Genomic DNA, 228,029 nt, shown 5'->3' on the forward strand with positions numbered 1-228,029 from the left:
CTTGGAATGAGCCCGCATCAATCGTTTGATGCGGGTAATTTTGAGGTGAGCCAAAAGTTAAGTTTGGTCACACTCTTTCAGCTCTTTAGGAACAAACATGAATAATCAAAAAATTCGTATTCGCTTGAAAGCTTTCGACTACAAGCTGATTGATCAGTCTGCACTCGAAATCGTGGAAACAGCCAAGCGCACAGGCGCCGTGGTGAAAGGTCCGGTTCCGTTGCCTACCCGAATCAAGCGCTTCGACATTCTGCGTTCCCCTCACGTGAACAAGTCTTCACGTGACCAGTTCGAGATCCGCACCCATCAGCGTCTGATGGACATCGTTGACCCTACAGACAAAACTGTAGATGCTTTGATGAAGCTGGATCTGCCTGCTGGCGTAGATGTTGAAATCAAGTTGCAATAAATTTAATTAACGCATATAATCTTCGGCTAACCTTTTCAAAAGGTTAGCTTTAGATAGAATTTAATCATTCGGCCAATCGTAGCCGAAATTGGAGAAATCATGAGTCTAGGCCTTATTGGTCGCAAGATCGGCATGATGCGCATCTTTACAGACGCGGGTGTTTCAATTCCCGTGACTGTTGTTGATGTGTCTTCTAACCGTGTTGCGCAGCTCAAAACACTCGAACAAGATGGCTACACAGCCGTTCAGTTGGCCTACGGGTCCAAGCGAGCCTCCCGCGTTGTCAAGGCGCAGGCTGGTCATTTTGCAGCAGCTTCTATCGAAGCCGCTTCCTCCCTTGTTGAATTTCGCGTTGACACGGCCAAGCTTGCTGAATTGCAGGTTGGTGCTGCCGTTTCAGCAGAAATTTTTGCGCCTGGTCAAAAAGTTGACGTCAGTGGTGTAACGCAGGGTAAAGGTTTCAGCGGTGCCATCAAGCGTCACCACTTTAGTTCGCAGCGCGCGTCCCACGGTAACTCGATCTCCCACAATGCGCCTGGTTCAATCGGTATGGCCCAGGATCCAGGTCGAGTCTTCCCTGGTAAGCGTATGGCAGGTCAATTGGGTAACGTAAATCGAACCACCCAGAATCTGGAAGTGGTTCGTGTTGACGCCGAGCGTGGTTTGCTTTTGATCAAGGGCGCTGTGCCCGGATCAAAGGGTGGCCAATTGTTGGTTAAGCCAGCTGTCAAGGCAAAGGCGTAAGGGGAACCAGATGGAATTGAAAGTCATTAGTGATTCTGGGCAGGCCTCTCAAACTGTTCAGGTTTCCGATGTTGTGTTTGGCCGTGAATACAACGAGCCGCTGATTCATCAGTTGGTTGTTGCGTACCAGGCCAACGCACGTCAGGGTACACGTCAACAAAAAGATCGTTCTGAAGTTCGTGCCTCAACGCGCAAGCCTTGGAAGCAGAAAGGTACTGGCCGTGCGCGTGCTGGTGCAGTCTCTAGCCCCTTGTGGCGCGGAGGCGGTAAAACCTTCCCGAACTCTCCCGATGAGAATTTTACGCAGAAGCTGAACAAGAAAATGTTCCGCGCGGGCGTTTGCTCCATCCTGTCTCAATTGAGTCGCGAAGGTCGTCTGGTTGTGGTTGAGTCCTTGGACTTGGAAGCACCAAAGACAAAGCTGCTTGATCAAAAATTGAAAGGCATGGGTCTCGATTCAGTCCTGATGATTGTTGATTCAGTGGACGAAAACTTGTACCTGGCATCCAGAAACCTGCCCAATGTGGCAGTGGTCGAGCCACGCTACGCCGACCCTCTTTCCTTGATTTATTTCAAGAAAGTGGTTGCGACTCGTGCTGCAATCGACAAACTGCAGGAGATGTACGCATGAACACCCAGCGTTTAATGAAAATTTTGTTGGCACCCATCGTCTCTGAAAAGAGCACCATGCTGGCCGACAAGCATGAGCAAATTGCTTTTAAGGTCTGCACCACTGCGACCAAACACGAGATCAAGGCTGCTGTAGAGCTGCTGTTCAAGGTTGAGGTTGAGGCTGTGCGTGTAGTCAACATTGCTGGCAAGCAGAAGCGTTTTGGCCGCACCATGGGGCGCCGTTCCGATGTGCGCAAAGCCTATGTTGCACTGAAAGCTGGTCAGGAAATTAATTTCTCGGAGGCTGCGTAACATGCCATTAGTTAAATTAAAGCCAACATCACCCGGCCGTCGTGCCATGGTGAAAGTGGTTCATCCGCATTTGCACAAGGGTGAGCCTTACGCACCGCTTCTGGAAAAGAAATCCAAGACTGCAGGTCGTAACAACAATGGTCGCATTACTACCCGTCACATGGGCGGTGGTCACAAGCAGCACTACCGCATGGTTGACTTCAAACGCAACAAAGACGGCGTGCCAGCGAAAGTGGAAACGATTGAGTACGATCCAAACCGTACGGCCCACATTGCCTTGATCTGCTATGCAGATGGTGAGCGCGCATACATTATTGCACCCCGTGGTTTGCAGTTGGGTCAAACCGTTGTGAATGGCTCCGAGGCGCCAATCAAGATCGGTAATACTTTGCCAATTCGCAACATTCCCGTGGGTACAACAGTGCACTGTGTAGAAATGCTGCCAGGCAAGGGTGCTCAAATTGCACGTTCAGCCGGTGGCTCAGCCATGTTGCTGGCCCGTGACGGCACCTACGCCCAAATGCGTTTGCGCTCTGGTGAAATCCGTCGTGTTCACATCGAATGCCGCGCCACTATTGGTGAAGTGAGCAACGAAGAGAACAGTTTGAAGAAGGTGGGTAAGGCTGGTGCAACACGCTGGAAGGGTATTCGCCCAACTGTGCGTGGTACCGCGATGAACCCGGTAGATCACCCGCACGGTGGTGGTGAAGGTAAGACCGGCGAAGGTCGTGTGCCTGTGAGCCCGTGGGGTCAGCCAGCCAAAGGCTACCGCACTCGCAACAACAAGCGTACCAATTCGATGATTGTTCAGCGTCGTCACAAGCGTTAAGTGGGGTAAACAGATATGTCTCGTTCATTAAAAAAAGGTCCTTTCTGCGACGCCCACTTGATCAAAAAAGTAGAGGCTGCTGCAGCATCCAAGGACAAGCGTCCAATTAAAACCTGGTCACGTCGCTCGACTGTACTCCCTGAGTTCATCGGTCTGACAATCGCTGTTCACAATGGCAAGCAACATGTGCCTGTGTACATCAACGAAAACATGGTTGGTCACAAACTCGGTGAATTTGCGTTGACACGCACTTTCAAGGGGCACGCGGCTGACAAGAAGGCCAAGCGATAAGGGGTAAGAAATGGAAACTCGTGCAATTTTGAAGGGTGTTCGCTTGTCTCCTCAGCGTGGCCGCATGGTCGCTGATTTGATTCGCGGTAAAAAGGTTGATCAAGCCTTGAGCATTCTTGCTTTCTCTCCGCAGAAGGCGGCATTGATTGTGAAAAAAGTGTTGGAAAGTGCAATCGCCAACGCCGAGCACAATGATGGTGCTGATGTTGATGAATTGAAAGTAAAAACCATTTACGTGGAAGAGGGTCCTGTGTTGAAGCGCTTTACAGCGCGAGCCAAGGGCCGTGGCAATCGTATCACTAAGAAGACCAGTCACATTTATGTGACGGTTGGAAACTAAGGGGGTTACATGGGTCAGAAGATTAACCCTACGGGCTTTCGCCTCGCGGTATCACGCAACTGGGCTTCTCGCTGGTACGCATCGAATCGTGATTTCTCCAAGATGCTTCTTGAAGACATTCAGGTTCGTGATTTCCTGAAGAAGAAGTTGAAAAATGCGTCAGTTGGTCGGGTGCTGATTGAACGTCCAGCCAAGAATGCTCGCGTGACAATTTACTCAGCTCGTCCAGGCGTGGTGATTGGCAAGAAAGGTGAAGACATTGAGTTGTTGAAAGCCAGCTTGCAAAAATTGGTTGGTGTGCCAGTTCATGTGAACATCGAAGAAGTTCGCAAGCCTGAAATTGACGCGCAATTGATCGCCGACGGAATTTCCCAGCAGCTCGAGCGTCGCATTATGTTCCGCCGTGCCATGAAGCGCGCGATGCAAAACGCAATGCGCATGGGTGCCCAAGGTATCAAGATCATGTCCTCGGGTCGTTTGAATGGCATCGAAATTGCCCGTACCGAGTGGTACCGTGAAGGTCGTGTGCCTTTGCACACACTGCGTGCAGACATTGATTACGCCACAAGTGAAGCCGCTACCACCTACGGCATCATCGGCATCAAGGTTTGGGTGTACAAGGGTGACACATTGGGTCGTGGCGATGTGGCCGCAGCACCAGTTGAGGCAGAAAAGGAAGAGCGTCGTCCGCGTCGTCCCTCCACTCGTCCAGCCGGAGCCGGTGCACGCAAAGCGCGTAAACCCGAAGGTGCTAGCGCAGCAGCTAGTGGTTCAAACAAAGAGGAAGGCGCTGCCAGCACTTCCTCAGAACAGTAATCTAGGAGCGCATGATGTTACAGCCATCACGTCGCAAATATAGAAAAGAACACAAAGGCCGTAATACCGGTCTGGCCACGCGTGGCGCAAGTGTTTCTTTTGGTGTTTACGGTCTGAAGTCCACTGGCCGCGGTCGCTTGACTGCACGCCAGATCGAGTCAGCTCGTCGAGCCATGGTTCGCCACATCAAACGTGGCGGTAAGATTTGGATTCGCGTGTTTCCGGACAAGCCAATTACCAACAAGCCTGCGGAAGTTCGTATGGGTAACGGTAAGGGTAGCGTTGAGTTTTATGTGGCTGAGATTCAGCCTGGTAAGGTGCTCTACGAGATGGACGGTGTGAGTGAAGAGTTGGCGCGTGAGGCGTTCCGCCTGGCAGCTGCCAAGTTGCCTCTTCCTTGTGTGTTCGTAACACGTCAGATTGGGAGTTAAGCAATGAAAGCTTCTGAATTGCGCGGCAAAAGCGCTGCAGAATTGACGAAAGAGTTGGAAGAGTTGTTGCGCGCGCAGTTTTCTCTGCGTATGCAGGCTGCTACGCAGCAGCTGACCAACAACTCCCAGTTGGCAAAAGTACGTAAAGACATCGCACGTGTAAAAACGGTGATGACTCAATCGAAGAGGTCCGCATGAGCACCGAAGCGAAAGTAAGTTTGAAGCGTACCCTGGTGGGTCGCGTTGTAAGTGACAAGATGACCAAATCGGTGGTTGTGATGGTTGAAAACCGAATCAAGCATCCGATTTATGGCAAGTACATCGTTAAGTCTCACAAGTACACTGCCCACGACGAAAGTAATGAAGTGGGTGAGGGTGACCTGGTTGAGATCTGCGAAGGTCGTCCAATTTCCAAGACAAAATCTTGGAGTGTGACCAAAGTGTTGGAGAAAGCGAAAATCATCTGATTTTTGTCTTGCTCAAGTAATTCAAGCCTGCTAATATAGCAGGCTATCTTTTCAACCCTTGCGGGACCAAAACTGGTTGCGAAAGCAATTAAGTTGGTTTGACAATCCATGATACAAATGCAATCACGGCTAGATGTGGCCGACAACACGGGTGCGCGTTCTGTAATGTGCATCAAGGTTCTTGGTGGTTCCAAGCGCCGTTACGCGGGCATTGGTGACATCATCAAGGTGTCCATTAAAGATGCGGCCCCACGCGGTCGTGTCAAGAAAGGCGAAATTTACAACGCGGTGGTCGTTCGTACGGCCAAGGGCGTTCGTCGCCCAGATGGTGCGTTGATTAAATTCGACAGCAACGCAGCGGTTTTGTTGAATGCAAAACTTGAACCCATCGGTACCCGTATTTTTGGCCCAGTGACACGTGAGCTTCGTAATGAAAAGTTCATGAAAATCGTGTCGTTGGCACCAGAAGTTCTGTGAGGTAAATATGAACAAAATTCGCAAAGGCGATGAAGTGCTGGTTCTTAACGGCAAGTTCAAGGGAAAGAAAGGCGTTGTGCTTTCCCGTGTGAACGATGAGTACCTCTTGGTAGAGGGTGTCAACATCGTTAAGAAGCATCAAAAGCCAAATCCTATGAAGGGAGATGTTGGTGGTGTTGTCGACAAAACAATGCCTATCCACCAGTCCAATGTCAGCTTGTTTGACAAAGAGACAGGTAAGCCATCTCGTGTAGCCATCAAGGAAGTTGATGGAAAGTCCGTGCGAGTCCTGGTGAAAACCGGCGCTCAGTTGGCAAACTAAGGGGGCCGTCGTGTCACGTTTTCAAGAGTTTTATAGAAACGAAGTGGTTGGTCAATTGACCAAGCAGTTTGGTTACAAGTCGGTGATGGAAGTGCCTCGCATTACCAAAATTACCCTGAATATGGGTGTGGGTGAGGCTGTCAATGACAAAAAGATCATTGAGCACGCTGTTGGTGATTTGACTAAAATCGCTGGCCAGAAGCCGGTGGTGACGAAAGCCAAAAAGGCGATTGCCGGTTTCAAGATTCGCGAAGGTTATCCAGTAGGTTGTATGGTAACTCTGCGCGGAGACCGCATGTATGAATTCCTGGATCGTTTGGTAACGATCGCGTTTCCTCGTGTGCGCGACTTCCGTGGGGTGTCTGGCAAATCTTTTGATGGCCGTGGCAACTACAACATTGGTATCAAAGAACAGATTATTTTCCCTGAGATTGAGTACGACAAAATCGACGCACTTCGGGGTCTCAACATCAGCGTAACTACGACAGCGCGTACCAACGATGAAGCCAAGGCTTTGTTAACCGCTTTCAAGTTCCCGTTCCGTAACTGAGGTGTGACGTGGCAAAACTAGCTTTGATTAATCGTGAGAAAAAGCGCGCAGCACTGGTCAAGAAGTACTCGGCCAAGCGTGAGGCTTTGAACAAGATTGTAAAAGATCAGTCGGTCAGTGAAGCAGACCGTTATGAGGCACGTCTTAAGTTGCAGGCGCTGCCAAGAAATGCGAACCCAACTCGTCAGCGCAATCGCTGCGAATTGACTGGTCGTCCCCGCGGCACATTCCGTTTGTTCGGTCTGGCCCGTAACAAGATCCGTGAAATTGCCATGCGTGGTGAGATTCCTGGAATCACTAAGGCAAGTTGGTAAGGGGTTCTAATTATGAGTATGAGTGATCCAATCGCCGACATGTTGACCCGCATTCGCAATGCTCAGGGTGTTGACAAGGTTTCGGTTGAGATGCCTTCCTCAAAAGTGAAGGTAGCTATTGCGCAAGTTTTGAAAGACGAAGGCTACATTGAGAGCTTCTCAATTGTGGGTGAGTCCGCAAAACCTGTATTGAAAATTGAGTTGAAGTACTACGCTGGTCGCCCAGTGATCGAAAAGATCGAGCGCGTTTCCAAGCCCGGTTTGCGTATTTACAAAGGCAAAGACGCTATTCCTGAGGTGATGAACGGCTTGGGTGTGGCAATTGTTTCAACTTCCAAAGGCGTGATGACTGATCGCAAGGCCCGTACCACTGGTATTGGCGGCGAAGTTATCTGCTACGTGGCTTAAAGGGGTAATGAAATGTCAAGAGTAGCGAAAGCTCCCATTTCCGTGCCTTCAAGCGTGCAGGTTACCGTGAATGGCCAGGTTGTTTCAGTGAAGGGCGGTAGCGCCGAATTGAAGCTGAATGTGAATTCATTGGTTATGCCAGTGTTCGAGAACGGCATTCTGTCCGTGAAGCCAGTTGTAGATACGACTGATGCAAACGCGCAGGCTGGCACGGCCCGCGCATTGTTGGCCAACATGGTTAATGGTGTGAGCAAGGGTTTCGAGCGCAAGCTGCAATTGGTGGGTGTGGGTTATAAAGCCGCGGTTCAGGGTGATTCGATCAACCTGGCACTGGGTTTTTCTCACCCTGTCATTCACAAATTGCCAGCAGGCGTGAAGGCTGAGACGCCAACACCCACAGAGATCGTCTTAAAGGGTGCCGACAAACAAGTGATTGGTCAAACTGCCGCTGAGATTCGCGCGTATCGTCCACCAGAGCCCTACAAAGGCAAGGGTGTGCGTTATTCGGATGAGCGTGTGGTTATCAAAGAGACCAAGAAGAAATAAGGCGCCAAGAGGTAAATCATGGAAACTAAACAAGAAGCACGTGCCCGTCGTGCAAAACAAACCAGACGTCGTATCGCGCTTGCTCGTGCAACCCGTCTGTGTGTGTTCCGTACCAACTCCCACATTTACGCTGCAGTTCATTCTGCAGATGGTGGTCAGGTGTTGGCCGCTGCGTCTACCAATGACAAAGAGTTGCGTGCTCAGCTGGAAGGTAAGTCCGGTTCGAACAAGGCTGCTGCAGCATTGGTTGGAGCTGCGATTGCTAAGCGCGCCTTGGCGGCCGGTATCAGCGAAGTTGCTTTTGACCGTTCAGGCTTTGCCTATCATGGTCGCGTTAAAGAACTGGCTGACGCTGCGCGTGAAGCTGGCTTGAAATTCTAAGGAGTGATCATGGCAAGAATGCAAGGTAAAAATGCCGCGCCTGAAGCGCGTGATGACGGCCTGAAGGAAAAAATGATCGCGGTTAACCGCGTGACCAAGGTTGTTAAGGGTGGCCGTATCCTGGGCTTCGCAGCATTGACCGTAGTAGGTGATGGTGACGGTAGCGTGGGTATGGGCAAAGGCAAATCCCGTGAAGTGCCCGTGGCGGTTCAAAAGGCCATGGAACAGGCTCGTCGCCAGATGGAAAAGGTATCGCTGCGCGATGGCTCCATTCATCACATTGTGTACGGTCAGCACGGTGCCTCTAAGGTGTTCCTGGCTCCAGCGCAAGAAGGTACCGGCATTATCGCGGGCGGCCCTATGCGCGCCGTTCTGGAAGTTGTGGGTGTTCGCAATATCGTGGCCAAGAGCCATGGTTCCTCGAATCCTTACAATCTGGTTCGCGCAACTTTGGATGCTTTGGGCAAGTTGCAAACCCCAGCTGAGATCGCCGCAAAGCGTGGCTTGTCAGTTGAAAAGTTATTTGAGGCTTAATCATGAGCGGATCTGTAAAAGTTACGTTGGTTAAGAGCATTATCGGAACCAAAGAAACTCATCGTGCAACTGTGCGCGGTTTGGGTCTGCGTCGTATGAACCATAGCCGAGTGCTGGTTGATACACCCGAAGTGCGTGGAATGATTAACAAGGTGTCCTACCTGTTGAAAGTTGAGGCTGCATAATGGAACTGAATACACTTGCACCTGCACCAGGCAGTAAGTTCAACCGCAAGCGCGTGGGTCGTGGTATTGGCTCCGGCTGGGGTAAAACTGCTGGCCGTGGTCACAAGGGTCAAAAGTCGCGCAGCGGCGGTTTTCATAAAGTCGGTTTTGAAGGCGGTCAAATGCCTATGCACCGTCGTTTGCCCAAGCGTGGTTTTTCATCCCGCACTGCCGCTTTCAATGCCCAGATCCGTTTGACCGATCTGGACACATTGGCTGTGGATACCATTGATATTCTGACTTTGAAGCAGGCTGGCCTGGTCCCGGCTCAAACTTTGTCAGTGAAGGTAATTCTGGCTGGTGAGATCAAGCGTGCTGTGGCATTGAACGGCATTAAGGCAACGAAAGGCGCAGCAGAGGCCATCTCGGCAGCTGGCGGCACCATTAACGCTTAAGAGAGCATCGCGTGGCCTTTAATCCATCTACATTGGCGTCATCCAACAAATTCGCTGACCTGCGCAAGCGCTTGGTGTTTTTGTTGCTGGCTCTGATTGTGTATCGTATTGGCGCACACATTCCGGTACCTGGAATCGATCCTACCCAGCTGAAGCAGTTGTTTGATAGCCAGCAAGGCGGCATCTTGGGCATGTTCAACATGTTCTCGGGCGGGGCACTTTCCCGCTTTACCGTTTTTGCCTTGGGTATCATGCCTTACATTTCTGCGTCGATTGTGATGCAGTTGGCCAGCGTGGTAGTTCCTCAGTTAGAGGCTTTGAAGAAGGAAGGTGAGGCCGGTCGTCGCAAGATTACCCAATATACCCGCTACGGCACCTTCTTTCTGGCCACTTTTCAGGCGATTGGCATTTCGATCGCTCTTGAGTCTCAGGCTGGTTTGGTAATTGATCCGGGCATGGCGTTTCGTTTTACCACTGCTGTTTCTTTGGTCACCGGAACCATGTTCTTGATGTGGTTGGGTGAGCAGATTACAGAACGTGGTTTGGGCAACGGTATCTCTATTTTGATCTTTGCCGGTATTGCGGCTGGGTTGCCGGGGGCGATTGGTGGTTTGTTTGAACTGGTCAGAACCGGCGCGATGAATTCTTTGATTGCGCTGATGATCGTTGTTCTCGCGGTGGCGGTGACTTACTTGGTTGTGTTTGTTGAACGCGGCCAACGCAAGATTACTGTGAATTATGCCAAGAGACAGGTCGGTAACAAAATTTATCAGGGTCAAACCTCGCATTTGCCATTGAAACTAAATATGGCGGGTGTGATTCCACCAATTTTTGCGTCTAGCATTATTTTGCTTCCCGCAACTTTGACGAGCTGGTTTGGTACTGGGGATGGTGCAGTGGTTGGGTTTTTGAAAGAAGTCTCTCAGACGCTTTCTCCTGGTCACCCTCTGTACATGTTGTTATACGCTGCTGCAATTGTCTTTTTCTGTTTCTTTTACACCGCCTTGGTGTTTAACAGCAGAGAGACTGCTGACAACTTGAAGAAAAGCGGTGCATTTTTGCCTGGAATTCGCCCTGGTGAGCAAACGTCACGATACATCGACAAGGTGTTGACACGTCTGACACTGATTGGTGCGGCTTACATCACCCTGGTGTGTTTGCTGCCTGAGTTTCTGGTTTTGGGATTGAGTGTTCCGTTCTATTTTGGCGGTACATCTCTGTTGATTATTGTAGTGGTTGCGATGGATTTCATGGCGCAGGTTCAGGCCTACGTGATGTCCCAGCAATACGACAGCCTGTTGAAGAAATCAAGCTTCAAGGGTTCTGGATTAACGAGGTAGTGATTGTCTAAAGACGACGTTATCCAAATGCAGGGAGAGGTAGTAGAAAACCTCCCTAACGCCACTTTTCGAGTGAAATTGGAAAATGGTCACGTGGTGCTTGGTCACATATCAGGCAAGATGCGGATGAACTATATCCGGATTCTTCCTGGTGACAAGGTGACGGTTGAGTTGACGCCGTACGACTTGTCCAGAGCACGAATTGTTTTTCGAGCCAAATGAATTGGTTCTTTTTGGAGTTTCGCCATGAAAGTTCAGGCATCTGTAAAAAAGATTTGTAGAAAATGCAAAGTGATCAAGCGCAAAGGCGTTGTTCGCGTGATTTGTTCTGAGCCGCGCCACAAGCAGCGTCAAGGTTAATAAAAGGGGATTTAAATGGCTCGTATTGCCGGCATTAACATTCCAAGCCACCAGCATACCGTTATCGGTCTGACTGCTATTTTCGGCATTGGTCGTTCCACCGCCAAGAAAATTTGTGCAGTGACCTCAATTCCTGAGTCCAAGAAGGTTAAAGACCTCGACGACGCGGATTTGGAAAAGCTGCGTGACGAAGTGGGCAAGTACCTGACTGAAGGTGATCTGCGCCGTGAAGTAACCATGAACATCAAGCGTTTGATGGATTTGGGTTGCTATCGTGGTTTCCGTCACCGCAAGGGTCTGCCTGTACGTGGTCAGCGTACTCGCACAAACTCTCGCACTCGCAAGGGTCCGAAGCGTGCTGGTATCGCACTGAAGAAATAATCAGGTAATCATAGGAAGGTTAGCCAAATGGCCAAAGGAACAGCGAATAACCGCGCACGCAAAAAAGTCAAAAAGAATATTTCTGACGGTATTGCGCACGTACACGCCTCATTCAACAACACCATCATCACGATCACAGATCGTCAGGGCAATGCCTTGGCTTGGTCTACATCGGGTGCGCAGGGCTTCAAGGGTTCACGCAAGTCGACTCCTTTTGCTGCTCAGGTGGCTGCTGAAGTTGCAGGCAAGGCCGCGCAAGAATGCGGTATCAAGACAGTTGAAGTACTTATCAAAGGACCTGGCCCAGGCCGTGAGTCTAGCGTACGTGCTTTGAATGCATTGGGTATCAAAGTGACCAGTATTTCTGACATCACTCCGATCCCGCACAACGGATGTCGTCCTCCCAAGCGTCGTCGCATCTAATTTTTTAAGACCATTGTTCGTCAGATCGTTTGGCGGACTGAAGCGAGTCAAATCGCGTAATGAAAGAGGTTTCAAGTGGCTAGATATACAGGTCCAAAGTGTAAGTTGTCACGTCGTGAAGGCACAGACTTAAGTCTGAAAAGCGCACGCCGTAGTCTCGATTCCAAGTGCAAACTGGATTCAAAGCCAGGTCAGCATGGTCGCACCTCAGGTGCTCGTACCTCTGACTACGGCCAACAATTGCGTGAAAAGCAAAAAGTGAAGCGCATGTATGGCGTGCTGGAAAAGCAGTTCCGTCGCTACTTTGCTGAAGCATCACGCCGCAAAGGCAACACCGGTGAAACCTTGTTGCAACTGTTGGAATCCCGTCTGGACAATGTGGTTTATCGCATGGGTTTTGGCTCGACACGCGCCGAAGCACGTCAGCTGGTCAGCCACAAGGCAATTTTGGTGAATGGTAAAGCCGTTAACATTCCTTCCTATTCTGTGAAGTTGAATGACGTGATTTCCATTCGCGAAAAGTCGAAGACACAGGCACGTATCGTTGAGTCTGTAACTTTGGCTGAACAGATGGGTTTCCCGCTGTGGGTCAATGTGGATGCGAAGAAAATGGAAGGTTCTTTCAAGAGCATTCCTGAGCGCGCTGACCTCTCTCAAGAGATCAACGAAAGCTTGATCGTTGAATTGTACTCACGTTAATTTGATTAACTGATCCCAGGGATCCCCAGCCTTATCGGTGTAACGAGCCGAGGGTATTGAAAAGGATTTTGAATGTTTAATGCTAGCTTGCTGAAGCCACGTATTGTTGAGGTCGAGACAGTCGCTCCCAACAGTGCAAAAGTAGTCATGGAGCCGTTTGAGCGTGGTTATGGCCACACTCTGGGTAATGCTCTGCGTCGCGTGTTGTTGTCATCCATGATTGGTTATGCTCCCACTGAGGTGTCAATCGCTGGTGTGGTTCATGAATACTCGACACTGGATGGAGTGCAGGAAGACGTAGTAGACCTGTTGTTGAACCTGAAAGGAATCGTCTTCAAGTTGGAATCACGCGATGTGGTGACCGTGACTTTGAAGCGCGAGGTTGAGGGTGTAGTGACTGCGGGTGACATTGAGCTTCCCCATGATGTTGAAATCATCAACCCAGATCACGTGATTGCCCATTTGTCGCAAGGCGGCAAGCTGGACATGCAGATCAAAGTTGAAAAAGGTCGTGGTTATGTGCCAGGTTCGGTTCGTCGTTTTCCTGACGAGCCAAGCAAGGCGATTGGCCGGATCGTGTTGGATGCATCATTCAGCCCGGTTAAACGTGTCTCTTACGCTGTGGAAAGCGCGCGTGTAGAACAGCGTACTGATTTGGACCGTTTGGTGATGTCGATTGAAACCAATGGTGTGTTGTCGCCAGAGGAGTCAATTCGTTTGGCTGCGCGTATTCTGGTTGAGCAGTTGTCGGTGTTTGCTGCACTGGAAAATACGGCTGAACCTGAAGTTTCTCAGCGTGCTCCACAGGTTGATCCAATCCTGTTGCGTCCAGTCGATGATCTGGAACTGACAGTACGTTCGGCAAACTGTTTGAAAGCAGAGAACATTTATTACATCGGCGATCTGATTCAGCGCACAGAAAACGAGTTGTTGAAGACTCCAAACCTGGGTCGCAAGTCATTGAACGAAATCAAGGAGGTGTTGGCCGCACGCGGTTTGACACTCGGTATGAAATTGGAAAACTGGCCACCCGCCGGTCTCGATAAGCCTTGAGCTTAGCGTTTGTTAGATTGAAGGATATTTAAAATGCGTCACCGTCATGGATTGCGTAAACTAAATCGCACCAGCAGCCACCGCCTTGCAATGTTTAGAAACATGACCAACGCTTTGTTGCGTCACGAAGTGATCAAAACAACGCTGCCAAAGGCCAAGGAACTGCGCAAGATTGCAGAACCCATTATTACCATGGGCAAGTCACCCACACTGGCCAACAAGCGCCTGGCATTTAGCCGCTTGCGTGACCGTGAAATGGTTGTGAAGTTGTTTGACGAGATCGGTCCTCGTTACGCGGCTCGCCCAGGTGGTTACATGCGCGTTTTGAAGTTTGGTTTCCGCAAAGGCGACAATGCACCAATGGCTTTGGTTGAGTTGGTGGATCGTCCCGAAACTGCTGAGATTGTAGAAATCGCTGAAGAGCAGGCCTAAACATTTGACATTGCTTTTTGTGGTGACTGTGTTGCCACTTTAAGTGATGCTGAATGTGAGTGTTCCGGAATCAGTTTTAAGAAAGCCGTGTTAGCTTATGCTAGCGCGGCTTTTTTATTTTCTTTGACGGGTCTGTTTTGTGTCGAAAGTTGTAGGGGATTTTGGTAAGTGGCTGGCTCTACTGTATTGAACTTGAGTGGCGTACGCAAAACGTATGGTGGACGCGCGGTACTGACTGGTTTGAATTTTTCGCTGAATGCGGGCGAGTGTGTTGCTTTGCTGGGGCCGAACGGCGCTGGAAAGTCAACCACGATTGCCTTGGCGCTGGGCTTGGCGCAGGCGGATGATGGCGTGGTGGAGTTGCTGGGGAAAACTCTTCCCGAAGCAGGGCACATTGCCAGGCAGGATGTGGGTGTGGTGCCTCAATACGATGCGCTGGACCCCGATTTCACGGTATTCGAGAACTTGATGGTGTTTGGCCGTTATTTCGGCCTGCACGGCAAGCAATTGCGTGAGCGTGCCGAGTTGTTGCTGGGTTTCGCGCAGTTGGTAAACCGCAGAAATGATTCGGTAGCCACATTGTCTGGCGGCATGCGCAGGCGTTTGATGTTGGCTCGCGCCCTGATCAATCAGCCAAAGGTTTTGTTTCTTGATGAGCCAACTACGGGCCTAGACCCGCAAGCGAAACATGTGATTTGGGATCGGTTGGTTGACCTGAAGCGCCAGGGCATGGCGATGTTTTTAACGACGCACTACATGGATGAGGCACAGCGCCTGGCGGACCGGGTGGCTGTGCTTGATCATGGCGATATTGTGGCTTGTGACAAACCCCTGACGCTGATCCGCAATGTGGTTGGCCACGCAGTACTGGAGTTGTGGGGCGCGGGTGCGGCGCGTTGCGTGTCGCAGCATGTGAGTTCAAAGGGTGAGCCGATCGAGCAGCGAGGCGAGACTTTTTATTTCAGGAATGAAAAAGCCGACGAGATGTTGGAGGCATTGAAACGTTCGCCCCAATCCGATGTGGACTATATTTATCGCCCGGGAAATCTGGAAGATGTGTTTTTCAGTTTGACTGGCAGGGCTTTGCGCGATGATTAATTTTCATGCGGTATTTCAGGTGTGGCGCCGAAACTTTTTGGTGTGGCGAAAGCTGGCGCTTCCATCGTTACTCGGCAATGTGGTTGACCCCGTAATGGCCTTGATGGCCTTTGGCTTGGGGCTCGGGTCGATGTTGCCCAATGTGGGGGGCATGCCGTACCTGAACTACTTGGCCGTGGGGGCTGTATGCATTAGCGCCATGAATGCGCCCACTTTTGAAGCCTTGTACTCTGCGTTTTCACGCATGCACACCCAGAAAACATGGCAGGTGATCATGAACACGCCGGTTCGCCTGCGCGAGGTGGTGTTGGGTGAATGCAGTTGGGCTGCCAGCAAAGGTTTAATTAGTACGGGGGCGATGTTGTTGATCATCGCAATGTTGGGTATTGGTGACGTTCAATTCTGGGTTTTGTCCTGGTTTGTGCTGATTCTTGCTTGTTTGATGTTTGCCGGGTTTGGGCTGTGTATCAATGCCAGGGCGCCTAGCTACGATTTCTTTATGTTTTATTTTACCTTGGTGGTAACACCAATGACATTCTTGTCGGGTGCATTTTTCCCGAGGGAGCAGTTGCCGCAATGGTTGAGGATGGTGGCTGACTACATGCCACTTTCGGTGGTGGTCGATGCACTCAGGGGTATTTATGCGCGTGATTTCAGCATGTTGCCGGCACTTTTGGTTCAAATGGCTGTCTATGCGACAGTGGGAATAGGGTTGGCGATATTCTTGACCGAACGCAGGTTTAAACGGAAAGGCGCATGAAGAACAATGCGGAACGCTGTTGGGTGGCTTATTCCACAGTTGACTCACATGGTCGTGCTACGGCGTTGGCACATCGTTTGGTGGATGAGCAGTTGGTGGCCTGTGTGAATATTGTGGGCCCGGTGGAGTCGGTGTATCGCTGGCAGGGAAAGGTTGAGCAGACCAAGGAATGGATGTTGATGATGAAGTGTTCCGAATCGCAATGCGAGGAATTGAAGAGGGCGTTGCCGCGTTTGCATGGCTATGAGGTGCCAGAGCTGATCCTGCTGCCAATTGCCGATGGACACGTGCCTTACCTTGACTGGATTGCTGCAAGCGGCAAGGGAGCTGGGGCATGAGTGAGCGAACCGTGCGCTGGATGTGGCCAACGTTGTTGCTGCTGGTCAGTTTGTGGATGAGTGTAAGCCAGGCCCGTGCCGATGATTTTTTGCCGCCCGAAGAGGCGTTTCAGTTCACTTTGAGTGTGCAAGACCCGGCTTGTGTTGAGAACTGCCTGATCGATGTGCGTGCCAAAGTGGCGCCGGAGTATTACTTGTACCGTGAGCGGTTTGCGCTTGAGAACCCGATGAGTTTGCCGGTGTTTGAGTTTGTTGACTTGCCGCGGGGCGATCGCAAGTTTGATGAATTTCTGAATCAGGAAATTGAAGCGCTTCGGGGAGAAATGGCGTTTCAAATTCGTTATGGTTTGGGTGATAACCCAGTGGATGTGGCCAATGCTGTATTGATTTCCCAAGGGTGCGCGGACGCAGGCTTGTGTTACCCGCCCATGACCACGCCGGTGGCATTCAAGGACAGTGGTTTGTTGGGTGGAGTGTTGGGTGGTGGAGTAGGCTCATTCTTCGGGAATAAGGTGGACTCGCCCTTAATGAATAGCAGGCAATCCAGCACTGGTTTGCCCGCAGATGAGGCGGGCGACTTGGCAAGCAGGCTGGCAGCCCAATCGTGGCTGGTGGTTCTGCCGGTGTTTTTTGGTTTGGGTTTGCTGTTGGCTTTTACGCCTTGTACTTTGCCGATGTTGCCAATTGTCAGCAGTTTGGTGGTTGGTCAGCAAACTGGTGGTCAAGGGGCGGCGGGCAAGACAAGGCCCATGGCTTTGGCATTGGTGTATGTGTTGGGCATGGCCCTGACATACGCTTTGTTGGGCGTGCTGGCCGGACTGACAGGTCAAAGCCTGGTCATGGCCATGCAACAGCCACCCGTGCTGTGGGCTTTTGGCGGTGTGTTGGCCTTGCTGGGGGTTGCACTCTTGATGGGTTATTCGCTGCAATTGCCGGCGAGTTTTCAAGGGTGGTTGCAAGAAAAAACCGGTCGCCTGAAAGGTGGGCAATTCATTCCCGTGTTGGTCATGGGCGTGTTGTCGGCTCTGTTGTTGGGTCCGTGTGTGGCGCCGCCCTTGGCTGGTGCGTTGTTGTATATCGGACAAACTGGTGACGCAGTTTTGGGTGGAGCAGCTTTGTTTTTACTGGCCTTGGGCATGGGCTTGCCTCTGGTGCTGTTTGCCGCCGGCGCAGGTGCAGCATTGCCAAAGGCTGGGGCCTGGATGAGTTGGGTGTCGGCTGCGTTCGGTTTTGTGTTGTTGGCCGTGGCGGTGTGGACAATTACGCCAGTGACGCCAGTGTGGCTGATTATGGCGATGTGGGCTTTGTTGGCGTGTATGACTGCGGCGGCCTTGTTTCATGGTGCAAGCAGCATGGCGACCATGGGCTCGCGAGGCAAGGTGATCAGCAAAACATTCGGTTTGTTGTTTACGCTTTTGGCCTTGATTTACCTGATGGGCCTTTTTTCTGGCTCAGGTAGCCTGCTTCAGCCTTTGGCTGGTTTGAATGGTCAGCAAACAGGTGCGAACGGAGTATCTCAACAACTTGCGACAGGCAAACCTGCGTTTGAGAAGGTGCGCAGTGAGGAGGTTGTGAGTTTGATTGAATCGAGCCAGCAGCCAGTAATGCTCGATTTTTACGCGGACTGGTGTGTGAGTTGCAAAGAATTTGAGTTGTTTACCTTGACGGACACCTCGGTCAAGGAAAAGCTCAATGGTATTCGTTTGGTGCAGGTGGATGTGACTGACAATACCGCAGGTGATCAGGCTTTGTTAAAGCAATTCAGCCTGTTTGGACCACCGGCAATTTTGTTTTTTCCGGCCGGGCAAACAGAGCCTATTCATCAGGTGATTGGCTTTCAGAATGCGAAGCGGTTTGATCAGACCTTGAATCAGGTTCGTCCCAACCTTGGTTTGTAAGCCTGGAGCCGTTCAGGGTTTGCCGAGGTGATTTCGGCCTTTGATCCAGAAGATCAATCCGATTGAAACGATGCTGGACAGGCCCATGAGACCCAGGCTGATCCAGAACCCATTCGGATTTTTCAAGAAAGGTATTTCTTCGAAGTTCATGCCAAAAATGCCGCTGATGAGCGTGAGTGGCATGAACAACGCTGTCAGCATGGTCAGCACGGTGACGATTTCATTGGTTTTGTGCGCTGTAGCGGAGAAGTGAAGCTGCACCGCAGTTTCCGTATTTGCTCCCAGGCGGCGGGTGAGGCTGACGACTCGCTCCAGGTGTTCAAGCGTGTCGCGTGCATTCACTTGGAGGGCGGCAGCCATGCGGCCTTCACGCTCTTGATCGTCTTGCCAGTCGGTGAGCGCATCGCGCTGGTCTTGAGCAACTGATTCCAGTCGATTCATTTCATTGCGAGCGGCGAGCAAGGCATTCCAGTCTTGAAAGCGTTTGCGCGGATTGAGCAAATCACGTTGCCAGCGATCCAGTTGTTCGGAAATTTCGATCCGGGTTTCCATGAAGCGGTCCACCAAATTGCTGACCAACTGGATCATGAGTTCGTCTGTGCCCGCTGGGGCACGTTTGAATTTCAGGAAAGTTTCGATTTCATCCATTGGTTTTTCAGGCGCACTGTCCACAAACTTGCGGGCCATGGCAAATGTGCGGCTGTCTTTGGGCCGAAATGTGACCAACAGTTTGGGAGTGATAACAAAAAACACTGGGCGTGTTTTGATGCTGAGCCGATTGTTTTCGTCAAACAGGGGTTTGCTGGACAATGACCGGATGATCAGAATGTTGTAGCCATCACCAATGTCGAAGTGACTGGGATGAAAGGTGTTGCCGAGGTCTTCCAGATGCAGTTCGTCCAACTTGAAGCCGAGCAGGGATTCAACCGCCGGCAGCCAGGACAACTCTTCATCGAGTTGTGTGTCGAGCCACAGAAACCCGGACTCGGGCAACTGGCTGGGCGCATCACTTAACTTCTTGATCTTGTCTTGAGTCAGATGCGTCCAGATTCCCATGCGAATTAACCCTGTTTCAGAAGTTTTGCCGCGTCGAGTGCGAAGTAAGTGAGGATACCGTCTGCGCCCGCGCGTTTGAAGGCCAGCAAGGATTCAAGCATGACGGCGTTTTCGTCCAGCCAGCCGTTTTGCGCGGCTGCTTTGATCATGGCGTATTCACCACTGACCTGATAGGCAAAGGTGGGACGGGCGAATTTTTCTTTCACGCGCCACAAAATGTCCAGATAAGGCATGCCAGGTTTGACCATGACCATGTCTGCGCCTTCATCCAGGTCCATGCCGACTTCCAGCAGCGCTTCATTGCTGTTGGCCGGGTTCATTTGATACACCTTTTTGTTGCTTTTTCCCAGGTTGCCGCTCGATCCCACCGCGTCTCGGAAGGGACCGTAGAAAGCCGAGGCGTATTTGGCGGAGTAGGCCATGATGCTGGTGTGAATGCAGCGATTGGCTTCGAGGGTTTCGCGAATGGCGCCAATGCGACCGTCCATCATGTCGCTGGGGGCGACAATGTCGACACCGGCCTGCGCTTGTACCAAAGCCTGCATTTGCAACACTTCGACAGTTTCGTCGTTCAGCACATACCCATGTTCGTCAATCAGGCCGTCCTGGCCGTGACTGGTGAATGGGTCGAGTGCGACGTCGGTCAGCAGCATCAATTCGGGAAAGCGCTTTTTCAGTTCGCGCACCGCATGTGGCACCAAACCCTCGGGGTTGGTGGCTTCCAGGCCATCGGCGGTTTTTTTATCGGTTTCAATGACCGGGAACAGGGCCATAACAGGCACACCCAATTCCAGGCATTGCTCGGCTTTGGCAAACAACAGGTCGAGTGACAGGCGTTCTACGCCGGGCATGGAGGCTACGGATTCACGTTTGTTGCTGCCGGGTACGACAAACACCGGATAAATGAAGTCGGCTGCACTCAAAGTGTGCTCAGACACGAGGCGACGCAGTGCATCGGTTCGGCGCAAGCGACGTGGGCGATGATAAAGGTGTTGGGTCATGATGTCGGTGGCTCAATTGCGGGTGTTTCGGAGGTGGGTGCGGGGGGGCGAACCCAGTTCGACAGCTGGGTTTCCAGCTCGGTCATACCGATCTTTTTCAATGCGGACCAAAGTTGAACCGTGATTTCATGGCCATTCACCCGATACGGATCGAGGGCTTTTTGTGTGGAACGCAAGGCAAGTACCTGCTCTTGACGGTTGAATTTGTCGGCCTTGGAAAGCAGGATATGCACCGGCAACTGGCGATGCCCCACCCATTTGATCAAAGCATAATCAAGTTCAAGCAGACCGCGACGGCAATCTACAATGAGCACCGTACCCACCAGGCTGGGGCGTTCAGCCAAGTAGCTACCCAGCTCTTTGTCCCACACGCTTTGGCTGGTTTGCGCCAATTGGGCAAAGCCGTAGCCGGGAAGATCGACCAGGCGCGCAATTGGCTCAGCCTGCTCAATGACATGAAAAAAGTTGAGAAGCTGGGTGCGGCCGGGCATTTTACTGGCGTAGGCCAATTGCCGCTGTTTGCACAGGGTGTTAATGGCCGTGGACTTGCCGGCGTTGGAGCGCCCGGCAAATACGATCTCGGGGACGCTGGCGCCCGGGCATTCGACCATGCGAGACGCAGAGATCTCGAAATGCGTGTTGTGGAAATTGATTGTCATGCGCACATTTTAGATGCAAGACAGCCGCTTGAGTGGTTATAATCTAGGGTTTGTGAAAACTTTGCCGCGGTTGCGCCTTTGTTTGACGTGCTTGTGCTCTGATTGGGCCGGGGTTGACAGGGTTTTTTGGATCGCCGCACTATTTTTTGATGCACTTTTTGATGGGTTTGACCATGCTGAACAAGCTGACGACGCTTAAACTGAGTTCTCTGTTTGCCGCTTTGATGTTTTCAATGTCTGTGGCCCAGGCTGCCGGCCCCGTTGAAGTGTTCAAGCCCGACTTGGCCAAAGGCAAGGAAATCATGCAGCAGTGTGTGGCTTGCCACGGTGCCGATGGCAATGCTTCTGCCCCTATTTACCCCAAGATCGCGGGTCAGCATGCCGAGTACCTGTACAAGCAGCTTGTGAATTTCAAGCCTGGCAAAGATGGTGAAAAGCCGCTACGCGATAATGCGATCATGGCAGGCTTCGCGGCTGCTTTGTCTGATGAAGACATGAAGAACGTATCGGCGTACCTGGCTGCTCAGAAGCAAACTCTCGGTTCTGCCAAGAACAAGGACACTCTGGCCTTGGGTGAAAAGATTTACCGCGGTGGTATTGCCGACAAAAAAATTCCGGCCTGTGCAGGTTGCCACAGCCCGAATGGCGCGGGCATTCCAGCCCAGTATCCACGTTTGGGTGGCCAGCACGCCCAGTACACGGAAAGCCAGTTAATTGCCTTCCGTGATGGTGTGCGCAACAACAGCGAACAGATGACAGTAATTGCAAACAAGATGTCGGACAAGGAAATGAAAGCAGTGTCCGATTACATCGCAGGTTTGCGTTGAACATTTGACGCAATCGCCGGTCAAAAAGGGGCTAGAGGATAGCCCTTTTTTTCGGCATGGGCAAAAGTCGGGAAAGTGAGAGAAGTACAAAGAGTCAATAGTGGGGAAGCGTGTGAGTAGTTCAGGGGACGTTGCAGACAATTTGAACCCACAAAGAATGGGCAAGCAGTCGTTTTGGGTCAGTTTGATGGAGTTGCTGGGCTCGATGCGTTTTGCAATCAGCCTGCTGACGCTGATTTGTATCGCCTCTGCAATTGGTACGGTGGTTGGTCAGGCTGATCCCTGGGTGAACTACGTGAACCAGTTTGGGCCTTTCTGGGCTTCGTTTTTCGAGCCCATGGGTTTGTTCCGAATTTACAATGCGCCCTGGTTTATCGCCGTGATGGCGTTTTTGGTGGTGTCCACTTCCTTGTGCGTTTACCGCAATACGCCCAAGATGATCAAGGAAATGCGGGTGTATCGCGAGAATATTCGCGAGAACAGTTTGAGGGCCTTTGCTCACCGTTGGGAGGGGCGATTCAAGGAGAAGCCCTCTGAATTGCCAGGCATCGTCACCGAGTGGCTGGAGCACAAAGGCTTCAAGGTCAAACAATCGGTGCGCGACAACGGCACCATGGTGGCCGCCAAAGCAGGCAGTGCAAACCGTTTTGGATACATCGCCGCGCATTTGTCGATTATTGTGATTTGCATTGGTGGCTTGCTGGACAGTGGTGTGCCTTTGCAGCTTGCCGTTTGGGCAACTGGCAAAACGCCAGTGACCGGGGCTGAAATTACGGCCGGTATTCCGGAAAAGGCGCGCCTTGCGGAATCGAACCCAAGTTACCGTGCCAATTTGCTCTTGCCAGAGGGTGAAACCAGCCGTGTGGCGGTGTTGAACACCGATGATGGTTTGCTGGTGCAAGACCTGCCGTTTGAGCTGACCCTGAAAGAATTTCGAATTGATTTTTACAGCACGGGCATGCCCAAGCTGTTTGCCAGCGATGTGGAGGTTTTTGACCCGGACACACAGGAGCGATTTGAGGCCACGATTGAGGTGAACAAACCGCTGATTTACAAGGGTGTGACGGTGTATCAGTCGAGCTTTGACGATGGTGGCACCAAGGTTCAACTGAAAGGCATTCCGCTAACCGGCGAGCGTGACTATCGCTTCGACCTGGATGGTGTGGTGGGTGGTGGCCGAGACCTGAGCCAGTTGCAAGGCGATTTGAGCCGGGATTTGAAGGTGGAGTTCACTGCCTTCAAATCAATCAATGTAGAGGCCTTGCCCGTGGACAACGCTGACCAGGTGAGCGTGGACGATTTGGCCTTGGGCAATGCCGATGCCTTGTCACCTTTCGAGACCAACCTGGCCAGCGTGTTGGGCCCCGGTGTCAAAGAGGACGCAAAGACCAAATTCACGAACATTGGCCCCAGCATTACCTACAAGTTGCGCGACCAGGCGGGGCAAGCCCGTGAGTTTCACAATTACATGTTGCCCATTAACCTGGATGGCGGACGGTATTATTTGGCGGGTGTGCGTGAAACCCCCGCGGATGGTTTTAAGTATCTGAGAATTCCAGTCGATGACAATGGCCAGCTGGAGGGCTTTATGCGCTTCCGCGCAGCCCTGCAAAATGATGAAATTCGAAGAACCGCGGCACAGCGTTTCGCGCAGCAGGCATTTGGCGACAGGCCCGATTCGGCCCAGTTGGTGGCCAGTGTGGCTGACAGTGCGCAGCGTGCCCTGGAGCGTTTTGCGGGCTTGAATAATTCGCTGTCAGGCTTGCCCGCCATTGCGCAGTTTATTGAAAGCACCGTGCCCGAGGGCGAACGAGAGAAAGCCAGTGACGTGATTATTCGTTTGTTGCAAGGCGCCATGTGGGAGGTTTATCAACTTTCACGCACCACGGCCAACTTGCCTCCTGCAGTACCTGATGAAGTACATGGACGATTTGTGCAGGACGCACAAATTGCCCTGTCGGATTTGTCGCTGTATGGCGCGCCAGTGATGTTTCAGCTGGACCAGTTTGATGAGGTGAAGGCCAGTGTGTTTCAGTTGGCCAAAGCCCCGGGGCAATGGATTGTCTATCTGGGTTGTTTGTTTTTGTGCATCGGGGTATTTTCGATGTTCTACATCCGCGAGCGCAGGGCATTTTTCTGGGTAACCCAGGATGAAGAGGGTTCCAAAGTGATGATGGGTATGTCCACCACTCGAAAGACCATGGATTTTGAGAAAGAGTACGAGCAGTTTGTGAATGAATTGAACAGCAGGGCTGCGCCTAAAGCAGCCTCGGCAGGAGATGCGGTATGAGTTCGACCTGGATCAATCAAAGCCCCACGGGCGATAAGCCAGGCTTGCCCACGAAAAAGGCGGGTTGGTTTTCAAAATCATTTCACTGGAGTGACTTTGCGTTTGCCGCATTGTTGGTGGCTGCGGCGGGTTATGCCTCGCAGCAATACCACAGTTTCATGGACATTTACGAGATCACTATTTTGTGGAGTTGTGTGCCTGTTACGGCTTACATGGCTTACCGCTGGGGATCACTGAAATGGTTGATTTTGACTGTCGCGGGTTTGAGCTTGCTGGCGATTTCAAGTTATGGCGGTGATTTGGCGGCCGCAGAGCAGAAGTTTTTCCTGAAGTACCTGCTTTCAAGTCAATCCGCCATCTTATGGATGGGCGTGATGTTTGTGGTAGCCACTGTGTCCTACTGGATCGGCTTGGTTGGCCGTTCTCCCACAGCGGGTTTTGTGGGCACGGCGTTGACCTGGGGTGCTGTTGTGATGGGCTTTGCCGGCATGTTCATTCGCTGGTACGAAAGCTACCTGATAGGGCCGGATGTAGGCCACATTCCGGTTTCCAATTTGTACGAAGTTTTTGTGCTGTTTGCCCTGATTACGGCGATCTACTACCTGTTTTACGAGCAGGTGTATAAAACCCGCCAGCTGGGTGCCTTTGTGATGTTGGTGGTGGTGGCCGCAGTGGGCTTTCTTGCTTGGTACGGTGTGGAGCGCCAGGCTTATGCCATTCAGCCATTGGTGCCCGCCCTGCAAAGCTGGTGGATGAAAATTCACGTACCCGCCAACTTCATTGGTTACGGTACTTTCTCGATTGCAGCGATGGTGGCGTTTGCTTACCTGTTGAAGGTGTATGCCCATGCGCCCAGTATCAAGGCATTGATTCCCACCGGTATTTTGGGTGTGTTGATGTTCCTGGAGCCCATGGTGTTCCGTACTGAAGGAATTTCAATTTACTGGGCCTTGTACCTGGGCATTGGTTGTGCCGTGGTGGGTGCAATTTTGCTGGCGCGCAAGCGCATTGCAGATGCTTTGCCCCCGCTGGAAGTACTTGACGACGTGATGTACAAGTCGATCGCCGTGGGTTTTGCATTTTTCACAGTGGCCACCATTTTGGGCGCTTTGTGGGCCGCAGAGGCCTGGGGCGCATACTGGCAATGGGACCCGAAGGAAACCTGGGCGCTGGTGGTGTGGTTGAACTATGCTGCCTGGCTACACATGCGTTTGGTGAAAGGCCTGCGTGGCGTGGTCGCATCCTATTGGGCTTTGGTGGGCTTGCTGGTCACCGGTTTTGCTTTCCTGGGCGTGAACATGTTCTTGTCTGGTTTGCATTCTTACGGCGAGTTGTAATCAGGTAAGCGATTAGCGCGCTGAGTAATAAAAAAGCCCCGGTTCGCTTGAATCGGGGCTTTTTTCTTTCATACCTGGATGTGATTAAACGTCGAGTTCCGGGCGAAGCTGGTCTTCGATGGTTTCGCGCCGACGAATCAAAGTGACTTTGCCGTTTTCCAAAAGCACTTCCGCTGCACGGCCGCGGCTGTTGTAGTTCGATGCCATGGTTTGGCCGTAGGCACCCGCTGACAAAATGGCGAGGTAGTCCCCCTGTTCAATGGTCAGTGTGCGGTTTTTTGCCAGCCAGTCGCCCGATTCACACACCGGGCCCACCACATCGTATTCTTGTGCCGTGGCATGGGGGTTGTTTTGTACCGCCACCACACCATGGAACGCTTTGTACATTGCCGGGCGCATCAGGTCGTTCATGGCGGCGTCCACGATCGCGAAGTGTTTGCCTTCATTTTCTTTCAGGAATTCAACCTGGGTTAGCAAAACCCCCGCGTTGCCTACAATGGAGCGTCCGGGCTCGAATGACAAGGTGGGCATGCCGCGACCCTTGGCTTGGGCCCAGCTTTGAACTTTGCCGATTAACTTGGGTAGTACTTCAGCCGGTGTGGGTGGTGTTTCGTCCAGATAACGAATGCCGATGCCTCCGCCCAGGTCGAGGTGGTTGATTTCAATGCCGTCTGCTGCCAATTGATCAAGCAATGCCAATACCCGGTCAAGCGCATCGAAATAGGGGCTTGCATCCGTGAGTTGAGAGCCAATGTGGCAATCGATGCCATGCACATTCAGCCACGGGTGTGAATTGGCAAATTGATAAACCCGTTTGGCCGCGCTCATCGACACGCCAAATTTGTTTTCTTTCAGGCCCGTGGAAATATAGGGGTGGGTTTTTGCATCGACATCGGGATTCACACGCAGCGACACATTGGCTTTCCGTTGCAATTTCTCGGCAACCAAGGCCACGCGCTCCATTTCGGCTTCAGATTCCACATTGAAGCAGCCCACGCCTTGACCCAGTGCGTATTCAATTTCCTGCATGGATTTCCCCACGCCTGCGAACACGGCCTTTTCAGGAGCACCACCTGCTGCGATGACACGTGCCAGTTCACCGGCAGACACAATGTCGAACCCTGCACCCTCTTGGGCCAGCAATTTCAGAATATGAATGTTGGAGTTGGCTTTGACCGCGTAGCAAATGGTGACGTGGGCCAGACCCTGACAGGCGCTGGCGTATGCACGATAAGCCGCTTTGATGGAAGAGGCGGAATACACATACAAGGGTGTTCCGAATTCCTGCGCCAAACCGGAAAGCTCGGTGCTCTCGAATTGAAGTTCTCCACTGGCTGTGTCGAACTGCAAGTGGGGGTTGAGATCGCTGGGATTCACTGAGTTGTTTTGCACGGTAAAATTGCTCGAAAATTGTAGGTTTAGCGGTTTTGCTGTTGTTCAGGTTTGTCGTAGCCAGCGGGCTTGGGCAGAGGGGCAGGCGGCTCGGGCAAATAAAGTGGTCCGCGTTGGCCGCAAGCATTCAGGCCCAGTGCAAACAGGGTGACAATGGCCAATGTTCTTAGAGGTGATTTTTTCATGACAGACACAGAATTCCAGGCGGTGGTGGATGCCACCTTGGTTCAAGTAGAAGAGTATATTGAATCCTTGGTCGATACGCTGGACCTTGATGCAGATTCAATGCGCTCGGGCAATGTATTAACCCTTGATTTTGAAGACAAGGGCAAGATGATTTTAAACAGCCAGGTGGCCAATCACGAGTTGTGGCTGGCTGCAAAATCGGGTGGTTTTCATTATCAGTATGCCAATGGCGAATGGCTGGACACCCGCAGCAAAACGCCCTTTAAAACTCACTTTGTTGAACTGCTGAGTGGCCAATTGGGGCAAAACTGCCCCAATTTCTAAGTGTTTTAGTTGTTGCCGAACAGCCGTTCAATATCATCCCGCGGCTGCTCTCGCGGGCGGGCTGGTGCCGCGTGGCTGGTACCATCGCCTGCGGTGGGGTTGCCACTGATGGGTGCTTCGCCGCTGCCCTCGAGCATGCCGCCCAAGCCTTTCAGGAAATTGAAAAGGCTTGGAATGTCGTCGCCACCGCCGTTCACATCGATGCGGCCCACGCCGTTGCCGGGTGTGTATTCGGAGTAGTAATAATTCCCGTCGATGTATTCAATGCCTGGGGGGACCACTTGTGGTTTTTCTGGTGAATCAGCCAGCGCCACTTTCATGTAATCAATCCAGATTGGCAAGGCCAGGCCTCCACCTGTTTCGCGGGCACCCAGGTTGCGGGGTTGGTCGTAGCCAACCCAGGCCACCGCTGAAATGTCGCTGTTGTAGCCTGCGAACCAGGCGTCGTGGCTGTCGTTGGTGGTGCCTGTTTTGCCAACAATGTCTCCCCGGTTGAGCACTTTGGCCCGGGTGGCAGTGCCGCGCTCAACCACTTCGCGCAGAAGGCGGGTGGTCAGAAATGCATTGCGGGCATCGATTACACGGTTGGCTTCCTCGCCAGCAACAGCAGGGCGGGCACGGGCCACAATTCGACCGGTGCCATCGGTGATTTTTTCAATCAAATAGGGTTTGACGCGGTAACCCGAATTGGCAAATACGGCAAACGCGCTGGCCATTTGAAGGGGGTTTGTTGTAACAGCGCCCAAGGCCATGGTGAGGTAGGGCGGCACATTGGCAGCAGGAAAGCCAAACTGTGTGGCCCAACGCTGGCCGTATTGTGGGGTAATTTCTTGTAGCACCCGGATGGACACCATGTTTTTCGACTTGGCCAGGCCTTCTTTGAGCAACATGGGGCCATCGTACTTGCCATCGTAGTTTTTCGGGCTCCAGTCCTTGCCACCCGGGGTGTCGGCTGGCACAAAAATGGGCTCATCGGCCACCAGTGTGGTTGGTGTGATTCCCTTTTCAAGTGCAGCAGAATACACAAATGGCTTGAATGCCGAGCCCGGTTGGCGGGTGGCCTGGGTGACATGGTTGAATTTGTTGCGAGAAAACTCGAACCCACCGGACAGGGCGCGGATTGCGCCGTCTTTGGGGCTGATGGCAATAAACGCAGCTTCCACTTCAGGCAATTGCGTCAGCATGGGGGGCTGGTCTTTGCGTTTTAAAATACGCACAACAGCACCACGTTTCAGTCGTTTGTTGGCAGGGGCGCGTTCATTTAACCAGCTTTCTGCGGGCTTCAGGCTTGTGCCTGTCAGTTTTAGGGGCTCCCCTGCGCCTTGCGACACCACCACTTCAGTGGGGCTGGCGGATAGCACCACTGCGCTTTGTAAAAAGCCGTAGTCGGTGTAGTCGCTGATGTTGTCACCGATGACTTCTTCGGCTTCTTTTGGGTCGTTGGGCAGCTCAATGTAGCCTTCAGGGCCACGGAAGAATTGACGCAGTTCATAGTCCATCACGCTGTTGCGCAAGGCGCGCTGGGCAGCACGCTGTTCTTTTGCAATCAAGGTTGTGGTCACGGTGATGCCCGAGGTATAGGCCTCTTCGCCATACATTTCAACCACGGCCTGGCGTGCCATTTCAGCTGCATAGTCGGCATTGATCGTCAGGCCTGTTGTGGCCTCGATGTCATCGCCGTTGGCTTTGCGGTTGCGGTACACCAACTCGGTGTTCAAGGCTTCTTCAAACTGTGTATCGTCGAGATACTCGAGGTCGTTCATGCGGCGTAGTACATACTCCTGGCGCACACGGGCACGGCTTGGATTCACGATTGGATTGTAGGCAGAGGGCGCTTTGGGCAAACCAGCCAACATGGCTGCCTCTGCGGCATTGATGTCGCGCAGCGGTTTGCCGAAATACACTTGTGAGGCAGATTGAAACCCGTAGGCGCGTTGGCCCAGGTAAATCTGGTTGATATAAAGCTCCAGAATTTCGTCTTTGCTCAGGCTGTCTTCAATTTTGTAGGCCAGCAGCACTTCATACAGTTTGCGGGTCCAGGTTTTGTCTCGGGTCAGGAAGAAATTGCGGGCGACCTGCATGGTAATGGTGCTGGCGCCCTGTGTGCGCCCGCCCGAGTGACGTTGGTCACCAAGGCCCGTGCAACGCCCATGAAGTCGATGCCGCCGTGCTCGTAGAACCGATCGTCCTCGGCCGCCAAAATGGCTTGTTGCATCACCAAGGGCACCTCGGTAATGTCGACTGGGCGGCGGCGTTCTTCGCCAAATTCACCGATCAGTACGCCATCGGTAGTCAACACGCGCAGCGGCACTTTGGGTCGGTAATCAGTCAGGGTATCGAGGTCGGGTAACTTGGGGAAAATAAGTGCCAAGGCCACGCCCACGAGCAGCGCGCCAGACACGCCCAAGCCGATCAGTACGGTGAGCGCGGTCGCAATGAAGCCATCGGAGTGGTGCTTGAGGCGGATTTTGTTTGAATTCACAGGTCGGAGCAGGATTGGTGTCAGTGGTTACATTGTATCTGCCAACGCACGGGAATTTCCGATCGTTGACTCTAGTGGTGAATTCGTGCTCTCCCCCTAGTGGTTGTACCCCTCCAATGAGGGTTAGCTGGCTACGCTGAATTCTCTACCCTGAAGCTCTACCTTGCTCAGGGTTCATTCATGAAATCAGTTCGAAAGTGGTTTTTCAGCTTGCACGCAGGCGCGGCCCATGCCTTGTCCATCTCGTTCAGTGGTGGCAGGTGGCGGTGGGTTTACGGAGAAATTGAGCGCCAGGGCCGCCTGTCATTCAAGTCGATTCGTGCATCGGGTGGCGGTACCCTGGAGCTTGTCCCTCAGGATGATGCTTTGTTGAGTGCGGCATCCCTGGAGCAAGCGATCGTGGCTGCAATTCGGGAGCTACCACCCACTCTAGCCAAGCCACAGTTCGTGGTGGTTTCTGTGCCTTCCAAACATGCTTATTTGGGGGAGATTGGCGTGGCCAAGGATGAGCGCGAGAACTTGATTCGTTTTCAGATTCAGGAATTGATGGAAGCAGCTGCGGGGGAATCGGAGCGTGAGGCTGCTTTTGATTGGCAGGTGAAGGCAGAACTGTCAGATGGCAGCATTAGCCTGGCTGTTGCAGGAATTGACCAAAAACAGGTTGATGAAATCATGCGTGCCTGCCAGTCCTGTGGATTGACCTGTCTGGGCATTACGCTGGACACCGTGGCTGCCATGAATGGCTATTTGCAGATGGCTCCTGCTGCATTGAAGTCGGCAGATATCCGTTTCCTGTTGCACGGTGAACTGTCTCGCCACCATGTTCGATTGGCCGTTTTCTCTCAAGGTGTGCTGTTCAATGAAAGCTGGGAGCACAGCGAGGAGGGCTTCTCGGTGGTGCAGGCAGTGTCTGCGCTGGAGCGCCTTGTATCGACCTGGACACGGGACGGTGCCCCTGAGGAGGTTGCTTCGGTTCGCCTGATTCTTGGAGGCGAGCTGATGTATGCAAAAGGGTGCGAGTCAACTGCCAAACGCAGCCAAACCTTGTCACCACGCTTGATTGATATTTCTCCCCGAAAAGAATTGCAAGGACGATGGCATGACGACGTGGTGCCGTTTGGTGCTTTGGAGGCGATGCCATGCGAGTAATTCTATTCAATCTTTACCCTTACCGGGTGTTGCGTGAGACACGCAGAAAGCGCCGTTTCATGGCCGAGTTGACGGTGGGTGTAGTGCTCGGTTTGGGTGCCTGCTACGCCATTGGCAGCGAATTTAGCGCGCGCGTGGCAAGACAAGAGGAATTTCTTGGCAATTTGAGCGCGATGGAATCAGAAATGGCGACACGCGTGGCCGAGGTTCAAGCCATGAAAGACAAGGTGACGGTGTTGAATCGCCAGGTGAGTGCTTTGGAGGCGGTGGAAAAAGAATCGATTCTTGCAAGCAGATGGGTTTCTTTCCTTGACGGGACGGTGCCTTCCAATGTGTCGATGACGCGTTTGTTTGTGAGCAAAGACGTGTTGATCATCAACGGCTTTACTGATGCGGTGTCAAGCCTGGCGCAGTGGGTGGACCAAATGGAGGCTGGCAACAGCCTGTTCGAATCAGTCGACCTGGTATCGGTGACTGAGCCGAAGCAGACGGTCAAGGGTGTGGTGGACAACCGCCATCTGTTTGAGATCAGGGCTATTTTGCGAGGTGCTGAGCATGCGCCTGGATGAGATGAGTTTTCGGGACTTGGCCGATGAACTGCCCTTGCTTCCTTGGTCAAAAAGGCTGTTGTTGATGGGGGGGCTTTGGTTGGTGTTTTTGGTGCTGGGTTTTTTTCTGTTCTGGAAAGACACCTTAACCGTGAGCACACAACTTGAAACCAATATTCAGGAATCTTTGGCCCGTCTGGATACGCAGTCGCGTTTGTTGCTGGACCGACCTGCGATTGAGGCTGAATTGGCTCAACTGGAGGTGCAGTTGCCTTTGCTGAAAATGGCCTTGCCCTCTGAGCGTGAACTGGCCTCGCTGCTGGAGCGTATCAATGAAGTGATTCTGGATCACGAATTAAAGCTTGCCGAGTTTACGCCCAAAGAGCCATTGAACCGCGAAGTGATGCGTGTGGTGCCGGTGACAGTCAGTGTGCGCGGTGATGGCGATGCAATTTCACGTTTGCCGAATTACATTGCCGCACTTAGCCGCCAGGTGAGTTTGAAGGAGTTTGACATGGCGTATTTGCCGGATGAGGGTGGTTGGAAAATGACCGGTGAGCTGAATGCCTTTGCACAACTGCCCTTGAATGCACCGCAAACCGTGGAGGTCGAAAACCCATGATGGACTTTCTCTTTTCGATACTGCTGGTGCCCTTTTTTCCTGAATTGGGAGATCCCCAGGACAATCACGCCGTGGCCATGGCGGAGTTGGGGCAACGCCTGAACGCGGGTCAGAGGCAAGCTGGGGATGTATCAGAGCCTGAAGATTCAAGCGCGTTACAACACGCGGGCAACTTGAGTGTTCGTGCGGCAGATTTACCGCCGATCACCGGTCGTTTGTTTCAATGGTCGAGTACCCAATGGGGCGATGAGGCCGATCGGCGCGCAGCCGTTAATTTGTCGGCGGAATCGTTGCGCCTGACGGGTTTGATTGAGTCGGCTGGTCAACGTGTTGCCATTCTGAATGACGGGCACGTCGACCATGTTGTTGGGGTGGGCAGTTACGTGTTGGGCACCTACAAAGTGACCTCTTTTGGACCGGGGCAGGTTGTGCTGTCGCGAATAGACTCCAGGGCGGGAGAAAAGCGCCTTGAACTGAACTTGATGCCAGTGAACATACCCGAGGATGCTCAATGAACAATCAACTATTTAATGCTGGGTTTGTGCGAACTTGTTTTAAGGCAGTTGCGCTGGCAGCGGGTTTGCTGATGCATTTGCAAGTTCATGCCCTGGCGGTGGTGGACGCCAAACTGGAAGAGTTGGCCGACCAGGCCCGCGTGACCCTGTTTTTTGATCAGGATTTCGATGGCAAATTGGGCTTGTTCCGGATTGCAAACCCTGCCCGACAGGTGCTTGATTTTCCCGTTGAATTGGGCAACAGCACGCTACCCATGGCTTTTCCCTCGGGCAGCAGAATCAAAAAGGCCCAGCTGATCGCAGCGGGCGGAAAAACCCGACTTGTGTTTGAGTTGGCGCAAAATTACGAAGTGCAGCTTAATCAAAAAGATCGCGCAATTGAGCTGACATTCTCCGGACCAAAACCCTTTCAGCCCAACGGCGGGCAGGCAGCGGTGTTGTCTGAGCAAAGTGAGCTCAAAGACACTGTTGCGCAGATCATGGGCAGGCCTGCAATGATTGCAGAAGGCCCGGTCATGAAAGCCTGGAAGATGGACAAATTGGCTGGAAAATGGGTGCTTCGGCTGGAGTTCGATCGGCCCGATATTGTAGCGGACGCGGTGCTGCTGAACGACCAGTTGAAAGTCAGGTTCGCCAATGCGCAACTTGCTTCGGGTGTTGCGCGGCAATTGCAAACCACTGGAGATTCACCGATTGCCATGGCGGAGTTGAAGCCTGGAGATTTGGCATTGACTGTTCAGATGAAACTGAATGGTGCCACGCACCTGGTGCGTCAACGTGGACCAGTGGTGGAGGTTGAGCTAAGCCCGACGCAAAACATGGCTGCACAAACAAAGGCAATTGAACTGAAGCCCGCAACTTCAGAGCAAAGTGTGGTGGCCCGATACATAGGCCGCCCAATTACGCTCGACTTCAAGGATGCCGATATACGCACCGTGATGCAGGTGTTTGCCGACTTTACAAAAATGAACCTGGTGTTGAGCGACTCGGTTCAGGGCAAGGTGACGGTGTTTCTTAAAGATGTACCGTGGGACCAGGCGCTGGACATTGTGATGCGCTCCAAAGGTTTGGTGTCGAGCCAGTCGGGCAATGTGTTGTTGGTTTCCACGCCCACGGATGTCACCAACGATCAGTTTCAAACCGCCAACCGCCGTGCTCAGGACGAAATGGAGCCCTTGGTGTCCAAGGTGTTTCAGGTGAGCTATCAAAAAACAGCCGACTTGGTGGCGTTGATCAAATCAGAGGATTCCAAACTGTTGTCGGCTCGAGGCACCTTGATTTCAGATGAGCGCACCAGCCAGATTTTCGTTCAAGACACGCCTACCCGGCTTGAGCGTATCAGCATGATCGTCAATGGTCTGGACAAACCTGTGAAGCAGGTGATGATTGAGGCGCGTGTTGTGCTTGCAGATACCTCGGTGTCTCGAGATTTGGGCATCAGGTTGCGGGCCCTGTCATCTCGGGCAGACCCGGGTTTTGGGGATGTTGGCGATCAGTTTGGCAGCGGCAATTTCGTGAATACCGGTGTTGAAAACGCGACCAATTTGGGCTACACCCTGTTCAATGCCAATTCAACGCGATTGATCAATTTGCAGCTTCGGGCGCTTGAAATTGAAAACAAGGTGCGCACGGTGTCCAATCCCCGCGTCATTACCTCGAACAAAGAACCTGCCTTGATTGAGCAGGGTACTGAAATTCCTTACCAAATTGCCACCAGCAGTGGTGCAACAGCCACCGAGTTCAAGGAGGCCAATTTGAAGTTGGCAGTAACACCTCAAATTGCACCCGACGGCACGGTGCTGCTGGATGTGGATGTTGCGAAAGACTCCATCGGAATAGAAACTTCCAACGGACCTGCGATCGACACACGCCGGGTGAAAACCAAAGTTTTGGTGAGCGACGGAGGCACAGTGGTTCTGGGTGGTATTTTCGAAGAAGATGACAATGTGCTGAATGACAAAACCCCGTTTTTGGGTGATATCCCGGGGTTGGGTGTCTTGTTTCGTGGCAAAAATGAATCCAAGCGCCGTGCTGAATTGTTAATCTTTTTGACGCCGGTTGTGCTTACAAGCCAATAGCACATGCTTTACCGTACAATGATTTGATTGTTCACAAAGACTTAACGAAGTGTCTAATCAATGCATTGTGCTGGTGGGCATGATGGGTGCCGGCAAAAGCACAGTCGGCAAGGCCTTGGCCAAGCATCTGTCCTGGGAATTCACTGACACCGATCACCTGATCGAGCATCAAACAGGTGTCAGTATTCCCGTTATTTTCGAGATTGAGGGCGAGGCTGGTTTTCGTCGACGAGAATCGACTGCGCTGGCCAGCTTTGTTGGCCGGGAAAGGCAGGTGATCGCCACCGGCGGCGGCATCGTGCTGGCGCCAGAAAATCGTGAACTTCTGAAGCAAATTGGTGCTGTGGTGTATTTAAGCGCCTCGGCGGCTGAACTGTACCAACGCACGCGGATGGACAAGAACCGCCCCTTGCTGCAAGGCCCCAACCCCCGCAAGAAAATTGAAGAATTGCTGGCAGCGCGATTGCCTTTGTACAAACAGTGCGCCGATGTGGTCGTGGAGACTGGCCGGCAACCTGTTTACCAAATTGTGAACAAAATCAGCCATGCTTTAAAATTGGGCCAAAAGGCGCCCGACACTGAACAGAAGGCCACCGGAACAGAATGAGTCAATACACCCTTGAAGTTGATTTGGGCGAACGCAGTTACCCGATTCACATCGGCGCGGGCCTGCTAGACAAGGCTGCCCTTTTTCAGCCCCATGTGGCGGGTAAAACCGTGATGATTTGTACCAACACCACGGTAGGGCCCTTGTATGCAGAACGTTTGAAAACCACGTTGCAGCAAGCAGGTGCGAAGCTGGTACATGTGGTCAGCCTGCCGGACGGCGAGGAATACAAAGACTGGCCCACCCTGCAGCGGGTGTTTGATGCCTTGTTGCAAAACCACTGCGACCGCAAAACCGTGTTGGTGGCGCTGGGCGGCGGTGTGATTGGGGACATGGGCGGCTTTGCGGCGTCCGCCTTCATGCGCGGAATTCCCTTTATTCAGGTGCCCACCACTTTGCTGAGTCAGGTGGACAGTTCGGTGGGTGGAAAAACCGGTATCAACCATCCCTTGGGCAAAAACATGATTGGTGCGTTTTACCAGCCGCAAATGGTGTTGACCGATATCTCTACCCTGAACACCTTGCCGGATCGCGAACTGAGTTGCGGCCTGGCTGAAATCATCAAGCATGGCGCAATCGCAGACACAGAATACCTGGACATGGTCGAGGCCAACATGCCCGCTCTGCTGAACCGTGATCCCGAGTTGTTGGCGCTCGTGGTGAAGCGTTCCTGCGAGATCAAGGCCAATGTGGTGTCTAAAGATGAGCGTGAAGGTGGCATACGCGCCATTTTGAATTTTGGTCATACCTTTGGGCACGCGATTGAAGCAGGCATGGGCTATGGCCAGTGGTACCACGGCGAGGCCGTGGGTTGTGGCATGGTGATTGCTGCCGATTTGTGCCGCCGCATGGGTCGCCTGAGCATGGAAGAATCTGCGCGCCTGAAGAAGATTGTGATTGATGCCCGGCTGCCAGCCATTCCGCCACGCTTGGGCGTGGACAAGTTCATGGCGTTGATGGCCCATGACAAAAAAGCGGATTCGGGCTCGATTAAATATGTGCTGTTGAATGGCCTGGGTGGGGCATCCACCTCGCCGGCCGATGAGGCCCTTGTACGGCAAACATTGCAGGAAATGGGGGCAGGGGACTAACAGTGCGCAACTTCGAACTCAGTTTGGCCCCGTATGCAGTCAGTTCCACGAACACACGTGGCCGGCTGCACCCTGAGAAAAGCCCGGAAGGCCGAACCGAATTTGAGCGTGACCGTGACCGCATTATTCACAGTGCAGCGTTTCGTCGCCTTGAATACAAAACCCAGGTATTTGTAAACACCGAAGGTGATTTGTACCGCACACGCCTCACCCACAGCCTTGAAGTGGCACAAATTGCGCGCAGCATTTCCCGCAACTTGGGCTTGAACGAGGAGTTAACCGAGGCGGTGGCGCTGGCCCATGATTTGGGGCACACGCCCTTTGGCCACGCCGGGCAAGACGCACTCAATGAATGCATGGCCCCGCACGGGGGCTTTGAGCACAACCTGCAAAGCCTGCGGGTTGTGGATGAGCTGGAAGAGAAATATGCCAGTTTCAATGGCCTGAACTTGTGCTTTGAAACCCGTGAAAGTATTTTGAAACATTGCTCGAAGCCCAATGCAGAGAAGCTGGGTGAAGTAGCCGACCGTTTTTTAAGCAACCGCCGTCCGGTGCTTGAAGCACAAGTGACTAACCTGGCCGATGAAATTGCCTACAACAACCACGACATTGACGATGGTTTGCGTTCAGGCCTGATTACCCTGGAGCAAGCGGCCGAGGTTCCGCTGTTCAAAATACACCTGGACCGTGTGAAAACCCGCCACCCCAATATTGAAGGTCGCAGGCTGATTCATGAAACTGTGCGCGGCATTATCAATGCTTTGGTTCAAGACCTTTTGCATGAATCGGAGCGCCGAATTCAAGCCATGAAACCCACCTGTGTTGCTGATGTTCAATTGGCCGACAAGTTGATTGGTTTCAGCCCGGAAATGGCTGAGCTGAACCACGCCCTGAAGGTGTTTTTGCGCAAAGCCCTGTATCAACACTATCAAGTGTTGCGCGCCACGTTAAAGGCTCGTCGCGTGGTTCAGGAGTTGTTCCATATTTTCATGGATGATCCACGCCTGTTGCCACCCCAGTTTTTTCAGCGTTCCGAAGCTGATATACCACGTGCAATCGCGGACTACATTGCCGGCATGACCGACCGCTATGCCATGAAAGAGCATCAGCGCCTGACTGTGCCCGGCGTTCAGTAACACCAGCGCCCCATGGCTCGCCAAGCCCGACTGTTTATTCCTGAATGTCCCATGGTGCTGGAGTTACAGGGCATCGCCGGGCAGGACGTATTTAAAACCCGCGAGGCTTTTTCCCTGTTTCATGCCCAGTTGCCCCAAAGCGCTTCCGAAGAAGACGTGGCAATTCATGCATATTGCCTGGTGCCGTCAGGCGCATTGCTCATGATCAGCACTGCCCAGGCTGCCCAAGCCGGGCGTTTTGTACAAAACCTGAACCGGCATTTTTCGCCCGCTGTTCGGCAGGTGCAAGCAGTGCATTCCAGTGCGCTGTGGGAGCCCCGGTTTAAATCCACAGTGGTTCAGCCCGGTTTGCACAGCTTGAAAGCCTGCCTGTTTGTTGAGCAATTGGCCATGCGTGCGGCAGGTGCCTCTGATTTGGCCACTTATCCCTGGAGCAGTTTTGCTGCCCATGCCGGGGTGGTGAATGAAGCCTGGTTGGCAGATTTGCCGATTTACTGGCAATTGGGCAATACGCCCTTCGAGCGTCAAAGCCGCTACCGGCAGTTCAGTGAACAAGGTTTGGGCGAGCATGACACTTCGGGGCTTTTGCAGTGCTTGCAAAAAGGGTGGCTTTGGAGCGATGATTCTTTTGCGCGCAAATTCAAGAGCTTGCGAATCGACCGGTTCGCCCCCGACCGCGTGGGCGACCTGCCAAAGCAATCAAAAGCACAAATTAAGTGCATGTTATTTGGTGTGTCCCCAATTAAATAGCCCTGATTTCGATGGGGTGGATTAATTAGGGTCAGACCCCTTTTATTTTCCTTGAGAATCTTGCGGCAGTGCAGTAAAGTGACCCACGTACTGAAATCAGGGGCTTTTCCATGCAACACCAAGACATCAGAAAGATTGCCGAAGAAAAAGGCATGTACTCCGCCAGCAATGAACACGACGCCTGTGGCGTTGGCTTTGTGGCGCACATCAAAGGCAAGCGTACGCACGACATTATTGCGGGCGGCTTGAAAATTCTGGAAAACCTGGACCACCGTGGTGCCGTGGGTGCCGACCCATTGATGGGCGACGGTGCCGGTATCCTGATTCAGATTCCCGATGCCTTCTTCCGTGAAGAAATGGCCAAGCAGGGCGTAACACTGCCACCCGCCGGTGAATACGGCGTGGGTATGTTGTTCTTGCCCAAAGAAACAGCATCACGCATTGCCTGCGAGCAGGAAATTGAGCGCGCTGTGAAAGCCGAAGGCCAGGTACTGTTGGGCTGGCGCGATGTGCCGGTGAATGCAGACATGCCCATGAGCCCCACTGTGCGTTTGAAAGAACCCGTGATTCGCCAGGTGTTTGTAGGCCGTGGCCGCGACATCATGGTGACCGATGCGCTGGAACGCAAACTGTATGTGATTCGCAAGCGCGCAGTGCACGCCATCAAGAACCTGAACTTGGCGCACGGCACTGAATACTTCAGCCCTTCCATGAGCGCCCGTACTATTGTGTACAAAGGCCTGTTGTTGGCCAACCAGGTTGGCGAATACTACCTCGACCTGAAAGATGCGCGTTGCGTGTCTGCCTTGGCACTGGTTCACCAGCGCTTTTCAACCAACACCTTCCCCGAGTGGCCACTGGCTCACCCCTACCGCATGTTGGCGCACAACGGTGAAATCAACACCGTAAAAGGCAACTTCAACTGGATGCGCGCACGCGAAGGCGTGATGAAGAGCGCCGTGTTGGGCGACGATCTGCAAAAGCTGTACCCCCTGATTTTCGAAGGTCAATCCGACACAGCCTGTTTCGACAACTGTCTGGAGCTGCTGGTGATGGCGGGCTACCCGATTGCCCAAGCCATGATGATGATGGTGCCGGAAGCGTGGGAGCAGCACACCTTGATGGACGACAATCGCCGTGCCTTCTATGAGTACCATGCCGCCATGATGGAACCCTGGGACGGTCCTGCCGCCATGGCCTTCACCGATGGCAAGCAGATTGGTGCCACGCTTGACCGCAACGGCTTGCGCCCAGCGCGTTACATCGTGACCGAAGACGATTTGGTTGTGATGGCTTCTGAATCTGGCACATTGCCAATTCCAGAAAGCAAGATTGTGAAGAAGTGGCGCCTGCAGCCCGGCAAAATGTTCCTGATCGACATGGAAGCTGGCCGCATTATTAACGACGACGAGTTGAAGAACCAGCTTAGCGCCGCCAAGCCTTACAAGCAGTGGATTGATACCATTCGTGTGAAGCTGGATGAAGTGGAAGGGCAGCCTGAGCCCATCGAACCCAATGAAACTTTGCTGGATCGCCAGCAAGCATTTGGTTACACCCAGGAAGACCTCAAATTCCTGATGGCCCCCATGCTGCAAAGCGGGGAAGAGGCCACTGGTTCCATGGGCAACGACAGCCCATTGGCGGTGATGTCCAACAAGCTCAAGCCGCTGTACAACTACTTTAAGCAGTTGTTTGCGCAGGTGACCAACCCACCAATCGACCCGATCCGTGAAAACCTGGTGATGAGCTTGAACAGCTTCATCGGTCCCAAGCCAAACCTGCTGGATTTGAACAACATTAATCCGCCCATGCGTCTTGAAGTGTCACAGCCTGTGCTCACTTCCAAAGACATGGCGAAGATTCGCAACATTGAAGCCTTCACTGGCGGCAAATTCACCAGCCACGAACTGAACATTTGTTACCCAGTGGCCTGGGGCAAGGAAGGCATTGAAGCGCGCATCGCTTCCCTGTGTGCCGAAGCCCGCGATGCCGTGAAACAGGGTGTGAACATTCTGATCATCACCGACCGCATGATGAGCCGTGACAACGTGGCCATTCCGGCATTGTTGGCCGTGTCTGCCATTCACCAGCATTTGGTGAAAGTGGGCTTGCGCACCTCCACCGGCCTGGTGGTTGAAACTGGGTCTGCCCGTGAAACCCACCATTTTGCTTTGTTGGCCGGGTACGGTGCTGAAGCAGTGCACCCCTACCTGGCCATGGAAACCATTGCCGACATGAGCAAAGGTTTGCCTGGCGACCTGAGCCCGGAAAAAGCCGTGTACAACTACATCAAGGCAGTGGGCAAGGGCTTGATGAAAGTGATGTCCAAGATGGGCATTTCTACCTACATGAGCTACACCGGCGCGCAAATTTTCGAAGCCGTGGGTTTGAACCAGGCATTTATCGATGCCTACTTTGCAGGCACCCCCACCAAGGTGGAAGGCATTGGCGTATTCGAGGTGGCCGAGGAAGCCATTCGTGTACACCAGGCTGCATTCAGCCCAGACCCCGTGTTGGCAGGTGCTCTGGATGCGGGTGGTGAATACGCCTGGCGTACCCGTGGTGAAGAACACATGTGGACCCCCGATGCAATTGCGAAATTGCAGCACGCCACCCGTTCCGGCACTTACAACACTTACAAGGAATACGCGCAGATCATCAATGATCAAAGCAAGCGCCACATGACCTTGCGTGGATTGTTCGAGTTCAAGATCGATCCTTCCAAAGCCATTCCAATTGAAGAAGTGGAAGCCGCTGAAGAAATCGTGAAGCGATTTGCAACCGGTGCCATGTCACTGGGTTCCATCTCGACTGAGGCGCATTCAACACTGGCCGTTGCCATGAACCGTATTGGCGGCAAGAGCAACACCGGTGAAGGTGGCGAGGATGAAAAGCGTTACAGCGCTGAGCTGCGTGCCGGCCTGGACAAGTTTGGCCCAGGCACTGGCCCGATTGGCGAAGGCGCCACGCTCAAGAGTGAACTGGGCGATGTCGTGGTTGCCGACTTTCCCTTGAAGAAAGGCGATTCGCTGCGCTCACGCATCAAGCAGGTGGCTTCAGGCCGTTTCGGCGTAACTGCCGAGTACCTGACTTCCGCTGATCAAATCCAGATCAAAATGGCGCAAGGTGCCAAGCCAGGCGAGGGCGGTCAGTTGCCCGGTGGCAAGGTATCAGATTACATCGGCAAGCTGCGCTATTCCGTGCCTGGCGTGGGCCTGATTTCCCCGCCCCCGCACCACGACATTTACTCCATTGAAGATTTGGCCCAACTTATTCACGATTTGAAAAACGTGAATGCGCAGGCTTCCATTTCAGTGAAGCTGGTGTCTGAAGTAGGCGTGGGCACGATTGCAGCAGGTGTGTCCAAAGCCAAGGCCGATCACTTGGTGATCGCCGGGCAAGACGGCGGTACAGGTGCATCGCCTGTATCCTCCATCAAGCATGCTGGTACCAACTGGGAACTGGGTTTGGCCGAAACACAGCAAACTCTGGTGTTGAACGGCTTGCGTGGTCGCATTCGCGTGCAGGTCGATGGTCAAATGAAAACCGGCCGCGACGTGGTGATTGGTGCCATGTTGGGTGCCGACGAATTCGGCTTTGCCACCGCACCGTTGGTAGTCGAAGGTTGCATCATGATGCGCAAGTGTCACTTGAACACCTGCCCAGTGGGTGTTGCCACACAGAACCCCGAACTTCGCAAGAAGTTCACCGGCAAGCCAGAACATGTGGTGAACTACTTCTTCTTCGTGGCCAACGAAGTGCGCGAAATCATGGCGCAGTTGGGTATTCGCAAGTTTGATGACCTGATTGGTCGCGCAAATTTGCTGGACATGAAAAAAGGCATCACCCACTGGAAGGCCAAGGGTCTGGACTTCAGCCGTTTGCTGTGGGTACCTGAAGGCACCACAGAGCCTTTGTTGCACACAGGCAGCCAGGACCACGGTTTGGACAAGGCACTGGATCAGAAATTGATTCAACTGGCCAAGCCAGCCTTGGAAAAGGGCGAGCGCGTTTCTTTCATTACACCGATCAAGAACGTGAACCGCACTGCGGGTGCCATGTTGTCCGGCGAAGTGGCCAAGAAGTACGGTCACGCTGGTTTGCCAGACGACACCATTCACATTCAGTTCACAGGCACAGCCGGCCAATCATTCGGCGCATTCCTGGCGCACGGTGTAACAGCCGACCTGGTGGGTGAAGGCAACGACTATGTGGGAAAGGGCTTGAGTGGCGGTCGAATCATTGTTCGCCCCACCAACGACTTCCGCGGTTTGTCAGAAGAAAACATGATTGTGGGCAATACCGTGTTGTACGGCGCAATTGCTGGTGAAGCATTCCTGAGCGGTGTGGCGGGCGAGCGTTTTGCCGTGCGCAACTCGGGTGCAGCCGCTGTAATTGAAGGCACTGGCGACCACGGTTGCGAATACATGACCGGCGGTACTGTGGTTGTGCTGGGTGAAACCGGCCGCAACTTTGCCGCGGGCATGAGCGGTGGCATGGCTTATGTGTACGACATCGACGGCCTGTTTGCCAAGCGTTGCAACATGGCGCAGGTTGAGCTGGAAGAAGTGGTGCCCGCAACCGAACAGGAAGCATTGGGCAACCGTGAGATTTGGCACAGCCCCGCACGTGGTGCAGACCGTCAGCCTGATGAGGTGATTCTGAAAGGCCTGATCGAACGCCATGCCCGTTACACCGGCAGCGAACGCGCCAAGGAAATACTGGAAAACTGGGGCACTGAACGCAAGAAGTTCGTGAAAGTATTCCCGACAGAATACCGACGCGCCCTGAAAGAACTGTACGTGGCAGCGCAGGCCAAACCTGCCGTGGCCGCTTGAGAACCAACCTGTTAGTGAGGATTTAAAAAATGGGAAAGGTCACAGGATTTATGGAGTTTGAGCGTTTGAAGGAAGCCAGCGAGGCTCCAGAAAAGCGCGTCAAGCACTACAAAGAATTTGTTATTACATTGAACGACGACGAAGCCAAAATTCAGGGTGCACGTTGTATGGATTGCGGCATTCCGTTTTGTAACAACGGCTGCCCGGTGAACAACATCATCCCCGACTTCAATGATCTTGTTTACAAGCAAGACTGGAAGGCGGCTTTGCACACCTTGCACAGCACCAACAACTTTCCGGAGTTCACGGGCCGCATTTGCCCGGCGCCCTGTGAGGCTGCGTGCACACTGGGTATTCACGAAGAACCCGTGGGTATCAAGAGCATTGAGCACGCCATCATCGACAAGGGCTGGGAAAACAACTGGGTGGTACCGCAAGTGCCCGCCCAGAAAACCGGCAAGAAAGTGGCTGTGGTGGGTTCAGGCCCCGCAGGCATGGCCGCTGCGCAGCAGTTGGCGCGTGTGGGTCACGATGTCACTGTGTTTGAGAAGAACGACCGCATTGGTGGTTTGCTGCGTTACGGCATTCCTGACTTCAAGATGGAAAAATTCCACATTGATCGCCGTGTAGAGCAAATGCAAGCCGAAGGCGTCACCTTCAAGACCGGTGTGTTTGTGGGCGAAAAGCTGGCCGAGGGTGGCATTACCAATTTGGCCAAGGAAACCATTACACCGAAAGAATTGATGGCTCAGTTTGACGCCGTTATTTTAACGGGTGGTTCAGAAGTACCGCGCGACTTGCCAATTCCTGGTCGCCAGTTGAAGGGTGTTCACTTTGCAATGGAATTCTTGCCGTTGCAAAACCGTGTGAACGCTGGTGACAAGTTGAAAGACCAAATCATGGCCACGAAGAAGAATGTGCTGGTGATTGGCGGTGGTGACACGGGCTCGGACTGTGTTGGCACATCCAACCGCCATGGTGCCAAGCAGGTCACGCAAATTGAATTGATGCCTCAGCCACCCGAAGAGGAAAACAAGCCTTTGGTGTGGCCATACTGGCCCATGAAAATGCGCACCTCTTCTTCCCACGAAGAAGGCGTGGCACGCGACTGGGCAGTGACCACCAAAGAATTCATCGACGATGGCAAAGGCAATGTGAAAGCAGCCAAGTGCGCCAAGGTGGAATGGGTGAAGGATGAAGCCACCGGCCAGATGAAGATGCAGGAAATTGCAGGTTCCGAGTTCGTGGTCGATGCGGACCTGGTGCTGTTTGCCATGGGCTTTACCAACCCTGCGAAAAGCATTTTGGATGCTTTCGGTGTTGAGAAAGACAACCGCGGCAATGCCAAAGCCACCACCGATGGCGAAGGCTGCTACCGTACCAATGTTGACAAGGTATTTGCTGCGGGCGACATGCGCCGTGGTCAATCTTTGGTGGTGTGGGCGATTCGTGAAGGTCGCCAGGCGGCACGTGAAGTGGATGAGTTCCTGATGGGCGCTACTGTACTGCCGCGTTAATCGGAATTTACCAAGTCATAAAATAAGTCGTAAAAAAGCCGCTGGTTTCGACCAGCGGCTTTTTGTTGTGCATCGGTGGGTTGTGTCGACGCAGCACACAAACCTCACCTTGCTCTGAAACTCAGCTCGACGAGATCTGCGCTGGCAGCTCCACAGCACTTCCACCACTTGGACACATGGTCACATGCGGGAATGGAATTTCAATGCCAACATTGTCAAACGCCGCCTTAATGCGCTTGTTGTACTCACGGCGCACGCCCCATTGCTCGCCTGGTAGCGTTTTAAATCGCACGCGAACAATCACGGCTGAATCGGCAAGTTCTTGCACACCAAAGGTCGACATGGGTTCGGTAATCTTCGCTCCCCACTCTTTGTCTTCAGCCAATTCAGTGCCCACTTTTTGCATCACCTGAATGGCTGCGTCGACTTCCTCTTTGTAGGCGATGCCCACATCAACAACTGCATAGGCAAAGTCCATGGTGGAGTTGGTCACCGAATCAATCTGACCGTTTGGAACAAAATGCACATTGCCGTGTGCGTCACGCAAACGCACATATCGCAGGGTTACATTTTCGACCGTGCCGCTTTTGCCACCCACTTCAATGAAGTCGCCGGCGCGAATCTGGTTTTCGATCAGCAGCACAATACCGGTGAAGTAATCTTTCACCAAACTTTGTGCACCAAAACCAACGGCCAAACCCACCACACCGGCAGCGGCCAGCACAGGGGCAATGGATATACCAATGGTGCCCAAGGCAATCAAAGCGCCGAGCAGCAAAATGACCACATTGGCCACGTATTTCAGCACGCGCATCAGGGTTTCGATTCGTTTTTGATCATCCAGCGTTTTGCTGCGTGCCTGCATGCGTGTACCCACGCGATCGATTGCCGTTTTTACCAAGCGCAACACAATCAGGGCAACTACGATGACCAGAAAAAATTTTGCGGCTTGCAAACCAAGGTCCAGCAGCTTGGCTGGTTCGATGTATTTGAATAGGGTTTCGAGTTGTTCGTTCATGGTGCTCCCACTGCTAAAAAGAGCCACCTATTGTACATGACTGAAAAAATGACCCGGTTTCAGCCCGGAACTCTCGCCATGATGTAGCTACTCAGTAGTCCTTCAAACGTGCAGCCAACAGTCATGAGACCACCTTCACTTAATCTGAGCATCGATGTGCCTGTACCTAGCCTTGTGCGCACCAGCCATGGTTTGCCCGTCGACCCACAAGTCTTGAACAAACAGCCGCCAGCCATTAGCGCTGCCTTGGCTGAAATTTTGAACACGCCCGATGCAGGCAAATTACTGTTGGGTTTGAATGAACTGTTTGGCAGTGCCAGCGAGTATGCAATCGGAGGAAGTGTCGCCTTGGCGCTTCATCATCGATCGATTACAGACGCAACCGCACGCAGACCCAATGATCTGGATGTGGTGGTGAGCCCCTCGGGCATGGACCGTTTGTCCGATCTTGATCACCAGGGTTTAAGCCAACTTGGGTTTAAATCAGAGCCTGGCAACACCGAAAGCCTAAGCTGGGCAGGGCAGGGGCATGAATCACTGGTAGTGGATGTAGTGCCCGCCAAAAACAGCATGGCTGGTCGGGGTTTTGAACGCCGGCAGATGCACGGGGGAGTCAATGTTATTCCACTCGAGGCGCTGGTCGACAATTTGACCTACAGAGTACGAAGCGAACCCGCCAATCAGCAGGCTCGGAGCGATCTTGCCCGTGGCCTTGAATTGTTGGACGCAGCCAAAGGCGTTGCTTGATTACAAGCCATTGGCGCGTTGTGCTTTGTCAGACTCGTCGTTGTAAAAGCGGGCCAAAAATTTTCCGGTGTGGCTGTTTGCATTTTTTGCAATGTCCATGGGTGTGCCTTCAGCAATCAGCATGCCGCCGTTGTCGCCACCTTCTGGGCCCATGTCCAGCACCCAGTCTGCGCATTTAATCACGTCCAGATTGTGCTCAATCACCAGCACGGTATTGCCTTGTTCAACCAGCGGGTTCAATACTTTCAGCAACATGGCAATGTCATGAAAATGCAGGCCAGTGGTGGGCTCGTCCAGTATGTACAAGGTTTTTCCGGTGTCGCGTTTCGACAGCTCAAGAGACAACTTGACCCGTTGCGCTTCACCGCCCGACAGTGTCGTGGCCGACTGTCCGAGGCGAATGTAACCCAAACCCACATCAATCAGGGTTTGCAGTTTGCGTGCAATATTGGGTACGGCCGAGAAGACTTCCAGGGCCTGCTCTACGGTTAGCTCTAAGATTTCGGCTATGCTTTTTCCACGGTACAAAATTTCCAGTGTTTCCCGGTTGTAGCGTTTGCCATGGCATACATCGCAAGGCACATACAGGTCGGGTAAAAAGTGCATTTCTACCTTCACAACGCCATCGCCCTGGCAGGCTTCACAGCGCCCACCTTTTACGTTAAACGAGAAGCGGCCCACATCGTAGCCGCGCTCACGTGCTGCAGGTACACCCGCAAACAATTCACGAATGGGTGTGAACAACCCTGTGTAAGTGGCTGGGTTGCTTCGGGGTGTGCGGCCAATCGGGCTTTGGTCGACTGCAATGACTTTGTCGAAATGTTCAAGCCCGCTGATGTGGCTGTGTGGTGCGCCTTCCTTGTGCGCACGATTGAGTTGATGCGCAGCCTCGGCCAACAAAGTGTCGTTGATCAGGGTTGATTTGCCTGAACCTGAAACACCCGTCACACACACAAACAAACCCACCGGAATGCTTGCAGTGACATCTTTCAGGTTATTGCCGGTGGCATGGTGAATGGTCAGCATGCGCGTTGGGTCGGGTGTGCGCAGTGGGCTTAAGCGTTCAATTTTTCGCTTGCCATTCAGGTACTGGCCTGTCAGTGATTCCGGGCTGGCCAGAATTTCAGCAGGTGTGCCTTGTGCAACCACTTGGCCACCGTGCTCGCCAGCGCCCGGACCCATGTCCACCACATAATCGGCGCAGCGAATGGCATCCTCGTCATGTTCAACCACCAGCACCGTGTTGCCCAAGTTCTTCAGGCGCAACAGGGTTTGTATCAGGCGGTCGTTGTCGCGTTGGTGCAAACCAATCGAGGGTTCATCCAGTACATACATCACACCGGTCAGGCCCGAGCCAATTTGGCTGGCCAGTCGAATGCGCTGGCTCTCGCCGCCGCTAAGCGTATCTGCACTGCGGTTCAGCGTTAAATAGTTCAACCCCACATCGTTCAAAAACTGCAATCGTGCCTTGATTTCGACCACAATTTTTTCTGCAATCTGGCCTTTTGCGCCCTGCATTTGCAGGGTTTCAAAATAGCTCAAGGCTTTGTGAATAGGCAGTTCAGTAACCTGGTGCAAGGCCTTGCGATGTTCGTGTTCACCGATGAACACGTGGCGCGCACCGGTTTTCAGGCGAGAACCCTGACAGGCCTGGCAACTTCGCACCGCCATCAGTTTGCCGAGCTCATCGCGTACCGCAGAGGAATCGGTGTCGCGATGGCGGCGCGTGAGGTTCGGCAATATGCCTTCAAAGGCATGGGTTTTGGCCACTGGTTTGCTGCGTTCACTCAAATAGGTGAACGTAATTTGTTCGCTGCCAGAACCGTAGAGCACCACCTGCTGTACATCTTCCGGCAACTCATTCCATGGCGATTCCGGGTCGAAGCCATAATGCGCCGCCAGGCTTTGAATCATCTGGTAGTACAGAGCGTTACGACGATCCCATCCGCTGATTGCACCCGCCGCCAGCGATATATCGGGGTGGGCCACCACGCGCAACGGGTCGAAAAAGGTTTCATGGCCCAGGCCATCACACACCGGGCAGGCGCCTGCAGGGTTGTTGAACGAGAACAAACGTGGTTCCAGTTCGGTCAGGCTGTAGTCACACACCGGGCAGGCAAATTTGCTCGAGAACACAGTTTCAGTGTTGGTGTCCAGGTTCACCGCAACAGCCTTGCCGTCACTCAAGCGCAATGCGGTCTCGAAACTTTCCGCAAGGCGCTGGCGGGCATCCACGCGCACTTTCAGGCGATCAACCACCACGTCCAGATTGTGCTTGTGGTGTTTGTCCAGCGGCGGGAGTTTGTCCAGTTCCAGAATTTCCGGTGCGTCTTGCGGGCCCTTTTTCAGGCGAATGCGCACGAAGCCCTGCGCGCGCAGGTCGTTGAGCAAATCCACATGTTCGCCTTTGCGCTGGTTCAGCACCGGCGCCAAAATCATGATGCGCGCCTCCTCAGGCCAGGCCAGCACGGTGTCCACCATTTCTGAAACTGTTTGAACACTCAGTTCCATGTCATGTTCAGGGCAGCGGGGTGTGCCTGCACGGGCAAACAACAGCCGCAGATAATCGTGAATTTCAGTTACTGTGCCCACAGTGGAACGCGGGTTGTGGCTGGTGGCCTTCTGTTCGATTGAGATAGCCGGGGAGAGGCCCTCGATCAAGTCCACATCGGGCTTCTCCATGAGTTGAAGAAACTGGCGGGCGTAGGCGGACAAACTTTCCACATACCGGCGTTGGCCCTCGGCATACAAGGTGTCAAACGCCAGGCTGGATTTTCCAGAGCCCGACAGCCCAGTCAGCACCACAAGCGAGTCGCGGGGCAAGTCGAGCGAAATGTTTTTCAGGTTGTGGGTTCTAGCGCCACGAATGCGAATGGAGTTCATGCGGTACAGCAAATGGAATCAGCGGCCAACCTGATACTATAGACGGTTTCCCGGAATAAGACATCTGCGAGGGTGGTTCAAGCCCTTGAATTTCAATCAAACATGAGCCGCAAGACCGTGAGTCACACCGCAGCCCCCGATGCTTTCAAAATGCTGCCCGCCGAGCGCAAGGCTGCCGGGTGGCTGGCCAGCATTTATGCATTGCGCATGTTTGGCATGTTCATGATTCTGCCGGTGTTTTCATTGCATGCCACCGGCATGCCCGGCGGCGATAATTTGAGCTTGGTGGGGCTGGCCATGGGAATTTACGGCCTTGCTCAGGCCTGTATGCAAATTCCCCTGGGCTGGGCTTCTGACAAGCTGGGCAGAAAACCAATTATCGTGGGTGGCCTGTTGCTGTTTGCAGTTGGCTGTTGGTTGGGCTATGTGGCTGAAACGGTTGAGCAGTTGGTGTGGGCTCGCGCCTTGCAGGGCGCAGGCGCCATCTCGGCAGCCCTGTCGGCTTTGCTGGCCGATGTTACCCGCGACGAGGTGCGCTCCAAGGGCATGGCCATGATCGGTGCATCGATTGGTGTTACTTTTGCCTTGTCGCTCGTGTTTTCACCGGTTTTATACAAGTTTTTCGGTTTGAGTGGGCTGTTTGCCATGACAGGTGTACTGAGTATTCTGGGCATTGGTGTAGTGATTTTCTTGCTGCCCACACCGAATTTGGTGGATCAGGAAGCCAAACTCAAAGGCAGTTTTGCCGATGGCTGGGCCGTACTGACCCAGCCCGACTTGTTGCGCTTGAACCTGGGTATTTTTACCCTGCATCTAACGCAAATGTCTCTTTTTGTGGTGGTGCCCAGCCTGCTGCTCAGTGGCCTTGAATTGCCGTTGGCTGAACATTGGAAAGTGTACTTGCCAGTGGTGCTGGGCTCGTTTGTGCTTATGGTGCCATTGATGGTGTGGGCCGAGAAAAAAGCGAAAACCAAGCAGGTCAAGTTGGGTTCAATCGGCCTGATGGGAGCGGTATTACTGGGCTTCGTATTGTTCTCCAACCAGGGTTGGGTGCTGGTTTTGCTGTTGCTGGCCTACTTTGTCGGTTTTAATTTGCTGGAGGCTACCCTTCCCTCGTGGGTGTCACGAGTGGCACCGCTCAGTCACCGGGGTTTGGCCCTGGGTGTATATAATACTTCTCAGGCATTGGGGCTTTTTGCAGGTGGCGCTTTGGGCGGGCTTGCGTTTCGCCACCTGGGCGCGCAAGGTGTGTTTGAGGGTGCGTTGTTGCTCGTGGTTGTGTGGTTATTGTTGGCAATGGGAATTAAAGCGCTGCCCCCACGCGCATCCGCAGTGGTCCCTGTTCGGACTCCTGCTGATGGCTCGGCAAGTCCTCTTTAGTTGCACCCGGCACCCAACTCGGCGCGGCAGTCACGGGTCCCGCTCAAAGGCATTTCATTAGGTATTCAAGAATTTAAGGAGCAATTCATTCCATGGCCTCAGTAAACAAAGTAATTCTGGTTGGTAATTTGGGCAAAGACCCCGACGTGCGTTACCTGCCCGATGGCGGTGCAGTGGTGAACCTGGCCTTGGCCACATCCAGCAGCTGGAAAGACAAAAACACAGGCGAGAAGCGTGAAGAGACTGAATGGCACCGGGTGGTGATTTATGGTCGCCTGGCGGAAATTGCAGGCGAGTACTGCAAGAAAGGCCGCTCGGTGTATATCGAAGGTCGTTTGAAAACACGCAAGTGGCAAGACCAGTCGGGCGTGGACAAATACACCACGGAAATTATTGCGGATCAAATGCAATTGCTGGGTGGCCGTGAAAGTGGCGGCGGTGGTTCTTCCATGGGCGGCAGTGATGATTTTGACCAGTCACCTGCACCTAGCCGCAGCTCTGGCGGCATGCGCTCTTCAGCACCTTCGCCGCAGCGTTCTGCTCCACAAAGTGTGGCTGATCTGGATGACGACATCCCCTTCTGATTGGGATAAAAGAATTGTTGTAAAACATTTTTAACGAAATCGTGTTTTAAGTAGTTGTTTTAATTGTATTTTAGTGGGTAAATATGCCGTCAAATTCTGTAAAGAATTTGACGGTTTTTTTTTACTCCTTTGTATCTTCAATAAATGTCATTTTAAGAATCGATACATTTGTTATTTTGACAAGATAAAAATTGATATGTAGATTTGCGTAAAGAAAAGGATTCAGCATGAAAGTTGTAGTGGTAGATCATCCTTCTGGTGACCAGTTACCGATCCTATTGGACGATGAAGGGCTTCCCATTACTTTAGCTAATGAGTTCGTGTTGGCGCGGAGGGCTAATGGGCGGAACACGTTGGTAAGGAACCTTCGTGAGTTGTCATTTTTATATCAGTGGTCGAATAGGGAACGTATCGATCTTTGGGAAAGGATTTCCTCCGGTAAAGGCTCCACTGAAGCTGAGCTTCGTGGTGGGCTTTTAGAGTGTCTACGGCGAGATCAATCTAAGGGTCGTAAGGTAAAAAAGCTCTCAATTACACCCAACACCTTCAATCAACGATTGACGACTGTTTGTCAATTTTTCTCTTTTTTTTACGATGTCTATCTCGGCTCGATGCCCCTTGATGACATGCGGTCCGACCGCATTCCAGTTTGAACTACCTGACCCCGAATGAATTTGTGGCAGGATTGCAAAACGATTTACCAACCGAGACCAGAAAGTTAAGTTCTCAGTGGTAGGAAATTCCCGGGCAGGTCAATGCATCAAGGGCTGGGCCTGAAGATAGAACTTACCAGCAACCCGCAATGGGGCGAACATTGCCGCAAGGAAGCATTGGCGCATGCCAGCCTGGTAAATCAGCATCTGGCCGATGGTCGCGAATGGCTGCTGGGCGGCAAGCAGCCAACTTTTGCTGACATTACCTTGTGCACGGCCATTGCATTTTCCAAATTTCCGAGCAACCAAACGCCGCTCGATGAGCGTTTTGAGTATCTCGATTACTTTTGGCGCAGATTGCAAACCCGTGAAAGCTTCATAGCCGCTTACGCAGATGGCAATAGCGGCTAAACAGTCAGCACAATCTTGCCGATCTGCTGGTTGGATTCCATATAGCGGTGTGCTTCGACAATCTGCGCTAGCGGAAAGGTTTTGGCCACCAGCGGTTTCAGCTTGCCTTCAGTCAACCCTTGCACAATGAAGGCTTTGGCGCGTGCCATGCGTTCAGGATGGGTGCTGATTTCAAATAGGGTATACCCGCGTATGGTTAATTGCTTGGCGAGCACGGGGAACAGCGGCAATGGCGTCGGCTCTGTACTTAGGGCGCCATATTGAAAAATTATGCCACTTTGCGCGGTGGCTTCAGCCAGCTTGTTGATGGTCGGGCCAGCTACGGGATCAAACACCACGCGCACGCCTTTGTTGCTGGTGATGCGATTCACTTCAGCCACCAAATCCTGTTCTTCCGTTGCAATCACATGCTTCGCACCCTCGTCCAGCAATGTCTGGCGCTTGTTGCTGTGGCGCGTGAGCGCAATCGGTATGGCACCCAGCATATTGGCGATTTGTATGGCTGCCACACCCACGCTGCTTGATGCCGCCGGAATCAGCACAAACTCACCGACTTTGGTATCGGCAAACTCCACCAATGCGCCGTAGGCAGTCATATATTGCATCCAGATGGCGGAAGCCTCCGGCCAGGAAAGTGATGGTGGATGCTTGACCACGGCAAATGCGGGCACATTCGCCAACTCACCACACACGCCATACTGATTCTGCGAGAACGCCGGAACAGTGCTGACCGCATCACCAATTTGGAACTCGGTAACGTCCTCACCTACTCCGGCTATAGTACCCGCCGCCTCATAGCCCAGCCTCGCTGGCAGTTGCGGTGCTTCCAGATACTGACCATTGCGGAACATGACTTCGGCACGATTGAGTCCGATGGCATGCACTTTGATCTGCACTTCACCCTTGCCTGGTGCGGCGACTTGTTCATCTGCTATCTGTAATACTTCTGGTCCACCGGTTTGGTGGAATCTGACGACACGTGACATTTTTATCTCCTGATGATGTTAAAAAAGTGTGAAAATACTATCTATAATTTAATGCCAACCGCTCAGCACAATCTTGCCTATGGTGCCACCTGCTTCGAGCTGAGCGTGCGCCTTACGCAGATTGGCAGCATTGATGGGTGATAGGCTTTCATTGAGCGTGGTCTTCAGCACACCCTCATCCACCAGCTTGCCTATGCGATCCAGGATATGGTGCTGTTCTGTCATGTCGGCGGTCTGAAACATGGAGCGTGTAAACATCAGCTCCCATGCGAACGTCGCGCTTTTATTCTTGAGCAGATTGAGGTCCACCGGCTCTGCGGTTTCCACAATCGAGCAAATCTTGCCTTGCGGCTTGATGAGTTCGGCCATGACAGCAAAATAGTGATCGGTATCGTTGCAGCAGAAAATATAGTCTGGTTGGGGAATGCCGATTTCGCGCATTTGCGTCACCAGATCATGCTTATGATTGATAACGTGCTGTGCGCCTAATTCCTGCACCCACTGCACGGTCTCAGGCCGTGATGCCGTGGCTACCACGGTCAATCCGGCCAGTTTGTTCGCGAGTTGGATGGCAATCGAACCCACGCCGCCCGCACCACCTATGATGAGCAGGCTCTTATTGCGGTTCTGCGCTATATCAAGCGCAATCCCTAGCCGGTCGAATAGTGCCTCCCAGGCGGTCACCGCAGTCAGTGGCAAAGCTGCTGCTTGCTCGTAATTCAAACTCTGTGGCATGTGGCCGACGATGCGCTCATCCATGAGCTGGTATTCGGCATTGCAGCCCGAGCGCGTGATGTCACCCGCATAAAACACTTTGTCGCCAGGCTTGAACAGCGTGCAATCTGGCCCGGCTTCGACGACTTCACCAGCGGCATCCCAGCCCAGTATTTTGGGCGTAGCTTCTACTTTATCCTTGGGCTTGCGCACCTTGGTATCGACCGGGTTAACGGCGATGGCATGTACACGCACCAGCAGGTCGCGACCGGTAGCGACGGGGCTGGGCAATTCGACATCTATCAGCGATTCAGGATCGCTGATAGGTAAATACCTGGTTAATGCAACAGCTTTCATTGTGGCTCCTATTTTTTAGCGCAGGCGGAGTTGCCTGCGCTACAACTTCATATAAATTCCGGTAAAACAAACTCAGCCAACTCCTGCAACACCTCACCGGCCGGACGTTTGCCGTATTTGACATTGAATATCAGGTGATCCACGCCGATACGCTTGCTCGCTCGCAGATGCACCAGCAGCGCATTCCTGCCGAGTCGGTGACCCAGATGAATAGGCGTTGGTGCTTCGTTCGGGTTATCGGCAAGATCAATAAAATAAGACTGCGTGAATGGTTTGTACTGCCCCGGCAATTCGGCTTCTACCGTATCGCGCCAGCGCTGGACGATCTGCTCTTGGGCCTCTATGCTGCGCGGGTAGCTCATCCAGCCGTCGGCGTTGCGCGCGATCCAGCCCAAATCCTGCTGGCTATGGCCGGTGACGAGCAAGGGCACATGCGAAGCTACAGGCTTGGGAATGACATCGGCACCTTGCAGATGGCCGAAGCCGCTGCTGACTTGCGGGAAGAACTCTGACCAATAAATTTTGAGCAACTCGACCTCTTTGCGAAACATCACACCGCGCGACTCAAAATCCACGTTGAAGGCCGGGAACTCCACCATCCTATCGCCCGTAGCAATGCCCAGCAGCAAGCGGCCATTGGACAACTGGTCTATGCTGGCGGCGGCCTTGGCGATATGAATCGGGTGGCGCAACGGCAGGATGATGGAAGCCGTAAGCAGCGCGATTTCTGTGGTCTGCGCGGCCATATAACCGAGATAAGCCCACGGGTCGAATACCTGGCCGACATCGCCAAAATTCGGATCGCGCAGCGGCACATCGCGAAAGCCCAAGCTGGCAAAACCGGCTTTTTCGGCAAACTGTGCCAGCGCTACCTGGTTGTGCATGGTCGGTTGGTCGCGCTCGAAGGCCTCGATCGGGAACATGATGCCCAGCGTGAGTTTGCCACGTTGGAATGCACGCTGCCAGCCACGGTTGCCTGTCGGCGATTGATTTGGATTAGGGTTATACATTCTGCTCTATAAGAAAAAACTGGCACATCCACAAAAGGGAGGAAGGTGATGTGCCAGCATAGGCCCGAAATAGCTAGGGGGAGGAGCTATCTACTTAGCCAAAAACTGATTTAAGCCTGGCCTTTGACTGCCAGTAAATCCACGGTTTCGATCACCGGCATCTCAGCCAGCAAGTCTGTAGCATTTGCCATTAGTGCCTCAGCGATTTTCCCGGTCAAATGTGCTTGTCGACCATGTTCATCCATAAAGGTGTCAAAAATGCCAAAGGTTGCAGGCCCGAATTTGAGTGCGTACCAGGTAGCGGTTTCCGGCTCGTTTTCCACTAGTGGCAGTGCGGATTTAAGAAATGCTTCTAATGCTGCTTCCTTGCCTGGCTTGGCGTGCAGACGTACATACAGGGCTAACTTCTTGCTCATGATTGCTCCTAATATAAAAATAAAACACGAAGATGGTGGATACGCGCTATCACGCTTATCCACCCTACTAAAAATCTAAATACTCGCTTCCAGCACTTCCCTGCTCTTATCCAGCGTCACATCCTGATGCTCACCGAGTTTGACCATGCCATGACTTTCAAGCTGCGCCAGCAGGGCAGGAATGGCATCCGCGCTAATGTTGTAGGCGGATAAGCGCGTCGGCACGCTGAGGCTTTCGAAAAAAGCGCGGGTATTCTGTATGGCCGCTTCGATGCGAGCATCCTCTGTACCTTCACTGATATGCCAGACGCGCTCGGCATATTGCAGCAGCTTGGCGCGTTTGGCATCGCGACGCAGGCTGAGCATGGTCGGCAGGATGATGGCCAGGGTCTGCGCATGATCGAGACCATGCAGCGCAGTGATTTCGTGGCCTATCATGTGCGTCGCCCAATCGCTCGGCACACCAGAGCCGATTAAGCCATTCAAGGCCAGCGTGGCGACCCACATGAAATTGGCTTGCATATCGTAATCCTGCGGGTTTTGCAGAATTTTAGGGCCGATTTCAATCAGCGTTTGCAGTAGGCCTTCGGCAAAGCGGTCCTGCACGCGCGCTTCCACCGGGTAGGTCAGGTATTGCTCCATGATGTGCGTGTAGGCATCCACCACGCCGTTCGCCAACTGACGCGGCGGCAAGGTATAGGTCTTGGTCGGATCGAGTACGGAGAACTGTGGAAACACATGCTCACTGGTGAAATAGAGCTTGTCGTGTAAGCCGGATGCAGTTTCGGTGCGTGAAATCACCGAGCCGTCGTTCATCTCCGAGCCTGTTGCAGGCAAGGTCAGCACCGTGCCATAAGGCATGGCTTGTTTCACATTGGCACCGCGTTTGAGCAAAATCTCCCACGGGTCGCCCTCGGCATACACCGCCGCCGCGACAAATTTAGTGCCATCAATCACCGAGCCGCCGCCGACTGCCAACAGATAATCCAGCCTGTTAGCCTTGATTTGGTCGACGGCTTTCATGAGCGTTTCATAAGTCGGATTAGGCTCGACGCCGCTGAATTCCTCGGCATAACGCCCACCCAGTGCGGCTTTGACTTCATCCAGCGTACCATTCTTCTTGGCGCTACTTCCACCGTAAACAATCAACACGCGAGCCTCAGCAGGCACCAGCTTGTCGATTTCGGCGACCTTGCCCTTGCCGAAAGCGATACGCGTGGGATTATAAAAATCAAAATTCAACATCAAAAACTCCTTAAAAATTACAGTTATTAGACCAGTCGGCTAGTTTTCGGCCAAATAAAAAGATCGTACTCAATCAAGCCCCAGTCTAGTTTTCGTGGCGTTCATGGCGCATTCCAGAGCAGCACGCGTTCGGCTTATTTTGGTCAAAAGCGTTGCGCCTATCCACATGTAGTAAATCTCGATTGTGACGGTTTTTGCATCGAGGTTGGCGGGAAACTCGCCGGTGCGTATGCCCTGTTCCACACAGTTGGTGAGGCATGCTACCACCCGATCCGTGCCATTCTTCAGCGTCGAGCGCATGGCTTCGGAAAGATCTGTCACTTCCGCACTCAATTTAACGACCAGGCATTTATCTGTTGTGACATCGCTGGATTGGCTATCCAACCAAAATTGAAAGAACTTGAGTAGGCGGCTGGAGTTAGTACTGCCATCATCTTCAAGCATACGCTCTAACATCTGCAGGTAGTCGTCAAAATAGTCTGCTAGCAAGGCGTCGCCAAACTGCTCCTTTGACTTGAAGTAGTGATAGAACGAGCCCTTGGGCACGCCGGCAGTAGAAAGTATCTCGTTGAGACCTGCCGCAGCAAAGCCCTTGCCGAGGATGATGTCCTTGGCTGTATCGAGGATTTGCTGACGCGTATCGCCAGACTTTGTGATTGGAAACTCATTTCTCATAAGTGCATTATGGCATCAATTGGACCGGTCGTCTAGTTAAAATACAATAAAATTCAATTTACTATGTGAAGAATGTTGATTTGCACCCCCTCTTTACCCTAAGTGGGTCAATTTTGGATGCAACTCAACAACCTGCTTTACATTTGAGTGAGGACTGGTGTTCGTGGCCACTTAAAGACACCAAAAAATTCATTCTATCCTGACACTTTTATTTAGAAATTAAAAAAGAATTTACATATCAAGATCTTGGATTAACTATTTGTATTATTATAAGAACGACCCTTTTGAACGCCGCATTGCAGTAACTCCGAAAGCCTGTGTGCCTGTTACGGCCACAGGCTTTTTTCATCGACCTGCTTGTTCTTCCCGAAAAGCCTCAGTATGCTAATCGCAATAAGCAATAGTGCAGGGGGTTGTATGAAGTATCGGTTTGGTTTGCTGGGTATTTTTTTGGCAGCTTTCGCGACCATGTCGCACGCGGAAACCCAATTGCCTCCGGAGCACCCGTTGGTGGGCTTGTGGCGAATCAACCTGCCTGAACAAGCCTGTTCCGAAATTTATGACATTCGTCCCGATGGAACCACGCAAATTCTCAGTGGCGGTCAGGTGGTTCAAACACGGTATGACATCAGTTTGCGGCCTGATTCACAGGGGTTCTACAAGTGGGTCGACACCGTAGTGCAGGTGAATGACCAGCCGGATTGCATGGGGCACAAAGTACCCAATGGCAACGTGGCCACCAATTACATCGTGATGCATGCCACCGGCTCCAAATTCATGATGTGCCAGAAGGCAGAGCTTGACACCTGTTTTGGGCCCTTTCTGAAAGAGTCGGGCATCTAGCCTGGGTGTACCTGCTCTTCACGAGTTACCGAGCAGGTGCGACAGCAAGGTTCGCAATTTGGCTGCACTGAGCGGCTTGTGAACCAAAGGGAAGCCGGATGCCATCGCCTTGCGAATTGCTGATTTCGGGGGGGATGTGATGTTCACCGTTGATGACTTTCCGCAGACCGTTCAACATGTCTTCAGCGCTGCCGGATTTCGAGACAAAGCCTTGGGCTCCACAGCGTATCCCCTCTGCAATCGCGCGTTGGTCCGCAACGCCGGAAATCAGGGTAATTGGGCTGGTTGGGAATGCGCCCTTCAGTGCCAGCAGGCCTTCCAGACCTTGAAGACCTGGCAGCTGCATGTCCAGCAACACCAGGTCAAATTCGCTGATGTGGTTCGCAACTGCGACAGCCTCCTGCACAGTGCCACACTCGTGTATGTCAACGGTCTGGTCAAGTCTCAGCAAGATGTGGCGTAGCCCCTCGCGAAACAGTAAGTGATCATCAACAACCAGTAATTTCATGCTGTGGGTGCAGTTTTTTTTGATGTTGACAAATTCAGGTACTGTACGCAACTGAAATCGCATCGTCTTTATGGACGAGACGCTGTCTTGATGCACAATTGCACGATACATGATCTCTCAGGATGTCCCATGCCCCATGTCGCCTTGCTGGCTCAGCAAACCAGAGCAGTCCAGGTTCGCAATATTTTTTGCATCGGTCGAAATTACGCCGCACACATTGCCGAGTTGGGCAATCGACCCGAGGAAGATCCGGTGGTGTTTATGAAACCCACATCGGCCCTGCACCCGCCGGGAACACCGATTGTGTTGCCGGCACACTCAAGTGATGTGCATTACGAGGCCGAACTGGTTTTACTGGTGGGGCAGGGTGGAAAAAACATTGCCGAAGACAAGGCATTGAAGCACATCGCCGGCTATGGCCTAGGCCTTGATCTGACCGCACGCGATCTGCAGACCAAAGCCAAGCAGGGTGGCTTGCCTTGGGCTGTGGCCAAGGGTTTTGACTGTTCCGCTACAGTGACACAGTTTGTGCCCGCAGAGCACATTGAGCACCCGCACAGCATTGAGTTTCAAATGCATTTGAACGGACAAATTCGGCAGCACGGTGATGTCCGGAAAATGCTGTTTCCAATTCCGTTTATCGTGCGTTACTTGAGTCAGGTGTTTACCCTGCAAGAGGGTGATCTTGTTTTCACAGGAACTCCCGAGGGCGTAGGACCTCTAAAAGGCGGCGATCAAGTCCGTTTGATTCTTCCCGGCTTGATCGATACTGAATTCAAAGTGAGTTGATTCAATGAAAAAATTTTGTATGAAACATGGCCTTGCAGTGTTGCTGTTGGCCTCTTCCAGTCTGATGGCGGCTTGCAGCGAAAAACCGGCGGAAGTCGTTCAGCAGGGCGATAACTTTGTCGAGGTTTGGAAAACACCCACCTGTGGATGTTGCTCGGAGTGGGTTGAGCACCTGGAGCAGAACGGCTTCACCGTGAAGGTGAACGATGTTCAGAATACCGACTCATTCCGCGCCGCTTTGGGTATGCCTCAGCAATACGGTAGTTGTCACAGCGCCAAAGTAGCAGGCTATGCGGTCGAAGGACACGTGCCTGCTGAAGACATCAAGAAATTAATTGCGGAAAAACCCGATGCGGTGGGTCTGTCAGTGCCAGCCATGCCCATGGGTTCTCCAGGCATGGAGCATCCCGATTTTCCGCACAAGCGCGCTCAATACGATGTGTTGCTGGTCAACAAAAATGGCTCGTACACTTCCTACACGCATTACAGTGCCATCCAGTAAGGCGGCTGAGCCCGAGAGGGCGCTAGGCCCCGCGAATCTCGCTGGGGCTTTTCCCAAACCAGCGCTTGCAGGCTCTGCTGAAGGCTGAGGCATCCGAGAATCCCAGGTCAAGTGCAATCGCTGTCAGCGAATCCTGGCTTTGTTTAAGTCGGCGAGTTGCTTCGCTTTGCCTTATTTCGTCAACAATGCTAGCAAGGTTAGTGCCCTCTTCGGCCAGCTTGCGCTGCAAGTTGCGGCTGCTCATGTGCATGAATGCAGCAGCCTGTTCAATACTGGGTGCGCCTTTGTCCAGTTGACTCAGCGCCCATTGGCGAACGGCTTTGCTGGCGCTGTGGGCGGGTTTCAAGCGTTCAATCGCCGCCTGGCTGGCCTGGTCGAGGTGTTCTGCAATCAAGGGGTTTGCGCCCTTCAGGCGGGTGTGTACGGTGGCCAACGCATACACGATACGCATGGTTTCGCAGCCAAATATCAAGGGAGCTGCAAAGCTTTTTTCAAAGAACTCCAGGTTGCCTGTTTGCGGTGCAGGGCGACTTAATTCAACCCGCAAAGGCACCAAACCCGGCTCTCCCAGGCCTTTGCCGGCGTTGGCCAACAAGCAAAGAAAACCGTCGGTGGATTGATGTGCGGGTTGAGCGCCTTCCCTCAGTTTGAGTTCAACAATGAATTCAGACTCGGTGGTTTGAAGCTCGATTGCACTGGCGTCTGTGACGAGATCGGCAAACCTTCGCATGCGACCAAACGCCTGCTCCAGGGTCTCGCTGGCCATGACGCTAAGCCCCACTGCATGAAAGGTTGCTGGCGTGATGTGCCGAATGGCTTTGATGCCCAACGTTTCATCACCCGTGGCCTGAACGGCTTTTTGCCACAGCAGGGTGGTTTGTGGCACGGGATAGCGTGCTTCCGGAGACTCCAGCAGGGCAATGTCAAGCCCGGCTTGCTCAAACAAGGGGGCCGGTTGACAGCCCTGCAGCTCCAGTTCGCGCGCCAATCCGCGCATCCAGCTGGCCAGCGCGGTCGGTGTGTTTGTGTTCGAATTGGACGCTTTGTTGTTCATTGCTTCTTGATTTTGGCGCCGAAGGTCATGGGCTTGTCGTTCTGGAACAAGCTTTACTTGTCAAACCCAAGCATACTTCAATCACCAAAAGCCAAAACGAAAAGAGGCAAGAGTATGTCAAGTTTGAGTGAAAAACTGATGGGTCAGGCGGCAAAGGCCGATGGTGGCTCACGCATCAAGCAAAACAGCATCAATGCGCAGGATCAAAAACGCATTGCTGCCATTAAAACTGCGGTGCTGGCCGAAGGTGATCGCATTCGCGCCAAATATCCAATTTTGAAGCATCAAGACCTGATCGGCATGGCCATTTTGCTGTTCTCGATTGCAGGTGCGGTGTTGACTGGTTGGGCTTATCTGGAAGGCGTGCTGGCCTGGTACGTGACCATTCCAGTGATTGCGATTTTCCTGAGCTTTACGCACGAGCTGGAACATGACCTGATTCACTACATGTATTTCCGCAAGAACAAGTTCATGCACAACCTCATGATGGCTCTGGTGTGGATTTGCCGCCCCAGCACCATCAATCCTTGGGCACGTCGCCACCTCCACTTGCATCATCACAAGCATTCCGGCACTGAAACCGATTTGGAAGAGCGCGCAATCACCAACGGTGAGCGCTTCACGCCCCTGCGTCTGTTGATGATGTTTGATCTGGAACTGAGTGTTGTGCTGCGGATGTTCAAGATTCCAAAGAACCGTCGCCTGAAAATGTTGATGATGGGTGCTGCCGGCAACTTCCCTGTGGCTTCCGTGTTCTACATTGGCTGGCATGCCTACGTGGCGTACTGGGCCATCGAGGCGGCTGCATGGGCTGTTGGGTACAGCGTGCCTTGGCCAGCGTTTGTGACTCCTGAGCTTGTGGCCACTGCCAATACAGTTGCAGTGCTGATTTTTGCCCCTAACTTGTTGCGCTCTTTCAGCATCAACTTCATCAGTTCGAACATGCACTATTTCGGCGATATTGAAGACGGTAATTTCGTGCAGCAGTGCCAGGTACTTAACAGCAAGTGGTTCATCATTCCCCACCTGTTCTGTTTCAACTTCGGCTCCACACATGGCATTCACCACTTTGTAGTACGTGACCCGTTCTATATTCGCCAAATGACCGCCAAGCGTGCCCATGAGGTGATGCGAGAAAACGGTGTTCGATTCAATGATCTGGGCACTTTCAAGCGAGCCAACCGTTGGTCCATGAACGAGCAAGGTCAAAAAGAGGCAGGATACCAGGCCGCCTAAGAGCCTGTTGATCCAAAACCGCTCTTTGCTAGAGAGAGGGCGGCGTAGTTCTAGTGTCATTGGCTGAATTCTTCAATGGGGCAGCCTACTCCGTCGACACGAAGGGCGCTTTTCGAGAGGAAAGCGCTCTTTTTTTGTCTTTGAAATTCAGGATGTTGGAGTTCTACAGCCTTCCATCTTATAATGGGGAGTTTTTCGTTTGTATTTGCAGGTGTAGCGGAAATGCCAATTTATGCGTATCGCTGTGAAGCGTGTGGCTTCGAAAAAGACGTGTTGCAAAAACTGAGCGATGCCCCTTTGACCCAGTGTCCAAGTTGTGGGCAGGCCAGTTTTGCAAAGCAGGTGACTGCGGCAGGCTTTCAATTAAAAGGCTCGGGTTGGTATGTCACTGATTTCCGGGGCGGCAGTGGAGCGTCGTCGGTGACGGGCTCAACGGCGGCGTCCGGTGCCTCAGCGGCGTCGACCAGCGCACCCTCACCCTCAACCACTGCGCCGAGTGCCGATGCCAGCTAAATCCACAGCCAAGTCATCGGCCAAGTTGCCTGAACGGGTATTGAACTCGGACATCATCAAGAAATACCTGCTGACGGGTTTGTTGATCTGGGTGCCTTTGGGAATCACCTTGTGGGTGTTGGCCTTGGTGGTGGGTTTGATGGACCAAACCCTGATGTTGCTGCCCGATGCTTTGCACCCCCGGGTGTGGCTGGGTGTGCATATTCCCGGGCTGGGTGTTATTTTGACGCTTGCCGTGCTGTTGGGCACAGGGGTGTTGGCAGCCAATTACTTTGGTGCATGGTTGTTCAAGGCAGGGGACTGGGTGCTGTCGCGCATTCCCCTGTTCAAAATTGTGTACAACAGCGTCAAGCAGGTGTCCGATACGCTGTTAAGCTCGTCTGGCAAAGCATTCACACGTTCGGTGTTGGTGCCCTATCCACACCCCGGGGTGTGGGCCTTGGGTTTTGTGACCGGCACACCGCCGCCCAGCCTGCTGGAGAACCTGAATGATCAAGGGCCGCTGGTGTCTGTTTATGTGCCCACCTCACCCAGCCCAGCCTCGGGATACGTGATCATGGTTCCAGAGAAATTATTGCGTCCGTCCGGTTTGTCGGTGGACGAGGCCTTGAAGTACATTGTGTCTTTGGGGGTGGTAACACCTTCTGATGACGTGTTGGATCAACCCATTAAACAAGACTTACATTCATGAAAATGCGTACTGACTATTGTGGCAATGTGTCACAGGCCTACTTGGGCCAAACCATTGCCCTGTGCGGCTGGGTACAACGTCGCCGTGACCACGGTGGTGTTATTTTTATCGACCTTCGCGACCGAGAAGGTTTGGTGCAGGTGGTGTGCGACCCCGACCTGGCCGATGTATTCGCTACCGCCGAAACCTTGCGCAATGAATTTTGTGTGCGTGTGGAAGGCCTGGTGCGTGCCCGCCCATCGGGTACTGAAAACAGCAACCTGAAAAGCGGTGCTGTGGAAGTACTGTGCAAGGGGCTTGAAATTCTGAATGCCTCGGTCACGCCCCCTTTCCAGCTGGACGATGAAAACCTGTCTGAAACCACACGCCTGACTCACCGGGTTCTGGATTTGCGCCGTCCGCAAATGCAGAAGAACCTGATGCTGCGCTACAAAGTGGCCATGGCTATTCGCAACCACCTGGATGCACAGGGTTTCGTAGACATTGAAACGCCCATGCTGACCAAGAGCACGCCGGAAGGCGCACGCGATTACCTGGTGCCCTCCGTGTGCATGCGGGCGAGTTTTTCGCCCTGCCGCAGTCACCCCAGTTGTTCAAACAAATGCTGATGGTGGCTGGTTATGATCGTTATTACCAAATCACCAAATGTTTCCGCGACGAAGACCTGCGCGCCGATCGTCAGCCTGAATTTACCCAGGTGGATATTGAAACTTCCTTTTTGACTGAGCAGGAAATTCGTGACCTGTTCGAGGACATGATCCGCAAGGTGTTCAAGCAAACCATGGATGTGGAATTGCAAAACCCCTTCCCCGTGATGCCCTACAGCGAGGCCATGGCGCGTTTTGGTTCAGACAAGCCCGACCTGCGCGTGAAGATGGAGTTCACTGAACTCACCGACATCATGAAGGATGTGGATTTCAAGGTGTTCTCCGGCCCAGCAACATGGACAATGGCCGTGTTGTGGCGCTGCGTGTGCCTGGTGGTGCCGAGATTCCGCGTTCGGAAATTGACAACTACACCAAGTTTGTGGGCATTTACGGCGCCAAAGGTCTGGCCTGGATCAAGGTCAATGAGCTGGCCAAGGGGCGTGATGGTTTGCAGTCGCCCATCGTGAAAAACATTCACGACACAGCCCTGAATGAACTGCTCAAGCGCAGTGGCGCGGCTGATGGCGACATTCTGTTCTTTGGTGCTGACAAGGCCAAGGTGGTGAACGACGCCATGGGTGCACTTCGCCTGAAGATTGGCCATAGCGAATTTGGTCAGAAAGCCGGTTTGGTGCAGGGCAAGTGGGAGCCATTGTGGGTGATCGACTTCCCCATGTTTGAACTGGACGAAGAAGCTGGTCGCTGGGTGGCTTGCCACCACCCCTTCACGAGCCCCAAAGACGGCCATGAAGATTACCTGACCACCGATCCCGGCAAGTGTCTGGCAAAAGCCTATGACATGGTGCTGAACGGTTGGGAATTGGGCGGTGGTTCGGTCCGTATTCACAAGGAAAAGGTTCAGAGCAAGGTGTTCCGTGCGCTGAATATTTCTGAAGAAGAAGCTGCAGCCAAGTTTGGTTTCCTGCTGGATGCCCTGCAATACGGTGCGCCACCCCATGGTGGTTTGGCCTTTGGTCTGGATCGGATCGTGACCATGATGAGTGGTGCAGAGAGCATTCGAGATGTAATCGCTTTCCCGAAAACACAGCGTGCGCAGTGCCTGTTGACCCAGGCTCCAAGCCCAGTGGACGAAAAGCAGTTGCGTGAGTTGCATATTCGTTTGCGGCAGACCGAACCCAAAAACGTCGCTTGACCACCGTAGGCGGCGCAGTTTTGAGCGGTCATAAAATCCCTGTGTCGGTGCTGGTCGTGATGGTCAGCCCGGCCGGGGATTTTTTACTGATAGAACGGGCTGACAAAGCCGGTTACTGGCAATCAGTGACCGGTAGCCTTGATCTTCCGGATGAATTGCCCTTGCATGCGGCTGTGCGTGAGCTGGCCGAGGAAACCGGTTTTGCGGCCACGCCTGTGCAGTCACCCACTGTGCTGGATGCCAAACCTGATGAATTGTTGCAACCCGGCGTACTCAGGCCGTGGCCACACAGTTCGCAGTATGAAATATTCGAACATTGGCGTCATCGCTACCCGCAAGGCGTTACCCACAATACGGAGCACTGGTTCCTGGTTTGTGTGCCTGCAGAGTTTGTTCCCCAGCTGGCTGCCAATGAACATGTCGGATATGCCTGGTTAAGTGCACAGGAGGCAGCGGACCGCTGTTTTTCACCCAACAATGCACAAGCCATTCTTGATTTGAACTTAAAGCTTCAGGCTGGGCTGGCTTGAAAATACAAAGGGGCCGCGAAGGGCCCCTTTTTTCATATACGGTATATAGCTGCTGCTGGAAACGGTTTTAAACTGCTTTAGAAGGTTCAATTTTTACAATTCGAGTATAGGGGTAACCCTAATTGGGGGGCAATACCCAGTGTTTGTGACATGACTTGAATTGACTTGGTAATTTACCGATCTATTTTCTAGGTATTGCATGTAATGCGACTTCGAATTGCGACCTACAACATTCACAAAGGGGTGATGGGCCTGCGCAAGCCTTCCCTGACCATTCACGCCCTGCGCGAACAAATTCATGCCATGAATGCCGACCTGGTGTTTTTACAGGAAGTGCAGGGCAGGCACGACCGCCATGCTGGCAAGTTTGAGCATTGGCCCGAGGGTGGGCAGCACGAGTTTCTGGCCCAATCGCCCTCTGCGATTGACAAGCTGTTGGGCCATGCCAGCCAGCAATACTTCACAGCTTACGGCATGAATGCGGTGTATTCGCACGGGCACCATGGCAACGCCTTGTTGTCGCGATATGAAATTGAATGGATGCTGAATCAGGACGTGTCAGACCATCGGCTTGAGCAGCGGGGTTTGTTGCATTGCTGTATTAAAACGCCCGTAGGCCCCATTCACGCCATGGTGGCGCATTTTGGTTTGCTGTATCGCAGCCGTGTGCGGCAGGCCAGCAAACTGATTGAACATGTGGGTACGCATGTGCCTGCTGGTATGCCTTTGGTGGTTGCTGGCGATTTCAACGATTGGCAGCGCCGCTTGGGGCCAATTTTGCAGCAAGGCTTGAAGGCCGAGGAAGTCATGCCCCTGGACAAACACAATCGCCTGGCCCGCGTGGGTAGTTTTCCGAGCCGGTTTCCTGTTCTGGGACTCGACCGCGTATTTGTCCGTGGTTTTAAGGTTCATGAGGCCACGGTGCTTCATGGGCCTGCTTGGGCCAAGTTGTCTGACCATGCGCCATTCGTGGTCGACCTGGAGTGTGCATGGTGTTGAACCTGTTGCCGGCAGCCGCGCCCGAGCGGGAGGGCAATGCGGTTGAGTTGTTGGTGGGCGGCGAGCAACTGTTCCCAAGAGCGTTGGACGCCATCGAGCAGGCCAGGCATGCCGTGCGCATCGAAACCTATATTTTTGCAAACGACTCAATTGGCGAAGCATTTTGTGAGGCGATGTGCCGTGCTGCAGCACGCGGGGTGAATGTGCGCCTGGTGCTGGATGGTTTTGGTGGACAGGAAGGCGTACGCACATGGGTGCCCACTTTGCAGCAGCATGGCGTGCATGTGCGGGTGTTTCGGCCTGAGGGCGTGTTGTTCAAGCTGAACCCGAAACGGCTTCGCCGCATGCACCGGAAAATCATTGCCGTCGATCACGACATTGCTTTTGTGGGCGGCATTAACCTGATTGATGACTTGAATCATGAAGGGGAACGCGATGAGTTGCTGAAGGCAACAGAGCGCGCGCGACAGAAAAGGGAGCCGATTTGGGGCGCTTCAGGTGGAATGCGTGAGCAAGCCATGACGGTGAATACTGACTTGCTTGATCAACAATCGCTTGGACCCCGATACGACTTCGCGGTACAGCTGAAGGGCCCAGTGGTGCAAGATGTGTGGCACAACATGGAGTGGCTGTGGCTGCAGATTGGCCCGGGCGGCCGGGTGACAGATACTTTTAGTTCGGTTTGGTGGAAGGAAAGGGTTGAACAGTTGCAAGAGGCAATGGCCCGCCAGCGCGCAACGCCCAAACCCAAAGCAGCGGGCAAGGTAAAAGCCCAGCTGGCTGTGCGCGACAATTTTCGCTTGCGCAGGCGAATTGAGCGTGCCTACGTGCAGGCCATTGGCAATGCGCAGCGCTCAATCATTCTGAGCAATGCTTATTTTTTGCCCGGCCGCAAAATACGCAAAGCCTTGCTGGCTGCGCGTGCGCGAGGCGTACATATTCAGTTGTTGTTGCAAGGGCGAGTGGAGTATCGCTTTCAGCATTACGCCACGCAAAGTTTGTATTCGAGTTTGTTGAGTGCGGGGGTCGATATTTATGAGTATTTGCCCAGCTTTCTACACGCCAAAGTAGCAGTGGTGGATTCCAACTGGGCCACGGTGGGTTCATCCAACCTGGACCCATTGAGTTCTCTGTTTGCACGAGAGGCCAATGTGATTGTGTATAACCGCGAGTTTGCAAGTGCGCTGCGCGAAGAACTACAAAAATCCATTCAGACAGACAGCCGCGAAATTCAAGCCCATGTACACGCACAGCGACCTTTGAAAGAAAGGGTGTTCAGCTGGCTGTGTTATAAATTAATGCTCTTGGCTGTTTTTCTGGGTGGTTTTGGCAGCCGGTATTAGTGCCTGTTCTTGAAGGTAGTGCAGCATGGATTTGGTGGTGAGTCGCCCCGAAGGTTTGTATTGCCCACCGGGCGATTTTTACATCGACCCGTGGCGCAAGGTAGACCGCGCAATCATTACCCATGCGCATGCTGACCATGCCCGTGTTGGCCACAACCATTACCTGTGTGCTGCGCCCGGCGAAGGTGTATTGCGTACCCGCTTGGGCAATATTTCTCTGGACACCTTGCCTTATGGCACAAGCACTGTTCACAACGGCGTGAAAATTTCGCTGCATCCCGCAGGCCATGTGTTGGGGTCTTGTCAAATTCGGCTGGAGTACCAAGGCCATGTGTGGGTGGCCAGCGGCGATTACAAGGTGGCTCCCGATTTAACTTGCGATGCATTCGAACCGGTGAAATGCCACACCTTCATCACAGAGTCTACCTTTGGTTTGCCCATTTACCGCTGGCGTAGCGACGCTGAAATTTATGCCGAGATCAATGCCTGGTGGGCTGCCAATGCAGCACTGGGCAAAGCCAGCGTGTTGTACGGCTATTCATTTGGCAAGGCGCAACGAATACTGGCGGGTGTTGATTCAAGCATTGGCCCCATTGTGTGCCACAGTGCTTGCGAAGGCCTGAACAAGGCCTATCGCGATGCGGGTGTGAAGTTGCCAGAAACGTTGACCGTGAGCGAGGTGCTCGATAAATCCACTTACAAAACCTGCCTTGCCATTGCACCGCCTGCTGCCCAAGGCGCAGCCTGGATGAAGCGATTTGGCAATGCGTACTCCGATGCGTTTGCCTCGGGCTGGATGCAGTTGCGTGGCGGTCGCAGACGCAGCAATGTAGACCGGGGTTTTGTGATGTCTGACCATGCAGACTGGCCCGGGCTGATGCGTGCCATCGGGGCTACTGGTGCAGAACAGGTGATCGTGACTCACGGCTATGTTCAGGTGATGGTGCGCTGGCTGCAAGAGCAGGGATTGAATGCACGTGCCTTCGTGACTGAGTATGGCGGCGAAGGAGAAGGCGAACAGGAGCCCGCAGCATGAAGCAGTTTGCAGAATTGTTCGCTGAACTGGATGGCTCTACCTCAACTTTGCACAAGGTGCAGGCCTTAAAGCATTACTTTGAACATGCGCCCGCTGAGGACGCTGCTTGGGCAGTGTACTTCTTGTCCGGCGGCAAGCCCAAGCGCACTGTGCCCACGCGCACACTGCGCGAGGTAGCCCTGCAAGTGAGTGGCTTGCCCGATTGGTTGTTTGAGGAAAGTTATCAGGCGGTGGGCGATTTGGCAGAGACAATCGCGCATGTATTGCCGACCTCCTCTACAGTGCCCAGCCAGTCGGAAGGCTTGGCCTGGTGGATGCAACACCGAATTCTGCCCCTGCGCAATCTGCCCGACGAAGATCGCATTGCGGCTGTGCAAACTTGCTGGAATGAACTGACCGCCACGGAGCGATTTCTGTTTGTGAAACTGGTGGGCGGCGGATTTCGAGTGGGGGTGTCCAAGCTGTTGGTGATCCGTGCCTTGGCTGAACTGGTTGGGCTGGATGCCAAACTGGTGGCCACTCGCATGATGGGGTTTGCCGATGCAAGCAACCAACCCACAGCAGAGCAGTTCAGCGCATTGTTGGCTGTGCCCGAAAACAGCAGCACAGGGCAAGACCCCGGCCGTTTGGGTCAGCCCTTGCCGTTTTTTCTGGCCCATCCCTTGCAAGAGGAGCCTGAAGAGTTGGGCCCACTTGATGATTGGCTGGTTGAATGGAAGTACGACGGCATTCGCGCTCAGGTGGTGAAAGAGGGTGGGCAGGTGTGGGTGTGGTCGCGCGGTGAAGAGTTGGTCAGTGAACAATTTCCCGAGTTGCAGGCCGCGTTTTCAGATTGGCCCGAGGGCAGCATTCTGGACGGTGAAATTTTGGTGTGGCAAGGCGATGCGCCGGCGGGTTTCAATGCTTTGCAAGGGCGTTTGAATCGCAAAGTGGTTAGCAAAAAATTGATGGCCGATGCGCCGGTTGTTTTTTTGGCTTACGACCTGCTTCGGCTTCATGGTGACAACCTGGTAAACCTTCCTCAGCGTGAGCGCCGAACTGCACTGGAGAAATTTTATGCTTCACACCATGAACAAAGTGCCGCGAATGCCATGCCGCGTTTGTTGTTGTCGCAAAGTGTGAAAGCGCCCCACTGGGATGCATTGAAGCTGTTGCGCGAAGAAAGCCGTGGGCGAGGTGTGGAGGGTTTCATGCTGAAGCACCTGGAGTCCAAATACGGAGTTGGGCGTACCAAAGCCGATGGCTTGTGGTGGAAATGGAAAATTGATCCAATGACCGTGGATTGCGTGTTGGTGTATGCCCAGCGGGGCCATGGCCGCCGCGCAAGCCTGTACACCGATTACACCTTTGCCGTGTGGGAAACACCACCCGCTTCTGAGGCGCAAGCGCAAGAGGTGGCACAGGCAATTGCGAACGGTGAGAAAGTGGAAGACACCGTGGCCCGTGGTTTGCCCCGTTTGGTGCCATTTGCCAAGGCTTACTCTGGCCTGACCGATGAAGAATTCAAGGAAGTCGATCGAGTCATTCGCAAACACACTGTGGACAAGTTTGGGCCGGTTCGCACTGTGGTACCAGTGCTGGTTTTCGAACTTGGATTCGAAGCAATTTCCCGCTCCACTCGTCATAAAAGTGGGGTGGCCGTTCGTTTTCCACGTATGCTGCGCATTCGCCACGATAAACCTTTGCATGAAGCCGATCACCTTGCCGTGCTCGAAGCTTTGTTGCCCCCGGAGAATGCAGTTTGAATCCTGAGAACAGTCGCTTGCTCGGCATTGATTTTTCCAGCAGCCCCACCAAGAAAAAGCCGATTGCTGTGGCTGTGGGCCACTGGCAAGGCACAGTGCTGGCGGTTGATGAACTGATGTCGCTGACCACGCTGGGCGAGTTTGAAACCCTGTTGAAAGAAGGGCCGCAGGCGTTTGGAAAATTCGAGCGCGCAGCAGGGCCTTTGGAACAGTTGGGGTTTGTGGCGGCGATTGACATGCCGTTTGGTTTGTCGCGCAAACTGGTCGAAGGCTTGAAGTGGCCAGGTGCCGGGCGTACCGACTTCAAGGCCTGGGAAAATCTGATCAGTTACTACAGTGCGCTAAGCCGTGAGCAAATTCGCGCCACCTTCAAAGCCTGGTGTGATGCAAGGCCTGCCGGGCACAAGTTTGCGCACCGTGAGTGCGATGGCCCTGCGGGCTCCTCGCCTTCGATGAAGTGGGTGAACCCGCCGGTGGCCTATATGCTGCATGCGGGTGCACCGTTGTTGATGAAATCAGGCGTTCATATCCCAGGCATGCAACGTGGTGACCCTACCCGCGTGGCCCTGGAGGCCTACCCCGGCTACCTGGCTCGCAAGGTGTTGAACCGGGCCAGTTACAAAAGCGACGACCCGAAAAAAGACACTGCGGATCGCCGAATGGCCCGTTCCGAGTTGTTGTGTGCCCTGGAGGAGGGCATGTTGTTTGGCATCAAGGTGCAAGTGCGGCCTTATTTGCGTGCGAAGTTGCTTGACGACGTCAAAGCCGATCACCTGGATGCAGTGTTGTGTTGCTTGGTCGCTGGGTGGGCTGCAAAACGTGCTGATTCCAATTTCGGTTTGCCCAAGCTGATTGACCCTGTGGAAGGCTGGATCGCGGGTGTGACGCCCTAAGTGCCCTTGCCCGGCAATTCAATGCACACCAGCAAACCGTTTGGCGCGCAGTTTCGTGCGTCAAGCACCCCATTCACACGCTGAATCGACTTCTTGGCGATTGCCAAACCCAGACCATGGCCTGAGTGTTCTCCATGCTTGAAAAATGGAGTGAACAGTTTGGGCAGCAGCGCGGCGGGCACGCCCGGCCCTTGATCCTTGATTTCAATGCGCAACTGTTTCTCCTGAAGCGAACAATCGATGCTCACGGCTGTGTTGGCAGGTGTGTGCTTGATCGCATTGCGAATGATATTGTCGAATGCGCCTTGCAGGCTTTCGGCATCGCAATTCAATCTCCATCGTTTTACCCGGCTGTTGAACACCACTTGTTTGTTCTGTTGTTCTGCCTCAAATTGTGCGTCATCCACCACGGCCAACAGCAATTCAATCACATTGTGTTCGCGGTTGCTTTCCGGGTTTTGCCTGGAGTCGAGTCGGGACAGATTCAGCAGTTGTCCGATCAGGTTGTCCAGTCTTTCTGCCTCGGTTTCAATGCGGCTCAAGCTGGTATCCAGCTGGGACGGGTTTTGGCGGGCGAGGCCTACGGCCAGATTCAGGCGTGCCAATGGAGAGCGAAGTTCATGCGACACATCATGCAGCAGGGCTTTCTGTTGTTCAATGCGGGTTTCAATTTCCTCAGCCATGTGGTCAAAACCACTGAGTAATTCCCCAATTTCATCGCTGCGTTTTTTGCCGGTTTTGTGGCCGTTTGAAATACGCACACCCAATCGACCCTTGCCCGCTTCCCTGAACGCATTTTTCAAAGTGTTCAACGGCCTGCTGAATGTATAAGCCAGTACCCCTGCAAATAACAGACTGGCCAAAAACGCGGCAAACAAACCTGCGCCGGGGATGGGTGGAAGTGGCGGCTCGAGCGCTTCGCGTTGCTTGCGCTTTTCACTGTGAGTTTGTTCAGGTTCTCCAGTGTTGGGATTGACCGTATTTGATGGTTCTGGATGGCGACGATTGCGTGGAATGAAAAGAATCCATTGCGACTGATCTTGCGCGGTGACTCTCAAGATACCCTGCTCGGTTGGCTCATTGTTGTTGAACAAGGCAGTAATCCGTTGCTGAATATTCTCAGGCACCTCACGGCTTAATATCTCCTGGCCTTCGCTTGACACCGCAAACACCGGTATGGCGTTGCCAGTTCGCTGGCGGTTACGGTCCAACAGGTCACGCAAGGCATTTGGCCCTTTGCCTTCAAGTACTTCCTGAATGGTTTCAAGCATGAATTGGGCACGTGGACCTTCAGCAATGTCGCTGCTGGCGGGTTTTTCTCGCATCAGGTACAACGCGGTCCCGGTGGCCACAGCCGCAGCGATCAGGCACAACCAAAAACCAAAGAAGAATTTCCAGAACAACTTGCCCATGAATGTAGCCCTGGCTAATCGAGACTGAGCTGATAGCCCTGCCCGCGAATGGTGTGCAAGGTCAAGGGTAGGCGCTCATCGTTCAGATTCAGTTTGTTGCGCAGGCTGCTCAAGTGCACATCAATGCTGCGGTCAAACCGCTCCAGCGGGCGCCCCAGACCCTGTTCGCTCAGCACCGCCTTGCTGACCACCTGGCCTGCATGGCTGGCCAAAACCTCCAGCAAGTTGAACTCGGCGCTTGTCAGTTCTACCTCGTTGCCGTTTAACAGCACCTTGCGTTTGGCGGGCTGCACCTCCAGTGGGCCCAACTGAAGTGCTTGCTTCGGTGCGTTGTTGGAATCATTGGCGCGCCGCAAAATTGCACGGACACGGGCCACAATTTCACGGGGCAGGCAAGGTTTGGGCACGTAGTCGTCGGCACCCAACTCTAACCCCACAATGCGGTCAATGTTGTCGCCCCGTGCGGTCAGCATCAACACTGGGGTGTTGTACTTCAGCCGAATCTGTTTCAGGGTTTCAAGCCCACTTTGCTGCGGCATCATGACATCGAGCACCACAAGCTGGTATTGATCGTCCGCCAGTTTTTTCAAACCCTCGATTGGGTTGGCACAATGCTCGGCCTCAAAGCCCTCGCCGCGCAGATATTCGCACAGCATTTCGCCCAGTTCAATGTCGTCGTCGATATGAAGTATTTTCGTCATGGCTTCAATATTACTCGGCAGCCTGGGTAGATGCGCACTTGTTTGCAATCGCTTTACCCATCTTTACACAGCCTACATCCTCGTTTACAAGCCGGTTTTGCACAATGCAGTTGTCCATTACACAAGGAGTAGACAAATGAATGTATCCAGACTGACCATCCAGAAAATGATTGCTGTCACCGCGATGGCCATGGCGATTCCCATGAGTGCGTACGCAGGTCATCACGAGGAAGGTGGCAAAAAGCAGCATTCGGAAATGCGTCACCACCACAAGCATGGTGGCATGGGCATGTTGAAGCAGCTTGATTTGACCGAGGCTCAGCAGGCGCAGGTGAAACAGATTATGGACAAGCAAAGGACCGAAATGAAAGCAGCCATGAGTGATCGCCGCGCACACCGCGAAGAAATGAAGTCGATTGTTGAGCAAGACACATTCGATGCCGCCAAAGCGGAGCGACTGATTGCCCAGCAACAGGAACAGGAACGTGCCACCAAATTGAGCATGCTGCGTACCCAGCACGAGATCTACAAAGTACTGACACCCGAACAGCGCGAGAAGGCGAAAGTAATTCGTGCCGAATGGAAAGAGAAAATGAAGGGGCGCTACAACAAACGCAAGGCGGAGAGTGCAAGTAATGCCATGTAATACCTGAATTTTGTAGGTACTTTCCCAACCACCTTTTGAAGTATTCCAGCAGCTGTGCTTTTGCCCCTATACTGTTTCAAAAAAAGGAGACAGTTAATGGGGCAATCTTTTATTCGACTCGCATTGGCCTGCACTTTGACAGCAGCCGGCACTACTGCAATTGCAGCCCCTCCGGGCTTGCTCATGACCTACAGCTTCGACAGTTTGTCGGGCAAGTTTGGTCAACCACAGGAAATCAAGGCCCGATCCTTCACCCTGGGTGCAACCCTGGTAGGCGAGGGGTATCGTGCTTCCCTGTTTGTGCCCTACATTTCACTGGAAGGTCCTGGTACCCTGGTTGCGGGTACAGTGGCGGGCACCAACGGCCCGGCTCGTCGCAGTGAGCAAGGCTTGGGTGATATGGTGGCCACATACACTACCGATATTATCGGCGGCATTCAAACCAAGGGCTTTGCCATGTCGGCAACAGGCTTGGTGAAAATTGCTACTGGCAATGAAGACCGGGGGCTTGGCACAGGCAAGACAGACTACGGCATTCAGACTGACCTGGCCTATCGCTTTAACAATGGATTCGGACTGACCGCAGTGCTGGGTCGCCAGTACTACGGTGATACCCCAGAGCTCCCCTTGCTCAATGGCAACTACGCCACCGTGGGAGTGAATTTCCCATTGGGCGATTCTTTGTTTGTCAATCTGACCACCTCTCAGCGGGATGAGCTGCTTGCGGGTACTGAGAAGCGCAAGGAACGGGCAATTTCAGCAGTGTATGCGCTGGACACCACTTCAGCCCTGCAGTTTGGTTACACCAAAGGCCGCAGCACGGCCAGTCCCGACGATGTTCTGTCGGTCAGCTACGTGTCGCAGGTCGAGTAAAACCCGGTCCGGAATTTCTGCCAATGGAGCGGGGTGGCGCAAAAGTGTCACTCCGGGCTCTCCCCAGTGGTACACCATGCTGCGCTGCAGTAAAATAAGGGTCTTGATTTCAACAGGCGAGCACCGTGTCCAAAGATCTTTCACACCTTCTAGATGCCAACCGAACCTGGGCTGCGGCTCAAGTGGACAAAGACCCCGAATTTTTTAAACGCCTCGAGAATCAGCAATCCCCGGAGTACTTCTGGATTGGTTGTTCTGACAGCCGAGTGCCCGCCAATACCATTGTCAATTTGTTACCCGGTGAAGTTTTTGTACACCGCAACGTGGCCAACCAGGTGTTTCATGGCGATTTGAATGGGCAATCGGCCACGCAGTTTGCTGTTGAGTTTTTAAAGGTCAAACACATTATTGTGTGTGGTCATTATGGCTGCTCGGGCGTGCGCATGGCGATGCGGGGTGACAGGGTGGGTTTGGCTGACGCGTGGGTGCGTCCAATTCATCAGTTGGCACGCAGGCATGGGCTGGTAACCTGCGATGCTGCCCTTGAACAGAAATGCCACGATCAACTGTGCGAGTTAAACGTAATTGAACAGGTGAAACACCTGTGCGAGAGCACTTTGATTGAGGATGCGTGGGAGCGTGGACAAGACCTCACGGTTCACGGCTGGTTGTATAGCCTGAAAGATGGCATTGTACGGAACCTCCAAATTTCCATTTCGGACCCCAAGGATCTCGACAAGATTTACACCGAGGCAGTGGCTGCACTGAAAAAGCGTTACAGCTGATCGATTCTTGGTCTAGAATGAGGAAATAATTCAAGCGTTTGTTTGAATTGTGGGTTCATTTAAAATTCTAGGAGACGATTTACATGGCTTTCTCAACCCAATCCAAACTGGGCGATTTGCTGGACAACCCCCAAACCGCAGCAATTTTGGAAAAACACATGCCCGGCATTTCTACACACCCGCAAATCGGCATGGGCAAAGGTTTCCCATTGGCTGTTGTGGCCAATTTTTCCGGTGGTTTGATTACCCAGGAAATGCTGGAAGCCGTGGACGCTGAATTTGCTGCATTGGGCTGATCGATTCGTTGATTCGGATTGACTGTTCCAGTTGGTTGATCAACGGCGAGTGGGCCAGTTCCATTCGCCGTTCTGTTTTTGTTCAAGAGCAGGGCATTGATGAATCCGAAGAATGGGATGAATACGACTCGGTTTCTACGCATGTTCTTGCCTGGTTAGGCGACAAGCCCGTGGGCACGGCAAGGTTGTTGCCTGAAGGCAAAATTGGCCGAATGGCTGTACTCCCTGAATTCAGAAGCCAGGGAATCGGTAGTGCCATGTTGCTGGCTTTGCTGGCGGTGGCGAAAGACAAAAATTTGCCGCAAGTGCGCCTGAGTGCGCAACAGCAGGCGATGGAATTTTACAGTCGACATGGATTTGCACCGTGTGGTGATTCCCACATGGAGGTGGGAATACCCCACCAGTGGATGGTGCGAGACCTGACAACATAAAAAAGGACTGGGTTGTGGCTAGAGTATTGAAAGAACAAAAACACGATGACGGGCGGCGTGGCGATATTATTCGCGCTGCTGCCAAGCTGTTTCGCGACAAGGGATATGACGGAGCCAGCATGCGGGCGATTGCCAATGCGGTTGGTATGCAGTGCGGCAGCCCCTTTTATCACTTTGCCAGCAAGCAAGACATTCTGGTGGCGGTGGTTGAGGAAGGCTTGCGCCAGGGGCTTGAAAAAACCCGTGCTGTCGTCAAACCGAACTTGCCAGCCGACGCGCAGTTTCGCGCCCTGGTGAAAGTACACCTCAGCATTATCCTCGAGGACGGCAACGACTTCATTCCGGTGATGCTATACAACTGGCGTTGCTTGGACGAGGTGCACCAGCGCAGGCTGATTGCCACTAAAGATGAATACGATGCCATTTGGCAAAATGCTGTGAACGGCTTGCACAATGCCGGTTTTCTGGGTGGTGACACCAAGTTTGCACGCTTGATGGTGTTGGGTGCCATGAACTTCATGGTGACTTGGTACAAACCCAAGAGGGGCGATAACCTGGACACGCTTTCTGACAAAGTAGTGACCTTCTTTTTGTCGCAGCACGCTTGATGTTCGCTGCGCAAAGCAAAAACCCTTGCTGGTTTGGATAACCGCCAGCAAGGGTTTTTTGTTGCTGAGTTTTTGCGATTAACGCAGCAAACCTGTCAGTGAAGCTGGGCGTGCAGCAATCACATTCTGGATCAAGCTGGAGGTCATCGCAGTAATCGCACCCAACTGGCCGGCATTCATCATGCTGGCAGTTGCGCTCAAATTACCAGCCATGTTGGCCGTGGCCAAGCCTGCAATATCCAGTGAACCTGTGCTGGCCATGTCGGCAGCCATATTTGCGCCGGAGGTCATGTTGGCCACATTTTGCACGGTGCCCAAGACACCACCGGTGACACCTTCAACCACGGTGCCTGCTGTCTGGTATACGCCATCGACTGTATTCAACACCTGGCCCAGTTGCTCACCGCTCAAGGTCACCGTGGCGCTCAGACTTGCGTTGGCGCTCGCCATGGCCTGGCCAGCGTTGTCTTGACCTGCTTCGGCAGATTCACCCACGCTGTCACCAGTTGCAGCGGTTTGATCACCTGCTTCAGGTTGTTCCATTTCGGGGGCTTCAGCAGTGGGTGCAGGTTCGTTGGTGGGGGTTGGTTCAGCCACTGGTGTTGGTTCTGGCGAGGCTTCTGGTGCAGGTTGCGCGGCAGGTGGTTGCTGGCGCTGGAACAGGCTGACCTTGATTTCACCTTGTGCCTGACCTTGGGCAGAAGCCTGCTGGCCTGAGTGCGCAGCGGCGAACAAAGCGCCCCAGCCGTTCAAGGTGGCAATGTCAGAAGCCTTGGCTGTCATGGGCATTGCGAAAGAGGAAGCGATGGCTGCAACGATTGCGATCTGTTTAACTTGCATGGTGTTCTCCTGTTTGTTGGGTGTAGTAGGCGCTCTCTGGATCTCGCCTCACACTTTCACTAACGGAGACACCGTGTAGGAAAAAGATAACTAGCTAGGGGGTCCGCCCAACGTGGTGTACCCCTTCAAACAGGTGAAGATTATTCGGTAATTTTCATGTTCAGCAGCACTTGGGCCATGCCCTTGCCCAGTGGATCATTTCTCATGGAGGTCATTCCCCCGCCGTCCAGTGCTTCTTTCATAACGAGATTAAAGGCTTGAACTTGAGGTAACTCGAAAGTGTGAACCTCACCTTTTACCAGGTGCGCCAGGTAGTTTTTTACGTTCTCGGGGCGCAGTAAATGCCGCAACAATGGCCAATATTCAGGCTTTCTGGCCACGATACCCACGTTGCTGGTATCCCCTTTGTCACCGCTTCGGCCATGCGCGATTTCAATCAAGGGTTTGCCCAACAACTCACCGGGTATCGAGATGTTGTCCAATGACTTTTCGGCGCTGTGAGGGATATCGGCGCTGGGTTTGGGATGTTCTGGCTCTTGGTATCCAATGCTTTCTCCGCCCAACTTCACCACTGCGGTTTGCATGTGTTTGGGCACAAAGCAGCTGAACATTTTTACCAAGGGGGTTACATTGGGGCGTCCCATGCCAAAGTTGCCGCTGGTCCCAGGCGCATAGCTGGTGCCTGCCGGGGCAATTTCACGAGAGAAAATTGCTGCAGCTTTTTTGTCGCTGTGCGTAATTGCGATGCGCATCATGGCTTCGTGACCCAACTGCACCTGTGCATGTGGGCCCAAATCGGTTTCACTGCCAATGATTTCGATGGATGTGCGGGTGTAGTCTGCCAAACCTTGTCGCTTGAACATGGCGCGTGTGCGTTCCAGAATTGCTTCGCCTGTGCGCCTTGCCTTGGCCTGCGCATCAAACCCCACAATCGACAGCATGCCGATACACCGAAAACCTTCCGGGTAAGTGGCACACACCTTGTATTGGTCACTGGGAGCTTTGCCAGTCGCCCCATCAATCCGTACCCGGCTCGGGCCAGTTTCTTCAATATTCACCGTGGTGAAATCGCACACCACATCGGGCAGGGCATAGTTGGCCGGGTCATGAATTTCATAAAGCAACTGCTCGGTGGCCACTGCTTTGTTCACCAATCCGCCTGTACCTTCCGGTTTGCTTAATTCAAAGCTGCCATCTGCAGCCACTTCAACAATCGGGTAACCAATGTTGGCCCAGTCGGGCACTCGTTGCCAGTCTGTGAACAGCCCGCCGGTGGCTTGCGCGCCACACTCCACAATGTGACCTGCCAGGCTGCCCTGCGCCAGTTGGTCCAGGTCTGTGGTTTGCCACCTGTATTCATGCACCAAAGCACCCAACACCATGGCACTGTCAACCACGCGACCGGTAATCACAATGTCAGCGCCTGCATCCAGTGCAGCAGCTATGGGAAAAGCGCCCAGGTAGGCATTGGCCGTCAGGAAAAATGGCGGCGCAGCCTGGCCTGAATGCTGGTCTCGCAATTCAACGCCATCCTTGCGCAGTTGGCCAAGTGTAATTGTCGCGTCATCGCCGCTGACTACACCAATTCGAATGGTGTGGCCTGCTTCAGTCATTGCCTGTTGCAAGGCGGCCGCACAACCCGCAGGGTTCAGACCACCTGCATTGGCAATAATCTTGATGCCTTTGGATTTGGCCGCGGGCAGGGCTCTCTTCATCAGGTCAATGAAGTCGAGTGCGTAACCATGTTCCGGGTTTTTCATCCGCATGCCCGCCATGATGGCCAGGGTCAGTTCCGCAAGGTAATCGTAGGTGATGTACTGAATTCCCGGCACCTTGAGCAGTTGTTCCGTACCCAAACTGCTGTCGCCCCAAAAGCCGCAGGCGCCGCCGATTTTAATCGATTGTGGAATTGGCATGTCTAGTTGGCCTGTCGATGATTTTCAAAGAAACATCATAACAAAGCCGCTTGTTCCAAATCAAACGTTTGTTTGAATACAAGCCTGTGTCTGCTCAGCTTTTGTAACTTGACAGATGGATACTCGTCTCGGTGTTGCTAATCCCTTTGATGAGTCGAATTCGTTCCAAGATTCCTGAGAGCCCCGTGAGGTTTTCTGCCTGCAACTCAACCAGCAAGTCCCACCGTCCATTGGTGCTGTGAATGGCGGTTACCCCAGGTTCCCCGAGCAGCTTCGCCAGTACGGTGCGGCTGTCATTGCCTTCAATCAAAATACTCATCCAGGCGACAATCAGATTGGGTGTTGTGTCGGGCCGCAATTTGACACTGTAGCCCACGATCACGCCGGAGCTCTCCAGCTTGTTGATTCGATTGGTCACTGTGCCGCGGGACACCTTCAGATGGTGGGCCAATGCCGCGATGCTTAACCTGGCATTGGTACGAAGTAGCCCCAAAAGTTGGTGATCTAAAGCATCCATGCTATCGAAGTGTAGGTTGATGCTGTCATTGTGCAAGAAAATTGCCATTTTGTAAGCAAATTGTGTGCTTTTGATTGCCTTCACTGGGCAGCACAATGGTATTTCTACTCGCAATTCAGCAGGTGAGGGGGTATGCGATGCGCACCTTATTCCTGAGCGCGCAAGGCGCGGCAACACTGATTTCACGGACTGGTCTGGCCCACTGTATTCGGGGAATGGTTAACGAGATTGATCACGATTTCAAGCGCTGGGAACAGTTTGACAAGTCTGCGCGTCTGGCGAGTCATTCTGCACAGGGCGTGATTGAAATCATGCCAATCAGTGATGGACAAACCTATGGTTTTAAGTACGTCAACGGGCATCCCAACAATCACCGGCATGAATTGCCCACGGTCATGGCCTTTGGTGTTCTCGCTCGTGTAGAAACCGGCCTGCCGGAGTTTGTCAGTGAATTGACGTTGGTGACCGCGTTGCGCACTGCCGCGACTTCTGCACTGGCAGCGCAGCACTTGGCCAACCCAGCGGTGCGCAGCATGGCGCTGATTGGCAATGGTGCCCAAAGCGAGTTTCAGGCCGTTGCGTTTCAAGAGCTGCTCGGCATTGACACGTTTTATTTGTACGACACCGATCTTTCGGCCACTGAAAAACTGGCCAATCATTTGAATGAACTCGGCTTGAAGACTATATTGTGCAAAAGTGTCCCGGAAGCTGTACGTGAGGTTGACGTGATCACCACTGCCACAGCCGCAAAAACCCATGCCAGCGTGTTGACCAAAAACATGCTCAGGCCAGGCGTTCACATCAATGCCATCGGCGGCGACTGCCCCGGCAAAACCGAGCTTGACCCCGATATTCTTCGCGATGCCCGCGTATTTGTTGAATATGAACCGCAAACACGGATTGAGGGTGAGATCCAGCAAATGCCCAAGGATTTTCCAGTGACGGAGTTGTGGGAAGTGCTGACTGGTTTTGCGCTCGGGCGCACAGCGCCCGATCAAATCACTGTGTTTGACTCGGTGGGTTTTGCACTCGAGGATTTTTCTGCGATGCGCTACATGCACCGGTTGGCGCTTGCACAGGGTGAGCTTGAATTACTGTCGTTGATCCCTGAACTGCCGGATCCCAAGAACTTGTACAGTTGGTTGAAACACGGGGAGGTCGTATGATTTCACTGATCGGTGCCCCGTGCGACGCCGGCGCAAATATGGCCGGTGCTGCGCTGGGGCCTTGTGCACTGAGGCATGCAGGTGTTCAGCAAGGTTTGCAAAAAATCGGTTGCAAAGTGATTGACCGCGGTGATCTGAAAATACTGACATCTGAACCGCATGTCGAGTTGCAGGGGTATCGGAATTTCCATGAGGTACTGGCATGGAATCGGGCAGTGTTTGCCGCAGTGGCCGACGCATTGAATGTTGGCGATATTCCCGTATTGCTGGGTGGCGATCATTCGCTGGCCATGGGGTCAATCAGTGCGGTGGCATCGAATTGCCAACGTCAGAACAAAGAACTGCGCGTGTTGTGGCTGGATGCGCATGCAGACTTCAATACGGCCAATACTTCCATCACCGGCAATATGCATGGCATGCCATTGACCGCGCTGTGCGGTCAGGGACCTTCTGAGTTGACCGAGCTTGCCGGGTTTGCCCCAGCCTTGCGCGCTTCTCAAATTCGATTGTTGGGCGTGCGTTCTGTTGATCCCGAGGAGCGCCGCGCGGTGCGCCGTGCGGCTTTGCCCATGCTTACCATGCGGCACATACAAGGGCGTGGAATTATTCGGGCCATGAATATTGCACTGAGCGACATTGAGCCGGGTACGCATTTGCACGTGAGCCTCGATGTGGATTGCCTTGACCCCTTGGTGTTACCCGGCGTGAGTACCCCGGAAGACGGTGGCTTGCAGCTCGATTCGCTTCGATATTGCATGGCGCGCATTGCTCAAACCGGTTGTGTCGGGTCGGTCGATCTGGTTGAGTTAAACCCTGCCGCAGATCCCACTGGCAGCAGTGCGCAGCGTGCAGTGGAGTTGCTGACAGTTCTTCTGAATCCGCATTGGGAGCGGCATGTGCAGCGTTCGTTTGATTGGGCTGAACATGCAGGCTGAGCTGGACCGTTTGCGCACTGAAATAGATGCACTGACTCGGGTGGATGAAACACAGCGAGTGCGCAACCTGCTTGAACAATGCGATTGGCCTGACACCGGGTTTGATGTCATCAAACAGGCCGCACTCGGGCATGTAAAGCGATTACACGAGGTGCAAAAGCACCGTGCAGGCGTCCACCAGTGGATGGCGGAGTATCGCTTGTCCACCCAGGAGGGCGTTGCGCTGATGTGTCTTGCCGAGGCTCTGTTGCGAATTCCGGATACCCAAACACGCGATGATTTGATTCGCGACAAATTAAGCCATGCGAATTGGGCGGCTCACTTGGGGAACAGCACCTCCCTGTTTGTGAATGCAGGCACCTGGGGTTTGTTCATGGCTGGTCATTGGATTCAAATTCCCGATGGCGGTACCCTGTACTCCACCCTGCGGCGCTTGATCGCACGCAGCAGCGAAGGCCTGGTGCGTGCTGCGGTGGAACAGGCAGTGAAACTCATGGGGCAGCAGTTTGTTGCCGCCCAAACCATTGAGGAGGCCTTGCGCAACAGCCGTGAGAAATCCTCGCAGGGCTTTACCCATTCCTTCGACATGCTGGGTGAAGCCGCTTTGTGTGAAGCGGACGCGCAGGCTTACTTCAGCAGCTACTTGCATGCAATCCATGTGATTGGGCAAAGTAACTCCAAAGGCGTAATCGATGGTCACGGTATTTCTGTGAAGTTGTCGGCATTGCATCCGCGATATACCGTGTGGCAAGAACAACGTGTGCAAGCCGAACTCTACCCGCGGCTGTACACACTGGCACTTTCAGCCAGGCAGCACAACATTGCCTTCAATGTGGATGCAGAGGAAAGCGAGCGTCTGGAATTATCACTCGACCTGTTCGCACGCTTGGCCTTCGAGCCTGAATTAAAGCGCTGGAATGGTCTTGGGTTGGCGGTTCAGGCCTATCAAACCCGAGCGACCGCGGTGGTTCGGTTTATTGCTGCACTGGCACGCGCCAGTGAACGGGTTATCCAGGTTCGATTGGTCAAAGGTGCATATTGGGACAGTGAAATCAAGCGTTGCCAAATACAAGGTTTGGCACATTTCCCGGTGTTTACCCAGAAGGTTCACACCGATCTTTCGTACCTGTGTTGCGCGCAGCTGATGTTGCGCAATGCCAATTTCATTTACCCACAATTTGCCACCCACAACGCCCACACCTACGCCGCTGTTCAGCACATGGCCGAGCAACTGAATATTCGGCAGTTCGAGATGCAGTGTTTGCATGGCATGGGTGAGGGGCTTTACAGCCGTGCCAGGATTTATGCGCCTGTGGGCACTCACCAAACATTGCTTCCCTACCTGGTGCGCCGTTTGCTGGAAAATGGTGCCAACACCTCCTTCGTCAACCAGATGGTGGATCCGAATGTACACGTGAATGAACTGCTGGAACACCCGGTTCTCACCTTGCGTAGGCATGGCGTTCAAAGCAACCCAGCCTGCGTACCTGCACCGAATTTGTTTGGTGCCAATCGCCTGAACTCAAGCGGGCTTGATTTGTATTGCAAACGCACTGTGCAGCAACTGCATCTAGCCGTGGGTAGCGGAACCTTTAAGGATTTGGAACCCTTGGCTTACGGCACACATGGGCAGGTGCAATCCGCATTGGGTGTTGCTTTTCGATCGCGCAGCACGGGTAGCGACTGGTTTGAGAAAGGGCCAGCACACTGGGCGGCTGTCTTGTTGCAAGCAGCGGAGCTGCTTGAGAGTCATCACCTTCAATTGATTAACCTGCTGGTTCACGAAGCCAGAAAAACCATCCCAAATGCCCACATGGAAGTGCGCGAGGCCGTTGATTTTTGCCGCTACTATGCAGCCCAGGTTTCCAACTTGCTTGCGTCGCAATCCAAATCAACATCGCGCCTTGCGGTGTGCATCAGCCCCTGGAATTTTCCTTTGGCCATTTTTGTGGGGCAGGTGGTGGGTGCACTGGCCAGTGGGCACGTGGTGGTTGCCAAGCCCGCCGAGCAAACGCCGCACATTGCATGTTATGCAGCAACGCTGTTGCATAAGGCAGGCGTGCCTGTTGAGGTGTTGCAGCTGGTCTATGGCGATTGGGAAGTGGGTGCATGGCTATGCAGTTATCCAGCAGTGGATACCGTCTTGTTCACGGGTTCCAATGCGGCGGCCAAGCACATTCAAGCCAGTTTGTTGAATCGTGACTGCTTGCAAAGCCCCGCCTTGCTGATTGCTGAAACAGGCGGACAAAATGCCATGGTGGTTGACTCATCGGCATTGCTTGAACAAGTGGTTGGAGATGCGCTTGAATCGGCTTTTGGAAGTGCGGGGCAGCGTTGTTCGGCACTGCGGGTGCTGTGTGTGCAAGAGGACATCGCCGACAGCCTCATCGAGCTGCTAAAAGCCGCAATGCAGGAACTTCAGGTGGGCGATCCTGCATTGTTTTCCACTGATCTTGGACCCCTGATTGATCGAGAAGCATGGCAAGCAGTGAATGCCCACATTGAGAACATGAACGCAAATGGATGTCCTGTGTTCCGGGCGGAGCGTGTGAATCTTCCACTCGCGGGTCACTTTGTGGTGCCGACCTTGATCGAACTACAGCACTTGAATGAACTGCAGCAAGAGGTGTTTGGCCCGGTATTGCATGTCTTGCGTTTCAAGGCCAACCAATTGCCTGCCTTGCTTCACGAATTGAATGCCACCGGATATGCCCTTACTTTTGGCATTCACAGCCGCATTCAATCCACCATCGATCTGGTTTGCAACACCACGCAAGCCGGCAACGTGTATGTGAACCGAAACATGGTAGGTGCTGTGGTGGGTAGCCAGCCATTTGGTGGGCATGGCAAGTCGGGAACCGGCCCCAAAGCCGGTGGCCCACATTATTTGCCTACCTTGATGCGCCTGCCTCAGCTTAAGAATATGCAGGACCACGAATTGCCCGGCCCCACAGGTGAACAAAACCTTTACCGATGTCGACCACGAGGCCGGGTTTGGTGTACGGCAAAGGACCTTGCTTTGCTTGAACAACAAATTGACGCAGTGCTGGCCACCGGGAATGTGCCGGTTTGTGAACTCGCAGACGATGACCGAAACCTGCATTTGATCGTGAATGCCGAGGTGTTGTCTGAAATCGATCTTGGCAATATCAACCTGGTAATTTGTCACCCGGAAAACACAGAAATCGTGAAAAGGGTGTGCAATCGCCTGGCCAAGCACCCCGGATCAATCATTCCTCTGGTGTTGGGCGATGAGCATGGTGTTTATCCAGATTACAGGCTGGTTTGTGAGCAGGTGCTGTCAATCAACACCGCAGCCATCGGTGGTAACTTGACGCTGCTGGCTGATCACCAACCGGGTTTGCATTAACCATGGCACAATCGGGAACCGGATCATCAATGCAGTAAACCATGTCTGAATTTCGAGGCATTCCGCCAGGCCCCAATGTGGGCACACAGCTCAAGGCCTTGCGCCGCAAAAAGAAAGCGGCCGACAGGGCAGTAAATTCGGCACCAGCCATGGTAGGTCAAGCCCCCGAAGCCGCTCTTCATGCGAATAGGCCGCCGTTGTCAGAACTCACCTTGGCCAATCTTCAGGAGTGGTTCGACGCACAAGGCTGGCAGCCTTTCGAGTATCAATTGCAGGTGTGGAAGGCATTTCAAAAAGGCCACAGCGGCTTGCTTCATGCCACCACTGGTGCCGGTAAAACCCTGGCGGTGTGGTTGGGTGCCTTGCTTAGGCTGGCACAACTTCCCACGCCAAGGGGCGCTGCAACCCGTGTCATGTGGATAACACCCATGCGCGCCTTGGCTGCTGACAGCACCAAGGCTTTGCAACAATCGCTGTCAGCCCTAGCGGGTGATTGCGATGTGGCCTTGCAAACCGGCGACACCGATTCAGCCGCGCGAGCAGCCATTTTGCGCAAACCCCCTTTCGCATTGGTCACCACGCCTGAAAGCCTGACCCTGATGTTCACGCGCACCAGCAGCCAGCCCAACTTGAGCAAACTGCAAGTGTTGGTGGTCGATGAATGGCATGAACTGATCGGCAACAAACGTGGTGTGCAACTGCAGTTGGCCATCGCACGCCTGGCGCGCATTAACCCGGGCTTGCAGGTGTGGGGTTTAAGCGCCACCTTGGGTAACTTGCCGGTGGCCATGGATGTGCTGCTACACCCTGTTAAAAACCACGCCAAGTGCACTTTGGTCCAGGGCAAGTTACCCAAACAATTGATGATCGACAGCTTGATTCCTGACACCTTTGAGCGTTTTCCATGGGGTGGGCATCTGGGCTTGAATCAGCTCGAGTTTGTGGCGCGAGAAATCGACCAGTCTGCATCCACCCTCGTGTTCACCAACACACGTTCCCAAGCCGAAATTTGGTATCAGGCTTTGCTCGAAGCCCGGCCCGACTACGCCGGTTTACTGGCCTTGCACCATGGCTCACTCGATAAAACCGTGCGCGATTGGGTTGAGCAAGGATTAAAAAACGGCAGCCTGAAGGCGGTGGTGTGTACTTCATCGCTTGATTTGGGCGTGGATTTTTTACCCGTAGAACGCGTGATTCAAATTGGCTCGCCCAAGGGCGTTGCCCGTCTGCTTCAACGTGCAGGTCGTTCCGGGCACGCACCCGGCAGGCCCTCTCGAATTACCGTGGTGCCCACCCATGCGCTTGAATTGGTCGAGGCTGCTGCTGCCCGACATGCTGCCCAGCAAAAACAGATTGAATCGCGTTTCAGCCCACAGGCCCCACTGGACGTGTTGGTGCAGCACCTGGTGACTGTGGCCATGGGCACTGGATTTAAACCCGATGAATTGTTTGCCGAAGTGTGCACCACAAGTGCGTATGAAAATTTGAGCCGCTCCCAGTTCGATTGGGCCCTGGCTTTTGTAGAAAAGGGAGGCGAAAGCCTGGCGGCGTATCCGGACTACCAAAGGGTGGCTGCCGATGAGGAAGGCATTTACCGCGTGCCGCGGCGTGACATTGCGCGCAGGCATGCCATGTCGGTGGGCACCATTGTCTCTGATGCCGCCATGCATGTGGCCTGGATGACTGGCGGGCGCCTTGGCACCATTGAGGAAGGGTTTATTGCCCGCCTGAAAACGGGTGATTGTTTCAGTTTTGCAGGCCGCGTGCTTGAACTGGTGAAGGTGCGTGACATGACCGCGTATGTGCGCAAAGCCAACCGCAAAAAAGCGACAGTGCCGCAGTGGCAGGGCGGTAAAATGCCCTTGAGCAGTGAACTTGCTCACGCCTCCCTGCAAATGCTGGAGTTGGCACATCAGGCTATTTCTTCTGGAAAAAAGACCGCCTTGCCTGAGCTGCAGGCACTTGAGAGTTTGTTGGCTTTGCAGATGCGCTGGAGTGCTTTGCCCAATACGGGCAACTTGCTGATTGAAGCGCTGCACAGCAAAGAAGGTCACCACCTGTTTGTGTATCCATTTGAAGGGCGAACGGTGCACATTGGTTTGGCCAGTCTTCTGGCCTGGCGTGCCTCGCGGCACAAACCGGGTACGTTCTCAATTGCCATGAACGATTACGGGTTTGAGCTGTTGAGCGCGGAACCCGTGAACTGGCAGGAATGGATTGCGGGCAGCCTTGCGCAAGCCCCTTTGTTTTCAACGGAGAATCTTTTTGAGGATGTGCTGGCTTGTCTCAACGCTTCTGAACTCGCCCAGCGACGTTTCCGGGAAATCGCCAGAATTGCGGGGTTGGTTTTTCAAGGCTTCCCCGGGGCGGGAAAAAGTGCAAAGCAGTTACAAGCCTCCAGCGGTTTGTTTTTTGAGGTGTTCAAAAAACACGATCAAAATAATTTGTTGCTGGACCAGGCCCAGCGTGAGGCGCTTGAACAAGAACTTGATTTGAAACGAATGGAGGCAGCGCTTTGTGCAATTCACCGCAAAACTTTGGTGTTCAAGTCGATTGATCGCCCAACACCTTTTGCGTTTCCCTTGCTGATTGAGCGATTGCGCGAAACCGTTAGCACGGAAAAGCTCAGCGATCGTGTGGCAAGAATGGTGGCCGAGCTGGAGAAAGCAGCTCAGGTTTAACAGATTTCAAAATTACAATTCAGGTCATCTTCACCGTGCATTTGTTGTCAGCAAACTCTTCAGTACATTCAATGAAAACACCTTTTGGCGCACTTCAACTGTCGCGCCACAAAACGGCGTTTTCACCCGCACACAAGGCGCTTTTTGTCGCCGACGTTCATTTGGGAAAAGCCGCTACTTTTCGCAGCCTGGGTGTTCCTGTGCCAGCCGGGACCACGCAAGAGAATCTGGATAAGCTCTCAGAATGTATCGCAGAATTCAATCCACTTTCGGTGTATTTTCTGGGCGATTTGTTGCATGCAAAAATGGCTCACAACCCCGACTTGCTTGGCAAACTGCTGGCTTGGCGTGCCCAGCACACAAACCTGGCCATGACGTTGATTCGCGGCAATCACGACAGCAAAGCGGGTGATCCGCCCGCAAATTTGAACATTTCGGTGGTGGAGGAGCCTTTCATGCTGGGTGGGTTTGCTTTGTGCCATCACCCGCAAACCGTGCAAAATGCTTTGGTGCTTGCCGGGCATGAGCACCCGGTCGTGGTGCTGAACGGAAAAGGCAGAAGCCGAGCCCGAGTGCCATGCTTCTACCTGAAAACCGATCAGCTCATACTGCCTTCATTTGGTGCTTTCACGGGCGGTTATGCAGTGAATCCCCAGGCCGGCGAAGCAGTATTTCCTGTGGTGTGAACAGCGGGCCGTTCAGCCCGCTGATTTCCCCACTGATTGCTTTTTACTTGCCTTTGCTCAAGCCAAGTGTGCCGCCACCCAAAGCCACAATCATTAGCAGGCCACCAGCCACACTGACGTTTTTCATGAACATCAGTTGCTGAACATAGGCTTGTTCAGCAGGCATGGCCCAGTAGTTGTGAAACAGCACTGAGGCAGCCAGGGTGAAGCCGGCCAGCAGCAGCGCTGCAATTCGTACCTGGAAGCCGACGATCAAAGCCAGCCCCGCGCCAATTTCAACCGCAATCGTCAGCACAGTAAGTACTTCTGGAAAAGGCAGACCCACAGAACCGATGTACCCGGCGGTGCCCTCGAACCCACCGATTTTGTCGAAGCCCGCCAGAACAAACATGGCAGCCAGTAGAACCCGGCCAATCAGGGCAATGGTTGAGGCGGATGAGTTAAAGGCATTGTCCAGCACATTCGTGCCTGCGTGTGTTGTGTTTGCTGTAGTCATTTCAATTCTCCGTATTGGGTTTGCGATTCACTGAATCGATGAGCGAATCATGCGCGTTCAATTGCCAAAAATCGAGTGACCTTTTTCGCAGTAATTGTTCAAATAATTTGAATAATTATTTGCAGATCATGATGCCCTAGAAGAATTTCTCTAACCTGGCCCATTCCCTTTTTCCTGAAGAAATAGCGTACACTCATAAAAAAACGAACGTTCGGTCTATTTTCTATATGCGCAAAGGTGAACAAACCCGAGCCGCCATTGTTGAGGCGGCGCTTGAAATCGCGTCCACACAGGGACTCGAGGGTTTGACCATTGGTTCTATCGCAGAAAAAATGGCCATGAGCAAAAGCGGCGTATTCGCCCACTTCGGTTCGCGAGAAGAACTTCAAATTGCCGTACTTCAAGAGTACGAGACCCAATTCATCAACGCCGTGTTGTTTCCCTGTTTGAAAGAGCCCCGCGGATTGCCCCGTTTGCGTGCAATTTTCATGCGTTGGCTTGACCGGATCGGCAAGGAAATCGACAGTGGTTGCATCTATATTTCAGGCGCGACAGAATACGATGACAGGCCAGGGGCGGTTCGCGATGTCCTGGTGAAAATGCATCGCGACTGGCAAAAAGAAATGCACCGTGCCACGGCACAGGCCATCGAGGAAAATCATTTACCGGCCAATCAGGCCCATGCGGACCAACTCGTATTCGAGATGGTCGGCCTGATTCTGGCAGCCCACCAGCAAGGTCGCCTCATGGGTGATTCTTCGTCTGTGAAGCGGGCCCGCCAAGGCTTTGAACGCATGATTCAGCATTACCAGCAAACCCCGTCAGAAATTCTGAGCCAGTAGTACCAGGAGACACTTCAATGAGCCAATACACGCCCCCAATCCGCGACATGCAATTCGTACTGCACGAAATGTTGAACGCAGAAGCTACTTTCAAAAGCATTCCCGCCTTTGAAGAAATTGACGCAGACACGGTGAATCAGATCATCGAAGAAGGCGGCAAATTCTGCGCGGAAGTGTTGCAGCCCCTGAACGCCGTGGGCGATTCAGAAGGTTGTACTTTGAACAAGGCCGACCATTCACTGAAAACACCGACAGGCTTCAAAGAAGCCTATCAGCAGTTTGTGGAAGCCGGTTGGGCCTCGCTAAGCTGCGACCCCAATTACGGTGGTCAGGGCTTGCCAGTGACTGTGAACCAGGCTTTCTATGAAATGATGAACAGTGCCAACCAGGCCTGGACCATGTACCCCGGCTTGACGCACGGCGCTTACGATTGCTTGCACGAGCATGGCAGTCAGGAACAGAAGGATTTGTACCTGCCCAAGCTGACCAGCGGCGAATGGACCGGCACCATGTGCCTGACCGAACCACACTGCGGTACCGACCTTGGCATGCTGCGCAGCAAAGCCGAACCTCAGGCTGATGGCAGCTACAAAATTACCGGTGCGAAAATTTTCATCAGCTCTGGTGAACATGACATGGCCGAGAACATCATTCACTTGGTGTTGGCTCGCTTGCCCGATGCACCCGTTGGCACCAAGGGCATTTCCCTGTTCCTGGTACCGAAATTCATTCCCAATGCCGATGGCTCGCTGGGTGCGCGCAACCCGATTTTCTGTGGCGCTATTGAACACAAAATGGGTATTCACGGCAATGCTACTTGCCAGATGAACCTGGACGGCGCAACCGGCTGGCTGATTGGTCAACCCCACCGCGGCTTGGCGGCCATGTTCGTGATGATGAACGCAGCCCGCCTGGGCGTGGGCATGCAGTCACTGGGCCTGACCGAAGTGGCTTACCAAAACGCAGTGGTATATGCCAAAGACCGCATTCAAAGCCGTTCGCTGACAGGCCCGAAGGCAAGCGACAAGCCAGCAGACCCCATCATCGTTCACCCCGATGTGCGCAAAATGCTGTTGACCACCCGCGCGTATGCTGAAGGTGGCCGCGCATTGTGCATGTGGACTGCGCTGGAACTGGACAAAGAACTGAACCACCCCGATGAAGCGGTTCGCAAGGAAGCATCCGACATGGTTGCCCTGGCCACGCCAATCGTGAAAGCCTTTATCACAGACAACGCCTGGGAAGCCACTTCACACTGTATGCAAGTGTATGGCGGCCACGGCTACATCGCCGAGTGGGGCATGGAACAATACGTTCGTGACAGCCGCATCAACATGATTTATGAAGGCACCAACACCATTCAGTCACTGGACCTGCTGGGTCGCAAGGTGCTGGGCGACGGTGGTGCCAAGCTGATGAAGTTCGGCAAAATGGTGCGTGCGCTGTGCGAATCAGAAGCCAACAACCCAGCCATGAAAGAGTTCATTGAACCCCTGGCTGATTTGGGCGACAAGGTCAGCAAGCTGACCATGGAAATTGGTGGCAAGGCCATGCAAAACCCCGATGAAGTGGGCGCTGCTGCCGTGGATTACCTGCGCGTTGTGGGTCATCTGTTCTACGCTTACTTCTTCGCCAAAGCTGCAAAAATCGCGCTGGAAAAACAAGCCAGTGGCGACAAGTTCTACACCGCCAAGTTGCACACAGCCCGTTTCTACTTCCAGAAAATGCTGCCTGAGACCGCCATGCTGATTCGCAAGGCGCGCGCAGGTTCCAGCAGCCTGATGGAAATGGAAGCTGACCTGTTCTAAGAAACCTGTCCCGTAGTACCCCGCAGCCTGCAATCGGCTGCGGGCGTTCAAACCAATTAACTCGAAGGAGACACGCGTGTCCAATTTCATCGTTCGCAAAGTCGCCGTGCTCGGCGCTGGCGTGATGGGCGCACAAATTGCTGCCCACTGTGCCAATGCCAAAGTGCCTGTGGTGCTGTTTGATTTGCCCGCCAAGGAAGGCCCCAAGAATGGCATCGTAGACAAAGCCATTCTGAACCTGACCAAACTGAAGCCTGCACCGTTTGGCGCGAAAGACGTTGCGCAATATGTGCAAGCCGCCAACTACGAAGAGCACCTGGAATTGCTGCAGGGCTGCGACCTGGTGATTGAAGCCATTGCCGAACGCATGGACTGGAAACACGACCTGTACAAAAAAGTCGCACCGCACATCAATGCCACTGCAATTTTTGCCACCAACACATCGGGCTTGAGCATTTCCAAACTCAGCGAAGGTTTTGATGCAGAACTCAAGAGCCGCTTCTGTGGCGTTCACTTCTTCAACCCGCCTCGCTACATGCACCTGTGTGAACTCATTCCTTTGAGCACCACACGTCAGGACATTCTGGACAATCTGGAAACCTTCCTGACCACCACTTTGGGCAAGGGCATTATTACTGCGAAAGACACGCCCAACTTCGTGGCCAACCGCGTGGGCGTGGCCGGCATGCTGGCCACCATGGCTGAAGCAGCGAAGTATGGTATTCCATTCGACATCGTGGACCAACTGACCGGTTCCAAACTGGGTCGCGCGAAATCCGCCACCTTCCGCACCGCCGACGTGGTGGGTCTGGACACCATGGGCCACGTGATTGCAACCATGCAAAACACACTGCCCAACGACCCGTTTGCACCCAGCTACGCAACACCTGCCGTGTTGAAAACACTAGTTGAAAAAGGCGCGCTCGGCCAGAAAACCAAGGGCGGTTTCTTCAAGAAAGAAGGCAAGCAGATCATGGTGTTCGATGCGAACTCCAGCAGCTATGTGCCATCTGAAGGCAAGGCCGATGAAGCTGTATTGAAAATTCTGAAGAACCGCAACGTGGCTGAACGCATGGCTGCGCTGCGTGCTTCCGAGCATCCACAGGCCAAATTCCTGTGGGCGATTTTCCGCGACGCATTTCACTACATCGCATTCCATTTGAACGATATTGCTGACACTGCACGTGAAGTGGATTTCAGTTTGCGCTGGGGTTACGGCTGGACAGAAGGCCCATTCGAAACCTGGCAAGCCGCAGGCTGGAAGCAGGTTGCCGAGTGGGTGAAAGCCGACATCGAAGCAGGCGAGGCCCTGTGCAATGCACCACTGCCCGCCTGGGTATTCGAAGGCCCAGTGGCCGACAGCGGCGGTGTGTACAGCACAGCGGGCGCATTCAGCCCAGCAAGCAATTCATTCGTACCCCGCAAAGATTTGCCGGTGTACCAGCGCCAAATTTTCCGCGCCAAAGTATTGGGCGAAACAACCGTGACGGGCCACAACGGCGGCACCACCATTAAAGAGAACGATGCTGTTCGCATTTGGACTGCACCGGGTCACGACGATGTGCTGATTTTGTCCATCAAAACCAAAATGCACGCCATTGGCCCAGACGTCATCACTGGCACCCATGAAGCCATTGCCCTGGCCGAGAAAAGCTACAAAGGCCTGGTGCTGTGGAGCCCGGATGAGCCCTTCTCCGCAGGTGCCGACCTGCAAGCCATGTTGCCTGCATTCATGCAGGGCGGCGGCAAGGCCATTGAACCCATGGTGGCTGAATTCCAGAAAGGCACTGCTGCGCTGAAATATGCACAAGTTCCAACTGTCGCAGCCGTGACTGGTTTGGCATTGGGCGGTGGTTGCGAATTTGCAATTCACTGTGCTGCACGTGTGGCCAACCTTGAAAGCTACATGGGCCTGGTGGAAGTGGGCGTTGGCCTGATTCCCGGTGGCGGTGGCTTGAAAGAAATCGCCATCAACGCTGGTTTGGCTGCTCAAAAAGCAGGTTCTGCCGATGTATTGGCCTTCCTGAAAGACGGCTTCATGACCGCAGCAACCGCCAAGGTGGGCACTTCGGCCATGGAATGTCGCGACCTCGGCTTCATCAAGGAATCCGACACCATCGTATTCAACAGCCATGAACTGCTGTATGTCGCCATTTCACGCGCACGCGCCATGTTCGACGGCGGCTATCGCCCACCCCATAAAATCAAGGGTGTACCCGCCGCAGGCAAATCAGGCTACGCCACCATCAAGGCGCAACTGGTCAACATGCGCGACGGCGGTTTCATCTCTGCTTACGACTTCCATTTGGGCTGCGTAATCGCCGAAGTGGTGTGCGGTGGCGAAATTGAAACTGGCTCCTTGGTGGATGAAGAGTGGTTCCTGAACCTGGAACGCAAGCACTTCGTGAAGTTGCTCGACAACCCCAAGACACAAGAACGAATCATGGGCATGCTGCAAACCGGCAAGCCAGTGCGTAACTAATTAAGGAGAGCAAACATGGCTCAAACTTGTAAAGATGTTTACATTGTCGCAGCAACGCGCACCCCAATCGGCAAGGCCCCCCGTGGCGTGTTTAAAGACACCCGCCCCGATGACCTGCTGGTGCATGCCATTGCCAGCGCCATGGCCCAGGTGCCAACTCTCGACCCAGCCTCAATCAACGATGCGATCGTGGGTTGTGCATTCCCCGAAGGCGAGCAGGGCATGAACATGGCCCGTATCGCTGTGTTGCTGGCAGGTCTGCCCAACACTGTGGGTGGCGTCACGATCAACCGCTTCTGTGCGTCTGGTATTACGGCTGTGTCAATGGCTGCCAACGCCATTGCCATGGGCGAAGCCGAAGTCATGATTGCAGCCGGCGCCGAAAGCATGAGCATGGTGCCAATGAGCGGCAATAAGCCAAGCTTCAACAATGCGATTTTCCAGAAAGACGAGAACCTGGGCATTGCCTATGGCATGGGCATGACTGCTGAGAAAGTTGCGCAGCAGTGGGGCATCAGCCGCGACGCGCAAGACGAATTCGCACTGAACAGCCACAAAAAAGCAATCGCTGCCCAACAGGCTGGCGAGTTCAATGATGAAATTACACCGTTCACCGTGGTCAAGGCCTCGCCCGATTTGTCCACTGGCGAAATCAAAACCAGCAGCAAGGTAGTAGGTCTGGACGAAGGCCCCCGTGCCGATTCATCGATTGAGGGCTTGACTAAACTCAAGCCTGTATTCGCTGCGAAGGGATCAGTGACCGCCGGTAACAGCTCGCAAATGAGTGATGGTGCTGGTGCCTTGATTCTGGCTTCTGAAGAAGCTGTGAAGCGCTACAACCTCACTCCCTTGGCCAAGTGGCGCGGTTTTGCCGTGCGTGGTGTGCCCCCCGAAATCATGGGTATTGGCCCCAAGGAAGCAATTCCTGCCGTGTTGAAAACTGCTGGCCTGAAAGCCAGCGACATCGACTGGTTTGAATTGAACGAGGCGTTTGCCGCGCAATCCTTGGCCGTCATGAAAGACCTGGAACTGGACCCTGCCAAGGTGAACCCCATGGGCGGCGCAATCGCCTTGGGCCACCCACTGGGTGCAACCGGTGCAATTCGCGCAGCTACTGTAGTGCATGCACTGCGCCGGCACAACCTGAAATACGGTATGGTGACCATGTGTATCGGTACCGGCATGGGTGCAGCAGGCATCTTCGAACGCGTGTAATTTCTGCGCGAATCAAAGCGGGTGTGGGTGCAAACCTTCACCCGTTTTTTGAGTTATTACAACAAAAAAAGACAGGGAATACGGCAGTGGACATTCAAACAGAAATCAGCAATGGCTTGATGACCATCACCATCAATCGGCCAGAACGCAAAAACTCATTTACCAACGCCATGTACACCGCGCTGGCTGACGCGTTTCGCGATGCCACGCACAGCAGTGGCGTGAAAGTGGTGTTGCTCAAAGGCCATGAAGGCTGTTTCTCTGCGGGCAACGATCTGGGCGATTTTCTGAACAACCCACCCACCGATCTCGATGCGCCTGTGTTTCGATTTCTGCGAATGATCTCCGTGTTCCCCAAGCCTGTGGTAGCACAGGTGCAAGGTTTGGCCATTGGTATCGGCACCACCGTATTGCTGCACTGTGATTTGGTGTATGCAGCAAGCACTGCAAAATTTTCCATGCCTTTTGTGAAATTGGGCTTGTGCCCGGAAGCGGCTTCCAGCTTGTTGTTGCCCATTTCTGCGGGCTACCAGAAAGCGGCTGAATTGCTCTTGTTGGGCGATATTTTCACCGCTTTGAAAGCCTACGACACCGGCATTGTTTCCGATGTGCTTGAACCAGAGGCATTGGCGGCACATGTGCAAGCGCAAGTGAAAAAACTGCTCGACCTGCCACTCACAAGCCTGTTGACCACCAAGCGTTTGATGAAGTCGGCCAACAAAACTGCTGTGGCCGAGAAAATGGCCGAAGAAGGGCACCTGTTCATGAGCATGATTCCACAAGCCCCCGCACAAGAGGCATTCAAGGCGTTTGGTGAAAAGCGTGCCCCAAATTTCAAGCAATTCGAAAACTAATTCAATACGCACCATAGGCTCAGCATGACCGTTGCACTTTCAGAAATTCTGTCCAGCCGCCGCCTGAGCGGTGATACCGTTACCTTCACCGCCACCGAGGACTGGATGCAAGGCCGAACCATGTTCGGTGGTTTTTTGTCAGCTCTTGCCGTGGTCGCCATGCGCGACACGCTTGGCATAGACATGCCTTTGCGTGCCCTGCAGACCAATTTCGTGGGCCCTGTGCCCGCTGGCGATGTGGTGTATCGCACGCGTTTGCTCCGGCAGGGCAAAAGTGTCAGCCAGGTGCAATGCGAAATATACAGCGACGAAACTTTGGCGGGTTTGGTGGTTGGCGTATTCGGGGCACCGCGTGAATCTGCGTTGCCTGTGCTAACACCTGAACACAAGCCTCTGCCCAAAAAAGTTGAAGAATTACCGGCATTGCCTTTCATACCCAAAATCACGCCCAACTTTTTGCAGCATGTCGAAATGCGCTGGGCCATCGGCAGCATTCCCTACATGGGCAACCCGTTTTGGGAAAGTGGTATCTACATCCGTGCCACAGACAAAAACCTGAGTCCCGAGGTGTTGATTGTGATGCTCAGTGATGGCCCGCCCACACCTTGCCTTAGCCACTTTAAAGGGCCTGTCATGGCCAGTTCGGTTAGTTGGTCACTTGAATTGCCACCCATTCCTGCCAACATCGACAGCGAGGGTTGGTTCCAAATCGACATGGAAACCAAAGCCGGATCTGATGGTTACGTGAATCAAAGCGCCAAGCTGTGGACCCCGGATGGTCAACTGGCATCGCTGGGCTATCAGGTGGTAGCGGTTTACGGCTAGGCCTTCTCGGTTGATTGTGCTGTTCACTGAACTTTCGTTTTTTCCAGGCTGTCGAATCCACGAAGGAGACAGTTGAACCATGAAACATGCACTGCTCACAATCGGAATGTTTGCCCTGTTTTGTCTGATTTCACCGGCAAAAGCAGAGGCCTTGCGGTGCACCCAGGGCAGTGCCTATGAGGGCGACAGCCGGGTCTCTGTGCTCTACAAATGCGGGCAACCCGCTTTGAAAGATACTTTTTGTGATCCAGTGTATTTTCCCGGTACCCTGCAACCGGTTCCCTCTCCGTTTGCGCAATCGCTGGTACCTTGCCTGCCCGTAGAAGTGTGGGTGTACGACAGGGGGCAGGGTAATTTGATTGCCACCGTACGCTTTCGGGGGGGCGTGGTTCAGTCCATTTCATATGGGCGACAACCTGAATAAATCAATCGAATTATTTTGTTAACACATCAGGTTCGGCACGTGCCGACCGTCTTGGGCATGCTTTCATGAATCACGCAAACAAACGGTTTTCGGTTTTTCTGGTTTGGCTTTTGGTCTGGTTGCTGGGTTCCTTGCTGGGCACCCTGGTGCAGTCGCAGGTCAATTTGCAGGCCTTGCAAAACCTGGGGGTTGTCATTCCATGGGGTACGCGGCTTCACACCACCCTGCACGATCTCGGGAACTTCTCGCCAGTTTATGCAGTCATCTTTGGGTGCAGTTTTGCGGTATCTCAGGCCGTCGCATTGCTGTTCACGCGTTTCACCGGCACTGCATGGCGCACCTTTTGGTGTGTTTTCGGTGCTGCACTGGGTTTGTGGGTAACTTTCAAAGTGGTCGACATGATTGCACCAATGCCAATACTGATTTCCTCCACCCGCACCGTCGGGGGCATGTTTTCCATGCTTGCAGCCGCCGCAGCCTCGGGCGCCTTGTTCGCCAAACTGTCGACCCGCAAACTGTCGGCCAGTCCCGCAATTCTTGCATTACTGATTGCCGGTATTGCGCTGCCACCCGACCAAGCCCAGGCCCAATCTACCAAACCCTACACAATCGAGACTTTTGCCGATGGTTTGGACAGTCCATGGTCCATGGCATTTTTACCTGATGGCCGCGCTTTGATCACCGAGAAACCTGGCCAGCTGCGCCTGGTGGCCGCCGATGGCAAATTGGTGAATGCCCCACTCGCTGGTGTCCCGAAGGTATTTTATGGCGGCCAGGCGGGTTTGTTTGATGTCTTGCCCTCCCACGATTTTGCGCAAAGTCAGCAAATTTTTCTCAGCTATGCCTGCGGCACGCGCAGTGCAAACCATCTGTGTGTGGCCAGCGCCAAGCTTGGCGAGAACAGCCTTGCGAATGTCAAAGAAATATTCCGCTCGCAAATGGCGAAGTCTGGCAGTGCGCACTACGGCGGGCGCATGGCGTGGCTGCCCGACAACACGCTGATCGTGACACTGGGTGATGGTTACAGTTATCGTGAAGAAGCGCAGAATTTGTCGAATCACCTTGGAAAAATTGTTCGGCTCAATGCCGATGGCTCTGTGCCCAAAGACAATCCCTTTGTGGGCAAACAGGGCGCCAAACCCGAAATTTATAGTTACGGTCATCGAAACGTTCAGGGCCTGGCCTACGATGCCGCCAACAAACGATTGATCGCTCATGAGCATGGTCCGCGTGGTGGTGACGAAGTGAACGTGATTACCCCCGGGACCAATTACGGTTGGCCCAAAGCCACCTACGGCATCGACTACACCGGTGCACAAATTTCACCCTTCAAAGAATATGAGGGTACTCAACAACCCGCAATTTACTGGGTGCCGTCCATCGCGCCCTCAGGCATCACCGTGTACAACGGCGATATGTTTCCGCAGTGGAAAGGCAATTTGCTGGTGGGTGCATTGAAAGCCCAGCAGGTCAGTCGAGTGGTGTTGAAAGGCAACAAAGCGTCTGAAGAAGAAGTGTTGTTTAAAGAAGTGGGTGCGCGTTTCAGGGATGTTCGCACAGGCCCCGATGGAGCAATCTACCTGTTGACCGACAGCTCGGATGGCAAGGTACTTCGCGTGAGTGCCCGTTAGCATTCAGTCACATGATGTGTTTACCTGCTCCCTTGTTTTCGGCTAGTCTTGCTGAACAAGGGGGCAACATGGAAATTGTTTATAGAGCGGGCAACATTATCGAGGCGCACATTGTTGCCGGTATGCTGAACGCCTGCGAAATATCCACTTACGTGGGCGGCCATTTTCTTCAGGGCGCTGTCGGCGACCTTTCCCCCACTGGTTTTGCCAACGTTTTTGTCGCTTCTGAGCACTTTGATCAGGCTGCCGCATTGGTTGCCGACTACGAGAAAAACGACCTTTCTTCTGGCGATTTGGTCACGTCTTCACGTTTCGTCCATTCGTTTTAGGAGAGAAAAATGAGTTTATTGGTCTTTTTGCTGGTTGGGATTGTTGCGGGCTGGCTGGCTGGAAAGTTGGTTCGGGGCGGTGGTTTCGGTTTGATTGGCGACTTGGTAGTTGGCGTAATTGGTGCTTTTGTGGGCGGTTTCCTGTTCAACTCACTGGGGGTTTCCAGTGGCGGCGGTTTGTTGGGAAGCATTGTGGTGGCAACCATCGGCGCAGTGGTTTTGTTGATGTTGATTCGTTTGATCAAACGGGCTTGACTGTGGCTTGATCGTTGGCTCACCTCGGGGCGTGGTTTGGCGCTATACTTCGTTCCCGATCTGCCCCTTTCCTCAGGAACCTCATGGCGCTTAAATCCACCGACATGGCCAAAAACATGGCCAAGAAACTTGACGGTTCACTGAAATCCGAAAGCCTTCCTGATCGTTTCGGTCAAGCTTCCAAAGCACAAAACAACAAACGTGAGCGCGCCGCTGAAATACCTGCCAGTAAACTGGTGCCGGTGAACTACCGTCTGCCTGCTGATTTGGTGAGTCGCCTGCGTGAATACGCAGTCGGTACAAATGAAGGCATTAATCAGGTGGTTGCAACCGCCTTGAACGACTGGTTGAGTACTCAAACAAAAAAATAATGGTCGCTCATTGACCGCATTAGTCTATTTTTTTATCCGTTTTTTGCTGGGTAGGTGATTGGGTTACCCTTTCAATTAATATCAATTTATTAACTATTATTTTAGAAATAAACATTTTTACTTATTTTTAATAGTAATTTAGTTTATTTTCATAATCTAATTGTTTTTTTAGGTTCGTTGAGCAGTGTTTTTTTGATTTGAACTTCTCTCCGAATGGCTCATGCTGTGGTTTCTGCGTATATGGAAAACCACAATTGCTGCGCATCACGGGCATGCTGATACTCCATCCACCTGCGCAAATATGTGTGGAAATTCAATAAGAAAAACAGCTTTCGCAGTTGACATTCTGATACAAATCACAAGGAGAGTTCCGTGAAGAAATCGATTAAATCCGTATTGGCAGTTGCCCTGTTGGGCTTGGTGGGTTCCGTGCAAGCCCAAGATGCTTACCCGTCCAAAGTCATCACCATGCTGATCCCATTTGCAGCGGGTGGCCCAACTGACACGGTGGGTCGTTTGATTGCACAGTCCATGTCCAAAGACCTGGGCCAACAAGTGATTGTTGAAAACCTCGGCGGTGCAGGCGGAACCCTGGCTGCTGGCAAGGCGGCCCGTTCTGCACCCGATGGCTACAACATTTTCCTTCACCACATTGGTCAGTCCACTGCGCCTTCCTTGTATCGCAAGCTGTCGTACAACGCATCAACCGACTTTGAAACCATTGGCCTGGTAACCGATGTACCCATGACCATCGTGGCCCGTGGCAATATGCCTGCCAAAAACATGCAGGAATTGCTGGCCTACATCAAAACCAACAAAGACAAAGTGACTTACGCCAATGCAGGTATTGGTTCAGCTTCGCACCTGTGCGGCATGTTGTTCCAGACAGCTGTGGGTGTAGACCTTACAACGGTTCCTTACAAAGGCACTGGCCCAGCCATGAACGATTTGTTGGGCGGTCAGGTCGACTTCATGTGTGACCAAACCACCAACACCACCAGCCAAATCAAAGGCGGAAAAATCAAGGCCTACGCCGTGACCACCAAAAAGCCAGTGGCCTCTTTGCCTGATCTGCCAACATTGGACAAGGCTGGTTTGCCTGGTTTTGAAGTGGGTGTTTGGCACGGTTTGTATGCCCCCAAAGGCACACCCAAGCCCATCATTGATCGCCTGAGCAAGTCTCTGCAAACAGCCTTGAAAGACCCAGCAGTGATTTCGCGTTTTGCTGAATTGGGCACCGAGCCAGTGCCTCAAGACCAAGCCACACCAGCCGCCTTGCGCAAGCACCTGGATGCTGAAATTGCACGTTGGAAGCCAATTATCGACAAAGCTGGTCAGTACGCTGACTGATCTATAACAGAGATCTAAAATGCCAAAAGATTTACGAGACTTTTGGGCCGGGCTGCTGTACCTGATTATCGGTGCAGCAGCTTTGTACATGGCTGCTGACTATGAAATGGGCACAGCCATTAGCATGGGCCCCGGCTATTTTCCCAAAGTATTAAGTGGTTTGCTTATTTTGATTGGCGCAGCCTCACTGGTTCGCTCATTCATTGTTGAAGGCGAACCCCTGAAAGGCTTTGCCTTTTCAAAAATTATTTACGTCACCATTTCCATCATTGTATTTGCCTTGTTGGTGGAAGGTGCAGGTCTTGCAATTGCAGTCATGGCGGTGTTCGGTATTTCTGCAATGGCCAGCAAATTTTTCAATTGGAAGTTCACCCTGGGTATTGCTTTTGGCGCGGCTATTTTTTGTAGCCTGGTATTCGTCAAAGGTTTGGGTATTCCGCTGCCCATTTTTGGGTCTTGGTTTGGAATGTAAACATGGAACTTCTCGCTAATCTTTCAATTGGTCTTGAAACAGCTTTCACGATCAATAACCTGTTGTTTTGCCTGATCGGTGTTTTTCTGGGTACGGCAATTGGTGTGCTGCCAGGCTTAGGCCCCACTGCCACGATTGCCATGTTGTTGCCAATCACCTTCGGCCTGCCGCCAGTGTCGTCTCTCATCATGTTGTCCGGTATTTATTACGGCGCTCAGTATGGTGGTTCCACCACGGCCATTCTGGTCAATTTGCCAGGCGAATCCTCTTCGGTGGTTACCGCACTCGACGGTTATCAAATGGCTCGCCAAGGCAAGGCGGGCAAGGCTTTGGCCACTGCGGCAATCGGCTCTTTCGTGGCTGGTACTTTCGCAACCGTATTGCTGGCATTGTTTGCGCCACCTTTGGCAGACATCGCCTTGCAGTTTGGTGCAGCCGAATATTTCTCGTTGATGGTGGTTGGTTTGGTCGCCTCTGTGGTGCTGGCAAGCGGTTCCTTGTTGCAAGCATTCGGCATGATCGTGCTGGGTTTGCTCATGGGCATGGCAGGTACCGATGTGAATTCAGGCATGGAGCGCTACACTTTCGACACACCCTACATGGCCGAGGGCATTAACTTCGTGATTCTGGCCATGGGCATGTTTGGCTTGGGCGAAATCATCAAGAACCTCGAAGAGGAACACTTGCGTTCTGCCATGGTGTCCAAGGTTCAGGGTTTGTTGCCAAACAAGGACGATCTCAAGCGCATGGCTTGGCCTATCGTTCGCGGTACTGGTTTGGGCTCCTTGCTGGGCATTTTGCCCGGTGGCGGTGCCATGCTGGCTTCGTTTGCTTCTTACTCCATCGAGAAAAAAATCTCGAAAACACCCGAGCAGTTTGGCAAGGGTGCAATCGAAGGTGTTGCTGGTCCCGAGTCAGCCAACAATGCAGGCGCTCAAACCTCGTTCATCCCCTTGCTAACCTTGGGTATACCGTCCAACCCTGTGATGGCCCTGATGATCGGTGCCATGATCATTCAAGGGATTACGCCAGGTCCAGCGGTCATGACCGAGCAGCCAGCTTTGTTCTGGGGCATCATCGTCTCCATGTGGATCGGTAACCTGTTTCTGGTGGTTCTGAATCTGCCCTTGATTGGTATCTGGGTCAAAATGATCTCGGTGCCTTATCATTTCCTGTACCCCATGATTCTGGTGTTCTGCTGTATTGGGGTGTTCAGTTTGGGCAACAAGTTGTTTGATGTGTACTTGTTGGCTGGCTTCGGTGTGTTGGGCTACATCTTCTCTAAATTGAAGTGCGAGCCGGCGCCATTGCTGTTGGGCTTTATTCTGGGCCCAATGATGGAAGAGTACCTGCGCAGGGCTTTGTTGCTTTCTCGCGGCGACTTCTCCGTGCTTGTTACACGCCCCATTAGTGCAACCATGCTGGCCATCGCGGCAATTGCCCTGATCGTGGTGTTCATGCCTTCAATTCGCAAGAAGCGGGAAGAGGCATTTCACGAAGAATAAGTTTCAATTGGATACATGATCATCAAGGGCCATTGAAGCGTTGTTTCAATAGCCCTTGTTTTTTTCAGGCACGTATTCAGTATGAATTGTGTTGCATTGTGTTGTATTATCCATTTCGTAGCCCAGTAGCATTTGGACAGTACGAATGGACAGTCAGTTTCCCGCCGCATCCCCAGAAGAATCGAATTTCGGTGACAGCAAATTAGACCCGAATCAAGTCGTTCCCCTTTACCACCAAATCTATCTGATATTGCGCGAGCGTATTATCGAAGGGCACTACGACACCAAGCCTTTGCCCGGTGAGTTGGTCTTGGCTGAGCAGTTCAATGTGTCACGCGTCACCATGCGTCGTGCGCTGCAAGACCTTGTCAAAGAAGGCTTGGTCGCAAGGGGGCGTGGCAAGGGTACATTCGTAAAACCGCGCACCGAGTCACGTAACTCCTCGGTGGGGCAAAGCCAGTTGTTGAGCGCTTCGGCCATGCGTTTGCAGGCCAGTGGTGATTCGTCCGATTTGCAACTCATCACGTCCAAACGTATTTTGCCACCGCCCGACATTGCAACGCTCTTGCATTTGCCCAGCGATGCCATCGTCGAAAAACTGATTCGCATTCGTCAGCTTGACGGGCAGCCAGTGGCGCACCTGACCAGCTTTATTCCACAGGATTTGTCGGGACGCATTTGTCGCCGACGCCTACGCGAGTTTCCAATTTTGGTGCTGCTTGAAGAAGCAGGGGTGAAGGTGGCCAAAGCCCGCCAAACCATTTCTGCAAGGCTTGCCGATGCTTCGGTAGCCTATGCCTTGGGCGTGCCGGTGGGTGCGCCTTTGCTGGCTATTTCACGGGTGGCTTACGATGAAAATGGCAGGCCAGTGCAAGTGCTCAAAGGCCTGTATCGCCCCGATCGATACGACTACCGAATCGAGTTGTCGCGCAAGCAGGCCAAGGGCCAAAGTTCCTGGCAGCATGTGAACGAAGTCGAGTTCGCATTCGAAATGCATCAACAAGACCTCTCACACTTCTGAAGCGAATATTTTATTTAAGCGGGTCCACGGGGCGGGAATTCCGGTTCTCGTCTACAGCCACATAGGTTACATAGGCCTCAGTTACCTTGGCCACATCGTCGGGTTTCAAGCGGCGTTGCGCAAACACCTCCACGTAAATTTGCATGGAGGTTCTGCCCACCTTTACCACTTCGGCATAAAAGCTGCACAAATCACCCACAAACACGGGTTCCTTGAAAATAAACTCGTTCACTGCCACGGTCACAATTCTGCCTTTGGCGTGGGCTGTCGCTGGTACCGAACCAGCCAGGTCCACCTGCGCCATAATCCAGCCGCCAAACACGTCGCCCGACGCGTTGGAGTCTCTGGGCATGGGAATGACCCGAATCACGGGTTCACGGTCGACAGGTAACAAAATGGGTTTGGGTGTGCTCATGTGCAGGTGCTTTGTTGTTGGTTTAACTTTCGATTGTAACGCTGAGCACCTAGAGTCTGCATTTCATTCTAGGTGCATGCTTCCAACCCCATTTCATGAAACAGACGATAATGGGGTTTTATTGAGTCCATGAGTTGAGGAAGCGATGGCTGCAGGTTGGGTAACGGTGTTGCAAATGGTGCCATGGGGCGAGGTGATTAAAAATGCGCCCAAAGTGGCCGATGGTGCGGTCAAGCTGTGGAACAGCGTGTCCAAAAAGCGGGTGGATGGTGAAACCGAGAGCGACGTGACCGATGTGATGTTGGCCACGGACATGGCCGCCGTCGAAAAGCTGGAACATCGCCTGCATGCGGCTGAGCAAACGATCACCGATTTGCAGGCTCAAGTGGTTCAATCTGCGGAGGTCATCAAAGAGTTGGCCAGTCAAAACACGCAACTGGTTGCACAAATCGAATCCAATCGCAAAGCCGTTACTGTGTTGGGCGTTGTTTTGGCCTTGAGCGTATTGGCGGTGGTGGTTCAGGCGGTCATGTTGTTTGGCGCCTGAACCGAGGTATAGGTTACGTTCAGGCTGACTTTCTGCCGCCGTGTTCATCGTCCAAGGCATCTTTGGCCATTTTGTCGATCACGGCTGGCACAAACGGTTTCAGCTTCAGGCCCAAGCGCCCTTTGGCTGTCATTACCCATTCTCGCTTGCGTTCGGCCATGGCATCCACGATTTCGTTCACACACTGCTCAACCGTCATGGCGCCTTTCTCGCGAAGGCCTGAAACACCAGCGCGCTCGCCATTCGGGTTCAAACCGTTGCGGCGAATTTCCGTATCCACCACACCCGGGAAAATTGCGCACACGTCCACACCTGTGCCCATCAATTCAATGCGCAGTGCTTCCATAAAACCACTCATTGCAAATTTGCTGGTGCAATAGGTGGTGCGGGCGGGCACACCCGTTTTGCCAGCCAGGCTGGAAACGCCCACGATCAAGCCTTTGGATTTCTTGATGTGGGGCAGTGCCTTGTGGGTAATCCAAACCATGCTCATCACATTGACGCGGAACAGTCTCTCAAAGGTACCCAAGTCGGTGATGTCTTCAAACCACGCATGCATCGAGACGCCCGCATTATTCACAATCATGTCAATACCGCCAAAGGCTTTCACTGATTCTTCCACCAGGTTCTCGCATTGGGCCTGTTCCATCACGTCACAGGCCACACAGTGGACCTGCCCGCCAGCCGCCACCACCTGTTTGCCGACCTCTTGAAGTTTTTTGAGTCGGCGTGCCGCCAGCACCAGTTTGTTGCCTTGGGCCAGTTTGATGGCCAATGCCGCACCAATACCTTCTGAAGCCCCGGTGATTACAATCACTTTGTTTTGAATACTTGCCATTTGCTTTTGTCTCCTGCTGAGTGTGTGGCTCGTGTGCCGAGGCGAGTGGTAGCATTGCCAATCACCTCTTTTTTGTACCGAGAAGTATCGCATGCGCAGAACCGCACCGGTGGAGTCCGCCCCACCAAGACCCCGAAAACGAAGCGACTGGGGCACCATCGCCCAGCTTTTGCCTTATCTGTGGGAATACAAGTGGCGGGTTATTTTCGCGATTGCCTGCCTGGTGCTTGCCAAGGTCGCCAACATGGGCGTGCCTCTGGTGCTCAAGGAAATCATCGATGAGCTGACGCCGCTTTTGCAGAGCAATGCCTTGCTGGCCGCAGCCTCCATGCCGGCAGTGTTGTTGGTGGCTTACGGTTTGTTGCGCCTGTCTACCACGGTCTTCACCGAGCTGCGAGAATTCCTGTTTGCCCGGGTCACCCAGAATGCAGTGCGGGCCATTGCCATTCAGGTGTTTGATTACCTGCATGCGCTGTCGCTGCGGTTTCATTTGAATCGTCAAACCGGAGGGGTGACCCGCGACATCGAGCGTGGATCCCGAGCCATTTCAAGCCTGGTGAGCTACACGCTGTACAGCATCCTGCCAACACTGATCGAGATCGTACTGGTAGTGGGCTATTTGTTCCTCAACTACGACATCTGGTTCTCGGTCATCACGGCGGTGGCACTGACCTTGTACATTTTCTTCACCGTAAAAATCACGGAATGGCGACTGCATTTTCGCCGCACCATGAACGACCTGGATTCCAAAGCCAATGTGCGTGCAGTCGACTCGCTGATCAACTATGAAACCGTGAAGTATTTCGGCAACGAGCGTTTTGAGTCCGATCGGTACAACAAAAGCATGGCCGCCTGGCAAGAGGCTGCCATTCGCTCGCAAAAATCCCTCACTCTTTTGAATACCGGGCAAAGTGCGATCATCGCCGTGGCGGTGACTTTGGTGTTGTGGCGTGCAACCGCTGGTGTGCTGGACGGGTCAATGACTTTGGGTGATTTGGTGCTGGTGAACGCCTTCATGATTCAGCTGTATATTCCTCTGAATTTTTTGGGTGTCATTTACCGGGAAATCAAGCAGGCTTTGGCTGACATCGAACGAATGTTTGGCCTGATGGATGAAAACCTGGAAGTCAAAGACAGGCCACATGCTCCTGATCTGCAGGTAAAAGGAGGTGCCATAGAATTTCGCAACGTGAACTTTGCGTATGACGAACGCCGCATGGTGCTGAAGAACATGTCGTTCTCGGTGCCCGCAGGCCATACCGTGGCGGTGGTAGGCCACAGCGGTGCGGGTAAATCTACGTTGTCGCGTTTGCTGTACCGCTTCTATGAGGTCACGGATGGCGCCATTCTCATTGATGGGCAAGACATTCGGGACGTCACACAGATTTCATTGAGGAGAAGCATTGGCATTGTTCCTCAAGACACTGTGCTATTTAACGACACCATTGCTTACAACATTGCCTACGGTCGGCCCGATGCCACACAGGCTGAAATTGAAGCTGCCGCCAAGGCTGCCCACATTCACGAATTTATCGTGAATCAGCCCGATGGTTACAAAACACAGGTGGGTGAGCGTGGGCTCAAGCTTTCAGGTGGAGAGAAGCAACGCGTGGCCATTGCCCGCACCATCTTGAAAAATCCGGCGATTCTTATTTTCGACGAGGCCACTTCAGCGCTGGATTCCAAATCAGAACGCGCCATTCAGCAAGAGCTGCAAATGCTGTCCCGCAACCGCACTACCTTGATCATTGCCCACCGTTTAAGCACGGTGGTGCATGCTCACCAAATTCTGGTGATTAGTCAGGGTGAGGTGATCGAAAGTGGCAGCCATGAATCACTACTTGACAAGAATGGTGAATACGCCCGAATGTGGCTGATTCAACAGCACAGTCAACCCAACGCGTCTGCCCATGGAAACCAAATGGCTTGAAGATTTCATCACGCTGGCCCAAACCAAGAATTTTTCGAAAGCGGCCAACCTGAGGTGCGTCACGCAGCCCGCTTTCTCACGCCGTATTCAGGCGCTTGAGGGTTGGCTGGGCTGCGAGTTGATTGACCGGGGATCTTACCCCACGCGACTGAGCCCGCAAGGTGAGGTGTTTTACGAACAGGCGCTCACCATGCTGGAGCAAATCCGGCAGGCCCGAACGATTGTTCGGGGCGGCAGCCTGCAAAGCCGCCAACCCATCCGATTGGTGGTGCCGCACACCTTGGCCTGCAGCAAGGCGCCGCATTGGGTCAGCAGTTTGAAAGCCAAGCTTGCCGACCGTTTGCCCGATCTGAGTTTTCAGCTAACGGCCAGCAACGTGCACGATGCCGTGTTGTACTTCACTGACGGTGCAAGTGATTTTCTGGTTTGCTACCACCACAGCCGGGAACCGATTGAACTCGACCCCAGCAAGTTTGAGGTGCGGGTGTTGGGCACGGAACGGTTTGAGCCATACAGCGCCATGACCGTCGAGGGCAACCCGGTCTATTCGCTGGACCCATTGGCGCCTTTGCCCGTGCCCTATCTGTCGTATTCCAAACATGCTTATCTGTCGAAGATGACCGACATCGCGATGGAAGCAGGCCCACTCTTTTTGAAAAAATCACTGTTCGAAACGGACATGTCTGAAAGTTTGAAATCGATGTGTGAAGCGGGCTTGGGTGTGGCCTGGTTACCCGAAAGCGCGGTGCTGCCCGGGTCCGGCCTTTGCAAAATTCAAGGGCCCTATTTCACTGACATGGAGGTTCGCTTGTATCGGCGCATACAGCGTCATACCGAGAATTCTGCCGCGCATGAGCAGGCGGATTTAATCTGGCATTACTGGCCTGACTAATCCCCCTCTGTGGATAACCCTTATTAGGGTTTCTTTGGATATGCGCGAAATGCATGGTTTAATGCTGATTAAGTATTGGAGTGCTGGCCACTAAAGATTTAGCATGGCCCACATTCAGAATTCGTCAGGGGATGACATGGTCAAGCAGCACTCAGAGCATCGCGTGGAAAAAGACCTTCTTGGTGAAAAGAAGATTCCCGCTGAGGCCTACTGGGGAGTGCACACCAGCCGCGCCCTCGACAATTACCAAATTACTGGTTTTCCGCTTTACAACGCCCCCGAACTTATCAATGCACTGGCTGCGGTCAAATGGGCTGCTACCAAGGCCAATGCAGACCTGGACACTGTTCCCCACGATTTGGCCAAAGCCATCACCCAGGCTTGCAAGGAAATTCGGACCGGCAAACTTCATGACCAGTTCGTGGTGGACGTCATTCAGGGCGGTGCGGGCACCTCGACCAATATGAATGCCAACGAAGTGATTGCCAACCGCGCCATTGAAATACTGGGCGGTAAAAAGGGTGATTACAAAATGGTGCACCCGATTGAGCATGTGAACGCTTCTCAAAGCACCAACGATGTGTACCCCACTGCTGTCAAAATCGGCCTGATCAACGCCATCTCCGGTCTGTTGGTCGCGATGGAAGAACTGAAAGAGGCCTTCGGCGAAAAAGCCTTTGAATTCCGGAAAATCCTGAAAATCGGCCGCACCCAGCTGCAGGACGCCGTGCCCATGACTTTGGGGCAAGAGTTCGCAACTTTCTCCGTCATGTTGGGTGAAGACATGGCACGCCTGCGCGAGGCGACCAGCTTGATCTCTGAAATCAATCTGGGGGCTACTGCCATCGGTACCGGCATTAATACCGACCCGGAATATGCAGCTCGTGCCCGTCATTATCTCGAAGAAATCACCCAGCTGGGCCTTGTGACTGCAGCCGATCTCGTCGAGGCCACTCAGGACACTGGATCTTTTGTCCAGCTCTCTGGCGTGCTCAAGCGCGTGGCCGTGAAGTTGTCCAAGATGTGCAACGATCTGCGCTTGCTGTCCTCAGGGCCCCAGGCTGGTCTGAACGAGATTAATCTGCCGCCGCGGGCTGCAGGCTCTTCCATCATGCCTGGCAAGGTGAATCCGGTGATCCCGGAAGTGGTGAACCAAGTGGCATTTGAGGTGATTGGTAACGATGTCACCGTCACCATGGCGGCCGAGGCTGGCCAACTGCAGCTGAATGCGTTCGAGCCCATCATTGCATGGAGCCTGTTCAAGAGTATTTACCACCTGACAGCCGCTTGCAAAACGTTGACGAAAAATTGCGTATTAGGGATTACCGCAAATGAGTCACTTTTGCGTCAAAGGGTCGAGGAATCAGCCAGTTTGGCCACCTCACTGAACCCTTACATAGGCTATGATCAAGCATCTGAGATTGCAAAAACTGCATTGAAAACTGGCCGGAAGGTTTCCGAGCTTGTTCTCGAAAAAGGCTTACTGTCAGAGCAGCAGTTGAATGAAATACTCAGGCCCGAGGTTCTCACCCGTCCTCGGAGAATAAAACTTTAATACCGTCTCGAACCTGGTTCGTATGGCGCAGGGTGTGTGCACAGTTTGTGCTTAATTTTTTCATTCAAGGAGCAAAAATGAAAAGGAATCTCCTCGCAGCAGCGTTGGCCGTGGCCAGTGTAGCCGCTGTTCAGCCCGCAGTTGCCCAAGATCTCACGGGTACTTTGAAAAAGATTTCCGAGACCAAAACCATCGTGGTGGGTTACCGTGAGTCCTCTGTTCCGTTTTCATACCTGGACAACAACCAAAAGCCGATCGGCTACCACATGGACATGTGCAACAAGGTTGTTGATGCGGTCAAAGCCAAGTTGAAAATGCCAAACCTGAATGTGCAATTGCAACCAGTTACTTCTGCAAACCGCATCCCGTTGCTGCAAAACGGCACCATCGACATGGAATGTGGTTCTACCACCAACTCCGTGGCTCGTCAGGAACAGGTTTCTTTCGCAAACAGCACCTTCATCACCAGCGTGAAAGTGGTCGTGAAGAAAAGCAGTGGCATTAAGTCACTGGCCGATCTGGATGGTCAACCCATCGCGACAACTTCAGGTACCACCTCAGTTCAGTTGATCAAGCAAAACGAGAAGGGTGCAAACATCAACTTCAAGGAAATTTACGGCAAAGACCATGCTGAAAGCTTCCTGTTGGTGGCCAATGACCGTGCCAAGGCTTTCGTAATGGACGACATCCTGATTGCCGGTTTGGTTGCTCAAAGCAAAAATCCGGATGAGTTCATGTTCTTGCCAGAAATTCTGCGCACAGAACCCTATGGCATCATGTTGCGCAAGGATGATCCTCAGTTCAAGGCATTGGTCGACGAGACTGTAAATAGCATGATCAAGTCTGGCGAAGCTGAAAAGCTTTACGCGAAGTGGTTCATGAGCCCGATTCCACCGAAGAACGTCAACCTGAATTTCCCGATGTCTCCGCTGTTGAAGGAAGCATTCGCGAATCCAAACGACAAAGGCGTTAAATAAACTGCCCTAGTCAGTCACGGGCCGGCTGTGCGTTTCAAACGTGAGCCGGCCTTTTACTTGTATTGGCCGAGAATATTGACTCGGGAGTATCCAAAATGAATAGCGACCTGAATTGGCTGTTGTTTTTTCAGCCGATTGTGGAAGGCGAAACCCTGGTGTGGTGGGAAATGTTGTTTTCCGGCCTGCTGTGGACCCTTGCCACATCCGCAGTTGCGGGCGTCATTGCCTTCACTGTGGGTTCCTTGATGGGTGTTTTGCGCACCACCTCCAACAAGCCCTTGGCTTTTCTGGGCAATGCGTACGTGGAAATTTTCCGCAACATCCCCCTGATTGTCCAATTTTTTCTCTGGTATTTTGTGGTGCCAGAGTTCATCCCGGCCTTGAAAGATTGGTCGATTGAACAAGACCCCACCTTCGTGCAGTTTCTGGCCTCAGTAGTCTGTTTGGGCTTGTTTACAGCGTCCAGGGTGGCCGAGCAGGTCAAGTCGGGTATTTTGTCTCTGTCACGCGGGCAACGTGCTGCGGGTTACGCTTTGGGCTTGACCGAAAGTCAGACCTATCGCTTCGTGTTGTTGCCCATGGCCTACCGAATCATTGTTCCTCCCATGACCTCCGAGGCCATGAACCTGATTAAAAACTCCTCGGTGGCATTAACGATTGGCCTGACTGAACTCACCTTCAGAACCCGTGAAATGGGCGAAGTCACCTTTGCGTTTTTTGAAGCTTACATTGCCGCCACTGTGTTGTACGTGATTGTGGCAATGACGGTGAACCGTGTCATGGCTTTGGTCGAACGCCGAACCGCTGTGCCCGGCTACATCACTGGAGGTAAATAATGAACAATTTTGACTTCAGTGCAATCACTACTTCATTGCCGTACCTCATGCAGGGTCTGGGTTATACGGTGCAGCTCACCGTGGTGGCCTGTTTGGGCGGTATTTTCTTTGGCACATTGTTGGCTTTGGCCCGTTTGTCTGGCATCAAGCCACTGGCCATGATCGCAGCGGGTTACGTCAACCTCATGCGTTCCATTCCCCTGATTCTGGTGATCTTCTGGTTCTATTTTCTGGTGCCGGTGGTCTTGCAGTCAGTCATGGGTTATGAACGCCCGCCACAAATTGGTCCTGACAGGTCTGCTTACATCACCTTCATCATGTTTGAAGCCGCATTTTTCTGCGAAATCATGCGGGCGGGTATTCAAAGTATTCCGAAAGGACAGGTGGCAGCCGCGCAGGCACTGGGTTTGAACTACCGTTTGACCATGGCGAAAATTGTATTGCCACAGGCCTTCCGCAACATGCTTCCGGTGTTGTTGACTCAAACCATTATTTTGTTCCAAGACACATCGCTGGTGTATGTGTTGTCTGTAACCGATTTCCTGGGTGCTGCATCAAAAATTGCGCAGCGCGACAGCGCGTTGGTTGAGATGTACACCTTTGTAGCCTTGGTTTATCTGGCGATCTGTTTCAGCTTGTCCATGCTGGTCAAAGCGCTCCAGAGAAAAACTCAAATCATTCGATAACAGGAGAGCACTGTGATTGAAATCAATAAAGTAAGTAAGTGGTATGGCAGTTTCAGGGTGCTCACCAATTGCACAACCTCTGTCAAGAAAGGGGAAGTAGTGGTGGTGTGTGGTCCTTCCGGTTCAGGTAAATCTACCCTGATTAAAACTGTGAACATGCTTGAGCCTTTCCAGGAAGGCACTATCACCGTAGATGGTGTTTCGGTGGGTGCCAAAGGTACAGATCTGCCCAAGTTGCGTTCACGTGTGGGCATGGTGTTTCAAAACTTTGAATTGTTCCCGCACTTGACCATCACCGAGAACCTGACCTTGGCACAAATCAAGGTACTGGGTCGATCCAAAGAAGAGGCTGTTGCAAAAGGTTTGGGCTTGTTGGATCGGGTGGGTTTGAAGGCCCAAGCCGAGAAGTTTCCCGGGCAGTTGTCAGGTGGTCAGCAACAGCGGGTGGCGATTGCACGCGCATTGTCGATGGACCCGATTTGCATGTTGTTTGATGAACCCACCTCGGCGCTTGACCCTGAAATGGTGAACGAGGTTCTTGATGTGATGGTGGAATTGGCTCAGGAAGGCATGACCATGATGTGCGTAACCCACGAAATGGGTTTTGCTCGCAAGGTTGCAGACCGGGTTATTTTCATGGATCAAGGCAATATTGTTGAAGACTGCACCAAGGAAGACTTTTTTGGTACACCACGCTCGGAGCGTGCGCAATTGTTCCTTTCGAAAATTCTGGGTCATTGATCCTGAGTTCTGTGCTGCCGGGGCTTGGGCTCTGGCGGCAGCACCTTGATTCAACGCTGCGCCTGGATGCGGGCGCGTGCTGAAGAATTCCCACCTAGCTAAGCTTGCCCAACCGCCTCGCCCAAGGTGATGTGCGCGGCTGTGGCCGTTTCTTCTCCCATCTGCAATGGATGCCGCAAGCGACATGCAAGCTTGTGCTGCATCGGCGATGTATCAGCGATAATCCCGCGTCGTTCCTTTGGGCCTTCACGCAAACGGGGCTTACGCAGGGTCAGGTGCTTGACTAGTATCACGCACGCCGCACGCCAATCAGCGCTCACGTTTTTGCTGCATCAACTCCCGCGTCTTGGCATACTTCATAAAACTGTTAAAGCACCCAATTGCAATGTGAACCAGCCCGGGCCAGCCATCCAGAAAGCCCTTTCGCACCAGGTAAAACTTGATGAATCGCACCACCGGCGACAGCATTAGTTTTCCCAGCCCTGGCCATCTTCCGTGTGCTGCCAGGTGTTGTGCCTGGATACTGGTGTATCTGTTCTGTTTGGTCAGGTAACTTTCCAGGCTTTCAGCCGATTCGTGCAGCAAGTCGCCTTCAAGCTTTTCAAAACGTGTATCTGGAATTGTGCATTCCACTTTTTCATGGACTGCGTCATTGCTCCAGTTGGCCATCTTTCGGTTAAACAATCGGCGTGAATAATCGGGATAACCCTCGCCATGGCGAAGGTAACGGCCTAAAAAGAAGTTACAGCGGGGCATGTCAAATCCGGCAACATCCACTGGTAAAAGCCCCTGTTCGGCTTGTTGTATGACCGCTCGAATACTGCGCTCCAGCTCAGGCGTTACTCGTTCGTCTGCGTCCAGGCACAGTACCCAATCATGGGTAGCCTGTGTCACTGCAAACTGTTTTTGTGGACCAAATCCCAGCCAGTCTTGCTGCACAACCCGTGCACCGCATTTTTGCGCAATTTCAATTGTGTCATCCGTGCTATTGGAGTCCACCACCACCAAATCGGCACAAAATTGCAGGCTTTCCAAGGCTTCAGCTATTTGTTTGTCGGCATTCAAGGTGATCAGCACCGCGGAGAGGGCGATGCGGTTGTTGGCTGCAGTGTTCAAATTTATCGTTCCTTGGCTGAGCGGATTCGGATTGGCTACTCGCTTGCCGCTTACAATGATGCGGTTGCGATCAACCTAAGCGCTAGATGAAGCGTATCTTAATTGTTAAGACCACTTCCATGGGAGATGTCATTCATGCCTTGCCGGTTTTGAATGATGTTCATACCCACGATCCCACCATTCAGATCGACTGGATGGTGGAGGAGCCATTTGCGGATCTGGTGCGGGGCAGCCGCCATGTTCACGAAATAGTCCCGGTGAATTTACGCAAGTGGCGCAAGCTGGGAATTCGCCACACGTGGCAGCAATGGAAGCTGCTCAGAAATCAGTTGTCGGACAGACGATACGATGCGATTGTTGATTTGCAGGGGTTGATCAAAAGTGCAGCACTGGCCCGCGCTGCAAAGGGCACGCTAATGGGGCCAGGTTTCTCTTATGCGAAGGAAAGTCTGGCCTGCCTTTTTTATTCAAAGCGAGCTGGGTGGGATCCGCAGGCCCATGCAGTCGAGCGTCTTCGGGAGTTGGCCGCCGGGTTGTTGGGCTACCGTTTGTTTGGCAAGCCTGTGTTCTACGACATCACTCCCCCAAAGGTACTTCCGACTATTCCCCGCGGAGCCGAGATCTGGTTTTTGCACGCCACTGCCCGAGACGAAAAAAAATGGCCGCTGGTGAAATGGCGTGAGTTGGCTCATCGATTTTCAGACCTGGGTTATTCAGTCAAACTGCCTTGGGGTAGTGAAGCGGAACACCAGCAGGCGGAAAAAATTGCGGCCGGCATCACACGGGTTGAAGTACTGCCTCGCATGGCTTTGGGCGAATTGCGCCTTCGCCTTGAACGAGCTGGCCTGGTCATTGGTGTGGATACTGGTATAACGCATCTGGCAGCTGCGCATTATTTACCCATGGTTGCTTTGTTCTTTGCTACACCTGCATGGCGATTTGCGCCGCGCTTTAATCCTCATGCCATCAGTTTGGGTGATGTAGGTCGAGAGCCTGCCGTGGGGGAGGTGTTCGAGGCGGCAACGCGTTTGCTACGGGGAAATAAACTTTGAGTGTGCGAGCTCGCGTCTTTTTGTGGCTTTACAGCCTGAGTCTTTTTCTGCTGCTGCCAGTGCTGGCTTTGTATCTGCTCAAACGCAGTGTGAGGCAGCCTGAGTATCGCCGAGGGTGGGGGCAGCGGTTCCTGGCGAGTCTGCCTGAGTTCAAGGCGGTTCCATCGGGTCAAAAGCGAATCTGGGTACATGCTGTTTCGGTGGGCGAAGCCCATGCCATTTCCCCTTTGGTACAGCACTGGGTCAAGGTTTATCCTCAGCATGAATGGGCCGTTTCCTGCACCACACCCACGGGTTTGGCCACTTGCCAACAGCTTTATTCGGCATTGAACAGCGTTCAGTTCTTTTATCTGCCATACGATTTGCCCCATCTGGTTGCGCGAACATTCAAGCAAGTGCGCGCGAATTCATTGTGGGTTGTTGAAACCGAGTTGTGGCCCAATCTGCTGTTGAGAGCAGCCAGGAGCAATGTTCATACGGCAGTGCTGAACGCGCGGGTATCACCCACCACTGGAAAGCGCTTGGTCCAGTTGGGGCTCGTGAGCAAACCTGTCTTGCGCAGTGTTGGCACCTTGATTGTCCAAACACAGGCCGATGCAGCTGTATTTGAGAAAATTGGGCGGCCAGCGGATGCCGTGTGCGGCAACCTGAAATTTGATGTGGCGCTCAAGCCGGAGTTGGCCACCATGGGGCGCACCTGGCGGGAGGCTGCGCAGGCAGAGCAGGTGGTGTTGTTCGCCAGCAGTCGGGAGGGTGAAGAGGTCTTGTTGCTTGATGCCCTGAACCGAAGTCAGTTTTTCAAGCGCATGCCCAAAGCCAGTGTGTGGATTGTACCGCGCCACCCTCAGCGGTTTGATGAGGTGTTTGAATTGATGGCAGAGGCAGCCACGCGGATGGGTGTGGCCCGTCCCGTACGTCGAAGTGCCTCGTTCAATGCAGGCAGCAATATTGCCTTGGCAGGTTTTGGGCAGGCCCGTTTGGTGCTGGGCGACTCCATGGGTGAAATGCCCGCGTATTACAGCGTGGCCGATCTGGCTTTGTTGGGGGGCTCGTGGTTGCCTTTTGGCGGGCAAAACCTGATTGAGGCTTGCGCTTATGGTTGCCCCGTGTGGATGGGGCCGAATACCTTTAATTTTGCCAAAGCAGCAGAGGATGCACTGTCAGCGAAAGCAGCCCGTCGGTTTGATAATTTACTGGCGGCTTGCGAATTTTATCTGAGTGATTTTCAGGGCAATCACGAGGCGAAGAAAGCGGCCTTTGCCTATGCGCGCAGTCACCGTGGGGCAACTCAGCGCAGCTTCGATGTGCTCAATCAATTGAATGACGTTTAGGGGTAGCGCGCTTATTGCAGCAGAAGTTGATTGATCTGTTTCAGCGATTCCGCGTTTAACTGCCCAGCCACAGCCTGCAGTTCGAGCATATTGATCAGGCTACTGTACTTGGCCTTTGAGAGGTCACGCTGTGTGGCATTGAATTGTTGCTGAGCGTTCAAGACATCAACATTGATTCGAATGCCTATTTCATAGGCGGTTTTGTTGGATCGGAGTGCCAGTTCACTTGAGGCCAGTGCGGTTTCGAGGGCATTCACCTGTGCCAGGCTGGTTTGAACCCCCAGGAATGCCGACTTTGCAGCCTGTGTGGCATTTCTGCTTGCGAGTTCTACATTATTCATCGCTTTTTCCAACAATGCCGCTTGCTGGCGGACCTGACTTTGGGTAGCGCCACCGCTGAAAATAGGAATATTCATCACCAGACCGATGGTGGTGCTGTCCACACCCAAGTCAAAAGGGCGTCCACTGTTGCCATCAAAAATCTGCTGCTCGGTTTCAACCATTTGGGCAGTCAAGTCCAGGGTTGGCAAATGGCCATACTTGGCCTTGTTACTTTCGCCTTGGGCGATGAGTCTGGCGAGCCTCGCTTGCTGGGTTCTCAGATTGTTGTTTCGGGCTTGCTCGGCCCACGCTTCGGCGGTATTTGGCGCAGGGGCGCTGAGTTGCGTCGAGGGTGCGAGAGCAGCCAGTTCATTGACAGGCATGCCCACAATGGTCTCGATTTGGAGTCTGCGCTGAGCCAGCTGGTTGCGCGCGGCCAGTTCCTGGGCCACGGTCAGGTCAAATCGTGCCTGAGCCTCTTGTTGGTCTGTCACAGTGGCATTGCCCACCTCAAAATTGGCTTTCGCCAAGGCCAGCTGCTCGGTAATAGCGGCTTTTTGATCATCAATGCTGGCCAAGTCGTCTTGCGCGGCCAATAAATCGAAATAAGCGCGAGTGAGTCGCAAAACCAGGTCTTGTTCGGCTTGCTGAAAGCTGAGCTTGGCAACTTCTCCGCTTAATTGGCTTTGTTTGTAGGTTTCCCAGGCTTGGGGGCGAAACAGTGCCTGGTTGAGTACCAGGCTGTATGTGCCTGGATTGCGACTGGCATCAATTGACATGCCAAAGGCATCGTAGGTGTTGTCTTGTTTCTCAATACGTGCCCCGAAGTTGACGTTGGGCAGCAGGGCTGAAAATGCCTGATTTTCAGTTTCAAGGTCAGCCTGCAATTGAGAAGCTGCTGCCCGAAAGGCCGGGTCATTCTGTTTGGCCAGGTTGAAGAGCGCAAGCAGATTTTGAGGGCTTGAGTGATCGGTGGTCAGGCCTTCTTGGGCCCCAGCCAGGCTGCCCGCGATCGCCAAACCCAGCATGCCCACTAATCCCCGCAGCCAATGTTTGAAGCCCGATGTACGTCGTTTGATTACGGGTTGATCGGGCTGGGTCATGAGTCCCGTGTCCTTAGAATACGAATTCGTTGGCTTTGGGTGCGTTGATCAACACCTTGGTCATGGTTTCAAACAAAGGTGTGGTGATCAGTTGACCGTCACGGGACTTGCGGGCCAGCACCAGTTGCATGGCAGGTGCCTGGCCAATCACGGCCATCAGGCGTCCAAGCGGGTTGACCGCTTCAAGCAAGCCAGTGGGCATGATGGGCGAGCCACCGGACAGCACGATCGCGTCGAATTGACCGAGTGTCGGGGCCAACTGAAATCCACAGCCTTCAATCACCTTCACTCGGGTAATGCCGTTTTTCTTCAAATTGTTGCGGGCCATTTCCGCGATGGCCGGATTCAGCTCTATGGTCGTGACGTGGGCACATTGTTGCGCCATGAGAGCAGCCATGTAACCCGTACCTGTACCGATTTCCAGAACCTTTTCATGCACACGGAGCTCTAGATCCTGAAGAATGCGAGCTTCCATTTTTGGGCTGAACATGGCCTCGCCCGTGTCGGTGCCATTGACGCGAATCGGCAGGTCACAATCAGTGAACGCCAGTTTTTCAAGCCCGGCACACACAAAATTCTCGCGTTTGATCATTTCAAGCAAATCTAGCACCTTCTGGTTCAACACGTTCCAGGGGCGGATTTGTTGTTCAATCATGTTGAAGCGGGCTTTCTCGAAGTCCATGGCGGGTTCTCGCGTGGGTAAATTGGGTAACTCGCTATTTTAGCAAATTTTATGCAACACGCGCTGTGTGCGGGCAGGTCAAACCGTTCAGCACCATTTGAATATGCGCTTCAATGTAGCGCATGGGGTTGGTTTCTACGCCGCAGCAACCATCCATGGTTCGCTTCCACAATCCAAGGGTGACCAAGGGTGCACAGAGCACTTGGGCGGCGTATTCGGTGTCGATGTCGGTAAACTCTCCGCGGGAGATACCACGTTTGAGCACTGATTCGAGGTAGTCCCACCAAGGCCGCACCACCTCGTCGTAGAAAAATCGAGCCAGCTCAGGAAAAGCATTGGCTTCGGAAAGTACGATTTTTGTAATGCTGCTGAGTTTGGTAGACCCGTATTTCAACCACCACAGGTGGATGGCCTCCCTGATCAGCGTGGCAGAGCTTTTCTCGGGCTCCAGAAGGCTTTTTGCCTCCTCTACGATGGGTGAAACATGTTCTTTCACCACGGCTTTCAGCAATTCCTCTTTGTTGGAGTAATACAGGTAAACCGTGCCTTTACTGACGCCAGCGCTTTTGGCCACGTCTTCGAGGCGGGCTCCTGCGAAACCCTTTTCGCTGAAAATGGTGAGTGCAGCATCGAGTAGTTCTTGTGGGCGCTCTTGTTTTCTACGCGTCCAACGGGGTTGAGCATTCGCCAGACATTGCTTCATAGGTGTACATCTTTTTTTAGAGTGGTTGATTGCACTATAGTGGTTCATTCTTCACCGAGTCAACGTGGTAAGCCCAAATCGGTGCTTGTTGGGTTGTAGAATATGTCGGTTTGGTAAATCTTGGAATTTCGGAGAATTCAGCATGTCAATGGCCGATCGCGAAGGCTTTATCTGGTTTGACGGCAAACTTGTGCCGTGGCGTGAAGCTCAAATTCACGTGCTCACTCACAGTTTGCATTATGGTTTGTCAGTCTTTGAAGGCGAGCGAGCCTACAAAACCGACAAAGGCCCTGCCATTTTCAGGTTGAAAGAGCACACCGATCGCCTTTTCAATTCAGCCCATATTTACCGCATGAACATGCCATACACCCGTGAGCAGATCATGGATGCCTGCTGTGAAGTGGTGCGCGCCAACAATCTTGACTCCTGCTACATCCGCCCCATTGCTTTTTATGGCTCCGAGAAAATGGGGGTGTCGCCCAAAGGCGCTGCAACCCACGTGGCCATTGCGGCCTGGCCTTGGGGCGCTTATTTGGGCGAAGAAGGTCTGCAGAAAGGCATTCGGGTTAAAACCTCGTCTTATGCCCGCCACCATGTGAATGTGACCATGGCGCGTGCCAAGTTTGCGGCCACCTATGCCAACTCGATCCTTGCAAATACCGAGGCTGTCCAGGATGGTTACGACGAAGCACTGTTGCTGGATGTGGATGGATTTGTGGCTGAAGGTGCGGGTGAAAACGTATTTGTAATCAAAGATGGTTGTATTTACGAGCCTGAAATCGCTTCGGCATTGGTTGGGATTACCCGCTCAACGATTATTTCCCTCGCCCGTGAAATGGGCATGGAAGTCAAGAGCAAGCGCCTGACTCGCGATGACATTTACATCGCTGATGAGTGTTTCTTCACTGGCACTGCGGCTGAAGTAACGCCAGTGCGCGAGCTGGACAACCGAACCATCGGTGCCGGCACACGCGGGCCAATTACTGAAGAGCTGCAAAAGCGTTATTTCGACGTGGTGTACGGTCGAAATGAAAAATATGAACATTGGCTGACCCGGGTGTGAAGCATCATGATCAGTGACAAAAAAGCAAAACATGAAACTGTGCAGCTGGATGGCGATCAACTGCCCGCCTTTTGCCCCAACCCGGCCATGCCGGTGTGGAATACGCATCCCAAGGTGTATCTGGACGTGACCAAAACAGGCAAGGCCACCTGCCCTTATTGTGGCACGGTGTACACCTTGAAGCCTGGTGCAAAAGTACACTCACATTGAAGGTTTTAATTGTTGCCCCCAATTGGATTGGCGATGCGGTCATGAGCCTGTCGCTGATTCAAGCCTTGCATCAAGACAATACTTTGCGGTCGGCTGACGGCAAACCCTGTGAAATTCATGTTCTCGCTCCACCGGTGACTGCACCGGTATATCAGTTCAGTGAAGCTGTCCGTGCTGTGCAGGTAGAGCCCTTCTCCCACGGCAAATTGCAATGGCGCTTGCGCAAGCAGGTGGGGGGCTCACTGGCCGGGCGCGGTTTCGACATGGCGGTGATTTTACCCAATTCCTTGAAATCAGCTTTGGTACCCTGGTTTGCACGAATACCGAAACGGGTAGGCTACAGCGGAGAGCTGCGCACAGCGGTGCTTACCCACCCGTTGCCCAAGCCTTCCAAGAAAGCCAAACCACCCATGATCGAGTGGTATGGGCAGCTTGGTCATTACTCCGCCGATGTGCTGGAGTTCCCGGTTTTACACGTAGAGCCAGGTATGCGCCATGCCGCATGTGCCGAGTTTGAACTTCGCCCGGGTTTCTTGGCCGTTGCGCCGGGCGCTGAGTTTGGTCCCGCCAAACGCTGGCCAGCGGAGCACTTTGCTGAAGTGATCGCCAAGTTTTTATTGGGAAACCCCCTGCAGAAGGCTGTGCTGTTCGGTGGGCCCAAAGACTCTGTTTTTTGTGGGGAAATTGTCAGCCTGCTGCCTTTGGATTTACAAGCACGTGCCTGTAGCCTGGCGGGCAAGACAAGCTTGGCCCAGGCTGTGGCCCTGATGTCTGCGGCAAGCCAGTTGCTGACCAATGATTCGGGCTTGATGCACGTGGCTGCTGCCTTGAATGTACAAGTGCACGCGGTGTTTGGTTCCAGCAGCCCACACCACACGCCGCCCTTAAGCAGCAAGGCCAAGGTGTATTACCTCAATCTGCAATGCAGCCCCTGTTTTCAGCGGGAGTGCCCACTGGGCCACACCCATTGCCTGAAAAAGCTCGACCCGAAAATGGTGTTGGAACAGTTGGTGCCTGCTTCTCAGGGAGTATGATCTTACAAGCCCATTTTCAACGCACTCTGGCCTTACCATGCGTGACTACATCCTGACAATTTCTTGCCCCGACACCACGGGCATTGTGTACAACGTCAGCAAATTTTTGTTTGACCAACAGTGCAACATTCTTGACTCTGCTCAATTTGGCGATGAGTCCACCAATCTTTTCTTCTTGCGGGTGCACTTTTCATTGCCGCCCGAAAGCAAGCTGACCGAGGTCGAACTGCAGTCCAATTTCGCGAAGGTGGCAGAGCCGTTCGCCATGAAATACCAGTTTTTTGATGCCCGTGTAAAGCCTCGCGTGTTGCTGATGGTGTCCAAGTTCGGGCACTGTTTGAACGATCTTCTGTTTCGCTGGAAAAGCGGTCAACTGCCTTGCGAGATACCGGCCATTGTGTCTAATCATCAGGATTTTGCTTTGCTTGCGGCCTCATATGGTGTCCCGTTTTATCACTTGCCGGTGAAACCCGAAGCCAAAGAGCTTCAGGAAACGCAAATACGTCAGATCATTGAGCGTGAGAAGATCGATCTCGTTGTGCTGGCCCGCTACATGCAAATTTTGTCGCCGGAATTGTGCCGCGACATGCTGGGTCGGGTGATCAACATTCATCACAGTTTCTTGCCCAGCTTCAAGGGGGCCAAACCTTACCAGCAAGCTTTTGACAGGGGAGTCAAGTTGATTGGTGCTACAGCACACTACGTGACCTCGGATCTGGACGAGGGCCCTATCATTGAACAAGATGTGGCTCGCGTTGACCATTCTTTAACCCCGGAAGAGTTGACCGCTCGAGGACGCGACACCGAGTGTATGGTGTTGGCCCGTGCGGTGAAATGGCACTGCGAGCACCGTGTGGTTTTGAACGGATCAAAAACAGTGGTGTTTCAGTGAGTCACCTCAACAACCTCATTCAAAACACATAAATACCCATTGGAGTGCGTTGAATGTCCAGAGCCAAAGTCATTCATTCTTCACCGCAAGACATTGAGCAAGCCTTTTATGAGGCACTTGAAGCGGCCGATCTGGAAGCCCTGATGGATCTTTGGGCCGACGATGAGCATGTGGTGTGTATTCACCCCGGAGGTCCTCGCGTAGAGGGCTATCACGATGTACGCGACTCTTGGAAAGAAATTCTTTCAGCAGGTGCCTTGCAAATTCGCGTGGTGCCTGTGCACCGCGTTGAAGGCGTGATGGTGTCGGTGCACAACATTGTTGAGCAAGTCATGATGAGCAGCTCTCGGGGTGAGCCTCATGTCGTGCAAGTGAATGCGACCAATGTGTATCACAAGGGGCCCAATGGCTGGAAAATTGTGATGCATCACGCAAGCCCCGCCATGGATGCAGAAGAAATGGTCGAGGACGACCTGTCCGACTTCGATCCGCAGCCCACGCTGCACTGATCAGGCCGAGGCAGTATATGGTGTACCGCCCGCCTTGGTGGCTTCCCGAGGGCCATTCCCAAACCATTATGGCCGCACGCTGCTGAAAAGCCAAGCGTGCACTACCACCGTGTGCGCTGGAACACGCCGGATGGTGATTTTATCGACCTTGATTTTACTGAGTCCCTGGAACAAGCGGCAAAGCACGACACGCTTTGGGTGCTGTTTCACGGCCTGGAGGGTTGCTCGCGCAGTCACTACAGCCTGGCGGTAATGAACCAGGCCCGCATGGTGGGTGCCTTGGGTGTGGTTGTCCACTTTCGGGGGTGTTCCGGCGAAAACAACCGGATGCCGCGCGCCTATCATTCGGGCGATTCCGAGGAAATGGACTGGATACTTCGTCGCCTGCGCAGCCAGTTTTCTTCAGTGGAATTCATGCATGTCACGGGTGTTTCACTGGGTGGCAATGTGTTGTTGAAGTGGCTGGGAGAGCGGGAAAAGCTGGCTCGGGAGGTGGTCAGCTCAGCCGTGTCAGTGAGTGCACCAGTTGATTTGCTCGCGGGTGCGGTATCGCTGGCCAAAGGGTTCAATCTGGTTTATACCCGCATGTTTTTAAGCACTTTGATTCCGAAATCAATTGAGAAGGTCAAGCGCTTTCCCGAGTTGGGAAACGTGGAGGACATTGCCAACTGCAAAGATTTCTTCGATTTCGACAACCGGGTTACAGCCCCTTGGCATGGGTTCCGGGATGCCGAGCATTATTATGCCGTGTCATCGGCCAAGCCACTGTTGAAACATATTGCGGTGCCCACCCTGATGATTCACGCGAAAAACGATCCTTTCATGAGTGGTCAACATTTGCCGACAACCCATGAAGTGTCCCCGCAAGTGAATTGTCTGTTTACAGAGCACGGTGGTCATGTTGGTTTTGCGAACGGACGCAGTTTGCGATTGGGGCTGGACTGGTTGCCCAAGCAATGCGATGCTTTCTTTGCGCAGCACTCTGCAAAGCAAACAGGAGCAAGCGGTGGATGACCTTGTAGAAAAAGCACTGGCGCGTTGGCCCAACGTGCCGGCCATTGCCGGATGGGTGAAGTTAAGCACGCAAGGCGACTGGTTGCTGACAGGACCTGTGCCCGAGGGGTTAACAATCAGCCATCCGAGGATTTTGAATTTCATGGCGCGCAACTATGGTTGCGAATCAGACGGGCGTTACTATTTTCAGAATGGCCCTCAAAAAGCGTATGTCCACTTGGCTTACACACCGTGGGTGTATCGCATTCACCCTCTGGAGCACGGTGCCTTGATGCTGACCACCCACACTGGTCTCGTCTGCTGGCCCTTGGGTATGTACCAAGATGAACAGGGCAGGGTCTTGATTGAAGGTGAGCCTGGCATTGGCCTGTTGCACAGCAATGACATGGACCTGCTTGCGAAAGGCTTGCAAGAAAGCAAAGGCGAACTGATTCACCAGGCCAGTTGGGCAGTGCCCGAAGTAGACCCCGACACCCTGATTGCTGCGCGCACAAGGCTGCGCCGTGACAAAACCACGTCCACGGGCCAACGCACTTGCACGTTGAAATTGCTGCCGATTGAATCGAGCGCTGTGGCGCTGCGTTTTCAATTCAACCCGAATCCAGAAGTTAACCAGCAGGATCCCAATTCGTGAAACTGAACCAGAATCAACGCGGTGCCTCAGCCACTGCATTGCTTGCCTTTGTGTTGTTTGTGGCTTTGCTGTACGTGCTGTACAACCAGTCTAGTATCGAAAACCTGTTCACCAGCCGCCCCGAAAATGTCACGCCACGTGTGGTGGAGGCGCGGGGAGATCTCGCCGCAGGCGAAAAAAGCGTGGTTGAGCTCTTCGAGGTGTCCAAGGCGTCCGTGGCTTACATTTTTACGGAAAGCGTGCAGGGTCAACTGTTTTTCAGGCGAGTGGCGGAAGGCACAGGCTCAGGCTTTATTTGGGACGATGCCGGCCACATTGTGACCAATGCCCATGTGGTGGAGGGCGCCAGTCGTATTCGTGTGCAGCTTGATGATTCCGAGCCTTTACCGGCGCGTCTTGTGGGTATTGCACCCTCATACGATCTCGCGGTGATCCGGCTGGTGAACAAGCCTGCCAACCTGCGGCCCATCCCTGTGGGCACCTCTGGCGACTTGCTGGTGGGGCAGTCTGTGTTTGCGATTGGCAACCCCTTCGGTTTGTCCAAAACGCTCACTGCCGGCATTGTCAGTGCCTTGGGGCGTACTTTGCCTGTGAGCAACGGGCGTGAAATTCCTGACGTCATACAAACCGATGCAGCGATCAACCCTGGCAACTCAGGAGGCCCCTTGCTGGATTCTGCCGGGCGTTTGATCGGTGTCAACACCGCTATTCTTTCTCAAAGCGGCTCCTCCGCTGGTGTAGGCTTTGCAATTCCTGTGGATTTGGTCAATGAAATTGTGCCGCAATTGATTGAGCGCGGTACCTTGCCCCGCCCCGGTATTGGCATCGCTGTGGCGGATGAGTCGCTGGCCCGCCGCCTGGGTATTCGCGGCATCGCAGTCATGGGCGTTGAGCCAGGTTCGCCCGCCGCCCAAGCTGGTTTGAAGCCGTTTGATTTGCAGGCCGGTGTGGTGGGCGACATTATTCTCGCCGTCGACCGCAAACCAGTGGCCAATGTGTTGCAGCTGTCGAAAGCGCTTGAGGCTATTGGCGTAGGCGGTACTGCCAATTTGCTGGTGATGCGTGGCGACGACACGCGAGAAGTGGCTGTCAGTATCGTGGATCTGGAAGCGCGTTAATGGTTGAACCGATGGACGAGCATCCAGATCTGAATCGACGTTTTGGCGGAATAAGTCGCCTGTACGGCGATGGCACACATGCGTTTCTCAACCAGCGCGTTCATGCCATGGTGGTGGGTGTGGGTGGCGTGGGTTCCTGGGCTGCTGAGGCCTTGGCTCGCAGTGGGGTTGGCCACATTACGCTGGTTGATATGGACCATGTGGCTGAAAGCAACATCAATCGGCAAATTCAGGCCACTGATGCCACCTTGGGGCGGGAAAAAATCAAGGCTTTGGCCGATCATATTCATGGCTATTTCCCGCAGTGCCAAATTACTTTGGTGGATGCGTTCCTGGAGCCTGACAATGCACAGGCCCTATTGACTGAATTTGCCGCTGCGGCTGGCGAATGCAAAGTTGTATTGGACTGTTGCGACAATGTGCGGGCGAAGGTGGCCATGGTGACTTGGGCCAAGCGTTTAAACCTTGCCGTGGTACTGTCTGGCAGCGCGGGCGGAAAAACCAAACCCTGGCTTGTGCAACCTGCCGATTTGCGCGACACCACCAACGACCCCTTGCTGGCCAAGGTGCGGTACACCTTGCGCCGCGAACACGGGTATGCCAAGGACCCCGAGAAAAAATTGGGCGTGTCGGTTTTCTATTCAGCGGAGCAGGTCAAGCGCAGCGATGCTTGTGAGCCCGCGGCTGGGCTGAATTGCGCAGGTTACGGTTCAGTGGTTGCAGTAACCGCCACCATGGGCATGCAAATGACCGCGTGGGCCATTGCGCACGCGGTCGATAAGCGCAGCAAACCTGGTTCTTAAAACTTAGCGCTTGAACAGATCACCAAACAGGTCTTCAGCTTTCTCAACCTTTGGGGCCACCACATAGGCACAGTAAGGTTGCATCGGGTTGTTCTCGAAGTATTCCTGGTGGTATTTCTCGGCCGGAAAATAATTCAGCAAGGGCGAAATCTCGGTCACTACCTTGTCGCGAAAATTTCCGTTTTTCCAGGTCTTCAACAAAAGCCACGGCTGTGTCGCGTTGCTCGGGCGTGTGAAAAAAAATGACCGAGCGATATTGGGTGCCCACATCGTTGCCTTGTCGGTTCAAGGTGGTGGGGTCGTGAATGGCGAAAAAAACTGCCAATATTTTCCGGAATGAGATGAGTTCCGGATCGTAGTGCAGCCGGATTACCTCGGCATGGCCGGTTTTGCCGCCACACACCTTGTCATAGTTGGGGTTGGGGTCGCTTCCCCCGCTGTAGCCCGATTCGCACAACTCGATTCCTTTGAGTTGCCGGAAAACAGCTTCCGTGCACCAGAAACAACCCCCGCCCAAGGTTGCCTGTTCTATCTTGCTCGACATAGATCAAAGCCTATTTTTATTGTTCCCACAATCGCTAAGTGAATCTTTAAGTGGAACCCAAGTCAAGCCTTTTGGTCTGAATTTTAAGTGTCAAGCGTTGTATACTCGGCGCGAACCCATCACAACTTTAAGGAGATGACTGTGATTTCATCCGCGTTTGCGCAATCCGCAGCCGCTGGCCCGGAAAGTGGCCTTTTAAGCTTCCTGCCCCTCATTTTGATGTTTGGCGTACTTTATTTCTTGGCCATTCGTCCCCAAATGAAGCGCCAGAAAGAACACAAAGCCATGGTTGAAGCCCTGCAAAAAGGCGATGAAGTAATTGCCTCGGGTGGATTGCTGGGCAAGATCAGCAAAATCAACGAATCGTACATCACGCTGGAAGTGGCCGAAATGGGCGACAAGCCCGTTGAAGTTGTGCTGCAACGCGCCGCTGTGCAAAGCCTGCTGCCTCGCGGCACCCTGAAAGAAACACGTTAATTTTGCTGTCATGAATCGATACCCTGTCTGGAAGTACCTGATGATCGCCATTGTGTTGGTGCTGGGTGTGTTGTACACCCTGCCCAATTTTTATGGTGAAGCGCCCGCTGTGCAGGTTTCAAGTGGCAAGTCCACCTTGAAATTATCACCCGATCTGGCTGACCGATTGTCCAGTCAGCTTGAGGCGCAAGGAGTCAAGCCCGATGGGGTATTTTTCGAAGAAACACTGGGCGGCGGAACTCTGAAATTAAGGTTCAACTCGTCTGAAGAGCAATTAAAGGCGAGAGACTTTCTTCAAAGCCAGCTTAACCCAGAGCCGGCAGACCCCGATTACATTGTTGCCCTGAATTTGTTGTCGCGCTCACCTGACTGGCTGACCAACATCAATGCATTGCCGATGTACCTGGGCCTCGATTTGCGGGGTGGTGTGCATTTCCTGTTGCAAGTGGACATGGATGCTGCACTTGAAAAACGCAAGGACGCCTTGCTGGCCAGCGCCAAGCAAACCTTGCGCGAAGAAGATTTGCGGTATGCCAGCGCGCCCCGCACGCCCGCTGGTTTTAACCTGACCTTCCGCGATGCAGAAGCCCGCAACAAGGCGCAGGCTGCCCTGGCCAAGGAATACCCGGACTTGCAGCTTGCCACTCCTGAAAACAGCACTGAATTTGCGCTTGTAGCGACGTTGGCGCCAGAAATTGAACAGCAGGCGCGCGAGTACGCCTTGCGCCAAAACATCACTACATTGCACAACCGAATTAACGAATTGGGTGTGGCCGAACCCGTGATTCAACGCCAGGGCGCGGACCGCATTGTGGTGCAGTTGCCGGGTGTGCAAGACACGGCGAAGGCCAAAGACATTCTGGGCCGCACTGCGACGCTGGAAGTTCGCATGGTGGATGACAGCCCGGAGGCTCAGTCTGCCCTGGCCAGCGGTATTGTTCCTTTTGGCCTGGAGCGTTACACCGAGCGTGGTGGCCGCGATTTGTTGCTGAAATCGGAAGTGATTTTGACTGGCGACAACCTGACCGATGCGCAAGCCGGCTTTGACAATCAAACCCAGGAACCTGCGGTGCATTTGACGCTGGACAGCCAGGGTTCCCGTATTTTCCGTAACGTAACTGCTGAAAGTATTGGCAAGCGCATGGCGATTGTGCTGATCGAGAAAGGCAAGGGCGAGGTTGTCACCGCGCCGGTCATTCGCGGTGAAATTGGCGGTGGCCGCGTGCAAATCTCAGGCAGCATGAATACGGTTGAGTCGGCTGACCTGGCCCTGTTGCTGCGTGCGGGTTCGCTTGCTGCACCCATGGACATCATTGAAGAGCGCACCATTGGCCCTAGCCTGGGTGCTGACAACATTGACAAGGGTATTAACTCAACCCTGTATGGCTTTGTTGTGCTGGGCGCATTCATGATCGTGTACTACCTGTTGTTTGGTGTGTTTTCAGTGTTTGCACTGGCGGTCAACGTGATGTTGTTGTTTGCCTTGTTGTCGGTGTTGCAGGCCACCCTGACATTGCCAGGTATTGCAGCGATTGCGCTCACCCTGGGTATGGCGATTGACGCCAACGTGCTGATCAACGAGCGTATTCGCGAAGAACTTCGTGACGGCGCGCAGCCGCAGCAAGCCATTGCAGCAGGTTACGAGCGAGCATGGGCCACCATTCTGGATTCGAACATTACCACCTTGATTGCCGGTTTGGCTTTGCTGATTTTTGGCTCAGGCCCTGTGCGTGGTTTTGCAGTGGTGCATTGTCTGGGTATTTTGACCTCGATTTTCAGTGCAGTTGTGGTGTCCCGTGGTGTAGTCAACCTGTGGTATGGCCGTAAAAAGAAACTGGACTCTGTCAGTATCGGGCAAATTTGGCGTCCAAGTGATGACACTGCTGTCGCTAAAAAAGCGTGACCCACACCAACCGAACCAAGTGAACTAAAAGCAAAATGGAACTATTCAGAATCAAAAACGACATTCCGTTCATGCGGCATGCCAAAATTTTCAACATCATCTCGTTCCTGACTTTTGCGGCAGCGGTGTTTTTTCTGTCCACGAAAGGCTTGAATTTGAGCGTTGAATTCACCGGTGGTGTACTGGTTGAAGCCCGTTATTCCCAGCCTGCTGAACTCGAGAAAATTCGCGAAGGTTTGCGTGCCACCGGAATTGATGAACCGCAGGTTCAAAACTTCGGTACAGCGCGCGATGTGCTGGTTCGTTTGGCTGTGAAAGATTTGCAATCGGGCGTATTGGGCACCGAAGGCAAGCTGAATCAACAGGCACTCACCGAGCAGGTGTTAAATTTGGGTGGCCCAAACGTGCAGCTAATGCGAGTTGAGTTTGTTGGCCCACAAGTTGGTCGGGAGTTGGCCGAGAACGGTGTGATTGCCTTGATGGTGGTGATCATCGGCATCATGATCTACCTGGCCCTTCGCTTCGAATGGAAGTTTGCCGTTTCAGCCATTGTGGCCAACTTGCACGACGTGGTCATCATTCTCGGTTTTTTTGCCTTCTTCGGTTGGGAGTTTTCCCTGGCGGTGCTGGCAGCGATATTGGCTGTTTTGGGTTATTCAGTGAACGAATCGGTTGTGGTATTCGATCGAATTCGCGAAACATTCAAGAAAGTCCGAAAAATGACCGTTGAAGAGACCATCGACAACGCAATTACCCGAACAATTTCACGCACCATCATTACCCACGGTTCTACCCAGATCATGGTGTGCTCGATGTTGTTTTTTGGTGGTCCTACCTTGCACGGTTTTGCCTTGGCGCTGACCATTGGTATTTGCTTTGGCATATATTCCTCAGTGTTGGTGGCCAGCCCCCTGTTGATGTGGCTGGGCCTGACCAGGGAAGACTTAGTGAAGCCTGTGAAAAAAGACAAAGAATTTGAGACCCCGTAAAACGGGATTAGTAAGCGAGGCAGCGTGGACAATCCCAAAGACCTTTCGCTTTGGCCAAAGGCGACATTGAAATAGGCAAGGCGCTGCCATTCGCAATCTTTGACAGAAGCGGTGTACTGCTGTTGGCTGAAGGCCAGGCGGTTAATAGCCAGAAACAGCTTGATGAACTGGCCGCCAAGGGCTTGTACCATAACCCCCGGTGGGCCAACAAGTTTGTGATTCAACCGGGCAAGCCCCAAATTGATCCAAACGCCTTGCCCAGAATGCTTCCCGCGAAACAGGCGTTTGAAGATCCCTTCGAGACGGGCAGCCAACTGAAAATGTCTGCGCCTGGGCAATCCAAAGACCCTTTCCATGTGCGTTTAATCGGTAGCATCCCTCAAGCCGCCATTTTGATCACGCACCCCATGCGGGATGGCAAATGTGTATTTGCCAAAGAAGGGCAGGTTTGGGAATTCCAGGCCACTTATGGTTTGTCCATTTACCGCTTCAGTTCAATGATTGAAAAGGTGTTGCTGTCGCCGCACCCGCTGATTGTGATGTCATGGCCCCATGAAACTCATCTGGAGTCGCAGGCCATTCGCCGCGCCAGGCGTGTGAATTGCGATTTGCCTGCCACCATTCGTTTGAATGGCAGTCAAAGTGGTTCCGTCGAATCGATCACTGCTGTAATCGATAATATTTCAACTGGGGGGCTTGAACTGTTGTTTGCCAAGGCGGTGTCTTTCAAAATAGGGCAATCCATCTCGATTGCGTTTCAAATCATTCTGGATGATCGCAAGTATTTGATTGAATGCGATGCCGAGGTGGTCTCAAAACCGCGTGACTCTGGCCCCTCCTCATCAACTTATGGCTTTGCCTTAAAGTCGCTGAACGATGAGCAATTTGCAGTCATTCACGCGTTTGTTAGTGATCGCCTGAATCACCGTCTGGGTCCCCAGCTGTATTCAAAGTAGCCTCAAAGCGGACTAACCAAGGTATACACGCTGACATTTTCTGTCTGGTTGTCTCGTGTGTGCGCGTCAATCCATCTGGCCTCGATGTGCACCCAAACGCCGTTGGTCTGGGTGTTCAAATTGGGTAAGGGCCGAATGCTGACACACGACGCCGCACCCTGCGCCCATGCGCGCGGCAATGTGGCCTGGCTCAGGTTAATTGCGTTGTTGGGTGCACCCAAGGCCCTTGGTCCATTGTTGGTGCATTCGTAGCCCCTGGCACCCGCGTAACTGTTCAAGTGATCTTCCAGCCTCCCCGAGAACTGCTGCATGCGGGCGATGATTTGTCCGCGTGGCGTGTCCCTGTCCAGGTCGGAAATATTGGCCAGCAATACATTGCCAATCTCTGCGACTTGGGTTGCAGCGATTGAACGCACATGGGTCGAATTCTTGGCGCCATAGTTGGCTGTCCAGTTTTTGGCATACAGCACCAGACCAATGGACAGCACCAGAATGGCGATCAATGCGTCGACCATTGAGAATCCGTTTTTTCTAGAATCCAACTTCATGTTTGCCCTTCGATTTTGGTGGCGGCTCCCTTACTTCCCCGGAAGGTGGCCCAGCGGGTGGACGTGAAGGCTCAGCTCGAGGTGGCGGTGGATTCGGGTCTGGTGGGGGCGGTGGGGGCGGTGGTGTTTTTCTTGTAACGTAGGGTAAGCCGTTGCTGTCTTCGCGATTGAACACAAATGAGCGTTTGACGCAACCCGATTCAACACCATTGCTTCCTGAACAGTTGACACTGGCCACAATTTCAAAAGTGGCCCTGTAGTTTTCCTCTGAAATAGAGTGATCGCAGTTGTACGGCACTACAATGCCGCGAATCACAATGTCCTGGCGCGTGTCGACCGGCGTGTCTGGGCTGGCCAACTGTACTTGCGGGTCGAGTGTTTCGGGTAAATCAACTGTGTAGGAGCATTCGCCGATGACCCGAGTGTCTCCTTGGTGCGAATCAATAAGCTGCTGAATGGCCGCATCGTTGCCAAAATTGTGGGTGTAATGTCGAAGGCCGGCATAGGCCAACTGGCGCGCCTCTTCAATATGCTGTTTGGAGTTGGACAGATAAAGATCCAGACTTGTGGTAGTGATGTTTTGCAGGCTGATCAGCCCGAACACAATCACCAACACCACACATACAAACACGCCAAGTGCACCGGTTTGTAATTTATCGTGCAAGTTGCGCCGCTTTTTCATGATCCAACCCTTACCCGCGTTGTGTTCAGCAGGTGAATAACTCTCGCTTCTTCATACTGCCCCTCGGTCAGGTTGTTGCCAATTTTGGCTTTGAACATTGCAATCCAGAACATATTGGATTCGGGGTTGTTCTCTATCACCGAGTTGCAATTCTGTTCGTAGTAAGCAGTGACTTGGTTCGGTGTGTTGGCTTGAAATCTGCAAAACCGAATGTTGGTGAATTCAAAGTCGTGCTTGTTGTTTAAATCAAGCCAGTCCGGGCTGTTGTTGCAAAATGCGCCATGGTCAAATTGCGCCATATTGACGCCGTTCAGTTCCCTTTGAGCCAGCACGCCATTGAGCAGACGAAAGCCGGTTAAGTTAATCACGTCATTTCCGCTGCGACTGACCCGGGTGGGAATACTCAGACAAAAGTTTTGGCTGGTGGGTTGGTATCCGTTGCATTGGGCCGCCTGGTTTTGCAAGCTGCACAGCTGTATGCCTTTGGCCTCGACATCCGGGTTTTGGTAACTGCCACCCCGGTTCAGGTGAACCGTGATAATTTCACCAATCCGATTAACCTGATCCACCAGCTTTTCGGTATTCAAATCGTTTTGTGCGCGCATGCTGACACCCATTAATTTCAGTGCGCCGGTAATGCTGATCGCCAACAAGGCCATGCCAATCAAAAGGCTGACTGTGGATGCGCCGTGAAAACGCCGGGTTTTGTCAGTCATAGCTCACCACCCCGTTGCCGATACCCAAGAAGGTAATCTGTGCGCGCCTGTCACGGTAGTTCAGAGTCAGGCGTGTTTGGTTTTGTGTGTCGAGCACACCCGACACCGCATTGAAATTCAGGCGCACCGCACCTGCCAAGGTGACGTCATTCAAGGTGGCTGAAAATCCGCGATTGTTTTGGCTGCTGGTTTGTGCGTACCACGCGCTACAACCCTTCAGGAACGGATCGTGTTGAACAGTCACATTCAGATTCACCGCCGCGCTGGCGGGTTGCAGGTTCATTTGAACCGGGCATTCGGTGATTGCAGCCAAATTGCGCGCTTGGTCCACATACGTGTCCAGCCGGGATACCTTCACCTTCAGCGTTTGTTTGTTCAACACCGAGTTCATACTCGGGATTACAGAAACGGCCAACACGCCTACCACGGCCAAGCCAACCACTATTTCGATTAAGGTGAAACCGTTGTCTGCCTTAGCCATGTGGAACACACCTTTCAGATGTGTTTTGATTAGAGGCAGACCGGGCGCCAAAACGTTGAATGCCCATGTCACTTTCAACAATCAGGATTCGGCAGGCCTCGGGCAGCTTCAGTGGCGCGCTCGCGCTGGGGGTAACTTCTGCGCGATAACCCCGAAAGTTGGAATTCGAGACCACCACGCTGTATTTGGCTGATGAAGGAAGAACCAAGCGGTTTGCATTCGGTGCGCCATTGCTTGAGACACCCTGCGCGTAGCGTCCGTAACGTTGCCTGTGCAGTTGCTGGCTTAATGCCAACTCTACGCCAAACTCCCGCATGGAACGAAAGTTGGACTTCTCCCAAGAAGATTCATACCCAGCATAGCTTAGCGTTGCGAGTACACCGACAATTGCGATTGCAAATGTCAGTTCAATCAAGGTAAATCCGAGGCCCGCACGCATGGTCAAACACCAAAAATGACTCTATGTGCTTGAGTATGCGTGGGTATTTCGTGCTGATCATCCCCGAGGCAGGGTACTTACAAACGGTGGTCGTTTGCCTCGGGGGTGATTGTCAAATGCGCTTGGCCAGCTCGGCGGCTTTGCCGATGTAGCTTGCGGGAGTCATGGCCAGCAGGCGTGTTTTTTCCGCTTCGGGCAGGTCAAGCTGGGCGATGAATTGCTTCAATCCTTCTTGTGTAATGCCCTTGCCGCGGGTCAGTTCTTTCAACTGTTCGTACGGGTTGGGCAGGCCGTAACGACGCATCACGGTTTGTACTGGTTCTGCGAGCAATTCCCAGGCGTTGTCGATGTCGGCAGCGATGGCTGCTTCATTCACCTCCAGTTTGCCCAGGCCACGCAGGCAGCTTTCATAGGCCAACACCGCATAGCCTATGCCCACGCCCAAGTTGCGCAGCACGGTAGAGTCAGTCAGGTCCCTTTGCCAGCGTGAAACTGGCAGTTTCTCCGCCAGGTGTTTCAACACCGCGTTGGCCATGCCCAGGTTGCCTTCTGCATTTTCGAAGTCGATGGGGTTCACTTTGTGCGGCATGGTGGATGATCCCACTTCACCTGCTTTCAGCTTTTGTTTGAAGTAGCCCAGGGAAATGTAGCCCCAAATGTCGCGGCTCAAGTCGATCAGAATGGTGTTGGTGCGGGCAATTGCATCCATCAGCGCAGCAATGCCGTCGTGTGGTTCAATTTGAATGGTGTAAGGGTTGAAGGTAAGCCCCAGGCTTTCAATCAAATCACGGCTGAGCCTTTCCCAGTCAAAATCGGGGTAGGCTGACAGGTGAGCGTTGAAGTTGCCCACGGCACCGTTCATTTTGGCCGGCAGCTCGACTGCTTTGATCGCGGCGATGGCGCGCTCCAACCGGTGTACCACGTTGGCAAATTCTTTGCCCATGGTGCTGGGGCTGGCTGGCTGGCCATGGGTGCGGCACATCATCGGAAGGTCTGCAAACTGGTGGGCGTAATTGCGCAGGGTGGTCACCATGCGGTCCAGTGTCGGCAAAATCACTTGTTCACGCGTTGCTTTCAACATGAGTGCATGGCTCATGTTGTTGATGTCTTCAGACGTGCAAGCGAAGTGAACAAACTCCGCTGATTTTTTCAGTTCTTCATCGGCTTGAAACTTTTCTTTAATAAAGTATTCAACAGCCTTGACATCATGGTTGGTGGTCGCTTCGAATTCCTTGATGCGTTGGGCATCTGCTTCTGAAAATTCGGTTTTGATGGCTTCAAGTTTTGCCAAAGCTGTTGCGGAGAAGGCAGGGAGCTCAGAAAAGCCAGCCTTGGCCAGTGCTTTCAGCCATTCGATTTCTACGATCACGCGGTGGTGCATGAACCCCGCTTCAGAGAGCAATGGGCGCAAGTTGGCCACTTTGGACTGGTAACGGCCGTCAAGCGGGCTGATTGCGGTTAAGGTGCTTAAAGAGTCTGAAGAGATCATGCGGGTGGTAAAAATTGAGGTTTTTCAAAGCCTTGTATTGTAACCTGTCTCACTGGAAACTGTTTGGACAGAATGGTGTCCGCGGTGGTATTTTGGAATTCTGCTTGTTCAATTTGTAAAACTGTTAGACACTTTCAGGTCGTAAAAAACAAGACGCAATCTCATCCAGGATTGTATTTAGGAGAACTGTGATGAAACTAGTGGGATCCCTGACTAGCCCCTTCGTGCGCAAAATTCGCGTTCAGCTTCAAGAAAAAGAAATTCCGTACGAGTTTGTTCTGGAAAATGTGTGGGATGAAAATACCCGCATCGCCGACCACAATCCGCTGGGCAAGGTGCCTTGTCTGATTTTGGACGGTGGCCAGACTGTATTCGATTCTTTGGTAATCTCAGGCACGCTTGAATACATGATGCCAACAGTGCCCTTGTTGCCAACAAACCCCAATATGCGTGCCTTGGTTCGCACCATGGAGTCTTTGGGGCAGGGTATTAGCCAGGCCGCTGTTGATATTATTCTGGAGAAGAAATTCCATGAAGGTGACAAAGTAAGCCAGGCATTGATTGATCGTCAAACCCAGAAAATTCACAACGGCTTGGCCTGGGTTTCCCACCGCATTAAAACCACCCCCGGTTTTTACCTGACCGAGCAATTCAGCCTGGCGGACATCACGGTTGGTTGTGCATTGTTCTACCTGGATTTCCGCATGCCTGAACTGAAATGGCGCGAGTTGTATCCGGAATTGAATGAATATTCCGAACGCCTTGCCTGTCGCCCAAGCTTTGAGGACACCAAACCTCAGTAACTGGCAATAACTCCGCCACCCAGGCACACATCACCCTGGTAAAGCACTGCGCTTTGCCCGGGTGTCACTGCAAACTGGCTTTCCATGAAGTTCAACTCGAAGCCTTGATTGGTCAATTGGAAGTCACAAGCCGAGTCTTCCTGGCGATAGCGCGCCTTGCAAGCCATGTGTGTTTCTGAAGGCGCCTGGCCTGAAATGTAATGGGCCTGTTCGGCTGTCAGCACTTTCTGGTGCAACCAAGGGTGGTCATGGCCTTGCACCACATACAGCGTGTTGTTTTTCAGATCCTTACGGGCCACAAACCAGGGTTCGCCGTTGCCTTCTTTCTGGCCACCAATACCGATGCCTTTGCGCTGGCCTAGTGTGTAGAAGCTCAGCCCCACGTGTTCGCCAATTTGATGGCCCTCGTCATTCAAAATGGGGCCTGGTGCAGTGGGCAAATACCGATTTAAAAACTCACGGAAAGGCCGCTCGCCAATGAAGCAAATGCCAGTGCTGTCTTTTTTGGTGGCATTGGCCAAACCCAGTTCAAGCGCTATTTTCCGCACTTCGGTTTTCTGGATTTCACCGAGCGGAAACAGGGTTTTACTCAGCTGCGCTTGGTTCAGTCGGTGCAGAAAATACGATTGGTCTTTGCTGTGGTCCACCGCTTTCAGCAGCTGGAATTCACCGTTGACTTCCCGCACGCGGGCATAGTGGCCGGTTGCGATGTAATCAGCGCCCAGGCTGTAGGCATGATCCAGGAAAGCTTTGAACTTGATCTCGCTGTTGCAGAGAATGTCCGGGTTTGGGGTGCGGCCTGCCGAGTACTCGCTGAGAAACACCGAGAACACCCGGTCTTTGTATTCGCTGGCGAAGTTTACCGCTTCAATGTCCACGCCCACCACGTCAGCCACACTTGCAGCGTCCAGCCAGTCTTGCCGGCTGGAACAATATTCCGAGTCGTCATCGTCTTCCCAGTTTTTCATGAAAAGACCAATCACGTTGTAACCCTGCTGTTTGAGCAGCCATGCCGACACTGAGGAATCAACCCCGCCCGACATGCCAATAACTACTGTTTTTGCCATGATGCTTACGACACGCCGGGGGGCATGGGCCCTGCAAGTACGCTGGGATGTGTGTAAACATGCTCAAGCGGCATGATGGGTTGCTTGCCGGCTTTCCAGTTCAGGAAGTCCTCAACACAGCGCATCACCAAGGGGCTGCGGTGTTGGTCTTGCGTGGCGCGCAGTTCTTCAACTGTCATCCACAGGGTGCGAATAATGCCGTCGTCCAGGGCACGCTCTGTGTGGTGTTTAACCACCTCGGCTGCAAATGCGAAGCGAAGGTAAGTGACGTCTTCCAGCGTGCGTGAGCTGGTGTAGCGGCTCATGTAAATACCCAACAACCCCACAGGGTTTACTTCCCAGGCCGATTCTTCCAGTGCCTCGCGGGCAGCACCAAACTGCGGCGTTTCACCTGGGTCCAGGTGGCCTGCGGGTTGGTTCAGTTTGATGCCATCGGTGGTGTGTTCTTCCACAATCAGGAATTTGCCCTGATGTTCAACAATGGCCGCTACTGTAACGCTGGGTTTCCAGACTTCTGACATGGCTTTCAATCGCACTACTTAAACAGGGTGCGCCGAGGGTTGGGAGTTAAAAAACACGTTAGAATAGCAGGGTTAAGGTGCTTGTGCTCATTTTTTGAGCGCAGTTAAACGGGAAGCAGGTTCAAGCCTGCGCTGCCCCCGCAACGGTAAGTAAGTGCGGGTGTGTCATTTTGCCACTGGTAGTAAAGCTGCTCTAAATGCAGCAACTGGGAAGGCGACACATCAAAACTTACAAGCCCGGATACCGGCCTTGACCGTTCAGCCTGTCCCATTCAGGCGAGCGACTGGTGCTGCGGGGAGGCAGTGCGCAGGCGGCTAGTGTCGAAATTTCAAACCGTGTTGCTTCATCAACTGCAGCGTCGTGGTTTGCCTTTGTCCGGTCTTTTGCTCCATTTCTCTTTTCTCGCAGCGTATTTCTATCTGTACGGTGGGTACGGAATATTTGTGTGAGCATCATGAAGAAGACTTGGATTTCCCTCGCATGCACCATTGCGTGCAGCCCAGCGTTTGCACTGACAGACGCAGAAAAAATCGAATTGTCCAAGCTGGACAGCAATAATTTGCCGGCGGTTGTGGTTCACAGCCATCAAACCTTCGAATCCGATGAATTGGCACCCCCTGCCGTGACCCTGATCACGCGCGAAGACATCGATAAATCAGGCTACACCACCATTTCTGAAATCATCGAGAAGCTTGGTTTTGTAGCGACCCGTCAGGGCTTGTCTGGCACACGAGACGCGACCTATGACCTGCGTGGTTACGGCGGAACTGCTTCATCGAATTTGGCGGTGATTGTGGATGGTGTTCGTTACAGTGTTAAAGAACAAGCTGCAGCGAGAATTTCTGCGGTACCGATTCAAAGTATTGAGAAGATCGAGATCATTCGGGGTGGAGCTTCGGTGGCCTATGGTGATGGTGCTTCTGCGGGTGTTATTCGTATTACTACCCGCAGTCCAGAAGCTGAGTCGAAACCAGAAGGATCTTTGCTGCTTAGCACAGGCTCCTATGGTTACAATGAATCCAGCTTTAGCGGCTCTGCGGGAGTGGGGCCATGGTCATTCAGTCTTGATCATCAGCAATCCAATACACGCAATTACCGCCGTAACAACGGTGAAAAGTTTGACAGTGTGGGCGGCACCATTCGATATCTGACCGGGGCACACCAAGTAGGTCTTCGGCTAGGAAATGACAACTCGGAAGTGCGTTTGCCAAACCAGCTGACCTTGCAACAGTTTAAAGATGACCCTAGGCAAGCACCCAACAGCAACCCCAATAACTTTTCGAATATTCAAAGAGATTCAGCCAGCCTGTTTTTCAAGGGACAGTTGGGGTCGTATGAATATGACTTAAATCTGGCACGCAACGACCAGCTCAACACATTCAGGCTGGGTGGCGCTACAGGTGAGCGTTCCTTACTGGATGACCAGATTATGGCGAGCTTGAGTCGAGATTTCAACGCGCTGGGGCTTGCGCATCAACTTACCGTGGGGGTTCACCTCCAAGACGCCACCTACGATACGGTCAGTGTTTTTCCCCCAGCGTTTTTTGCCAATATTTCACAGAAGTCCAATGCACTGTTTGTTACAGACGATGTGTTGGTCAACGAAACTTTGCGTTTGAACGCGGGCTTTCGGGTAGAGAGTATTGACCAGTTCAGGGAAGACACTTCCTCGCCCGATGATACTGTTTCCAGGAATGTGGATTTAAATGCCTTCGAGTTTGGCGTCTCTAAAAAACTGAACGATACCTACACCTTGTTCTCGAAACTGGGGCAGAGTTATCGGGTGCCGAATGCTGATGACAATGAGCCGTTTTCAAGACCGTTCGCGGATAAGTTCATCAATCCCCAGCGTGCCAAAGAGGTGGAGTTTGGCGTGAACCGGACTGCACCGGGTAATCGGCAAACCGTTCGGCTATTCTTTGCGAAACTGAAAGACGAAATCATTGCAGCACCATTCGATTTTGGCGGTTTTCTGGGTATCGCAAACGTCAATTTGGACAAAAGCGAGCGCCTGGGTGTTGAACTCGAGCATGTGAGTGATTTGACGAACGACCTAGAATTGCGCGCAGCTTACACTTATCTGGATGCGTCGATTGAATCTGAGCCTTTGGACAATGTGCGTGTACCTCTGGTGCCAAGCCATCGTGCTCAGGTCGGTTTGAACTATGACTTCTCGGAGGACACGCGGGTTGATTTTCTCTTAAGTGCACAAAGCGATCAGCGAATTGGTGGAGACTTAACTACGCCTCAGGGCGTTGGGCATATTCCTGGCTTTGCTGTGGCTGACTTGGCTTTTCACCGAACCTTCGGTAAAGCCAAGGTGTCACTGTCAATCAACAATTTGTTTGATCGAAGTTATTATTCTCAAGCCTATTTCAATTTCTTCGGGAACCCTGCGCCGGTGGGTGTGTACCCTGACCCGGAAAGAAACATGAAATTGACCGCAAGGTTTGACTTTTAACTGATGAACTCAGTGCGACAAATTATTGTTGGCTTGTTTGTTTGCTGCTTGAGTTGGGGGTTCGCTTTTGCAGGCGAACCCTGCGTCCAGGACGACACAAACCAAACCGTGTGTGTACAGCAAGCCCAGCGAGTGCTGGTGCTTGCACCGCACCTCACGGAAATTGTGGATTTCGTGGGTGGCATGAGCAAGGTTGTTGCTGTGGATGGTTCCAGTAATTTTCCGGAAAGCGTGAATACTTTGCCCAAGTTGGGTAACCCGTGGATGCTCGGTGCAGAATCAATTCTCGCCCGCAAACCCGATTTGGTGTTGGTGTGGCAATCAGGTATTTCAATGGAAGTTGTGGCACAGCTTCGCAAAGCGGGTGTGCCAGTATTTGTCAGCGAGCCCAAAAAAATTGAGCAGGTGGCCAGCACCATGCGCCGGCTGTCGAAGTTGCTGGGTACCGAGCAGGCCAGCGCGCGCAGCGTGGAAGAATGGTTGCAGCAGTTCAAGTCTTTGCGAGCCGAGTATGGCGGTCGATCAATAGTGCCGGTGTTTTATCAGGTGTGGAGTCAGCCATTGATGACTTTGGGTGGGCAGCATGCTGTGTCAGAAGTGATAGAGCTGTGTGGCGGCCGAAATATATTTGTTGATTTGCCAAACCTTGCTGCACAAGTGAGCGTGGAAGGGGTACTGAAGCGCAAGCCAGAGGTGTTGCTAGCAAGTGGCTCCGAGCGAGATCATCAAAGTTTCGTCAGGCAATGGGCCAGCTGGCCTCAGATGCCAGCTGTAAAGCGCAACCATGTGTATACCGTTCCCAATGATATTTTGGTGCGCAATGGTCCACGCCTTATTGGGGCCGCCAAGTTGGTGTGCGCGCACATTGAGCAGGCTCGCCGCTGAATTTTTGACTCAGAAGCAGCCCTGCGCTTCTCACCATTCTCCAATTGATGCTTAGATCACTGGATCAACACAATTTCAACGGATTCAATTATTATTTGACAAGAATTATTGTCAGATACCGGGTTGTGGTTATCCCTTAGATTGAGTGATACTACCGTGCTATAGTCCGCACCAGCAGTGTATTTGCAGTTCCTAAACATCAAATAAAAGCGCTTTCCCACAAGGAGAAGTTCCATGAAAATCGGAATCCCGGCCGAGACAAGGTCCGGAGAAACGCGTGTAGCCGCAACACCCGAAACGGTGAAGAAGCTCATTTCTCAAAAACACGAAGTGTTTGTTCAAGCAGGTGCAGGTATTGCCAGCTCGATCACCGACCAGGCCTACAGCGATGTGGGTGCAACAATTGTTGATCGCGCAATGGATGTGATCAGCAACTGCGACATGATCCTCAAAGTGCGCGCGCCCGCTGAAAACGAATTGTCGGCCTACCGTGCAGGTCAGGTAGTGGTTGGCATGCTGAACCCCTTTGACAATGCATCACTGGAAGCCATGAACAAGGCCGGTTTAACCGCCTTCGCACTGGAAGCTGCGCCACGCACGACGCGCGCGCAAAGCATGGACGTGTTGTCATCACAAGCCAACATTGCAGGTTACAAAGCGGTGATGATTGCGGCCAACGTTTACCAGCGCTTCATGCCCATGTTGATGACTGCTGCCGGTACCGTAAAAGCTGCTCGCGTTCTTATTCTCGGTGTGGGTGTTGCAGGCTTGCAAGCCATTGCAACTGCCAAGCGTTTGGGTGCGGTTATTGAGGCATCTGACGTACGCCCTGCCACGAAAGAGCAGGTCGAATCGTTGGGTGCAAAATTTGTTGATGTACCTTTTGAGTCAGACGAAGAACGTGAAATTGCCCAAGGTGTGGGTGGCTATGCACGCCCCATGCCTGAAAGCTGGATGAAGCGCCAAGCTGCTGCCGTTCATGACAAAGCGATCAAAAGCGACATCGTGATTACCACGGCCTTGATCCCCGGCCGCAAGGCGCCCACATTGCTGCATGAAGAAACCGTGCGTGCAATGAAGCCCGGTTCTGTGGTCATCGACCTGGCGGTGGAGCAGGGCGGCAATTGTCCCTTGTCCAAACTGAACGAAATTGTCGACGTCAACGGCGTAAAAATAGTGGGTTATGCAAACCTGGCCGCCATGGTGGCCGCAGATGCATCCGCACTCTATGCCCGCAACGTGATCGATTTCCTGAAGCTGGTTTTCGACAAGGAAGGCGCCTTCAAGATCGACATGGAAGACGACATTGTTGCTGCGTGCCTGATGTGCACCGGCGGCGAACTCAAACGCAAAAACGCTTAAGGAAGGAGCCAACATGGACGCAATTAGCCCCACCGTGGTCAACCTGATTATTTTTGTACTGGCCATTTACGTGGGTTACCACGTGGTTTGGAACGTAACCCCCGCGCTGCACACCCCCTTGATGGCGGTGACCAACGCTATTTCAGCAATCGTGATTGTGGGTGCCATGCTGGCAGCTGCGCTGACTGTAACGCCTTTGGGCAAATTCATGGGTGTGCTGGCTGTGGCCTTGGCCGCCGTGAATGTGTTTGGTGGCTTTTTGGTCACCCGTCGCATGCTTGAAATGTTCAAGAAAAAGAACAAATAAACCAACAGCGATCTGGAGAAATTTATGGAATTGAGTTTCAACGCAGTGACGCTGTTGTACCTGGTGGCGTCAATCTGTTTCATTCAGGCTCTCAAGGGCCTTTCACACCCCACAACTTCGCGTTTGGGGAACACCTTCGGTATGGTGGGTATGGCAATTGCCATTGCCACTACAATCGGCCTTATCTTCAAGCTGGCTGAAATTGCTGGGCAATCGGCCGTAACCGGTTTGGGCTGGGTGCTGGCTGGTTTGGTGGTGGGCGGTGGTTTGGGCACCGTCATGGCCAAGCGTGTCGAAATGACGAAGATGCCTGAGCTGGTGGCTTTCATGCACAGCATGATTGGTTTGGCTGCTGTGGCCATTGCGATCGCTGCTGTAGCCGAGCCCGACGCATTTGGTATCACCGCCAAGGGCAATTTCGACATTCCACTGGGTAACAAAATCGAGCTGTTCATTGGTACCTTTGTGGGTGCAATTACCTTCTCAGGCTCAGTCATTGCTTTTGGCAAGTTGAGCGGCAAGTACAAGTTCCGCCTGTTTCAGGGCGCACCTGTGCGTTTCACGGGTCAGCATCAGCTGAACGCAATTCTTGGCATCGTGATGATTGGTTGCGGTGTCTGGTTCGCTATTACGCAAGACTGGACGCCCTTTGTCATCATGACGATTGCAGCTTTCATCCTGGGTGTCACGCTGATTATTCCAATCGGTGGTGCCGACATGCCAGTGGTGGTGTCCATGCTGAACAGCTACTCTGGCTGGGCGGCAGCCGGTATTGGCTTCTCGCTGAACAACAGCATGTTGATTGTGGCGGGTTCGCTGGTGGGTTCTTCCGGTGCGATTCTTTCGTACATCATGTGCAAGGCCATGAACCGCTCCTTCTTCAACGTGATTCTGGGTGGTTTTGGTGGCGAGGCCGATGCAGGCGCAGCAGGTGGTGGCCAGCAGCGCACCGTGAAAAGCGGTTCTTCCGATGATGTGGCCTTCTTGCTGACCAACGCAGAAACCGTGGTGATTGTGCCCGGTTACGGTTTGGCCGTGGCTCGCGCGCAGCACGCCCTGAAAGAACTGAGCGAGAAGCTAACACACATGGGTGTTACGGTGAAGTATGCGATTCACCCAGTTGCGGGCCGTATGCCTGGCCACATGAACGTGTTGCTGGCTGAGGCTGAAGTGCCCTACGACCAGGTGTTTGAGATGGAAGACATCAACAGCGAATTTGCACAAACCGACGTGGTGTTGGTGTTGGGTGCGAACGATGTGGTAAACCCCGCAGCAAAAGACCCCAAGAGCCCGATTGCAGGCATGCCAATTCTGGAAGCCTACAAGGCAAAAACCATTATCGTGAACAAGCGTTCAATGAACGCGGGTTACGCCGGTTTGGACAACGAGTTGTTCTACATGGACAAAACCATGATGGTGTTTGGCGATGCCAAGAAAGTGATTGAAGACATGGTGAAAGCGGTCGAGTAAATTTGATGCAATCGCTTTGTTTTGCAAAGGCCCGGTGAGAAATCACCGGGCTTTATTTTTTCACGAGGTCGCAGATGCGTTGCACCACCAGCCCGGTGTGTTCCATCGGCAAGAAGTGCGTGGCATCGGCAATCACCTCGATGTGGGCCTTGGGCAAATGCTTCTGAATGCGCGCGTGTGCGGTGGCGGGAAATGTAGATCCTCGACTTGCTGCCAGAATATGGATTGGGCAGCCTGGGTCACGAATCCAGCGCGCGGCATTGGGCTCTGTGTGTTGAAAGGTAAGTGATTCCCAGCTGGGTGGGCAGGCCAGTTCAACTTCATTGTTGTGGCTGGGCACAAAACCATGTTCTACATAGGCTTTTAGCCATTCATCGCTCCACGTACCAAATGCTTTTTTGCTGCGGTAATTCTCAAAAGCGTCTTGGTGTGTTGGGAAACTTGCCCGCCGTCGGGCGGCTGCTGCAGCCATGGCAATTCGGTCAGCAAAGCCAAACCAGTTTGCCAAGCGCAAGGCAAAACCTTGCTTGGGGTCCAGTAACACCGGTTCTACCAATACCAGACCCTTTACTTTCTCAGGGCGTAGGGCCGCTGCCGCCAAGCTGGTGGTGGCACCGATTGAATGCCCGGCAAGCCACATGGGTTCGCTGGCCTGGTCAAGCACGGCGATCAGGTCTTGATAATAAGTGGACCAGCCGCGAAATGTTTTTGGGTTGCCCGCTGACCGGCTTTCGCCATGTCCGCGCATGTCCCAGGTGTGTACGTCAAAGTGTGGCAATAACTCGCGTAGCAATGGGGTGTAGGTTTTGGCGTTAAACCCGGTGGCGTGTGCCCAATGCAGTTTGGGTTTGTTTCCGGAGTTAGACCAGCGCATCATTTGTATTACGCTGCCATCGTGAGAAACAACGGGGTATGCAGATTCGATCATTCGGAGCGTTCAAGCCACATGGCGTCGCCGTAACTGAAGAACCTGTATTGTTGCGCAATTGCATGCGCATATGCGTTGAGTATGTTGGTTTTTCCGGCAAAAGCAGACACCAGCATCAGCAAGGTGCTTTTGGGTAAGTGGAAATTGGTGATCAGCCTGTCGACCACTTTGAAGCTGTAGCCGGGTTTGATAAAAATTTGCGTGTCGCCGGCATGGCCGCGATGCGCAAATTCTGCTGCCTTATTCAAACCTTCGGTGGTGCTTAAATTGCAGCCTGTTTCCGTGGCCCAGGCCTCCAATGCCCGCAGGGAAGTGGTGCCCACTGCAACCACTTTGCCACCATTTTCTTTGGCTTTGATCATGCTTCGATTAGCGAACCCGAAATGGCGTAGCGCTCGCTGTGCATCACGTGTTCATCCACGTTGTCTGTTTTAACAGGCAGGAAAGTACCAGCGCCGACATGCAATGTCAGGTTCAACAGCTTTACGCCGCGCGCCTGTGCGTCTTGTAGCAGCTTCTCGGTGAAATGCAGGCCCGCCGTGGGGGCAGCCACAGCGCCCGGCTCACGCGCAAACACGGTTTGGTAGCGTTCATCGTCTTGCGCATTCGCGCTGTGTTCAATGTAGGGGGGCAGGGGCAGGGCGCCATGCGTATCCAGCAACTCGGGCAGGCTCAGGCTGCTTTCCAGTAACTCCAGCTGGTACATCATGTCGTGTTTGGTCAGCACACGGGCTGTGGCCGCGCCAGCCAATACAATTTCACTGCCCGGTTTGGGTGACTTGCTGGCCCGAATCATGGCGGTAAAGCGCCTGTCGTCGAGAATTCGCTCCAGCATCACTTCGATTTTTCCGCCACTGGCTTTGTGGCCTTCAAGTCGGGCCTTCAGCACTTTGGTGTCGTTAACCACCAGGACATCATTGGGCTGAAGCAAGTTCAGCACATGCGCAAACAGGTGATCTTCAATGGATTTGTTGTTGTTGCAAACAAGCAAGCGCGACTCACCACGGTGTTCCGGGGGGTGTTGGGCAATCAGTTGTTCAGGAAGATCAAAATCGAATTCGGACAGTTTCATGGTTGCTTTCATGTTGTCCTGGGGGCTGGTGCCGAGGGCGGGAATCGAACCCGCACGATATCTCTACCACTGGATTTTGAGTCCAGCGCGTCTACCAATTCCGCCACCTCGGCAAGCCCGCAATTATGGCAAAAAACAATATTGAACACAACACCCCTTTGCAGAAATAAGTCATTTTTTTTGCGATTGCTGACAATGTGCCCCTCTCGTGGGATTACCGCTTGCGCAGCGAACCCACATACTGGTTGTGTACCTTATCCAAAACGGGTTTGTTCACAATGTCTTTCAAGTGGAAATGGTTGCTTACTACGTTTGTAGCCCAGTTGCTGCTGGGGGGCATTTTCACGACCATTCAATACATACACATGGGCAAATTGGCCGAGCAGGACCTGCTTCGCATTCAGGAAAGTTTTCAATCCGAACTGACCAAGGCTCATTTGGCCAACAACAGCCATTCGCTGAACGCACTTTCTTCAATCGTTCGGGATTTCTACTCGCGCCACAAACCCGCAGCCGTGTGGGTGAACGAGGGCAGCGAGATGGCTTATGCCATGGGCGACGTGCCCGACGACCTGACCCCGGCGGCAACCCCTTTGTTGTCGATTTTTGATTTACCAAATACCGGGCAACAACTGAAGGTGTTGTTTGATGAAAACGAAGTGTACCGGGGCCGCAATGACATGCTGTTTTACCTGGCCGGTGTGTTTTTATTGAGTGCGCTGGCCTGCTCAATGATTCTGTTGGGCTTGAGCAATACCCTGTCTGCCCGGCTCGAGGACCTTCGCAGCAAGGCCATGGAATTGCAGTCTGGAAAAATTCAGTCCCGAATCGAGGTGACCGGGCGTGACGAAATTTCCTGTTTGGGTGCGGCCTTCAACAGCATGGCCCAGGCCATTGAATTGCAAATGAAGGCCATGGAGCAAAGCCACGCACGGTCGGTGTCTGAGAAAAACCGACTCGATATGCTGTTGTCGTCTCTGGCCAGTGGCGTTGCTTATCTGGATGAGCATTTCAACTTGCTTTACTTGAACAAAGCCCTGGCAAAAATGCTGAAAATTGAAACACTCAATCCCGAGTCGGCGAAGCTTGAGTCGGTGTTGATTCAAGCGGGGGTGGTTCGAGAGCAGCGAATTCGTTTGAAAGACTTGGTGACTGATTATTTTGGGAATCATGAGATGCCTGTTGAACTGAATTTTACGGATGGCCGGGTGCTGCAATTCCGGTTTGCGGTGTACAACGACAAAATTCAGGGTGCCCATGCGGTGTTGATTGTAGACGACGTCAGTATTCGCAAAAATGTGGAGGACTTGCGCAATGAGGTAGAGCGCGATCCACTGACTGGCGTGCTGAACCGACGGGGGTTCGATATGACCCTTGAGGCTCGGCTTTCGCGATTGCTGCCGGGAGAAACTCTTGGGCTTATGTTTCTCGACCTTGACGGGTTCAAGGCCGTGAATGACACCCTGGGCCACAAAGCCGGCGATCAAATTTTGAAGACCAGTGCCACATTGCTGAAGGGCGCAACTCGAAACGTGGACCATGTTGCGCGCTTGGGCGGCGACGAATTCGCCATTATTGTGGCCCGCTGTAATATTCAATTGCTTAAAAACATTGCGGAACGAATTATTGAATCATTTGCCTGCGACAAGCTATTGGTGCGTGTTCGGCAAAACCATGGTTTGACGGTGTCGTGCAGCATTGGCGCGGCCATGCACCCACTGCATGGGCATTCCATTCAACAGCTGCTTGAAATTAGCGATGAGCAAATGTATCAAGCCAAGAAGGCGGGTAAAAACTGCTATCGAATTGCCGGAGTGGCCACTGAACTTTTGCTTGGTGATGCAGCAGTCAAGGTCTAAGTTGGTCAAATGTTTTCATGGTTAGCCCCAGTGTCGAAGCCAGCGATTAGCCGGTAGCCTTCTAGCAACTGAACTGGAGACACAAGACCATGAACATTGTTTGGCTGGAAAGCGAAACCGTACGTACCCCTTTGCCCCGTCCAGAGTGCGCGCACACGTGGACTGAATACCCTTTCACCACTGCAGACACGCTCAAAGAGCGCATCAAGGAAGCGGAAATTCTGATTATCAACAAGGTGAAAATTGGCCCGGCCGAGCTGGACGCAGCACCTAAACTGAAAATGATTCAATTGGTGGCCACGGGTACCGACAACGTGGACAAAGCGGCTTGTGCCGAGCGCGGCATCAAGGTAAGCAATGTGGTGAATTACGGCCCCGAATCCGTGGCTGAGCACGCCATGGCGTGTATTTTGCAGTTGACCCGCCGCGTACCCGAGTGGGAAGCGCTGGTGCACGATGGCAGTTGGAGTGCATCGCGCTTTTTTTGCCTGCACACACTGCCCATGCGTGGCCTGCACACCCAAACACTGGGCGTGCTGGGTAGCGGGGCGATTGGCGGCAAGCTGATTGAATTTGCCAAGGCTTTTGGCATGACTATTTTGCACATTGAACGCCAAGGCGTTGAAAAACCTCGTGAGGGGTATGTGACTTTCGAGCACGGACTGGCCCACAGCGATGTGCTCAGCCTGCATTGCCCCCTGAATGAGCAAACGAAGGGTTTGATTGGTCCCGACACCATTCCCAAAATGAAAAAGGGCGCGATACTGATTAACACTGCACGCGGTGGTTTGGTGCAGTTTGATGCGCTGAAACAAGCCATAGAAAGTGGGCACTTGGGCGGTGCTGCACTCGATGTGCTGGAAGTAGAGCCGCCGCCCCGCGATCACCTGATGGTGCAGTGGCAGCACCCGCGCTGCATTATCACGCCACACGTGGCTTGGGGCACCGAAAGTTCGCAGGCCAACGCTGGGCGTTTGGCCATTAAACATGTGGACGAGTTTATTGCTGAAAACCTGTAAGCAGACTGGGTCGATTGGCTGTTGTATGAAAAGTACATTTGCTGCACCCAGCCGGTGCAGCAAGTGAATTTAAAGCGATTGCACAAATAATAAGCACCAAATAGGCTTAGAATGCGTGCATGACACAAACTGAACCGTATACCACCAGCGCAGCTGAAGAAGCTGCACTCGCGAATGTAACCTTTGCAGACTTCGCGCTGCACCCCGACATCCAGAAAGCCATTGATGCCCAGGGGTACACCCAACCTACACCCATTCAAGCCAAAGCCATTCCAGTGGTGCTGACTGGCGTGGACGTGATGGGCGCGGCCCAGACCGGTACGGGCAAAACCGCTGGCTTCTCATTGCCGATTTTGAACCGCTTGATGCCGCTGGCCACGGAGAACACGTCGCCTGCCCGCCACCCGGTTCGTGCGCTTATTTTGACGCCCACTCGGGAGTTGGCTGACCAGGTTGCTGCCAATGTGCACACCTACGCCAAGTTCACACCTCTGCGTTCCACTGTGGTGTACGGCGGTGTTGACATTAACCCCCAGATTCAGGCTTTGCGCCGTGGGGTTGAGTTGGTGATTGCCACGCCTGGGCGCTTGCTGGATCACGTTCAGCAAAAAAGCATTAACTTGGGACAAGTGCAGGTGCTGGTGCTGGATGAAGCCGACCGCATGCTGGACATGGGCTTTTTGCCCGACCTGCAACGAATCATCAACTTGTTGCCTAAAACGCGCCAGAACCTGTTGTTCTCGGCCACGTTTTCACCGGAAATCCAGAAGCTGGCCAAAAGCTTCATGGTGTCGCCAACATTGATTGAAGTGGCGCGCCGCAATGCAACTTCCGAGAACATCAAACAGGTTATTTTCGCGCTCGACAGCGAAGAAGACAAACGCATGGCGGTTTGCCACCTGATTCAAAGCAAAGCGCTAAGCCAGGTCATTGTGTTTTCAAACACCAAGCTGGGCACTGCCCGTTTGGCGCGTCACCTTGAAAAAGAAGGTGTATCGAGCACAGCCATTCATGGCGACAAAACCCAGATTGAGCGAACCAAGTCGCTTGAAGCCTTCAAGGCTGGTGAAGTGACGGTGCTTGTGGCCACCGATGTAGCCGCACGCGGTTTGGACATTGCTGATTTGCCTTGCGTGATCAACTACGACCTGCCCACCACGCCTGAAGATTATGTGCACCGCATTGGCCGCACTGGCCGTGCTGGCGCCAAGGGCACTGCGTATTCGTTTGTCGTAAAACGCGATGAACGTGCCTTGAAAGACATTGAAAAGCTGATTGGCAAAGCCTTTGTGCGTGAAGAACTTGAGGGCTTTGTGCCTGGGGTACGCGCGCCAAGGGAAGAGCGAGGCGGTCGCGAAGGTCGCAGCGAGGGACGTGGCGAAGGCCGCAATGAGGGCCGCACTTACGAGGGTCGTTCCGACCGTCGCCCTGCACGAAGTGGTGATGAGGCTGCACCAGCCCGTGAACGCCGCCCTTCACGTGATATGTCTTATCAGGGGGCCCGTTTCAACGACAATGCGCCAATTCACCGCGATGCGGAATACGAACGCTTGCGTGCCAAGCTGGCCCAAACACGTGTGAAAGACTCGTTGTTCAATCAGCCTTATCAAGAATCCAAGGAAGACAAGGCCGCTGGTGAAGCTGCTGCTTCGGGTCAGTCTTCGGTTGGCAACAACAAACCAAAAAACAAGAATGCCGCGCCTGTGGCGTTTTTGTTGGGTGGTAGTCCGAGAAACTAAGCCCAGAACCTGAGCCACGCAATTAAGACTTATCGCGCAGCTTGCGCTGCCCGATAATTGGCCCAAACCAGAGTCGCCAATTCAAGCCACTGAGTCACTTCAGTGGCTTTTATTTTGCCCAAACCGAAGTGTTGCCACACGGTATTCAAGTTCAGCACAGGGTCGTGTTCGGGCACAGCCAAAGCACCGGTTTGTTTGGAAAGCTTTTGCCCGTCTTCGGCCAAGATCACAGGCAAGTGCCAGTAGGCAGGGGGCTTTATAACCGCTTGTGTCTCAAGCCCGCTTTGCAGTGCGTTCCACACTGCAATTTGTCGGGCGGTGGTGTCGGTCAGGTCTTCACCGCGCACAATGTGCGTTACCTTGCTGGCCAAATCATCGACAACCACGACTAGGTGGTAGGCCCAAAATCCATCGCCCCGTTTCAATACAAAATCACCACTGCTGGTATTCAAGTCGTCTTCAAACCGCCCTAGCCTGTGGTCTTGCCATTGCACAGGTTCAACTGGGCAGCGAAAACGAATGGCTCGGGCTTCCCGGCCAGCTGGCATGCCGTGCCGGCACGTGCCGGGGTAAATACGATTCTGGCCTGGCGCGCGCGTTGAATTGACATCGTCGATTTCTTTGCGGGTGCAGGCGCAAGGGTAGGTCAGGTTTAGCACGCTCAATCGTTTCAAGGCCACTTCATACACCGAGTGCCGTTGCGATTGCACCCACACTTCGCCTTGCCATTGAAGGCCATGGCGTTTCAAGGTGTGAAGAATGTGTTCAACAGAAGCCGTGTCGCAACGCCCCTCGTCAATGTCTTCAATGCGCAAAAGCCATTGCCCGTGGTGCACCCTGGCATCCAGAAAGCTACCAAGCGCGGTGGCCAGCGAACCCAAATGCAAGGGGCCAGTGGGCGAGGGGGCAAAGCGGCCAACGTAGGGCGTTTGTGCAGGTGTGTTCAGCACTATTTATTGAGGTGGTTGAAAGTTAAGTTGTACCGTGGCCAGGTGTTGGGTCCACCAGTCCAGTGCCTTGCCTTGGCTGCCCCGTTGCCAGGCAAAGCACAGGCTGCTCTGGCGGGTACTGTCTTCGGTTTTTTTCACAAGCAGTTCTCCGTTGGCCACCTCTTGCTCAATCAGGTTCCAGGGTAGCCAGCCGCAACCCAGGCCGGCCAGTTGTGCCTTCATTTTCGCCTGAAGATTGGGCACCGTCAGCACGGCCTGCCCGCTTTGCAAGCCAAAAGTAAGCGGCTTGAAGTTGCGGGACGTGTCGCCAACGGCTACCGCACGGTACTGGCGAATGGTGTCGATGCACAGCGGTTCCTCCGCATTGGCCAGCGGGTGGCTTGGGGCCACTGCAAACACAAACAGCGATTGCCCGAAGCTTTGAATGTGCAGCCCGGTGGCGCTGGCAAACTGGTTTTGATCCAGGCGGCTGCCAATCAACAGGTCGGCTCGACCTGAGTACAAAGCCTCCCAGGTGCCCGACAACACCTCGCTTGAGAAACGCAGCCGTGTCGGGCTTTCCAGCGCATCGAATGCCTGAATCCAGGGTATGGCTTTTTCGAACGGCACCACGGAATCCAGCACAATACGCAGCTCGGCCTCCCAACCACTGGCCACGGCTTTCACGCGCTTGGTGAGTGCATCGGTGCTTTCAAGTAACTTGCGACCCTCTTCCAACAGGGCTTTGCCCGCAGGGGTTAGTTTGGCTTTGTGGCCAGACCGGTCGTAAATCAGAACATCCAGACTGTCTTCCAGCTGCCGAAGTTGGTAGGTGATCGCCGAAGGTGCCTTGTTCAGGGCCACGGCGGCGGCGGCAAAACTGCCCCGCGCTTCAATCAATTCAAGCAGGGCTAGGCTGTCGAGGTTGATGGTCATGGGTTCAGTTTTTTTGAATGAGTTCGTCAAATTCTACGCCTTGTTTGGCCGTATGGCACCACCTACACTGAATTCATCATTCAACAGGAGGTTGAACATGTTCCAGATCAGAAAATCCAACGAGCGCGGTTACGCCAACCATGGTTGGCTTGAGAGCTATCACAGCTTTTCTTTTTCCAGCTACTACGATCCCAAGCACATGGGTTTCGGCCCACTGCGCGTAATCAATGAAGACTGGGTTCAGCCGCAAACCGGTTTTGGCACGCACGGTCACCGCGACATGGAAATTATTACTTACATGTTGGGTGGCGAGCTTAGCCACCGGGACAGTTTGGGTGGTGGTTCGGCCATCAAGCCCAATCAGATTCAGCGCATGAGTGCAGGCACCGGTATTCGACATTCAGAAATGAATGCGCACAAAACCGATGTGGCTCACTTGCTGCAAATCTGGATTGAGCCTGCCGTGAATGGCGTGGAGCCTGGTTACAAGGACCACGATCTGGATGTAGCCACAATCACCGGTCAGCTTGGTCTGATCGTGACAGGCGACAGGGCCGAGGCTGATGCGAAAAAAATCGCCTTTATTCACCAGGACGCAAAAATGTACGCAGGCCGCTTGAGCAATCAAAGCGTACACCGTGAGTTGGACCCGGCACGCAAAGGCTATTTGCATGTGGCGAAGGGTTCTTTGAATGTGGGCAATGTGTTGCTTCAAACCGGGGATGCACTGTTGATTGCCGGTGAGCGGGAATTGAATTTTGATGTGAGCGAACAGGCCGAGGTACTTTTCTTCGACTTGCCAGCTTGATTGTTAAAACAACAAGGGAGTAAAAAATGACACAAGTAGCAATTGTTTATCACAGTGGTTATGGTCACACAGCCAAAGTGGCGCAGGCCGTTGAACAAGGTGCAGCGGGCGTGGCGGGTGTACAAACCCACCTCATTTCAGTCAACGACGTGAACGACGCCACTTGGGACGTATTGGCCAAGGCTGATGCCATCATTTTCGGCTCACCCACCTACATGGGCGGTGCCTCGGCGGACTTCAAAAAGTTTGCAGACGCTTCCAGCAAGGTGTGGTTCAGCCAAGGCTGGAAGAACAAGGTGGCGGGCGGCTTTACCAATTCGCTTTCCATGAGTGGCGACAAGTTGAGCACGCTTCAGTATTTCGTAACCTACGCCATGCAACACGGCATGATCTGGGTGGGCAGTGCCACCCCGGGTGCCCAGAGGCCTGGCGATGTAAATGAACTGAACCGCGTGGGTTCTTGGGTGGGTGTGATGACTCAATCGGACAATGCCCCGGCAGACGTGACTCCGCCTGCTTCTGACCTGGAAACTGCGAAAGTTTATGGTGCCCGGGTGGCTGAGTTTGCCAAGAGGCTGGCTGGCTAATAGTTGGCCCAAGACGTAAATCGGCTGTAATCAAATATCCGTTTGCGGATAAAATGGGGGGATGACAAATTCATCCCCCACATTGCCTTCCACGTTTGTTCACCTGCGCATGCACACTGAATTTTCGGTGCTCGATGGTATGGTGCGCGTGGGCGAGGCCGTCAAAGCCGCCGCTGGCTGTGGCATGCCCGCGCTGGCCATCTCCGATCTGTCCAACCTGTTTGGTTTGATCAAGTTTTACGGCAAGGCACGCGGTGCCGGTGTCAAGCCAATTGCGGCTTGCGATGTGTGGATTGAAAGCGATCGCGATGAAGAACAGCCCGCCCGCGTGCTGTTGCTGGTGCAAAACCACAAAGGCTATTTGCAGCTTTGCGAGCTTCTAAGCCGTGCCTTCTTGCGCAATCAGAAACGCGGAAAAGCCACGCTGAAGTTTGAATGGTTTGATGAGGTAGGTTGTGATGGCCTGATCGCCGTCTCCGGGTTTGCCAATTCCGATGTCGGCCAGTTTTTGCTGGGTGGCAACATGGCCCGCGCTGAAGACTCAGCCCGCAAATTCCTGAAGTATTTCGAGGGGCGCTATTACATTGAGCTTCAGCGCGATGGGTCCACCCAGGCCGAGAACCTGGTGAATTTAAGTTGTCAGTTGGCGGCCAAGTTGCAGCTGCCTGTGGTGGCCACGCACCCGATTCAGTTTTTGAAGCCTGAAGACTTCCGTGCGCATGAAGCGCGGGTGTGTATTGCACAGGGCGAAATTTTGTCGAACCCGCGCAGGCCACGTCGTTTTACCGAGCAGCAGTATTTCAAAACTGCGCAGGAAATGGCAGAACTGTTTGCCGACATTCCCAGCGCCATCCGCAACAGTATTCGAATTGCCCAGCGTTGTAATTTAACGCTGGAATTGGGCAAACCCAAGTTGCCCGCATTCCCCACGCCAGACGGCATGACGCTTGACGACTACCTTGTGCATTTGTCCAAGGAAGGTTTGGAAAAACGCTTGACGCACCTGTTCCCGAACATAGAGGAACGGGAAAAGATGCGCCCGGAATACGAAGCGCGTTTGAAAATTGAATGCGACACCATTATCGGTATGGGCTTTCCCGGTTACTTCCTGATTGTTCAAGACTTCATTAACTGGGGCAAAAAAAATGGCGTGCCTGTGGGCCCAGGGCGGGGGTCTGGTGCAGGCTCGCTGGTGGCGTATGCCCTAGGCATTACCGATCTTGACCCGTTGCGGTACGACTTGCTGTTCGAGCGGTTTCTGAATCCCGAGCGGGTTTCCATGCCTGACTTCGACATCGACTTTTGCCAGGACAACCGCGACCGCGTCATCGATTACGTGAAGCAAAACTACGGGCGCGATGCGGTTAGCCAAATCGCAACCTTCGGTACCTTGGGTGCGAAAGCGGTCATTCGCGATGCGGGCCGTGTGCTCGACATGCCCTATATGTATTGCGACGGCCTGTCCAAGTTGATTCCGCAAACGCCCACGGACCCGTGGGACCTTGAACGCGCGTTGAATGAAGAGCCCACGTTCAAGGAGCGGGTGGAAAACGAAGACGAGGCCAAGGAAATCATCGCAGTGGCGCGGCCTTTGGAGGGACTGACCCGCAACGTGGGTATGCACGCGGGTGGCGTGTTGATCGCACCGGGCAAGTTGACTGATTTTTGTCCCTTGTATTGTGCTGACGGTTCAACCGATTCTGTGGTGTCGCAATACGACAAAGACGACGTAGAAGCCGTGGGCCTGGTGAAGTTCGACTTCTTGGGCCTGCGCAACCTGACCATTCTGGATTGGGCAGTGCGTTGGGTGCGGGAAAACTACGAAGACCAGCGCGACTTCCGCTTGGAAGACTTGCCGCTGGACGACCCTGCGGTGTATCAGTTGTTTTCAGAGGGCAACACGACTGCAGTGTTCCAGTCTGAATCGCGTTCCGCGAAAGACCTGGAAAAGAAACTGAAGCCCGACAACTTCGAAGACATCATTGCCTTGATGGCGCTGAACCGTCCTGGCCCTTTGGGCTCCGGCATGGTGGACGACTTCATTGCCCGTAAAAAGGAAACCTCCAAGACCGGCAAAGGGCGCGCGGAGTGGTACTTTCACCCCAAGCTCGAAGGCATCCTGAAAAGCACCTACGGTGTGATTGTTTACCAAGAACAGGTGATGCTGGTTGCCCAGATTCTGGCGGGCTATAGCTTGGGCGGTGCTGACCTGTTGCGGCGAGCCATGGGTAAAAAGAAGCCCGAGGAAATGGCCAAGCAGCGTGAAATTTTCACGACTGGCGCCACAGAGCGCGGTGTGGACCCGGCCGTGGCCAAGCAGCTTTTCGACTTGATGGAAAAGTTTGCAGAATACGGTTTCAACAAATCGCACTCGGCCGCTTATGCGCTAATTGCGTACCATACAGCTTGGTTAAAGGCACATTACCCAGCGGAATTCATGGCTGCGTCCATGAGTTCAGACATGGACGACACCGACAAAGTCAAAATCTTTGTTGAAGACGCCATGGCCATGTGTCAGGTGCCGGGCAAGAAAGCCGGCACCATGGTCACGATGCTGGGTCCGGATGTGAACGAGTCCAATTTCCGCTTTACCGCGGTGCGCATTGATGGTGAGAAGCGTGCAAGCGCCATTCGCTACGGTTTGGGTGCTGTAAAAGGAACTGGCCAGGCTGCCTGTGAGGCCATTGTTGCCGAGCGCAACGCCAATGGTCCGTTCACCAGTCTCTTCGATTTCGTGAAGCGTGTAGACAGCAAACAGATCAATCGCCGGGTGATTGAGGCACTGATTCGCGCAGGTGCTTTCGATTCTCTGAACCCAGACCGCGCCAGGTTGTTGGCCAGTTCAGGGCAGGCCATGGAATGGGCTGCTCAACAGGCCGCCACAGCTGCACAGGTGAGTTTGTTCGGTGAAGCCTTGGGTGGCGATGCACCGCCGGAATTGGTGGAAGTGCCCACCTGGAGCGAACGTGAAAAGCTGCAGCAGGAAAAAGCGGCCTTGGGTTATTACTTCAGCGGGCATTTGTTCAAGGCCGATGAAGACAAAGTGCGCCAGTTCGTCAAACTGAAGTTGAAAGACCTGTCGCCTGGCCGGGATTTGGTGTGGATGGCGGGTGTAATCGCATCGCTGCGCACCATGATGACCAAGCGCGGGAAAATCGCGGTTGTGTTGCTCGACGATTCTACCGCGCAAGTTGAATTGTCAATTTTCAATGAGCAGTTTGAAGCCAACCGCAACCTGCTCAAAGAAGATTCGCTACTCGTGCTGCAAGGCAAGGTGTCTGAAGACTCTTACACCGGAGGCTTGCGAATTTCAGCCGAGAACCTGTATTCACTGGCCAGTGCCCGGGCCCACTTTGTTAGCCGCTTGAGGCTGAGCATGAACGGGCAATCGGATGCTGAAAAGCTGCGCGCCATGCTGGAGCCTTTCCGCGATCCCGTGCAGGGTTGTTTGGTCGAAATTGACTATCACAATGGGCAGGCTGCCTGCGTGGCGCAACTGAGCAGCGACTGGAAGGTGCGCCCGGAAGAAGACCTGCTGATTGAAATGCAAGGTTGGCTGGGTGAGGGCAATGCCAAGTGGGTGTTTGGCTGATTGATCAGCCAGTTTGGCGGAAACTATGGCGCTGTCGCCAACTCGTCGGGCTTGCTGAGCTAGCCCAATCAGCAGCGATGTCCCAATCGCCTCGCCTTCAAGAAAACCTGCCCTTGCGTGCCGAGCAGGGCCGGTGTTGACCAGCATGGGCAACAGAGAACGGACCCGACCTGCAGTTTAGGAGGGTCGTTCTCAGGCATCGCAAGGCTCAGCAAGGGAAAACCAGGTTTTCTGGCGACAGATTGGGATTCGCGCTGATTGTGCAAGCGAACACGCGATGACTGGGCAGCATGCACAGGCTGATTGGGCGACGAGCACATGCCGCTTGAGTCGCACTCGCTAGCCACACACAACCGTGTAAACTTCGACCATCCAATCCACGTTCACGCTGCATGCCCGAAATCACTGACTACACCGCCAAAGGTCTTTACAAACGTCTGCTTTCCTACAGCCTTCGTTACTGGCCGCTCTTTGCGACATCTCTTATTGCCCTGGTGTTTGCCGCTGTCACTGAGCCTTTGTTTGCCAGCCTGATGAAGCCGCTGATCGACGAGAACTTTTCCGGCGAGCGAACCGAAATGGCGAAGTGGCTGCCGGTCATTATTGTTGTGCTGTTCCTTATCCGTGGTTTGGCCACGTACATCAACGAGTATTGCAGCGCCAAGCTGGCTGGCCTCGTTGTTCACGATTTGCGGTTTGACATGCTGTCCCGCATTTTGCGTTTCCCCAATTCGTATTTTGTAGAACAACCCGCCGGTAAAATTATCTCCACCGTGTCCACCAACGTGGATGCGGTCACCGAAGCGGGTTTCAACATCATCACTGTGCTAATTCGCGATGGCGCAATCGTGATCGGCCTCATGGCCATTTTGCTTTACACCAACTGGCAGCTCACCTTGATCTGTTTTGCAATTCTTCCCTTGATAGCCATTGGTGTGTCGGTGGCAGCCAAGCGCTTGAACCGCTTTGCACACAGTGCGCAAACCTCGCATGCCGATTTGGTACAAAGCATTTCCGAGGTGATTGGCGCGCAAAAAATCATCAAGATTTACGGTGCGCAGCAGGTTGAAACCGATCGCTTTATGAAAAGCGCGGATGAAATCATGAAAAGTCGCGTGAAGCTGGTGGCCACCAGCGCGGCCAACTCCGCAATTGTTCAGTGGATACTTGCCGCTGCTGTGGCTGCTGTGGTGTATTTCGCTGGCATTTTGGCTGAAAGCGACAGTATGACTGCGGGCGATTTCGCCTCTTTCATGACCGCGATGATGATGTTGTTGGCCCCAGTGAAGCGCCTGACCAACATTAACCAGCAGCTTCAAAAGGGCTTGGCGGCTGCCGACAACGTATTCCGGGTAGTAGACCGCTCGGTTGAAAATTCCAGCGGCACCCACACCACCGATCGGGCCCTGGGCTATATAGAATTCAACAAAGTGGGGCTTACCTTTCCTGGCGCAGAGGCGCCTACGCTGGTTGATATTAATTTGTGGGTCAAACCCGGGCAAACCGTGGGTATTGTGGGTGTGTCGGGCGGTGGCAAGTCAACATTGATCAACTTGTTGCCTCGTTTTCTGGACCCCACAAGTGGCGTGGTGAAGCTGGACAGTGTTGATTTGAAACAATGGGATTTGCAGTGCCTTCGCCGCCAAATTGCTGTGGTAACACAGGAAAGCCATTTGCTGAACGACACCGTGCGCAACAACATTGCTTACGGCGAAATGCGTGGTGCCAGCGACGAAGCCATTTTGAATGCCGCCCGCATGGCCAATGCTCTGCCATTTATCGAAAAACTTGAAAATGGTCTGGATACGGTGCTGGGCGATAACGGACTGAGATTGTCTGGTGGCCAGCGCCAGCGTATTTCAATCGCACGGGCATTCCTTAAGAACGCCCCAATTCTAATTCTCGATGAAGCCACTTCTGCACTCGATTCCGAAGCAGAGCGTGAAGTTCAAGAGGACATGGAACGATTGCGCCATGGTCGAACCACACTGGTGATTGCACATCGATTGTCCACACTGACCACGGCCGATTTCATTATCGTGTTGGACCAAGGCAAGTTGATTGAGCAGGGCACCCACCAAGAACTGTTGGCCAGGCAGGGCAAATACCAATACCTGCATTCCATTCAAAATCAGTCCACAAGTTTGTCTACTGACTGAATCACAACTTCAGTGGGAATGGCTGCCAGCAAACGGGTCGTGTCGTCTGTATTAATACTGTCGGGGTGGGGAAGTGGCCCAAAGTCGCCCGCGTAAATGACGGTGGCTTTGTCCGACCAAGGCCGCCATTCCTGTACCCAGGAGGGACCAAACAGCGCCACCTGCGGCACATTCAATGCCGCGGCCATGTGCATGGGTGCGGAATCCACGCCCACATAAAACTTGCTTAACTTCAGCAAAGCCGCCAACAGGGGCAGGCTCATTTTGCCGCCCACATTCACCAACTGGCTTGAACCCGTTGAAAACTTGGCGCGTGCCAAGCGTTCTATTTCGGCTGTCATCGCCACCTCCACTGGGTCAGGGCTGCAGGTGAGTACCACGTGCAAACCTTGGTTCAGCAAATGCACCACCACGTCGGCAAACTTGTCGTCTTCCCAGCACTTAAAAGGCCAACGGGCAGCGGGGTGAATCAATACGAATGGTCCGTTCACTCTGTGCCCAGCCAAAAGTTTGTCGGCTTTGTCCAGGTTTTCAGGGCTTGGGCGCAACACCATTTCACCGCGCAGGCTGCGGGGGTTCACGCCCAGGGCTTGCAGGCACAGCAGGTTTAGCTCCACGGCGTGTGCTTGCCCCCGGGGTGGGGGTACCACACGGTGTGTAAAGCAGGCGTGCCACAGGGCCTTGTCGCGTTTTGCATAGGCCATTTGTACGCGCACGGGCGCATTTGAAAAGCGAGCGAGCAGGGCACCAACCCATTGGTCGGTTAAATGCACCACGGCATCGTAACGAGTACGCCGTGTCTCAAACACCAGTCCAAGTTCGGCCTTCAGCCTTGCAAAGCCTTTCAGTTTCCGGTCAATACAGAGCACCCGGTTAAGGTGCGGATTGTTTTGCAACAGAGGTGTTGTTTCTTTATAAATCAGGGTATCAACCTGTACGCCAGGAAATTGGTCGTGCAAGGCGTGGTAAAGGGCCGTGGTTAACAGCACATCACCGTGATGCCTCAATTTAATCACCAAAATTTTCTGCAAAGTATTTCAACCCGGTATTGATTAGAGTGAATTCACGCCCATGCGTGTGCGGTGGCGCATTAAACTGCCGAGTGAACCCGCACAAACGTTGAGCAAACACAGAGCGAATATAGACCGTGATTTCAACCAATTTTGTTTTCCAATTCAAATGACCAGTATTTTCTTCTCTGAAAGTTCTAAAAATATCGGTGGTCAAGAACTGCAATTGCTTGAGCAGGCGGTGGGTATAAAGGCCAAAGGTTACACCCCCTATATATTGTGTCGGCCAGGCAGCCGAATTTCTCAGGAAGCCTACAAGCTAGGTTTGAATGTTGAGTTTGTGGCATTTCGCAATGCCATTCACCCGCCCAGTGTTTTAAGGCTGGCCAATTTGGTTCGGCAGTACAAGCCGGTGGCGGTGGTGTGCCACAGCAGCCACGATGCCAATTTGTGTTCAATAACCGTGCATGCCCTGGCAAAACTTGGCTTGCTCAAGCCCCGGCCTACCTTGATTCGCATGCGCACCTACCAACCAGGCCCGGCCAAAGCATTCACTTACAACCAGATGTTTGACCAAACCTTCACGCCCAGCCAGGCTTTGAAAGACCAATTGCTGCAAAACAGTGGGGTACTGCCCGAGAAAATCGGTGTGTTGTACCCTGGCGTTGATTTTGAAAGCATCGCCGCCGCTGCGGCGCTGGGCTTGCCCGCTGAACTTGATGCCCGCCTGAGTGATTTGCAGCAGCGCCCGGTGATTGCCCATGCGGCCATGTTCAGGGTAGAAAAGGGGCACAGTTTCATGTTGCAGGTGGTGAAAGCCCTGCTCCCACAGTTTCCAAATTTGTTGTACGTGGCAGCCGGCGAGGGTGAAACCCGACAGGCCATCGAAACCGAAGCGCGGCGTTTGGGTCTGAGCAGGCATGTGGTGCTGCCGGGCATGTTGAACCCCGTTGCACCGCTCATCAAGCGTGCGGATGTGTTGGTCATGCCTTCCAGTTACGAGCCTTTGGGCATGAGCCAAATTGAAGCGCTGGGCTTGGGCGTGCCTGTGGTGGTCAGCAATGTGGGTGGCCTGCCCGAGACTGTACAAAGTGGTGTAACAGGTTATGTGTGCCCAGCGCCCCATGCGCCCGGTGCGCTCGATGCCTGGGTTCAAGCATTGGGTGCTGTGCTGACTGAACCCCACAAAGCCCGAGACATGGCAGCACTGGGCCGGCAAACCGTGCTGGCCCAGTTTGGCAAACAAAGCAATATTGACGGCTTGGTGGGCACCATTCAGACACCTCAGTTGGGTCGCTCTTGATGTCTGGATGTTTGCCAGCGAGTCAGCGAATTGGTGTGTGGTTTGGCCAAGGGCTGCACAATGCCATGGCAGCACGCGCGGCATGGGGGCAACTGCAGGCCGAATATCCCGGTGCTGATTGGGTATTATTTGGCCCCCAAGCCAGCTTGTTTTTGTTTGAAATGGACGCACGGGTGCCCGTGTACATCCCCTTGCGCGCCTTGGAACCCCGCCGCCCGGCGCAAACCCGCCTTTCTTATTACCTTGAAAAACGCGCCCAGTTTAAAAAGCTGCGTGGCTTGAAGCTTGACCTTTGCATTGGGGTTTCGGCTTTGGCGGCCTTGCCAGAGCAAAACCAGCAAGCCGATGCACAATTTCAGCATGTTCAAAAAATGTTGGGCGTTGGGGGGCAATTCATGCAACAGGAATTGCCAAGCCTTCTACGCGCTGAACGGCCCTTGTTGCAGGCCGGGCCCCAAGCCTTGGCCTATGCAACCCAGCTTTATCGCAAAACCCCACCCGGCCTGCCTAAGGCTGTGGCCTTGCTGTATGCCGAGGAAAATACGCCCACCAGTCTTGATTTGCAATGGCAGGCCCTGCAATGCAGCCTTGCGCAGCTTGGCGGCAACACGCATTTAACCGTAGCTGCCATTGTTGGGGGCAATCGATTACTCGCCCGGCAATTGGGTACTAGTCAGCCCGGCTGGTTACAACTGGGTTTGCCCCAGGCCATGGGCCTGATTGCGTACGCGGATCGGGTGATCAGCGCTTCAGAAGCCATCACCCTAATTTGCGCAGAAATGGGCCGCTCAGACCGCCTCTTGTTGGTTAAAAGTCACAGTTAATGCGTGGCCTCCGCAGTCTCCCGCTTTGGTGCCTCGTTTGCCTGGTTCTGGAATTCTAAGTTTTTCATTCACAAGGCTTTTTGCGGTTCTCCAGGCGATTTTGGCGAATTGTTGATGTCATAAAACTATGGGAATGATCAATTTCTCCTGTTGCACGTCAGCGACAAAAACACCGATTTCCCCATTCTCACACCACGATTTGGTTGGTCGGCCCAAGGGTCCCCGTGTACATTGTCTCTCGTGCCGCTAGAAATGGCGGCAAAGATTCAACCAACACTAATAAGGGTGAAATATGAACAAGAAGCTAGTAGCTGCTGCTCTGGGCCTGGCATTTGCCGCTCCAGTATTTGCTGATTCATCAAACGTAACTTTGTATGGTCGTGTACACCAAGTCTTAGACCAACAATCGACTGATACCGCCGGTGGGAACTTTGCCCTAGAAGATGCTTCTTCACGATTCGGTATTACCGGTCGCGAAGATCTGGGCGGTGGTTTAAGTCTTGTGTTTGGTTACGAGTTCTCCGTTAATGCTGATGCCAACGCTGGTGTTGGTGGTCGCCACTCATACATCGGTATGAAAGGCGGCTGGGGTACTTTGGTGGCCGGCCAGCAAGATGGTGGTAATGAAACTGTTGCCCCTCTGTATACTCAAGCTGGCTTCCTTGGAAGCGTATCTAATCAAGCCGGTCCTCTGGTGGTGATCGGTGGTGGCGGTACAACATTCAGCAATGTTGTAGCGATTCAACGTGTTCAGCGCTTGAACAATTCTTTCGGTTACAAAACCAATATTGGTGGAGTAGCTATTGAAGCGCGCCATGGTTTGAGCGGTGGTAACAACCAAAATACTGCAACAAACGCCGGCAACAACAACCCAAACAACACCGCAACTGCTTCGAAAGAAAACGGTTCGCGTCAAACTGAAGTTGCTGCAACCTACAAGCTGGGTGCGCTGACTGTTGGTGGTGGCTTCCAGATGTTTGACCAGCAAGGTCAAGATCCTTCAGTGTTTAACGCTGCCTCAACAGCTGGTCCCGCTGGTGCTGGTGCAAATGCAGAGCGCACAGTTCAGGGTATCATTACTTACAATTTTGGCGCATTCACATTGGGCGGCATGGTAGCACAAACTAGTTTATATGAAACCAACCCAGCCAATGGCGAAGACAGCAACACAGAATACCTGTTGTCAGCCACTGTACCTATGAGTGCGAACAGCGGTCTTTTCGGCATATACGCTGATTCCGAGCGCAACAATTTGGCAGCACCCGCCGAACTGACCCAAGCTCAAATCGCTTACTACTACGACTTCAGCAAGCGCACACGTACCTACGTGGGTTTCAACCGCCTGACAACTGAAACAGTTGCAACTGGTGCTGAAGCCGATCAGGACAACTTCACTATTGGTCTGCGTCACAACTTCTAATTCAACGTCAAGCTTAAGCTTGGTTTGAATGCAAAGCTTGAAAAAGCCACCTTCGGGTGGCTTTTTCTATTCAAGCCGAAGCAACATATGCACGTGAGTAATTGAAAAGATCAAACGAAAAAAAAGCACCTGAAATTACTCAGGTGCCGTCATTCAAGGAAATTTGACTGTCAAACGAATGATGTGCCTACTGCAGGTTCATGTCAAGCTGTACGCCGCACAAGGTGCTGCTGTAGCGTGTGGCGCTGCCGCTGTTGCTCATGCAACCCAGCGAGGTGGTTTGAAGTTGGTTCTCGGATACTTTCAAGCCAAAAAACAAATCGGGGTACTTGTTGCCTTCTTCACGGCTTAGTTTGAATACCCAATCTCCGGTACCCCACTGGGCACTCATGGGGGCTTTGTTGCGATCCTGGTTCAGTCTGAACCCATAACCAAGCCCACCGTTCTCAGAACTTGTCCAGCGGCCCCATTTGCTCAACGGGTTTTGCCCATCGATATTCAGGGTGACGCCGCCAGCTTGGGCACTGGCCAAAGTGGGTGCCAGCAAAGGTGTTAGCACCAAGCAGGCACAAAATAATGTTTTTTTCATGTTCTTATTCCCTTCAACAGCAGCAATTCAAGCGATTTGCGCTGTTTCGCATGCAAGGCTTTAATTATGCGCGTAATTTTGGTGTGGATAAAGCGGGAGAAGGCCTGTCTTCACCCCGCCAAACCATTGATTTGACTCAGATATTTAAACCTGATGTTGAAAATTCTTGATTAAAAACAATGGGTTTAGCTGCTTAATTCTCAAGTCGCTTTAAACCCAGTTTTTCAAACAACTGGGTGTCACGTTCCAATTCCGGGTTGTCTGTTACCAACAGTTTTTCGCCGTAGAAAATTGAATTGGCACCCGCCAAGAAACAAAGCGCTTGGGTGCTCTCATTCATGCTTTCGCGGCCAGCGGACAAACGCACAAAACTGGTGGGCATGGTGATGCGGGCCACGGCGATGGTGCGTACAAAATCGAGTGGATCGATTTCTTCGTTGTTCGCCAGTGGTGTGCCTTCAACTTTCACCAAATTATTGATAGGCACACTCTCGGGCGGTTCGACCATGTTGGCCAGTTGGGCAATTAGGCCAGCCCGCTGTGTAACCGTTTCACCCAAACCCACAATGCCACCGCAGCACACTTTGATACCCGCATCGCGAACGCGGTCTAGCGTGTCCAGGCGGTCTTGGTAGGTGCGCGTGCTGATAATGTCGCCGTAAAAATCGGGCGAGGTGTCAAGGTTGTGGTTGTAATAATCCAGACCCGCTTCTTGTAGCTGTTTGGCTTGGTGTTCTTTCAGCATGCCCAGTGTGACGCAGGTTTCCAGGCCCATGGCTTTCACTGCAGTTACCATTTCACCTACAGCTTCAACCTGGTGGTCTTTGGGGCTGCGCCATGCTGCACCCATGCAAAAACGTGTGGCGCCTTTGTCCTTGGCGGCCTGTGCGGCTTTCAGCACTTCATCGATGGGCATCAGCTTTTCTGCTTCCACGCCAGTGTTGTACTTGGCCGATTGGGGGCAGTAGCCACAGTCTTCAGGGCAGCCGCCGGTTTTAATCGACAGCAGGGTAGACAGCTGCACGGTGTTCGCATCGAAATGCTCGCGGTGCACCTGCTGCGCCTTGAAAATAAGGTCGTTGAACGGCAGTGCGAACAGGGCTTCAATGGCCTCGACGCTCCAGCGCTGCTTTTCAAGGGCGGGTGGGGCTGTTTTTTTGTTTTCAACCCAGGTAATTTGGCTTTCCATGTGCATCCTTCAGAACAATTCGCTTCCGGGGCCGGGTGCAATCAGGCTGCCCCAGCGTTGTAATACGTGCATCAGTGTTTGGTAGGCGTTTTCCAGTGTCTCGGGCTCGGTGCAATAAGGCGGCACCCAATACACGGTGTTGCCCAGGGGGCGCACCACAATGCCCAGTTCCAGAAACGTTTGGCGTATCCATTGACTCGCGCTGGAACCATACTGACTGTGACTGGATTTTAGCTCAAAGGCCGCCACGGTGCCGCACACGCGCGGGTTTTCAATCAGGGGGTGGCAAGCCAAGGTGGGTAACCAGCGCTGGTGGGTGGCTTCAATGCGGTGAATGTTCGCCCATGTGCTTTCTTCATCGAACAAGGCGAGGCTGGCCAGGGCCGCAGCGCAACCCAATGGGTTTGCGGTGTAGGAATGGCCGTGCAGCAAGGCATGACCAACATGGTCGCTTAAAAACGCGTCGTACACCGCTTGGCTGGTGAGTGTGGCTGCCATGGGCATGAAGCCGCCGGTGAGCCCTTTTGAAATACAAATGATGTCGGCTTGCCCCCCAAACTGTGCCACTTGTTCGGCGGCAAACAGAGTGCCGGTTCGGGCAAAGCCAGTGAATACTTCGTCGAATATCACCAGAACACCGACCGCTTCGCAGCGTTTGCACAGTTCAGCCACATGGGCTGCGCGCATGAATCGCATGCCGCTGGCACCTTGAATCAAAGGCTCGAGCACCAACGCAGCAATTTCATCGGTATTGTTTGCCAGCAAATGATCGAGTGCAGCCAGGGCCAGTTCTTCCGTGCAGGCGCACACCCCTGTGGGGATGAAATCAACCTGAAACAGCCAGGGCGCGAAGGATCGTAAAAACCGCTGGACTTGCCGGTGGCCATGGCGCCGAAGGTGTCGCCGTGGTATCCGCCCTCCAGCGCGATAAGCCGTTTTTTGGTGTCCACGCCCTTGTTTTGCCAGTATTGAAAGGCCATTTTCAGGGCCACTTCAATGGCGGTCGATCCGTTGTCGGAGTAAAACACCTTGGCCATGGGCGCGGGCGCAAGCTGGATCAACCTTTCTGCCAGCAACACAGCGAGGGTGCGTGACACCCGCAAACATCACATGTTCAAGCTCAAGTGCCTGCCGGGAAATTGCCTGTGCAATCGCGGGGTTGCTGTGGCCATGAATGTTCACCCACCAACTTGAGACCGCATCAAAATATTGCTTGCCTTGAGCATCGAATAAAAACTCGCCTTCACCACGAACCACAGCCAAAGGTGCGGCGGCGGTTTGCATTTGAGTGAATGGATGCCAGCAATATTGCGCATCCAGTTCAAGCAATTGGGTGTGGGAAAGTTGTGTCATGAGGGCTGTGCGATCACAAGCTGTCAAGCGCGCGAATAAGCCGCTCAGGCATGCCAAATTCAGTCAGTGCCTGCGGGCTTAATTCAGTGAAAACCGGCAATTCAGCCAACACCGGCACTTCACCAAAATGTTCGATCGCCTCACGGTTGGCAGGGTTGGTCTCACCCACCATCACCACGCCCAGCACAGGTACGCCAGCGGATTTCAGGGCCTGCAGTGAAAGGCAAGTGTGGTTGATGGTACCGAGCCCGCTGCGGGCCACCAACAAAGCGCAACTGCCCAGGTGTTTCATGAGGTCGAGCATGGTGTCGCGCCAGTTCAGGGGCACCATGCAACCGCCAGCGCCTTCCACCACGAGTCGTTCGGCTGTGGGCAACACAAAATCACCGAGCTGAATTTTCACGCCATCGATGTCAGCGGCCTGGTGGGGCGACAAGGGCTGGGTTAAACGGTAAAGTTCCGGGTGTACCGCCCGTCCGCTCAGGCGGGCAATCCACTCGCTGTCGCTACCACCTTCAAGCCCGCTTTGCAACGGCTTCCAGTAATCTGCTTGCCAGTGTTTGCAAAGCCATGCACTGGTAATTGTTTTGCCGATGCCCGTGTCGGTGCCAGTCACAAACAAATGTTTCACGGCCGTTCCAAGTAGTAAAAACCAATGTGATAGTTCATGGTGCATCCTTCGCCCAGTGCGGAGATCACTTTGCGCAGGTTCACAGGCTTGTGGTTCACGCGCGGCTGGTCCGCTCCAATCGCACGCAGGCTGCGGGCAAAGGAAAGACCGTCCGGGTGGTGGTCCAGAAAGTCTTTGGTGTGGTGTGCTGTGCTGGCGGCAATGCCCTCAGCCACAAGGGTTTGCAGCATGTCTTGTAAGTCCTCGTCGCAGGGCAGTCGGCGCAAGCCGCTTTTCTGATTGGTGTCTTCATGCGCAGTTTCCCAAGCCTGAAACGAGCCGTCGAGCAATACACTGAATGCCACTGTGTTGGACACCGACAGCCAGCGACGAATGGCCTCTTCAAGGTTGTTGAACCATTGCGCACACATGCCGGAAATAAGCAGGGAGTGGTTCGGAATCCACAAGTGTTCAACGGCCAGTTCTTCGCCATTCAGTTGGTGCGTGTGCAGACGCTCTGTCGGGAATTTGCGCTTCAGTTCAGTCAACATGCCCTGCGCCAGGTCCACCGCGTGCACTGCGCTGTTCGGGAATTTGGTCAGCAGATGCTCGGTTAAAAATCCGGTGCCGCTGCCCACATCCACGCAGGCTTTTGGGTTGAAGTCCGCGGGCAACATTTGGTCAAGCCATTGGCACAGGTGCTGCGCAGAATGTTTTTGAACGCGCGCATGGTGGTCGTAGTCGCGCGCCGCATTCGAAAACCGGCTTGAGGCGGCCAATGCAGAATTCAGTTTTCGCGGCAGGGCGTGTTCAGACATTTCAATGCGGACGCAGTATTAGTGCTGGCTGAGAAGAGGCAACAAGATGTCAGTATACCGCGCAGGCGTTCCTGCAAACCCGGCGTGATCTGCGGGCAGTGCGACCAAGGAATGCCCTTGGGTCGAAAGAATGATGTCGAAGCAGGCGTGCGCCAGCGGTAACGAAACGATTTGATCATGCTGACCTGCCCAGGCATACAGGTCGGCGCCGTTCGAGAGTGCTGCATTCAAGGCCTCGCCGCAATTCAATTGCTGCATGCTGCGAAGGTCGGCCAACAAAGTGTTTTCATTCAGTGTGGCCCACTGGGCATTGTGACCACAGCGCGCATGAAAATCTCTCAACACCTCGGGCATGTTCTGTTCGGCTTTTTGAATCATTCTGCCCAGCACGCGCGGCGCGGTTCCTTCTGTGTGCTGCCCACCTTTGATGAAATGCGTAAAACCGTGCAGGCTGAACAGGCTGTGCCAGCGCACTGAGAAATCCAGCAGCTTTGAAAATCCGAGGGAATGTCCCATTCCCAACCAAGGTACTTCAGCATGGCCCAGAACCAGGCTGTGTAAAATTTCGGCGGGATGGTGCAACCATTCGCCATCGGTGTACAACATCAAACCCGCCTTGGCTTGTTCCGGGAAATAACCAGCTTCAAGACAAACCAACAAGGTCGAATCTCGAATGTCTTCTGGCAACTGCCCCAGAAAGGCATCAAAAAAGTGGTGGTTGTATCCCCACCCGTGGGCCATCAACAGCACTTGCGTAATTTCGGGCTGCTTCATGCGCTCACCTTCCAGCTGGCCAGTGCGTGGAGCAGTTGCTCATACACGGCAAGAGTGTGGCCAGTGTTCAGTGCAAGCCGAACCCGTGCGGCATTGGGGGGCACGGTGGGAGGGCGTACGGCAGAGGTTCGAATGCCGGCCTGTTGCAAATGGGTCTTGAGTTCAAGGCATGCATTGTTACTGCCCACCACCAAGGGAACAATGTGGGTGTTCGACAAGCCCGTGTCAAAGCCCAGTTTATGTACCTGGTTGCGCAATGTTTCTGCGGCGGTGTGCAGCATGCCCCGTTCTTTATTCAGGCCCGGAATAATTTCCAATGCTTTGCCAACTGCGCCAATTACAAAAGGCGAGGGCGCGGTGGAATACACAAAGCCGGTGCAACGGTTGACCAGGTATTGTTTGAATATTTCGCTGCATGCAATGTACGCCCCGCTGACCCCCACAGCCTTGCTGAAGGTGCCCATGATTACCCAGTGCCCCAGGGTTTTCAGTGCATCTATGGCGGGGTGTTGTATCGCCCCAAGGCCTCGACCTTCCGGTCCCCAAATTCCCGTGGCATGGGCCTCGTCCAGGTACACCACAGCCTTGTGTTGCAGGGCAATTTCCGCGAGTTGTTCAACCGGCAGCAGATCACCTTCCATGCCAAAAACCGTTTCTGAAACAATAATTTTGGGCTGCCTGGATTCCGCGTGTTTATCCAGCAGCTCAGTCAAATGCGCCATGTCGTTGTGGCGAAACCGAATTTGTTTGACCCCCGCCAGTTGGCAGGCATGGTGCAAGCTGGCGTGGTTCAGGCGGTCGGTGAACACAAGGGGCTCAGTGCCACCCACCACGCCACCCCACAGGCCTTTGTCCAGCAGTGCGGCCAACCCGCTGGCGTTGGCTTGATAGCCACTTGAGAAAACAAGTGCAGCTTCAGCGTTTTTGAATTGTGCAACTTGGAATTCCAGTTCTTCAAAGCAGTCGAGGTTGCCTGACAACAAACGCGAGCCGGTCGCACCCGCACCGTATTTTTTCGCGCATTCATGGCCTGCCTCTACAATGTCGCCGCGCTGGGCCAGGCACAAATAATCATTGCTGGAAAAATCGTATACACGCTGGTCGATGGGGCAAGGCAGCAACACGCGCTTGCTGCTGTCTTGGGCCAAAAGTTCTAGGCGTTGCTGGCTGGCTTGGCTCAGGTTCATCGCGCTTAGGTCAGGTCAAAATAATGTCGTAATGTTCCTGCACAAACAGGTTGTCCACCTGCAGGGTAATCGGCTTTCCTACAAACTCTTCCAGCATGCCCAAGTGTTGGGCCTCTTCTTCCAGAAACAGGTCGATCACCGCTGGGCTGGCCAGTATGCGAAATTCTTTGGGGTTGAACTGGCGGCTTTCACGCACAATTTCCCGCATGATTTCATAGGCCACGGTTTGGGCTGTTTTAACCTGCCCCTTGCTTGGCAGCTTGGGCAGGGTTCGCACAACAAATGGGCCAGGCTTTCGCGGGTGCGTTTGCGGGTCATTTCCACCAAGCCCAGCGCGGAAAAGTCGGTCACGCTGGTTCGGGCGCGGTCGCGGTCCAACGCCTTTTGCAATTCCGTCAGTACTGCTTTTTTGTGTTCCTCGGTGCTCATGTCGATGAAGTCGATCACGATGATGCCACCCAGGTTGCGCAAGCGTAATTGGCGTGCAATGGCGTGTGCCGCTTCCAGATTGGTCTTAAACACCGTTTCTTCAAAATTGCGGGCACCAATAAAACCGCCCGTATTCACGTCAATTGTCGTGAGGGCTTCGGTTTGATCGATGATCACGTATCCGCCCGATTTCAGTTCAACCCGGCGGCCCAGCGCCTTTTGCAATTCGTCTTCAATGTTGTACAGCTCGAACAGTGGTCTTTCACCCTGATGCAGTTGAAGGCGGTCTTTGGTTTCCTGTGCATAGGTTTCAGCAAAGGTCAACAGGTTCTTCAGGGTTTCTTTGGAATCAACAAGAATGGCTTGAGTGTCTGCACTCACCAGGTCGCGCACCACACGCTGCGCCATGGTCAGGTCTTCGTAAATCAGGCTGGGTGCGGGCTTCGTGCGGGTCAATTCCAGCATCTCGCGCCAGCGGGTTCGCAGGTAATTCACATCGGCGGTCAATTCTTCATCGGTGGCTTCTTCGGCGTGCGTGCGAATAATAAAGCCACCGGTGTTTTCGGGCAGCAGGCGAGTTAGTTTTGCGCGCAGCTCTTCTCGCTCGCCTTCATTCTCAATGCGCTGTGAAACACCGATGTGTGGGTCTTGCGGCAGGTGCACCAACATGCGGCCTGCCAGGCTGATTTGCGTGGTGAGCCTGGCGCCTTTGGTGCCCAGTGGGTCTTTGCTCACTTGCACAATAATGGTTTGCCCCTCGAACACCATTTTTTCAATGGCGGGCGGTGGGTTGCCATTCTGTTTCGATTGGTGGTGGTTGTAGGTGCGGTGTTCCCACAGGTCGGCCACATGCAGAAACGCTGCGCGCTCCAATCCAATGTCGACAAATGCAGATTGCATGCCGGGCAACACGCGTACTACTTTGCCCAGGTACACATTGCCCACAATGCCGCGTGTGGATGTGCGTTCAATGTGAAGTTCTTGCACAGCACCGTGCTGAACAATGGCCACGCGCGTTTCCTGCGGTGTCACGTTCACCAGTATTTGTTCGTTGATCATCTTTTGCTTCTTGGGTATTAATCGATTCTTGTTGCAGCTCAGTTTCTGTTTTGGGCCGCTGTTTGGAGTTGGCGTATCAATTCGCTGGTTTCAAACAGTGGTAAACCCATAATGCCAGAATGACTGCCGGAAATGTGACGAACGTATTGCCCTGCGATCCCCTGAATGCCGTAGGCACCCGCTTTGTCGAAGGGCTCGCCACTGTCGATGTAGGCGTGGAGGAAGGTTTCGGGAAGTTTTGTGAACTCCACGTGTGACGTTTGCACGGTGCTTCTGGTTGCAGTGGTGCTGCCATCGACATGAAGCCAAGCGCCAGCCACTGCGGTATGCACCTCGTGGGTGGTGTTGGACAGGCTTTGCAGCATTTGAAAGGCCTGCGCCGCATGTTGCGGTTTGCCCAGAATGGTGCCGTTCAGTGCAACCGTGGTGTCGGCCGCCAATACCAGCCCGCTTAATTGTTGCGCACGCATGGCCTCAAGCGCTGCATTCAGTTTCAGTTGGGTCACGCGTTGCACGTACAGCAAGGGGTCTTCGTGTTCAAAAGGCGCTTCAAGCGCTTCGGCCTCTGGGCTACTCTGCGCCAGAAACACCCGCACTTTTAATCCGAGTGTTTCAAGTAATTCAAGCCTGCGCGGGCTGCGCGAAGCAAGCCAAACCTGGGCCGGCAGGCCACTGTGCTCGGGGCGAACGGGTGTGTTCATGTTGGGGCTTATTCGCGGTGGTACGGATGCCCAATGGTAATGGAAAATGCGCGGTACAGCGCTTCCACCAACAGCACGCGCGCCAGTGCATGGGGCAGGGTAAGGTCGGATAGCCGCCACATGCCCTGGCATTGCTGCTTCAGGGTTTCATCAAGCCCATCGGCACTGCCGATGAGCAGGCACAGTGTTTCGCTGCTGTTGTGCCATTTCTGAAGTTGCTCAGCCAAGGCTTTGCTGGTGTGGCGTTCCCCCCGTTCATCGAGTGCAATGACGCGTGCGCCATTGGGTATGGCCGCTCGAATGCGCTCGGCTTCTTTGGCGAGAATTTGGTCCACGGGTTTGCCCGCAGACCGGTCTTCAGGTTTCAATTCTTTGATGGTCAGCTTCCAGTCGCCTGGAAAGCGTTTCTGGAACTGATCTACAGCCTGTTGCGCCCATGGCTCAATTTTGTGAGACAGGGCGATAACGTGGATTTTCAAAGCGAAGCGAAAATCTTAGTTGTACTGGCTTGAATAGGCCTCGGCCTGCTGCGGGAAATAATCCACGCCGGGCATTGGTTTGCTCAGGCTGTGCGGGTTCAACTTCACGCGCACGGGCTTGCCACCCCAAATTTCTTCCAGGTTGTAATACTCGCGAATGGCGGGTTGCATCAAATGCACCACCACATCGCCCAGGTCGACCAGTACCCATTCGCCGGTGTCTTCACCTTCGGTGCTGAACACTTCGCCACCGTTTTCCTTGGTTTTCTCGCGAACGTTGTTGGCCAAAGCGCGTGTTTGGCGGTTTGAAGAGGCTGAGGCAATGATGACCCGGTCAAAAACACCGGTAAGGTGGGTCGTGTCGAAAACGGCGATGTCTTGTGCTTTGATGTCTTCGAGGGCGTCAATCACGACGCGCTGCAGTTTACGCAATTCCATGCAATTCCAAAGGTTTGTTAATTGCCTGAATTCTAACAACTTTCAGGGCTGGGCGCGACCATAAACTGGGTGCTGTGTCAGGTACTTGAGCACAGCGGTGGGTAGGCTGGCCTCAAGTTTGAAGCGGGCGGTTTCCCGAACTTCGGCGTTGCCAGACTGTAACAGCTGGAATTGCCTTCGAATTTGGGTTGAGCTGATGTTCACGCTGGGCATGGGTATGCGAAACAGGCGATCTTGGAGCAAATGTCGTTTTAAAGCCTCGGGCACCTGAAAATCGCCCCACTGGGTGCGGTCCACCACGCCAATACGGGCGTAATCAAACAGGCTTTGCCAATGTTTCCAGCTGGTCAGGTTGGCCAGTTGGTCTGCGCCGATGACAAAAGAAAATTTGTGGGCAGGGTGCCGTTCGCTTAGCTTCTCAAGCGTATCCACGGTGTAGGTGGGGCCTTCATGCTCAATTTCGAAGGGTTCCATGCGCCAGGAATGCACACCCTCAATGGCGAGTTCAACCAGTTTTTTGCGGATTTCAGCAGGTGCGAGGTCTGCGTTGGGTTTTTGCCAAGGTTGACCAGCTGGCATGAACCACACTTCATCGGCCATGCACTGGGCTTGGGCCGAGCGGGCCATTTGCAGATGCCCCATGTGAATTGGGTTGAAAGTGCCGCCGATGATGCAGATTTGCCGTGTTGGCATGGAATTGGGCTTACTAGTGGGGGACGGTTAGAAGTCTAACTGACTACGTGCATTGCATGTGAACACTTAGCTGCACCTTTCAGGACGTGTTGCTGCCAACACCGCCAAAATCTTGTGGCGTTTAATCCACTGAATCAAGTTGCTGTGCGCTGTCATCGAATGGGCTTTCCATTTGGAGTTTCAATGGAGTGGTGTTTAATGTTTGTCCTTCAACCAAAGTCGACTCGAGTTTTAATATGGCTTGCTTTGATCAAGTGGAAAGTTGTATTTCCATGGTTCGTACCAAGGCCTACCCATTGAAAAATTGATCATGAACCGTTTTTCATTCGGATATCGCTGGTCTTTATAACAAGCAATTCCAACGGCTATTTGATACTTGTCAGGAACATGCCAAAAAGTTGCGTTTGATCGACATTCTTCAATTTTGCTTATCCATTCTTTCGTATTCTCGTAAGCAGGCTCCTCTGGATCAGTAAGAAGCCATCCTGCATTCCTCCACTGTGTTTGAAGATCAAGTATCACGTTCAATGCTTGCTGCAATTGAAGTGGTTCGACTTGGGGGGACATTCTTACCCCGTCTATATTTCCTTTGTCATCGAATCCAACAGTAAAGAATTTTGCAGGCGGCGTGATGAATCCATATTGGTGATCTGCAAAACGCATGTAAGACAACTGTTTGGGTTGGCGATACCAATGACGGCCCTCATACACGGGACCAATTTCTGCTGTTGATCTGGCCTGCATGTCTTTCCACGGTTCACCGATTATTAATGCAATTTCCTTGGCTGGAGTCAGCAGCTCCGCAGCCTTGCACGCGCCAATCACAAGCAGCGTTGCCGCCAACACCGCTAGCATTTTGTGGTGTCGAATCCACTGAATCAGCTTGCTGTGTGTTGTCATCGAATGGCACTTCCATTTGAAATTTCGCCAATGCTTTGTTCAATCAAGTGGCGGTTACCGCTTTTCAGCAGATTGTGGAATTGCCTTGCTGCGCGCAACACGAAGGGCATGCGTTCATCCAGATTGGCCAGATTTGCAAAAGCACTGGTGCTGAATTCAATGCTGCGGCCGTCTTGCAACGGCGCACATTGATTGGCCAGGGTCAATTGAACGGGTTGCTCCAGCCCGGTTGAAATGTTGGTGACATAGGCCAGTGAACTGGCCGCCTGGTTGCTTTGCAACAACCCACGCATCAAGAAGTCGTCGTAAATCGCGGGTTGAAGGATATTCTTTTGCTCATGACGAGCCAATAAATCTACACTTTTGAAAATATCCCCAGCTTCAATGGCTTCGAATGCAGGAATAATTTCCCCAAAAGGAAATCCAAATTTAACTTTGTTGGCAATCGGCCAAAGAATTGGAAACTTCGGGTTTTGGTCAATTTTCTGCCGCGCTTTCATGCATTTTTTCATGTCCGCTATCCCCCGCTTTTTGTAAAACATGTGCAGCGGATAAATGTCCAGAAACAAGGCAGTGTTACCCAAGGCCAGCGTGTCGAACACATATTGCATCGACACTTCTGCGCCTTCCATGCCGCCGCGTACACCGGCAGATCCAATTTTCGCACCGGGTGGTATCCAGGGCTTTCGTTCAACATTCTCCAGTTCGCGCTGGGTACGATTGATCTGTTCCATGCCAGTGGCTGCGTGCAGCAGGCCGCAGCCCACTTGTTTGGAGGCAAACGCAGCAAGCCCAGCCCATTCAAAGCGGTTGTCGGTTTTCCACAATGCGGCATAGGCGGTGTTAATTCGCCTGTTGCGGGCAATGGGGTCGGCAATCAACACGCCGCCTGGTGCAACTATGTGCTGGGCTTCGCGCTGGTAAATGCGCCACAGGCAGTCGCAGGTTAATACCTCTACTTCTGCAATCAGTTTTTCGGTGTGGTCGTAGCGGTCGGTGCTGTAACACTTGCATTTGTCCAGTGTACGGGTGCCTTTGTGCAGAACAAGCTCGTCACTGGGAAAATAGGGAAAGCAGTTGTTGGTCATGGCATGGAGTGAACAATCAATTCGGCTTGCACTGCTTTCTTGATCACCAGTTTGCGGGTTAGACCCTCTGCGTTCGAATGGCCCGATTCTGCCGCGCCAGTGGACAAATTGATGGTGTAAGGCACACCGGCCACAGGTTCTCGCGTTTCATGGTGTCGAATCACGAATTGCACTTCTTTGTCCTCAGTTTGATTGCCCAAGGGGTTGTCGGGAATTCGCTGTTCGGCTACCCGGGCCATTGCACCCGTTGGCGAGGCGTGGGTTGTGCTGGTTTGGGATGCAATCAAGCTGGCACCACATGCGGTTTTCATGCCCTCAAAAGCCAGGGGTACGCCATTGCAGGTGTGGGTGGGGTTACCCTGCGCAATCGGGAACACTCCCTTGCACAAAGGGCAGGCCACCTTGTGGCCCATGGCGGCCACAGCACGGCCTTCGACGGTGTAAAAGGAAAAGCCTTCAAGCACAGTGCCGCCGTGGCTGGTGATGTCGCCTTGGCGAATCATCAATGGCATGGTTTAACTCTTGTTCAGTCAATGACCAAGCAAGCTAACATGTGGCGTTTTGGATTGGAAAAAGCATCACCACAAGTGGTGGGGTTGGGTTAGTTCTGGGTTAACTCACCCAATTCTTGTCCACCAAAAAATCGGTGTACAGCCTGGCTTCCGCACTGCCCGCCTCAGGTTGCCAGTCATAGCGCCATTTCACCTGCGGGGGCATGCTCATCAAGATTGATTCGGTGCGGCCACCGCTTTGCAGGCCAAACAGGGTGCCACGGTCGAATACCAAATTGAATTCAACGTAGCGGCCGCGCCGATAGGCCTGGAAGTCGCGTTCGCGTTCGCCGTAGGCCATGTTCATGCGGCGCTCAACAATGGGCAGGTAGCCTTTCAAAAAGGCATCGCCCACGCTGCGGGTCATTGCAAAGCTCTGCTCGAAACCCAACTCGGAAAAATCATCGAAAAACACACCGCCTACACCGCGGGGTTCTTTGCGGTGCTTCAGGTAAAAATACTCGTCGCACCATTTCTTGAACTTGGCATGGTAGTGCGCACCAAAGGGATCGAGTGCATTTTTGCAGCTTTGGTGAAAATGTTTTGCGTCTTCTTCAAAGCCATAATAAGGAGTTAAGTCCATGCCGCCGCCAAACCACCACACCGATTCACCTTCCACGGTGGTGGCTGCAAACAGGCGCACATTCATGTGCACTGTGGGTACATAAGGGTTGCGGGGGTGAAATACCAGTGACACACCCATGGCTTCGAAGCTGGCACCAGCAAGGCCCTGGCGGCTGGCAGTGGCTGAGCCGGGCAACTTGTCGCCCATCACATGGCTGAAATTGACACCGCCACGCTCCAGCAAACTGCCTTCTTCCAGCACGCGACTACAACCGCCGCCCCCTTCAGCCCGTTCCCAGGAATCGTTCAAAAAAGGTTTGCTTTCGAACTGACCAATGCCCGCGATGATGCTGCTTTGAAGGCCTTGAAGGTATTGCTTTACCTGATTCAGTTCAGAAGGTGTCATTGCTCTAAGTCCTGATTACTTGCGATTGATGGCGCGGTAGCCAATGTCGCTTCTAAACTGCATGCCATCAAAGCTGATAGTGTCGATCAATTCATAGGCTTTGGCCTGTGCCTGGCGCACGGTGTCGCCCAAGGCGGTGGCGCACAACACGCGACCACCCGCGGTCACTGCCTTGCCATTTTTTTCAACAGTTCCGGCATGAAATACAACCGCTTCGTCGCTGGCTTCGGCGCGCAGGGTAATTTCATCGCCCGTGCGCGGGGTTTGTGGGTAGTTGTGCGCGGCAATCACCACGCCTAAAGCGGTGCGGCGGTCCCATTCTGCTTCAACCTTGTCCAGCGTGCCATCAATGGCGTGGTCCAGCAAATTCACGAAGTCGCTTTTCAGGCGCATCATGATGGGTTGGGTTTCCGGGTCGCCCATGCGGCAGTTGAACTCCAGTACCTTGATGTCGCCCTTGTCGTCGATCATTAAGCCCGCATACAAAAAGCCGGTGTACACCAGGCCGTCTTTTTTCATGCCGGCGATGGTGGGGTAAATAACCTCTCGCATCACGCGGGCGTGCATGGTGGGCGTAACCACGGGGGCGGGGCTGTACGCACCCATGCCACCGGTGTTGGGGCCTTGGTCGCCATCCAGCAGGCGTTTGTGGTCTTGGCTGCTGGCCATGGCCAAAGCGTTCACACCATCGACCATCACGATAAAGCTGGCCTCTTCGCCTTCCAGGAATTCTTCAACCACAACCCGAGAACCGGCACTGCCCATGCTGTTGCCCAGCAACATGTCGTCAATGGCCTGATGTGCTTCTTCCAGGCTCATGGCAACAACCACGCCCTTGCCCGCGGCCAGGCCATCGGCCTTGATTACAATGGGGGCACCTTTGACATTCACATAATCGTGGGCTTTGGCAGCATCGGTAAAGGTTTCATATTCCGCAGTGGGAATTTTGTGTCGCTTCATGAAGGCCTTGGCGTAGTCCTTCGAGCTTTCCAGTTGGGCGGCAAGTTTGGCTGGGCCAAAAATACGCAAGCCGCGCTGGCGGAACAGGTCAACCACCCCCGCGGCCAATGGGGCTTCCGGCCCAACCACGGTCAGGTGCACTTGTTCTTTGGCTGCAAAATCGGCCAGTTCGGTCAGGTCGCTGATTGGCACATTTTCCATTTTGGCTTCCAGGGCAGTACCGCCATTGCCAGGAGCAACAAATACCTTTGTTACGCCCGGGGTTTGGCAAATACGCCATGCCATGGCATGTTCGCGGCCGCCTGATCCAATCACCAAAATTTTCATGTGTGTAGTGCTCCGTACTTTTTATTCGTTGATGATCACGTTGGTGTAAACCTGTTGCACGTCGTCCAGGTCTTCCAGCATGTCAATAATTTTTTGCATGCGAATGGCATCGTCGTCCTCAAGCTCGGTCTCGCTTGCAGGTTTCATGGTCAGCTCTGCGTTTTCGAAATTCATGTTCGCCGCTTCAAAAGCGGTTTTCAGGGTATGAAAATCGGGTACAGGGCAAGTTACCTCGATCACGCCATCGTCGGAGGTAACAACATCATCGGCCCCATTCTCCAGCGCCACTTCCATGATTGCATCTTCGCTGTGGCCGGGGGCAAAAATAAACTGACCACAATGCTTGAACATGAAAGAAACAGAACCGTCGGTGCCCAAATTGCCACCGTGCTTGGTCAGCGCATGGCGAACTTCAGCCACAGTGCGCACTTTGTTGTCCGTCATGCAGTCGATGATTACGGCTGCGCCACCCACACCATAGCCTTCGTAGCGAATTTCTTCGTAATTCACACCTTCGGCTTCGCCTGTGGCTTTGGCAATGGCGCGCTGCACGTTGTCTTTGGGCATGTTGGCCGCAGCAGCCTTTTCCATGGCCAGGCGCAAGCGTGGGTTCGTGGCCACATCGCCACCGCCCACTCGGGCCGCCACGCTGACTTCACGAATGATTTTCGTCCACACCTTGCCGCGTTTTTCATCCTGCCGGTTTTTGCGGTGCTGAATGTTGGCCCATTTACTGTGTCCTGCCATGGCTCACTTTCTGTTGTTGAATCAAAGAGGTGCGATTTTATCACCACCGGGCACTCGCCGTATTGCCCTGAAAGGATTCCACAGCGATAATCTGCGCGGGTATTGGACTTTTACATTGGTATACATTCAACAAGGAGGCAGCGTGAGTTTGCTCAAAGACTTCAAGGCGTTCGCAGTAAAAGGCAATGTGGTTGATTTGGCTGTGGCGGTGATCATTGGTGGTGCCTTCAGCGGCATCGTTAAAAGCCTGGTTGATGATGTCATCATGCCGATTGTGGGTCGTATTTTTGGCAGTCTCGATTTCTCCAATCTGTATTTGCCTTTGGCAGAAATTCCGGCTGGCGTGGCCCCCACGCTGGCCGCCGTTAAAGCTGCTGGCGTGCCTGTGTTGGCCTATGGCAGCTTTATCTCGGTGCTGATTAATTTCATTATTTTGGCCTTCATTATTTTCATGATGGTTCGTCAGGTCAGCAAATTGACCAAAGCCCTGATCAAGGAGGAAGAAGCTGCGCCAGCCGCGCCAGCACCCACTCCTGAAGATATTCTGTTGCTTCGTGAAATTCGTGATTCCTTGAAGAAGTAATTTAGACTGGCTTCTCCAGATCGGCGGTAGTACAATTGAAGGCTGAATCTGGAGAGAGGCTAGCGCGTATCTGTGCTGGTCCGCCGAAGGCGCAATCCCCATGAACGCTCAGGCTTCAGTACAGGTTCAAGAATTCAAATCTGGAGAGCGCTGGGCGCGGCCAATCGCCGCGTAAGTACAGCCGCCGAAGAGGCAAGCAACGCAACCCGTTGTGAATCTTTCAGGCAAACGGACAGAGAGGGGCTACAAGGCAAATTGTTTGCCGAAAGCCCTTTTTACTGTTTGTGGAGCCTTATCCTCATGAAAGCTATTGTTCTCGGTGCTGGTGTTACCGGCATTACTTCCGCCTGGTTTTTGAAAAAAGAAGGTTTCGACGTGACTGTGGTGGATCGTCAGCCTGCCGCAGGCATGGAAACTTCCTTTGCCAATGGTGGCCAAATTTCTGTGTCCCATGCTGAACCCTGGGCCAACCCGGGCGCACCCAAGAAAGTGCTGAAGTGGTTGATGAAAGAAGATGCGCCCCTGCTGTTCCGTTTGCGCGCCGATGCCCGCCAGTGGCGCTGGGGCATGCAGTTTTTGCGTGAATGCACCCCCGAGCGCACACGCCATAACATCATTCAAATGGTGAACCTAGGCACATTCAGCCGCAGCACCCTGCAAGAACTGCGCGCCGAGACTGGTATTCAGTACAACTGCCTCACCAAAGGCATTTTGCATTTCTACACCAACCAGCAAGAATTTGACGATGCACTGGAACCTGCTGAAATCATGCGCGAGTTTGGTTGCGACCGAAAAGTAATCAGCGCAGAAGAAGCAGTTCGCCTTGAACCCGCATTGGCCACTGTGAAAGACAAAATTGCTGGCGCCACCTTCACTGATGCAGATGAAAGCGGCGATGCACATGTGTTTACACAAAACCTGTCGAAGCTGTGTGCGGAAAAAGGCGTTGAATTCAAGTACGACACCGCCATTCTGGGCTTGGACACTGAAGGTGGCCAAATCAGCGGTGTGCGTGTGCGTGGCGCGGATGGTCAAGTACAAGTGCTGAAAGCTGACAAGTACCTGCTGTGCATGGGCAGCTACAGCCCAATGCTGGTAAAAGACCTGGGCGTGGACCTGCTGATTTACCCAGCCAAGGGTTACTCTGCAACCTTGCAAATTGACGATGCCAGCAAAGCCCCGCAAGTCAGTTTGACCGATGATGAATACAAACTGGTGTTCAGCCGCTTGGGTGACAAGCTGCGTATTGCAGGCACCGCTGAACTGAACGGTTACAGCACCAACCTGAACCACGTGCGTTGCCAGGCGATTACCCGCCGCGTCATGGAGCTGTTCCCCGGCATGGCCGACCCAGAGCAGGCTGTGTATTGGACTGGTTTGCGTCCTGCCACGCCGTCGAATGTGCCCTACATTGGCGTGTCCAAAATTTCGAACCTGTACCTGAACACAGGCCATGGCACTTTGGGTTGGACCCATTCTTGTGGTTCAGGCCGATCAATCGCGTCCATCATGAATGGCAAGCAGCCTGAACTGGATTTCGCATTTACTGGAATTTCTTCCAAGAAGGGCGAGGCCTTGGCCGTTGCCTAAGGCTTGTTTTTGCTAACATCAGCGCATTCGCCAACAGGATGTGCTGATGTCTGATTCTGCAAACAAAAATACCCATGCCGGGGCCGACAACGCCCCCGCCTCGAATTTCCTTCGCAACATCATTGATGCGGACTTGAAAAAGCCCGAGTATCAGGTGCGCCCGTGGGCCGGCAAACCCGGTGGGGCCGATGTGCACGACGGTGCGCCCGCTGATCCCGCGAATATTCGCCTGCGTTTTCCGCCCGAGCCGAATGGCTACTTGCATGTGGGCCATGCCAAGGCCATTTGTGTGAATTTCGGCTTGGCCAAAGAATACGGTGGCGCGTGCCACATGCGCTTTGATGACACCAACCCCGAGAAAGAAAGCGAGGAATTCGCGGATTCCATTCTGGATGCCGTGCATTGGCTTGGCTTTCGCTGGGAAAATTTTGGTGACGACAACCTGTATTACGCCAGCGATTACTTCGACTTCATGTACCAAGCCGCGGAGTTTTTGATTCAGTCAGGTTTGGCTTACGTTGATGAGCAGAATGCCGACGACATGCGCGCCAATCGCGGCACCCTGACCCAAGCTGGCGTGGATTCTCCATTTCGCAATCGTCCAGCTGCCGAGAGCTTGGCGCGTTTTCGCGCCATGAGGGCCGGTGAGCTGCCGGATGGCGCTGCCGTGCTGCGAGCCAAAATCGACATGGCCAGCCCCAACATGAACATGCGCGATCCGGCCATTTACCGCATTCGCCGGGCATTTCACCACCGCACTGGCGATGACTGGTGCATTTACCCCATGTACACATTTGCGCATCCCATCGAAGATGCGCTGGAACGCATAACCCATTCATTTTGTACGCTTGAATTCGAAGACCAGCGCCCGTTCTACGACTGGCTTCTGGACAACCTAGCTTCTGAACACAAAACGGCGGATGGCGGTGTGTTAAAGCCCCTTCTAAGCCACCCCTTGCCCAAGCAGATTGAGTTCGCCCGTCTGAACCTAAGCTATGTGGTCACCAGCAAGCGCAAATTGCAGCAACTGGTGACTGAAAACAAACTTAACGGGTGGGACGACCCCCGCATGCCGACCATCGTGGGTTTGCGCCGTCGTGGCTACACACCTGAGGCAATTCAGTTGTTTTGTGCCCGCATTGGCGTGTCCAAATCCGATTCCTGGATTGATTATTCGGTGCTGGAAGGCGCTTTACGCGACACGCTTGACCCGATTGCCCACCGTGCGGTGGCGGTGCTTGACCCCATTCCATTGATCCTGGACAACGTCGACGATGATTGGGCCGACATGTGCACCGCGCCTGTTCATCCGCACCAACCGCATTGGGGCATGCGCCAGTTCACCATCGGCAAACGCCTGTGGATTGAAGCGGAGGATTTTCAGGAAAACCCGGAGAAAAAGTTTTTCCGCCTGTTCCCAGGCAACAAGGTACGCCTGCGCTACGGCTATGTGATTGAATGCACGGGCTGCGACAAAGATGAAAACGGCAAAGTAATCGCCGTGCATGCCCAGGTGTTTCTGGACAGCAAATCGGGCACGCCAGGTGCAGACAACTACAAGGTGAAAGGCAATATTCATTGGGTGGATGCAGAGGACTGCCTGCCTGCCACTGTGCGCCTTTACGATCGCCTGTTTACCGAAGAGCACCCCGACTCTGGTGGTAAAAACTTCATGGACAGCTTGAACCCCAATTCACTGACCGAAGTGAAGGCTTACCTGGAGGCAGGGCTGAAGGATGCCTGGTCTGGTACGGTGTACCAGTTCGAGCGCCACGGCTATTTTGTGCCTGATTTGAAGGACCATACTCTGGAAAACCCGGTGTTCAATCGGGCCACTACGCTGAAGGACAGTTGGAGTAAATAGCCAATTCATCGGGTACACTAGCCCTCGGACTAGGTATTCAGAATATGGCAACGAACCCAAACTACAATATTCGAGGTGCGCTGCTGACCATCCTGAACGGGATGGGTCCAGACACCAGGCATGAGGCGGACATTGCCCATCTGTGTCACCTCATGGAATGGTTTCGAGAAGGGGCTCCGGGCTCCGACTTCGAAATCGAGCGGCGATTTTCCATGCTGGTGGAAGCGCTTGAGCAGTCCAACGACCTGCGTGTGCAGGTCAAGGGCTACCTTGAACAATTCCTGAAAGAATCACGTTACCGGTATACCTTTGCCGAGCTTGGTATTCTGGGCAATGAAACATTTGGTCAGGCCATGAAAAACCGGATTTTTCAGCGCCTGTTGCCCGCCACGGTGGAAGACAAAACCGTGCGTGAATCGCTCAGCCTGATGTTCACCAAACCAGATGATCATGAATGGCTTGAATCAATCAGTGTGGCCAGCTGGACCCGCCTGTTTCATGTGCTGGAATGGTTAGACCCCGCCATGCCGTTGTGGAAGCGCATTCAGCACGAAATGCTTGAGGCCATGGAAATGCTGGCGGTGAGAATCGCGGCCCTTGGTATTGATTCGGAAGTGGTTCGATGCCTGGGTATTTCAGAGCGGCATACTTCACCCTTTGTTGAGCAGCACCTGGAGTTGCGCAACATGATTGGGCAGGCCCATGAAAAGCTTAGCAATATGGAGCCACTGCACGATTTGGGCGACCACCTGGATGTGTTGTTGGACCAGTGTCAGGGCCAAATCAAGAAAGCCTATGCGCAGGCTCGCGTGCAAGGTATTTCAGTCACCTTGAGTATGCAGCTGATTCGATTGGAACAATCGATCAACCGCATGCGGCGATTGTTGCAACTGTTGGGTGCCTTGCCCACTGACAATCGGGTGGGGACTTGCGTGCAGTTTTTCTGCACCTTGACCAAAGAGGAAAACCGCAAGCATTCCATTACCGATTTGTGGCGTGGCTTGACTGACAAGCTGGCTTTGCGAATTACTGAACATGCCAGCCAGTCGGGTGAGAAGTACGCCACAGAAACCCGCGCCGAGTACTGGAAAATGGCCAAAGCGGCCATGGGCGCGGGCGTTATTATCGCGCTTCTTTCTTTGTTCAAAGCTGGCATTTCAAGTTGGCATTTGCCCCCATTTTGGGAAGCCGTATTTTTCAGCCTGAATTACGGCATTGGCTTTGTGATCATTCACCTGTTGGGTTTCACCATTGCCACCAAGCAGCCAGCCATGACCGCAGCGCGAATCGCAGCGGCCATTGATGCTGCCAACGGGCGCTTAAGCTCGGCCGACCGGGTGGCTGATTTGATTACCCAGGTTGCACGCACCCAATTCATCTCGATTTGGGGCAATGTGTTGCCAGCATTTGCCACTGCCACCGTGGTGGCTGTGGGGCTTACATTCCTGCTCGGAGAGCCGCCTGTGGCAATTGAGAAGGGCGAAAAAATGTTGCTGGAGCTCAATCCCTTGTTGTCGGCAGCTTTGCCCCATGCGGCAATCGCCGGGGTTTTTCTGTTTTTGGCGGGTGTTATTGCGGGTTACTACGATAACCTGTCGATTTACCACCGTATTCCGGACAGAATTCGGAAGGTGCCCTGGTTGCGCAAGCGCTTGGGTGTGGTGCGTGCCAACAAACTGGCCGATTATTTGAGCAAAAACACAGGGGCCTTGGCAGGCAACTTCTTTTTCGGTTGCATGTTGGGTTCGGCAGGTTTTATAGGACTCATTCTTGGTTTGCCAATCGACATTCGGCACATTACCTTTGCCGCGGCAAACATGGCTTACGGCATTCAGGCTCATGAATTCATATTGAGCGGGCTTGAGGTGGCGATTGCCGCCGTGGGTGTGTTCCTGATCGGTATGGTGAACCTGGGCGTCAGCTTTAGCCTGGCGTTTTTTACCGCCTTACGTGCACGTGGTGTTCGAAGATTGGAAAGCCTGTCTTTGGCGGGGCGTATTTTCAAGCGGTTTTTCAAGAGCCCTGGCGAGTTCTTCTATCCACCCAAAGAAGCGGGTGCAGCGGTCAGCAATGCCGTGAGCCCAGCCAAAACCGAGTCGAAGTAGCGATTAATCAAGCCTGAAAGCGAACTTATTCTTGTGGGCGGTTGAACCCTTTCTTCCACTGCACATCGCGAACGCCTTTCTTGTGGTGAATCCAGCGGGAAGCCACAAACAGGAAATCCGATAGGCGATTCATGTACAAAAGCAAGTCTTCTGGCAGTTTTTGTTGCTGGTTCAAGTCCACCAGTACCCGCTCCGCCCTGCGGCAAACAGTGCGCGCAATGTGGGTGTAAGCAGAGGCCTTGCTGCCGCCAGGCAAAATAAATTCTTCCAGACGCGGCAGGGGTTCATTGAACTCCTTGATCAAGTCTTCCAGCCGCGCCACTGCTTGGGGTGGAAACACATCAAAACCCGGCATGCACAGGGCTGCGCCCAAATCAAACAGGTCGTGCTGAATGCGGGTGAGTTCGGTGGCCAGGCGCTCAGGCAAGGCTTCAGTCAATATCAGGCCGATGTGGCTGTTCAACTCATCGACATCGCCCATGGCATGAACACGAAGATCGTTTTTCGCCAAACGGCTGCCATCGGCCAAGCCAGTGGTGCCATCGTCGCCAGTGCGGGTGGTGATTGAACTGAGTCTGTTGCCCATTGAATTGCGTGATCCGAGAAAGTTGAACAAAAAGAGCGCCTTGTGCAAACCGCGTATTGAGGTACGACGCAGGCGGGCCTATACTTTGAGCTTATTCAAGTTTAACGCAGGGGTCCTGGCAAATTGTTGCCGGGTGAGAAAAACCCTCACACCTGTGCAGATAATGCTGTTTGCAGGAAGCGTTTCACTGGCTTTGCTCCTTGGGCTTGGCTGGGTGGAATGTTCATGCACCCGGCACAACGATTCACGCCCAACAGGAGTACACATGAGCGCCAATCCCGATTTCCTCGCAGCCACCGCGAAGGTGGATGAAGCTGCGGTCAAGCCGCTTCCCAATTCCCGCAAGGTCTATGTGCAGGGCTCACGGCCCGACATTCAGGTGCCCATGCGTGAAATTTCACAAGACGACACACCCACTTCATTCGGTGGCGAGAAAAACCCGCCGATTTACGTGTACGACTGCTCCGGCATTTACACAGACCCCACTGCAAAAATCGACATTCGTTCAGGCCTGCCTGCCATTCGCAATGCCTGGATTGAAGAACGCAATGACACAGAGTTGCTGAGTGGCCCCAGTTCTGAATACGGCATTGAGCGCCTGAATGACCCCAAGCTGACAGAATTGCGTTTCAACTTGCAGCGCAAACCGCGCAAGGCGAAGGCCGGTAAAAACGTGACGCAAATGCATTACGCTCGCCAGGGTATTGTTACGCCGGAGATGGAGTATGTGGCCATCCGCGAGAACCTGCGCCGCCAGGAATACATTGAAAGCCTGAAGAACGCAGGTGGAAAAATTGGCGCCAAAATGGTTGATTTGCTGACCCGTCAGCACCCAGGCCAGTCTTTTGGGGCGTCAATTCCTGAGCAAATTACACCAGAGTTCGTGCGCGATGAAATTGCCCGTGGTCGGGCCATCATTCCCGCCAACATCAATCACCCTGAAATTGAACCGATGATCATTGGTCGCAATTTTCTGGTGAAAATCAATGCCAACATCGGTAACTCGGCTGTGTCATCTTCAATCGGTGAAGAAGTCGAGAAAATGACCTGGGCCATTCGTTGGGGTGGCGACACGGTAATGGACTTGTCCACTGGCAAGCATATTCATGAAACCCGCGAATGGATTTTGCGCAACAGCCCTGTGCCCATTGGTACAGTGCCTATTTACCAGGCCCTGGAAAAGGTCAATGGCAAGGCTGAAGACCTGACCTGGGAAATTTTCCGCGACACGCTGATTGAGCAAGCTGAGCAGGGTGTGGACTACTTCACCATTCACGCCGGTGTGCGCCTGGCTTATGTGCCGCTTACCGCAAGCCGCATGACAGGTATTGTGTCTCGTGGTGGTTCAATCATGGCGAAGTGGTGCCTGGCCCACCACAAAGAAAGCTTCTTGTATGAGCATTTCGAAGACATTTGCGAAATCATGAAGGCTTACGACGTCAGCTTCTCGTTGGGCGATGGCTTACGCCCCGGTTCGGTTTGGGATGCCAATGATGAGGCGCAGCTGAGCGAGCTTCGCACCTTGGGCGAACTGACCCAGATTGCCTGGAAGCACGATGTGCAGGTAATGATCGAGGGTCCAGGCCATGTGCCCATGCAATTGATCAAAGAGAACATGGACATTCAGTTGAAGGAATGCCATGAAGCCCCGTTCTACACACTGGGCCCTTTGACCACGGACATCGCCCCGGGTTACGACCACATCACCAGTGGCATTGGTGCCGCACAAATTGGATGGTATGGCTGTGCCATGCTTTGTTATGTGACCCCAAAAGAACACTTGGGCTTACCGAACAAAAAAGACGTGAAAGACGGCATCATCACCTACAAAATTGCAGCCCACGCCGCCGATTTGGCCAAAGGGCACCCTGGCGCTCAAATTCGAGACAATGCCTTATCCAAGGCCCGTTTCGAGTTCCGGTGGGAAGATCAGTTCAATTTGGGGCTTGACCCCGATACGGCCCGTGAATTCCACGACGAAACCCTGCCCAAGCAAAGCATGAAAGTGGCTCACTTCTGCTCAATGTGTGGCCCGCACTTCTGCTCGATGAAAATTACCCAAGATGTGCGTGAATACGCAGAAAAACTGGGTGTTTCTGAAAAAGATGCCTTGAGCAAGGGAATGGAAGAAAAATCGATCGAGTTCATCAAGAAAGGGTCTGAGATTTACCACAAGACCTGATTTTTAAAAGAAAAATTGACACCGCCCCTTCGTCTTTGTACGATTAGGCGGTGTTTTTTTATTACAGGAGTATTCGGGCCGTTCCCGATCGTTTATGGATAGTTCCAGTTGTCGAAGTTGCTCAAACTTCACCGCGCCGTCATTGGCAACCCCCTTCAAAGCGCTCGTTGCGCGTCGTTTTCCCAAGTTCTTCCTGCTTGACAATGCTCCTTTAAGCCTTGCGCTTGGCACCCCTGTTTTGCCCTTGAAAAGAGGAGAGTTGACGTGGAAGTGCTGATTCTGATTGGCCTTATTGTGACCAATGGCTTGTTTGCCATGTCCGAAATTGCCCTGGTTACCGCCAGAAAGGCGCGTTTGGTGAAGTTGGCTGCAGAAGGTGACAAATCCGCTGCGGTTGCGCTCAAGTTGTCTGAAGATCCCACCAAGTTTTTGTCAACAGTACAAATTGGCATCACATCGATTGGTGTGTTGAGCGGTATTGTGGGTGAGGCGGTATTGGCCAAACCACTGGCGCTTTGGTTGCAAACCTTCGGCCTGGAAGTGGCGATGACAGATATCGTGTCTACGGCCATTGTGGTTGTTGGTGTTACCTATGTGTCAATTGTGGTCGGTGAACTGGTGCCCAAGCGTTTGGGGCAAATCAGCCCGGAGGTCATTGCCCGCTTGGTGGCAAGGCCCATGCAAATTCTCGCAATTGCCACGCGCCCGTTCGTCATGTTTTTGTCTTTTTCGACCCGTGGTTTGTTGCGCATTATGGGTGTGAAAGAAAACACCGACAACGGTGTGACCGAGGAAGAAATTCACGCCATGTTGGACGAGGGTTCGGTATCGGGCGTCATCGAAAGCAGCGAGCACACCATGCTGCGCAATGTGTTCCGCTTGGATGATCGCCAGCTGGGTTCACTCATGATTCCCCGTTCCGATGTGTTGTATCTCGATATTCGACTGCCTCAGGAGGAAAATCTGAAGCGTGTGATTGAATCGCAGTATTCACGCTTCCCGGTGGTCGATGGCAACCTTGACAACTTGATCGGTGTAATTCATGCCAAACAGGCTTTGGCCTACGCCGCACAGGGCAAGATGCCCGACTTTTCAACCAACCTGCAGCAGTGTGTGTTTGTGCCGGAAACCTTGACGGGCATGGAGCTGTTAACCCAGTTCCGCAGCAACAACATGGACATTGCCTTTGTGATCGACGAGTATGGCGAACTTGAAGGCATTGTGACCCTGCATGATTTGATGGAAGCTCTGACTGGTGAATTTACCCCGCACAACAAGGAAGACTCTTGGGCGGTACAGCGCGAAGACGGCTCTTGGTTGCTGGATGGTGCCATTGCCATTCTGGAACTGAAAGACACCTTGAATATCAAGAGTGTACCGGAAGAAGAAAAAGGCCGTTACCACACCCTGAGTGGCATGGTGATGTTGTTGACAGGGCGCTTGCCAGCCACCGGAGACACGGTGGATTGGGAAGGTTGGCGATTTGAAGTGGTGGACATGGACCAAAAGCGGATTGACAAAATTTTGGCCTCACCGATCAAGGAAGATGGTGTGCAGTCGGATGAGTCTGCTTAAGACCCTATAAACCGGTAAAAAACCCCATTAAAAAAGCCTCAAGTACTCTTGAGGCTTTTTTGTTGGTGCGCTGCGTATTGCTTACTCCGCAACCGTTGTTACCGAATTGCTTATCGAATCTGTGGTCGACTGCCCCACAGCAGTTTTTCCTGCATTTCACGGGTGGTGTTGCTAGTCGATTCCTGCGGTGCGGTTTGCGCGTTGCTGCCACTGCCAAACAAGCCTTTCAACTCAGTTACCTCGCTTAGTGATGACGCGGTGGAGGCGTTCTCAATGCTTGCTTCGCGAATGATTTCTCCGGTGTAGGGGTCGATCACAATGCTGGGGTCTTGCCCTGCCGAGGTTGAAGCGGGTGGAGGGGTTAGCACGATTGAATTGTTGCTGCGCTGTTTGGCTGGCGTATTCATGGCGGCTTGATTGCTGCGCAATTCACCGGGTTTGGCTGTGCTTAATCTTGCACAGCTTTGTGCTGACAAATTGTTCATCTCGGTCAGCATATTGAACACCGCATGTTCAATCACCATTCGAACACCTTTTTGAATTGGCTCTTGCGTTCGTTCAGCGGCATTCACATCGACCAGGCCATCGCTGAACAGGCGGAAGTAACCACCATTCAATTCAGTACCAATAATCTGTTTTTGAAGGCTTTGTGTGTTTACCACTTCAAGTGTTTTGGTGTTCACTACACGCAGATCAACTGCTACGTTCATGACAAAGTAGCGGGCTGCCGCGCCAATGAAGCGAATGGATGACTCCAGGCTGCCACTGCGAATGTTGTAGTTCACCTCGGTGATGCCACCCACGATGTGATAGTCAGAGCCTGGCAGCGAACCTGAAAAAATTTGCCGATGTGCTTTGCTGTCCGGGTTGTCGGTGATCAACTTGTTGTCGGAGTACTTCAATTCCATGTCGGCAATCGAGGTGTCGAACCGCTCAACCATGGGCACCCCGGTTTTTGCCAAAGCAGAAATAACCATTAAGGCTGCACCTTGGGTGATTCGTTTTCCGTTGACCAGGTCTTCTTTTCCCGTGAAATCACTGACCCGCCCGACTGCAAACCGTTTTGCATTGGGACCTCGGCCGCCTACCATGGGTCTCAGGCATTCCAGTGCAGGGCTGTAGCGGGTTGTATTTTCTACCACGCTTGCTCCGTCGAAGGGGCTGACGTACTCCGCTTCACTGAAGGAGGGTAGCGTTGTACATGCACTGGCCGATGCGGCAAGCATCGAGATGAATGCAAATTTTGGAAGCGGATAGCGGGACATAGTGGGCCTTTGTGTATTCAAGAGCAGTAAGTGACTTTGGATCAGAAGCCGCCATCAATCGTGGCGTTCTGAGCGCCATTGTTGATTTGTGTGGCATTAATGACAACGGTGTTGTTGTTGCCGTCGGTTTGTACATTGATCAAGTTGCCGATTGCGGTGGCGGCGAACCCCCAGCCTGGAGAGTCAACTTGGGTGCGGTTGAAATTCGCGTCGCGGCGTGTGCCTGCGGGTGAGTCGATGTCGGTGACGCTGCGCATGCCAAAAGGTGTTTCGAATGAACTGACATTGCCTTCAAAGGTTTGTGCGTGTGCGCTGCCAAGGCCCAGGGCAAGAGTGGCAAAACAAAGTTTGAGTAATTTCATTCGATGGCTTCCTTGGTATTTCCGGATGGGATTTATGGGGGTGGGTTTGCCCCAGGCGACCTTTGGCTGTAGGTTGTCGCCTGGGGCAAAAAAGTTCAATTAAGGACGTGCGCCGCCAATTGAAATGTTGTTGCCAACTGCGGTAGCTGACGCTGTGAGGCGGGTTGGATCCCAACGGTATTCAGCCACAGCCACGTTGTCGCTGACGTTGCTCTGAGCCACTGACAATTCGGCCAGGCTTGTGTTGTCAAGATTCAGGCTGAAGTTGTTGCCAATTGAAACGGCTTCAATGAGAACTTCGCCAGTTTTTGATGTGCTCCGCTGGGACAGGTTGACTGACGCCAGTTGATCGCCATAGTTGCTTTGGGACACATGGCGAACAGGAACTTTGGATGATGAACTGAGAGAAATGGCAATGTTGTTGCCCACGGCCTGGGCTGAACCAGTGATATCGCCGTTGTCGCGCATGACCACGTTTTGCAGATCAACGATTGCAGCATTGGTGCCGGTGTTGCTTTGAATGAAAATGCCGTTGTGGTTTGGGCTGAGGTAATAACTGCTGTCAAATTCAACATTGGCATCGATTTCAACTTGACAGTCATTGCCTTGACAGGTGGCCTGTGCAACTGAGTGCATGGACAACAATGCAGCCAGAATGGACAAGGATTTAAGGGATTGCTTCAACATGTGGAGTGCTCCAAGAGTATTGATGAGGGCTAAAAAGACAACGTGCTTCGGGCATTTGGGCAACGAGCGCTGTCGCATTAATGAAAATGCTCCCTTTGAGTGACGGGGAGCACTCAAAAGTTCAGATCGTTCTTCGTTCTGGATTCCCGGGATTTTCTGGGGCCAAGGGAGTAAAATGCGTGTTTTCCTTGTCACCAACCGAGCGTTCCGTGAATCAAGTAGACATCAAGCCTGTTGAGTTCGATTTGCCCTCACAGGCCAGTCCCTCCACCAGTTGTAAACCCTCCCAGGCGTGGGCCCGTGTGCCCCAGCAACCGGGGCCCGACGAAAGGGCTGCCTTGAAGGCGGAGATCAAGGCTTTGCTGAAAGCCCGTGATGCCGTGTTGGTGGCGCATTATTACGTGGACTCTGAATTGCAAGACCTGGCTGAGGAAACCGGCGGTTGTGTTTCAGATTCCCTTGAAATGGCGCGTTTTGGGCGCGAGAGCAAGCAGCAGAACCTGGTGGTGGCGGGCGTGCGATTCATGGGTGAAACAAGCAAGATTTTGAATCCCGAGAAACGCGTATTCATGCCAGACCTGGATGCCACATGTTCACTGGACCTGGGGTGCCCCTCGGAAGAGTTCAACGCGTTTTGTGATCAACACCCCGATCGCACAGTGGTGGTGTATGCCAACACAAGTGCTGCCGTGAAGGCGCGCGCAGACTGGATGGTGACCTCAAGCATTGCCTTGGACATTGTGGGCCATTTGCATGCACAGGGGCAAAAGCTGATTTGGGCACCCGATCGGCATTTGGGGCAGTACATCCAAAAACAGACTGGTGCCGATATGTTGCTGTGGCAGGGCTCGTGCCTGGTACACGACGAGTTCAAGGCTGAAGAACTCAAGATGCTGAAAGCCCAGCACCCGCAGGCCATGGTGTTGGTGCACCCGGAATCGCCAGCCGATGTGGTGGCACTGGCCGATGTGGTGGGTTCGACCACTCAGCTGATCAAGGCCACGCAAACCCCGGGTGTTGACACCTACATTGTGGCCACGGACAACGGCATTTTGCACAAAATGCGTCAGTTTGCACCGGGTAAAACCTTGATTGAGGCGCCTACCGCGGGCAATTCAGCCACTTGCAAAAGCTGCGCCCATTGCCCCTGGATGGCCATGAATGGTTTGAAAAACCTGCGCGATGTGTTGAAGACCGGGTTTGACACTGGCTTGGGCGAGGTACATGTGGACGCCGCACTGGGCAAACAGGCTTACCGTTGCATCGACCGAATGCTGGATTTCGCGAAAACACATGGTATTTCCGGGCCGCGTGGCCAGGGTCGCCTGGAACAGGCACACAAGGGAGTGGGGCCAGCATGAGCCGTTCAGAACTCTTTCAATCGTTTGGGCCGGCGCTTGAGCTGGCCTTGCTGAAAAATGTGCATGATGCGATTGCCGAAGACATGGGCAATACAGACTGGACCGGTCTGTTAGTGCCCGAGGGCAAGCGCTGCAAGGCGCAGCTGCTGTGCCGCGACAAGGCGGTGGTGTGTGGGCAGGACTGGTTCAACGGGGTGTTCAATGCACTGTGCCCAGATGCTTTGGTGCGTTGGCAAGTGCCTGAGGGGTACGAGGTTCAGCCTGGCACAGTGGTGTGTGAGATTGATGCCCATGCCCGGCCTTTGCTGACGGCCGAGCGTTCAGCGATGAATTATTTGCAGTTGCTTTCTGCAGTGGCTACCCGAACACGCCATTTTGTACGCCTGATTGAAGGCACAAAAGCATCCATTCTGGACACCCGAAAAACCTTGCCCGGCATGCGTTTGGCTCAAAAGTACGCTGTGCGGGTTGGGGGCGGTTTGAATCAGCGCTTGGCGTTGTACGACGGTATTTTGATCAAGGAAAACCACATTGCGGCTGCGGGAGGAATTGCCCCGGTGCTGGCCAATGCCGATGCCTTGGGTGCGCCGCATGTGAGTGTGCAAATTGAGGTTGAAAGTTTGGTTCAGCTTGAGGAGGCGCTGCAAGCTGGTGCCAAGTCGGTGCTGCTGGACAACTTTGGGCTGGAGGCCATGCGTGTGGCCGTTGAGGTGAACAAAGGCAGGGCTATTCTGGAAGCATCAGGCGGGGTAAACGAGCACACGGTGCGAGCCATTGCCGAGACTGGTGTGGACCGCATTTCGATCGGGGCGCTCACGAAAGACGTTACGGCGGTGGATTATTCGCTTCGAGTAATGGAGTGAGCGCGAATTGTTGGTTTGGTGCGTCAACCCGACGGGGTTGTCCGATTCCCTTGAAATCACGCATGTTCATTTTTTCTTGGGTCGTTGCAACACCGTGGGGAATGCTTTGGGCAGGGTGCCCGGGTAGTCGGCACTGAAATGCAAACCACGGCTTTCCTTGCGGCTTAGTGCACTGGTCACGATCAAATCGGCCACGTCCACCAGGTTGCGTAATTCGAGCAAATCGCGGCTGACACGGAAGTTGCTGTAGAACTCCAGAATTTCGGCACGAAGCAATTGGATGCGGTGCTGCGCCCGTTCCAGGCGTTTATCTGTTCGCACAATGCCCACGTAGTTCCACATGGTCTGGCGAAGTTCAGCCCAGTTATGGGAAATTACCACTTCTTCGTCTGGGTCGGTGACCCGGCTTTCGTCCCAATCAGGCAGTCCCATGGTTTCGCGGTGGGGCTTGGTCAAAATGTGGTTGGCGGCAGCTTGCCCCAGTACCACGCACTCCAGCAGGCTGTTGCTGGCCAGGCGGTTGGCACCGTGCAGGCCGGTGTAGGCGGTTTCGCCCACGGCATACAGGCCGGGAATGTCGGTGCGGGCATTGTGGTCGGTGACCACGCCACCGCAGGTGTAATGCGCAGCAGGCACGACTGGAATGCCTTGCTTGGTGATGTCGATGCCCAGTTCAAGGCAACGTTTGTAAATGGTAGGGAAATGTTTTTTCAGTTTCTCTGCCGGCTCATGGCTGATGTCCAGGTACACGCAATCCAGGCCGCGTTTTTTCATTTCAAAGTCGATAGCGCGCGCCACTACATCCCGAGGTGCCAGTTCTGCCCGTTCGTCGTGCTCGGGCATGAAGCGTGTGCCATCGGGCAGTTTCAGCAAACCACCTTCGCCGCGCACTGCTTCGGTGATCAAAAAGCTTTTGGCATAGGGGTGGTACAGGCAGGTGGGGTGGAACTGGATGAATTCCATATTGGAAATTCGGCATCCCGCACGCCAGGCCATGGCAATGCCGTCACCCGTGGCTGTGTCGGGGTTGGTGGTGTAGTTGTACACTTTGCCCGCGCCGCCGCAAGCCAGCACAATGTAAGGGCAGGTCAGGGTGAGTACGCGTTGCGATTGTTCGTCCAGAACGTAAGCACCCAAAATGCCGGCCTTTTTCTCGCTTAGCCGGTCGCCGGTGATCAGGTCGATCACCATGTGGTGTTCAAACAATTGAATGTTGGGGTGGTTGCGCGCTTTGGCTTCCAGCGTGGTTTGTACCGCATCGCCTGTGGCATCGGCCACGTGCAGGATTCGCCTGCGGCTGTGCCCGCCTTCCCGGGTCAGGTGGAACCCGTTGGGTTCGGTATTGCTGGGGTCTTCTTCGTCTTCGCGAGAAAACGGCACCCCTTGTTCCACCAGCCAGTCGATGGATTTGGATGCGTTTTCCAGAATGAATTGCACGGCATCACGTTCGCACAGGCCTCCACCCGCTACCAGGGTGTCTTGCACATGTTCGGCCACGCTGTCGGCAGGGTCGCGCACAGCGGCAATGCCACCTTGGGCCCAACGGCTTGCCGAGTCGGAAACCGAGCGTTTGCAAATAATGGCCACTTTGAGCTTGTCGGCCAATTGCAGGGCGGTGGTCAATCCTGCCAAACCACTGCCAATGATGGCGACATCGAACTGTTTCATTTTCACGGTGATGCTTTGAATGTGTGAATTGTCATGCTCACATCATATCGAAGCCGAAGGTGCCCGGGTCAAATACGACCAATTTTGATGTGCTATTTGAGCCGTTTAGAGGTGTTGGACCAGCTGGTCGTGGTTGCCAACCAGGTGTTTCAGTTTGAATTCGTCAAACGGCATGGGTTTGGACAGCCAGAAGCCTTGAACATAGTCGGCCCCCAGCTTTTTAACCAGTTCGTATTCGGACTGGGTTTCTACACCTTCGGTGGTGACCAGCAAGCCCATGATGTGGCCCATTTCGATGGTTGATTCAAGAATGATCTGACCATCCGTGTCCAGGTCTGCGCCCTGCACCAGTGAGCGGTCAATTTTCAATTCGGTGACCGGGAAGCGCTTCAAATAGGCCAGTGAGGAGTAGCCCGTGCCAAAGTCATCCACCGCGATTTGAAAATGCATGGCAGCCAACTGATTGAGTATGTCCAACGCTTGCTCTGGGTCTCGCATGGCTGCACTTTCTGTGATTTCCAACACAATGTGGCGCGAGGCATCGGGTTGCTGCTTGTGCAAAGTTTGCATGAAATCAATCAGGCTGAAATCTTCCAGATCCATCGCGGAAAGATTGACTGACAACCTGATGTTTTGATTGGCACACAGCGTAATGATGGCGTAGGTTTGTTTGAGAACCAGGCGCGTAATGTCGCGGATCATGCCGGTTTGCTCGGCAAGTTCAATAAAGGCCCCAGGCGCAATCAAACCGTGAACAGGGTGGTTCCAGCGCAAGAGCACTTCCGCCTGGTTAATGCTGTTGGTGCGCAGGTTCAATTTGGGTTGAAAAAACAGGCAGAATTCGTTGTCTGTAATGGCTTTGCGCAGTTGGGCAATCAGTTCAAGCCGATTGGCCGAACGCTGTTCAAGCCGCGCCTCGAAAACAATGCTGGTTTGGCGTGTTTTTTTGGCCAGTTGGCGAGCAATTTCAGCCCGGCGCATTAGCGTTTCGGGGCATTGACCGTGCTCGGGATAGTGCGCAAGGCCCGCATGGCTTTGAATGTCCAGTTGATAGTTCTGTACCCGCAGTGAACCATGCAACATGCGTTTCAGGGTGTGTTTTTTCAGCATGCTTTCCAGCAATTCTCGTGGCAAAAGCATGCAGAAAATATTGCCTTCAAGACGCGCAATCACCAGGTTTTCCTGGCAAATGCGACTGGCTTTGCGTGCCACTTTAACCAACACTTTGTCCGCAACATCATGCCCCAGCACTTCATTGATATTGTCCAGGTTGTCGATTCCCCAAATCACAATGCTCAACGGTTCGCGGGCGCTTTGCGTACGTTCTCGCAGGGCAAGGGTTAAATACGCGCGGTTGTCCAGCCCCGTCAATTGATCTTTGTAGGCGGTGCGCCGAATCACCTTGTCGCGTTCTTGCAGGCTCTTCGCCATGTGGTTGAAGGTGAACGCCAGCTGGTTGATTTCGCCAATGGAGCTTTCAGGAAGTCGCCAATCGTAATTGCCCTCGGCCATGAGTTGCGCGCTGGTGGTAATTTCTCCCAGGGGTTGGGTGATGGACTGACTGATCCAGCGACTGCACAAGGTGCTGATGACCAGTACCAGGGCGGTAAGCCCAAGAATGTCTTCAACTTGCATGTTGACCAGTGAGGCATTTGGAATGTGCGTGGCCCACAGGGTGATTGTTTGATTCGCAGAGTCTTCCAGAGGCAGCATGGCCTGAAGTGCGTGCAGGCGAACGCCGTTTTCGCACTTGAATCGCTGAATTTTTGATCCCGATGGGGTTTGGGAAAGTTCACAATCTTTGGGCCAGTGCAGTGTGCCTTGTGCACCCTCAATATTGCCGGAGTGGTAATACACCGGCGTCATGGCCATTGCGTGGTTGTGCCCAGAGTGGTCCTTGTGGTCAATGGCTTGGGCTTTGGCAATGAGCAGTTGATCTATGCGTTCGGCATGTTGTGCACTGAACTGATTATTCAAAATGGCGTAAATGCTAAGTGACAGGGCCAACAGCGCTGTAACGCAAACCAGTAACGTGCGTGAGTTAAGCGAGATGACGGTGCTGTTGGCGATCAGTGCGCGCAACAGCCCGTTTTTTTGCGATGAAAGCATGCCGTGTTGAATTTACGAGGTTGAGCCTGATTAAAGCAAATTCAGGCGCAGCAAGGCATACCGCAAGAGGGGAGGTCTGTTTGAACCGTGTCAGCGAACACGGTAGAGAAGGTCCCAGACACCGTGGCCAAGTTTCAATCCGCGATTCTCGAACTTGGTCAGAGGCCTGTCATCGGGCCGTGGCGCAAAGGGTGTTGATGCTACATTCTGCCAATCGGGCGCCACGCTGAGTACATCGTGCATGTGGTGGGCGTAATTTTCCCAGTCGGTGGCACAGTGCAGCACCCCGCCAGGTTTCATCTTTTTCGCCAGCTTTGCCACAAATTCAGCTTGTATGAGTCGCCGTTTGTGGTGGCGGGCCTTGCGCCAGGGGTCGGGAAAATACAGCAACACTTTGTCAAGGCTGGCATCGGGAATCATGTCGCGAAGTACTTCGACCACATCATGGGAAATGATCCGAATGTTTTCTATGCCCTCTTCTTCAATCTTCTTGATCAGCGACCCCACACCGGCGGTATAAATTTCAACACCCAAGTAGTTTACATGGGGGTGTGCCTTGGCAATTTTTGCGGTGGTTTCGCCCATGCCAAAGCCGATTTCAAGCCAATTGGCTTGGCCTTGTGTGCCCCATTGCTTGTCGAAATCAATGTGGGTTTGTGGGCTGTAGGCGATGCCCCACTTGGGCATGCCTTCTTCCACGGCACGTTCCTGGGCGCGTGAAATATGCCCCCGACGTTTCACAAAACTTTTGATGTGCTGGTCGCGAAACGGATTGTCGGGGGTTTGGTCTGTCATTTTGAACTGGAGGAAATAACGCCTTCCACAGGGGAAGAGGGGCTGGCCGTGTAAAACTTTTTCGGCATTCTACCCGCAAGAAAGGCATCGCGACCGGCCTGTGTGGCCAAACGCATGGCACGGGCCATTTGCACCGGGTTTTGTGCCTTGGCGATTGCGGTGTTCATCAATACGCCAGCACAACCCAGTTCCATGGCGATGGCGGCATCGGACGCCGTGCCCACACCGGCATCCACAATCACGGGCACCTGTGCTTTTTCCAGAATCAGGTTGATGTTCCAGGGGTTCAAAATACCCATGCCAGAACCAATGAGCGAGGCCAAGGGCATGATGGCCAAACAGCCAGCATCCTCAAGTTTGCGGGCATAAATGGGATCGTCAGAGCAATACACCATCACGTCGAAACCGTCGGCCACCAGTTCTTTGGCGGCAATCAGGGTTTCTTCCATGTCGGGGTACAGGTTGGTGGGGTCGCCCAACACCTCAAGTTTGCACAGGTTGTGGCCATCCAGCAGTTCGCGGCCCAGGCGCAAGGTGCGCACTGCGTCCTTGGCGGTGTAGCAACCCGCCGAGTTGGGCAGGTAAGTGAACTGGCTTGGGGAAATGTAATCAAGCAGACTGGCTTCACCCGCGTTCTGGCCGATGTTGGTGCGGCGTATGGCCACAGTCACAATTTCTGCGCCGCTTTCAGTAATCGCTTCACGGGTTTCATCCAGGCTGGCGTATTTGCCGGTGCCTACCAGCAAACGGCTGGTGAATTCTCGGCTGCCAACTTTCCAAGTGTCGTTGTTTTTCTCGATCGGGGTGTTCATGGGGTACTGCTCCTGATTGTTTAACCGCCGCCTACGGCAACCACAATTTCAAGGCTGGCCCCGGCGTTCAATGGTGTGGTGGCATGCTGGCTTTTGGGCACAATTTCGCCGTTCAGTTCGACAGCGATGCGCTTGCCGGTCAGTTTGAGGCTTTCCACAAGGTGCGCCACAGTGCTGTCCTCGGGCATTTCACGATTTTCACCGTTGACTGTAACTTGAATCATGGCTTGAGCGAATGAGCTTGTGTAAGTTTGTTAATATCGATTAACGCGATAATCAAACCGGATCAATCTTGCTTGCAAGCCTTGATTCTCTCATTATCTGAAAACGAAATAACCAAGCGGCGCACAGAAACCGGAGCCTACATGCACTCAGTAGTTCATTTGTTGAAAAGTACCACCTTCCCCAGCGTGAAGCGCTTGAACCTGGAAACCATTCAGGTGAACCTGGGTTATCTGTGCAATCAAAGCTGTACCCATTGCCATGTGAATGCCGGCCCCAACCGCACCGAGCTGATGCAAGACGAGCAAATTGACCAGTTGATTACCCTGATGAACCAGGGCTGGGTCAAAAAGCTTGATTTGACTGGTGGCGCACCCGAGATGAACCCGCGCTTCAAGCGCCTGGTGGTGGCGGCCCGCAAGGCTGGTGTACATGTGATTGACCGCTGCAACCTGACCATTTTGAGTGAGCCGGGCTATGAAGATTTGGCTGAGTTTCTTGCTGAAAACGAGGTGGAAATTTTCGCATCCTTGCCTTGTTATCTGGAAGACAATGTGGACAAACAACGGGGCAAAGGCGTATTCGATGCCAGCATTGCAGGCCTGCAAAAGCTGAATGCCTTGGGCTACGGCGACAAGTTGCGCTTAACATTGGTGTTCAATCCGCAGGGTCCTTCTTTGCCACCCCCGCAAGAGGCGCTGGAGGCCGATTACAAGGCTGTGTTGTTCGAGAAGTTTGGCATTCGCTTTACCGGTTTGGTGACGATTACCAACATGCCGATTGCGCGTTTTGGCAGCACCTTGATCAGCAAGGGCACGTTCGAGACTTACATGAATACGCTGAAAGGCGCATACCGGGAAAGCAATTTGGCAGCGGTGATGTGTCGCAGTTTGGTGTCGGTTGACTACGAGGGCAAGCTGTACGATTGCGATTTCAATCAGCAATTGGGTTGGCCGGTTCGCGATTCACAGGGCAGGGCGCTGACACTGGCTGATTTGACGCAAACCGAGCTGGATTCAATTGACGTGGTGGTGGGCGACCATTGTTATGGTTGCACGGCGGGTCAGGGCAGCAGCTGTGGCGGTGCTTTGGCAGCTTGATTGGTGGGTGAAGCCAGTGACGTGTGCTGGCTTTTTTCCATCAGGCGCTTGGCCAGGCGCAAAGCACTTTCCGATTCATGTGAGGCCGATTCTGCCACTTGTTCAACCTGGCTAAGCAAGTTGGACCAAGCGGTTTGATTCACCGCCATGTATTCGGCCAGTTTGTTCGATTCATACTGACCCGCATTGATTTTCTGGCTGGCCAACACCAATCCTTCAATGGATTCCTTCAAAGCCTGTTGGCTTTGTTCGACCAGTTGCTGCAATTGCCGACTGTTCTCGGGTTCCGTCAGGGTGAGTTCCATTTGCGAGGCATCCAGCCTGCCCAGCAATTGGCGGCTGACCTCGCCAGCTTTTCGCAAGCCCTGCGCAGCACTTCGAATGTCAGATCGCAAACCCTCAAGTTGGGTTTGCATGATCTCCATATGGCTTTCTGCTTTGGCGTTGCGTTGCTCACTGTTCAAAGTTGATTTCACAACCTGAGTGCCTTGGGTGGACAACTGGTGAAACGATTTCGCAAACTGCAATACCGCCCGTCCGCTATTGTTCAGCTCTTCAAGTTGTTGGCCAATTTGCAGTAATGTACCCCGGTGTTCCAGTTGCTGGTTGCTGTTCAGTGCTTTCAGCACACCTTCAAGGGCTGCATGGGCGCCTTCACGTTTTTGGTCATTTTCTTGTTGGCTGTGCAGGGCCCGACTCAGCATTTGAATTCGTCGGTTCAGCGCCAGGGTTTTTCGCTGTGTGCTCCAGTTGAATCCAAGCAACAAGCCGACAATTGTCAACAGACTGCCCAAACCGAACATCAACACCAGATAACCATTGGTTGCCTGTTCGACCAGCGTTTTAAGTTGTGTGAGCTTCGGCAGTGTGTTCAAACGCACTTGCGATTCAAGCTGTTGTTGGACTTCGATGTTGGAATTCACGCCGGCGATGGGGCGCGACAAACTTTCGATGGCTTGGGTCAGTGTGACCTGAAGGTTTTGGCTGTGCAAGGCACCAAACCATTGAATGCCTGTGTTTTGCTGGCTGACTTGTTGACCCAGTGCCAACAGCGCTTTCAGGCTTTGAGGTTGAATGGCTTCGCCTTCGGTACCATTCAATTCACGCAGTTCTTGCTGGATACGGCCTTCAACCAGGTTGATTTGAGCCAACTGGGTGTTGCGGATCGTGTCTGACTGGTTTTTTACAACGAATCCGCCAATGAACAGCGCAGCAGCCGTGATCAGCAAGCCAGCGGAGAATTGACCCAATTGACGAACAAACTTTGCCCTGACCGGGTTGGTGCGTGGTTTTCAAACGCTTTTGCGGGGTCAGGTGTTTGTTCGGTCATTGATCCATTCGAGTCGGAGTTTAGACTTGAGTCATCTCGAAGTCTTCTTTGCGGGCGCCGCATTCGGGGCAAACCCAGTTCGGGGGTACGTCTTCCCATTTGGTGCCGGGAGCAATGCCTTCTTCGGGCAAGCCGGCCGCTTCATCGTATACCCAACCGCAAATCAAACAAATCCAAGTATTCATTCTGAGCTACTTCCAGAAAAAAAAATGCAACGGGTGGATAATACTGAGTTTGGCAGCCGACTACAAAGGTTGTCTGTTTTTTTTGGGTTTTGAATGACACAGATTGTCCCCTTGGTGCTGACTTTTTCGGCATCGGACCCCACTGCGGGTGCCGGTTTGCAAGCCGATGTATTAACAATTGCTGCCTTGGGTGCGCACCCATTGACGGTGCTTACGGGCTTGACTGCGCAAAACACAGTGGGTGTAAAGCGGTTTGAGCCCTGTGCGGCAGACTGGATAGAAGATCAATTGAGAGCCTTGCTGGACGATGGCATTGCTCCCAGTGCAATTAAAACGGGTGTTTTGGGCAGCGCCGCCGCAGTGGCTGCTGTGTTGAAAGCCAAGACCATTTGGCCTGCGGTGCCTTTGGTGGTCGACCCTGTGCGCGCATCAGGCCGGGGTGACGCCTTTGGGGGGCAGACATTGTTCGATTCATTCAGGAATGAACTGTTTCCGGTTGTTGACCTGCTTACCCCCAATTGGCCTGAAGCACAGGCCTTCACCGGCGCTTCAAATGTGGATGAAGCGGGTGCGCGATTGCTGCAGATGGGTTGCAAGGCGGTGCTGTTGAAAGGCGAGCATCTGGATTCGGGCGAAGTTGTGAACCGACTGTATGTGACGGGCAAGAAGGTTGTTGAGTTTCCTTGTGAACGATTGCCTGCGCAATATCACGGTTCGGGTTGCACCCTGGCCAGCGCATGTGCTGTGGGACTGGGGCAGGGTTTGAGTGTGAATGAAGCTGTTGAACTGGCGCTGGAATACACTTGGCAAGCCCTGAACTACGGATTTGCAGTGGGTAAAGGACAGTGGATTCCAGACCGAATGCACCTGATGCAGCACCTGGGTGACGAAGGTGAAGACGATGGCGATGAATAATTTAATTCGAGGTGTGTACGCGATTACGCCTGAACGTTCTGCCATATGGAGCCCCGAAGCCATTGTGGATTGCGTGGCCGCCGCGCTGGATGGTGGTGTGCGTTTGCTTCAATGCCGCCAAAAAAATTGGCATCAGGCGGAATTGATCGAGTTTGTAGGGCAGCTTGACGCCTTGTGCGAGAAGTACGATGCGGCATTGGTATTGAACGATGTGCCTTCCCTTCAGTTTGACAAATTCTCAGGAGCCGCCATTGTCGGTGTGCATTTGGGCAAGACCGATGAAGCGATTGCGCAGGCGCGAGGCCGCTTGGGTTCGAAGTGGGTGGTGGGCGCTTCTTGTTACAATCGGTTTGATCTGGCTGAACAGGCAGTGCGCGATGGCGCAAGTTATGTCGCATTTGGGGCCATGTACCCCAGCACCACCAAGCCCAACGCAGTGCGGGCTGAACTTGATTTGTTCGCCAAGGCCCAGGATTTGGGCGTGCCTGCTGTGGCCATTGGCGGAATTACAATTGAGCGGGTGCCTGAATTGATGAAAGCCGGTGCACACGCAGTGGCGGTGGTGAATGGTTTGTTTGGAATGGAACCCGATGTGGCGCAGGTTTGCAGTGCGGCGCAACAGTGGGTGGATGCAGTTAATGATTCGGAGTCTTGAGAATGAGTGGTAAAGAAGTAAGCCAAAACGAGGTGCTGTTTGAACGGGCACAAAAAACAATTCCCGGTGGCGTGAATTCGCCGGTGCGTGCATTCCGTTCCGTGGGTGGCACGCCGCGTTTTTTCAAACGCGCCAACGGCCCTTATGTGTGGGACGCCGATGACAAGCGCTACATTGATTACATCGGTTCCTGGGGCCCCGCGGTGTTGGGCCATGCCCACCCCAAAGTGATCAAGGCGGTGCAGGAAGCGGCTGTAGGTGGCTTGAGTTTTGGTGCGCCCACCGAAGGCGAAATTGTGATGGCGGAAACACTGTGCGAGATGCTGCCTTCGATGGAACAGGTTCGCCTGGTGAGTTCAGGCACGGAAGCCACCATGAGTGCGATTCGCCTGGCGCGCGGCTTCACGGGCCGCGACACCATTGTGAAATTTGAAGGCTGCTACCACGGCCATGCAGACAGCCTGTTGGTGAAAGCGGGTTCCGGTTTGCTGACATTTGGCAACCCGACTTCGGCCGGTGTGCCGGAAGATTTTGCAAAACACACCCGCGTGCTGGACTACAACAATGTGGAACAACTGCACGAGCTGTTCAAAGCCAGTGGCAGCAGCCTTGCCTGCGTGATCGTCGAGCCGGTGGCAGGCAATATGAACCTGATTCGCCCTAGCCATGAATTCTTGAATACGCTGCGTGAATTGTGCACGCAGCACGGCGCTGTGTTGATTTTTGATGAAGTGATGACCGGTTTCCGGGTTGGCCCGCAAGGCGTGCAAGGTGTGTACGGCATTACGCCCGACTTAACCACCTTGGGCAAAATTATTGGCGGTGGCATGCCCATGGGCGCATTCGGTGGTCGCAAAGACATCATGGCCTGCATTGCCCCGCTGGGCCCGGTTTACCAGGCGGGCACCCTGAGTGGCAACCCGGTTGCAGTGGCTGCTGGTTTAACCACCATGCGTTTGCTAAAGCAGGAAGGGTTTTACGAAAAGCTGGAAACCCAAACCCGCAAGCTGGTGGAGGCGTTCAACCAGGTGGCTTATGCCCATGGTGAAACCTTCTGCGCTGACAGCATCGGCGGCATGTTCGGTATTTATTTCAGTGAAAAAGTGCCCACCAGTTTTGCAGACGTGAGTGCATCAAATCGCGACCGGTTCAACAAGTTTTTCCACGCGATGCTGGATGCCGGTGTATACCTTGCTCCCTCGGCTTACGAAGCCGGTTTTGTCTCGGTAACCCATGATGACGCCGTGATTGACGCCACCAAGGTGGCAATTGACAAGGCGTTCGCGGCGATCAAGTGAAGTTTAGTGCAGACGTGAAGAGATCAGCCGATTCAGGCTGACTCCCTCTTCAGCGGCTTGCATCGCCAAGTTGCGATGGGTTTCGGGCGGAATCCGAACCATAAACTTACCGCTGAACTTTTTAATGGACAGTGGTTCCGGTATTGGTTCTTTGGTACGTTCCATATCGATTACACATTCCCGTACCAGTGCTCGAATGCCTGTCAAAGCCTTTTCGGGTGACTTATCAAGCCAGCTTAAACTTTGGAATTCCGCACAAAGGCCCACGTATTCCTGATCTTCCTCGGACCAAGTGACCCTGTATGTATATCGATCAGTAAACTTAGTCATTGCGCACTCCTAGCTTTTCAATGGCTGCCAACACCTGCTTGATTTGATAGGTCTTCGCTTTTCCGTTGATATTCTGGATATTCACTCTGGGGTCTCCAGGCCACGGTGTCTTGAAAACCCGATGGCTCGACCCCGTTTGCCTGGGCGTCCCAAAAAAATAATCACACACTTTACATAATTCGGAAAAGCGAATTCCTTTCGGGTTCTCCCGCATTTTTGCGAGTAAATCGACCGCAGTTGACATGTAATTCAAGTATCAATAATGATACTTATAAGGTTTTTAATTGGCAAGGATTAATGTCAATTGATTGAACTGCCGAATCGTTTCACTGCGAATGGGGTCAAGGGTTAGTGATATATGCGTACAAGAGCACTAAAACGCGGCTTTGTAAGCCACACCAAAGCTGAGACCTTTCACGCCAGATTGCCCCAGTGTGCTGGCCAATTGGATGTTCAGCATACCTGCGTCAATTTCCTTGGCCACACCCACTGACAACAATTGGAAATCGCCGTCTGGCCGAGGTGCAAGAATCGTGGCCAGGGCATTTTGATTTGGACCCATGCGAATTTTCACATCGTCATCGTTTTGATCTGACTCAATGGAGTAACGCAGCAGTGGGCGCCAGCCGCCGCGCACACTGGGCGCTTTGGTGACCAAAAAACCAAGGCTGATGCGTTCCGCTTTGTACTGCGTGTCGCCAAAACTTAAACTGGCTGCGCCGTTTGATTCGTCATAGCCTTGCAAGTCTATTTTCTCAACCGTGTAAGCAGCCTGTGGATTCAATGTCCAGCCTTGGGCAAAGCTGTGAATGCTGCCCAAGCCCACCCGCGCCGATGAAAAATCACCTTCTGTATTGGCGGTGTAACGTTCAACCGATGGCCCCAGCGTGAACTGGCGCGTGACGTCGTAATCAATTTTTCCCAGCGCCAGTGCAGCATTCAGGTAAAGCGATTTGGACAGGGCAATGGTGCTGAACACGCTTCCCAATATGATGTCGTTGTCGAAACCGCCGCCATTGTTGGCAATGTCGGTTTGTGCTTGGTCAATGCTGATCCCGAAACCCAGTAATGCGTTGCGGGTGATCATTCGGTCTGCGCCGAATTTCAGGATTTGAGTGTCTGATTCAAGTCCGGCCTGTACTTGTTGTGCATCCAGTTCAAACTGGCCCACTTCTGCGCCGCCGTACCATTCAGTGTCGCCCACCGGGCGCAAGCTGGCTTTGCCGGCTGCGTCTTCCCGCACCAGGGCCAATGCGGTTAAGCGGTTTTCAAGGCTGAGTGCATGTTGGCGAATCGGGGTGAGTGGGGCCACTGCCAGTACACCGTTCAAGCTGGCCGCTTGAAGGCCGGCGAAACCCGCTTCACCGAACAGCCGTTGCGCTGCAGCGGTGGGGTGCACGCCATCCGCAAAAATTCGTTGTTCACTGTCAGCTGCCGCGTTGATGCCTTGGATACAAAGCAAGCTGGTAGAAATCGCGCAGGCGGGTTGAAGCGCGTTTGCGGATGTAAAACCGTAGCGTGCAGGGTCGGCAAGAATGGCGTCTAGAAGTTTGTTTGAGTCAACAACAACCGCACCTTTGCTGGCCGCTGCTGATACAAGCGTATTATTGAAAGTGGCAGACAGATTATTCAGGAAGCTGGCCGTACCGGGTGCCGCAGCATCAGCGGCTTGACCGTCTGGTGTTACGCCGAGGTTGGGCATGGTGATGACTACGATGTTCTGTGCACCTGCTGCTTTGAGTCGATCAATCTGGGCCAGCAACTGTGTGGCCGCCAGCGACATTTCTTGAAGCGCGATCAGTGGGCTTAATCCGCCAGTTACTGCGGTGGCCTGCGCAAAACCGTCGTTTGATCCAGCCCAAAGTGCAATCAGATCAGTGCGGGTAAAACTGGGTGAGTCCAGTAAAAGGCGATCTACTTGTTCTGTCACAGGGATAGTGGTGATACCCGTTGTCAAATCTCTGTTGGTACCTAAAGGATTGCTGACCCTTGAACCACCTTGCGCATAATTACCGCCGTTGATGGGCGTGCTCACGCCGTTGATCACATCGACATCCAGCGGAATACCCAACTTGTCTGCCACGACATTGGCCCAAATTTGTGCATCAGGCGAGTTGGTGGTGAACTTCATTCGGTCGGGAATTGCCCCTGCGGGAACGCTACTGATTAAACCTTGCGTCGCTGTAGCGGTGTAGGCACCACCGTCGCTTAAGCTGTCGCCGAGCACGAACAAGCGGTCAATTCGAAATTCTTCCGCGCTGACTTGCAGGCTGCACAGGGCCAGAGAAACGGCGAAAGCCAGTTTGATTTTTTTCATGGTGTCTCCTGGAATAGTAAGTATTGTGATTACGTTTCTTTTCCAAGATTAAACGCTGTTTGAAAATTATTCCAGAATCAGGTCCGTCATGAAAAAAGCCGCCCGGGATTGCACCCAAGGCGGCTTTCTGGAAATCGCTGAAGTTGATTCAACAAACCAGCAAGTACACCATGTACAAAGTGATGAGTACCTGAATCAGGAAGAAGGTGGCCCGCAGCATCACCAAAATAAACGAGGTGCCCAGAATGTGTGAAATGCTTTGCGCAATGCGGGCGTACAGCACATACACGGCGATCGCGCTGATTGTTTCAATTTGACCCATCAAGCCTGCGACCGCGACCACAGCAGCAAACACCGGAAAATTTTCCAGACAGTTCAAGTGCGCTGATTTTGCGCGTTGCAGGAACATGGGGTCAATGGGTTCTTTACCGCGCTCCCAACTGTCAATTCGCTTTTGGCCCAACAGGGCTTGCGGTATGCGGGGGGTGGCGTAGAACAGGGCCAAAAGTAAAATCCAGCCTGCGTAAAGCAATACGGTGGTGTAAGCGTTCACTGTTTTGTCTCCTTGTTATTGGGTTGAATGCACGAAATTTCACCGCCGATTATGGGTGAACCGACATCAACTGAATAGTATAAGTTCGGACAAAATTTAAAGATGGTTCGTTCGGCAAAGGCTATGAATGAGCACTTTTGTATCTATTGGGTTGACGCAGGTGGGGTTCGAGTTTCAGGTTGCTTTTTATAAAGATTTGAGTGTCTGTCTACCAATACGTAGGTCAATCCCCCATCAAATACGTATGCTAAGGAGTCAGGGTCGAAGAGTAGTCGTCGACCACAGGGGATTAAAGAACAAAAGACACCGAAAGAACCTAGTGCTTTCTGAATTGAATGCGCAATTTCAACTGGACCTGAAAAAAACAGCCCTCCATTCGTGATCACAACTTCCATTGAAAACGACCGATTGAAAAAGTAGTCATATTTGGGCCAGTTCAAGAATTTATTTCGCACCACAGTCCTGATTTCATTTGCTAATTTCTCGATGAGTTTTTCATCCTGGACGTACAAGTAAGCGTCTGCCCATTCGAGTGAATTCAAAGAAGCCACTTTGGGAAATTTTATGATTGCGAAGGATGAGAAACGTCTTCGTTTATGAAACATTCGCCTCGGCGCATGTTTGTCGAACTTAAGTCGATATTCATCACCTTCATAAATGAAGTCCCAATAAGTGCTTTGAATTTTTATAAAGCGGCCGCTCATTCGTTGGAATTTAATGTGAATTGTTAGTGGCGGATTTGTCTTTCTTCACCATAGCATACCGCTCCAGCGTTTTCTTCCTGGCCACATCGTGTTCAACCACGGGCCTTGGGTAGGTTTCACCCAGCACCACACCCGCCATTTGCAACTCGAACGGTGGGCATTCGGCTGGGTTGTGAATGTGTTTGTTTGAAAGCTTGGCCAGTTCCGGGCAGTACTTGCGAATGAATTTGCCTTCAGCGTCGAATTTTTCGGATTGACTGTAGGGGTTGAAAATGCGGAAGTAGGGCTGTGCATCGCAACCTGTGGATGCGGCCCACTGCCAGCCGCCGTTGTTGGCTGACAAATCAAAGTCGTTCAACTGTTCAGCGAAATAACGCTCGCCCCAGCGCCAGTCAATACCAAGGTCTTTGGTCAAAAAACTGGCCGTGACCATGCGCAGCCGGTTGTGTTGAAAGCCGGTTTGGTTCAGTTGGCGCTGGGCTGCGTCCACCAGGGGGTAGCCGGTTTTGCCTTCACACCACGCTTTGAAAAGTCGTTGCGCTTTTTCATCGTCGTCCCAGCGAATTTGGTCGTACTCGGGTTTGAAGGCTTTTTCGGCCGCATCGGGGCGGTGGTAAATAATCTGGAAATAAAAATCACGCCAGATCAGTTCGTTCAACCAGCCCATTGCGCCTTCGCTACCGTCCAGTTTGAACCGGTCGTAGGCGGCTTTGGCCAGGCGGCGAATTGAAATGGTGCCAAAGCGGTTGTGCACGCTCAGGTAGCTCACGCCTTTCACGGCTGGAAAATCACGGGCCACTTTGTACTTGTCGATGCGCTCCAGAAAATCGTCAAACGCATCCAGTGCGCCTTCCTCGCCGGGCTTGATCATGTCCAGCAAATTGGTGCGTTTGAAGCCCATGTCTTCAAGGCTGGGCACATTCAGCCCGGAAACCTTGGCCAATGCAGCCAGTCTTTCCTCGCTGGGGTAGGGCGTTAGATGGAACTCATCCAGCTTTTTCATGCAGGCATTTTTAAAAGGCGTGAACACGCTGAAAAAGTTGCCGGCTTGGGTCAGCACCTCGTCCTCTTCAAAAATGGCCTGGTCTTTGAACCGAAACAATGCCACTTTATTGCCTTGCAGGGTTTTGCCCACGGTGATGTCGCGGCTGATTGCTGCGGGTTCATAGTCTTTGTTGGTGAACACAGCGTGAACACCCAGTTTGGCAGCCAATTCCGGAATGGCTTTTTCGGCTTTGTCGTACACCATGTGCAGGTCGCCACCAAAGCCTTGCAGTTTCTTTTTCAAGGCCATGCAGCTTTCCCAAATAAACTCCACCCGCCGGTCGGCTTTGTTGGTCAGTTCATTCAGAATGGTTTTGTCGAACACGAACACGCAGTGCACCTGTTGGCAGTGTTTCAGGGCATAAAACAGGGCCGCGTTGTCGTGGGTGCGCAGGTCGCGTCGAAACCACATCAGGCCTTTGGTGTACTGGCCAGGCTTGGGTTGAGTCGACAATGGGTGGTTTTCAAGAAGTGATGCAGGCATGGAAACAACTTAAATTTGGGTTGGTCTGTGCGCTTAAAGGCGGGTAGAGGAACGCCCACCCGCTTTCGCACAGTCAAAAGGCATTACAATTTTGGCATGAGCGAGACCGAAATTTCCGCAACCGATGAATTTAGCTTGTCCGGTCAATTGTTGATCGCCATGCCGAACATGCTCGACCCCAGGTTTGCGGGGTCCGTGGTGTATCTGTGTGAACATTCCTGCAAGGGTGCCATGGGCCTGGTGATTAACCGCCCCACCGATCTCGGCATTGAAAGCCTGCTTGAGAAAATAAATGTGGACATTGAAGGGCCTTTGCCTTCGCACTTCCCGGTGATGATGGGTGGTCCTGTTGCGTCTGAACGCGGCTTTGTGCTGCACACCGAGCCATTGGACTGGAATTCGTCCTTGAAGGTGAATCCGCAAATTTCCCTGACCACCTCCCGCGACATTCTCGAAGCTGTAGCCCGAGGCGATGCACCTTCCAAATGGCTGATTACCTTGGGTTATGCCGGCTGGGGGGAAGGCCAGCTGGAGGAAGAGCTGGCCCAGAATGCCTGGCTAACCGCACCGGCCAATGACGTAATCCTGTTTGACACGCCCCTTGAAGAACGATTTGCAAGCGCCTTTGCCATGCTGGGCATCGACCCCGCCTTGATGAGCGGTGCAGCGGGACATGCCTGATCAATGACCAAACCCATGCAATCGCCCAAGCCCACCCAGTACCTGGCCTTTGATTTTGGTCTGAAACGCATTGGTGTTGCATTTGGTAATTCGCTAACCAAAACAGCGAGTGGCGTGGCGGTGGTTGAAGCACAAAACGACGACCAGCGTTTCGCGAAAATTGAAAGTCTGGTGAAGGAATGGCAACCGGAAGGTTTGGTCGTGGGTGTTCCGCGCCAGCCTGATGGTGCGGACAATGAACTGACCGCACGCTGTGAACGTTTTGCCCGCCAGCTTGAAGGCCGGTTTGCCTTGCCCTGCGCCATGGTTGATGAACGCTACACCAGCGCAATCATGGAAAGCTGCATGGGCGGTAAAGCCGCCCGCGAGAACAAAGGCCGTGTCGACATGGGCAGTGCCTGCCTGATTCTGGAACAATTTTTTCTGGAGGGGCGATGAGCCTGCCAAATCCTGAAGCCCTTTATGCTCGCCTGCGTGACCAGATCGACAAGGCGTTTCCAGACCGAAGCGAACTTGGCTTGATTGGCGTGCACAGTGGTGGAGCGTGGATTGCTGAGCGCTTGCACGAAGACCTTGGCTTTACTCTGCCCTGCGGTTTTCTGGACAGCGCTTTTTATCGCGACGATTTTTCCGAGCGTGGTTTGAAAGAAGCCCCCAAGCCCGCCGAGGTGCCCTTTGATGTGCAGGGTCGCACGATTTTGCTGGTCGATGACGTGCTGTACACAGGCCGCACCACCCGCGCCATTGTGAACCATCTGTTTGATTTCGGCCGCCCGGCAAAAATTGAGTTGGCAGTGTTGCTGGACCGTGGTGGGCGAGAATTGCCTGTGGACGCGCAATATGTGGGCAAACACTTGCCCCTGAAGCCGAACGAAGCCTTCGTATTGACCCAAGATGATCAAGGTGCTTTCCGCCTGGAGCTGGAGGTAAAACCAAATTGAATAACCCCCAACTGAACGCTGCGGGTGAACTGATCCACCTGTTGAGCATTGAAGGGCTGCCCAAGGCGATGATTCACCGCATTCTGGACACGGCAGAATCGTTTTTGTCAGTCACCGATCGCGAAGTTAAGCAAGTACCCCTGCTGCGCGGCAAGTCAGTGTTCAATGTGTTCTTCGAGAACTCCACCCGCACCCGCACTACATTCGAGATTGCTGCCAAGCGTTTGTCGGCTGATGTGGTGAACCTGAACATCGGTTCATCATCAACAAGCAAGGGCGAATCGTTGATCGACACCATCGACAACCTGGCGGCCATGTCGGCCGACATGTTCGTGATGCGCCATTCTGAAAGCGGCGCGCCCACCTTCATGGCCCAACATTTGAACCGCACCAGCGGCGGCACCATTCATGTGATCAACGCGGGCGACGGGCGCCATGCCCACCCCACCCAGGCGTTGCTCGACATGTACACCATTCGCCACTACAAGCAAGACTTCACCAAGCTGCGCGTGGCCATTGTGGGCGATATTTTGCACAGCCGGGTTGCGCGTTCCGACATTCATGCCTTGACCACCCTGGGTTGCCCGGAAGTGCGTGCGGTCGGTCCAAGCACATTGCTGCCCAGCCACCTCGACAACATGGGCGTGCGTGTTTACCACGACCTGGTCGAAGGCATTCGGGATTGCGATGTGATCATCATGTTGCGCCTGCAAAAAGAACGCATGACAGGTGCATTGATTCCTTCGGCCCAAGAGTATTTCAAACACTTCGGGCTGACTGAGGAAAAGCTGCGCCATGCGAAACCCGATGCAATCGTGATGCACCCCGGCCCCATGAACCGGGGTGTTGAAATTGATTCTGCCGTGGCCGATGGCCCGCAAAGCGTGATTCTGAATCAGGTTACTTTCGGGATTGCCGTGCGCATGGCGGTGATGAGTATTCTGGCTTCGTCCAGCAAAGGCGCTTAAATTGAACAGCGAGGAAAGACGATGCGAGTGTTGATTTCTGGTGGGCGCGTCATAGACCCCAGCATTGGTGCCGATGCGACTATGGATGTGGCGGTGGCTGCAGGCCGTGTGGTGGCGGTGGCCCCCAAAGGCGAAATGCCAACTGATTTCGCGCCCAGCAAAACCATTGACGCAACTGGCCTTTGGGTGCTGCCCGGGCTGGTGGATTTGTCTGCCCGCCTGCGCGAGCCCGGCTACGAATACCGCGCCACGCTGGAAAGTGAGATTGAAGCCGCTATGGCCGGGGGAGTTACTTCACTGGTGTGCCCGCCCGACACGGAACCTGTGCTGGACGAACCCGGCCTGATCGAAATGCTGAAGTTCAAGGCCCGCCAGTTGAACCTGGCCAAGGTGTACCCGCTCGGTGCACTCACCAGTGGTTTGAATGGCGAAACCCTGACTGAAATGGCCGAGCTGACTGAAGCCGGCTGTGTGGGTTTCAGCCAGGCTGAATCGCCAATTCGCGATTTGCGTGTGTTGCTGCAAGCCATGAAGTATGCCCGCAACTTTGGTTTCACCGTGTTTTTGCGGCCCACTGAGCCCAACTTCAGCAAGGGCGGCGTGGCCCATGCCGGTGCTTATGCTTCACGCATGGGTTTGAGCGGCATTCCGGTGATGGCCGAAACCATTGCCCTGCAGGCTTATTTTGAGCTGGTACGGACAACCGGCACGCGCATGCACATTTGCCGCATCAGTTCGGCCAAGGGCATTGAACTGGTTCGACAAGCCAAAGCCGAAGGTTTGCCCGTGACTTGCGATGTGGCAATTCACCACGTGCATTTAACCGACCTGGACATTGGTTTCTTCGACCCCAACGCCCACCTGATCCCGCCCTTGCGCGAGCAGCGCGACCGCGACGCCATTCGTGCCGGTTTGCTGGATGGCACGATTGATGCGATTTGCTCGGACCATACCCCGGTAGACGACGATGCCAAGTTGTTGCCTTTTGCGGAGAGCGAGGCGGGCGCGACCGGGCTGGAGTTGTTGTTGACTTTGACCGTGAAGTGGATGCGTGAGCAGAACGTGCCCCCCTCACGAATTGTCGAATTGTTGTGTGGCAACCCCGCCGACATTATCAAGGTTCAAGCGGGCAGTTTGCGCACTGGTATGCCGGCCGATCTGTGCCTGTTCAACCCGGAAGTAGATTGGGTGGTGGGCGAGGCCAGTTTGATTAGCCAGGGCAAGCACACCCCGTTCAATGGTTTTCCCATGCAGGGCAAAGTGCAACTGACCATGGTGAATGGCAACGTGGGCTACAGCAGCCTTGAAAAAAGCAAAATGAAAGTGCTGGTGGCCTAAAGGTCACCAAGTACAAGGACTTCAAGGCATGCGTAAAGTGTTCATGTTGCTTCGGCTGGTTATTCACCTGCTGTACGGTTTTGTGGTGGCTTTGGTGTTTTGGCCGATGTTGGGCAAGGCTCTGAAAGAGGCAATCGAGAAGCGATGGGCCCGCCAGTTGCTGGGTATTCTGAATGTGCAGGTGAAGGTGGTGTATGAATCGCCTGAATCGAATTACGCCATTCACAAACCGTGTTTGCTTTACAGCACGCACGTGTCCTGGTTGGACATTTTCGCGTTCAACAGCATTCACCCGGTGACTTTCATTGCCAAATCTGAAATATCAAAATGGCCCATTGGTGGTTTGCTGGCCAAGCGCAGCGGTACACTTTTTATTGAGCGTGGTAAGCGGCATGCTGTTCGCGATGTGATTCACGCTGCCGTCAAGGTATTGGGTACAGGGCGTTGCGTGGCTGTATTCCCGGAAGGTACAACCGGGCCTGGGGATGCACCCTTGCATTTTCACAGCAATTTTGTACAACCTGCGATACAAGCCAAGGTGCCTTTGTTGCCTGTCAGCTTGCAGTACTTCACCCCCGATGGAAAGTTTTCTACGCAGCCTGCATTCATCGGCGAACAAAGCTTGCTAGAGAACATTCAGGTGTTGTTGAATAGTAAAACCGGGTATGTGGTCCAGCTGTATATTCACGCGCCGATCAACCCAGAGGGGCGCACACGGCATGAACTAAGCGATGAAGCGCATGAAAAAATACGCGCGCTGTGTGGCAAGACCAGCGCGGCTGCTTGAATTCAGGCAATGGTAGGCAGGGGTGGCTCGACTGCGTCTACCTGAATAATGGCCTCGTCTTCCAGACGAAGTGCAGTAAGTTGACCGCCCCACACACAACCTGTGTCCAGGCAGTAGCCTGCCTTGTTTTTCAGCTGGCCCAGTGTGGACCAATGCCCGAACAAGATTGGGCCTTCTCCTGAAAATTTTCGCGCGAGTTCAAACCAGGGTTTCAGTTCGGGGGGGGCGTCGGCTGGCTCTAGTTTGTATTTGAAGTCGATTTTGCCGTCGTCGCGCACCATGCGCATGCGGGTAAATACATTCACAATCAAACGCAGGCGGTCGAACCCTTCTAGCGCAGGGTCCCAGCGATTGGGCTTGTTGCCGTACAGCTCGGCCATGAAGGTTTGCCAGTCCGGGCCAGACAACACATTCTGTACTTCTTCGGACAATGCCAGGGCATCTTCAAAACTCCATTCCGGCAATATACCTGCATGGGTCAGCAATCCGTTATTCAAAGTATTTTGTGTAAGTGGCAAGCGCAGGGCCAGGGGTTGGCCTCGCAGCCAGTTCACCAATGCTTCGCCATCGAGTGCATTCACTACCTCAGCAATGGTGTCGCTTTCATGGCTGCGGCCACTGTTGCACCACAGGGCGAGTAAGTGCAAGTCGTGGTTGCCCAGCACGGTGTGGGCCCTTTCGCCAAGGCCATGCACAAACCGCAGTGTGTCCAGCGAGCGGGGCCCGCGGTTGACCAGGTCGCCGGCAAACCAAAGCACATCGGCCTGTGGGTTGAACTGAAGTTTGTCCAGCAGTTTCAACAAAGAATCCAGACAACCTTGAACGTCGCCAATCACATAGTTGGCCATAATGAAAACAAACCAAAACGACGAAAGTAGTATTATGCCTTGAGTCCAAGTATTCAACGCATTCAGTAAGACAAGGCCTTAGCGTTTCCTTTTTCCTATTTTGACTATTTCAGGTATTCAACCATGAGCATCTCCTCATCTATTTTCAAAGCCTATGACATTCGCGGCATCGTGGACGACACCTTGACCGAAGACGCTGCCTATTGCGTGGGCCGTGCCTTGGGGCAGTTGGCATTGAGCCGCGGCAAAAACGAGGCGGTGGTAGGGCGAGATGGGCGTTTGAGTGGTCCACGCCTGTGTGGCGCACTGGCCGATGGTTTTCGGGATGCGGGTGTGAGTGTGGTGGACGTGGGCATGGTGGCAACCCCGCTGGTTTACTTTGCCACTTTCTTGCTGGGCAACGGCACCGGAGTGCAGGTGACCGGCAGCCACAACCCCCCCCAATACAACGGCCTGAAAATGATGGTGGCTGGAGAAACCTTGTATGGCGAGACCATTCAAGGCTTGTTGACATGGATTCAAACCGAGAAGCCCGTGCGTGGCGTGGTGCCTGGCGTGCAGCGCGGTGGCTACCGTGAACTGAATGTGTGGCCTGATTATTTGAGCAATATTCTGGGTCACATCAAACTGGCACGTCCCATGAAAATTGCCGTCGATTGTGGCAACGGCGTGGCGGGTGCATTTGCAAAAACACTGTATGAAGCCTTGGGTTGTGAAGTAACAGAGCTGTTTTGCGAAGTGGACGGCAATTTCCCGAACCACCATCCCGACCCTGCACACCCGGAGAACCTGCAAGACCTGATTGCTTGCGTGAAAAACGGCGATGCTGAAATTGGTTTGGCCTTTGACGGCGACGGCGACCGCTTGGGCGTTGTGACCAAAGACGGTGAAATTATTTATCCCGACCGCCAGCTTATTTTGTTTGCCCGCGATGTGATTGCCCGTAACCCTGGTGCCATGGTGATTTATGACGTGAAGTGCACGCGCCACGTGGCCAAGGCTGTAAAGGCCGCAGGTGGCGAGCCTTTGATGTGGAAAACCGGGCACTCGCTCATCAAGGCCAAGTTGAAGGAAACCGGCGCTCCTCTGGCAGGCGAGATGAGCGGCCATGTGTTTTTCAAGGAACGCTGGTTTGGCTTTGACGATGGTTTGTACGCGGGCGTGCGTTTGCTGGAGATTTTGTCTCGTGGCAGCAACCCCAGTGCTGAACTGAATGCTTTGCCCAATTCATCGAGCACACCCGAATTGCAGTTGCAAACTGCTGAAGGTGTGAACTTTGACATTGTGAAGCGCTTGCAGGCCGAGGGTAAGTTTCCAAGTTCGGAATCGGTCAACACCATTGACGGTGTGCGGGCCGAGTATGCCGATGGTTTCGGGCTGGCGCGCCCATCCAACACAACACCTGTCGTGGTGATGCGTTTTGAAGCCGACAGTGATGCTGCGCTGGCTCGTATTCAAGGCGAATTCAAGGCTGCCATTTTTGCGGTGGCTCCCGATGTGAAGTTGCCGTTCTAAATGACCCACGCAACAGACCTTGAGATTATTGAAGTCACCCGCCGCTGGGTAGAGCAGGTGGTGGTGGCCTTTAATTTGTGCCCATTTGCCAAGCGCGAGTTGGTGAAAGACCGTGTGCGTTTTGTGGTGAGCAAGGCCAAGGATGAAGCCACGCTGCTGGACGAACTAGCCCATGAGCTGGCTTTGTTGAATGTGGACGAAGCCGTGGAAACAACACTTTTGATTCACCCGCAAGTGCTGCAGGATTTTTACCACTACAACGATTTTCTGGAAGCGGCCGATGAGTTATTGGTCGATATGAATCTGGAAGGCGTTTACCAGGTGGCCAGTTTTCATCCGGATTACCAGTTTGGCGGTACCGAGCCCGACGACGTTGAAAATTACACCAACCGTTCGCCTTACCCCATATTGCACCTGCTGCGCGAAGACAGCTTAAGCGAGGCCATCGACAATTATCCCGAGGTGGATTTGATCCCCGAGCGCAACATTGATTGCATGAATGAACAGGGTCTTGAGAAAATGCAGACGCTGTTGAATGCGTGTTTGAAGGGCGCTGGCGGGAAATAAACAACAGGGTGTTAAAAATAAAACAACACCGTGCATGAATTGGGTGTTTTGCTCTAATTGAGCACCTCGATTACAAGCGTTTACCGGAAAGCAAAGCGGCGATTATATTTCGCGGTTTTTGAGGTTTTACTCTAGTCCAAAACCTTGGATGTAACTTTGGAGTTTCGAGGAAAGCCTCGAAAAATGGGCTTGCAGGTAAATCGGAGTGCTTGCAAACTGTGGGTTCACATCCCTCCTCTTTTGCTTCTGAGGTTTGCCCGATTAACCATATCGGGCATTTTTTTGCCCTTTTTCTGGGCACAATTTCCCAATTCAAGTAGCATTGCGCCTGTAACAAACAAGCGAAACTGCCGTGGCCACTTACACCGTCAAAGAGATGTTTTACACCCTGCAGGGCGAAGGTGCTCAGGCAGGCAGAGCGGCCGTTTTTTGTCGTTTTGCCGGGTGCAATTTGTGGACTGGTCGCGAAGAAGACAGGGCCACGGCCGTGTGCAAATTCTGTGACACCGATTTTGTGGGCACCGATGGCGTGGGCGGTGGCAAGTTCAAGGACGCCGTAACGCTGGCCAGGGCCATTGCAAACACTTATCAAGGTGGGCAAGGCACAGCGAAGCCCTATGTGGTATTCACCGGTGGCGAGCCCACCTTGCAACTTGACACTTCTTTGATTGACGCTGTGCACGCGAATGGGTTTGAAATTGCCATCGAGACCAACGGCACCTTGCCTGTGCCTTCGGGTGTCGACTGGATTTGCGTCAGCCCCAAGTTTGGCAGCGAGCTGGTACAAACCAGCGGCCATGAATTAAAGGTGGTGGTGCCACAGTTGGGGCAGGACTTGAATGCCCTGGGTCGATTGCAGTTTGAGCACTATTTTGTGCAAGCCATGGACGACTCCGACCCTGTCAAGAAATCCAGAAATTTGCAGGTGGCCATACAAACCTGTTTGGACAAACCCCAGTGGCGTTTGAGTGTACAAACCCACAAAGTAATTGGAATGCCATGAAAGTTTTCAAACAATTCACCTTCGATGTAGCGCACCAGTTACCCGATTGGCCGGGTTTGCACGGCCACAGCTACACTGCCGAGGTGTGGTTTGAAGGCCCTGCCACGGATGGCTATGTGGTGCCTGAAAGTCTTTTGACCCAACATGTGGGGGCGGTGCACAAGCGGCTTGATCATTCTTATTTGAACGAGTTGATTGAGCTGCCCACTTCAGAAAACATTGCCCGCTGGATTTGGGATCAACTTCGCCCGGTGGGGCCCTTGATCAAAGTGAAAGTATTTCGCGGGTCGATCGGGTTTGGGGTTGAGTTTGATCTTGAGGATGCGAAGGCGGAAGGCCGGGCCTGAGGCTGCGGTTTCTGGCCAACTCGGCGTGGGTTGTCTTTAGCGCGCTTGCGTGGCGACTTTAGAGCCAAACTTGAAGGGTCACCGCTGCCCGAAAACTTGGCATTTCGGCTTGTCGTCTTGAGCCTGCACTAAGCCAAGCCCTCCAAAAGTAATGGTCGGGTCTTGGCTTTCGCGCCATAGCGCGATCGTTAGTCTCGGCGCGCCAAGCCGGCAAGTTTTCTGACTGGTCATCGTGCGACCCATTGCAAGTTCAGCTCCGAGTCACCGCTGGCGCAACGCCCAATCGGCGGCGGTGTTTCGATCGCCTCGCCTTCAAGAAAACCTGCCCTTGTGTGCCGAGCTGGGCCGGTGTTGCCCAGCATGGGCGACAGAGAACGAACCCGACCCGCAGTTTAGGAGGGTCGTTCTCAGGCATCGCAAGGCTCAGCAAGGGAGAAACAGGTTTTCTGGCGAAAGATCGGAACCCAAGCCAATTGGGCGATTAAGAGGCTGCGAGAGATCGGAGCCCAAGCCGATCGGGCAGTTAAGCGGCAGAAGAGAAATCGCAACCCTAGCTGTCACGCCAGAATTTTCTTCGCCTTGTCGCTTGTAATTTGCTGGGCCCACACAAACTGGCGTGAATCATCTGCCGTCATCGGTCGAGCCAGGCCAAAACCTTGCAGTTCAAGCACACCCGACTCAATCAGGAAATCACGTTGCTCGGCGGTTTCAACGCCTTCAGCGACAACTCCCAAACCCAGTGCCTGAGCCATCGCCAACACAGTGCGTGACAAAATTACACTGTCGGTTTTGTTGGGCAGGTTGCTGACAAATGATCGATCAAGCTTGATCGACTGAACCGGCATTCTGTGCAGTGTGGCCAGTGAGGAATATCCCGTGCCGAAGTCGTCGATCGACAGGGATACTCCCAACTCATGTAAACGGTTCAGGTCGTGCAGCACCGTTTCCTGATTCTGCATCAACACGGTTTCAGTCAACTCAAGTTCAAGCAGCCTGGGGGGCAATGCTGTTAGTTTAAGTACCTTTTCGACTGTGTCACAGAGTTTGCCATCCAGCAACTGAATTCCCGATACATTCACTGAAACGCTAATTGGATTCTTCAGTTTCTTGTTGGTGTCTTTCAGCCATTTGCAGGCCTTGCGCATCACCTGTTCACCCATCGGAATGATCAAACCGGTTTCCTCGGCAATCGGAATGAACTGGGCCGGTGGAATCAATTCACCTGTGCGGGAACGCATCCGTGCCAGCGCTTCAACCGAACAAATGGAACCATTGGCGTTAAAGCGCGGCTGATAATGCAATTCGATTCGATCGTGCAAAATTGCATCGTGCAAATCGTTCTCAAGATCCACTTTGGTCTGTAGGGTTGCGCTCATGTTGGCGTGGAATACGCGCACCGTATTTTTGCCGGCTTGTTTGGCCTGGTACATCGCAATATCGGCATGTTTCAGCAGGCCTTCCACATCGGTGGCATCGGTGGGAAACAGGGCCACGCCGACCGAGGCACCCACATAAATTTTCTTTTCACCCAACTCAAACGGTTTTTTGCTGACTGCGTCCACGACCTTTCGGCCCACATTGAATGCGGTTTCCTGGTCGGCAATGTAGGGCAGGGTAATGACAAACTCATCGCCTGACAAACGGGCAACGATGTCTGAACTGCGCACCACGCTGCGCAGCCGTTTGGACACGGCGATCAGCAAGTCATCGCCGCGGTCATGCCCAAGCGTGTCATTCACCGCCTTAAAGCCATCCAGGTCGATAAACAGCAAGCCCAGCTTGAAATCCTGAACCTGGTCATTGCCCAGTAGTTCTTGCAAAGTTTGCGACAGGGCCAAACGATTGGGCAGACCCGTCAATGGATCATGCGTGGCCTGATGCCGCATTTTGCTTTCATTGCGCTTGATGGAGCTGATGTCGGTGAAGAAAATCGAAATCAGTTCATCGCTTGGGTAGGCTTTCACTTGGTACCACATTTCGTTGGCAGGGTCCTGCCACTGGAATGTTTCAGGTTGCATGCTGCCTTTGGCCTGATTCACATACTTGAACAAAGGCGTTTTCTTCAAGTGGGGGGCACGTTCCCACACCATGCGACCCAGCAACAACGGCGCAGTTTTACCCAGAAGTTCAGCACCTTTTTCATTGAGGTAATTCACATAGCCATTCATGTCGATGGCGAAAAACGCATCATCCATCGATTCAAGAATGTTGTTGATGCGTTCTTCACTTTTTAACAACGCTTCTTCAAGATGAATATTGCTTGAGCGCCCAATCAGCAGTATGTCTGCGCCGATGCAGGCCGCCGTCCAGTCGAAGTACACCACATCGTTGAATGTGTTGCGCAGGCGGAAGGAGCCGTCAGTAGAGCCTGTCTGGTATTTTACCTGGTCGAGCAGTCGCTTGAATTGACCCACATCGGTGCGAAACACCAGGTTGGACGCGTCCAGGTTTTCCAGTTGCTCGCTGCTTTGTCCCAAAAACTCTTCCAGTGAGGGGCTCAGTTTCTTGATGCGCCCCTTGTCGTCGACATTTAGCAACACACTGTTGGGAATTTTTTTGTCGATGCTGTCGGAGAAATCGGAGCGTTGTTCCGGTGTATTGACCGCAGACACGGCGGGTGTGGACAGTTGGGTGTTTTTTGCGTCGTGTTCCTGAATTACTCCGAACTCGCCGTGCGCCAGCATTTGTAAACGCAACCACTGCGAGTTGACTTTGACATGACCTGTCCAGCCTTGTTGCCGGTGCAATGCATTTGAAAAAGCGCGATAAATGGCCATGCCGTAGCGATTCACAATCAGTTCACTGCCCGATTTGAATCCCAGCTCTTGTCGGAATAATTTGCTGGCTGCGATGAGGCTTAATTCCTCGTTAACATGACCCAGCAGGGCATAACGCGAGGTGCCGCTGTCCAGTAGCTCATTGATCAGCGGATCATCAAGAACATTGCTCAGGCTCATACATCGAACCTCGAGAGCCGTTTTTCCATTTCGCGCATCAACTCATCGGAGCGCAATATGGTTTGTACCGTGCTGGCCAACGTTCGGAAGGCGCTTTCCGTGCGCGCTTGCATCCCTTCCATGGCACCCAGCACTTCCCAACCCTGACGTTGATTGCCATGACCATTTTCTACCCACTGATGTGTGGCACGGTCAATGGATACCAACTGGTTCTCAATGGCGCTCAAGCCGCTTTTCAGCACATCCATCCGGGCCATGAAGCCGTTGGTGCGTTCGTTCAGATTGTCCAGCGTACCCAAGGTCGCTTGCACCTGCTGTGCTACAGCAGGAGACAGTTCTTTTTGAAACTCCTTGTGCAGGGCCTGCATCTGTTGACTGGAATCAAAAGCCTGTTTGCTGATGCGTTGTAATTGTTCCAGGGATTGGTTCAGTTCATTGAGCAGATCAAAACTGTCTTCGGTGACTTTCTTGGACAGCTCAGCAGTGCTTTGTCCCATGCGGGTTTGGTTACCCAGGCTTTGAACAAAGTCGCGCAGCTTTTTGGAAGCCTGTGAGCTCTCTTCCATTTGTTGTGTATTACCCGCACCCAGTTCTTTGGCAATTTGCGACAATTCGCGAATATCGGCGCGAAGCATTTTGAATGCAGCCACCACAAACGCCATGTTGTCTGCATAATCATTGAAGACCTGCCCCATCGGCGACATGCGGCCTTGCTCATCGGTTTGAGCACGCACACGCAGGTTAATACCCTTTTCCTTGTCCAGATAGGCTAACAGTTTGGCGCCTTCTTCTGCGGCCAAAGCATGTTGGCGAAGCGTTTGCGCGATGACTGAGAGCAGCAATACAGCCACAGCCACGTAAAAGCCGTGAAGAGCCACTGCGGGCATGCCCGAAAATGGACCGCGGAAGATGTAGCATTCAAAACCCGCCTGCTGCAGCATGTCGAACACAATGTGATGGATCACGATAAACAAGCCCATGCTGAGCAAGGGGCGAGTGTCCCGGTAAGCCAGCATCACTGGCAACAACATGAAAAAGCTGAAGTGATACTCAAGCAGTCCGCGTGCCAGGTGCACGTGCAGTGCGCCCATGCCCACCAGCAGTGCGGCGTTGATGTGCATGGTCAAAGGCTGTCCCGCGTGCCAGCGTGTAATCGCCAGGCTGCTCAGAAAAAGCGGAATTCCCCAGCCCAGCGCTTGGACCAAATTGTTGTAGGCCAGCCCTTCGAGGGTGGCAAACACCAGGCAGGCAAAACTGACGATCACGCACAGCCAGTCGGCGTTGATCCGGATTGAGGCAAAGTCAGTGGCGTTGGGCGCTGCGCCGGACAGTTTGCTTAGAAAAGTAAAGAAGCCGTGGGAGGGTAGCTGCACCGGAGCGTGGGAAGCTTGTTGGTTCAGGGCCGAGTGCTGGGCGTGCATGGTGAATTCTCGAATGTAACTTTGTCCAAATGTTAAATTCGAGAATACTGGAAGTCATTTGTAATCAAT

At 53.3% G+C, this 228,029-nt stretch carries 224 protein-coding genes, 1 tRNA gene, 8 pseudogenes and 2 riboswitches; of the genes and pseudogenes, 153 read left to right on the forward strand and 80 right to left on the reverse strand.

The genetic code is table 11. The features are described from left to right. Positions 1–97: 97 nt before the first annotated feature. The 33 genes from rpsJ (at position 98) to dsbD (ending at position 18,184) form a co-directional block, all read left to right on the forward strand. Positions 98–409 carry a 30S ribosomal protein S10 gene (rpsJ, locus tag BSZ31_RS06490; protein WP_008253393.1) on the forward strand — a complete coding sequence of 104 codons (312 nt, stop codon included), beginning with the start codon at positions 98–100 and terminating at the stop codon, positions 407–409. 99 nt (positions 410–508) lie between these two features. Beyond that, positions 509–1,153 (forward strand): 50S ribosomal protein L3, encoded by a 645-nt coding sequence (rplC, locus tag BSZ31_RS06495; RefSeq protein WP_105028064.1) that lies wholly within the window; start codon positions 509–511, stop codon positions 1,151–1,153. 10 nt (positions 1,154–1,163) lie between these two features. Further along, on the forward strand, positions 1,164–1,784 hold the full coding sequence (rplD, locus tag BSZ31_RS06500) for a 50S ribosomal protein L4 (RefSeq protein WP_008253364.1): 621 nt from the start codon (positions 1,164–1,166) through the stop codon (positions 1,782–1,784). Beyond that, positions 1,781–2,077, forward strand: a complete 297-nt coding sequence (gene rplW, locus BSZ31_RS06505; RefSeq protein ID WP_008253367.1) for a 50S ribosomal protein L23 — start codon at positions 1,781–1,783, stop codon at positions 2,075–2,077. Before rplD ends, rplW begins: the two co-directional genes overlap by 4 nt. A 1-nt stretch (position 2,078) precedes the next feature. Beyond that, positions 2,079–2,906, forward strand: a complete 828-nt coding sequence (gene rplB / locus BSZ31_RS06510) for a 50S ribosomal protein L2 (RefSeq protein ID WP_105028065.1) — start codon at positions 2,079–2,081, stop codon at positions 2,904–2,906. A 15-nt stretch (positions 2,907–2,921) separates the two neighbouring features. Then, complete coding sequence (gene rpsS / locus BSZ31_RS06515) at positions 2,922–3,197, forward strand: 30S ribosomal protein S19 (protein WP_105028066.1); 276 nt, start codon at positions 2,922–2,924, stop codon at positions 3,195–3,197. A 10-nt stretch (positions 3,198–3,207) separates the two neighbouring features. Then, on the forward strand, positions 3,208–3,537 hold the full coding sequence (rplV, locus tag BSZ31_RS06520; protein ID WP_105028067.1) for a 50S ribosomal protein L22: 330 nt from the start codon (positions 3,208–3,210) through the stop codon (positions 3,535–3,537). A gap of 9 nt (positions 3,538–3,546) precedes the next feature. Then, a complete protein-coding gene (rpsC, locus tag BSZ31_RS06525) occupies positions 3,547–4,353 on the forward strand; it encodes a 30S ribosomal protein S3 (RefSeq protein ID WP_105028068.1) in 807 nt (268 codons plus the stop codon). Positions 4,354–4,367: 14 nt separating this feature from the next. Further along, a complete protein-coding gene (gene rplP, locus BSZ31_RS06530; RefSeq protein ID WP_008253343.1) occupies positions 4,368–4,784 on the forward strand; it encodes a 50S ribosomal protein L16 in 417 nt (138 codons plus the stop codon). A 3-nt stretch (positions 4,785–4,787) separates the two neighbouring features. After that, positions 4,788–4,982 (forward strand): 50S ribosomal protein L29, encoded by a 195-nt coding sequence (gene rpmC / locus BSZ31_RS06535; RefSeq protein ID WP_008253344.1) that lies wholly within the window; start codon positions 4,788–4,790, stop codon positions 4,980–4,982. Further along, a complete protein-coding gene (rpsQ, locus tag BSZ31_RS06540; RefSeq protein WP_008253346.1) occupies positions 4,979–5,251 on the forward strand; it encodes a 30S ribosomal protein S17 in 273 nt (90 codons plus the stop codon). Before rpmC ends, rpsQ begins: the two co-directional genes overlap by 4 nt. Before the next feature lie 108 nt (positions 5,252–5,359). Next, a complete protein-coding gene (gene rplN / locus BSZ31_RS06545) occupies positions 5,360–5,728 on the forward strand; it encodes a 50S ribosomal protein L14 (RefSeq protein ID WP_008253348.1) in 369 nt (122 codons plus the stop codon). Positions 5,729–5,735: 7 nt separating this feature from the next. Then, complete coding sequence (gene rplX, locus BSZ31_RS06550) at positions 5,736–6,050, forward strand: 50S ribosomal protein L24 (RefSeq protein ID WP_105028069.1); 315 nt, start codon at positions 5,736–5,738, stop codon at positions 6,048–6,050. Positions 6,051–6,060: 10 nt separating this feature from the next. Then, positions 6,061–6,600 (forward strand): 50S ribosomal protein L5, encoded by a 540-nt coding sequence (gene rplE, locus BSZ31_RS06555; protein WP_105028070.1) that lies wholly within the window; start codon positions 6,061–6,063, stop codon positions 6,598–6,600. Between the two features lie 8 nt (positions 6,601–6,608). Beyond that, on the forward strand, positions 6,609–6,914 hold the full coding sequence (gene rpsN / locus BSZ31_RS06560; protein ID WP_105028071.1) for a 30S ribosomal protein S14: 306 nt from the start codon (positions 6,609–6,611) through the stop codon (positions 6,912–6,914). Positions 6,915–6,926: 12 nt separating this feature from the next. After that, positions 6,927–7,322: a 30S ribosomal protein S8 gene (gene rpsH, locus BSZ31_RS06565; protein WP_008249408.1), complete on the forward strand. Its 396-nt coding sequence runs from the start codon at positions 6,927–6,929 to the stop codon at positions 7,320–7,322. Between the two features lie 12 nt (positions 7,323–7,334). Further along, entirely contained in the window at positions 7,335–7,868 is a 534-nt protein-coding gene (gene rplF / locus BSZ31_RS06570) for a 50S ribosomal protein L6 (RefSeq protein ID WP_105028072.1), read from the forward strand. 18 nt (positions 7,869–7,886) lie between these two features. After that, positions 7,887–8,249, forward strand: coding sequence for a 50S ribosomal protein L18 (rplR, locus tag BSZ31_RS06575; RefSeq protein ID WP_105028073.1), 363 nt, complete (start codon positions 7,887–7,889; stop codon positions 8,247–8,249). Between the two features lie 9 nt (positions 8,250–8,258). After that, complete coding sequence (gene rpsE / locus BSZ31_RS06580) at positions 8,259–8,783, forward strand: 30S ribosomal protein S5 (protein ID WP_008249411.1); 525 nt, start codon at positions 8,259–8,261, stop codon at positions 8,781–8,783. A 2-nt stretch (positions 8,784–8,785) separates the two neighbouring features. Then, on the forward strand, positions 8,786–8,968 hold the full coding sequence (gene rpmD / locus BSZ31_RS06585; protein WP_008249412.1) for a 50S ribosomal protein L30: 183 nt from the start codon (positions 8,786–8,788) through the stop codon (positions 8,966–8,968). Further along, positions 8,968–9,402 (forward strand): 50S ribosomal protein L15, encoded by a 435-nt coding sequence (gene rplO, locus BSZ31_RS06590; protein WP_105028074.1) that lies wholly within the window; start codon positions 8,968–8,970, stop codon positions 9,400–9,402. The genes rpmD and rplO overlap by 1 nt, the downstream gene beginning before the upstream one ends. 11 nt (positions 9,403–9,413) lie before the next feature. Continuing rightward, on the forward strand, positions 9,414–10,742 hold the full coding sequence (gene secY, locus BSZ31_RS06595) for a preprotein translocase subunit SecY (RefSeq protein WP_105028075.1): 1,329 nt from the start codon (positions 9,414–9,416) through the stop codon (positions 10,740–10,742). 3 nt (positions 10,743–10,745) lie between these two features. Beyond that, positions 10,746–10,964: a translation initiation factor IF-1 gene (gene infA / locus BSZ31_RS06600; RefSeq protein WP_008249415.1), complete on the forward strand. Its 219-nt coding sequence runs from the start codon at positions 10,746–10,748 to the stop codon at positions 10,962–10,964. A 24-nt stretch (positions 10,965–10,988) separates the two neighbouring features. Further along, a complete protein-coding gene (gene rpmJ, locus BSZ31_RS06605) occupies positions 10,989–11,102 on the forward strand; it encodes a 50S ribosomal protein L36 (RefSeq protein ID WP_008249416.1) in 114 nt (37 codons plus the stop codon). Positions 11,103–11,117: 15 nt separating this feature from the next. Then, the gene (gene rpsM / locus BSZ31_RS06610; RefSeq protein WP_008249417.1) at positions 11,118–11,483 is read left to right on the forward strand and encodes a 30S ribosomal protein S13; all 366 of its coding nucleotides are present in this window, start codon (positions 11,118–11,120) and stop codon (positions 11,481–11,483) included. Between the two features lie 27 nt (positions 11,484–11,510). Continuing rightward, positions 11,511–11,906 (forward strand): 30S ribosomal protein S11, encoded by a 396-nt coding sequence (gene rpsK, locus BSZ31_RS06615; RefSeq protein WP_008249418.1) that lies wholly within the window; start codon positions 11,511–11,513, stop codon positions 11,904–11,906. Between the two features lie 75 nt (positions 11,907–11,981). Further along, positions 11,982–12,605: a 30S ribosomal protein S4 gene (gene rpsD / locus BSZ31_RS06620; RefSeq protein WP_105028076.1), complete on the forward strand. Its 624-nt coding sequence runs from the start codon at positions 11,982–11,984 to the stop codon at positions 12,603–12,605. Between the two features lie 72 nt (positions 12,606–12,677). After that, entirely contained in the window at positions 12,678–13,658 is a 981-nt protein-coding gene (rpoA, locus tag BSZ31_RS06625; RefSeq protein WP_008249422.1) for a DNA-directed RNA polymerase subunit alpha, read from the forward strand. A 33-nt stretch (positions 13,659–13,691) separates the two neighbouring features. Then, positions 13,692–14,090, forward strand: coding sequence for a 50S ribosomal protein L17 (gene rplQ / locus BSZ31_RS06630; protein ID WP_008249425.1), 399 nt, complete (start codon positions 13,692–13,694; stop codon positions 14,088–14,090). Positions 14,091–14,258: 168 nt separating this feature from the next. After that, positions 14,259–15,188: an ATP-binding cassette domain-containing protein gene (locus BSZ31_RS06635; protein ID WP_105028077.1), complete on the forward strand. Its 930-nt coding sequence runs from the start codon at positions 14,259–14,261 to the stop codon at positions 15,186–15,188. Further along, on the forward strand, positions 15,181–15,948 hold the full coding sequence (locus tag BSZ31_RS06640; protein ID WP_105028078.1) for an ABC transporter permease: 768 nt from the start codon (positions 15,181–15,183) through the stop codon (positions 15,946–15,948). Before BSZ31_RS06635 ends, BSZ31_RS06640 begins: the two co-directional genes overlap by 8 nt. Beyond that, complete coding sequence (gene cutA / locus BSZ31_RS06645; protein WP_105028079.1) at positions 15,945–16,286, forward strand: divalent-cation tolerance protein CutA; 342 nt, start codon at positions 15,945–15,947, stop codon at positions 16,284–16,286. Before BSZ31_RS06640 ends, cutA begins: the two co-directional genes overlap by 4 nt. Further along, entirely contained in the window at positions 16,283–18,184 is a 1,902-nt protein-coding gene (gene dsbD, locus BSZ31_RS06650) for a protein-disulfide reductase DsbD (protein WP_105028080.1), read from the forward strand. Before cutA ends, dsbD begins: the two co-directional genes overlap by 4 nt. A 12-nt stretch (positions 18,185–18,196) precedes the next feature. Here the strand turns inward: dsbD and BSZ31_RS06655 are convergent, their stop codons facing one another. The 3 genes from BSZ31_RS06655 to yihA are packed head-to-tail and all read right to left on the reverse strand — an operon-like array spanning position 18,197 to position 20,900. Beyond that, a complete protein-coding gene (locus BSZ31_RS06655) occupies positions 18,197–19,240 on the reverse strand; it encodes a magnesium transporter CorA family protein (RefSeq protein WP_105028081.1) in 1,044 nt (347 codons plus the stop codon). 5 nt (positions 19,241–19,245) lie between these two features. After that, positions 19,246–20,241 (reverse strand): porphobilinogen synthase, encoded by a 996-nt coding sequence (hemB, locus tag BSZ31_RS06660; protein WP_105028082.1) that lies wholly within the window; start codon positions 20,239–20,241, stop codon positions 19,246–19,248. Further along, on the reverse strand, positions 20,238–20,900 hold the full coding sequence (gene yihA, locus BSZ31_RS06665) for a ribosome biogenesis GTP-binding protein YihA/YsxC (RefSeq protein ID WP_105028083.1): 663 nt from the start codon (positions 20,898–20,900) through the stop codon (positions 20,238–20,240). The genes hemB and yihA overlap by 4 nt, the downstream gene beginning before the upstream one ends. Positions 20,901–21,061: 161 nt before the next feature. Here yihA and BSZ31_RS06670 point away from each other — a divergent pair, with 161 nt between their 5' ends. The 3 genes from BSZ31_RS06670 (at position 21,062) to ccsB (ending at position 25,354) form a co-directional block, all read left to right on the forward strand. Beyond that, complete coding sequence (locus BSZ31_RS06670; RefSeq protein ID WP_240605659.1) at positions 21,062–21,727, forward strand: cytochrome c; 666 nt, start codon at positions 21,062–21,064, stop codon at positions 21,725–21,727. A gap of 112 nt (positions 21,728–21,839) precedes the next feature. Further along, positions 21,840–24,017, forward strand: a complete 2,178-nt coding sequence (locus tag BSZ31_RS06675; protein WP_240605660.1) for a cytochrome c biogenesis protein ResB — start codon at positions 21,840–21,842, stop codon at positions 24,015–24,017. Further along, positions 24,014–25,354, forward strand: a complete 1,341-nt coding sequence (gene ccsB, locus BSZ31_RS06680) for a c-type cytochrome biogenesis protein CcsB (RefSeq protein WP_105028086.1) — start codon at positions 24,014–24,016, stop codon at positions 25,352–25,354. Before BSZ31_RS06675 ends, ccsB begins: the two co-directional genes overlap by 4 nt. A gap of 84 nt (positions 25,355–25,438) precedes the next feature. Here the strand turns inward: ccsB and lysA are convergent, their stop codons facing one another. Further along, positions 25,439–26,746, reverse strand: coding sequence for a diaminopimelate decarboxylase (gene lysA / locus BSZ31_RS06685; RefSeq protein WP_105028087.1), 1,308 nt, complete (start codon positions 26,744–26,746; stop codon positions 25,439–25,441). A gap of 77 nt (positions 26,747–26,823) precedes the next feature. After that, a pseudogene (locus BSZ31_RS06690) lies at positions 26,824–26,931 on the reverse strand (lipoprotein); the annotation flags it as partial. Between BSZ31_RS06690 and cyaY the strand changes: the two are divergent. Then, positions 26,930–27,256: an iron donor protein CyaY gene (gene cyaY, locus BSZ31_RS06695; RefSeq protein ID WP_105028088.1), complete on the forward strand. Its 327-nt coding sequence runs from the start codon at positions 26,930–26,932 to the stop codon at positions 27,254–27,256. The pseudogene BSZ31_RS06690 and the gene cyaY sit on opposite strands and share 2 nt — an antisense overlap. 5 nt (positions 27,257–27,261) lie before the next feature. Here cyaY and BSZ31_RS06700 read toward each other — a convergent pair. Continuing rightward, a pseudogene (locus BSZ31_RS06700) lies at positions 27,262–29,738 on the reverse strand (penicillin-binding protein 1A). Positions 29,739–29,918: 180 nt separating this feature from the next. Here BSZ31_RS06700 and BSZ31_RS06705 point away from each other — a divergent pair. The 11 genes from BSZ31_RS06705 (at position 29,919) to BSZ31_RS06755 (ending at position 44,589) form a co-directional block, all read left to right on the forward strand. After that, entirely contained in the window at positions 29,919–30,887 is a 969-nt protein-coding gene (locus tag BSZ31_RS06705) for a hypothetical protein (protein ID WP_105028089.1), read from the forward strand. Continuing rightward, positions 30,878–31,456: a PilN domain-containing protein gene (locus BSZ31_RS06710; RefSeq protein WP_146106626.1), complete on the forward strand. Its 579-nt coding sequence runs from the start codon at positions 30,878–30,880 to the stop codon at positions 31,454–31,456. Before BSZ31_RS06705 ends, BSZ31_RS06710 begins: the two co-directional genes overlap by 10 nt. Next, a complete protein-coding gene (locus BSZ31_RS06715) occupies positions 31,443–32,057 on the forward strand; it encodes a type 4a pilus biogenesis protein PilO (RefSeq protein WP_105028091.1) in 615 nt (204 codons plus the stop codon). Before BSZ31_RS06710 ends, BSZ31_RS06715 begins: the two co-directional genes overlap by 14 nt. Next, positions 32,054–32,572, forward strand: coding sequence for a hypothetical protein (locus tag BSZ31_RS06720; RefSeq protein WP_105028092.1), 519 nt, complete (start codon positions 32,054–32,056; stop codon positions 32,570–32,572). Before BSZ31_RS06715 ends, BSZ31_RS06720 begins: the two co-directional genes overlap by 4 nt. Further along, a complete protein-coding gene (locus BSZ31_RS06725) occupies positions 32,569–34,650 on the forward strand; it encodes a type IV pilus secretin PilQ (protein ID WP_105028093.1) in 2,082 nt (693 codons plus the stop codon). Before BSZ31_RS06720 ends, BSZ31_RS06725 begins: the two co-directional genes overlap by 4 nt. A 49-nt stretch (positions 34,651–34,699) precedes the next feature. Next, positions 34,700–35,257: a shikimate kinase gene (locus BSZ31_RS06730; RefSeq protein WP_335618241.1), complete on the forward strand. Its 558-nt coding sequence runs from the start codon at positions 34,700–34,702 to the stop codon at positions 35,255–35,257. Continuing rightward, entirely contained in the window at positions 35,254–36,348 is a 1,095-nt protein-coding gene (gene aroB, locus BSZ31_RS06735; RefSeq protein WP_105028094.1) for a 3-dehydroquinate synthase, read from the forward strand. The genes BSZ31_RS06730 and aroB overlap by 4 nt, the downstream gene beginning before the upstream one ends. Then, positions 36,321–37,484: a deoxyguanosinetriphosphate triphosphohydrolase gene (locus BSZ31_RS06740; protein WP_369907287.1), complete on the forward strand. Its 1,164-nt coding sequence runs from the start codon at positions 36,321–36,323 to the stop codon at positions 37,482–37,484. Before aroB ends, BSZ31_RS06740 begins: the two co-directional genes overlap by 28 nt. Positions 37,485–37,496: 12 nt before the next feature. After that, positions 37,497–38,234: a hypothetical protein gene (locus tag BSZ31_RS06745; protein WP_146106627.1), complete on the forward strand. Its 738-nt coding sequence runs from the start codon at positions 37,497–37,499 to the stop codon at positions 38,232–38,234. Between the two features lie 110 nt (positions 38,235–38,344). Then, the gene (locus tag BSZ31_RS06750) at positions 38,345–43,072 is read left to right on the forward strand and encodes a glutamate synthase-related protein (RefSeq protein ID WP_105028096.1); all 4,728 of its coding nucleotides are present in this window, start codon (positions 38,345–38,347) and stop codon (positions 43,070–43,072) included. Between the two features lie 29 nt (positions 43,073–43,101). Continuing rightward, on the forward strand, positions 43,102–44,589 hold the full coding sequence (locus tag BSZ31_RS06755; RefSeq protein ID WP_105028097.1) for a glutamate synthase subunit beta: 1,488 nt from the start codon (positions 43,102–43,104) through the stop codon (positions 44,587–44,589). 121 nt (positions 44,590–44,710) lie between these two features. On the opposite strand, the gene BSZ31_RS06760 is transcribed toward BSZ31_RS06755, so the two are convergent. Then, positions 44,711–45,607: a mechanosensitive ion channel family protein gene (locus tag BSZ31_RS06760; RefSeq protein WP_105028098.1), complete on the reverse strand. Its 897-nt coding sequence runs from the start codon at positions 45,605–45,607 to the stop codon at positions 44,711–44,713. A 123-nt stretch (positions 45,608–45,730) separates the two neighbouring features. Here BSZ31_RS06760 and BSZ31_RS06765 point away from each other — a divergent pair, with 123 nt between their 5' ends. Next, entirely contained in the window at positions 45,731–46,354 is a 624-nt protein-coding gene (locus BSZ31_RS06765) for a hypothetical protein (RefSeq protein WP_105028099.1), read from the forward strand. Here BSZ31_RS06765 and uvrA read toward each other — a convergent pair whose 3' ends face one another. Beyond that, positions 46,355–49,237: an excinuclease ABC subunit UvrA gene (gene uvrA, locus BSZ31_RS06770; protein WP_105028100.1), complete on the reverse strand. Its 2,883-nt coding sequence runs from the start codon at positions 49,235–49,237 to the stop codon at positions 46,355–46,357. 102 nt (positions 49,238–49,339) lie between these two features. Here uvrA and BSZ31_RS06775 point away from each other — a divergent pair, with 102 nt between their 5' ends. The 4 genes from BSZ31_RS06775 to BSZ31_RS06790 all read left to right on the forward strand — a co-directional run bounded on the left by BSZ31_RS06775 (position 49,340) and on the right by BSZ31_RS06790 (position 52,265). Continuing rightward, positions 49,340–50,617, forward strand: coding sequence for an MFS transporter (locus BSZ31_RS06775; RefSeq protein WP_105028101.1), 1,278 nt, complete (start codon positions 49,340–49,342; stop codon positions 50,615–50,617). Positions 50,618–50,709: 92 nt separating this feature from the next. Continuing rightward, the gene (ssb, locus tag BSZ31_RS06780; RefSeq protein ID WP_105028102.1) at positions 50,710–51,201 is read left to right on the forward strand and encodes a single-stranded DNA-binding protein; all 492 of its coding nucleotides are present in this window, start codon (positions 50,710–50,712) and stop codon (positions 51,199–51,201) included. A 227-nt stretch (positions 51,202–51,428) separates the two neighbouring features. Further along, positions 51,429–51,854, forward strand: a complete 426-nt coding sequence (locus BSZ31_RS06785; RefSeq protein WP_105028103.1) for a hypothetical protein — start codon at positions 51,429–51,431, stop codon at positions 51,852–51,854. A 102-nt stretch (positions 51,855–51,956) separates the two neighbouring features. Continuing rightward, positions 51,957–52,265 carry a glutathione S-transferase domain-containing protein gene (locus tag BSZ31_RS06790; RefSeq protein ID WP_206018557.1) on the forward strand — a complete coding sequence of 103 codons (309 nt, stop codon included), beginning with the start codon at positions 51,957–51,959 and terminating at the stop codon, positions 52,263–52,265. Here the strand turns inward: BSZ31_RS06790 and BSZ31_RS06795 are convergent. The 6 genes from BSZ31_RS06795 to BSZ31_RS06820 all read right to left on the reverse strand — a co-directional run bounded on the left by BSZ31_RS06795 (position 52,262) and on the right by BSZ31_RS06820 (position 57,668). After that, positions 52,262–53,251 (reverse strand): zinc-dependent alcohol dehydrogenase family protein, encoded by a 990-nt coding sequence (locus BSZ31_RS06795; RefSeq protein WP_105028104.1) that lies wholly within the window; start codon positions 53,249–53,251, stop codon positions 52,262–52,264. The genes BSZ31_RS06790 and BSZ31_RS06795 overlap by 4 nt on opposite strands. A 48-nt stretch (positions 53,252–53,299) precedes the next feature. Then, complete coding sequence (locus tag BSZ31_RS06800) at positions 53,300–54,322, reverse strand: zinc-binding alcohol dehydrogenase family protein (RefSeq protein WP_105028105.1); 1,023 nt, start codon at positions 54,320–54,322, stop codon at positions 53,300–53,302. Between the two features lie 47 nt (positions 54,323–54,369). Beyond that, a complete protein-coding gene (locus BSZ31_RS06805) occupies positions 54,370–55,332 on the reverse strand; it encodes an LLM class oxidoreductase (protein WP_105028106.1) in 963 nt (320 codons plus the stop codon). Positions 55,333–55,442: 110 nt separating this feature from the next. Then, positions 55,443–55,748, reverse strand: coding sequence for a putative quinol monooxygenase (locus BSZ31_RS06810; RefSeq protein ID WP_105028107.1), 306 nt, complete (start codon positions 55,746–55,748; stop codon positions 55,443–55,445). A gap of 75 nt (positions 55,749–55,823) precedes the next feature. After that, the gene (locus tag BSZ31_RS06815) at positions 55,824–56,993 is read right to left on the reverse strand and encodes an iron-containing alcohol dehydrogenase (RefSeq protein WP_105028108.1); all 1,170 of its coding nucleotides are present in this window, start codon (positions 56,991–56,993) and stop codon (positions 55,824–55,826) included. A 69-nt stretch (positions 56,994–57,062) separates the two neighbouring features. After that, positions 57,063–57,668: a TetR/AcrR family transcriptional regulator gene (locus BSZ31_RS06820; protein ID WP_105028109.1), complete on the reverse strand. Its 606-nt coding sequence runs from the start codon at positions 57,666–57,668 to the stop codon at positions 57,063–57,065. Positions 57,669–58,085: 417 nt separating this feature from the next. On the opposite strand from BSZ31_RS06820, the gene BSZ31_RS06825 reads away from it, so the two are divergent. Next, positions 58,086–58,511 (forward strand): hypothetical protein, encoded by a 426-nt coding sequence (locus tag BSZ31_RS06825; protein WP_105028110.1) that lies wholly within the window; start codon positions 58,086–58,088, stop codon positions 58,509–58,511. A gap of 25 nt (positions 58,512–58,536) precedes the next feature. Here BSZ31_RS06825 and BSZ31_RS06830 read toward each other — a convergent pair whose 3' ends face one another. Beyond that, the gene (locus BSZ31_RS06830; protein ID WP_168426884.1) at positions 58,537–59,019 is read right to left on the reverse strand and encodes a response regulator transcription factor; all 483 of its coding nucleotides are present in this window, start codon (positions 59,017–59,019) and stop codon (positions 58,537–58,539) included. Positions 59,020–59,148: 129 nt separating this feature from the next. On the opposite strand from BSZ31_RS06830, the gene BSZ31_RS06835 reads away from it, so the two are divergent. Next, positions 59,149–59,808 carry a fumarylacetoacetate hydrolase family protein gene (locus BSZ31_RS06835; RefSeq protein ID WP_105028112.1) on the forward strand — a complete coding sequence of 220 codons (660 nt, stop codon included), beginning with the start codon at positions 59,149–59,151 and terminating at the stop codon, positions 59,806–59,808. Between the two features lie 19 nt (positions 59,809–59,827). Continuing rightward, complete coding sequence (locus tag BSZ31_RS06840) at positions 59,828–60,310, forward strand: DUF411 domain-containing protein (RefSeq protein ID WP_240605663.1); 483 nt, start codon at positions 59,828–59,830, stop codon at positions 60,308–60,310. A gap of 22 nt (positions 60,311–60,332) precedes the next feature. Here BSZ31_RS06840 and BSZ31_RS06845 read toward each other — a convergent pair whose 3' ends face one another. Beyond that, the gene (locus tag BSZ31_RS06845; RefSeq protein ID WP_105028113.1) at positions 60,333–61,364 is read right to left on the reverse strand and encodes an AraC family transcriptional regulator; all 1,032 of its coding nucleotides are present in this window, start codon (positions 61,362–61,364) and stop codon (positions 60,333–60,335) included. Between the two features lie 114 nt (positions 61,365–61,478). On the opposite strand from BSZ31_RS06845, the gene BSZ31_RS06850 reads away from it, so the two are divergent. The 10 genes and pseudogenes from BSZ31_RS06850 to BSZ31_RS06895 all read left to right on the forward strand — a co-directional run bounded on the left by BSZ31_RS06850 (position 61,479) and on the right by BSZ31_RS06895 (position 72,150). Continuing rightward, on the forward strand, positions 61,479–62,600 hold the full coding sequence (locus BSZ31_RS06850; RefSeq protein ID WP_105028114.1) for a fatty acid desaturase: 1,122 nt from the start codon (positions 61,479–61,481) through the stop codon (positions 62,598–62,600). A gap of 222 nt (positions 62,601–62,822) precedes the next feature. Beyond that, complete coding sequence (locus BSZ31_RS06855) at positions 62,823–63,113, forward strand: FmdB family zinc ribbon protein (RefSeq protein ID WP_105029784.1); 291 nt, start codon at positions 62,823–62,825, stop codon at positions 63,111–63,113. Beyond that, on the forward strand, positions 63,103–63,804 hold the full coding sequence (locus tag BSZ31_RS06860; protein WP_008249509.1) for a DUF502 domain-containing protein: 702 nt from the start codon (positions 63,103–63,105) through the stop codon (positions 63,802–63,804). The genes BSZ31_RS06855 and BSZ31_RS06860 overlap by 11 nt, the downstream gene beginning before the upstream one ends. Further along, positions 63,801–65,604 (forward strand): annotated as a pseudogene (aspS, locus tag BSZ31_RS06865) (aspartate--tRNA ligase). The gene BSZ31_RS06860 and the pseudogene aspS overlap by 4 nt, the downstream one beginning before the upstream one ends. A gap of 20 nt (positions 65,605–65,624) precedes the next feature. Further along, a complete protein-coding gene (gene nudB / locus BSZ31_RS06870; protein WP_240605664.1) occupies positions 65,625–66,134 on the forward strand; it encodes a dihydroneopterin triphosphate diphosphatase in 510 nt (169 codons plus the stop codon). Positions 66,135–66,338: 204 nt separating this feature from the next. Continuing rightward, positions 66,339–67,133: an endonuclease/exonuclease/phosphatase family protein gene (locus BSZ31_RS06875; protein WP_105028116.1), complete on the forward strand. Its 795-nt coding sequence runs from the start codon at positions 66,339–66,341 to the stop codon at positions 67,131–67,133. Continuing rightward, a complete protein-coding gene (locus BSZ31_RS06880; protein ID WP_105028117.1) occupies positions 67,124–68,476 on the forward strand; it encodes a phosphatidylserine/phosphatidylglycerophosphate/cardiolipin synthase family protein in 1,353 nt (450 codons plus the stop codon). Before BSZ31_RS06875 ends, BSZ31_RS06880 begins: the two co-directional genes overlap by 10 nt. Positions 68,477–68,501: 25 nt before the next feature. Continuing rightward, a complete protein-coding gene (locus tag BSZ31_RS06885) occupies positions 68,502–69,512 on the forward strand; it encodes a ligase-associated DNA damage response exonuclease (protein WP_105028118.1) in 1,011 nt (336 codons plus the stop codon). Continuing rightward, positions 69,509–71,257, forward strand: coding sequence for an ATP-dependent DNA ligase (locus BSZ31_RS06890; RefSeq protein WP_105028119.1), 1,749 nt, complete (start codon positions 69,509–69,511; stop codon positions 71,255–71,257). The genes BSZ31_RS06885 and BSZ31_RS06890 overlap by 4 nt, the downstream gene beginning before the upstream one ends. Further along, entirely contained in the window at positions 71,254–72,150 is an 897-nt protein-coding gene (locus BSZ31_RS06895) for a DUF429 domain-containing protein (RefSeq protein WP_105028120.1), read from the forward strand. The genes BSZ31_RS06890 and BSZ31_RS06895 overlap by 4 nt, the downstream gene beginning before the upstream one ends. Here BSZ31_RS06895 and BSZ31_RS06900 read toward each other — a convergent pair. Together BSZ31_RS06900 and BSZ31_RS06905 are read right to left on the reverse strand one after the other, a co-directional pair. Then, positions 72,147–73,562 (reverse strand): ATP-binding protein, encoded by a 1,416-nt coding sequence (locus tag BSZ31_RS06900; protein ID WP_105028121.1) that lies wholly within the window; start codon positions 73,560–73,562, stop codon positions 72,147–72,149. The two genes, BSZ31_RS06895 and BSZ31_RS06900, sit on opposite strands and share 4 nt — an antisense overlap. Before the next feature lie 14 nt (positions 73,563–73,576). Further along, the gene (locus BSZ31_RS06905) at positions 73,577–74,263 is read right to left on the reverse strand and encodes a response regulator transcription factor (RefSeq protein WP_105028122.1); all 687 of its coding nucleotides are present in this window, start codon (positions 74,261–74,263) and stop codon (positions 73,577–73,579) included. Positions 74,264–74,399: 136 nt separating this feature from the next. On the opposite strand from BSZ31_RS06905, the gene BSZ31_RS06910 reads away from it, so the two are divergent. The 6 genes from BSZ31_RS06910 (at position 74,400) to BSZ31_RS06935 (ending at position 77,902) form a co-directional block, all read left to right on the forward strand. After that, complete coding sequence (locus BSZ31_RS06910; RefSeq protein WP_168426886.1) at positions 74,400–74,909, forward strand: Spy/CpxP family protein refolding chaperone; 510 nt, start codon at positions 74,400–74,402, stop codon at positions 74,907–74,909. Positions 74,910–75,005: 96 nt separating this feature from the next. Further along, complete coding sequence (locus BSZ31_RS06915; protein WP_105028124.1) at positions 75,006–75,782, forward strand: hypothetical protein; 777 nt, start codon at positions 75,006–75,008, stop codon at positions 75,780–75,782. Between the two features lie 125 nt (positions 75,783–75,907). Beyond that, positions 75,908–76,567, forward strand: a complete 660-nt coding sequence (locus BSZ31_RS06920; RefSeq protein WP_105028125.1) for a carbonic anhydrase — start codon at positions 75,908–75,910, stop codon at positions 76,565–76,567. 83 nt (positions 76,568–76,650) lie between these two features. Further along, on the forward strand, positions 76,651–76,863 hold the full coding sequence (locus tag BSZ31_RS06925; protein ID WP_105028126.1) for a hypothetical protein: 213 nt from the start codon (positions 76,651–76,653) through the stop codon (positions 76,861–76,863). 8 nt (positions 76,864–76,871) lie between these two features. Next, complete coding sequence (locus BSZ31_RS06930; RefSeq protein ID WP_105028127.1) at positions 76,872–77,294, forward strand: GNAT family N-acetyltransferase; 423 nt, start codon at positions 76,872–76,874, stop codon at positions 77,292–77,294. Positions 77,295–77,308: 14 nt separating this feature from the next. After that, a complete protein-coding gene (locus tag BSZ31_RS06935; protein ID WP_105028128.1) occupies positions 77,309–77,902 on the forward strand; it encodes a TetR/AcrR family transcriptional regulator in 594 nt (197 codons plus the stop codon). A gap of 78 nt (positions 77,903–77,980) precedes the next feature. Here the strand turns inward: BSZ31_RS06935 and BSZ31_RS06940 are convergent, their stop codons facing one another. The 3 genes from BSZ31_RS06940 to BSZ31_RS06950 form a co-directional block, all read right to left on the reverse strand. Then, positions 77,981–78,742 (reverse strand): hypothetical protein, encoded by a 762-nt coding sequence (locus tag BSZ31_RS06940; protein WP_146106628.1) that lies wholly within the window; start codon positions 78,740–78,742, stop codon positions 77,981–77,983. Positions 78,743–78,882: 140 nt separating this feature from the next. Continuing rightward, the gene (locus tag BSZ31_RS06945) at positions 78,883–80,658 is read right to left on the reverse strand and encodes an acyclic terpene utilization AtuA family protein (protein WP_105028130.1); all 1,776 of its coding nucleotides are present in this window, start codon (positions 80,656–80,658) and stop codon (positions 78,883–78,885) included. A 94-nt stretch (positions 80,659–80,752) separates the two neighbouring features. Next, on the reverse strand, positions 80,753–81,175 hold the full coding sequence (locus BSZ31_RS06950; RefSeq protein ID WP_105029785.1) for an Lrp/AsnC family transcriptional regulator: 423 nt from the start codon (positions 81,173–81,175) through the stop codon (positions 80,753–80,755). A 137-nt stretch (positions 81,176–81,312) separates the two neighbouring features. Here BSZ31_RS06950 and BSZ31_RS06955 point away from each other — a divergent pair, with 137 nt between their 5' ends. The 5 genes from BSZ31_RS06955 to pdeM all read left to right on the forward strand — a co-directional run bounded on the left by BSZ31_RS06955 (position 81,313) and on the right by pdeM (position 90,013). After that, a complete protein-coding gene (locus BSZ31_RS06955; protein ID WP_105028131.1) occupies positions 81,313–82,341 on the forward strand; it encodes an ornithine cyclodeaminase in 1,029 nt (342 codons plus the stop codon). Beyond that, positions 82,338–83,276 carry an arginase gene (gene rocF, locus BSZ31_RS06960; protein ID WP_105028132.1) on the forward strand — a complete coding sequence of 313 codons (939 nt, stop codon included), beginning with the start codon at positions 82,338–82,340 and terminating at the stop codon, positions 83,274–83,276. Before BSZ31_RS06955 ends, rocF begins: the two co-directional genes overlap by 4 nt. Continuing rightward, positions 83,236–86,646 (forward strand): bifunctional proline dehydrogenase/L-glutamate gamma-semialdehyde dehydrogenase PutA, encoded by a 3,411-nt coding sequence (putA, locus tag BSZ31_RS06965; RefSeq protein WP_105028133.1) that lies wholly within the window; start codon positions 83,236–83,238, stop codon positions 86,644–86,646. Before rocF ends, putA begins: the two co-directional genes overlap by 41 nt. A gap of 41 nt (positions 86,647–86,687) precedes the next feature. Next, complete coding sequence (locus BSZ31_RS06970) at positions 86,688–89,327, forward strand: ligase-associated DNA damage response DEXH box helicase (protein WP_105028134.1); 2,640 nt, start codon at positions 86,688–86,690, stop codon at positions 89,325–89,327. 71 nt (positions 89,328–89,398) lie between these two features. Continuing rightward, entirely contained in the window at positions 89,399–90,013 is a 615-nt protein-coding gene (pdeM, locus tag BSZ31_RS06975; protein ID WP_240605665.1) for a ligase-associated DNA damage response endonuclease PdeM, read from the forward strand. A 43-nt stretch (positions 90,014–90,056) separates the two neighbouring features. On the opposite strand, the gene BSZ31_RS06980 is transcribed toward pdeM, so the two are convergent. Then, on the reverse strand, positions 90,057–90,509 hold the full coding sequence (locus BSZ31_RS06980) for a DoxX family protein (protein WP_105028136.1): 453 nt from the start codon (positions 90,507–90,509) through the stop codon (positions 90,057–90,059). Between the two features lie 227 nt (positions 90,510–90,736). On the opposite strand from BSZ31_RS06980, the gene BSZ31_RS06985 reads away from it, so the two are divergent. The 15 genes from BSZ31_RS06985 (at position 90,737) to BSZ31_RS07055 (ending at position 105,893) form a co-directional block, all read left to right on the forward strand. Continuing rightward, on the forward strand, positions 90,737–91,351 hold the full coding sequence (locus BSZ31_RS06985) for a TetR/AcrR family transcriptional regulator (protein ID WP_105028137.1): 615 nt from the start codon (positions 90,737–90,739) through the stop codon (positions 91,349–91,351). 17 nt (positions 91,352–91,368) lie between these two features. Continuing rightward, positions 91,369–93,159 carry an acyl-CoA dehydrogenase C-terminal domain-containing protein gene (locus BSZ31_RS06990; RefSeq protein WP_105028138.1) on the forward strand — a complete coding sequence of 597 codons (1,791 nt, stop codon included), beginning with the start codon at positions 91,369–91,371 and terminating at the stop codon, positions 93,157–93,159. Between the two features lie 76 nt (positions 93,160–93,235). Then, entirely contained in the window at positions 93,236–95,641 is a 2,406-nt protein-coding gene (locus BSZ31_RS06995) for a 3-hydroxyacyl-CoA dehydrogenase/enoyl-CoA hydratase family protein (protein ID WP_105028139.1), read from the forward strand. Between the two features lie 15 nt (positions 95,642–95,656). Then, the gene (locus tag BSZ31_RS07000) at positions 95,657–96,856 is read left to right on the forward strand and encodes an acetyl-CoA C-acyltransferase (RefSeq protein WP_105028140.1); all 1,200 of its coding nucleotides are present in this window, start codon (positions 95,657–95,659) and stop codon (positions 96,854–96,856) included. An 86-nt stretch (positions 96,857–96,942) separates the two neighbouring features. Beyond that, on the forward strand, positions 96,943–97,710 hold the full coding sequence (locus BSZ31_RS07005) for an enoyl-CoA hydratase (RefSeq protein ID WP_105029786.1): 768 nt from the start codon (positions 96,943–96,945) through the stop codon (positions 97,708–97,710). Positions 97,711–97,734: 24 nt separating this feature from the next. After that, positions 97,735–98,535 carry an acyl-CoA thioesterase II gene (locus tag BSZ31_RS07010; protein ID WP_105028141.1) on the forward strand — a complete coding sequence of 267 codons (801 nt, stop codon included), beginning with the start codon at positions 97,735–97,737 and terminating at the stop codon, positions 98,533–98,535. A 79-nt stretch (positions 98,536–98,614) separates the two neighbouring features. Then, positions 98,615–98,959, forward strand: a complete 345-nt coding sequence (locus BSZ31_RS07015) for a DUF2845 domain-containing protein (RefSeq protein ID WP_105028142.1) — start codon at positions 98,615–98,617, stop codon at positions 98,957–98,959. A gap of 65 nt (positions 98,960–99,024) precedes the next feature. After that, positions 99,025–100,590 carry a PQQ-dependent sugar dehydrogenase gene (locus BSZ31_RS07020; RefSeq protein WP_240605666.1) on the forward strand — a complete coding sequence of 522 codons (1,566 nt, stop codon included), beginning with the start codon at positions 99,025–99,027 and terminating at the stop codon, positions 100,588–100,590. A gap of 68 nt (positions 100,591–100,658) precedes the next feature. Beyond that, on the forward strand, positions 100,659–100,919 hold the full coding sequence (locus tag BSZ31_RS07025) for a DUF2007 domain-containing protein (RefSeq protein ID WP_105028143.1): 261 nt from the start codon (positions 100,659–100,661) through the stop codon (positions 100,917–100,919). A gap of 9 nt (positions 100,920–100,928) precedes the next feature. Next, complete coding sequence (locus tag BSZ31_RS07030; protein ID WP_105028144.1) at positions 100,929–101,174, forward strand: GlsB/YeaQ/YmgE family stress response membrane protein; 246 nt, start codon at positions 100,929–100,931, stop codon at positions 101,172–101,174. Positions 101,175–101,257: 83 nt separating this feature from the next. Further along, complete coding sequence (locus tag BSZ31_RS07035; protein ID WP_105028145.1) at positions 101,258–101,545, forward strand: hypothetical protein; 288 nt, start codon at positions 101,258–101,260, stop codon at positions 101,543–101,545. A gap of 372 nt (positions 101,546–101,917) precedes the next feature. Further along, positions 101,918–102,895 carry a tripartite tricarboxylate transporter substrate binding protein BugD gene (locus BSZ31_RS07040; protein ID WP_105028146.1) on the forward strand — a complete coding sequence of 326 codons (978 nt, stop codon included), beginning with the start codon at positions 101,918–101,920 and terminating at the stop codon, positions 102,893–102,895. A 19-nt stretch (positions 102,896–102,914) separates the two neighbouring features. After that, the gene (locus tag BSZ31_RS07045) at positions 102,915–103,367 is read left to right on the forward strand and encodes a tripartite tricarboxylate transporter TctB family protein (protein WP_105028147.1); all 453 of its coding nucleotides are present in this window, start codon (positions 102,915–102,917) and stop codon (positions 103,365–103,367) included. 2 nt (positions 103,368–103,369) lie between these two features. Beyond that, positions 103,370–104,872 carry a tripartite tricarboxylate transporter permease gene (locus tag BSZ31_RS07050; protein ID WP_105028148.1) on the forward strand — a complete coding sequence of 501 codons (1,503 nt, stop codon included), beginning with the start codon at positions 103,370–103,372 and terminating at the stop codon, positions 104,870–104,872. A 145-nt stretch (positions 104,873–105,017) separates the two neighbouring features. Further along, positions 105,018–105,893: a GntR family transcriptional regulator gene (locus BSZ31_RS07055; RefSeq protein WP_105028149.1), complete on the forward strand. Its 876-nt coding sequence runs from the start codon at positions 105,018–105,020 to the stop codon at positions 105,891–105,893. 10 nt (positions 105,894–105,903) lie between these two features. On the opposite strand, the gene BSZ31_RS07060 is transcribed toward BSZ31_RS07055, so the two are convergent. After that, positions 105,904–106,308, reverse strand: coding sequence for an acyl-CoA thioesterase (locus tag BSZ31_RS07060; RefSeq protein ID WP_168426887.1), 405 nt, complete (start codon positions 106,306–106,308; stop codon positions 105,904–105,906). A 145-nt stretch (positions 106,309–106,453) separates the two neighbouring features. On the opposite strand from BSZ31_RS07060, the gene BSZ31_RS07065 reads away from it, so the two are divergent. Beyond that, the gene (locus BSZ31_RS07065; protein WP_105028150.1) at positions 106,454–106,855 is read left to right on the forward strand and encodes a hypothetical protein; all 402 of its coding nucleotides are present in this window, start codon (positions 106,454–106,456) and stop codon (positions 106,853–106,855) included. A 19-nt stretch (positions 106,856–106,874) separates the two neighbouring features. On the opposite strand, the gene BSZ31_RS07070 is transcribed toward BSZ31_RS07065, so the two are convergent. Further along, complete coding sequence (locus BSZ31_RS07070) at positions 106,875–107,693, reverse strand: SDR family oxidoreductase (RefSeq protein WP_105028151.1); 819 nt, start codon at positions 107,691–107,693, stop codon at positions 106,875–106,877. Positions 107,694–107,784: 91 nt separating this feature from the next. Between BSZ31_RS07070 and BSZ31_RS07075 the strand changes: the two genes are divergently transcribed. The 7 genes from BSZ31_RS07075 (at position 107,785) to BSZ31_RS07105 (ending at position 115,310) form a co-directional block, all read left to right on the forward strand. Further along, the gene (locus BSZ31_RS07075) at positions 107,785–109,623 is read left to right on the forward strand and encodes an ABC transporter ATP-binding protein/permease (protein WP_105028152.1); all 1,839 of its coding nucleotides are present in this window, start codon (positions 107,785–107,787) and stop codon (positions 109,621–109,623) included. Further along, positions 109,604–110,515 (forward strand): LysR family transcriptional regulator, encoded by a 912-nt coding sequence (locus BSZ31_RS07080; protein ID WP_105028153.1) that lies wholly within the window; start codon positions 109,604–109,606, stop codon positions 110,513–110,515. The genes BSZ31_RS07075 and BSZ31_RS07080 overlap by 20 nt, the downstream gene beginning before the upstream one ends. A 136-nt stretch (positions 110,516–110,651) precedes the next feature. After that, on the forward strand, positions 110,652–112,070 hold the full coding sequence (gene aspA / locus BSZ31_RS07085) for an aspartate ammonia-lyase (RefSeq protein ID WP_105029789.1): 1,419 nt from the start codon (positions 110,652–110,654) through the stop codon (positions 112,068–112,070). 77 nt (positions 112,071–112,147) lie between these two features. Next, a complete protein-coding gene (locus BSZ31_RS07090) occupies positions 112,148–113,047 on the forward strand; it encodes a transporter substrate-binding domain-containing protein (protein ID WP_105029790.1) in 900 nt (299 codons plus the stop codon). 95 nt (positions 113,048–113,142) lie between these two features. Continuing rightward, positions 113,143–113,883 (forward strand): amino acid ABC transporter permease, encoded by a 741-nt coding sequence (locus BSZ31_RS07095; RefSeq protein WP_105028154.1) that lies wholly within the window; start codon positions 113,143–113,145, stop codon positions 113,881–113,883. Further along, complete coding sequence (locus tag BSZ31_RS07100) at positions 113,883–114,569, forward strand: amino acid ABC transporter permease (protein ID WP_105028155.1); 687 nt, start codon at positions 113,883–113,885, stop codon at positions 114,567–114,569. The genes BSZ31_RS07095 and BSZ31_RS07100 overlap by 1 nt, the downstream gene beginning before the upstream one ends. Before the next feature lie 12 nt (positions 114,570–114,581). After that, the gene (locus tag BSZ31_RS07105; RefSeq protein WP_105028156.1) at positions 114,582–115,310 is read left to right on the forward strand and encodes an amino acid ABC transporter ATP-binding protein; all 729 of its coding nucleotides are present in this window, start codon (positions 114,582–114,584) and stop codon (positions 115,308–115,310) included. Positions 115,311–115,619: 309 nt separating this feature from the next. Here BSZ31_RS07105 and BSZ31_RS07110 read toward each other — a convergent pair whose 3' ends face one another. Then, a complete protein-coding gene (locus BSZ31_RS07110) occupies positions 115,620–116,426 on the reverse strand; it encodes a glycosyltransferase family 2 protein (protein ID WP_105028157.1) in 807 nt (268 codons plus the stop codon). An 86-nt stretch (positions 116,427–116,512) separates the two neighbouring features. Between BSZ31_RS07110 and waaC the strand changes: the two genes are divergently transcribed. Both waaC and BSZ31_RS07120 read left to right on the forward strand, forming a co-directional pair. Next, positions 116,513–117,478: a lipopolysaccharide heptosyltransferase I gene (gene waaC / locus BSZ31_RS07115; protein WP_105028158.1), complete on the forward strand. Its 966-nt coding sequence runs from the start codon at positions 116,513–116,515 to the stop codon at positions 117,476–117,478. A gap of 2 nt (positions 117,479–117,480) precedes the next feature. Next, entirely contained in the window at positions 117,481–118,809 is a 1,329-nt protein-coding gene (locus tag BSZ31_RS07120) for a 3-deoxy-D-manno-octulosonic acid transferase (protein ID WP_240605771.1), read from the forward strand. 11 nt (positions 118,810–118,820) lie between these two features. Here the strand turns inward: BSZ31_RS07120 and BSZ31_RS07125 are convergent, their stop codons facing one another. Genes BSZ31_RS07125 through BSZ31_RS07135 form a run of 3 tightly spaced genes read right to left on the reverse strand, consistent with a single transcriptional unit; the run spans position 118,821 to position 121,618 of the window. After that, positions 118,821–120,233: a TolC family outer membrane protein gene (locus tag BSZ31_RS07125; protein ID WP_105028160.1), complete on the reverse strand. Its 1,413-nt coding sequence runs from the start codon at positions 120,231–120,233 to the stop codon at positions 118,821–118,823. 13 nt (positions 120,234–120,246) lie between these two features. Next, positions 120,247–120,915, reverse strand: a complete 669-nt coding sequence (locus tag BSZ31_RS07130) for a protein-L-isoaspartate O-methyltransferase (protein ID WP_105028161.1) — start codon at positions 120,913–120,915, stop codon at positions 120,247–120,249. A 49-nt stretch (positions 120,916–120,964) separates the two neighbouring features. Continuing rightward, positions 120,965–121,618: a TetR/AcrR family transcriptional regulator gene (locus BSZ31_RS07135; RefSeq protein ID WP_168426888.1), complete on the reverse strand. Its 654-nt coding sequence runs from the start codon at positions 121,616–121,618 to the stop codon at positions 120,965–120,967. A 142-nt stretch (positions 121,619–121,760) separates the two neighbouring features. On the opposite strand from BSZ31_RS07135, the gene BSZ31_RS07140 reads away from it, so the two are divergent. The 9 genes from BSZ31_RS07140 to BSZ31_RS07180 all read left to right on the forward strand — a co-directional run bounded on the left by BSZ31_RS07140 (position 121,761) and on the right by BSZ31_RS07180 (position 128,895). Next, a complete protein-coding gene (locus BSZ31_RS07140; protein WP_105028163.1) occupies positions 121,761–122,681 on the forward strand; it encodes a branched-chain amino acid transaminase in 921 nt (306 codons plus the stop codon). 6 nt (positions 122,682–122,687) lie between these two features. After that, positions 122,688–122,891 carry a zinc-finger domain-containing protein gene (locus tag BSZ31_RS07145; RefSeq protein WP_105028164.1) on the forward strand — a complete coding sequence of 68 codons (204 nt, stop codon included), beginning with the start codon at positions 122,688–122,690 and terminating at the stop codon, positions 122,889–122,891. Continuing rightward, positions 122,888–123,925, forward strand: a complete 1,038-nt coding sequence (waaF, locus tag BSZ31_RS07150) for a lipopolysaccharide heptosyltransferase II (protein WP_255411420.1) — start codon at positions 122,888–122,890, stop codon at positions 123,923–123,925. Before BSZ31_RS07145 ends, waaF begins: the two co-directional genes overlap by 4 nt. Positions 123,926–123,962: 37 nt before the next feature. Further along, on the forward strand, positions 123,963–124,817 hold the full coding sequence (gene purU, locus BSZ31_RS07155; RefSeq protein ID WP_105028165.1) for a formyltetrahydrofolate deformylase: 855 nt from the start codon (positions 123,963–123,965) through the stop codon (positions 124,815–124,817). A 53-nt stretch (positions 124,818–124,870) separates the two neighbouring features. After that, on the forward strand, positions 124,871–125,326 hold the full coding sequence (locus BSZ31_RS07160; protein WP_105028166.1) for a nuclear transport factor 2 family protein: 456 nt from the start codon (positions 124,871–124,873) through the stop codon (positions 125,324–125,326). Between the two features lie 96 nt (positions 125,327–125,422). Beyond that, positions 125,423–126,340 (forward strand): YheT family hydrolase, encoded by a 918-nt coding sequence (locus tag BSZ31_RS07165; protein ID WP_240605667.1) that lies wholly within the window; start codon positions 125,423–125,425, stop codon positions 126,338–126,340. Beyond that, entirely contained in the window at positions 126,333–126,974 is a 642-nt protein-coding gene (locus BSZ31_RS07170; RefSeq protein WP_168426889.1) for a DUF2946 family protein, read from the forward strand. The genes BSZ31_RS07165 and BSZ31_RS07170 overlap by 8 nt, the downstream gene beginning before the upstream one ends. Continuing rightward, positions 126,971–128,092, forward strand: a complete 1,122-nt coding sequence (locus BSZ31_RS07175) for a S1C family serine protease (protein ID WP_105028168.1) — start codon at positions 126,971–126,973, stop codon at positions 128,090–128,092. Before BSZ31_RS07170 ends, BSZ31_RS07175 begins: the two co-directional genes overlap by 4 nt. Beyond that, positions 128,092–128,895 carry a ThiF family adenylyltransferase gene (locus BSZ31_RS07180; RefSeq protein ID WP_206018559.1) on the forward strand — a complete coding sequence of 268 codons (804 nt, stop codon included), beginning with the start codon at positions 128,092–128,094 and terminating at the stop codon, positions 128,893–128,895. The genes BSZ31_RS07175 and BSZ31_RS07180 overlap by 1 nt, the downstream gene beginning before the upstream one ends. Before the next feature lie 3 nt (positions 128,896–128,898). Here the strand turns inward: BSZ31_RS07180 and msrA are convergent. Continuing rightward, positions 128,899–129,439, reverse strand: a pseudogene (gene msrA, locus BSZ31_RS07185) (peptide-methionine (S)-S-oxide reductase MsrA). A gap of 135 nt (positions 129,440–129,574) precedes the next feature. On the opposite strand from msrA, the gene yajC reads away from it, so the two are divergent. From yajC to BSZ31_RS07205, 4 genes are read left to right on the forward strand one after another with little or no spacing between them, the layout of a single operon-like run. Further along, entirely contained in the window at positions 129,575–129,916 is a 342-nt protein-coding gene (gene yajC, locus BSZ31_RS07190) for a preprotein translocase subunit YajC (protein WP_008249612.1), read from the forward strand. Between the two features lie 10 nt (positions 129,917–129,926). Then, entirely contained in the window at positions 129,927–131,819 is a 1,893-nt protein-coding gene (secD, locus tag BSZ31_RS07195) for a protein translocase subunit SecD (protein WP_105028170.1), read from the forward strand. 35 nt (positions 131,820–131,854) lie between these two features. Then, entirely contained in the window at positions 131,855–132,808 is a 954-nt protein-coding gene (gene secF, locus BSZ31_RS07200; protein WP_105028171.1) for a protein translocase subunit SecF, read from the forward strand. 50 nt (positions 132,809–132,858) lie between these two features. Continuing rightward, complete coding sequence (locus BSZ31_RS07205) at positions 132,859–133,764, forward strand: flagellar brake protein (protein WP_105028172.1); 906 nt, start codon at positions 132,859–132,861, stop codon at positions 133,762–133,764. A gap of 2 nt (positions 133,765–133,766) precedes the next feature. Here the strand turns inward: BSZ31_RS07205 and BSZ31_RS07210 are convergent, their stop codons facing one another. The 6 genes from BSZ31_RS07210 to purB all read right to left on the reverse strand — a co-directional run bounded on the left by BSZ31_RS07210 (position 133,767) and on the right by purB (position 138,119). After that, on the reverse strand, positions 133,767–134,279 hold the full coding sequence (locus tag BSZ31_RS07210) for a hypothetical protein (RefSeq protein ID WP_105028173.1): 513 nt from the start codon (positions 134,277–134,279) through the stop codon (positions 133,767–133,769). Positions 134,280–134,295: 16 nt separating this feature from the next. Further along, complete coding sequence (locus BSZ31_RS07215) at positions 134,296–134,994, reverse strand: hypothetical protein (protein WP_105028174.1); 699 nt, start codon at positions 134,992–134,994, stop codon at positions 134,296–134,298. Beyond that, complete coding sequence (locus BSZ31_RS07220; RefSeq protein ID WP_105028175.1) at positions 134,991–135,710, reverse strand: type II secretion system protein J; 720 nt, start codon at positions 135,708–135,710, stop codon at positions 134,991–134,993. Before BSZ31_RS07220 ends, BSZ31_RS07215 begins: the two co-directional genes overlap by 4 nt. Beyond that, on the reverse strand, positions 135,703–136,191 hold the full coding sequence (locus BSZ31_RS07225) for a prepilin-type N-terminal cleavage/methylation domain-containing protein (protein ID WP_105028176.1): 489 nt from the start codon (positions 136,189–136,191) through the stop codon (positions 135,703–135,705). Before BSZ31_RS07225 ends, BSZ31_RS07220 begins: the two co-directional genes overlap by 8 nt. Continuing rightward, on the reverse strand, positions 136,184–136,630 hold the full coding sequence (locus BSZ31_RS07230; protein WP_105028177.1) for a type IV pilin protein: 447 nt from the start codon (positions 136,628–136,630) through the stop codon (positions 136,184–136,186). The genes BSZ31_RS07225 and BSZ31_RS07230 overlap by 8 nt, the downstream gene beginning before the upstream one ends. A 112-nt stretch (positions 136,631–136,742) precedes the next feature. Then, positions 136,743–138,119 carry an adenylosuccinate lyase gene (gene purB, locus BSZ31_RS07235; protein ID WP_105028178.1) on the reverse strand — a complete coding sequence of 459 codons (1,377 nt, stop codon included), beginning with the start codon at positions 138,117–138,119 and terminating at the stop codon, positions 136,743–136,745. A 191-nt stretch (positions 138,120–138,310) separates the two neighbouring features. Between purB and BSZ31_RS07240 the strand changes: the two genes are divergently transcribed. After that, on the forward strand, positions 138,311–138,922 hold the full coding sequence (locus BSZ31_RS07240) for a glutathione S-transferase C-terminal domain-containing protein (RefSeq protein ID WP_105028179.1): 612 nt from the start codon (positions 138,311–138,313) through the stop codon (positions 138,920–138,922). Here the strand turns inward: BSZ31_RS07240 and mnmA are convergent. Together mnmA and BSZ31_RS07250 are read right to left on the reverse strand one after the other, a co-directional pair. Then, positions 138,916–139,989 carry a tRNA 2-thiouridine(34) synthase MnmA gene (gene mnmA, locus BSZ31_RS07245; protein ID WP_369907263.1) on the reverse strand — a complete coding sequence of 358 codons (1,074 nt, stop codon included), beginning with the start codon at positions 139,987–139,989 and terminating at the stop codon, positions 138,916–138,918. The genes BSZ31_RS07240 and mnmA overlap by 7 nt on opposite strands. 5 nt (positions 139,990–139,994) lie before the next feature. Then, the gene (locus BSZ31_RS07250; RefSeq protein WP_168426890.1) at positions 139,995–140,510 is read right to left on the reverse strand and encodes an NUDIX hydrolase; all 516 of its coding nucleotides are present in this window, start codon (positions 140,508–140,510) and stop codon (positions 139,995–139,997) included. 58 nt (positions 140,511–140,568) lie between these two features. After that, positions 140,569–140,778, forward strand: a riboswitch (cobalamin riboswitch). Between the two features lie 187 nt (positions 140,779–140,965). On the opposite strand from BSZ31_RS07250, the gene BSZ31_RS07255 reads away from it, so the two are divergent. The 5 genes from BSZ31_RS07255 (at position 140,966) to BSZ31_RS07275 (ending at position 146,996) form a co-directional block, all read left to right on the forward strand. Beyond that, positions 140,966–142,972, forward strand: coding sequence for a TonB-dependent receptor (locus BSZ31_RS07255; protein ID WP_146106629.1), 2,007 nt, complete (start codon positions 140,966–140,968; stop codon positions 142,970–142,972). A 3-nt stretch (positions 142,973–142,975) separates the two neighbouring features. Next, positions 142,976–143,857, forward strand: coding sequence for a cobalamin-binding protein (locus BSZ31_RS07260; protein WP_105028183.1), 882 nt, complete (start codon positions 142,976–142,978; stop codon positions 143,855–143,857). Positions 143,858–144,091: 234 nt separating this feature from the next. After that, positions 144,092–145,219: a Re/Si-specific NAD(P)(+) transhydrogenase subunit alpha gene (locus tag BSZ31_RS07265; protein ID WP_105028184.1), complete on the forward strand. Its 1,128-nt coding sequence runs from the start codon at positions 144,092–144,094 to the stop codon at positions 145,217–145,219. Between the two features lie 13 nt (positions 145,220–145,232). After that, positions 145,233–145,526 carry an NAD(P) transhydrogenase subunit alpha gene (locus BSZ31_RS07270; RefSeq protein WP_008249635.1) on the forward strand — a complete coding sequence of 98 codons (294 nt, stop codon included), beginning with the start codon at positions 145,233–145,235 and terminating at the stop codon, positions 145,524–145,526. A 24-nt stretch (positions 145,527–145,550) separates the two neighbouring features. Next, positions 145,551–146,996 (forward strand): NAD(P)(+) transhydrogenase (Re/Si-specific) subunit beta, encoded by a 1,446-nt coding sequence (locus BSZ31_RS07275; RefSeq protein ID WP_105028185.1) that lies wholly within the window; start codon positions 145,551–145,553, stop codon positions 146,994–146,996. Between the two features lie 52 nt (positions 146,997–147,048). On the opposite strand, the gene BSZ31_RS07280 is transcribed toward BSZ31_RS07275, so the two are convergent. The 3 genes and pseudogenes from BSZ31_RS07280 to BSZ31_RS07290 form a co-directional block, all read right to left on the reverse strand. Next, entirely contained in the window at positions 147,049–147,924 is an 876-nt protein-coding gene (locus BSZ31_RS07280; RefSeq protein WP_105028186.1) for an alpha/beta fold hydrolase, read from the reverse strand. Next, positions 147,921–149,008, reverse strand: a pseudogene (queA, locus tag BSZ31_RS07285) (tRNA preQ1(34) S-adenosylmethionine ribosyltransferase-isomerase QueA). The gene BSZ31_RS07280 and the pseudogene queA overlap by 4 nt, the downstream one beginning before the upstream one ends. Before the next feature lie 14 nt (positions 149,009–149,022). Continuing rightward, a tRNA-Leu gene (locus BSZ31_RS07290) sits at positions 149,023–149,109 on the reverse strand. A gap of 165 nt (positions 149,110–149,274) precedes the next feature. On the opposite strand from BSZ31_RS07290, the gene BSZ31_RS07295 reads away from it, so the two are divergent. From BSZ31_RS07295 to BSZ31_RS07305, 3 genes are all read left to right on the forward strand, one after another. Next, a complete protein-coding gene (locus BSZ31_RS07295) occupies positions 149,275–150,855 on the forward strand; it encodes a diguanylate cyclase (protein WP_146106630.1) in 1,581 nt (526 codons plus the stop codon). A gap of 89 nt (positions 150,856–150,944) precedes the next feature. Then, positions 150,945–151,874, forward strand: coding sequence for an NAD(P)-dependent oxidoreductase (locus BSZ31_RS07300; protein WP_105028188.1), 930 nt, complete (start codon positions 150,945–150,947; stop codon positions 151,872–151,874). A gap of 119 nt (positions 151,875–151,993) precedes the next feature. After that, positions 151,994–153,613, forward strand: a complete 1,620-nt coding sequence (locus BSZ31_RS07305; RefSeq protein WP_105028189.1) for a DEAD/DEAH box helicase — start codon at positions 151,994–151,996, stop codon at positions 153,611–153,613. 29 nt (positions 153,614–153,642) lie between these two features. On the opposite strand, the gene gluQRS is transcribed toward BSZ31_RS07305, so the two are convergent. Together gluQRS and BSZ31_RS07315 are read right to left on the reverse strand one after the other, a co-directional pair. Beyond that, entirely contained in the window at positions 153,643–154,563 is a 921-nt protein-coding gene (gene gluQRS / locus BSZ31_RS07310) for a tRNA glutamyl-Q(34) synthetase GluQRS (RefSeq protein WP_240605668.1), read from the reverse strand. Between the two features lie 3 nt (positions 154,564–154,566). Beyond that, positions 154,567–155,478, reverse strand: coding sequence for a LysR substrate-binding domain-containing protein (locus BSZ31_RS07315; RefSeq protein ID WP_105028190.1), 912 nt, complete (start codon positions 155,476–155,478; stop codon positions 154,567–154,569). Between the two features lie 97 nt (positions 155,479–155,575). Here BSZ31_RS07315 and BSZ31_RS07320 point away from each other — a divergent pair, with 97 nt between their 5' ends. The 4 genes from BSZ31_RS07320 (at position 155,576) to msbA (ending at position 162,624) form a co-directional block, all read left to right on the forward strand. Further along, positions 155,576–156,286, forward strand: a complete 711-nt coding sequence (locus BSZ31_RS07320) for a pirin family protein (RefSeq protein ID WP_105029793.1) — start codon at positions 155,576–155,578, stop codon at positions 156,284–156,286. 26 nt (positions 156,287–156,312) lie between these two features. Continuing rightward, complete coding sequence (locus BSZ31_RS07325; RefSeq protein ID WP_105028191.1) at positions 156,313–156,873, forward strand: flavodoxin family protein; 561 nt, start codon at positions 156,313–156,315, stop codon at positions 156,871–156,873. A 61-nt stretch (positions 156,874–156,934) separates the two neighbouring features. Beyond that, positions 156,935–160,465: a DNA polymerase III subunit alpha gene (dnaE, locus tag BSZ31_RS07330; RefSeq protein WP_105028192.1), complete on the forward strand. Its 3,531-nt coding sequence runs from the start codon at positions 156,935–156,937 to the stop codon at positions 160,463–160,465. Between the two features lie 392 nt (positions 160,466–160,857). Next, entirely contained in the window at positions 160,858–162,624 is a 1,767-nt protein-coding gene (msbA, locus tag BSZ31_RS07335) for a lipid A export permease/ATP-binding protein MsbA (protein ID WP_105028193.1), read from the forward strand. Here the strand turns inward: msbA and rfaQ are convergent. After that, positions 162,597–163,631, reverse strand: coding sequence for a putative lipopolysaccharide heptosyltransferase III (rfaQ, locus tag BSZ31_RS07340; protein WP_168426891.1), 1,035 nt, complete (start codon positions 163,629–163,631; stop codon positions 162,597–162,599). The genes msbA and rfaQ overlap by 28 nt on opposite strands. 172 nt (positions 163,632–163,803) lie before the next feature. Between rfaQ and BSZ31_RS07345 the strand changes: the two genes are divergently transcribed. The 3 genes from BSZ31_RS07345 (at position 163,804) to BSZ31_RS07355 (ending at position 167,181) form a co-directional block, all read left to right on the forward strand. Further along, complete coding sequence (locus tag BSZ31_RS07345; RefSeq protein ID WP_168426892.1) at positions 163,804–164,937, forward strand: glycosyltransferase family 4 protein; 1,134 nt, start codon at positions 163,804–163,806, stop codon at positions 164,935–164,937. Then, the gene (locus BSZ31_RS07350; protein ID WP_105028196.1) at positions 164,937–165,761 is read left to right on the forward strand and encodes a hypothetical protein; all 825 of its coding nucleotides are present in this window, start codon (positions 164,937–164,939) and stop codon (positions 165,759–165,761) included. Before BSZ31_RS07345 ends, BSZ31_RS07350 begins: the two co-directional genes overlap by 1 nt. A 292-nt stretch (positions 165,762–166,053) precedes the next feature. After that, a complete protein-coding gene (locus BSZ31_RS07355; RefSeq protein ID WP_105028197.1) occupies positions 166,054–167,181 on the forward strand; it encodes a porin in 1,128 nt (375 codons plus the stop codon). A gap of 187 nt (positions 167,182–167,368) precedes the next feature. Here BSZ31_RS07355 and BSZ31_RS07360 read toward each other — a convergent pair whose 3' ends face one another. The 19 genes and pseudogenes from BSZ31_RS07360 to BSZ31_RS07445 all read right to left on the reverse strand — a co-directional run bounded on the left by BSZ31_RS07360 (position 167,369) and on the right by BSZ31_RS07445 (position 183,043). Next, on the reverse strand, positions 167,369–167,770 hold the full coding sequence (locus tag BSZ31_RS07360; protein WP_105028198.1) for a hypothetical protein: 402 nt from the start codon (positions 167,768–167,770) through the stop codon (positions 167,369–167,371). A gap of 208 nt (positions 167,771–167,978) precedes the next feature. After that, positions 167,979–168,959: pseudogene (bioB, locus tag BSZ31_RS07365) on the reverse strand (biotin synthase BioB); the annotation flags it as partial. A 9-nt stretch (positions 168,960–168,968) separates the two neighbouring features. Continuing rightward, entirely contained in the window at positions 168,969–169,769 is an 801-nt protein-coding gene (locus BSZ31_RS17025) for an aminotransferase class III-fold pyridoxal phosphate-dependent enzyme (protein WP_255411421.1), read from the reverse strand. Beyond that, positions 169,673–170,312 (reverse strand): annotated as a pseudogene (locus BSZ31_RS17790) (aminotransferase class III-fold pyridoxal phosphate-dependent enzyme). Before BSZ31_RS17790 ends, BSZ31_RS17025 begins: the two are co-directional and overlap by 97 nt. 13 nt (positions 170,313–170,325) lie before the next feature. After that, on the reverse strand, positions 170,326–170,943 hold the full coding sequence (gene bioD, locus BSZ31_RS07375) for a dethiobiotin synthase (protein ID WP_105028199.1): 618 nt from the start codon (positions 170,941–170,943) through the stop codon (positions 170,326–170,328). Continuing rightward, a complete protein-coding gene (locus BSZ31_RS07380; RefSeq protein WP_105028200.1) occupies positions 170,940–171,740 on the reverse strand; it encodes a methyltransferase domain-containing protein in 801 nt (266 codons plus the stop codon). The genes bioD and BSZ31_RS07380 overlap by 4 nt, the downstream gene beginning before the upstream one ends. An 18-nt stretch (positions 171,741–171,758) precedes the next feature. Continuing rightward, the gene (locus BSZ31_RS07385) at positions 171,759–172,514 is read right to left on the reverse strand and encodes a hypothetical protein (RefSeq protein WP_105028201.1); all 756 of its coding nucleotides are present in this window, start codon (positions 172,512–172,514) and stop codon (positions 171,759–171,761) included. Then, complete coding sequence (locus BSZ31_RS07390) at positions 172,511–173,701, reverse strand: 8-amino-7-oxononanoate synthase (RefSeq protein WP_105028202.1); 1,191 nt, start codon at positions 173,699–173,701, stop codon at positions 172,511–172,513. The genes BSZ31_RS07385 and BSZ31_RS07390 overlap by 4 nt, the downstream gene beginning before the upstream one ends. Before the next feature lie 10 nt (positions 173,702–173,711). Beyond that, positions 173,712–175,186 (reverse strand): annotated as a pseudogene (gene rng, locus BSZ31_RS07395) (ribonuclease G). A gap of 41 nt (positions 175,187–175,227) precedes the next feature. Continuing rightward, positions 175,228–175,890, reverse strand: a complete 663-nt coding sequence (locus tag BSZ31_RS07400; RefSeq protein ID WP_105028203.1) for a nucleoside triphosphate pyrophosphatase — start codon at positions 175,888–175,890, stop codon at positions 175,228–175,230. Between the two features lie 8 nt (positions 175,891–175,898). Continuing rightward, complete coding sequence (gene rlmH, locus BSZ31_RS07405; RefSeq protein WP_105028204.1) at positions 175,899–176,369, reverse strand: 23S rRNA (pseudouridine(1915)-N(3))-methyltransferase RlmH; 471 nt, start codon at positions 176,367–176,369, stop codon at positions 175,899–175,901. A gap of 15 nt (positions 176,370–176,384) precedes the next feature. Further along, positions 176,385–176,807, reverse strand: coding sequence for a ribosome silencing factor (gene rsfS, locus BSZ31_RS07410; protein WP_105028205.1), 423 nt, complete (start codon positions 176,805–176,807; stop codon positions 176,385–176,387). A gap of 42 nt (positions 176,808–176,849) precedes the next feature. Beyond that, positions 176,850–177,500, reverse strand: coding sequence for a nicotinate-nucleotide adenylyltransferase (gene nadD, locus BSZ31_RS07415; RefSeq protein WP_105028206.1), 651 nt, complete (start codon positions 177,498–177,500; stop codon positions 176,850–176,852). A 231-nt stretch (positions 177,501–177,731) separates the two neighbouring features. Further along, complete coding sequence (locus BSZ31_RS07420) at positions 177,732–178,400, reverse strand: hypothetical protein (RefSeq protein ID WP_105028207.1); 669 nt, start codon at positions 178,398–178,400, stop codon at positions 177,732–177,734. Next, positions 178,397–179,488 carry a hypothetical protein gene (locus tag BSZ31_RS07425; RefSeq protein ID WP_105028208.1) on the reverse strand — a complete coding sequence of 364 codons (1,092 nt, stop codon included), beginning with the start codon at positions 179,486–179,488 and terminating at the stop codon, positions 178,397–178,399. The genes BSZ31_RS07420 and BSZ31_RS07425 overlap by 4 nt, the downstream gene beginning before the upstream one ends. Next, positions 179,485–180,000: a PAAR domain-containing protein gene (locus BSZ31_RS07430; RefSeq protein WP_105028209.1), complete on the reverse strand. Its 516-nt coding sequence runs from the start codon at positions 179,998–180,000 to the stop codon at positions 179,485–179,487. The genes BSZ31_RS07425 and BSZ31_RS07430 overlap by 4 nt, the downstream gene beginning before the upstream one ends. A gap of 100 nt (positions 180,001–180,100) precedes the next feature. Then, positions 180,101–181,009, reverse strand: coding sequence for an oxygen-dependent coproporphyrinogen oxidase (gene hemF, locus BSZ31_RS07435; protein WP_105028210.1), 909 nt, complete (start codon positions 181,007–181,009; stop codon positions 180,101–180,103). Positions 181,010–181,024: 15 nt separating this feature from the next. Continuing rightward, positions 181,025–182,296 carry a phosphoribosylamine--glycine ligase gene (gene purD, locus BSZ31_RS07440; RefSeq protein WP_105028211.1) on the reverse strand — a complete coding sequence of 424 codons (1,272 nt, stop codon included), beginning with the start codon at positions 182,294–182,296 and terminating at the stop codon, positions 181,025–181,027. A gap of 21 nt (positions 182,297–182,317) precedes the next feature. Then, complete coding sequence (locus BSZ31_RS07445; protein ID WP_105028212.1) at positions 182,318–183,043, reverse strand: YebC/PmpR family DNA-binding transcriptional regulator; 726 nt, start codon at positions 183,041–183,043, stop codon at positions 182,318–182,320. 142 nt (positions 183,044–183,185) lie between these two features. Here BSZ31_RS07445 and mscL point away from each other — a divergent pair, with 142 nt between their 5' ends. The 4 genes from mscL (at position 183,186) to BSZ31_RS07465 (ending at position 189,185) form a co-directional block, all read left to right on the forward strand. Beyond that, positions 183,186–183,626, forward strand: coding sequence for a large conductance mechanosensitive channel protein MscL (gene mscL / locus BSZ31_RS07450; RefSeq protein WP_105029795.1), 441 nt, complete (start codon positions 183,186–183,188; stop codon positions 183,624–183,626). 130 nt (positions 183,627–183,756) lie between these two features. Next, positions 183,757–183,872, forward strand: a riboswitch (glycine riboswitch). Positions 183,873–183,926: 54 nt separating this feature from the next. Next, positions 183,927–185,216 carry a D-amino acid dehydrogenase gene (locus BSZ31_RS07455; RefSeq protein ID WP_105028213.1) on the forward strand — a complete coding sequence of 430 codons (1,290 nt, stop codon included), beginning with the start codon at positions 183,927–183,929 and terminating at the stop codon, positions 185,214–185,216. Positions 185,217–185,262: 46 nt separating this feature from the next. Next, positions 185,263–187,080 (forward strand): glutamine--tRNA ligase/YqeY domain fusion protein, encoded by a 1,818-nt coding sequence (locus BSZ31_RS07460; RefSeq protein WP_105028214.1) that lies wholly within the window; start codon positions 185,263–185,265, stop codon positions 187,078–187,080. Between the two features lie 44 nt (positions 187,081–187,124). Then, a complete protein-coding gene (locus BSZ31_RS07465) occupies positions 187,125–189,185 on the forward strand; it encodes a site-specific recombinase (RefSeq protein ID WP_105028215.1) in 2,061 nt (686 codons plus the stop codon). Between the two features lie 25 nt (positions 189,186–189,210). Here the strand turns inward: BSZ31_RS07465 and BSZ31_RS07470 are convergent, their stop codons facing one another. Then, the gene (locus tag BSZ31_RS07470; protein WP_105028216.1) at positions 189,211–189,771 is read right to left on the reverse strand and encodes a cob(I)yrinic acid a,c-diamide adenosyltransferase; all 561 of its coding nucleotides are present in this window, start codon (positions 189,769–189,771) and stop codon (positions 189,211–189,213) included. Between the two features lie 265 nt (positions 189,772–190,036). Here BSZ31_RS07470 and thiC point away from each other — a divergent pair, with 265 nt between their 5' ends. Continuing rightward, positions 190,037–191,953, forward strand: coding sequence for a phosphomethylpyrimidine synthase ThiC (gene thiC / locus BSZ31_RS07475; protein WP_105028217.1), 1,917 nt, complete (start codon positions 190,037–190,039; stop codon positions 191,951–191,953). Between the two features lie 264 nt (positions 191,954–192,217). Further along, positions 192,218–193,528, forward strand: coding sequence for a hemolysin family protein (locus tag BSZ31_RS07480; RefSeq protein ID WP_105028218.1), 1,311 nt, complete (start codon positions 192,218–192,220; stop codon positions 193,526–193,528). 110 nt (positions 193,529–193,638) lie between these two features. Here BSZ31_RS07480 and BSZ31_RS07485 read toward each other — a convergent pair whose 3' ends face one another. The 3 genes from BSZ31_RS07485 to BSZ31_RS07495 all read right to left on the reverse strand — a co-directional run bounded on the left by BSZ31_RS07485 (position 193,639) and on the right by BSZ31_RS07495 (position 195,842). Further along, positions 193,639–194,754 carry a CsgG/HfaB family protein gene (locus tag BSZ31_RS07485; protein ID WP_168426893.1) on the reverse strand — a complete coding sequence of 372 codons (1,116 nt, stop codon included), beginning with the start codon at positions 194,752–194,754 and terminating at the stop codon, positions 193,639–193,641. 80 nt (positions 194,755–194,834) lie between these two features. Beyond that, positions 194,835–195,155 carry a hypothetical protein gene (locus tag BSZ31_RS07490; RefSeq protein WP_146106631.1) on the reverse strand — a complete coding sequence of 107 codons (321 nt, stop codon included), beginning with the start codon at positions 195,153–195,155 and terminating at the stop codon, positions 194,835–194,837. Between the two features lie 99 nt (positions 195,156–195,254). Then, entirely contained in the window at positions 195,255–195,842 is a 588-nt protein-coding gene (locus BSZ31_RS07495; protein ID WP_105028221.1) for a hypothetical protein, read from the reverse strand. Positions 195,843–196,051: 209 nt separating this feature from the next. On the opposite strand from BSZ31_RS07495, the gene nadA reads away from it, so the two are divergent. Beyond that, on the forward strand, positions 196,052–197,203 hold the full coding sequence (gene nadA, locus BSZ31_RS07500) for a quinolinate synthase NadA (RefSeq protein ID WP_105029796.1): 1,152 nt from the start codon (positions 196,052–196,054) through the stop codon (positions 197,201–197,203). Then, positions 197,200–198,066: a carboxylating nicotinate-nucleotide diphosphorylase gene (gene nadC / locus BSZ31_RS07505; RefSeq protein ID WP_105028222.1), complete on the forward strand. Its 867-nt coding sequence runs from the start codon at positions 197,200–197,202 to the stop codon at positions 198,064–198,066. The genes nadA and nadC overlap by 4 nt, the downstream gene beginning before the upstream one ends. Positions 198,067–198,132: 66 nt before the next feature. On the opposite strand, the gene nadB is transcribed toward nadC, so the two are convergent. The 5 genes from nadB to thiS all read right to left on the reverse strand — a co-directional run bounded on the left by nadB (position 198,133) and on the right by thiS (position 203,671). Beyond that, positions 198,133–199,734, reverse strand: coding sequence for an L-aspartate oxidase (gene nadB / locus BSZ31_RS07510; protein ID WP_105028223.1), 1,602 nt, complete (start codon positions 199,732–199,734; stop codon positions 198,133–198,135). A gap of 105 nt (positions 199,735–199,839) precedes the next feature. Beyond that, a complete protein-coding gene (locus tag BSZ31_RS07515) occupies positions 199,840–201,843 on the reverse strand; it encodes a GGDEF domain-containing phosphodiesterase (protein WP_105028224.1) in 2,004 nt (667 codons plus the stop codon). Positions 201,844–201,933: 90 nt separating this feature from the next. Beyond that, complete coding sequence (gene trmB / locus BSZ31_RS07520) at positions 201,934–202,638, reverse strand: tRNA (guanosine(46)-N7)-methyltransferase TrmB (RefSeq protein WP_105028225.1); 705 nt, start codon at positions 202,636–202,638, stop codon at positions 201,934–201,936. Beyond that, positions 202,635–203,450 carry a thiazole synthase gene (locus BSZ31_RS07525; protein ID WP_105028226.1) on the reverse strand — a complete coding sequence of 272 codons (816 nt, stop codon included), beginning with the start codon at positions 203,448–203,450 and terminating at the stop codon, positions 202,635–202,637. The genes trmB and BSZ31_RS07525 overlap by 4 nt, the downstream gene beginning before the upstream one ends. Before the next feature lie 20 nt (positions 203,451–203,470). Beyond that, positions 203,471–203,671 (reverse strand): sulfur carrier protein ThiS, encoded by a 201-nt coding sequence (thiS, locus tag BSZ31_RS07530; RefSeq protein WP_206018649.1) that lies wholly within the window; start codon positions 203,669–203,671, stop codon positions 203,471–203,473. 144 nt (positions 203,672–203,815) lie between these two features. On the opposite strand from thiS, the gene arsS reads away from it, so the two are divergent. Continuing rightward, the gene (gene arsS / locus BSZ31_RS07535; RefSeq protein WP_105029797.1) at positions 203,816–204,772 is read left to right on the forward strand and encodes an arsenosugar biosynthesis radical SAM (seleno)protein ArsS; all 957 of its coding nucleotides are present in this window, start codon (positions 203,816–203,818) and stop codon (positions 204,770–204,772) included. On the opposite strand, the gene BSZ31_RS07540 is transcribed toward arsS, so the two are convergent. Both BSZ31_RS07540 and BSZ31_RS07545 read right to left on the reverse strand, forming a co-directional pair. After that, the gene (locus tag BSZ31_RS07540) at positions 204,736–206,022 is read right to left on the reverse strand and encodes a hypothetical protein (RefSeq protein WP_105028228.1); all 1,287 of its coding nucleotides are present in this window, start codon (positions 206,020–206,022) and stop codon (positions 204,736–204,738) included. The two genes, arsS and BSZ31_RS07540, sit on opposite strands and share 37 nt — an antisense overlap. 100 nt (positions 206,023–206,122) lie before the next feature. Beyond that, complete coding sequence (locus tag BSZ31_RS07545) at positions 206,123–206,287, reverse strand: rubredoxin (RefSeq protein ID WP_105028229.1); 165 nt, start codon at positions 206,285–206,287, stop codon at positions 206,123–206,125. Positions 206,288–206,380: 93 nt separating this feature from the next. Here BSZ31_RS07545 and BSZ31_RS07550 point away from each other — a divergent pair, with 93 nt between their 5' ends. Genes BSZ31_RS07550 through hemL form a run of 3 tightly spaced genes read left to right on the forward strand, consistent with a single transcriptional unit; the run spans position 206,381 to position 209,155 of the window. Then, a complete protein-coding gene (locus tag BSZ31_RS07550) occupies positions 206,381–207,202 on the forward strand; it encodes a hydroxymethylpyrimidine/phosphomethylpyrimidine kinase (protein ID WP_105028230.1) in 822 nt (273 codons plus the stop codon). Continuing rightward, positions 207,195–207,857, forward strand: a complete 663-nt coding sequence (gene thiE, locus BSZ31_RS07555) for a thiamine phosphate synthase (protein WP_168426894.1) — start codon at positions 207,195–207,197, stop codon at positions 207,855–207,857. Before BSZ31_RS07550 ends, thiE begins: the two co-directional genes overlap by 8 nt. A 2-nt stretch (positions 207,858–207,859) precedes the next feature. Beyond that, positions 207,860–209,155, forward strand: a complete 1,296-nt coding sequence (gene hemL / locus BSZ31_RS07560; RefSeq protein WP_105028232.1) for a glutamate-1-semialdehyde 2,1-aminomutase — start codon at positions 207,860–207,862, stop codon at positions 209,153–209,155. Positions 209,156–209,158: 3 nt separating this feature from the next. Here the strand turns inward: hemL and BSZ31_RS07565 are convergent, their stop codons facing one another. The 4 genes from BSZ31_RS07565 to BSZ31_RS07590 all read right to left on the reverse strand — a co-directional run bounded on the left by BSZ31_RS07565 (position 209,159) and on the right by BSZ31_RS07590 (position 214,587). Next, positions 209,159–209,485, reverse strand: a complete 327-nt coding sequence (locus BSZ31_RS07565; RefSeq protein ID WP_105028233.1) for a type II toxin-antitoxin system HicB family antitoxin — start codon at positions 209,483–209,485, stop codon at positions 209,159–209,161. A gap of 373 nt (positions 209,486–209,858) precedes the next feature. Then, positions 209,859–211,802, reverse strand: coding sequence for an autotransporter domain-containing protein (locus BSZ31_RS07575; RefSeq protein WP_105028235.1), 1,944 nt, complete (start codon positions 211,800–211,802; stop codon positions 209,859–209,861). A gap of 148 nt (positions 211,803–211,950) precedes the next feature. Continuing rightward, positions 211,951–212,355: an MAPEG family protein gene (locus BSZ31_RS07580; RefSeq protein ID WP_105028236.1), complete on the reverse strand. Its 405-nt coding sequence runs from the start codon at positions 212,353–212,355 to the stop codon at positions 211,951–211,953. A 714-nt stretch (positions 212,356–213,069) separates the two neighbouring features. Continuing rightward, positions 213,070–214,587 carry a deoxyribodipyrimidine photo-lyase gene (locus BSZ31_RS07590; RefSeq protein ID WP_105028238.1) on the reverse strand — a complete coding sequence of 506 codons (1,518 nt, stop codon included), beginning with the start codon at positions 214,585–214,587 and terminating at the stop codon, positions 213,070–213,072. Between the two features lie 96 nt (positions 214,588–214,683). On the opposite strand from BSZ31_RS07590, the gene BSZ31_RS07595 reads away from it, so the two are divergent. The 6 genes from BSZ31_RS07595 to BSZ31_RS07620 are packed head-to-tail and all read left to right on the forward strand — an operon-like array spanning position 214,684 to position 219,302. Continuing rightward, positions 214,684–215,268 carry a YqgE/AlgH family protein gene (locus tag BSZ31_RS07595; protein WP_105029798.1) on the forward strand — a complete coding sequence of 195 codons (585 nt, stop codon included), beginning with the start codon at positions 214,684–214,686 and terminating at the stop codon, positions 215,266–215,268. A gap of 3 nt (positions 215,269–215,271) precedes the next feature. Next, entirely contained in the window at positions 215,272–215,706 is a 435-nt protein-coding gene (gene ruvX, locus BSZ31_RS07600) for a Holliday junction resolvase RuvX (RefSeq protein WP_105028239.1), read from the forward strand. Next, entirely contained in the window at positions 215,703–216,209 is a 507-nt protein-coding gene (gene pyrR, locus BSZ31_RS07605; protein ID WP_105028240.1) for a bifunctional pyr operon transcriptional regulator/uracil phosphoribosyltransferase PyrR, read from the forward strand. The genes ruvX and pyrR overlap by 4 nt, the downstream gene beginning before the upstream one ends. After that, the gene (locus BSZ31_RS07610) at positions 216,206–217,177 is read left to right on the forward strand and encodes an aspartate carbamoyltransferase catalytic subunit (protein ID WP_105028241.1); all 972 of its coding nucleotides are present in this window, start codon (positions 216,206–216,208) and stop codon (positions 217,175–217,177) included. Before pyrR ends, BSZ31_RS07610 begins: the two co-directional genes overlap by 4 nt. A gap of 21 nt (positions 217,178–217,198) precedes the next feature. Beyond that, positions 217,199–218,515: a dihydroorotase gene (locus tag BSZ31_RS07615; protein WP_105028242.1), complete on the forward strand. Its 1,317-nt coding sequence runs from the start codon at positions 217,199–217,201 to the stop codon at positions 218,513–218,515. 28 nt (positions 218,516–218,543) lie between these two features. Beyond that, positions 218,544–219,302 (forward strand): 1-acyl-sn-glycerol-3-phosphate acyltransferase, encoded by a 759-nt coding sequence (locus BSZ31_RS07620; RefSeq protein ID WP_105028243.1) that lies wholly within the window; start codon positions 218,544–218,546, stop codon positions 219,300–219,302. Between the two features lie 2 nt (positions 219,303–219,304). Here the strand turns inward: BSZ31_RS07620 and BSZ31_RS07625 are convergent, their stop codons facing one another. Next, the gene (locus tag BSZ31_RS07625) at positions 219,305–220,150 is read right to left on the reverse strand and encodes a symmetrical bis(5'-nucleosyl)-tetraphosphatase (RefSeq protein WP_105028244.1); all 846 of its coding nucleotides are present in this window, start codon (positions 220,148–220,150) and stop codon (positions 219,305–219,307) included. Positions 220,151–220,273: 123 nt separating this feature from the next. Between BSZ31_RS07625 and BSZ31_RS07630 the strand changes: the two genes are divergently transcribed. The 4 genes from BSZ31_RS07630 to BSZ31_RS07645 all read left to right on the forward strand — a co-directional run bounded on the left by BSZ31_RS07630 (position 220,274) and on the right by BSZ31_RS07645 (position 223,582). After that, positions 220,274–221,665, forward strand: a complete 1,392-nt coding sequence (locus tag BSZ31_RS07630) for a phosphomannomutase/phosphoglucomutase (RefSeq protein ID WP_105028245.1) — start codon at positions 220,274–220,276, stop codon at positions 221,663–221,665. Further along, on the forward strand, positions 221,666–222,232 hold the full coding sequence (locus BSZ31_RS07635) for a DUF1415 domain-containing protein (protein ID WP_105028246.1): 567 nt from the start codon (positions 221,666–221,668) through the stop codon (positions 222,230–222,232). Positions 222,233–222,584: 352 nt separating this feature from the next. After that, positions 222,585–223,235: a 7-carboxy-7-deazaguanine synthase gene (gene queE / locus BSZ31_RS07640; protein ID WP_255411422.1), complete on the forward strand. Its 651-nt coding sequence runs from the start codon at positions 222,585–222,587 to the stop codon at positions 223,233–223,235. Beyond that, complete coding sequence (locus BSZ31_RS07645; protein ID WP_105028247.1) at positions 223,232–223,582, forward strand: 6-carboxytetrahydropterin synthase; 351 nt, start codon at positions 223,232–223,234, stop codon at positions 223,580–223,582. The genes queE and BSZ31_RS07645 overlap by 4 nt, the downstream gene beginning before the upstream one ends. A 557-nt stretch (positions 223,583–224,139) precedes the next feature. On the opposite strand, the gene BSZ31_RS07650 is transcribed toward BSZ31_RS07645, so the two are convergent. Together BSZ31_RS07650 and BSZ31_RS07655 are read right to left on the reverse strand one after the other, a co-directional pair. Beyond that, positions 224,140–226,539, reverse strand: coding sequence for a bifunctional diguanylate cyclase/phosphodiesterase (locus BSZ31_RS07650; RefSeq protein WP_105028248.1), 2,400 nt, complete (start codon positions 226,537–226,539; stop codon positions 224,140–224,142). After that, positions 226,536–227,960: a hypothetical protein gene (locus tag BSZ31_RS07655; RefSeq protein ID WP_105028249.1), complete on the reverse strand. Its 1,425-nt coding sequence runs from the start codon at positions 227,958–227,960 to the stop codon at positions 226,536–226,538. Before BSZ31_RS07655 ends, BSZ31_RS07650 begins: the two co-directional genes overlap by 4 nt. Positions 227,961–228,029 lie beyond the last annotated feature (69 nt).

It is taken from the genome of Limnobacter sp. SAORIC-690, assembly GCF_002954425.1.
GTDB lineage: Bacteria > Pseudomonadota > Gammaproteobacteria > Burkholderiales > Burkholderiaceae_B > Limnobacter > Limnobacter profundi.

Coding starts and splice junctions, on each gene's coding strand:
- BSZ31_RS07270 (WP_008249635.1), top strand. CDS start 145,233: ATGGACGCAATTAGCCCCACCGTGGTCAACCTGATTATTTTTGTACTG.
- BSZ31_RS07035 (WP_105028145.1), top strand. CDS start 101,258: ATGGCGCTTAAATCCACCGACATGGCCAAAAACATGGCCAAGAAACTT.
- aspA (WP_105029789.1), top strand. CDS start 110,652: ATGGTCAAGCAGCACTCAGAGCATCGCGTGGAAAAAGACCTTCTTGGT.
- BSZ31_RS07635 (WP_105028246.1), top strand. CDS start 221,666: ATGACCCACGCAACAGACCTTGAGATTATTGAAGTCACCCGCCGCTGG.
- BSZ31_RS06745 (WP_146106627.1), top strand. CDS start 37,497: ATGGCTCGCCAAGCCCGACTGTTTATTCCTGAATGTCCCATGGTGCTG.
- BSZ31_RS06785 (WP_105028103.1), top strand. CDS start 51,429: ATGAAAGTTGTAGTGGTAGATCATCCTTCTGGTGACCAGTTACCGATC.
- BSZ31_RS07015 (WP_105028142.1), top strand. CDS start 98,615: ATGAAACATGCACTGCTCACAATCGGAATGTTTGCCCTGTTTTGTCTG.
- BSZ31_RS06810 (WP_105028107.1), bottom strand. CDS start 55,748: ATGAGCAAGAAGTTAGCCCTGTATGTACGTCTGCACGCCAAGCCAGGC.
- BSZ31_RS07465 (WP_105028215.1), top strand. CDS start 187,125: ATGGCAACGAACCCAAACTACAATATTCGAGGTGCGCTGCTGACCATC.
- aroB (WP_105028094.1), top strand. CDS start 35,254: ATGAGTCAATACACCCTTGAAGTTGATTTGGGCGAACGCAGTTACCCG.
- BSZ31_RS06825 (WP_105028110.1), top strand. CDS start 58,086: ATGAAGTATCGGTTTGGTTTGCTGGGTATTTTTTTGGCAGCTTTCGCG.
- nadB (WP_105028223.1), bottom strand. CDS start 199,734: ATGAAACAGTTCGATGTCGCCATCATTGGCAGTGGTTTGGCAGGATTG.
- pdeM (WP_240605665.1), top strand. CDS start 89,399: ATGAAAACACCTTTTGGCGCACTTCAACTGTCGCGCCACAAAACGGCG.
- BSZ31_RS07125 (WP_105028160.1), bottom strand. CDS start 120,233: ATGACCCAGCCCGATCAACCCGTAATCAAACGACGTACATCGGGCTTC.
- BSZ31_RS06655 (WP_105028081.1), bottom strand. CDS start 19,240: ATGGGAATCTGGACGCATCTGACTCAAGACAAGATCAAGAAGTTAAGT.
- secF (WP_105028171.1), top strand. CDS start 131,855: ATGGAACTATTCAGAATCAAAAACGACATTCCGTTCATGCGGCATGCC.
- BSZ31_RS07020 (WP_240605666.1), top strand. CDS start 99,025: ATGAATCACGCAAACAAACGGTTTTCGGTTTTTCTGGTTTGGCTTTTG.
- BSZ31_RS07250 (WP_168426890.1), bottom strand. CDS start 140,510: ATGTCAGAAGTCTGGAAACCCAGCGTTACAGTAGCGGCCATTGTTGAA.
- rplV (WP_105028067.1), top strand. CDS start 3,208: ATGGAAACTCGTGCAATTTTGAAGGGTGTTCGCTTGTCTCCTCAGCGT.
- BSZ31_RS07595 (WP_105029798.1), top strand. CDS start 214,684: ATGAGCGAGACCGAAATTTCCGCAACCGATGAATTTAGCTTGTCCGGT.
- BSZ31_RS07225 (WP_105028176.1), bottom strand. CDS start 136,191: ATGGCTAAGGCAGACAACGGTTTCACCTTAATCGAAATAGTGGTTGGC.
- ssb (WP_105028102.1), top strand. CDS start 50,710: ATGGCCTCAGTAAACAAAGTAATTCTGGTTGGTAATTTGGGCAAAGAC.
- waaC (WP_105028158.1), top strand. CDS start 116,513: ATGAAGCGTATCTTAATTGTTAAGACCACTTCCATGGGAGATGTCATT.
- BSZ31_RS06880 (WP_105028117.1), top strand. CDS start 67,124: ATGGTGTTGAACCTGTTGCCGGCAGCCGCGCCCGAGCGGGAGGGCAAT.
- BSZ31_RS06925 (WP_105028126.1), top strand. CDS start 76,651: ATGGCTTTCTCAACCCAATCCAAACTGGGCGATTTGCTGGACAACCCC.
- BSZ31_RS06855 (WP_105029784.1), top strand. CDS start 62,823: ATGCCAATTTATGCGTATCGCTGTGAAGCGTGTGGCTTCGAAAAAGAC.
- BSZ31_RS07545 (WP_105028229.1), bottom strand. CDS start 206,287: ATGAATACTTGGATTTGTTTGATTTGCGGTTGGGTATACGATGAAGCG.
- hemL (WP_105028232.1), top strand. CDS start 207,860: ATGAGTGGTAAAGAAGTAAGCCAAAACGAGGTGCTGTTTGAACGGGCA.
- BSZ31_RS07350 (WP_105028196.1), top strand. CDS start 164,937: ATGTCTGGATGTTTGCCAGCGAGTCAGCGAATTGGTGTGTGGTTTGGC.
- rpsQ (WP_008253346.1), top strand. CDS start 4,979: ATGAGCACCGAAGCGAAAGTAAGTTTGAAGCGTACCCTGGTGGGTCGC.
- BSZ31_RS07385 (WP_105028201.1), bottom strand. CDS start 172,514: ATGAAGCAGCCCGAAATTACGCAAGTGCTGTTGATGGCCCACGGGTGG.
- rplC (WP_105028064.1), top strand. CDS start 509: ATGAGTCTAGGCCTTATTGGTCGCAAGATCGGCATGATGCGCATCTTT.
- purB (WP_105028178.1), bottom strand. CDS start 138,119: ATGATCTCTTCAGACTCTTTAAGCACCTTAACCGCAATCAGCCCGCTT.
- BSZ31_RS07315 (WP_105028190.1), bottom strand. CDS start 155,478: ATGACCATCAACCTCGACAGCCTAGCCCTGCTTGAATTGATTGAAGCG.
- dsbD (WP_105028080.1), top strand. CDS start 16,283: ATGAGTGAGCGAACCGTGCGCTGGATGTGGCCAACGTTGTTGCTGCTG.
- rpmJ (WP_008249416.1), top strand. CDS start 10,989: ATGAAAGTTCAGGCATCTGTAAAAAAGATTTGTAGAAAATGCAAAGTG.
- BSZ31_RS06705 (WP_105028089.1), top strand. CDS start 29,919: ATGAAATCAGTTCGAAAGTGGTTTTTCAGCTTGCACGCAGGCGCGGCC.
- BSZ31_RS07060 (WP_168426887.1), bottom strand. CDS start 106,308: ATGAGCACACCCAAACCCATTTTGTTACCTGTCGACCGTGAACCCGTG.
- BSZ31_RS06710 (WP_146106626.1), top strand. CDS start 30,878: ATGCGAGTAATTCTATTCAATCTTTACCCTTACCGGGTGTTGCGTGAG.
- BSZ31_RS07455 (WP_105028213.1), top strand. CDS start 183,927: ATGAAAGCTATTGTTCTCGGTGCTGGTGTTACCGGCATTACTTCCGCC.
- rpmD (WP_008249412.1), top strand. CDS start 8,786: ATGAGCGGATCTGTAAAAGTTACGTTGGTTAAGAGCATTATCGGAACC.
- BSZ31_RS06820 (WP_105028109.1), bottom strand. CDS start 57,668: ATGAGAAATGAGTTTCCAATCACAAAGTCTGGCGATACGCGTCAGCAA.
- BSZ31_RS07255 (WP_146106629.1), top strand. CDS start 140,966: ATGAAGAAGACTTGGATTTCCCTCGCATGCACCATTGCGTGCAGCCCA.
- BSZ31_RS07305 (WP_105028189.1), top strand. CDS start 151,994: ATGACACAAACTGAACCGTATACCACCAGCGCAGCTGAAGAAGCTGCA.
- BSZ31_RS06640 (WP_105028078.1), top strand. CDS start 15,181: ATGATTAATTTTCATGCGGTATTTCAGGTGTGGCGCCGAAACTTTTTG.
- BSZ31_RS07055 (WP_105028149.1), top strand. CDS start 105,018: ATGGACAGTCAGTTTCCCGCCGCATCCCCAGAAGAATCGAATTTCGGT.
- nadD (WP_105028206.1), bottom strand. CDS start 177,500: ATGCCAACACGGCAAATCTGCATCATCGGCGGCACTTTCAACCCAATT.
- BSZ31_RS07090 (WP_105029790.1), top strand. CDS start 112,148: ATGAAAAGGAATCTCCTCGCAGCAGCGTTGGCCGTGGCCAGTGTAGCC.
- BSZ31_RS07630 (WP_105028245.1), top strand. CDS start 220,274: ATGAGCATCTCCTCATCTATTTTCAAAGCCTATGACATTCGCGGCATC.
- rpsK (WP_008249418.1), top strand. CDS start 11,511: ATGGCCAAAGGAACAGCGAATAACCGCGCACGCAAAAAAGTCAAAAAG.
- purU (WP_105028165.1), top strand. CDS start 123,963: ATGCGTGACTACATCCTGACAATTTCTTGCCCCGACACCACGGGCATT.
- BSZ31_RS07050 (WP_105028148.1), top strand. CDS start 103,370: ATGGAACTTCTCGCTAATCTTTCAATTGGTCTTGAAACAGCTTTCACG.
- BSZ31_RS06950 (WP_105029785.1), bottom strand. CDS start 81,175: ATGGATGCTTTAGATCACCAACTTTTGGGGCTACTTCGTACCAATGCC.
- rplQ (WP_008249425.1), top strand. CDS start 13,692: ATGCGTCACCGTCATGGATTGCGTAAACTAAATCGCACCAGCAGCCAC.
- BSZ31_RS06805 (WP_105028106.1), bottom strand. CDS start 55,332: ATGTATAACCCTAATCCAAATCAATCGCCGACAGGCAACCGTGGCTGG.
- putA (WP_105028133.1), top strand. CDS start 83,236: ATGTGCAGCGTTCGTTTGATTGGGCTGAACATGCAGGCTGAGCTGGAC.
- msbA (WP_105028193.1), top strand. CDS start 160,858: ATGCCCGAAATCACTGACTACACCGCCAAAGGTCTTTACAAACGTCTG.
- hemB (WP_105028082.1), bottom strand. CDS start 20,241: ATGACCCAACACCTTTATCATCGCCCACGTCGCTTGCGCCGAACCGAT.
- BSZ31_RS07460 (WP_105028214.1), top strand. CDS start 185,263: ATGTCTGATTCTGCAAACAAAAATACCCATGCCGGGGCCGACAACGCC.
- ruvX (WP_105028239.1), top strand. CDS start 215,272: ATGACCAAACCCATGCAATCGCCCAAGCCCACCCAGTACCTGGCCTTT.
- BSZ31_RS07100 (WP_105028155.1), top strand. CDS start 113,883: ATGAACAATTTTGACTTCAGTGCAATCACTACTTCATTGCCGTACCTC.
- BSZ31_RS07390 (WP_105028202.1), bottom strand. CDS start 173,701: ATGAACCTGAGCCAAGCCAGCCAGCAACGCCTAGAACTTTTGGCCCAA.
- BSZ31_RS07240 (WP_105028179.1), top strand. CDS start 138,311: ATGAAACTAGTGGGATCCCTGACTAGCCCCTTCGTGCGCAAAATTCGC.
- hemF (WP_105028210.1), bottom strand. CDS start 181,009: ATGACACCTTCTGAACTGAATCAGGTAAAGCAATACCTTCAAGGCCTT.
- BSZ31_RS07030 (WP_105028144.1), top strand. CDS start 100,929: ATGAGTTTATTGGTCTTTTTGCTGGTTGGGATTGTTGCGGGCTGGCTG.
- rplD (WP_008253364.1), top strand. CDS start 1,164: ATGGAATTGAAAGTCATTAGTGATTCTGGGCAGGCCTCTCAAACTGTT.
- BSZ31_RS06835 (WP_105028112.1), top strand. CDS start 59,149: ATGCCCCATGTCGCCTTGCTGGCTCAGCAAACCAGAGCAGTCCAGGTT.
- BSZ31_RS07325 (WP_105028191.1), top strand. CDS start 156,313: ATGACACAAGTAGCAATTGTTTATCACAGTGGTTATGGTCACACAGCC.
- BSZ31_RS07615 (WP_105028242.1), top strand. CDS start 217,199: ATGCGAGTGTTGATTTCTGGTGGGCGCGTCATAGACCCCAGCATTGGT.
- rplO (WP_105028074.1), top strand. CDS start 8,968: ATGGAACTGAATACACTTGCACCTGCACCAGGCAGTAAGTTCAACCGC.
- BSZ31_RS06670 (WP_240605659.1), top strand. CDS start 21,062: ATGGGTTTGACCATGCTGAACAAGCTGACGACGCTTAAACTGAGTTCT.
- BSZ31_RS07280 (WP_105028186.1), bottom strand. CDS start 147,924: ATGATCGAATCTGCATACCCCGTTGTTTCTCACGATGGCAGCGTAATA.
- BSZ31_RS07645 (WP_105028247.1), top strand. CDS start 223,232: ATGAAAGTTTTCAAACAATTCACCTTCGATGTAGCGCACCAGTTACCC.
- thiE (WP_168426894.1), top strand. CDS start 207,195: ATGAATAATTTAATTCGAGGTGTGTACGCGATTACGCCTGAACGTTCT.
- rpsS (WP_105028066.1), top strand. CDS start 2,922: ATGTCTCGTTCATTAAAAAAAGGTCCTTTCTGCGACGCCCACTTGATC.
- BSZ31_RS07625 (WP_105028244.1), bottom strand. CDS start 220,150: ATGGCCAACTATGTGATTGGCGACGTTCAAGGTTGTCTGGATTCTTTG.
- rplB (WP_105028065.1), top strand. CDS start 2,079: ATGCCATTAGTTAAATTAAAGCCAACATCACCCGGCCGTCGTGCCATG.
- BSZ31_RS07215 (WP_105028174.1), bottom strand. CDS start 134,994: ATGAAAAAGCGGCGCAACTTGCACGATAAATTACAAACCGGTGCACTT.
- BSZ31_RS06725 (WP_105028093.1), top strand. CDS start 32,569: ATGAACAATCAACTATTTAATGCTGGGTTTGTGCGAACTTGTTTTAAG.
- BSZ31_RS06755 (WP_105028097.1), top strand. CDS start 43,102: ATGGGAAAGGTCACAGGATTTATGGAGTTTGAGCGTTTGAAGGAAGCC.
- BSZ31_RS06980 (WP_105028136.1), bottom strand. CDS start 90,509: ATGACTACAGCAAACACAACACACGCAGGCACGAATGTGCTGGACAAT.
- rpsM (WP_008249417.1), top strand. CDS start 11,118: ATGGCTCGTATTGCCGGCATTAACATTCCAAGCCACCAGCATACCGTT.
- BSZ31_RS06850 (WP_105028114.1), top strand. CDS start 61,479: ATGTCAAGTTTGAGTGAAAAACTGATGGGTCAGGCGGCAAAGGCCGAT.
- BSZ31_RS07130 (WP_105028161.1), bottom strand. CDS start 120,915: ATGGACTTCGAGAAAGCCCGCTTCAACATGATTGAACAACAAATCCGC.
- BSZ31_RS06990 (WP_105028138.1), top strand. CDS start 91,369: ATGAGCCAATACACGCCCCCAATCCGCGACATGCAATTCGTACTGCAC.
- BSZ31_RS06720 (WP_105028092.1), top strand. CDS start 32,054: ATGATGGACTTTCTCTTTTCGATACTGCTGGTGCCCTTTTTTCCTGAA.
- BSZ31_RS06900 (WP_105028121.1), bottom strand. CDS start 73,562: ATGGGCAAGTTGTTCTGGAAATTCTTCTTTGGTTTTTGGTTGTGCCTG.
- BSZ31_RS07355 (WP_105028197.1), top strand. CDS start 166,054: ATGAACAAGAAGCTAGTAGCTGCTGCTCTGGGCCTGGCATTTGCCGCT.
- BSZ31_RS06885 (WP_105028118.1), top strand. CDS start 68,502: ATGGATTTGGTGGTGAGTCGCCCCGAAGGTTTGTATTGCCCACCGGGC.
- BSZ31_RS06760 (WP_105028098.1), bottom strand. CDS start 45,607: ATGAACGAACAACTCGAAACCCTATTCAAATACATCGAACCAGCCAAG.
- BSZ31_RS07010 (WP_105028141.1), top strand. CDS start 97,735: ATGACCGTTGCACTTTCAGAAATTCTGTCCAGCCGCCGCCTGAGCGGT.
- rpsJ (WP_008253393.1), top strand. CDS start 98: ATGAATAATCAAAAAATTCGTATTCGCTTGAAAGCTTTCGACTACAAG.
- thiC (WP_105028217.1), top strand. CDS start 190,037: ATGAGCGCCAATCCCGATTTCCTCGCAGCCACCGCGAAGGTGGATGAA.
- BSZ31_RS07300 (WP_105028188.1), top strand. CDS start 150,945: ATGAACATTGTTTGGCTGGAAAGCGAAACCGTACGTACCCCTTTGCCC.
- BSZ31_RS06845 (WP_105028113.1), bottom strand. CDS start 61,364: ATGAACAACAAAGCGTCCAATTCGAACACAAACACACCGACCGCGCTG.
- rsfS (WP_105028205.1), bottom strand. CDS start 176,807: ATGGAATTGCGTAAACTGCAGCGCGTCGTGATTGACGCCCTCGAAGAC.
- BSZ31_RS07140 (WP_105028163.1), top strand. CDS start 121,761: ATGTCAATGGCCGATCGCGAAGGCTTTATCTGGTTTGACGGCAAACTT.
- BSZ31_RS07145 (WP_105028164.1), top strand. CDS start 122,688: ATGATCAGTGACAAAAAAGCAAAACATGAAACTGTGCAGCTGGATGGC.
- BSZ31_RS07655 (WP_105028249.1), bottom strand. CDS start 227,960: ATGCACGCCCAGCACTCGGCCCTGAACCAACAAGCTTCCCACGCTCCG.
- BSZ31_RS07485 (WP_168426893.1), bottom strand. CDS start 194,754: ATGCTTGCCGCATCGGCCAGTGCATGTACAACGCTACCCTCCTTCAGT.
- BSZ31_RS07345 (WP_168426892.1), top strand. CDS start 163,804: ATGACCAGTATTTTCTTCTCTGAAAGTTCTAAAAATATCGGTGGTCAA.
- cutA (WP_105028079.1), top strand. CDS start 15,945: ATGAAGAACAATGCGGAACGCTGTTGGGTGGCTTATTCCACAGTTGAC.
- trmB (WP_105028225.1), bottom strand. CDS start 202,638: ATGACAGACCAAACCCCCGACAATCCGTTTCGCGACCAGCACATCAAA.
- BSZ31_RS06985 (WP_105028137.1), top strand. CDS start 90,737: ATGCGCAAAGGTGAACAAACCCGAGCCGCCATTGTTGAGGCGGCGCTT.
- BSZ31_RS07400 (WP_105028203.1), bottom strand. CDS start 175,890: ATGAACACACCCGTTCGCCCCGAGCACAGTGGCCTGCCGGCCCAGGTT.
- BSZ31_RS07095 (WP_105028154.1), top strand. CDS start 113,143: ATGAATAGCGACCTGAATTGGCTGTTGTTTTTTCAGCCGATTGTGGAA.
- rpmC (WP_008253344.1), top strand. CDS start 4,788: ATGAAAGCTTCTGAATTGCGCGGCAAAAGCGCTGCAGAATTGACGAAA.
- BSZ31_RS07575 (WP_105028235.1), bottom strand. CDS start 211,802: ATGAAAAAAATCAAACTGGCTTTCGCCGTTTCTCTGGCCCTGTGCAGC.
- BSZ31_RS06840 (WP_240605663.1), top strand. CDS start 59,828: ATGAAACATGGCCTTGCAGTGTTGCTGTTGGCCTCTTCCAGTCTGATG.
- nadC (WP_105028222.1), top strand. CDS start 197,200: ATGAGCCGTTCAGAACTCTTTCAATCGTTTGGGCCGGCGCTTGAGCTG.
- dnaE (WP_105028192.1), top strand. CDS start 156,935: ATGACAAATTCATCCCCCACATTGCCTTCCACGTTTGTTCACCTGCGC.
- BSZ31_RS07490 (WP_146106631.1), bottom strand. CDS start 195,155: ATGAAATTACTCAAACTTTGTTTTGCCACTCTTGCCCTGGGCCTTGGC.
- BSZ31_RS06915 (WP_105028124.1), top strand. CDS start 75,006: ATGGGGCAATCTTTTATTCGACTCGCATTGGCCTGCACTTTGACAGCA.
- yihA (WP_105028083.1), bottom strand. CDS start 20,900: ATGACAATCAATTTCCACAACACGCATTTCGAGATCTCTGCGTCTCGC.
- BSZ31_RS07470 (WP_105028216.1), bottom strand. CDS start 189,771: ATGGGCAACAGACTCAGTTCAATCACCACCCGCACTGGCGACGATGGC.
- BSZ31_RS07135 (WP_168426888.1), bottom strand. CDS start 121,618: ATGAAGCAATGTCTGGCGAATGCTCAACCCCGTTGGACGCGTAGAAAA.
- BSZ31_RS06815 (WP_105028108.1), bottom strand. CDS start 56,993: ATGTTGAATTTTGATTTTTATAATCCCACGCGTATCGCTTTCGGCAAG.
- BSZ31_RS07550 (WP_105028230.1), top strand. CDS start 206,381: ATGACACAGATTGTCCCCTTGGTGCTGACTTTTTCGGCATCGGACCCC.
- BSZ31_RS07065 (WP_105028150.1), top strand. CDS start 106,454: ATGGCTGCAGGTTGGGTAACGGTGTTGCAAATGGTGCCATGGGGCGAG.
- BSZ31_RS06940 (WP_146106628.1), bottom strand. CDS start 78,742: ATGCAAGTTAAACAGATCGCAATCGTTGCAGCCATCGCTTCCTCTTTC.
- BSZ31_RS07320 (WP_105029793.1), top strand. CDS start 155,576: ATGTTCCAGATCAGAAAATCCAACGAGCGCGGTTACGCCAACCATGGT.
- BSZ31_RS07260 (WP_105028183.1), top strand. CDS start 142,976: ATGAACTCAGTGCGACAAATTATTGTTGGCTTGTTTGTTTGCTGCTTG.
- rplF (WP_105028072.1), top strand. CDS start 7,335: ATGTCAAGAGTAGCGAAAGCTCCCATTTCCGTGCCTTCAAGCGTGCAG.
- rpsC (WP_105028068.1), top strand. CDS start 3,547: ATGGGTCAGAAGATTAACCCTACGGGCTTTCGCCTCGCGGTATCACGC.
- BSZ31_RS07515 (WP_105028224.1), bottom strand. CDS start 201,843: ATGCTTTCATCGCAAAAAAACGGGCTGTTGCGCGCACTGATCGCCAAC.
- BSZ31_RS07380 (WP_105028200.1), bottom strand. CDS start 171,740: ATGTCTGAACACGCCCTGCCGCGAAAACTGAATTCTGCATTGGCCGCC.
- BSZ31_RS06765 (WP_105028099.1), top strand. CDS start 45,731: ATGAGACCACCTTCACTTAATCTGAGCATCGATGTGCCTGTACCTAGC.
- rplX (WP_105028069.1), top strand. CDS start 5,736: ATGAACAAAATTCGCAAAGGCGATGAAGTGCTGGTTCTTAACGGCAAG.
- rpsE (WP_008249411.1), top strand. CDS start 8,259: ATGGCAAGAATGCAAGGTAAAAATGCCGCGCCTGAAGCGCGTGATGAC.
- uvrA (WP_105028100.1), bottom strand. CDS start 49,237: ATGAACTCCATTCGCATTCGTGGCGCTAGAACCCACAACCTGAAAAAC.
- arsS (WP_105029797.1), top strand. CDS start 203,816: ATGCACTCAGTAGTTCATTTGTTGAAAAGTACCACCTTCCCCAGCGTG.
- BSZ31_RS06905 (WP_105028122.1), bottom strand. CDS start 74,263: ATGACGAAAATACTTCATATCGACGACGACATTGAACTGGGCGAAATG.
- rplN (WP_008253348.1), top strand. CDS start 5,360: ATGATACAAATGCAATCACGGCTAGATGTGGCCGACAACACGGGTGCG.
- BSZ31_RS06830 (WP_168426884.1), bottom strand. CDS start 59,019: ATGAAATTACTGGTTGTTGATGATCACTTACTGTTTCGCGAGGGGCTA.
- ccsB (WP_105028086.1), top strand. CDS start 24,014: ATGAGTTCGACCTGGATCAATCAAAGCCCCACGGGCGATAAGCCAGGC.
- BSZ31_RS07265 (WP_105028184.1), top strand. CDS start 144,092: ATGAAAATCGGAATCCCGGCCGAGACAAGGTCCGGAGAAACGCGTGTA.
- BSZ31_RS07180 (WP_206018559.1), top strand. CDS start 128,092: ATGGTTGAACCGATGGACGAGCATCCAGATCTGAATCGACGTTTTGGC.
- BSZ31_RS07620 (WP_105028243.1), top strand. CDS start 218,544: ATGCGTAAAGTGTTCATGTTGCTTCGGCTGGTTATTCACCTGCTGTAC.
- BSZ31_RS06875 (WP_105028116.1), top strand. CDS start 66,339: ATGCGACTTCGAATTGCGACCTACAACATTCACAAAGGGGTGATGGGC.
- BSZ31_RS06955 (WP_105028131.1), top strand. CDS start 81,313: ATGCGCACCTTATTCCTGAGCGCGCAAGGCGCGGCAACACTGATTTCA.
- BSZ31_RS07525 (WP_105028226.1), bottom strand. CDS start 203,450: ATGAACACCCCGATCGAGAAAAACAACGACACTTGGAAAGTTGGCAGC.
- BSZ31_RS07650 (WP_105028248.1), bottom strand. CDS start 226,539: ATGAGCCTGAGCAATGTTCTTGATGATCCGCTGATCAATGAGCTACTG.
- rpoA (WP_008249422.1), top strand. CDS start 12,678: ATGTTTAATGCTAGCTTGCTGAAGCCACGTATTGTTGAGGTCGAGACA.
- BSZ31_RS07420 (WP_105028207.1), bottom strand. CDS start 178,400: ATGACAACACACAGCAAGCTGATTCAGTGGATTCGACACCACAAAATG.
- secD (WP_105028170.1), top strand. CDS start 129,927: ATGAATCGATACCCTGTCTGGAAGTACCTGATGATCGCCATTGTGTTG.
- pyrR (WP_105028240.1), top strand. CDS start 215,703: ATGAGCCTGCCAAATCCTGAAGCCCTTTATGCTCGCCTGCGTGACCAG.
- BSZ31_RS07360 (WP_105028198.1), bottom strand. CDS start 167,770: ATGAAAAAAACATTATTTTGTGCCTGCTTGGTGCTAACACCTTTGCTG.
- BSZ31_RS06945 (WP_105028130.1), bottom strand. CDS start 80,658: ATGCCAATTCCACAATCGATTAAAATCGGCGGCGCCTGCGGCTTTTGG.
- BSZ31_RS07275 (WP_105028185.1), top strand. CDS start 145,551: ATGGAATTGAGTTTCAACGCAGTGACGCTGTTGTACCTGGTGGCGTCA.
- BSZ31_RS06800 (WP_105028105.1), bottom strand. CDS start 54,322: ATGAAAGCTGTTGCATTAACCAGGTATTTACCTATCAGCGATCCTGAA.
- purD (WP_105028211.1), bottom strand. CDS start 182,296: ATGAAAATTTTGGTGATTGGATCAGGCGGCCGCGAACATGCCATGGCA.
- BSZ31_RS07210 (WP_105028173.1), bottom strand. CDS start 134,279: ATGGTCGACGCATTGATCGCCATTCTGGTGCTGTCCATTGGTCTGGTG.
- BSZ31_RS07025 (WP_105028143.1), top strand. CDS start 100,659: ATGGAAATTGTTTATAGAGCGGGCAACATTATCGAGGCGCACATTGTT.
- BSZ31_RS06910 (WP_168426886.1), top strand. CDS start 74,400: ATGAATGTATCCAGACTGACCATCCAGAAAATGATTGCTGTCACCGCG.
- BSZ31_RS06860 (WP_008249509.1), top strand. CDS start 63,103: ATGCCAGCTAAATCCACAGCCAAGTCATCGGCCAAGTTGCCTGAACGG.
- cyaY (WP_105028088.1), top strand. CDS start 26,930: ATGACAGACACAGAATTCCAGGCGGTGGTGGATGCCACCTTGGTTCAA.
- yajC (WP_008249612.1), top strand. CDS start 129,575: ATGACTGTGATTTCATCCGCGTTTGCGCAATCCGCAGCCGCTGGCCCG.
- BSZ31_RS07445 (WP_105028212.1), bottom strand. CDS start 183,043: ATGGCAGGACACAGTAAATGGGCCAACATTCAGCACCGCAAAAACCGG.
- BSZ31_RS07070 (WP_105028151.1), bottom strand. CDS start 107,693: ATGGCAAGTATTCAAAACAAAGTGATTGTAATCACCGGGGCTTCAGAA.
- BSZ31_RS07295 (WP_146106630.1), top strand. CDS start 149,275: ATGTCTTTCAAGTGGAAATGGTTGCTTACTACGTTTGTAGCCCAGTTG.
- BSZ31_RS07080 (WP_105028153.1), top strand. CDS start 109,604: ATGGAAACCAAATGGCTTGAAGATTTCATCACGCTGGCCCAAACCAAG.
- BSZ31_RS07160 (WP_105028166.1), top strand. CDS start 124,871: ATGTCCAGAGCCAAAGTCATTCATTCTTCACCGCAAGACATTGAGCAA.
- BSZ31_RS07430 (WP_105028209.1), bottom strand. CDS start 180,000: ATGCCATTGATGATTCGCCAAGGCGACATCACCAGCCACGGCGGCACT.
- rplP (WP_008253343.1), top strand. CDS start 4,368: ATGTTACAGCCATCACGTCGCAAATATAGAAAAGAACACAAAGGCCGT.
- BSZ31_RS07590 (WP_105028238.1), bottom strand. CDS start 214,587: ATGCCTGCATCACTTCTTGAAAACCACCCATTGTCGACTCAACCCAAG.
- rpsH (WP_008249408.1), top strand. CDS start 6,927: ATGAGTATGAGTGATCCAATCGCCGACATGTTGACCCGCATTCGCAAT.
- BSZ31_RS06970 (WP_105028134.1), top strand. CDS start 86,688: ATGTCTGAATTTCGAGGCATTCCGCCAGGCCCCAATGTGGGCACACAG.
- BSZ31_RS07565 (WP_105028233.1), bottom strand. CDS start 209,485: ATGACTAAGTTTACTGATCGATATACATACAGGGTCACTTGGTCCGAG.
- BSZ31_RS07230 (WP_105028177.1), bottom strand. CDS start 136,630: ATGCGTGCGGGCCTCGGATTTACCTTGATTGAACTGACATTTGCAATC.
- BSZ31_RS06715 (WP_105028091.1), top strand. CDS start 31,443: ATGCGCCTGGATGAGATGAGTTTTCGGGACTTGGCCGATGAACTGCCC.
- rplR (WP_105028073.1), top strand. CDS start 7,887: ATGGAAACTAAACAAGAAGCACGTGCCCGTCGTGCAAAACAAACCAGA.
- BSZ31_RS07075 (WP_105028152.1), top strand. CDS start 107,785: ATGCGCAGAACCGCACCGGTGGAGTCCGCCCCACCAAGACCCCGAAAA.
- BSZ31_RS07045 (WP_105028147.1), top strand. CDS start 102,915: ATGCCAAAAGATTTACGAGACTTTTGGGCCGGGCTGCTGTACCTGATT.
- mnmA (WP_369907263.1), bottom strand. CDS start 139,989: ATGGCAAAAACAGTAGTTATTGGCATGTCGGGCGGGGTTGATTCCTCA.
- BSZ31_RS07000 (WP_105028140.1), top strand. CDS start 95,657: ATGGCTCAAACTTGTAAAGATGTTTACATTGTCGCAGCAACGCGCACC.
- BSZ31_RS07425 (WP_105028208.1), bottom strand. CDS start 179,488: ATGACCAACAACTGCTTTCCCTATTTTCCCAGTGACGAGCTTGTTCTG.
- rplW (WP_008253367.1), top strand. CDS start 1,781: ATGAACACCCAGCGTTTAATGAAAATTTTGTTGGCACCCATCGTCTCT.
- BSZ31_RS06890 (WP_105028119.1), top strand. CDS start 69,509: ATGAAGCAGTTTGCAGAATTGTTCGCTGAACTGGATGGCTCTACCTCA.
- BSZ31_RS07495 (WP_105028221.1), bottom strand. CDS start 195,842: ATGTTGAAGCAATCCCTTAAATCCTTGTCCATTCTGGCTGCATTGTTG.
- BSZ31_RS06750 (WP_105028096.1), top strand. CDS start 38,345: ATGCAACACCAAGACATCAGAAAGATTGCCGAAGAAAAAGGCATGTAC.
- rocF (WP_105028132.1), top strand. CDS start 82,338: ATGATTTCACTGATCGGTGCCCCGTGCGACGCCGGCGCAAATATGGCC.
- BSZ31_RS06790 (WP_206018557.1), top strand. CDS start 51,957: ATGCATCAAGGGCTGGGCCTGAAGATAGAACTTACCAGCAACCCGCAA.
- BSZ31_RS06775 (WP_105028101.1), top strand. CDS start 49,340: ATGAGCCGCAAGACCGTGAGTCACACCGCAGCCCCCGATGCTTTCAAA.
- BSZ31_RS07220 (WP_105028175.1), bottom strand. CDS start 135,710: ATGACTGACAAAACCCGGCGTTTTCACGGCGCATCCACAGTCAGCCTT.
- BSZ31_RS06795 (WP_105028104.1), bottom strand. CDS start 53,251: ATGTCACGTGTCGTCAGATTCCACCAAACCGGTGGACCAGAAGTATTA.